Raw genomic sequence first — 230686 nt, 5'->3', positions numbered from 1 at the left:
TACGGTCCGCATCGGTTTTTATTCGGCGATTCCTTATCTGGTTGCCATTCCGGTGATGATGGTGCTAGCCAGAAGGTCTGACCGGCTAGGCGAGCGGCGCTTGCATAGCACGATACCGTTACTGGCCGGTGCACTAGCTTTGGCGGTGGGGACATACGCCATGCATCGATTCACGATCGCACTGGTGTCGATCACGTTGGCGACAGCGCTCGTCTATTCAGCATACGGCGTGTTCTGGGCCATGCCATCTGAGTATCTAAAGGGACCGGATGCGGCGATCGGGATCGCGCTGGTCAATTCGATCGGTTTGCTCGGCGGATTCGTTAGTCCGACCATCATAGGTTGGGCGAAAGCTGCGACAGGCGATATCCGCGGCGGCCTGGCCGTCATGGTCGGTCTGTTGATTGTCGGCGCCATATCCATGGCGATAATGCGCCCTGCCGCGAAGCGCGGGGAGGTGTGATGCGGATTATGCTCGCTGGGTTCCGGCATGAATCCAATACGTTTGCGTCCACCAGGGCAGCTTACGAAGACTTTGTTCATGGTGGGAGCGGGCCGCCATTGTCGCGCGGTGCGGAAATCCTGACGTTCAAGTCATTGAACCTGCCTGTTGCAGGTTTTATGAAGGAAGCGGAAGCGAACGGACACACCTTTGTTCCGTCCGTTTGGGCCAATGCGATTCCCTCTGCGCCTGTCGAACGCGAAACGTTTGAACGTCTCACGAACGAAATTGTGGATGCGGCCCGGCAACATGCGCCCGATGCCATTTACCTCGATCTTCATGGCGCCATGGTGGCCGAGCATGTCGATGACGGTGAGGGCGAGCTGCTGTCGCGCTTAAGAACGGCGATAGGAGGCAACATTCCGATCGTGGCTTCGCTCGACCTGCATGCAAACATGACCGGCCGGATGCTGGATCATGCGAACGGACTGGTCGCATACCGCACCTATCCACACGTCGACATGGCTGAAACGGGGAAGCGCACGGCGCGGTTGCTGGAAGTCATGTTGGGAGGCAAGCCGTTACATCTAGCGGTACGACGCGTGCCGTTCCTGATCCCGATCAATGCAATGAGCACCATGTTCGAGCCCGCGAAAGCCGTGTATGAACGACTCGCCGAGCTTGAAGTGGGAGATGTTGCATCGCTGTCGTTTACGCCCGGATTTCCTGCTGCAGATTTTCCAGAATGTGGCCCGGTTATCTGGGGTTATGGGCACGATGTCGATGCGGTCAATAGAGCCGTCGACGAGTTGTATGAGTGTGTCGTATCGCAAGAATCCCATTGGCGCGTTCAGTTTCTGTCCGCCGACGAAGCTGTCGCCGAAGCGATCCGGATCGCTCGGGGTGCTGACAAGCCGGTCGTCATTGCCGATACGCAAGACAATCCTGGCGCGGGCGGCGACTCTAACACCACGGGAATTCTCAAGGCGTTGGTCGGGCAGCGCGCCGAAGATGCCGTGCTGGGTATTTTTTATGATCCCGCTGCAGCTGGCGCTGCACACGCGGCCGGCGTTGGTGCTGCAATTTCCCTTCGACTGGGGACACAGTCAGGTGACGGCTTTGAGGGAACGTTTCGAGTCGAGCATCTTTCGGACGGCCGTTGCATCTGCCATGGGGAAATGCTGGCGGGCGCAACGATTGAACTCGGACCGACGGCATGTCTGAGCATCGCCGGGGTGCGGATTGTCGTGGCCTCCGCGAAAGTGCAGATGCTGGATCGGGCGTTCTACAAGGTTGCGGGTATCGATCCGGAGACGGCAAAAATCGTCGTCAACAAAAGCTCGGTGCACTTCAGAGCGGATTTTGAGCGCATGGCTGAGGCGGTATTGATTGCCAAGTCTCCAGGCTCGATGATCGCTGATCCCGCCGACATCCCGTGGACGCGACTCGCCCATGGCATGAAGGTCAGCCCGAACGGAAAGGTCTTTGAGTTGTAGTGGAAATGGTGTTTGCCTGCGGCGCTGGCACCTCGCAGCCAGTAGTTGAAGGAGCAATTGAAATGAACAGAAACGTCAAGGGATCTTCCGATCGGCACACGTCGCGAAACCCGGTTTGGGCAGCTGAGCATGACATGATCGACCTCGCGCCTCGATGGAGAACGCTCGTTCCGATCCTGCTTTCCGCCATCGAGCACGGGACGGAACACGGGCGCAGCAACGCACGGCGCAGCCTTCGCAATCTTGCCGAAGAGGCGGATTCGTCACGCCAGCTTCAATTGCGAACGCGAGAAGTTCTAGCTCGCCTCGTCGCCACGTGGTCCGAAAAGTCGGCGCTGAGCGTAGAAGAGCAAGATGCGCTTGCCGAGGCCTCAGCGGTCCTTGCGTTGACCGGGAAGGATCTGATGGCCGTTCGACACGACTAGGTTGGCGGACTCTGGCAGTCCGCTTTCGTCCAGCTTCAAGACTCGTCCCCTTGTTCCAGCCAGGACGGAACAATCACGTCACCCCGCCCATAGCAATCCAGAACCCGTTGCGATAATCTCCAGCGTGCACGCCGGATCGGGCGTCGCTCGCGCACAAGTTCAGGAACATAGCCAAGGGGTTTATCTCACGATGCCTGACCGTACCGGTCGTAGTTCTGCATTGCGTCAAGTCGCAGCTTCAAGGTTTTTTCTCGGCGCAACGATTGCCATGTTTCTGTCGGGCCTTGGCACGTCAGCGGCTGCACCACAGATCGTTCTGTTCCTGGTAAAGGAACTCGGCGCCTCGCTACCGCTGGCGGGACTCTACTACCTGACGAGCCTTGCAGCGCCAGTGGCGGGGTATTGCATCGGCCGCTACTCCGATCGCACAGGCAATCGTCTCGGTCTGTTTCGCATGTGCGCCGTGGCGGGTTTCCTGGGCTGGGCGGGGCTGGCTCTCTCTACTTCGGTCTGGATGGCGTTCGTCATCGCGGTCGTTTTGCTGGCTGTTGCCGGTGCGACCGCCTCGCAGATTTTTGCAGCTGTCCACGACGAACTCAGCGACAAACCCGGCGATGCGAATGAAAGTGTCGTCGCCATCATCCGGATGGCGCTTACCGGCGGATGGATCGTCGGACCTGTCCTGGGCGCTTGGGTAGCGGCTGTCTATGGCTTGCGCCCCATGCTGTGGTTGACCGCCATCTGCATGCTGCTACAGATCGTGCCGCTCGGAACACTGAATCCGGTCGCGAGGCCCAAGCTGGAATCGACGGGTGAACCCGCGCGTCACGCCAGTCTGCGTGCCATGCTTCCATTGCTAACGTTCACGGGGCTCTTCGTCCTCGTCTACGCAGGCGAACCGGTGAAGTTCGGATTCTTGCTGATCTATATGGAAGAGCAGCTCAAGCTAAGTCCGGCTGTACGCGGTGCGGTCATCGGGATACAGCCGTTCATCGAGCTGCTCATCATGCCCTTCAGCATCGGGCTCGGCCGCAGGTTTGGTAACGTGTGGCTGATGTGTATCGCGGCCGCAATGGGGATACTGGCCAATCTTTGCTTTGCGTTGTGGTCGTCCGCGGCTGGGATGTTCGCTGGACAGATTCTGATGGGCGGTGTCTGGGGCATCTTTATGGTCCTCGGCATCCTCGTTGCTCAACGCCTGCTTCCCAACGCGGTAGCGACGGCGTCCGCAATCTTCATGAGCTCGACGGCGCTTGCCTCGGCGTTAGGAGGCATTGCGGGCGGTTTCGGCGTCGCGTTACTGGGCTTGCCTAACGTCTTTTTGCTGCCCGCGCTCTTTGGGTGTGTAGCAGTTGTCGGACTGGCATGGATGGCACGTACCGAAAGATTCAGCGCATATTGATCCCGGTCAGTTGCTTCGTCAGTCTGAATCATCACGTGGAGATTCGCTAAATGAATGCTGTTGCACAGGCACCGTTGATTCTGATAACGGGTGGAGCCCGCGGCGTCGGCGCGGCCACTGCGCGGCTTGCTGCCGCACAAGGTTACGACGTAGCGATAAGCTTCGTCTCCGACGAGTCGTCTGCCCTTGCGGTCGTGGCCGATGTGGAAGCGGTCGGGCGCCGGGCTTTAGCCATGCGCGCAGACAGCGCCGATCCTGAGCAGGTCGTTCAGCTATTCGCGGCGATCGACCAGAAGTTTGGCCGTATCGATGTGCTGGTGAATAACGCTGCGATCATTGCGCAACAATCGAAGCTGGAGGATCTCAGCTTCGAGCGGATGCAGCGCATCTTCGCGGTCAACTCGATAGGCCCTATCCTCTGCGCGCAACAGGCGGTGAAGCGGATGTCGTTTCGTCACAGTGGTCGTGGCGGCGTTGTGATCAACATCTCGTCGGCATCGGCCCGGCTCGGTAGTCCCAACGAGTATGTCGACTACGCCGCGTCGAAGGGTGCGCTCGAGACATTTACGATGGGCTTCTCCAAGGAAGTCGCGCGGGACGGAATACGCGTCAACTGCATTCGCCCAGGACATATCTACACCGACATGCATGCGAGCGGTGGAGAGCCGGGACGGGTGGATCGCGTGCGAGACTCGATCCCAATGGGAAGAGGCGGTCAACCTGAAGAGGTTGCGCGCGCGATCTTATGGCTGGCAAGCGACGAGGCTTCTTTTATCACTGGCACGTTTCTCGATGTTACGGGTGGCAAGTGAGTAACAAGGGGCGGCGCCGAGCGCTTTACTTGATGTCCGTAAAAAAGAAATCAAGCGTCGGAAACGAAGCCGTCCCGTGTATGCAGTTCCACAGATAGATCGCGAACCCAGGGTCTCCGGTCCACAACGAATAGCGTAGCTGGCCGTATTGACGTTCCGCTGCCATCGTTTGCGCGATGCCGTGCATGGCGAATGCGCGTGCGCGATGCAGCCATTTGCTATCGCCAGTCCGCCGGTAAAGCGACAGAAAGGCGAAGCCGTTGCCGCCCGTGCCGTGACACAGGTTCGAGCCTTTCTTCAATGGACCCGCTGCCCAGGTTGCTTCGCCCGCGGCCAGCAATAACGTGTCCAGTTCGTCGCCTGGCATATTGGCGAGACATATGACGAACCCCGGTGCGCCGTGACAGAACTGCATCAGGTGTGGCGCGACGTTTGCGTTTTCGCGGACGAGCTGAGCGTGCCAGTTCGCCTTTCCGTCATCGACGACTGCGGTGCGCGAGACGGTAGTCGTGATGCGTTCGCGCCAGCCGCTCCAGCGCTCGTCGCTCAGCAAATGCCGACCGGCGATCAGCGGTACGGCCGTGGCAACGAAACCGTGGACGCTATCGAGGTAAGTCGATTGCTTGCCATACAGATCCTGCGTCCAGTAGAAGCACGCATGTTCCGGCGACCAGAGCAACTCGGACCACAGCTTGTCCGCGGTCAGCCGGAACAGATCGGCCCAGCGCTCATCCGATGTTCGCTCGTAGAGAAACTTCGATGCCAGAAGCGTTCCAGGCGAGCCCCACATGAGTTCGCGAGTCGGATTGTCGAGATTCGACAGAATAAGATCTGCCAGCTTGTCGGCGAGCTGTTCGGTTGGCGTGTGTTCGTATTCGAGCAGCAGGATCGGTATGTCGCCCATCATGTACGAGGCAAGCGACTGCGCCGATTCGTCTTGCAGCGCGATCCGGTTTCGCTCCAGCAGCGTCGAATAGTGCGGAGCGTAGTCCACACCGGGCGCTGTGGCGCCGACCGATTCCAGAAAGGCGAGCGCCCAGAACGTTCCACACGCGCCGTGATAAAGATACGTGAGCGTGTCCGACGGACCTCCATCGAGCGAGTGCGTGGGCCAGTACGTGTCTGGGTTAAAGCTGGCGTGCGTACCGGCTGCTATGTGCTGGATCGTCGCCCGGGCTACGTGTTCGTCCCAGTCGGTTTCGATCAGCGGCTCATGTCGTGTGGGGTCGAAAAGTGTCATGGGTGAAGCGACGCTTCGGGGTCGGGTTAAGCGATGATCGTACCAGTCCGCTCGGTCGATATGTTAGTTAGCCCGTCGCAATACCTGAAGTCAGTTTGAGCGACACGACACCGAACGTGATGATCGAGATGCCTATCCATTGCGGCACACTCGGGCGCTCACCGCGGATAGCGAATCCAAGCACGGCCGTAACAGCACTCGCCAATGAACTGAGCACCGTGACGATCGCCACGTGACCCGTGCCCGAACCGTATGCGAGTGCGGAAAATCCGCACAGGCTAAGCAAGCTGATGGTAAGAATCAGGGCGAAAATCGAACCTCGCGGCGGGGACAGATTGCGGCTCCTGATCAATATGGCCAACAGGACAACCACGGCAACGAGGTAATACACCCACAACGTATCGACTATCCCCAGGTCCTTGACAGCGAACGCTCCCTGAAGCCAGAAACCGAGTCCAAACATTAGCGCGGAGAGCAAGCCAAGGCCGATAGAAGCGGGAGCTTCCGGCTTACCGTCCGACGACTTCGAAATACTGGCGAGGCTCGCGCCGAAAATACACAGCACGAGACTGGCCACGGCCATAGTGGTAATCGGCTCTCCAGCGATCACCGAGAGGACGGTCGTTACCGCGCCATACAGCGAGACGATCGGCGCAACGACGGAGGCCTTGCCGATCGACAGCGCCTTGAGCAAAGAAGCCATTGCAACCAGATTACAGACTGCTGCCAGGACGGCCATAGCGAGCCCAAAGCCGTTCGTGTCGACATGAAAAAGCGCTGGATGAGACACAATCCACACAGTCAAAACGAGAAATCCAAACGACTGGCTATAGAACAGCGACCTGGCCACACCAATCTGGCGAGTGGTATGTCCCGCCAGGAAGTCCGTCGCGCCCCAGCATAGAGCCGAAATCAATCCCATCAGAATTGCCATGTCTGCCTCGGTCCGTGTTTTCGTGCCCGGGACGCTTCGCTACGACGATCCATGCTTGGCCATGTGTCGGGCGCCGTCACAGTAACCCGCTATCGACGCGATCGCTAAGTCAGAAATTCTCATGTGTATGTGAGCGGTATTCACCGGTGGTTTCGCGCGGGACGGTCGTGTTTCGTCGGACGATGCTGGAATAAGTCGGTGTGCTGCAACGTTTAATGATCAGGCATTCACGTTTCGCGCGGCGGGTTTCAAGCGCTGTGGCATCGGGGCATGAATTGGCCTGGGCACACCGATGTGCCGGGTGACGCCGATGGCGCGACGTCGAAACGTCGGGAATTTACGAGGCCATACATGATGAATCGATTGCTTCGTTTTGGGACCTTGCTCGCCTGTCTTGGTCTCGCGGTGCCTGCACTCGCGCAGACATCCGATGATCTACCCGTACCGGCCGACAGCACGAATTGTCGCGCGGTGGTGGGGCAGGCGGAAATCGACGGCACGATGCAGCAGATCGTTGGACGTGCGTGCCTGCAAAGCGATGGAAGCTGGCAGATCGTACAAGGCCAGGATGGTAGCGTGCTGTGGTATCCGGTCGCGGACTATCCCTATCTCGACCCGTGGTGGTGGGGGCCGCCGGTGTTCATCGGTGCTGGTGTGAACCTGATCTTTGTCGATCGCTTTCATCACTTTCACCACTTCGATCATTACCATCTGATGGATCGCGGCCGTTTCCGCGTACCCGTTTCAGCGGGCTTTCATCGCGGTGGATTCGGTGGCGGTGGGGTGCGTGGGTTCGGTGGTGGTGGCGCGCACAGCTTCGGTGGAATGGGGCGGCGCTAGTTTGGCCTTCTCTATGAGCACTTCTCGCAACTCGCTAGTCGCACGGACGCTGCTGTGCGCGCTCGCGGGGCTGTGCTTGATGGTTTCAACGAGCACTTTCGCTCAAGAGATCGACCCGATTTCGCCGGCTTTATCCAGCACATCGGCGGAATGCACGCATGCCGTCGCCGCGGATTCCGCGAGCACCGACGTCGATCGGTTCCGCTGCCTCACCGCAGGCGAACAGGCGGCATCGTGGCGAACGACGATCGAAGATCGCTCGCTTCTGTCGTTGCCAGACAACCAGATTCTCGCCCTGATGGATGCCATGAAACCCGAGGCGTTCGTCGAGTACGCGAGATTCGACATGATTCTCGACAACGCCTACGAATACACCATGTTCCGACGGGAGCGAGTATTCGGCAGATGGTCCGCGCGGCCCGATCACATGATCGTCCGCTACCAGGACAATCCGCGAAAAGTTTACGTGAAGTGGTTGCCTGACGGTGCGCATGCGGGACAGGAGATTCTGTACGACGAAACGACAGACCCGGATAGCGTCTATGGGCACGTGGGCGGTCCGTTGCGTATCGTGTCGGGCAAGGTCGCTATCGATGGGCCGTTTGCGCTTGCCCAGTCGCGCCACAGCGTGCGCGATATCGGCTTGCAGTTCGTCGCGCGCACGATCGAGCACGATGCGCGCAGCTTTCGTGCAGAAGGTCTTACTGAAAAGCCGGTTCGCATCGAACTCGTGAATGTGCAGGGTACACGGATGCTTGCGTGGACGTGGATTGCTCCGTCTGGGCCGCCTGCGCACTATGCACAGCGCGTGCGACTGCTCTTCGATCTACAACACCTATGGCCCATCGGCGAAGCAGCATGGGACGCGCACGGCGAGCTGCTCGAGATGATTCATTTCGAAGACGTCGTGCCTCGTCACTGGAGCGAGTCGACCTTCGATCGGCGCAACCCCGAATACGGTTTTCACTGATGCCGTGTAAAGCGAACGGACACTTTCGCGGAAACGCAGGACGGACTATGACGAAACCGCAGGGCGTGCGTCCTCGGCGTCGGTGCCGGCATCGGTCTCGATGCATGCACGACATGCGTGTCTAAGCCCCACTCCAAAGCAAAGCCACAGCCCCAGCGATCCCATGGAAATCGCGCCCAGCGTGATGAACGCTGCGGAGAAGCCGAAGCGATGCGCCAATATGCCGCCCAACGCAGGGCTCAAAGCCGCGCCCGCGCCTTGCACGGTCATCACGACACCTTGCCCTGCGTTGACGCGTCCGGTCCCCTCCAGCAATCGGACCACAAGCGCGGGGACGGCAACGCTTTGCAGCCCCGCGCCAATGCCATCGAGTGCCTGCACCGGCCATACGCCCCACTGATGCATCACCGACGCGGCAATCATCCCGCGTACCGGCAGCGCGAGAAACGTGACGAGGATCACCCACCAGTAACCGCGCCAGCGGATCAGACGGTAAGCGAATGCGGCGGCGCCGACCATCACCAGCTGGGCGATTACGATGGTTTCGGCGGTGAATGCGCTGGGGTCTCCCTGGTGAGCGGCGACGATGGCAAGGCCATAGAGCGGTAGCATCGCCGCGTTGCCGAGATGAAAGAGCGCGAGCGCTGCGGCGAGCACGACTAGCGGCCGGCATTCGAGCAGGATGCGCAGGCCGCTTACTTTTGCTTCGCTTGCGTTGCCACTCGAATTGTCGGTTTCGAGTCCGCGCGCGACGTCGTGATCGATTGCGTCTGCGCGAATCATGGCAACTGCGATCAACGACAAGATCCCGAACACCGCGCTGAGGGCAAAGACAGCGCCGAAGCCGTAACGCCAACCGAGCCAGCCGGACAGCGCGGCTGCCACAACGTTGCCTGCATGATTGGCGACCTGATTGCGTCCAAACTGCCGGTCGAAGCCGCGTTGTCGCACGATACCGAGCGTGATGCCGGCCATCGCGGGTCCAAGGGCCGCGCCTGTGATGGCAGTTGCTATCTGCGATGCCGCCACCATCCAGTAGTCGTGCGACACCCACAGCAGCCCCGATGCTGCTACCGTCATCGCACCGGCCACTACGATCAGTGCGCGCTTATGGCGAGTCGCATCGACAAGCGCGCCGGCCGGCGAGGTCGCGACCATACCGGCAATGCCGCCAATCGTCATGACGGTGCCGATCAGATCGGTGCCCCAGCCACGCGCCTGAAGAAACACGCCGAGAAACGGGCCGATGCCGGCCTGCACGTCGGCAACGAAGAAATTCAGGGCTTCGAGGGCACGGTTGGGTTTCATGGGGCGAGAATCCGGGTCGTCACGATGCTCACTCCTTGCAACAGGTGTGATCAGCGGCAGCACTGAGTGCTGTGCTACTCGTATGCCTTTGGGTACTGCACGTCGGAGGGGCTAGCAACTGCCATTCCTGGGCTGCGAAACGTTATCTCGTGGAGGTGCCGTCGATCCTGCTCCGGCTTGACTGATAGCAGCATTGCGGAAATCGCGAAGGACGTCCGCTTCAAGTACTAGCGAACGTCTCTTAAGACAGAGATTGTGAAGAAACCGGCAACACCTACACCGCGCTGACCCCACCATCCACCGCCAGAATCTGCCCGGTGATGTGCTTGCTCGCATCGGTCGAGAACAGCAGCGCGGCGCCCTTCAGATCTTCGTCATCGCCGATACGCCGCAATGGCGCGCCGGCGGACAGCCGGTCGACGCCCAATGCCTCCAGCGAACCGCGCGTCATCTTCGACGGAAAGAAGCCCGGCGCGAGCGCATTCACAGTGATACCGTGCTCGCCCCATTCCGCGGCCAGTGCGCGAGTGAAGTTCACGACGGCGCCTTTGGATGTGTTGTAGGCGATCGTATCGAGCGTACCCGGCGCGTTGCCTTTCAGACCCGCTATCGATGCGACGTTCACGATCTTGCCGTAGCCGCGCGGAATCATGCTGCGCTTGCCGATCTGTTGCGTCAGCAGGAACAGGCCGCGGATGTTCAGGTTCATCACCTTGTCCCACGCTTCGACCGGGTAGTCTTCCGCGGGGGCGCCCCATGTTGCGCCGGCATTGTTGACGAGAATATCGACGTGGCCGAGCGTTTTCAGCGCCTCATCGGCGAGGCGGGCGACGTCTGCGTCCTTCGCGCCATCGGCGGCTATCCAGCTCGCCTCGATGCCAAGCGATTGCAGATGCGCTTGCGCGGCCTGCAGCTCATCGGCCTTGCGTGCGGACAACACGATCTTCGCGCCTTGCTCACCAAGCGCTTCGGCAATCTGCAAGCCGAGGCCGCGCGAGCCGCCTGTGATCAAGGCGGTCTTGCCCTTCAGGTCGAATAGTCGTTCGATAGTGCTCATCTTGTCTCCTGCCATGTCGGTATCGAGGTTGAAGTGCGAATGGGGTCGCTTGAGAATCACTGCTTTAGAAGCGCGGCCTTAGAACCACGCATCCTGCATGTCGAGTGTCGTTCGATCGAGCGAGGCCAGCAGATCGAACTGCGGGCCGGTCTTCGGCAATTCCCAATGGAAGAAATAACGTGCAGCCGCGAGCTTGCCTTGATAGAAACTCGCTTCGTCGCCTTCGGCTTTTTCGGCTTTCGCGAGTGCCGCTGCTGCGACGATCGCCTGCTCGAGCCAGATCCAAGACAGCACGATGTGACCGAACGCTTCGAGGTAGATCGTTGCATTGGCGAGCGTCAACTGTGGGTCGCCGGTTTGCCATAGCGCCTGCGTGACGGTGGCGAGTCGCTTCATGGCCGCGTCGAGTGCCTGCGCCTGCGCTTCCTGTTCGGGGTGACCGCTTTCAATCGCTCGCCTGATCGCCGTGCCGATACGCTGACCGAGCAGCTTGAACGCCGCGCCGTCCTGCATCACGACCTTGCGACCGAGCAGATCCATACCGTGGATGCCGTCAGTGCCTTCGTGAATCGGATTCAAGCGATTATCGCGGTAGAACTGCTCGACGTTGTATTCGCGCGTATAGCCATAACCGCCGTGGATCTGGATCGCGAGATCGTTGGCATGCAGGCACCACTTCGACGGCCAGCTCTTCGCGATTGGCGTGAGGATTTCCAGTAGCAACGACGCCTGCTTTAAAGCGTTGTCGTCGGCGGCGCTGAGCTCTTCGTCGACCAGTCGCGCGCAGTACAGATTCAAACCAATCGCGCCTTCCACATAGGCTTTTTGTGCGAGCAGCATGCGACGCACATCGGCGTGTTCGACGAGCTTCACCTGCGGGCTGGCCGGATCTTTCCCTGCCGGGCCGATCGAGCGTCCCTGCGGACGATTGCGCGCATAGTCGAGCGAATGCAGGTATCCCGTCGAACCGAGCATGGCCGCGCCCATGCCGACGCCGATCCGCATCTCGTTCATCATCACGAACATGGCCGACAAACCTTTGTGCGGTTCGCCCACCAGATAGCCGATTGCGCCGCTCTTGCCGCCCGGCCGATACTTCGTGCCTTCGCCGAAATTCAACAGACAGTTCGTGGTGCCGCGATAACCCATCTTGTGATTCAGACCCGCTAGCACGACGTCGTTATGCTCGCCACGCGCACCGTCCGCATCGACGACGAACTTCGGCACGATGAAGAGCGAGATGCCTTTTACGCCTGGAATCAGCTTGCCGTCCGGCCCTGGAATTTTGGCCAGCACGAGATGCACGATGTTGTCGGACAGTTCGTGTTCGCCGGCGGAGATCCACATCTTGTTGCCGGTCAAACGATACTGCGGGCCAAACGGCGAATCGCCGTCGGCCTGTGCGCGTGTCACGATGTCGGACAGCGAGGAACCGGCCTGCGGTTCCGACAGGCACATCGTCCCGAACCAGCGTCCTTCCAGTTGCGGTTTCGCGAACGTGTCGATTTGCGCCGGCGTGCCGTGCGCGAGCAGCAACGTCGTGTTTGCCACGGTCAGGAACGGGTAGGACGCGGTGCCGCAATTGGCCGCCGTGAACATGCCGAAGCAGGCCTTGCCGATCACAGTCGGCAGTTGCATGCCACCGACCTCGTAGTCGCGGCTCGATGCAATCAATCCGCTTGCGCTGAAAGCATCGAGCGCTGTCTTGACCTCGGGAATGATGTGAACGTGTTCGCCGTCGAAGTGCGGTTCCTGCTGATCGTTTTTCTTGTTGTGCGTGGCGAACAGCTCGGTGGCCATGCGTTCGCTGGTATCGAGCGTCGCGTCGAAGGTTTCACGCGAATGATCCGCGAAGCGCGGGCGTTGCGTCAGCGTTTCGACATCGAGCCATTCATATAACTGAAAGGCGAGGTCGCGCCGGGAAAGCAGCATGGAAGGCATCGGGTCTGCACTCACAAGGGAAGATCGTCATCACACGGCACCCGTCATAGCTTCTGCCGAATCGTCATGCCATGCACGGGCCGTACTTTGCGCAATGGAACAAGGATACACAAATAATAGTACGGTCGTTTCTTTTTTGACAGGGCGGACCGCGGAATCGGAAATCGGCACGGCTTTAGCGGCACGTTGGAACGCTAGAATGGCGCACTTATGCGCGTTCTACAGCTTCCCGATGCGCCGGCGACAACCCGCGAGACTCGACCCACGATGAATACTCACCGCATGCTTTGCTTTGGTCGTACCGATGCGAGCGGCAACGCTGCGATCGTCGTCGAGGATTTTGCTCTGACTGAATCGGAACGGCTGGAGTTTGCCCGTCGGCAAGATGCTCCTGCGACGGTGTTCTTGGCAACCGATGCTGCCGGCGACATCGTGCTCGATTACTACTATCCGCATACCCGTAGCCCGCTTTGCCTGCATGCGACGCTTGCGGCGAGCGCCGTGTTGTTTGAGCGGAACCCGGACAGCGCACGGATTCAGTTCGTCACGAGCATGCATCGACAGGTTCTCGAAGTCGAACGTACCGACGACAACATCTTGATCGGCTTGAAGCCGCAGCGCTGTCCGGAGCTGAACATCGATCTCGCGGAAACAGCACAGCTACTTCGTGCGAAACCGATCGAACTGATGGGTATGCCGAGGCTTGCGTCGGTGGGCAGCGCAAAGCTGCTGGTGGAAGTGGCGAATCAATCGGCGTTGCAGGCGTTGCGCCCCGATCTCGCTGCCATTGCCGCGTGGAGCCGCGCACACGGTGTGTCGGGTATCTATGCCTATTGCCGTCTTGCCGACGATACCTATGCGGGCCGCAACTTCAATCACCTCGAGCCGCATCTCGAAGATGCTGCGACGGGTGTGGCGGCAGGAGCACTGGCTGCATCGTTGACGCGGAGCATTACGCTGCTACAAGGCGATGCGCTTGGTCAGCCTTGCACGCTCGCTGCCCGATATCTGGATGAGGCGGTTCAGGTTGGCGGACGTGCGACAAGTAGCGCAGTGTAACTAGCGCTAAGAGTGACGACTGTCACTCATCACATCGCACATCCTGCTTGGGCACGGCAATAATGATCGGGTACGTTCCGCGGTCGAGTTCGACGCGCGCGACCACAGACGTCGTCGTGCTGTCGCTGTCGTCGTACACGCTGACCTTCTCATTGCGAAGGCTGGTGATGCCGGTACAGTCGGTCGCGCGACCCTCGTCGGAAATCTTGCATTGAATCGGATTTTCCGTGATGTAGCGAATCTGGTCTCTGCTGCGCGTCGCCAGGTATTCGCGCACGCTTTGTACCGATCCACCCACGCCAGTGACATAGCCAATAGCGCATTGTCGTTGGGACGTATCGCTGCTTCCGGATGCCTGGGCGTTCGCGGCCACACTGGTGGCCGCGAGAATCGCTGCGAGTGTCGATGCAAGTAGAAATCTCATGGCGCAAATCACGGTTGTCGGATCGAAGTGTCCGATTGTAATGGCATCCTGTCCGTGAGGTGCGAAAGCGCCGATCTCGCTCAAGGTTCAAGCTTCGGCGAGTTGTCCGAGACCGAGGCTTTCCAGCAACTGTGCCTGGATCGACGCAGCTTGAGCATTGATGACGTCCGTGCCGAATGACTGCCCCACTACCAGACGTGCAGGACGTTTGCCGTCTGGTTGCTCAACGACCTGTGCAATCGCTTCGGCTACGTCATGCGGGTTCGGCGCGTTGTCGCTTTTGAACAGCTCCATCAAGGTTTCCACCATCTTGCCTGGAACCGCACCGATTTCACCGTACCCAGGGCTGCGCGCGGTGTCGCTGGGCAACTGGGCGCTCGCGAAAATGTTCGTCGGATAGTTGCTCGGCTGGATGAGAACTACGTCGATGCCCAACTTCGACAACTCGTAGCGATAGCTGTCGGTCAATGCTTCGATCGCGAACTTCGATGCACCATAGAGACCGAAAAAAGGAAACGTTACGCGGCCAAGAATCGAGCCGATATTGATCACGAGGCCGTGCCCCTGTTGCCTGAAAGCTGGCAACACGGCTCTTAGCATCCGTTGGACGCCGAATACGTTGACGTCGAAGAGCGCGCGCAGTTGCTCTGTCGTGAATGCTTCGGAGATACCTGCAGAGCCAATGCCTGCATTGTTGACGAGGACATCGAGATGTCCGGCCTTTGCGAACACGGAAGCCACGCCATGCTCGACGGAAGCTTCGTCTGTCACGTCCAGTTCGACGACATGAATACCTCTGGTTTGCAAGGCATCGGCATGGGGCCGGTTACGCCCGCCGATATCGCGCATCGATGCGAATACCTGGTGTCCGGCACCGGCGAGTGTTTCCGCCGTATCGCGGCCAAAGCCGCTGCTAGCCCCGGTAATAAGAATGTTTTTAGACATGGTGACTTTCTTCTACTTGCTGGTGTTATAGAACGGCGGCTTAACGCGGACCGGCATGCCCGACGCGAGTAAGGTGGAACGTACGACGCAAGCTGAAACCAAGACGCTCATACAGCCCGATTGCTGACGTGTTGTGGCTGAAGACGTGCAGAAACGGTGTTTCTCCGCGTTGCTCGATCTCACTGCGCAAGACATTCATGAGTCGACCCGCAAGGCCGCGTCCGCGGTAGTCGTCGTCTACACACACGGCGCTGATCTCGACGTATCCGGCGATATGCATCCGCTCGCCGGCCATCGCAATGAGACGCCCGTGGTCGCGGATTCCGATGTAATTGCCCATCTCGTGAGTTCGCTTGCCAAAAGGTCCGGGCTTGGTCTTCTGCGTCAGATCGAGCATGTCTTTCGCATCCGCGTTACCCAGCCGGATAACATCCCCGTTGTCTGCATGTGTTGCTTCACCGTGCGACGCGATCATCTGATGGATGACGCCCACGGGCGTTATCTGTAGCCCGTCGATGGCATCGATCGGTTCCGCGGAATGCAGGACAGCAGCCTGTTCCTGAGGCAGCAGAAGCTGGCGCAGTGCCTCGTATGCGGCGGGTGTTTCGGATGCCGGCGCAGCAAACGGCGCGACATCGGGATGGTATCGACGGGCAAGCGCGTCGCCATACCCGAGGTGCGCCTGGTTCGTCGTGAGTGCCGCCCAGATCGGACGGTCGAGTTCAGCCTGTATCGAATGATTCATGCTATCTCCGCGCGCAGGCGCAACTGTGTTCCAACGGATTGATCGAATGTCTGGCCAGGGCGTCAACTTGGCGGCATTGCTGCGCAGTCTAGACTTCCACCTGGAGCGGGGCTATAGTCGCAAATGACATTAATAGATGTATTTGCGACATGAGAGTAGCCATCCTCGCGCTGGACGGACTGTTCGATACCGGGCTCACGGTTTTTCTCGATACCTTCGCGATGGCCAATGAACAGGCCGCAGCCCAGGGGTTCCCTGCACCGCCCTTCGACGTACGCGTGGTAGGCGTGCGCAGACGCATTCGTACCGCGCACGGGCTGTCGACAGCGGTCGAACTGGCCAGCACCATCGGTCGTCCGGACTGGGTCGTGGTGCCTGCGCCGAGTGTCCGGCAGCCCGATCGCCTGATCGAAGCGCTGGCGCGTCGCGATACGCGCGATGCGATGGCGGCCCTTCGTGCGTGGCACGCTGACGGCGTCAGCGTCGCGGCGGCCTGCATCGGGACTTTTCTGCTAGCCGAGGCCGGGCTTCTGGACAATCGCGAGGCGACGACGACGTGGTCGCTGGCGCCTTTTTTCCGGCAACGCTATCCGGCCGTCAAACTGGATGATTCACGCATGGTCGTCGCTTCGCAAAGCGTGGTCACCGCGGGTTCCGCGATGGGGCATCTCGACCTGGCGCTATGGCTGCTGCGCCAAACGAGTCCTGAACTTGCGACGCTCGTTGCGCGTCTCATGCTGATCGACAAGCGTTCGTCGCAGGCCGAATACATCATCCCCGATCACCTTGCGCATGCCGATCCACTGGTCGAGCGATTCGAGCGATGGGCGCGCGATAATCTCTCGGTGGGTTTTTCGCTGCAGGCGGCGGCGCGTGCGTTGTCCGTCGGGCCGCGCACGTTGCAGCGTCGTACCGAGGCCGTGCTTGGCAAGTCACCGCTGGCGTTCTTCCAGGACCTGCGTATCGAACGGGCGCAGAACCTCGTTTCGATTGGCTACGATATCGAGAAGATCGCAAGCGAGGTGGGCTATGCCGACTCGGCGACATTGCGGACGTTGCTGCGTCGAAGGCTTGGGCGTGGGGTGCGGGAGCTTCGGGCGGAGATGCAGCGGTAGGCGCGCACGTGGCCATCGACAGGTTCAAACACAGTTTTCGTGGAGATACGTATGGTTTCTGAAGATCGTCAAAACGCTAAGAGTAACGGCGGCGCAGTCAAGCAGTACCCGGTGCGAGACTTTTTCCGCAGACCAGACAAGCATGCGTTCACCATTGCGCCCGATGGGCGGCACCTCGCCTTTCTTGCGTTACACGTGGGCCGCCAGAACATATTTGTGCAAGGGATCGATGCCGAAGGCTCTCCCGTAGGCGAACCAAGGCCCTTGACCAACGAGACGAAACGCGACGTGCCGGATCATGCATGGAAGGGCAACGGTCAGATTCTGTTCGTCAAGGATTTTGGCGGCGATGAGAACTTCCACGTACTTTCGGTTCTGATCGACGGCGGCGAACCGCGCGATCTGACGCCGTTCGATGGAGTCAGGGCCAGCATTGTCGATGAACTCCGGGACGACGACCGCCACATCCTGATCGAGATGAATCGGCGCGATCCGCAGGTCTTCGACGTTTTCCGTGCCGATGTTATGACGGGTGAGCTAACGCAGATCGCGGAGAACCCGGGCAATGTCACGGGCTGGATGACGGATCACGATGGACGGTTGCGCGTCGCGATCGCTACTGACGGCGTGAACAACACATTGCTCTATCGCGACCTCGAGACAGAGCCTTTCCGCGCCATTCTGACAACCGGCTTCCGCGAGACCGTCGCGCCGTTGTTCTTCACGTTCGACAACAAGCAGATCTACGTTATGTCGAACCGGGGGCGCGACAAAACCGCCATTTTCGAGTTCGATCCGCAAACGGCTAAGGAAGGCACATTGCTGTTCGAGGCCGCGCATGTCGATGTGGGTGGGCTCAGATACTCGGAACATCGACGTGTGCTGACGGCTGCGTTTTATATCGACGATCGGATTCATCGTCATTTCTTCGACAGCAAAACTCGGGACATCAGAGCAGATCTCGAACGTCAGTTGCCGGATCAGGAAGTCGCCGTCGTAAGCAACACGCGCGACGAATCGCGCGCAATCGTGCATGCCACTAGCGATCGATCGCCCGGTTCGGTCTGGATCTACGACATCGAGCGACGGCGCCTCGCGAGGCTGGCTGACATGGCGCCATGGCTCGACGCTAACGATATGGTGCCAATGCTGCCGATTCATTTCGCTGCACGCGATGGCCTGCAGATCAACGGCTATCTGACGTTACCGGCAGGGTTCGAGCTTGGGCAAACATTCGCCGAGCCGTTGCCGCTGATCGTCAATCCGCATGGTGGCCCTTGGGCGAGAGACATGTGGGGTTTCAATGCCGAAGCGCAGTTGCTTGCGAATCGCGGCTATGCGGTGCTTCAGGTCAACTTCCGCGGCTCGACGGGATATGGGCGCGCATTCTGGGAGGCCAGTTTCGGGCAATGGGGCCGCGCGATGCAGAACGATATCGATGACGGTGTTGACTGGCTCGTGTCGCAAGGGATCGTCGATCCGGCGCGGGTCGGGATCTACGGCGTAAGTTATGGCGGCTACGCCACGCTTGCGGGCATTGCGTTTACTCCGGATCGATACGCGGCGGCCGTCGACTATGTCGGCGTATCGAACCTCTTCACGTTGCTCGAGTCTATGCCGCCGTATTGGGAGCCGATACGCGACATGATGTACGAGATGATCGGCAACCCGCAGACGGAAGAGGGTAAGCGGACATTGCACGATGCGTCGCCGCTATTCTTTGTGGACAAGATCGTGACACCGCTTCTCGTTGCGCAGGGTGCCAACGATCCGCGAGTCAAGCAGGCCGAGAGCGATCAGATCGTTAACGCCTTGCGCGCGCGTGGCGTTGAAGTGAAATACCTCCTCAAGGAAAACGAGGGGCACGGCTTTCATAACGAGGAAAATCAGTTCGAATTCTATGAGGCGATGGATGCGTTCTTTGCCGAGCATATTGGCGGGGTGTCAAGAACGTAACCGGGTCTACGCCACCCGCAATTCATGATCGCGAGCGGGTGTCGCTTCGAAGTTTTCGGACGCTTTGACTTTCTGATATTGTTTTCAGCGCGCCGCAGACCCTGTCGCGCAACATCTGCCGTGCGGACACCGCTCCGCCTGACGAGATTACGCAGCCCTGTAAGCACTGCCTTGCAGGCTGCCTCTGGCTCATTCGATGGAGCATCGATATGGAAACCACATTGTCCGCGCCGCATGGCGTCAGTTTCGGAAGACTCGCACCGGGTCTCGGGGTTCAGGACCTCAACCGAAGTCTCCAGTTCTACTGCGGTGTGTTGGGGTTCAACAAGGTATTCGAGAACGGAAATCCTGTCGGCTTCGTCATTCTTAAGAAGGACAAGGCTGAACTGCATCTATCGTTGAACAAGAACCATAAGGCATCCGTCGATAACGTCGCGCACCTCATGGTCGAAGACGCAGCCGCCCTTTACAGGCATTGCACGGCGCAGAACGTTCGAATCATCAAGTCGTTGCGCGATGCCGATTTCGGGCTTCGGTGTTTTGTGCTGGCCGATCCCGATGGGAATCGCATCGATATCGGCGAGGTTCTGCCTAACCCTCGCGTCGAGGTCTGATCGATGGCTGACATCCTGATCGTCGGGGCCGGCCCGACAAACACTAGCTGACGAAAGCTCTCCGGCAGCACGGTTGTCCGACGCGCTATTGCCGAGTGAAGAAGTCAACCAGACTCTGAGGCGCGTTGTCGCCGAAGCACATCTTGATGACCCGGCTAGCCTCCGCAGCCTCGGCGGCACTGCGGGGAAAGAGGTCCTTCTCATACGCGAGAAGCGCGGCTTCAATATCGCGAGGGTTGGCGGCAATGGCCTTGCCGAGTTCAGCGCCGTCATACATGGCGAGGTTGGCGCCTTCGCCAGACGGGATCATCAGGTGCGCGGCATCGCCAAGCAGTGTCACCCCCCGTACACGATCCCATTTGTGCTCGACCGGGAGCGCAAAAATCGGACGAGGCACAGGAGCAGTTTCGCCATCGGTGATGAGCGCTGTCAGCGCCGGTGCCCAGCCGTCGAATTCCGCGGCGACGAGGGCGAGGGCAGTCGCGGAGTCGGAGAAAAACAGGCAGGCAATCCAGTCTTCGGGCTTATTCAACGCTACGTAGGTGTGCAGCACGCCGTTGGGTTCGCGATGTGCCTGAATACCCTTTCCGGGCGCTAGCGCAAACAGCGAGCCGCTACCCACCGCTTGCGCGCTTGCCGCGTGATGCGTGTCGCTGTCGAACAGATATGTCTCGATGAACGAGACGCCGGCATAGGCCGGTTTAGCCTCGGAAAGAAGCGGTCGAACCTTTGACCAGGCGCCATCGGCACCGACAAGAAGATCGCTCGTCACCGTCGATCCGTCTGCAAACGTCAACATGTGTCGCCCACCGCCGAGCGAAGTTGCCGCTGCGACCTTGTGTCCCCAGCGGACCGTACCGGCAGGAAGTGACTCAAGCAGAATCCGGCGGAGTTCTCCTCGGGGTACCTCGGGTCGACCGCCTGTGCCGTCGTCGGGCTCGTCGTACAGGACGTTGCCGTCCTTATCGAGTACGCGCGTTGCCTCGCCGCCAGGGTGAATGATTTCGTGAAATTTATCGAAGAGTCCCGCTGCCTTGAGCGCGAGTTGCCCGTTGTTTTCGTGGATGTCGAGCATGCCGCCCTGCGCCCGCGCGTTCTCCGACGCGTCCGCTTCATAGACCGTCGCAGCAATGCCGTGGACGTGGAGGACGCGGGCGAGCATCAGCCCGCCGAGCCCCGCCCCAACGATCGCAATTGAAGTATTCATTCTGATTCCATGAGAGTGCAGATTGCCAGGAGATTTGCTGCCGATCACCAATGGAACTACATTCCATGCTAATGTTGGAACAACATTCCATACGTGTCAAGACGAGACATGGTTAAAAAAGCACGCAATACGCAACGACGGGAAGAATCGCTCTCGCGGGATCAGATCATCGAGACCGCGATTGCGCTTCTGGATAGCGGCGGAGAGAGCGGGTTGACGTTCCGCGCGTTGTCCGAGCAACTCGCCACCGGTCCGGGGGCGATTTATGGGCACATCGCGAGCAAGAGCGACCTACTGATCGCTGCCAGCGACGCTATCGTCGCCGGCGCAATGGACGCATCTGTGGATAGCGCGACGCCCGAGGCAACCATTCGCGCAGTCGCGCTGGGCATGTTCGATGCGATCGATGCGCATCCGTGGGTTGGTTCGGCGCTAACACGAGCTCCGGGCAAGTTGCCGGCGGTGCGCATTCTCGAACGCATAGGTCAGCAGCTTCGCGCGCTTGGCGTGCCGGACGAAGAACAGTGGGTAACGGTGTCGGCGTTGTTGAGCTACATCCTGGGCGTCGGTGGGCAGAACGCGGCGAATACGCACCTCGCGCTGGAGCAGGAGACCGACAGGTCCGACTTTCTGGATGAGGTGGCGACCATGTGGTCCGAACTCGATCCGGATGAGTACCCGTTCACCCGCAGCGTAGCTGGGCAGTTGCGCACGCATGACGACAGGGTTGATTTTCTCGCGGGGATCGATCTGATCCTTCGGGGGATTGAAGCGGAGCGCGATCGGTGACAATCCAGGGTGTACCAGCGACGTATTGACGACATGGACGAATTCGAAATATATCGATCGGACTTCTACAAACTGAGCCAGGCGTACAGCTTCCGCTTGCCGGGCTATCTGATCCTAGAGTCTCTCTTGCCGCTCACTGAGTTTGGCGACCTTCCGCCTGCCGCCGATGCAGATCTGGCGAAATGTTTTCGTGTCGCGGAGCGACTTCTTAACGCGTTACTGCTTCCCGAACGCATCTACTTCTCGCGGTTCGGCGAGACGACTCAAGCTATACATTTCCACGTTGTGCCACGCACCGCAGAAATTGCGCGAAGGTATTGCCACCCGGCGGCTGTCACTCCTGGGCTTAACGGTGCAGAAGTCATGAGCTGGATATGGGCCAATCATGGTGACCTCGACTACTCGGACGCAGACATTCGTGAATTTGTTCGCTCTGCGCGGCAATATCTCCAAGCCTGACGCTAGAAAACCCGAATGAACATAACCTACAAAGCAACCACAACCGCCGACGCCGACGCACTCGTCGAAATCCGCATCCTCGCGATGAGAGAAAGCCTTGAGCGCATCGGCCGGTTCGACGCACAGCGTGCGCGCAACCGATTTCTCGCTTCCTTCGATCCGTCGCTATGCCGCTACATCGTTGCCGACGGAACAACGGTTGGCTTCGTCGTAGTCAGGCCAATGCCCGATCACATTCTTCTCGATCATCTCTATGTACTTCCGGAGCACCAGGGTAAAGGCATCGGTGCTTCGGTGCTGCAAGATGTCGTGACGGATGCGAACTCGAAATCGATACCGACCAAGGTCGGCGCCTTGCGTGGCAGTGACTCGAACCGTTTCTATCAACGAAATGGTTTCGTCAAAGTGGATGAAGGAGAATGGGATATCTACTACGTTCGCGCGCCCCGGCTGAACGTCGTGCCCCCGCGGTAACCGAACACGCTTGGCACAGAAGTGTCATATGCAAACAAGTCTTCACTCAGGAACCCGCAAGTGAATAAAGACCAAATAGAAATCAAACCATTGACGATAGACGACGCCGACGCATTCAAGGCACTCCGCCTGCACGCCATTCAGGATGCGCCCGCATCGTTCTGGCCGACTTACGAAGAAGAAGCGCGGCTTGCTGTGGAAGATGTTCGCAACCGGATTCGACCCACCGAAAACCAGGTTGTGTTCGGCGCCTTTAGCGGCACCGCGTTGATTGGTATCACTGGCCTACGGCGCGAATCGCTTGAGAAGATCACTCATAACGCCACCTTGTGGGGCGTGTTCGTTGAACCAGAGTGGCGTAGAAGTGGCGTCGCCCGCATGTTGCTCGAAGCGGCCGTTGCCCATGCTCGCGAGACTCAGGTGCTGCAAATCCGGCTCTTCGTGCACACGGAAAATCCGCGCGCGCAACAGTTGTATCGATCGGTTGGGTTTATCCCTTACGGCATCGAACAGCGTGCGATCCGTGTCGGAGACCGGTTTTACGACGAAGAGCATATGATGCTGCGCCTGGACGAATAAGAGCAAGCCCACACAACCGCGTTGAACCACAACGTCGACGGTCACTTGCCGACGTTCGCTGGAGTGGTCTAAATTGCGGCAAGCCCATCGACGCAGGAACGAGCCTCTATGTCCAATCCAGACACTTCTCGGTTGCCTAAGGACGCACATGACCACGTCGAGACCGAAAATGCTCATATCGAGGGGCTCGCAACTGAGCTCCTGAATGCAATTAACTCGTTCAGCCGTCAGTCGATACGGAATTTCTTAGTTAATAACACCAATCTCCCAACCTCAAACGACTCGCTTGTCGATGAATCTGTGGCGTGGCTACATGGTTTCGCGCGCCTATCCGGACGGCTCACCTTGCGCGAAATCGTGAGTCCGACGACCGACTCCCCTTGGGTCGTGAGGGTCGAGGACGCAGTCTATTCCCTGCCACACTTGATACACATTCAGATCCAGCCGGACGGCGGGGGCAAGATCATCGGACTGAATCTGCTTCCTGGTGAGCTGGAAGATGACCCGATCACGCTGGAAACCGCTGTCGAACAAAGTCGGCGGTTTTGCGAAAGCGGTACGAAAGCAGATGTGTTTTCGGGAGCAGTACTGGTAGCCCGCGGACCGGACGTTCTCTTCGAATATGTGAGTGGTCATGTCGACAAGCGCCACAACGTGCCAAACAACCTAGACACAAGGTTCAATCTTGGTTCGATAAACAAGATGTTCACTGCGATCGCCATTGCTCAACTGGTCGAGCAGGGGCGACTCGGTTTTATGGACACCATCGACCGGTACATCGATGAAACGTGGCTCCCGGAATCGGTCACCAAAGAGATCACGGTTCATCATCTGCTGTCTCACAGTTCGGGCCTCGGAAGTTTTTTCAACGAGACATTCACCAATGGGTCACGGGCGCGGTTTCGGAATATCGCGGACTACAAGCAACTCATCAAGGACGATCGCCCGTCGTTCACACCGGGAGAGCGCTTTGAGTACAGCAATACCGGGATGCTCCTGGCTGGGGTGATAGTCGAACGCGTAACGGGCGTGAGTTACTACGACTACGTGCGCGATGCGATCTACGCACCTTGTGGCATGAACCATACGGACTGCTTTGACATCGATGCACCGGTTCCCAACCTCGCCATGGGCTACATCCCGGAGATCATCGAAACGTCGATGCAAAGCGATCGTCCCTTCGTTCGCTGGCGCGAGAACATCTTCGAGCACGTTGCCAAAGGTGGGCCGGCCGGCGGCGGCTTTTCTACCGTGCGTGACCTGCGCCGCTTTGCTGACGCGCTCCTCGCCGATACCCTCGTTAGCCGGAGCATGCGTGACACGCTATGGACGGACCACTATGGCGCGGGATACGGATACGGATTCGAGGTCGTTCAGCATGCGGGCGAAAAATCTATCGGACATTCGGGCGGCTTCGCGGGTATCAGCGCAAGCTTCCTGGTCGGCGTAGACACGGGTCTGGTCGAGGTCCTGCTGTCCAACCATGACGCGGGCGTGTTCGGGTTGGAACGATTCATCTACAGCACATTTGGCCGAGTTCGCTTTTAAGAGCTTGCGCGATGACTTGGCATCTACACGTTCTGCTCGAATATCCATTCACGAATTCTCCCCAGGCCTCACATCACCGATCACCCAACCGAAAACACCCCACCACCCCCAAACACCACCCTCGCAAACCGCTCACCAATCCGACGGTGCGTAGCCTCATCCGGATGAAGCTGATCAGGAAGCGGCAACTCCGCGAAATCCCGTTGACCATAGAGCTCAAGTCCATCGAGGTAATGCAGATGACGATCGTCGGCGGCGCGTTGCTCTACGATGCGCCGCAGTTCATCCCGGATAACAGTGAGCGTTAATTTCCCGGCCTTACGCTTAGCCGGATCGCCGGTCGCCCGAAACGACACTTTCCCGGAAGTCAACGCCGTCATATCGAATGCGCCAGGACCCGGCGTGTCTTCGTGAATCGGGCAGTAGAGCGGCGAAATCACGAGTAGCGGTGTAACCGGATGGCCTTCGCGGATGGTGTCGAGAAACCCATGCACCGCAGGTCCAAACGCACGTAGCCGCATCAGATCGGCATTGACCAGGTTGATACCGATCTTGAGGCTGATCAGATCAGCAGGCATATCGCGCATGGCCCGGGCAGTGAACGGATCGAGCAACGCACTTCCGCCAAAGCCAAGATTGATCAGTTCCACGTTGCCGGCAAACGATGCAAGCGCAGCCCAGGTCGCAGTAGGGCTGCCCGCGTTGGAACCATGGCTGATCGAACTGCCGTGATGTAGCCAGACTCTTCGACCATCACTGGAAACGGGTTCGACGGGCGCGTTGGTTCGTAGAGCGACGAGTTCGGTGATTTCGTTATGCGGCAACCATATCTCGACGACTGCCCTCTCGTCACGGTCACGCCTCGCCACCACATCGGCGAACTTCACCGTCCCAACCGCACCCTGCCGACGCGACGCCGTCCCAGCAGCCATATCGATCGTCACGATATCCCCACCGTCCGCATTCCCCTGACCGACGAGCTTGCCATCGACCAACAGGTCGTACACCCCCAGCGGACGAGGCGGAACACCCGCGTAGACATAGCGGGTCGGCAGTACGTCGAGCTCGATTTCGGTTGCACGCGTCTGGAAGACGAGTCGCACACCCGACGGCTGCGACTCCGCCATCGCCAGTTGTGGATCCGCACACTGGGCACGAGCCCGAGCAGGCAGGCGATGCGGCAACACCCCCCGGTCGGTGCGTTCGAGCTCGAGTGCACCGCGCACGAACTCCGCGGTAATCGGTGTCGTGATCCAGCGGCTCTGGTCGTTTGTCATATGATCGATGGCAGGTTGCGAGTGTGCGATGTTACCCGTGTGCCTCGCCGCGAAGAATGTGAAACCCCGATTCTGTGCGGATGCGGCATAGGTCGCACCGCAACGGTGCAAATCGCTGAGAGGCAATCCCAGCGCGGCGCTCGGTCTGCCGTGTTGTTTCATCGGCATGGAAGTTGCGTCGTACGAATCGGCGCCTGGTTGTCTAGTCGTCGCGACCGATACCGCCGTCGGTGCCGTGCAGGCACTCACCGGTAGCCAGGGTTTTTCGCGACAAGACGAAAGATGCATGCCCGTCTGGAGACGCGGTAGCATGCGTAAGTTCAGGATCGGGCGAATGAGTCATGACTGACCCGCTTCTGTCGTCGCGTGCAAGCGCGACGGGGTAGCGAGCCTCGATCGGAACCGCGTCAAGCGAGCGAGGGCGAGTGCAACCAGGAGATTGGAAGTCGCCACTTCGGTATGCACATCACATGGAAGACCGGTTATGACGCAAGCTTTCTTCAATGAAATGTTCCAGCGCTCCGAGATGCACGCGGCCGGCTTGCCGGCGGCGGCGTTTTCCGGAGCAGGCGATCCGCGCACGCACTATCGTGAGTTCTTTACGTGGATGTGCGGGCAGAGCGTCCAGCAGATCACCAACAAGCGCGCAGAGGCCGAACTCAACTTCCGGCGTGTCGGTATCACGTTCGCGGTGTATGGCGCGAAGGACGAAACCGGCGTCGGCACCGAGCGCACCATTCCATTCGATGTGATTCCACGCATCTTTCCCGCCGCGGAATGGGGTGCACTCGAACGCGGTCTACGTCAGCGCGTCAATGCGCTGAACCGCTTCATCCACGACATCTACCACGAGCAGAACATCATTCGGGCGGGCGTGATTCCCGCTGCGCAGATCACCGGCAATACGCAGTACCGGCCTGAAATGCGTGGTGTGAATGTCACGCGCGACATCTATGCGCACATTGCCGGCATCGACATCGTGCGCGCCGGTGAGGGCGAGTTCTACGTGCTGGAAGACAACTTGCGCGTGCCGTCGGGTGTGTCGTACATGCTCGAAAACCGCAAGATGATGATGCGGTTGTTCCCCGATCTGTTCTCGCGCAATCGCGTGGCGCCGGTCGCGCACTATCCGGACATGCTGCTCGATACGCTGCGCGCGGCAGCACCCGAAGGCGCGGACAATCCGACCATCGTCGTGCTGACACCGGGCATGTACAACTCGGCGTATTTCGAGCACGCGTTTCTCGCGCAGCAGATGGGCATCGAACTCGTCGAAGGTCAGGATCTGTTCGTCGAGAACGACTACCTGTACATGCGCACGACGCAGGGGCCGCAGCGCGTCGACGTGATCTATCGGCGCGTCGACGACGACTTCCTCGACCCGTCGGTGTTCCGTTCCGATTCGACGCTGGGTGTCGCCGGTCTGATCGGTGCGTATCGCGCGGGCAACGTGACGCTGTGCAATGCGGTCGGTACCGGCGTCGCCGACGACAAATCGATCTATCCGTACGTGCCCGACATGGTGCGCTTCTACCTCGGTGAAGAGCCGATACTGAACAACGTGCCGACGTGGATGTGCCGCAAGCCCGACGATCTCAAGTACGTGCTCGATCATCTGCCGGAACTCGTCGTCAAGGAGACGCATGGCGCCGGTGGCTACGGCATGCTGGTCGGACCGGCATCGACGCACGCGGAAATCGAAGCGTTCCGCGCCGCGCTGCTCGCGCAGCCGGACAAATACATCGCGCAACCGACGCTCTCGCTGTCCACCTGCCCGACCTATGTCGAGTCCGGCATCGCGCCGCGCCATATCGACCTGCGGCCGTTCGTACTGTCCGGGCACGAGGTGCGCATGGTGCCGGGCGGTCTCACGCGGGTCGCTTTGCGTGAGGGTTCGCTGGTCGTGAATTCGTCGCAGGGTGGCGGAACCAAGGACACCTGGGTACTGGAGCGCTAGGCCGCCGCGACTGCCGGCCGATCCGCAATCCAGTCCACGTCAACGAGAACGAGAACTTTCGGGAGCACCCATGCTTAGCCGTACCGCCGACCACCTCTTCTGGATGGCGCGCTATACCGAGCGTGCCGAAAACACCGCACGGATGCTCGATGCGAACTACCAGATGTCGCTGCTGCCCCAGTCCGACGAATACGCGGAACTGGGCTGGCGCGCGATGCTGTCGATCTCGGAACTGAGCGGCGTCTATGCCGCTGCGCACCAGGGTATGAAGAGCCACGACGTGATCGAGTTCATGTCGCGCGACCTGGCCAATCCTTCGTCGATTGTCAGTTGCCTGCGAGCCGCGCGCGAAAATGCGCGGGCCGTACGCGGCTCGATCACCACCGAGCTGTGGGAAACGCTCAACACGACGTGGCTCGACTGCCAGCGGTTGTTGCTCGACGGCATTCTCGAGCGCGATCCGTACGAATTCTTCGAATGGGTCAAGTTCCGCTCGCATCTGTCGCGTGGCGTGCAGCTCGGCACGATGGTCAAGGACGATGCGTTCTACTTCATGCGGCTCGGCACGTTTATCGAGCGCGCGGACAACACCGCACGGATTCTCGATGTGAAGTTCGAGATGCTCGAGCAGCGTGCCGACACCTCGGCTCAATCGCTCGATTACTACCACTGGGCCGCCGTACTGCGCTCGGTATCGGGCTTCGAGGTGTATCGCAAGGTGTATCGCGACGTGATCACGCCTGAACGTGTCGCCGGACTGCTGATCCTGAACGGCGACTGGCCGCGTTCGCTTGCGGCGAGCATGACGGAGGTCGGACAGATCGTCGAGCGTGTGACGAACGGCCGGTCGGAAGCGACGTCGCGGCTCGCCGCGCAGCTTTCCGCCGAACTGCGCAGCGCGCGTGTCGGCGACATTCTGGCCGGCGGTCTGCACGCGTATCTGGTCGACTTTCTCGCGCGCGTCAACGACCTGGCGAGCCGTGTGAGCCGCGATTTTCTGGTGCCGATCGCGGCCGAAACGGAGGCCGGCGCAGCCACGCAGAGTCAGAGCCAGACGAGAGCTGCGGCGTGAAGCTGGACTCGCAGCGAGAGTGGGGTCGTGCGTTCAACCCTGCGCGATGCCGCTCGCACCCGCCGCACTCGCCGCAATCACCCGATGCACGAAGCGTAGCTTGTCGATCACCGGCGGCGCGAGCATGAACGGATAGCCGTCCTGCAGTCCGAGGCTGCGATTCAGGCTGTTGAGCACATAAGTAAGTGGAAACCAGCGTTTCATCAGATTATCGAAGCTGGTTTCATCGACGGGCGTCTGGTCGGTGAGCCTCGGTTCGTGCGGGCTGTCCGGTACGAGCTTGAGTCCGCAGGAGACGGCGGTGTCGAGCGTGTCGACGATATGCAGGTAGTGCGCCCAGGTTTCCGCCCAGTTTTCCCACGGATGCATCGTGGCATAGGCGCTGACGTAGTGCTGCGGCCAGTCGGCCGGCGGCCCGTTGTGATAATGGCTGTCGAGCGACGCCGCATAGTCGGCGCGCTCGTCGCCGAAGCACTGGCGAAACGGTTCGAGCCAGCGCGACCCGGCAATCAGACGATCGAAGAAGAAATGGCCCGACTCATGACGGAAATGCCCGAGCAACGTACGGTACGGTTCGCCGAGCGCAGAGCGGGTGCGCTCGCGGTGCGCATCGTCGGCTTCGGCGATGTCGAGCGTGATCAGGCCGTTCTGATGTCCGGTCGTCACGGGCTTGCCATCCGCGGTATCGCCTTCCAGAAACTGGAACTGCAGGGTGTGATCCGGGTCCGCCTCGCGGGACGGCGCGAACAGTCCGAGTGTGGCGAGCGTGTACAGCAGGCGCCGCTTCGCGCTTTCGATGCGGTACCAGTAGAGCCGGTTGTCGGGTGCAGTGAGATTCGGGATCGTGCTTGTCAGCTGGCACGAGCGGCACAGCGTGTCGGGGGAATCGGCGGGAATCATCCAGTTGCACACGTTCTCCACGGCATAGTTGTGGCACTGCCGGAACAGCGCGCCGTCGGCCTGCGGATGCAGGCTGCGCCAGCGGCCTTCGCCCGCGTCGTCGAAGGCGCTGATCTCGCCGATTTCGGGCACGTAGCCGAGCAGCGCTTCGCAGTGTTCGCAGCGGATATTTTCGAAGAACACCGTTTGATCGCATCGGTTGCAGTGGAACGTTTTCATTGCGTTGATCAGAACCAGAAAGAGGAAAACAACCGGCGCTGCATGCCGGTTTCGTATGGTCCGCGTGCGGCCTGCGGACGGACCGCGGCTCGTGTGGGCCCGTCAGGTTATCGCAAGCATCGTGCCGCGCGCACCCGTTGTCATGTCGCTTGTCACTCCGCTTGTCATGTTTTTCTCGCCGGACACAGGCATCATCAGCCGTTGCACGGTGCTGGGGTGCGGGTTCGTCCTGCCAGGCCTGCGCTTCACCGGCAGGCATCGCTTATCGTTTTTTCATCGAGGAGTCCGGTGTGTCCATTCGAGTCGCATTGAACCACGTCACGCACTACCGCTACGACCGGCTGGTCAATCTTTCGCCGCAGGTCGTGCGGTTGCGTCCGGCGCCGCATTGCCACACACCGATCGTGTCGTACTCGCTGCGCATCGAGCCCGAAACGCATTTCATCAACTGGCAGCAGGACGCGTTCGCGAACTACCAGGCACGGCTCGTGTTTCCGGAGCCGACCCGCGAATTCAAGGTCACGGTCGACCTGGTCGCCGAGATGGCGGTCTACAACCCGTTCGATTTCTTCCTCGAACCCGAGGCACAGCAGTTCCCGTTCAAATACGCGGATGAGCTGCGGCGCGAACTTGCCCCTTACCTCGTCAAACGCGAGCCGACACCGCGTTTTGCTGCGTTCGTCGAGAGCATCGACCTGACGCCGCGTGTCACGATCGACTTCCTCGTCGAGCTGAATCAGCGCCTGCAACAGGACATCCGCTATCTGATCCGGATGGAACCGGGGGTGCAGACGCCGGAAGAGACGCTCACGAACGGTTCGGGTTCGTGCCGTGACTCTGGCTGGCTGCTCGTCGAGACGTTCCGTCAGCTCGGTCTTGCCGCGCGTTTCGTGTCGGGCTATCTGCTGCAGCTTACGCCCGATACGAAGGCGCTCGACGGTCCCAGCGGCACCGAGGTCGACTTCACCGACCTGCACGCATGGTGCGAGGTTTATCTGCCAGGCGCCGGCTGGATCGGGCTCGATCCGACCTCGGGATTGCTCGCGGGCGAAGGCCACATTCCGGTTGCGTGCACGCCGGAGCCGGGCAGCGCCGCGCCGATCTCGGGCGCCGTCGACGAATCGGAAGTCGAGTTCACCCACACGATGTCGATCCAGCGCGTGCTCGAAACACCGCGCGTGACCAAGCCCTATACCGAAGCGACATGGGAAGCAGTCCAGCAGATGGGCGCGCACGTCGACGCGCAACTGACCGACATGGACGTGCGGCTGACGATGGGCGGCGAGCCGACCTACGTGTCGGTGCGCGACCGCGATGCCGCCGAATGGAACACCGACGCACTCGGGCCGACCAAGCGCGGCTATGCGGTCGCGCTGATGGACAAGCTGCGCACGCGCTACGGCGCGAACGGTTTCCTGCATATCGGCCAGGGCAAGTGGTATCCGGGCGAGCAGCTGCCGCGCTGGGCGCTGTCGCTGTTCTGGCGCGCGGATGGCGAGCCGTGCTGGCAGGACCCGACGCTGTTTGCCGACGAGCGCACACCCGATTCCTATACATCGGAAGATGCGTCACGGTTCGTTCGCCATCTGGCGGGCAAGCTCGCACTCGATACGCAGCACATCGTGCCGGGCTACGAAGACGTCTGGTACTACCTGTGGCGCGAACGTCGCTTGCCGGTCAACGTCGATCCGTTCGATTCGCGGCTCGACGACGAACTCGAACGCGTGCGGCTGCGCCGCGTGTTCGATGCGGGTTTGCCTTCGGTGACCGGTTACGTGTTGCCGCTCGCGCGCGAGAACGATGTGCCGCTGCAGCCGGCGCGCTGGATCAGCGGCCCGTGGTTTTTCCGCGAAGACCGCATGTACCTGATTCCCGGCGATTCGCCGATGGGCTACCGTTTGCCGCTCGATTCGTTGCCGTGGGTGTCGAAGGCCGATTATCCGTGGCAACACGAGCACGATCCGTTTGCACCGGTCGCGCCGCTGCGTAACGCAACCGAACTGCGGATGCAGTATGGCGATGCGGTACACGCTGCGTTGTCGCACGACACGTCAGGTGCCTCAGGTGCATCAGGCGCGGCTGGCGACCACCGCGCTGCCCATGCAACCGCATCGGCCGCAGCCCGCGATGCGCGCAGCGAGCGCGCGCCCGAAGCCGGAGAATCGGCAGCATGGCTCATGCGCACGGCAATCTGCGTCGAGGCACGCGACCCCGCACGCGCTGCCGGTCCGAAGGTCGAGACCGACACATTCGGCAGCGGGCACAAACTGCTGCACGTGTTCATGCCGCCGCTCGCCGCACTCGACGACTACCTCGACCTGCTCGCCGCCGTCGAAGCGACCGCGGCCGAGTTGCGCGTGAAGGTGATCGTCGAAGGCTATCCGCCGCCGCGCGATCCACGTCTGAAGATGCTCCAGGTCACGCCGGACCCGGGCGTGATCGAAGTGAACATCCATCCGGCGTCGAGCTGGGACGAACTCGTCGATAACACCGAGTACCTGTATCAGTCCGCGCACGAAACCTGGCTGTGCCCGGAGAAGTTCATGACCGACGGGCGCCACACCGGCACCGGCGGCGGCAATCACTTCGTACTGGGCGGCGCGACGCCGCCCGACAGTCCGTTCCTGCGCCGCCCCGATGTGCTCGCCAGTCTGATCGCTTACTGGCTCAACCATCCGTCGCTGTCGTACCTGTTCTCGGGGCTTTTCATCGGACCGACGAGCCAGGCGCCGCGCGTCGACGAGGCGCGCAACGACCAGGTCTACGAACTCGAACTCGCATTCCGCGAACTTCAGCACCAGCTCGATCTGCTCGGCGGACGCGAGAGCGCGACGTTGCCGCCGTGGCTCGTCGACCGCACGTTGCGCAATATCCTCATCGACGTGACCGGCAACACGCACCGCTCCGAATTCTGCATCGACAAGCTGTATTCGCCGGATGGTCCAACCGGTCGCCTCGGTCTGCTGGAACTGCGCGGTTTCGAAATGCCGCCGCATGCGCGCATGAGCCTCGTGCAACAGCTTCTGCTGCGCACGCTCGTCGCGCGTTTCTGGCACAAGCCGTACACGACGCGGCTTACGCGCTGGGGCACCGAGCTGCACGACCGCTTCCTGCTTGGGACTTTCGTGCAGATGGACTTCGACGACGTGCTCGACGATCTGCGCAACGCAGGCTATGCGTTCGATCGCGAATGGTTTGCGCCGCACTTCGAATTCCGCTTCCCGCTGGTCGGCGAACTGCAGACAAACGGCGTCGACATCACGATCCGCAATGCGCTCGAGCCGTGGCACGTGATGGGCGAGGAGGGTTCGTCGGGCGGGACGGTGCGCTATGTGGATTCGTCGGTGGAACGGCTCGAGGTGCGGGCGTTGGGGCTGAACGGCAATCGGCATGTGATCACGGTGAACGGCGTGCCGCTGCCGTTGCAGCCGACGGGCCGCGTCAGCGAGCATGTGGCCGGCGTGCGCTTTCGCGCCTGGTCGCAACCGACGGCGCTGCATCCCTCCATCGGCGTGCATGCGCCGCTCACGTTCGATCTCGTCGATACATGGACGGGCCGCTCGCTCGGCGGATGCCAGTATCATGTCGCTCATCCTGGCGGACGCAGTTACGACACGTTCCCGGTCAACGCCTATGAGGCCGAAAGCCGGCGCCGCTCGCGCTTCTTTACGATCGGCCATACGCCGGGCGCGCTCGTACCCGAGCCGCGCGAGCGCAGCATGGAGTTTCCGTTCACGCTCGACCTGCGTTATCGTTGATCCGCACGTCGGGTGTTTCGACGGCTGCCGGCCAGTCCGGCGGCACAGCAGCCCGCCTGATCCGGCGCTGCTGTGCCGCCGCCCATGACAACCACACCGAACCCTTCGACGCGACACGATCTTGGCTTTTCAATCGACCCTGCCTTTCGACATCACCGCCACGCAACCAGATGCGCTGGCGCTGCTGCACGCACTACCCGCAAGAGAGGGGCACCGCGAGGAACTGCGCGATGAAACCGGCGCGCTGCGTGCGCCGTGGCGGCAGTTCTTCGATCTGCTGGGCGAAGAGGGGATCGCGGGTCTCGATCATGGCATTGCATCGGTCGCGCAGCAGATCCGCGACAACGACATCAGCTACAACGTCTACGCAGACAAGGGCGAGTCGCGGCCCTGGGCGCTCGACCTGCTGCCGTTCCTGATCGACGAGGAAGAATGGGCGTTGATCGCGCGCGGCGTGGCGCAGCGCGCGCGGCTGATCGAAGCGATCGTCGCCGACATCTACGGCCCGCAGACGTTGTTGCAACGCGGGCTGCTGCCGCCGGCGCTGGTGTTCGGGCATCCCGGCTACCTGCGTGCCGTGCGCGGCTTTAAGCCCGCTTCCGGTCAATATCTGCAGATCGTCGCCGTCGATCTGGCACGCGCGCCGGACGGCGCGTGGACCGTCATGTCGCATCGCACCGAGGCACCGTCGGGCCTCGGCTATGCACTCGAAAACCGCCTGATCGTCTCGAGCCTGTTCGCCGATCCGTTCCGCGCCATGCGCGTGAGCCGTCTCGCGCCGTCGTACTCGCAGCTGGTCGCGACGCTCGCGCAAGCGGCGCGCGCGACGATGCGCGACGGTGATCGCGAGGAATCGCCGCATATCGCGCTGCTCACGCCGGGTCCGTTCAGCGAGACTTACTTCGAGCATGTGTTCCTCGCGCGCTATCTCGGCGTGACGCTGGTGGAGGGCAAGGACCTCACGGTGCGCGACGACAAGCTCTATCTGAAGACGCTGGCCGGGCTTGAGCGTGTGCATGCGGTGCTGCGCCGGCTCGACGACGCGTTTTGCGATCCCGTCGAACTGCGCGCCGATTCGACCATCGGCGTGCCGGGCCTGCTGCAGGTGATGCGGGCCGGCAATGTGATGGTGTCGAACGTGCCGGGCTCCGGCTTCGCCGAGTCGCCCGCACTGCACGGATTCATGCCGGGTATCTCCCAGGCGTTGCTTGGTGAGCCGCTCGTGCTGCCGGCCGTGCCGACCTGGTGGTGCGGCGAGGAAGCGGCGCGGCAAGAAGCGTTTGCGCAACGCTACAGCGCTTTCCTGCTGCCGACCTGGCCCGGTGCGCAGGGTGGCACCTCCGGTACGTCTGGCGCGTCGTCTGGCTGGCCGCTCGGCATCGCGCCCGGTCCGCAGCGACTCGCCGACTGGCGTGAGCGGATCGAAAGCACGCCCGAGTCGTACACGATCCAGGCGCCGCTGCCGTATTCGTGCACGCCGCGCTACGAGGAAGGCACGCTCGGCGCGCGGCCGTCGGTGCTGCGCGTGTATGCGATTGCCGGTATCGATGGGCAGTGGAGCGTGCTGCCGGGTGGCTTCACGCGGCTCGCCGCGGAGCGCCAGGCGACTGTATCGATGCAGCACGGCGGCAGCAGCGTCGATACATGGGTGCTGTCGAGCCAGGCGGGTTCGACGTTGTCGTTGCTGCCGTCGCCGATGCAGCCAGGCGATCTCGCGCGCAAACATCGCACGGTGTCGAGCCGCGCCGCGGAGAACCTGTTCTGGGCCGGTCGCTATGGCGAGCGCGCGGAAAACAACGTGCGGCTGTGCCGGCTGATTCTCGGCTCGCTGGAAGGCAGCGATGCCGACGAGATGTTCGCGACGCTTGCCGAACTCGCGTCGCAATGCGGACTGATTCCTTCCGTCGATACGCTCGCGCATACCTCGCCGCAGGCATTCGAGCGCACGCTGATTGCCGGCATGAGCGAGGCAAGCGGCGAGACCAGCATCGGGCAGAATCTCGCGAGCCAGGTGCGCGCGTGCGGCGAGATCCGCGGGCGGCTGTCTAACGATCACTGGCGCACCATTCTTGCCGCGCGCAATGACTTCCGCGACGCGCAGCATCGGCTCGTGCTCGCAAGCGGCGTGGGACGCTATGACCGCGTGATGCTCGCCGATGCACTCGAATATCTCGCGACGCAGCTGTCTGCGATCAGCGGCGCGCAAGGCGACCGGATGATGCGCGACGAGGCATGGCGTCTGCTGTTCGTCGGGCGGCACATTGAGCGTGTGGTGACGATGTGCACGTTTCTGCGCGCGGTCGCCGGGCAGGGCACGCTGGCGCGGCCTGCGGGCTTCGATCTGCTGCTGCAACTGTTCGACTGCACGTTGACCTACCGCTCGCTGTATCCGGGCCGCTTCGAGGTGCCGGCGCTGATCGATATGCTCGTGGTCGACCAGACCAATCCGCGTGGTTTGTACGGCGTTTATACGCGGCTGCGCAAGAAACTCGATGAAATCGCGGCTGCCGCGGGCAGTACGCGGCGCATGCCGTTCTCCGAGCTGATGCCACCGATAGCGTCGCTACCCCCGCTCGAAGCACTGTGCGAGAGCGATGCCGAGGGCGGTTATCCCGCGCTGATCGACCTGTGCGACCAGTTGAGTCAATACATGGCTGCGGCATCGAACGAGATCAGCGGGCGCTATTTCAGCCACGCGAATACGCAGCTGTCCGCGCAGGTGCAGGTGCAGACACAGACGCAGGTGTCGGCATGACGACCGCAACCGTACTGTCGGTGTTGCATCGCACGGCGTATCGCTATTCGACGCCGGTCGAAACCGCGCAGCACCTGGCGACCATCCGGCCGCTCGCGTGCCCATGGCAGCGGGTCGTTTCACACGCGGAGCAGATCGAGCCGACGCCTTCGTATCTGAACAGCCGTATCGATGCGTTCGGCAACGACGTGCTGTATTTTTCGCTCGATGCCCCGCACGAGTCGCTACAGATGACGAGCGAAACGGTAGTGCGGTTATCGCCGCGCTGGCATGCGCTCGACCCCGAGGTGACCCCCGCATGGGAAGAGGTCGCCGAGCGGCTGCGTTTTCGCGCCGGCGGCGAATTCTTCCCGGAGTCGGAGTTCTGCTTCGCGTCGCCGAACATCGTGCTGCTGCCCGCGTTGCGCGCGTACGCGCTGCCGAGTTTCGCGCCCGGTACGCCGCTCGTCGCAGGTGCCATCGATCTGATGCACCGCATCCATGCCGATTTCGAATATCGCCCCGCCACGACGACTTTCGATACACCGGCGCAACGCGCGTTCGAACTGCGCAGCGGTGTGTGCCAGGACTTCGCGCAGGTGATGATCGGTTGTCTGCGTGCTTTGGGTTTGCCGGCGCGCTATGTGAGCGGCTACCTGCGCAACGATCCGCCGCCGGGGCAGCCACGTTTGATCGGTGCGGATGCGTCGCATGCGTGGGTGTCGGTGCATTGTCCGCAAAGCGGATGGATCGATCTCGATCCGACCAACGACGTGCTCGCCGATCTCGACCACGTGACGCTTGCGCTCGGTCGCGATTACAGCGATGTGTCGCTGCTGCGCGGGATGATACTCGGCGGCGGCGCGCATCAGGTCGAGGTCGGGGTGAGTGTGCTGGCGCTTTGAGCGGCGGTGGCCAGCATCGACCCCGCTATGCCTCCTGCGTCAACGCCCCAAGCCTGCCCTCGATGCCGAGTTCGGCCTTCAACCCCGCCCATCCCGCCGGGGTAACCTGCACGACCCGCGATGCATTAACCCGCCGCATCCAGCCGTTCGTACACAGCGCGCTCATGAACTGCACGCCGAGCGGTCCCGCCAGATGATGCTGCCGTTCAGTCCAGTCGAGGCACTGCCGCGCGATGCCGCGTCGCGTGGCGCGCAACTGGTTCATGTCGAGCCCGATATGCCCGAACCAGTCGAGGCCGGCAGCTGTCACATCGAAGCGCTTGTCCTGCGCGGCCACGATAAAGCCGCGCTGTTGCAGCGCCTGGGTCACCGCGACGCCGACCTGTCCCGCGAGATGGTCGTAGCAGCAGCGCGCAAAACGCAGGTTCTGCGCGTCGCGGCCGAGCGGCCGGCGGCGCACCTCGCCAGCGGGCACGATGGCGGCGAGATTTTCCAGCACGAGCGCCACATGTGCTCCCGACAGCCGGTAGTAGCGGTGCCGCCCTTCGGCTTCGACGGTGACGAGGCCGCCGTCGAGCAGCTTCGCAAGATGCGTACTGGCGGTCTGCGCCGTGACGCCCGCGGCATACGCGAGTTCGCCGGCCGGCAGCGCGCGCCCGGCGACGAGCGCCATCAGCATGTTCGCGCGAGCGGGGTCGGCGATCAGGAACGCGGTGGAGGCGATATTCGGTTGAGAGCACATGTCCGGTCTCCAGAGATGTTGTCATCATAGGCCGTCAATCCGGCTCGACGTTTCGATGCGTATCGAAACGTCGAAAATGCCTGGAACCCACGCCAAACCTGCTCTAACCGTGGCAAACCGCGCCGCACCGCTAGAATGCGGTATCTCTCACGGAGGCTGGATGAACACGAGCGACGCGAGGCCCCAGGCCGACCGGCGGCAGTTACAGCAGATCATCGCGGGGCTGACCGAAGGGATCATCCTCATCGATCCAGATGGATCGATCGTCTGGGCCAATGAAACGGCGCTTGCGATCCACGGCGTCGAGACCGTCGACGCGCTAGGCGGTAACCCACGCGGTTTTCGCAAGAAGTTCAAGCTGACTTACCGCAACAACCACGCGTTGCAGGCGGATCAGTATCCGATTGCCCGGATCATCGCTGGGGAGTTGTTCAGCGATGTGATCGTCGAAGTTACGCGCTCCGACGACGAAGACTTCCGGCACATGCACCAGGTACGCAGTCTGATTCTGACCGACGCGAGCGGCGCGTCGGAATCGTTGGCGCTGGTGGTTCAGGACGTCACCGAGCGCTTCAGCGCCGAAGAGCGCTTCGAGAAAACCTTCAACGCGAACCCGGCGCCGGCAGTGATCTGCCGGCTCGCGGATCTGCGCTATGTCAAGGTCAATCAGGGCTTTCTGGAGATGACCGGTTACGCGCGCGAAAACGTGATCGGCCGCTCGACGTACGAAGTCGACGTGCTAGAAGGCGCGGACAAGCGCGAGCAGGCGATCGTCAATCTCAACGAGGGTCGTACGATCGGACAGATGGAAGCGACGCTGCAGTTGCCGGACGGGACGACGAAACTGGTGATCGTGGCCGGCCAGCCGATCGAGATCGGCGAAGAGAACTGCATGTTGTTCACGTTCATGGACATGGAGCCGCGACGCAAGGCCGAAGACGCGCTGCGACATACCGAAGAGCGTTTTTCGAAGGCATTCCGGCTTGCGCCGGTACCGATGACGGTCAGCTCGCTCGATGGTTTCGTGCTGATGGATGTGAACGATGCGTTTGTCGCGACGACCGGTTACGAGGCTGAGGAAGTCGTCGCGCGACAACCCGAAGAGATCGGCCTGTGGTCACGCAGCGACGCGTACCGGAAACTGCGCGCGGAAATGGAGACGCACAGCAGCGTGCGCAACTACGAAATCCAGCTGCAGACGAAATCGGGTGTGGCGGTGGACTGTCTTGTTTCCGCAGAGGCGGTGACCATTCACGGGGAGCGCTGCCTGTTGAGCGTGATCCAGGACATCACCGAGCGCAAGCGTTCCGAAGTGGAACTGCTGGCTGCGATCGAAGCCGTGATGAAGGACACGTCGTGGTTTAGCCGCACGGTAATCGAGAAGCTTGCGCAGATCAGGCAACCGAACGGCGCGCAGCAGGCGGGCAGCGATCTGTCGGAATTGACATCGCGCGAGCGCGAAGTGCTGGGGCTGATCTGCCAGGGCTACGACAATGAACAGATTGCCGAAGCATTGAATCTTGCGCCGAACACCATCCGCAATCACGTCGCCACGTTGTACAGCAAGATCGGCGTGCACCGGCGCAGCGCGGCGATTGTGTGGGCCCGCGAGCGCGGCATAGTCGGCTACGAGAAACCGAAGCGACGCACGGGCGGCACGGCAGATTGATCGCAGATTGGTGTAAAAGTACTGGTTTAACCGGTATCCGGGCATCTAGGCCCACGGATTGCTCACAGGTACATTGACCTGCATCCACTACATCCACGTATGCAGGTGGATTTCAGATGCATAACCTTTTGGGAGCAATCATGGACACAGATCGGATCAAAGGTGCAGCAAAGGAAATCAAGGGATCGGTGAAGGAAGCGGTCGGCAAGGTTACCGGCAATCGCACTACTGAAGCTGAAGGCAAGGTCGAGAAAGCCACCGGTACCGTGCAGCGCAATTTCGGTGAAGCGAAGGACAAGGCGCGCGACGCCCTCGACAAGAAGTAAAGCCATCCGTTGCCGGTCAGGTTCATGGCCGGCCGCGTTTCTCCAGACAGCCGCCCCGGCGTGATTGCGGGGCGGCACGCTTGCGTTGGAACCATGAACCACGACAACGACAACGATCAGAACAGTCGCAATCAGAAGAGCTTTTATATGCTGCTGGCCGCGGTTTCGCTGGCGCTTATCTGGATCCTGCTGCCGTACTTCGGCGCGATCTTCTGGGGGACGATACTCGCGATCCTGTTTCAACCGCTGCAGCGCAGTCTCACGTTTCGCTTCGGTAACCGGCCCAATCTTGCGGCACTGACGACGCTCGCGCTGTGCGTGCTGATCGTGATCCTGCCGGTGAGCGTCATGATCGGTACGCTCGTTCAGGAAGTCGCGTACGCGTATCAGCAGATCCGGCAAGGGCAGTGGGATTTCGGCCTGTATTTCCAGCAGATCGTGCAGGCGCTGCCGGCGTTTGCGCAACGCGCGCTCGATAACGTCGGCCTCGCCGACATGCACGGCTTGCAGGCGAAACTGTCGGACGGCGCTGCGCGTATCAGTCAGTTCGTGGCTGGCCAGGCTGTCGTGATCGGGCAGAACACGCTGCAGTTCGCGGTCGGCTTCGGCATCATGCTGTACCTCGTTTTCTTCCTGCTGCGCGATGGTCGCGCGATCTCGCGACGCATCCGCGATGCGATTCCGCTTGAGCGTTCGCACAAGGATCGTCTGTTGATCCGCTTTGCGACGGTGGTGCGCGCCACGGTGAAGGGCAATATCGCGGTGGCGGCGGTGCAGGGTGTGCTCGGCGGGATTATCTTCGCGGTGCTCGGCATCAAGGGCGCGCTGCTGTGGGGTACGGTGATGGCGTTCCTGTCGCTGCTGCCCGCGATCGGCTCGGCGCTCGTCTGGGTGCCGGCGGCCGTGTACTTTCTGCTGGCGGGGCCGCTGTGGAAGGCGATCGTGCTGATCCTGTTCTGCACGCTCGTGATCGGCACCGTGGATAACGTGCTGCGGCCAATTCTCGTCGGTAAGGACACCAAGTTGCCGGACTGGGTCGTGCTGATTTCGACGGTGGGCGGGATGTCGGTGTTTGGGATCAACGGGTTCGTGATCGGGCCGTTGATTGCTGCGCTGTTTATCTCGTGCTGGGATATCGAGGCGCCGCCGCAGAGTGCGGTGGCGAATGTGCCTGCGGATGGCGGCGGTGCTATCGAGGTGGCCGAGGCCGCTGAATCGGCTGCGCCCGCTGAGGGGGAACGGCCTCGCGCTTGAGCGTTGCGGTCGAGGTTCCCGTCGATGCGCGTACTTCGAACGGCCCGAATATTCCGGCTACTGCAGCAACGGCACGCTCTCGCGATATGCATTCACGCGATGCGATCTAACGCAGACCTGCATCGCGTGTATCTGACTTTCACTCTTCGTTTGCCGCGCCCGCAGCCTTGCGCGGCCGACGTGGCCGTGCCGCCGATTTACGCGCGGCAGACTTCTGCGCCGGTTTGCGCGGTGCGGTTTCGCCGACAGGGGCGGCGGCGGGCGGTGCGCTCGGTGCCTCCGCAGCCGGTTGCGCAGCCGCTGCGGTCTTCTTCGCCGCAGGCTTGCCGCGACGCGCGGCCGGGCGCTTGCGTGCCGGTGCCGGCGTTGGTTGCGACTCGCTTTCGCTATGCGTCTCGACGGGCGCATGCAGTGCTTCGTCGGCGCGCTCCGGTTCGCGCACGGCTTCGTATGTCTCGTACGTCTCGAGCGTTTCGTAAAGATCAGGCTGACGATGCGTGTCGTGTGCTTCATCGACCGGCGCTTCGGTCCCGTGCTGCTCGGCCGCCTGTCTGCCCGAAGTCGCACCCTTGCGATGTCCCTTCTTGTCGTTAGCCGGGCGGTTGCCAGATTTGTTGCCCGACTTCGACTTACCCTTCGTGCCATCTTCGTTTGCGGCGTTTGCCGGAGCACTTGATGCCACCGGTTGCGCCGCTTCTGTCGGGCTCGACCGATACACAAACGAACCCGACTTCTCGTCACGTCCGACTTCGAACAGTCCACGCGCCTGGACCTCGTCCAGCAGATTGCCGAACGCACGGAAACCGTAATAGGACTCGCTAAAGTCGGGCTTGCGCCGCTTGATCGCGCTCTTGAGCACGGAAGCCCAGATCTTGCCGCTTTCGCCGCGTTCGGCGGCGAGTGCGTCGAAGGTTTCGACGGCCAGCGCAATGGCGATGTTCTTGCGTTCATCGCCTTCCTTCTTGCGTTGCCGGTCTTCATCGGGTGAACGGCGTGTGCCCGCGCTCGGCTCGCGCCGCGCGGCAGCGCGCTGTTGCTCGCGCACGAGGTCGTCGTAGAAAATGAATTCGTCGCAGTTCGCGACGAGCAGGTCGGAGGTCGACTGTTTGACGCCGACGCCGATCACTTTCTTCGCGTTCTCACGCAGCTTCGACACGAGCGGCGAAAAATCCGAATCGCCGCTGATGATGACGAACGTGTCGACGTGCGATTTCGTATAGCAGAGATCGAGTGCATCGACGACGAGGCGGATATCGGCCGAGTTCTTGCCCGACTGGCGTACGTGCGGAATTTCGATCAGCTCGAAGCTCGCTTCGTGCATCGCGGCCTTGAAGCCCTTGTAGCGCTCCCAGTCGCAATAGGCTTTCTTCACGACGATGCTGCCTTTAAGCAGCAACCGCTCGAGAATCGGCTTGATGTCGAACTTCTCGAACTTGGCATCGCGCACGCCGAGTGCGACGTTTTCGAAGTCGCAAAACAGCGCCATGCTCGCGCTTTCCTGGATTGAGGCCATATCTTCTCCGGCTGTCTACCGCGAAGGCGGCAGAGGGTAATGTGCACATCATAGCGGGTTACGCGGTGCGGACCGTTTCGCGGCGCTCGGGCGCCATATCTCGCACACGCGTTTAGTCCGCTCGACGCGAGTTTTTCTTCGTTGCGGCGCGCACGAACGAAACGAAACGCTCGACCACCGCATCGTCGCGCGCGGACTGCCATGCGAGACCGACGTGCCAGCGTGCGGACGGGTCGCGTAGCGACAAAACGCGCGCATCGCGCAGCAGATATCGAACCCTTGAAGGCAGCAACGCCGCACCGACGCCGGCTGCAACGGCTGCGAGCACGGACTGGATATCGTCGGTGTGCTGGATCACGCGCGGCACGAAGTCATGCTTGCCGCACCAGCGGTCGATCTGCGCGGCAAGCCCCGGGCCACGACTACGCGCAAGCGCAATGAAACCGATCTGGTTCAGCTCGTTCAGATTGGCGGGCAGGCGTTTCCATGGTGCGTGCTCCGGTACGGCGAGCGCGAGTGCCTCGTCGACGACGGGAAACGCGGACAGGCCCGCTTCGGCAGGCAGCCGCAGAAAGCCGACGTCGAGCTTGCCCGACAACAGCAGCCGGCTTTGTTCCGCCGACGAAAGATCGTTCAACGTCACGCCAACTTCCGGATTGCGGCGGCGGAATTCGGCGATCAGCTTCGGCGTGAGCGTCAGCGTGGAAAGCCCGAGACCGATGCGCAGATGACCGCGCTTGCCGCTGCTCGCTTCACGGGCGTGCATGAGAACCTCATCGGCTTCGCGCACCAGCGATCTGGCATCTGCGGCGAAACCCACACCGAACACCGTCAGTTCGGCACCGTGCCGCCCACGCTCGAACAACCGCCCGCCGAGCGTCGCTTCGAGCGCGCCGATCTGTTTGCTGAGCGCAGGCTGGGTGATATGCAGCGTGTCGGCGGCGCGGCTGAAGTGACCGGTTTCGGCGACTGTCAGAAAGGCACGCAACAGTTTGAGTTCCATTCCACAGAGTAATCAGATCGGTAAAAACATTCATTTTACTTATCGAATGCCGGAAGGTCCAATGGAGCAGTGTTTCAGCGCTTTAACTTCAGGAGAGGATCTTGGCCGGTTCAACGCTGCGGGTCGCATCGGTGCCGTTCGTTTCGCGCGACGGCGATTGCGCGCATAACGCCGCGCAGATAGCGGCTTGTCTCGTCGATGTGGCACGCGAAGGCATCGCGCTTGCGGTGTTTCCTGAGCTATGCCTGAGTGGCTATACGGATACGGCGAAGTTGTCGCGTGCGTCGCTCGACGCTTTGGCGGAACCGCTCGATGGCGCATCGATCCGCACTGTCGCAGCGGCTGTCCAGCGCACTGGTGTGGCATGCGGCGTCGGGTTGATCGAGCGCGCGCCGGATGGGCGACTCTTCAATAGCTACGTGATGTGTCTGCAGGACGGTGCGCGGCACTGTCATCGCAAGCTGCATGCTGCCGAGCATCGGCGCATTGTCAGCGGCGACCGCCATACCGTGTTCGATACCGGATGGGGCGTGCGGATCGGTATTCTGACCGGCGGCGACAGCTATCTGGTCGAGAACGTCCGCATGACCGCGCTGCTCGGTGCAAGCGTGCTGATCGCACCACATCGGTCTGGCCGCGCGAGCCGCACGGGTGAGCATCCGCTGCAGCCGCTCCCGATGATGTACAGGTCGCCTGTGGACACGGACACGATGGAAAGCATGCATGGCTGGCTGTGCGCTCGCGCGGCCGACAACGGCATGTTCATCGTTTTCAGCGATGGCCGCGAAGCGTCGAACGATCAGGCGACCGATGCGGCCGCAGTCATCGTCGATCCGTCGGGGCTGGTGCTTGCGACGAGCGGTACGTCGGGGGCTTACGCCGCAGCGAATCTCGATCTCGCGTCGATCGAGCGCAGTCGTGGAAGGCAATGGCTGGCTGCGCGCCGTCCCGATCTGTATGCGCTCCTTGCGCAGTCGGCAGCGGATCGCTCACGTGAATACGACGAGCCGCCGAATGCATCGGCAAGAGGCTCTGTGGCGCTGGGTTTCGCTGTAGTCAGCCGGCACCGGTTGATGCGCTAGCGAGCGCGTAAGCGGATAACGCGCGACCACGCCCGACAAAGCTCAACGATCGAGCAACATCGCGCTCAACACGCCGAACGCAGTACCGGGCAGCTCGTGCAGTTTCCTCACGACGATACTGCGCGGATAAAACGCTTCGACGGCATCGTCGAGTATGCCTACGCCGACGATCTCGATGCCGGCGCGGCCAATCGCATCGACGCGTGCGTGCAGATCGCTGCGCAGGATGGCAGGATTGCCGTCGCCAGTGGCGGGGTCGCCGTCGGAGAGCACCATCAGGATCTTGCGGTCTGCGCGATGCTCGGCGAGCCGTCCGGCGGCCCACGCGAGCGCTTCGCCATCGGGGTTCTCGTGGCCGCATTCGATATCGGCGAGGCCGCTTAAGTCGGCGGCGCCGAAGCGTTTGTAGATCTGCAGATCGAGCCGTTCGACTGTGCGGTTGTAGGCGCTCAGATCGGCGCCGCTGTCCCGCTGCCTTTCGTACAGCTGTCGCATTTCCGCGGACTCAATGGAACTGTAGCCAAGCACTTCCGAGTCGAAGCCGAGTTGCGTGAGCGCATCGCACAGCGCAGCCACGCAGAGTCGCGCGAGTTCGATCTTCCTGCCCGCCATCGATCCGCTGCGATCGATCAGCAGCGTCACGGCCGCATCGCGTCCCTTTGTCACGCGCTTCACGCGGAATGGCGTGCGATAACCCGGTGCAATCGCAAGACGCGCGAGCGCCGTTCGATCGATTTCGCCGCGTTCCTGTTCGCGTTTCCAGTGCGTGAGTTCGTCGGCTTTGAGCGCGCGTTCGAGTTTCGCTTTCAGCGGCGAGGTTTCGGCGCGGGCGAGCGAACGCAGTGCGTGCCAGCTGCGCGTATCGCCGCGGCCGGTGCGGTCGGTGACGAGATCGAATTCTGTCGTAAGCGGAACGGAGAGCTGCGGGCGCGATTGGCCGCCCGGTTGCAACCCGCCCGATGCGACCGCCGAAGCAAACGATTCCGACGGCGTACCGAGTGGCGAGTGACCCATGCCCGCGCCATCGATGACGTTGCTGCTGGCGGCTTGCGTGAGGGATGCGTCCGACGCGTTATCGGGCGCCGCCGTGCCGTCGCCATGACTGGGCGGTCCGTCGAACGTTGCGGGTACCGATTCCGCATCGAAGCCGTCAGCGTCGCCCGGCGTGAACATCATGTTGTGCGCCCCGCCCGACGACGACAGCGCACGCACCGTCGCAATCACGGCGCGCGCGGCGGCGATGCTGTCGTCAGTCGAACGGCTTGAACGGGCAGCGGCGATCGTTTCATCGACCGCATGCAGCGCGGCCGACAGCGACGGACTCAGTTCGCCGGGCTCCGGTGTTTCGAGCCACAGACGCCGCTCGACGAGCCACACGAGCTTGTCGCGCCACGACAGTTTTTGCCAGCGTTGACGTGCGTCCTGCGCAGCACGTTGGCGCAACTGACCGATAAACCAGCGAGCACCAGGATAGTTGTCGAGCAACCGACGACACACGCGCTGATCTTCGATCGCCTGCGCAAGGCGCGCATCGGTACCGTTACCGAGCGCGGTGAGCGCCTCGTTCGACGAATATTTCGAGCGCGCGACCAGCAGATCGAGGTAGCCGACAAGCGTGTCGCGGTCGCGCTCGTCGACGATGTCGTACGACGGGATCACGATGCGATCGCGCTCGACACGCGGACCTTCGGGGCTGAACGCAACCGCGATGCCGTACTGGCCCGTCAGCACGCGTGCGATCTTGCCGAGTGTCGATTCGAAGCCGAACGTATCGGTGCCGCGTGCCGGTTGCATGGCGCTACGCCTGTGTCGCGATGTAATGGCGGATGATGCTGCGGATCAGCGCGGCGTCTTCGGGGCTGACCTTCGCATAGATGGCCGGGCCCGCGGCGCGCTCGGGGTCGCCGGTGCGCAGCATCAGTTGCGCCCAGTCGAGCAGGCGCCGCGTCGAGAATGCGCTCGCGAGATCTTCGCGCGCGAAGGCGGCGCGGCAATCGGCGGCGATCGCCGCGAGCGTGTGCGCCATCGTTTGCGACAGATGCGGGGCGAGCGTGCGCATCAGCACCTCGGCCTCTTCGTCGGGCGACAGATAGTCGATCAGATACACGCGCCAGCGATCGAGAAACGCTTCGTTCATCAGATTCGCGCCCTGATACAGATGGCGGAACTGACTCATCGCACCGACCGCATTGGCCGTCGCGAAGAGACGGAACGACGGATGCGGCTCGACGATGTCGTTGCCTTTTTCCTTCAGCAGCAACCGGCCACCCGGTTCGAGTACGGCAGTGAGCACGGCGAGAATGGCCGGTTCCGCAAAGTCGACCTCGTCGACGATCAGCCAGCGACCTTCGCGCATCGCGGCCGGCAGCACCCCGTCGACCCATACCGTCTCGCCGCCTTTCACGGTCCAGAAGCCGACGAAATCGCCGACCGTCGTCTGGCCGTTCATGTTCGAGCGCAGCACACCGTATTGCGCGCGCGCCGCGATCTGTTCGATCAGACTCGTCTTGCCTGAGCCCGTGTGCCCGATCAGCATCACGCGACGGTTTTCGACGATGTCCTCGACGATGTCGTTGAAACGTTCGGTAAAGAGCCACGCGGGGTTGACTGCCGGTACGAGCGGGTTCGGTGTGCCGAGCGGTACGTCGATTCGACCGATGGTTACGACCTGAGCGGTACTGCGCGATGTAGCGGTTCTGACAGTTGATTGTGCAAACGCATTTGATGCGCGTGCGAGATCTGCCATGAAATCGGCAGAGGCTTGCGGTGCGGCGGCAAGCTGCTCGCGTTCGGTTTCAGACAGATAGCCTTCGCGATGCCATTTCTGCAGCTTCGCATCGAGATTCTCCTGATCGACGACGGTGTCGATATCGACCGAACCGTCGTCGCGGCCGTGCTCGATCCGGTACATGAATGCGCGCTCCGATAGCGATACGCGCCACCACTCGGCGCCGCTGCCGATCGAGCGCGTGTAGACGCCTATGCTGGGGTTGTCGTCGGATAGAAGGGATGCGTTCATGGTCGGCGCCGGGCGGGAAGGACAAAAGCGTGCGGATGCGATGATCGGATGGCAGCGCGTCCGCAAGGTGACGGATGCCGTCCGATGCTATCAGCAACCCCGCGGCGGTGCAAAACCGGGGCGTACGACGATGATGCTTGCGACGCGGGTAACGTACGAGCGAACGGTGTCACCCGGCGCGGCGGAAGATGTCTCTATGACGAGTGCAGGTCGTCAATCCAGAAACACGTATAGCTCATGAATCTTGCCGTCGCGGGTGACGGCGACGTCGACGCCGGTCACGGTGGCCGGATTCTCTTCAGGCCCATAGCCCCATGCGACGCGCCCAACGCCATGCATGGCCTGAACATCTCCACGTTCGACAAAATTGAAACCGAGGAATCTTGCCTGTAGCTGCGCAACCCGGCGGTCGATCGCGTCGATGCCGACATGTCGACCATCCGGATCGACGAACACACCGTCAGGCTGCCAGATGGCTTTCAGTTCCGCCATGCGTGCTGCGGCATTGCGCTCGCCGAAGATGCCGAGCAGGTTTCGTTTGAGAAGTTCGTTCACTGTGAAGGGCATCGCGGATTCCTTTGCGTAGTCGGAGGTTCTGCTGTCAATGTCGGGCCGCTGCGGATACAGCGAAGCTGTCTTCGAACATCAGAAAGCTCGCGATCTTTCCCTCGGGGGAGAATGTCAGTACGAATGCAAATGCGGTGTCGATCAGCTTTCCGGTGGCTTTGATCCGCGATTGCAGGTGGCCGAGGATGACAGCGCGACCGTCACTTGCAAGTACGTCCTGAATGCTGAAACTGACACTTTCGACCGAGGCGCGTATGCCGCTTACGAAATCGAACATGGCCTCGCGACCTTTCTTGTGACCGACCCACGGCAGCACGCCTGTGTCGCCCGGAATGTTGAAGTCGAGATCGGATGTACACAACGCGGCGATCTCATCGGCGCTCGCGCCCGAGCCCATTTTTTCAAGGAACTGCTGGGCGAGGCGAAGGTTCTCGGCTGAACTCATGATGTTTTTCCGTTGGTGCCGCGCTTATGTGCAGATAAGCGCGGCGTGTTGATCGATTACACCTGTACGAGGCCACCGTCGACGAACAACTCGATACCGGTGACATAGCTCGCATCGTCGGAGGCGAGAAAGGACACGGCCTTCGCGATTTCGTCGGTGGTGCCGACGCGGCCAAGCGGTGTCGTTGCGGACATTTGCTGGCTGTAGGCCTCGATCTGCTCATCGGTCATCTTGAGCTCGGTCTTATACGCAGGTGTGGGGATCACGCCGGGCGCGACTACATTGACGCGGATGTTGCGTCCTTTGAGATCCGACGACCACGTGCGCGCAAACGAGCGCAAGGCTGCCTTGGTGGCCGCATAGACACCGAATGCCGGCACACCTTGCACCGATGTGATCGAACCGGTAATCACGATTGCGCTTCCGGCCGGCATGAACGGCAACGCGCTTTGCACAGTGAACAACGTGCCTTTCATGTTGATGCCGACATACTTGTCGAATTGCGCTTCGGTGATCTCGCCAAGCGGCACGAATTCGCCGCCGCCGGCGTTGGCGAACAGGATGTCGATTCTTTCGCGAGCCGACGATACGACCTTCACGATGCGTTCGAGATCGGCTGCTACCGAGATGTCGCCACGAATCGCCGTGGCGCCATGGCCGATTTCCGCCACCGCGGCCTCGAGCTCTGCCTCGCGTCGGCCGGTGATGAACACCGTCGCGCCCTCGCGAGCGAGACGCTTTGCCGTAGCGAGACCGATACCGGTGCTGCCGCCGGTGATGAGTGCAACCTTGCCGGCGTGTTTTGTCGTGTGGATGTTGGTGTAGAGCGAAGCAGTCATGAGTGGCCTCCTTGCGGCCTGATTCAATAACTGCAGCTTATTGAAAACACATACGGATATAAATAGGCTATCTGTGGATTCTTTGTGCACAGATGTGAATAATGGAAGCCATCGCGTGTCATTCTGGAGTCGAACCGATGGATCATCTGCAGGCTATCCGCATTTTTGCCCGCGTCGTTGAAACGGGTGGTTTCGGACGAGCTGCGCTCTCGCTGAAAATGCCCAATGCCACGGTGAGCAAGTGGATCAAATCGCTCGAAACGCATCTCGGCGTGAAGCTGCTGGAGCGCAGCACGAGAAGCGTCAGCGTAACGACCGATGGCGCCGCTTATTACGAACGCACCCGCCACCTGCTCAGCGAACTCGACGACATCGAAGCGACGTTGGGCCGTGCTCAGGCAAATCCGCGCGGCGCACTCAGGGTCGACACGGGCGGGTCGGTCGCGAGCGGCATCGTGATTCCTGCCTTGCCGGCGTTTCGCGAGCGATATCCGGACATCCAGGTGCAATTGAGTGTGACGGACCGGACTGCCGATCTCATTGCGGAGAACATCGACTGCGCGATTCGCAGCACGGCGGACGATCCCGGTCTGATCACGCATCGGATCGGCGGGCTTGCATGGACGACCTGTGCGACGCCGGCGTGTCTGGCGAAGTACGGAACGCCGAAGCATCCCCGCGACATCGTCGATAAGGACATGCCTGTTGTCGGCTATTTCTCGGCAAGCAGTGGCGTGACGCAGCGGCTTGCCTTCCGTCGCGGCGATGAGGTGTTGACGCTCGACCGGGTGCGCAACGATGTGATCGTCAGCGAAAGCAATGCGCATCTTGCGACGGCGCTTGCGGGGCTCGGCATCGTGCACACGCTGGACTTCATGGCGCGACCGTTTATCAGGCAGAAGAAACTGGTGCCTGTTCTCACTGAGTGGCGGCCCGATCCACTTGATGTGTACGTGGCGTATCCGCCTAGCCGTCGATATAGCACCAAGGTGCGGGTGTTCGTCGACTGGGTGACGGCGTTGTTCGGCGCGATGTGAGGCGAGTTGGCTGCGGCATAATCGATTTATCGGAGCGACGCGTCGGCCTTGCGCGCTTCTATGTCATCAGCCCTTGTAACAACGGAGCCACTACGCCATGACGATTGAACTGGACAAGGACGTACGCAAGGAAGCCATCGCATCTATCCAGCGGTATTTCGATGAGAATCATGAGGAACGCATCGGTAATATCCAGGCGGGGGCGTTGCTGAATTTCTTCGTGGAAGAGCTTGGGCCGGTGATTTACAACATTGCGATTCAGGATGCGCAGGAACGCTTGCAGGCGCGTGTGTCAGAGCTGGATCTGGAGTGCCATGAAGAGGCGTTTGGGTACTGGAAGAAGTATGAGCGGAAGCGGTAGGGGTTTGCTTTCCTCTCGGTTCGAAACTTCATTCTCACGAGCTATTAGCCCATCGATTAGCGTAGGCCGCAACGATTGACGGCGTAACCGGCTACGGTATGATGCAGTACGAGTCGAAGGGGGTTGGAATGAGTCTTCAGGAGATTCCGAAGAGCGGTTTACAGGCTTTCGTCGCCGAATTGGCGAAGCGGCATGGCATCCAGTATGTCAGGACTGGCAGCAGCGCACTCGCGCAGGTGATCACGAAGCTCGCTGACGATGAAGTCGTGCCCGATGAAACCGAGAAACTGATCATCGCGCTGAAGCGTGCCAAAGTCATCGACGGCCGGGAAATGCGCGTGATGTTGAGCCGCTATCTGGACGAAGTGCCAACGAAGAAACCAGTTAATCCCGAAGCTCCGCCGAACTACGACTACAGCGCTTCGGCACGCATCGCGCGGAGCAGTGTTGAAGTATCTTGTGAGGCAGATACCTGACCTGAACGAATAGCTCGTGATAATAAAGTTTCGAACCGGGCAGTATTTTGATCGGACACAGGTATTACGAACACGGGTTCCAGTTCAACAACCCCGCTACTCAACCGTCACCGATTTCGCCAAATTTCTCGGCTTATCAATATCCGTCCCCCTTGCAAGCGCCGCATGAAAAGCCAGCAACTGCATCGGAATCGTATGCAGGATCGGAGACAGCGGCCCGTAGTATTCGGTGAGCCGAATCACCTCGATCCCCGGCCCCGGCGAAATCCCACAGTCGATATCAGCAAAGACAAACAGCTTCCCGCTACGCGCACTGACCTCATGCATGTTCGACTTGAGTTTCTCGATCAGCGCATTGTTAGGCGCAACCGCGACCACCGGCATCTCGTCGCTAACCAATGCAAGCGGACCGTGCTTCAATTCACCGGCTGCATACGCTTCCGCGTGAATGTAGGAAATCTCCTTCATCTTCAGCGCACCTTCCATCGCGATGGGATAGTGCATGCCGCGCCCGAGAAAAAGAATGTTCTGCTTGCGCGTCAGCTCTTCGGCCCACGCTATCATCTGCGGTTCCAGCGCAAGCACCTTCGTCATCGCGTCGGGCAGATGCCGAAGCGCGCGGAGATGCTGCTGTTCATCCTCGTCGGAAAGTCGTCCGCGTACCTGGGCCAACGTGAGCGCGAGCAGAAACAGCGCAACGAGCTGCGTCGTAAAAGCTTTCGTCGAAGCGACACCGATCTCGATGCCGGCGCGCGTGAAGAACGTCAATGCGCATTCGCGAGCTAAAGCGCTGCTCGGCACATTGCAGATCGCGAGCGTGTGATGCATACCTTGCTGCTTCGCCACCTGCATCGCGCCAAGCACGTCCGCGGTTTCTCCGCTTTGCGATACCGCGACGACCAGCGTGTTCGGATTCGGCACGCCGTCGCGATAGCGGTATTCGCTGGCAATCTCGACGCTGACGGGCAACCGCGCCAGACTCTCGATCCAGTAACGCGCCGTCAGCGCGGCGTGGTAACTTCCGCCGCACGCGAGCAGTAGCACGGAATCGACGCTGTTCAGCACGCGCCACGCGGAGTCGCCGAACAGCTCGGGCATGATCGACGTGATGTCCTGCAGCGTATCGCTCACGGCGCGCGGCTGCTCGAAAATTTCCTTCTGCATGTAGTAGCGATAGAGGCCGAGATCGGCGGCACCGCTATGTGCGGCCACTGTATGCACCGGGCGCTCGGTGCGGCGACCCTGCGCATCCGCAATCGCGTAGCGATACAGCTGCGCATCGACGACGTCGCCGTTTTCCAGGTAGACGATCCGGTCCGTGACGTTCGACAGCGCAATCGCATCGGAAGCCAGAAAGTTTTCGCCTTCACCGACGCCGACCACGAGCGGCATGCCATCGCGAGCACCGACCACGCGATGCGGTTCGTCGCGGCAGAGCACAGCAATCGCATAGCTGCCGCGTAACTGGCGCACCGCCTGCTGCACGGCTTCGAAGAGATCGCCGTCGTACAGATGATCGATCAGATGCGTGATGACTTCCGTGTCGGTCTGGCTCGTGAAGACATACCCGTGGTCTTGCAGCATCGCGCGCAATGCATCGTGATTTTCGATGATGCCGTTGTGCGAGAGCGCGATGCGCGGCGCTTGCTCATCGGGTGAAAAATGCGGATGGGCGTTTTCGGTGACGGGCTTTCCATGCGTCGCCCAACGCGTATGCGCGATGCCCGTGTAGCCGGACAGCGCGCGCTTCGCGATGTCGTCCTGCAGGTTCGCCACCCGATCGACACTGCGTGCGCGCAGCAACTGCCGGTCGCGATAGACGGCGATGCCGCACGAATCGTAGCCGCGGTATTCGAGGCGTTTGAGGCCGTCGACCAGGTTCGGCAGGATGTCCCGTTGCGCCACCGCTCCGACAATTCCACACATCGCATTTCTCAAGAAAGGCCCCTGCTGGACCCGGTGAGGCGATGGTAGAGTGCCTGATGAGAAATTTAATTTCAGAATTTCTATGAAAATGAAACTAGACGTTCCGACAAAGCCATGATGAAATTTAATTTCATCCGAAACGACAGCGGGAGCCGACGAAGTGGCCATCTATCTGGACGACCTGGACCTACGGATCCTCGCGATTCTGCAAACCGATTCGTCGGTCTCGAACCTTGAACTGGCGGGCCGTGTGCACGCGTCGCCGCCGACCTGCCTGCGCAGGGTGCGCAATCTCAAGGAAGCCGGAGTGATCGCGCGGCAGATCGCGGTGCTCGATCACGCGAAGATCGGCACGACGCTGATTGCGCTCGTTGAAGTAAGTCTTGACCGCCAGGCTGCGGAAGATCTCGACGCCTTCGAAACGTATATCTGCGCGGAGCCCGCGGTGACGCAGTGCTATCGGGTGTCGCCGGGACCGGACTTCATCGTCGTCGCCGAGGTCGCCGATATGCCCGAATACGACGAACTTGCACGGCGGCTCTTTCGTGCCTCTTCGAATATTCGCAACGTGCGGACTTTTTTCTCGACGCATCGCGCGAAGTTCGAGGCGAACGCACGCATTCGTTTGGAAGCGCGAGTGAGTTGAAGCAGCCGCGCTCGCCGTAGATCGTGTCATTTACAATGCTCGCCTGGCGGTGCACCGTGCTGCACTCATCGGGCATTTCATTACCGAGGTTGTCATGATCATCAAACCGCGCGTACGCGGCTTTATCTGTGTGACTACGCATCCCGTTGGCTGCGCAGCCAACGTCAAGGAGCAGGTCGATTACGTTACGGCCCAGGGGCCCATCGCGCATGGCGCGAAGAAGGTGCTGGTGATCGGTGCATCGACCGGTTACGGGCTCGCCGCGCGCATTACGGCCGCCTTCGGCTGCGGTGCCGATACGCTCGGTGTGTTCTTCGAACGCGCAGCGAGCGATGGCAAGCCAGGCAGCCCGGGCTGGTACAACACGGCCGCGTTCCAGCAACTGGCGGCGGCTAAAGGACTGTACGCAAAGAGCATCAACGGCGATGGCTTTTCCGATGCGATCAAGCAGCAGACGATCGATGTCATCAAACGCGATCTCGGTCAGGTCGATCAGGTCATCTACAGTCTCGCGGCGCCGCGGCGCACGCACCCCAAAACCGGCGAGGTGTTCAACTCGACGCTCAAGCCGATCGGCCGCGAAGTCAATGTACGCACGATCGATACCGACAAGGAAGCGATCAAGGAAAGCTTGCTGCAACCGGCGACGCAGCAGGAGATCGACAGTACGGTCGCGGTGATGGGCGGCGAGGACTGGCAGATGTGGATCGACGCGCTGCTCGAAGCCGGTGTGCTGGCCGACGGTGCGAAGACGACCGCCTTCACGTATATCGGCGAGAAGATCACGCACGATATCTACTGGGACGGTTCGATCGGAGCGGCAAAGAAAGACCTGGACCGTGCCGCGCTCGAGATTCGCAGCAAGCTCGCTGCGGTGAACGGCGATGCACGCGTATCAGTGCTGAAGGCGGTGGTAACGCAAGCAAGTTCAGCGATCCCGATGATGCCGCTCTACCTGTCGCTGCTGTTCCGCGCGATGAAAGAGCAGGGCACGCACGAAGGCTGTATCGAGCAGGTCTACGGGCTGTACCGCGACAGTCTGTCCGGCCACGCGCCGCACATCGATCAGGACGGCCGCCTGCGTGCGGACTACAAGGAACTCGATCCCGCGGTGCAGGCACGCGTGCTGCAACTGTGGGACCAGGTAACAAGCGACAACCTCTACGAACTCACGGACTTCGCGGGCTACAAGCAGGAGTTCTTGCGGCTGTTCGGATTCGGGATCGAAGGGATCGACTACGAGGCCGATGTGGATCCCGACGTGGCGATTCGCGATCTGGTTTAGGTCCGAGCGGCGCTAACGTTTAACGGCGAGCGCGGCCTATGCCGGCTTGCCGTCCGGCGACGTGCCCGCATCCAGCAGATGCTGCACGAGCAGCCCCGCTTGCGGCGTGAGCGCCGCGAAATCGCGGACACATAGATGAAGCTGGCGCGATGCCCATGGGTCGAGAATCGGCAGGACGGCAAGACCTGGACGGCGTAGCTCGCCGACAAACGCTTTGGAGAGAATCGCGAGACCGATGCCCGCTTCGACGAACATCCCGACCTGCTCCACGTTTCTAAGCTGCACGCGATAGTTGATCTGCCGGCCCAGGCGGGACGCCCGTTCCGCCAGATGGATTTCCAGCGCCGTGTCCTTGATCCCCACGAATGCTTCGTCGACGATGTCGGCAAACGCCACCCGCTCCTGCGACGCGATGCGATGGTCTTTGCCTGCCACGACCATGAGCTGATCTTGCGCGATCAGATGGGTTTGCAGCATCGCGAGATCCGCAATGTCGGCGACGATGCCGACGTCGGCGCGGCCTTCGGCGATCGCCAGCACGATCTCGTTGCTGGGGCGCTCGTCGAGGTCGACGGAGAGGTCGGGGTAGGCGGCCAGAAAGCGGCGCAACTGCTGCGGCACGAACGCGGCGAGTGCCGCGGTATTCGACAGCAAACCCACGCGGCCCTTGAGCCCGGTTGCGTACGCACGCAGCTCGCCGCGCATCTGCTCCACGTTCCCAAGAATCAGGCGGGCATGCCGGATCAGCGCCTCGCCGGCTGCGGTGGGACGGATGCCCCGGCGGGTCCGTTCGAGCAACGGCGCACCGAGTGCGGATTCCATGCCGGAGATACGCTCGCTCACGGAGGCGAGGGCCAGGTTCATCGCCTGAGCGCCCTGGGTGAGGCTGCCGTGTTCGACCACGGTCAGGAATAAGCGCATGTCGGTGAGGTCGAATCGCATCGTCGATCCCTTCGGTTTTCGCGAAGTCTAGCATTGGAATTGCCAGATTGTGAAAGCCGATGTTTGTCCTTAGGATCGGCGCATGAACTCACTTTTACTCGTCGCTGGGGCTGGTTTTATCGCTGGAGCCATGAATGCGCTCGCGGGCGGCGGCTCGTTCGTGAGCCTTCCCGCATTGATTTTTGCGGGCGTGCCATCGGTTCAGGCGAATGCATCGAGCACCGTCGCGTTGTTCCCCGGTGGCCTTGCGAGCGCATGGGCCTATCGCGATGGGCTCGGGCCGGTTGGTGCCGTTTCGCTGCGGCCGCTGCTGGTCATGACGCTGGCGGGCGGCGCGCTCGGCGCTGTCCTGTTGCTGTACACATCGCCGAAGGCCTTTAACTTCGTGCTTCCCTGGCTGCTTCTGCTTGCGAGCCTCGCGCTTGCCTTTGGGCGTCGCCTCGGCGAGCAGATGCGTAGCCGCTGGACGATCCGTCCGTCGGTTGTTCTGGCCGTGCAGTTCGCGCTCGGTATTTATGGCGGTTACTTCGGTGGCGCGGTCGGCATCATGATGATCGCCGTCTGGGGGCTGCTCGACAGTAGCGATCTGAAACGTCTGAGTGCGCCGCGAACGTTACTAGTGAGTGCGGCCAACTCGATGGCGGTACTGATCTTTATCGTCGCGCACGTCGTGCACTGGCCCGAGACGCTCGTCATGCTGGTCGCGGCGATCGCGGGCGGTTATGGCGGCGCGCAGATCGGTCGACGTGCACCGGTGGCCATCATTCGCGCGGGGACCTTGTTGCTCACCGCATGCATCACGGTGGTTTTCTTCATCCGCGCTTATGCACCCGGCTGGTTGTGACTCGTAATGAGCAACGAGACGACGATGTCTTTATGAAAAGGAGAAGCTTATGCTCTCGGCTTTCATCGAAACGATCGGTGCGCTCGCCGTACTCGCGAGCATCGTCGCGAAGATCACGCGACCTCGCCTCTCGGACGTCAGGCCAGCATCGGTAAAAGCGCACGCACTTCTTCGAGCAGACGCGCAATCGCATCCGGATCGTTCGACACGTGCCTTAGCAGGTGTTTCTGAAAGAGTCCGTCGAGCAGCGCATAGGCAGCGCCGGACGTGACAGTCGGCTGGCTGCCGCCGAGCTCCGCGTAGCGCGTGACGACATGCCAGACCATGTGTTCGAGACTCTCGTCGATCTCGTTCACGACCTCCCGGAACGATTCCTCGAACAGCGCCTGTGACCGCAGGTCGTACCAGAGGCAATGCATCTGCGGTTCATCGCGCATCGTTTCCGCGAGCTTCTCGAGAAAACCTTCCATCAGTTCTTCGCGGGTTTGCGCTTCGGTCGTGACGACGTCGTAGCGCGTGACGCACTTCGCCTTGAAGTAGCGAATGCTGCATCGAATGAGGTCGAGTTTGTCCGAGAAGTAGTAGTGAAGCACCGCATGCGTGAACTCGGATTTCTGCGCAATCTCGCGCAGGCTGGTTCTCGCGTAGCCCAGTTCGCCAAGCGTTTCCAGTGCTGCTTCGGCCAGTTCGACGCGCCGCGCTTCGTACTTGTCCGCCGGTAGTTGCCTGCCGCGCGGCCCGCGGCCCGTTCCATCCGCTTCGCTGTTTTCCCGCTGTGCCATCCCGCCTGTGCCCTCAGTGACTGTCGTCCGGTGTGCCGTACGGCTGCCGGTTTGCGCTCGTGCCTCATGCAACTGAGGTGACCGAGTCTGATGCGCCCGATTGTGCGTAGCAGCGAACCAATTGTCAAGAAAACGCTAACCACTCGTAAAAAGTTAACTTGACATCTGTTTATAAATATCCAACCATTCGTTCAAAATAAAATTGCCAAGTGGTTAGATTTTCGGCGTTGTCCGGTAGGGCGAGGACGGCCACCGTTATCCAGCGAGCGATCCCCGTTCGACGGATACCGGCTCGTCCTTGAATCGCGGCAGTACATAACGCAGACATCGGAGGAAGACACATGAAGAGCAAACGACTCGACGGGAGAAAGGCGCTGGTGACGGGCGGTGCACGCGGAATCGGCGCATCGATCGCCCAGGCCCTGGCGGATGCAGGTGCGGCGGTCGTGATCGGCGACGTCCTCGTGGACCTCGCGAAGGAGACTGCGGCGGGGCTCGCAAAAAGCGGTGTCGCGACCGGCTCGGTGCGGCTCGACGTGACCGACGACGCGCAATGGGAAAGCGCCGTTGCATCGGTGGTCGCGCAGCTCGGCGGCTTCGACATCCTGATTAACAACGCGGGCATCGAGATCACATCGCTCGTGGCCGATCTGAAGGCCGAGGACATTCGCCGGATGTGCGACGTGAACATCGTCGGTGTCGGGCTCGGCATGAAGCACGCATTCCGCAGCATGCGACCGGGTGGTGCGGCCGCGCAGGGCGGGTCGGTAGTCAACGTGTCGTCGGTCGCGGCGATCATCGCGTTTCCCGCGATCTCGGCTTATTCCGCGACGAAGTCGGCCGTCGATCGCATGACGCGGGTGGCGGCGATGGAAGCCGGCAAGCTCGGCTACGGCGTGCGCGTCAACTGCATCTACCCGGGGCTCATTCCCACCGACATGGGAATGAAGCTCGCCACTGACATCGTCGCCGTCGGTCTCGCGGCGGATGTCGAGGTGGCGGTGGCATCGGTGATTGCACAGACGCCGCTTGGCCGGCTTGCGACGGTCGAGGAAGTCGCCGATGCGGTGGTGTTCCTGTGTTCCGACGACGCCCGCTTTATCACCGGGGCAGGCGTGCCCATCGATGGCGGTATGGGCATGTAACGCCGCGCGACCGACTGGATATCCAGATCATTTTCTTCAACGTGGGTGGAGACAAGCAATGAGTGACAAGAGACCTGTCGTCGTTTACGGCGTGTCGGGATATACCGGGCGTCTGGTGTGCGAATACCTGCGCGAATACCACATCCCGTTCATTGCGGCCGGCCGCGACAAGGCGAAAGTGCAGGCGGTGGTCGAGAAGGTTCCCGGCATCGAAACCGCCGACTACGAAGTGGTCGGCGTGGAGCACAACGTCGATGCGCTGACCGAGCTGTTCCACGGTGCCCGCTTCGTCAGCAACATGGTCGGTCCGTTCATCAAGTATGGTCCGGAGGCGGTGGAAGCTGCTCTTGCCGCAGGCTGCCACTACTCCGACACCACCGGCGAACAGGACTGGGTGATGCTTGCGAAGGAACGCTGGGGCGAAGCGTTCGCGCAAAAGAATTTGCTGCTTGCGCCGGGCATCGCGCATATGTACACGACCGGCGAGATTGCCGCCCAACTCTGCCTCGAAACACCGGGGCTCGATACGCTCGACATCCTCACGTTGTGGGGCGGCTTTCCGACCACGGCCTCGGTTGCGACCATCTTCACCATCCTCAAGGCGAAGTGGTATTACCTGGAGCAGAACCAGTACAAGGAGTGGTTGCTGTCGACGAAATTCGACGTCGTCATTCCCGGACAACATGGCATGGGGCTCGCGCTACCCTGGGGCGGTACGTCCCACCCGGTCTGGTTCAAGGACGATCCACGCGTCGCCAACGTCAAGGTATCGGCCGGTGTGTTCGCCCGCGAAGTGATGGAGGGTGTCATCGCGACGGTGAAACTGTACGAGGAGCAGATCAAGACCTTGCCCATGGATCAGCAGGAAGAGGCGCTCGCCAAGGTCGCCGCCTCGGTCCAGAGCGGCATGCCGCCGCGCGAGAACCCACGGGTCAACCGTTCGATCGATTCAGTCTATGCGTCCGGTCCGCTTGGGCGCGCGCACTGCGTAATCCACGGCAACAGCAACTACAAACAGACGGGTCTCCTGCAGGCCTATGCCGCTTTGTCGTTGTTGCAGACAGCGCCGAAGAAAGTGGGCTTCGCTTCCGGCTGCCAGGCGTTCGGTCATCGCGAACTGCTTGGGCAATTGCGAAGTTTCGGCCTGGCGATGAAGCCGGTTCTGACGGTAGAGGACTGAAGTCCGAAGTTGCAGGGGCGCAATTCACGTTCGTGTAGCGCCCCGGTCCGATGCAGTAACAGGTCCATCGCATCGCAAGCGGCTCCGCCATGCGGTGACTCTCAAGACGAAAAAAATGACGCCCAGCGTCGGCTTGTTCACGCGTGCAGGAACACCCATCAGGAGGAGACATGGAAAAAAGAATATTGCGCTCGTTCGTTGTAATGGCCGGCTTTCTTGTCGCTGCAAAGTCCGCATCCGCCATCGACATCTATCCGGCCGACTATACGATTCTGCCGCCAGGCACGACGCTGGCATTGGGTTATCTCGGCTTCAAATCAAGCCACGAATTCAATCTCGATGGCGTGGGCGATGTGCCCGGATCGAGTCTTAACCAGACCATCGGTATTGCCCGTGTGCTGCACTACAGCCAGATCGCCGGCATCCCGGTCGCGTATCAGGTCTATCTGCCTTTTGCGAATCTGTCGAACTTCAAGGTTGGCGGAGCTTCACCTCAGACGAACAACGGGATGGGCGATATCACGTTCGGCTTCACCGCGTTTCTCGTGAACCGGCCCGATCCGGTTTACGGCACGACCGTCGGCATCACGCCGTATGTTTCATTGCCCACGGGCAAATACGACGTTAACCGTTCAGGGCCGGGCGCCGGTGCCGTGACGTTCACCCCGCAGCTCGGGGTCATCCAGGGGCTGGGACATAACTTCTACTTCGACGGCGCGTTCGATGTCGCCGTTCAGACCGGGCATAGCAACGCCGGGCAGCAGATCTCCGTGCATCCGTCCATCGAACTGCAAACCTACCTGCGTTACCAGATCTCGGCGGCTTCGTCGGTTTCGTTCGGCTACGCGGGTTATTTCGGCGGTAAGCAATACATCAACGATGCCTACAACGGACAGGAAACCAGTTCGAGTGAGCTACGTCTCTACGCGAGCCACATGCTCACGCCGACCTGGCAGGTCGCCGGTATGGTCGGCAAGGCGGTGGCGAACGAGGGCGGATTCAAGAACAGTTACAGCGTGCAGATCCGGGTAATGAAGATTTTCTAGATCAGGGAGGTCGAGGATGAGTCGTCGCGTCAACGTCATCGGTGTGGGAATGACGCCGTTCACAAAACCGGGCGCCAGTCCGCCGTATTACCAGATGGCTAGCGTGGCCGGCCGGCTCGCATTGAGCGACGCCGGCATTCCATACAACGCAGTGGACCAGGCCTATGCCGGCTACGTCTACGGGGACTCCACGTGCGGGCAGCGCGCCGTGTACGAACTTGGCCTGACCGGTATTCCCGTGGTTAACGTCAACAACAACTGCTCGACTGGATCGACTGCGCTCTGGCTCGCAAGGCAGGCTGTGGAAAGCGGTGCAGCCGAATGCGTTCTGGTGCTCGGCTTCGAGCAGATGGCGCGCGGCGCGCTGGTATCGCAATTCGACGATCGGGAATCGCCGCTGAGCCGGCATGTTCACGTGATCGACGAGGTGCAGGGCGCCTCGTCGGCACCGCTGGCTGCACAGATGTTCGGCGGTGCCGGGAGGGAATACATCGCCCGTCATGGGACGAAGAAAGAGACCTTCGGAATGATCTCGGTCAAGGCGCGCGAACACGCGCACAACAATCCCTATGCGCTCTTCAGGGAGAAACTGAGTCTCGACGAAGTCATGCATTCGGCGGAGATATTCGACCCGTTGACGCGCTTTCAGTGCTGCCCTCCTACGTGCGGCGCGGGAAGCGCCGTGCTGTGCTCGGATGAATTCGCGCGACGGCATGGAATCGCGAATCCCGTCTACATTGCCGCGCAGTCGATGACGACCGACTACCCCAGCAGTTTCGAACCACCGTCGATGATCAAGATGGTCGGCTACGACATGTCGGCCCGCGCGGCACAGCAGGTATACGAGGCATCCGGCATTGGTCCCAACGACATCCAGGTGGTCGAGCTGCACGACTGCTTCACTGTCAACGAGTTGCTCACTTATGAAGCGATCGGTCTGTGCCAGGAAGGCGCGGGAGAGCAATTCGTCTGGGACGGTGCCAACACATATGGCGGAAAAATCGTGACCAACCCATCGGGCGGGCTGCTTTCCAAAGGCCACCCGCTAGGGGCCACGGGTCTCGCGCAATGTACCGAACTGGTCCGGCAGTTGCGTGGTGAAGCGGGCCCAAGGCAGGTCGACGGGGCGCGCATCGGGCTACAGCACAACATCGGCATTGGCGGCGCTTGCGTCGTGACGTTGTATCGCCGCGATTGATGGGCACCGAGTTGAACGTTCAGAAAAGAGGAGTGAGGAACATGATCGATCGACACGAACGACACGCACGAGAAGCGGGCTTTGCAAACGGTGGACAGCGCATCGGCTTTGGCCGCCGTAGCGTGCGACGCGACGACGCGCTATCGCCGCCCACGATCGCGATCGCGAACGGTGCGCCGCAATGAGTTCCTTCGGCCCATCTCTTCGCGACCAGAGCGACGTCGATGCCCTGGAGCGCACACCGCTCGTCGAGCGCCTGGAGTTTCCGGTATCGAGCTATGCGGCGATCGTTCGCCAGGCCGCGCGCACGCCGCGCAGCATCGCGATCACGTTCGTGCCGACGGGTGACCCCAACGACGGCGAGCAACGCTACGACTACACGACGCTATCGACGCGTGTCACGCAGGTAGCCAATGCGCTGCATGCCCTGGGCATCCGGCGCGAAGATGTCGTCTCCTACATGCTGCCGAATCTGCCGGAAACCCACTTCGTGCTGTGGGGCGCCGAGGCCGCTGGCATCGTGAATCCGATCAACCCGTTTCTGGAGGTCGATCACATCGTCGGCATCCTGAGCGCCGCGGGCACGCGTGTACTCGTCGCGCAAGGGCGCCAGGCGGCACCAGGTATCTGGGAGAAGGTCGAAGCCCTACGCACGCAGGTGCCGACCTTGACGACGATCATCCGCGTGGGCGGGACCGATGTCTGTCCCGACTGGGCACAGGACTTCGATACGTTGCTCGCCAGGCAGGCGGACAAGCCGATATTCACGCCGCCTGCCGCCGATGGCAGCGACGTCGCGTCGTACTTTCATACCGGCGGCACGACCGGGACACCAAAGCTCGCGCGTCGCACGCACTTCAACGAATCGGCGAACGCCTGGGCGGTGGCGTGCGCAGTCGATCTGGGGCCGCAAGACCCCGTGCTATGCGGCCTACCACTGTTTCATTCGAACGCGATGATGGTGACGGGTCTTGCACCATTCAGCGTCGGCGCGCACGTGGTGTTGCTGTCCGACAGCGGCTATCGCAATCCAAAGACGCAAGGCGCCTTCTGGCGATCGGTGCAGCGCTACCGCGCGACATTGTTCAGCGCGGTGCCGACCGTGCTGTCCGCGCTGCTCAACGTAGCGCGCGACGGTGTCGACCTGAGGTCGTTGCGCTTTGCGATCTGCGGCGCCGCGCCGCTGTCGCCCGAATTGTTCCAGCGGTTCGAGCGCGCGTCGGGTCTGAAACTGCTCGAGGGCTACGGCATGACCGAGGCGACCTGCGTGAGCTCGATCAATCCGCGCGACGGCGAGCGGCGCATCGGCTCGATCGGTCTGCGGCTGCCGTACCAGGAAATCAGGATCGTCGATCTCGGCAGCAACGGCGAGATCGTCCGCGAATGCGAGGTGGACGAGATCGGCACGTTGCTGCTGCGCGGTCCGTATGTGTTCTCCGGTTACGTCAAGGCCAGCGACAACAAGGGAGTATGTCTCGAAGACGGCTGGCTGAACACGGGCGACCTGGGGCGGCGCGATGCGAGCGGTTATTTCTGGCTGACGGGGCGCGCCAAGGATTTGATCATCAGGGGCGGCCACAACATCGATCCCGCGATGATCGAGGAAGGCTTGATGCGCCATCCGGCGGTGGAGATTGCCGCCGCAGTCGGCATACCCGACGGGCATGCAGGCGAACTACCGATCGCCTACGTCACGTTGCGCGCCGGCGCGAGCGTCAGTGCCGGGGAATTACTTGCACATGCACGCAGCGCGATTACCGAACGTGCGGCCGTGCCGGTTCACGTGCAAGTGCTAGATGCCATGCCGTTGACGGCCGTCAACAAGATCTTCAAGCCCGCGTTACGCGAAAAGGCGATTGCCAAGGCGTTGATCGACACCGTTCATCGCGTATGCGGAGACACGGCGAAAGTCGACGTCGAGATCCGGCCGCATCCAAAACTCGGGCTGGAATCGCATGTGAGCGTTGTGCTCGCGAACAGCGCCGAGCGGGACGCGTTGATTGCGCAGACCGAAGCGGAATTCGGCCGGCTTCCGGTGCATTGGGTGGCTCGATGGTCTGCCGCCTGACCGGCAAACATACATCGGCGTAGAAACAGGAGAGACAAGATGACCAGGGCAAGGTCGCCTGAAGGTGACCGCAAAGTCAACGCCGCAGGCAAAGCCGGCAGCGCACGGAGTGATGGCGCCGCAAACGGTGCGAGTGGCAGGCCGGAACAGGTAGCCGGATCGGCGAGTGCGAAGCAGGCGGAAGGCGTCGAGCGTACCGCAGACAACGTGCTCGGCCAGAATCTGCTCGGAGACTTCCTGCCGTCCGACCTCTGGGTGACGGCGAGCAAACTCACGGGGCGCGCGATCACGCAGCCGTTCGGATTGCTCAGAGCGACGATGGGTTTTTGGGGGACGCTCGGTCAGATGGTTGCAGGCGAGTCGCGACTTGCCACGGAACCGGGCGATCGCCGCTTTTCAGACGATGCCTGGGAGCACAGCACGCTCTACGCGAGCTTGCTTCAGACGTACCTCGCATTGCGCAAATCGATGACGAACTACGCGCAGATCGCGGACCTCGACGAGCGTGCACGATTCCTTCTGAACCAGATCGGCGACGCGGTGGCACCGAGCAATTTTCTGCTGGGCAATCCCGGCGCGCTGCGTCGGGCGAGACAAACCTGGGGCCTCAGCGTCGTGAAAGGAGCCGGCAACCTGCTTGGCGACATCCGCAAGCGTCGACCCGTTCCGTCGCAGGTGGACGAAGGTGCCTTCGAGGTAGGTGGCAACCTCGCGGTGACACCGGGTTCGGTCGTGCTGCGAACCGAGATGTTCGAACTGATCCAGTACGCGCCGCAAACGTCGCAGGTACATCGCCGCCCGCTGCTCGTGGTGCCGTCTATCGTCAACAAGTACTACATCTTCGATCTCGCACCGAAGCGCAGCATCCTCGAGTACTACGTGCAGCAGGGTTTCACGGTGTTCGTGATGGTGTGGCGCAATCCGCAGCGCCGTCACGATCGCTGGGGCATGCCCGAGTACCAGGATTCAATCGACACCGCAATCGACACGAGCCGCGCGATTACCGGCTCGGACGATGTGAACCTGTGGGCCGTATGTGGAGCGGGGCCGGTCGCGGTGTCGATGGCCGGCTATTACGCGGCGACGCAACAGCGCAAGATCCACAGTCTGCTGCTCGTGGTTTCTCCGCTCGACATGACCGCGATGTCAGGCGCGCCTACGATCGGTGCATTGATGGACACGCGGGCCCAAGAAAAGCGCAGCGATGGCGTCGTGAAGAAAACGCTGCGCAACCGGCGCATCAGCGCGAAGGAATTCACGGTCCTGTTCGCGATGCTGCGTTCGAACGAGTTGATCTGGAATTACTGGGTCAGCAACTATCTGATGGGCGAAACGCCGTCCGCTTTCGACGTGATGTACTGGAACGGCGACGGTACCGGCATGACGGCTCAGTTCAATCACGACTTCAGCGAGTTCGTCGAACGGAACCCCTTCGTTACAACGGGAGCGATGAAGGTGCGGAACACGCCGATCGCCGGTCTCGCCGAACTCGATATCGACAGTTACGTGCTCGGCGCAAAGAACGACCACCTCTGCATCTGGCAAAGCGTTTACCGCAGTGCGCAGCTGTTCGGTCCTCGCAGTCAGTTCGTGCTGGGCAACAGCGGCCACGTGCAGACCATCGTGTGTCCGCCGGACAACCCGAAGGCCAGCTTCTCCACCGGCGACGATCTGTCCGGCACCGCGGAGGAATGGCTCGAGCGATCGACGCGTCACGCCGGAAGCTGGTGGGATCACGGCGTCGCGTGGACACGAGAACGCGCGGGTCCACTCGTCGATGCGCCGCTGCAGCAGGGCAACGCCGGATTTCCGACGCTATGCGCGGCACCCGGCACCTACGTCCATGAACGGGGTTAGAAACTGCATGAGTACACATACGGCAAGACTGGTTCGCAACACGTCCGCAAGGGCGATGGAAACCCAGCAAGTCGACGTCTACGGAACGACTGTGCGTGTAGCCGTGTGGCCGGGTGACCGGGCACATACGCCACTGGTCCTGTTCAACGGGATCGGCGCGAGTCTGGAGTTGCTGCTGCCGTTTGCCGACGCGATGGGCGACGTCGAGGTGATTGCCTTCGATGTCCCCGGTGTAGGAGAGTCGTCACAAGCACCGGTCCCTTACCGGTTATGGATGCTGTCGATGCTGGCGGGCAAGCTGTTGACGCAGCTCGGGTATCGCACGGTCGACGTGCTCGGGGTGTCATGGGGCGGCGCGCTCGCGCAGCAGTTCGCGTTGCAGAATCCGCGGCGCTGCCGCCGTCTCGTGCTGGCCGCAACCTCGCAGGGCGTGTTGATGGTGCCCGGCAAGTTGTCGGTGCTGGCCAGCTTGCTCACGCCGCGCCGGCATAACGATCCCGCTTATCGCGATGCGATAGCCGGTGAAATCTACGGCGGCAAGGCGCGTCATAGCGCCACCTCGTTGCACGAATTCCGCAAGACCAGCAAGCGCGGTTATCTGCTGCAGCAGGTCGCGATTGCCGGCTGGACCAGCTTGCCGTGGCTGCCGCTGTTGCAGCAACGCACCTTGATTCTGGCCGGCAACGACGATCCGATCATCCCGCTCGCGAATGCCCGCCTGTTGAATCGCCTGATTCCCCGCAGCCGTCTGCACGTGTTCGACGACGGCCATTTGTTCCTGATCTCCGACGCGCTCGAAGCCGGTCGGATCGTCAGGGAATTTCTGCTTTCGCCTCAAGGAGCGTCGTGATGAAGAAACTGGAAGGGAAAGTCGCACTCGTCACGGGCTCGGGTCGCGGCATTGGGCGCGAGATTGCGTTGAAGCTTGCGGCCGATGGCGCACGTGTCGTGGTCAACGATCTCGATGCGACTTTCGCCGGGGAGACGGTCGCAGCCATTCGCGATGCCGGCTCCGATGCATTCGCCTGCATGGGCAGCGTCACCGATGCGGATTTCGGCGAGCGCTTCGTGCGGAGCGCGGTCGATACCTTTGGTGGTGTCGACATCATCGTCAACAACGCTGGCTACACCTGGGACAGCGTGATCCAGAAGATGACCGACGAGCAGTGGTACGCGATGATCGACGTCCACATGACCGCGCCGTTTCGCATCCTTCGCGCAGCCGCCGATTTCATTCGTCAGGCCGCGAAAAAAGAAGCGGACGAAGGTCGCGAGGTGTTCCGCAAGGTCGTCAACATTTCGTCGCTGGCCGGTGTGGGCGGCAATACAGGCCAGCTCGGCTATGGCGCGGCCAAGGCAGGGGTCAACGGGATGACACGTGTGATGGCCAAGGAGTGGGGGCGTTTCAAGGTCAACGTGAACAGCGTGGCATTTGGTTTGATTCGTACGCGTCTGACCGAAGCGGCGGCGGGCACGGGTGCGATCCAGATCGAAGGTCGGGAAATCAAGGTTGGGGTGAATCCCGATGTGATGAAGAACATGGAAAGCGGCATTCCCCTGGGGCGCGGCGGCACACCCGAGGAAGCCGCTGGGGCGGTCTATCTGTTCTGCATTCCGGAATCGAACTACATCAGCGGTCAGGTGGTGGTGTGCAGCGGCGGGTTCATGTTTTGATCAGCCCCGCTGTGCCCGTGCCAACCTGCGTGCGCCTGCGGCATGCACCAGCAGTGCGACAGACACGAACCCGCCACTGATCGCACAAACCGCCGGCCAGCCCGCCACTTGCCACGCGAGCGTGGCACCCGCCGAACCCAGCGCTGCACCGAGAAACATGCCACCCATGAAAATCGTATTCATACGGTTGCGCGCTTCCGGCCGCAGTGCGTAGATCACGTGCTGGTTCGACACGAGCGCGCTCTGCTGGCCGAAGTCCAGCAGAATCACACCCGCGATCAAACCCGCGATGCTCCCCCAGCACGCAAAGACGATCCACGACACGAGCATCACGACGCAGCTCAGACCGATCACCGCATAGGGGCCACGGCGATCCGCGAAACGGCCGGCAATCGGTGCAATCAGCACGCCGCCCGCGCCGATGATGCCGAACAGCCCGGCCACTTCCGCACCAAGCTGATAGTCGCGCGCGAGGTGCAGGGTGAGCAGGGTCCAGAACGCACTGAACGAAGCGAACATCATCGCTTGCACCGCGGTGGCACGGCGCAACTCGGGCTCTTCGCGCCACAGGTCCGTGAGCGAGCGCAGCAGTTCGCTATAGGGTGCGCGGGTTTTCGGGGCGGATTTCGGCAGCACGGTGGCGAGCAACAACAGCGCACCGAAGACGAGCAACGGGCCTAACCCGAACATGGCGCGCCAGCCGTAATGCGCCGCGACAAAACCCGCCAGCGTGCGCGCAAACAGAATGCCGCACAACAGACCGCTCATGACTGTACCGATGGTCGCGCCTCGACGATGCGGTTCGGCGAGTTCCGCGGCGAACGGAACGATCTGCTGCGCAACCGTCGACAGAACGCCAACCAGTGCGGACGTTGCCACCAGTGCCCACGCGTTCGGTGCCAGCGCCAGTGCGACGAGCGCAGCACCGAGTGCCGCGAGCTGCAGAAAGATCAGGCGCCGACGTTCGAACCGGTCACCGAGCGGTATCAGCAGGATCAGCCCTAGCGCATAGCCGAGCTGGGTGGCGGTAGGGACAAGGCTAGTTATGGCCGTGGCGCCCGGAAAACTGGCCTCCATGAGGCCGAGCATCGGCTGGTTGTAGTAGATGTTCGCGATGGCGATGCCGCAGGCAATCGCCATGGCCAGCGTGGTCCGCAAGTTGAGTGAAATGGCGGCGGGGCCGTGGGGTTGAATGGAGATGCTCGATGGGTCGGTATTCATGTGAAAAGCGATGGACTGGCGGCGCATGGCGCACGAAACGTGACCGGCGCGCAATTCCCGGCATGTGTCGGGTCGAATCACGCCGATCGGCGGTTTCGTTATCATGTGACGACCCGGCGTGTGCCGCTGTCGAAAAGCGGCACCGGGTAGCATGTTTTGGGACTCAACCAAGGAAAACCGCGATGCAGCAGTCCATATCGCACGATCTCGACGAGATGACCTACTTCAGCGCGGAGGCTGAGCGCAGCGGGCATCGCTTGCTCGATTCCGTTGCGTCCGCAGGCATTCATCTGCAGCGCTACGACTGCCAGCCCGGCGGATGGAGCCACGTTCCGATCGGCTGGGTGCGCGTCGCCATTCAGGAAGCCGCCTCGCCGCGCATGATCAGGAAGCTCGGCCGGCGCAGCGACAGCGGATTTCGCTCGTGTGGACAGATTTCGATCAGCCCGGCGGACGTCGAGCAGCGGTGGTCGTGGGATCGCGCGATGCGACTGACGTTGCTGTTCGTGCGGCCGGACTGGCTGGAGACGCTGACCGGCGGTCGTCCGTTTTCGCTGCACATGCCGCTTGCCGTGCACGACCCGGTATTGACTAACGCGGTGCACGGTCTGATCGACACAGCGCGCGCCGGACATCCGCTGGCGCCTGCGCTGACCGATGCGGCGGGCACCTATCTCGCGGCCCATCTATTGACGCGCTATGACGCGACGAACGAGGCTACTGCACGGCCGGCGCGCATGGCCGACTGGCAGCTCAAGCGTGTGCTCGATTTCATGAAAGCCCGTATTGGCGAACCCACGAATCTGACCGACATGGCCGCGGAGATCGGCATGTCGGCACATTATTTCTGCCGCGCGTTTCGCATGACGATGGGCGTTTCGCCTTATCAGTTCATGCTCGCGCAACGCATCGAGCTGGCGAAGACGCGGTTGCTGTCCGGCGAACAGGACTTATCGTCGCTCGCCGTGGAGCTGGGCTTTTCGAGTCATTCGCATTTCAGCAGCACGTTTCGGCGGGTGACGGGTTGTACGCCGAGTGGTTATCGGTGGGCGGGACATCATTAGGAGTCGACACATGGAGCCTCGCTTTGCCACGGCGCAAAGCGGGGCTCTTCTACGCAAAAGATACCAGGAGGAGATGAATGTCTATGCGCAAGTTATTGAAGGCGACCTCGGTAATTGTCGTTTCGATGTTGCTGGGATTTGCCACTCTGGCCGGAGCGCAATCGGCGTCGACCAGCCAGGCCCATTGGGTCGGAAGCTGGGGGGCTTCTCCTGCTTTTCCTAACGGCCCTGAAGTCACGAGGCAAACCATACGCCAGGTTGTGCGTTTATCGATTGGCGGACGCGCAGTGCGAGTTCGTTTTAGCAATGAGTTGGGCACCGCTCCGCTGGTCATTGAATCCGCTCATCTTGCGCGACCAGGGCAGACGCCGGGAACGATCGATCCATCCACCGACCTTCATCTGACGTTCGGCGGACGACCGTCCATCACGATACCGGTCGGTGCACCGGCGCTGAGCGATCCAGTCAACCTCGATGTGAAGGCGCTGGACAGTCTGTCGGTCAGTATTTATGTGTCGAGCGATACCGGCCCTGCTGCGACGCATCCCCTTGGCCAGGCCACCACCTATATGTCAGGTGGCGCCGATTCGACTACCGCAGTTGTCTTGCCACAAGCGACCACCAGCACCGCACGATTTTTCATTAGCGGCATCGAGATCGACGCGCCCAATATCGGCGCGGTGGTGACGCTTGGCGATTCCATCACCGATGGCTACGGCTCGACGATCGATGCTAACCGCCGTTGGCCGGACGTGCTCGCACAGCGTCTCGTGGATGCGCACATTCCGCTCGGCGTGGTGGATGCGGGCATTAGCGGTAACCGTGTTCTGCATGATCTGCCCGAGGTGCAGTTCGGTCCAGCGGCGCTGGCCCGTTTTGATCGCGATGTCTTGTCGGTGCCCGGCGTTCGAACGGTCATCCTGATGGAATCGATCAACGATATCGGTCATCCGGGCTCGGCAGGTCTTCCGGATCAGGCCGTGACCGCCGATGACATCACGGCCGCCATGCATCAACTGGTCGATCGCGCGCATGCGCACGGAATCCGGATATTGGGCGCTACGCTCACGCCGTATGCCGGCACGATATTCCCCGGCTATTTCACGAAGGAAGGTGAGGTCGAGCGTCAGGCGGTGAATCGATGGATCCGGGAAAGCGGGGCGTTCGACGGTGTGATCGATTTCGACGCTGTAGTGCGTGACCCGGCGCGTCCCGATCACATTGCAGCCGAATACGATTTCGGTGACCACCTGCATCCCAATGACGCGGGATATCGCAAGATGGGTGAGGCGATCGGCTTGTCGATGTTGAGCGGGAAATGAGGTCGACATAAACGACAAGGCCGGCGCGAAGCCGGCCTTGTCGTTTCAGGCATACCGCTAAGGCTTCGGCAGAGCGTCGCAATTGCCGCTGATACGCTCGCCCGCAAATGCCCTCGCAACAAACTGCGTCGAATCGGGCAGCGATCCGTTCACCGTTCCCGAATGATCGAGCTCCGGATAGTAATGCCACTCGATCCGATCGCCTGCCTTGCATGCTCCAGCGACGAGCGCAACCTGTCCCGGCACGAACACATCGAGATCCTTGCCGCCCGTTCCGACGAAGATCGGGATATCCGATTGCAACGACGGATAGGCGGCTTCACGGCTGATCGCAGCGAGAGCCGATTTCGGCGAACGCTTGAAGCTGGTATCGAACGTGAGTCCGTCCGCGACGATCTTCTGTTCGATGGCATGCAGGCAATCGCGCTGACTGGTTTCGAATGCTGGCATTGCGCGGTCGTTCAGATAATCGGCGGGGACGAATGAAGGATCGCGCAGCGCAGCGGTGCTCAATCGCAGCATGTCGTACGCGAAGGTCGGCACCACCGATTTGTGCGCGTTGGCCACCGCCGCATCGTCGGCGCGCTCGTGAACGGCCGCGTACGGCGTACCCGTCGAGACCACACCGACAATCTCCAGTTCGGGCGCATAGTCCTTCGCATAGACGGCCGTCGCGAATGCCGCGCGACCGCCTTGCGATTGCCCGAACACCACGACGCGCTTCGACAGATCGAAGCTGCCATGCGTCACTGCCCGGATGCTGTCGAGCACGCCGTATGCGAGCGGACGGGTCAACCCATACGGATGCAGCCCCGGTGTGCCAAGGCCCTGGTAGTCGGTTGCGACGATCGCGTAGCCCTGTGCGAGCCAGTGGTTCAGATAGCGGGTATCGCGTGCGCTGCGCTTCGTGAACGACGGCGCACATACGTCGGCGCTGCCGACCGTGCCGTGCGCCCATGCCATCAATGGCCAGCCGCCCGACGGCGCCGTGCCCTTCGGCAGAAACAGTGCGCCGGATACGACGATCGGCGTGCGATTGTCGATACCGTCAGTCGATGTGTAAAGGATGCGGATGTCCTGCCCGGCTTCGGCAAGACTCTGCTCGGCTGTTAGCGGCTCGCTGCGCAGCATCTGTCCTGGCGCTGCCGGCACCTTGTCGGTCCAGTTGTAGAACGCGGGGACACCGCCGTCGCCCGGGACGGACGATGCCTCGGCGAATACCGCCGGGGTGACAAATGCCGCCATTGTAGCCAGCATGAAGAGTCGTGTGAGTTTTGCCCGGAACATCGTGAGGTTTCCTTGGCTTCGAGGTGGCGTCGAATGACTGGGTGTTTGCCGCGCGACGTGGAGATCGGGGAGAGCGATATCGACGGCGGGTTTGATTCTACAACCTCGTTACGCTCGACCACGATGCGACGCGGGGTTCGAGTGTTGAGCTCGAACCCCGCGGGTGTTACCGGAAAGGAAACGGCTGAGCGCCGAACAGCGCGACCTACCAGCCGCGCCGTTGCTTCGACAGCTCGATCGTCTCGAACAGTTCGTAGTTCGCAGTCGGCGTCGTGTCGGCGCCCGGCGCATGGTAGTAGTTCATCGTGATCGTGGTCTTGCCGCCCGGCTCGCCCGGATCGTGATCGAACACGGCGATGCCGTAACCGGTGCCGGTGTCGCGTTGTGCGGACCAGATTGCGTCTTCCACGGCATCGGCACCAGGGCGGACGAAGACGCCCGGTTTGGCGGTGTTCGGTACCGGGCGGTTCGGGCGCGTGAATATCTGCGCTTGCGGTTTGCCGTCGCCGGCGTCCACGCCGTAGACGTCGAGCGGTGCGCTCGTGCCGCCACCGCCCAGAATCAGGTGGATCGTGCCGTGCGTCGTGTCGAAGCGCGTGCTGTCCGGGCTCGGGGACGAGACCGGACGCGGTTGCAGCGTATCGACGACCTGGCCCGTTGCGACGTCGGTGCCCGCGTGGTGATTGCAGCCGCGCACAGGGTAGCTGCGCTCATAGTCGTGATCGTGTCCGCACAGCACCAGGTCGACGCCATAGCGATCGAACAGCGGCAGCCACGCTTCGCGAATGCCTTTATCCGAGCCGTTACCGGTCTTCGACGAACTGAGCGCGTCCTGATGCATCTGCACGACGATCCAGTCGACCTCGCGATCTTCCTCGGCCCAGCGCAGCGTTCTTTCGAGCCAGCGGGTCTGTTCGCCATTGCTATAACCGCGCACGTAGAACGACGTACCCGGTTCGATCGGCGGATTGCCGGTGCTGGCGGCCGGGACCAGCGGGCTCGGACCGGCGACGAATGCGGCAGCGTCCTGGTACACGACATCGTCGGCATCGAGCGAGATGAACAGCACCGAGCTGACGCGGAAGCTGTACCAGCGGCCCGGAAAGCGCGTGCCGTTCTCCGGCAGCGTGTAGCGCGTCAGATATGACTCATAACCCTGTTCGCCGTTGTTGAACTCGATCTCGTGATTGCCCGGGCAAGGCATCCACGGACGATTCGCCGACGACGTCTGGTTGTTGTTGCCGAAGTCGCGCCACACATCGGGCTGATGCGTCGGGTTCAGGTTCGCGTAGCAGAGGTCGCCGTTCAGCAGGTGGAACAGCGGCTGAAAGCGCTCGACGGCCTGCACGGCAAAGCGGCTTTGCGGCGACGACAGGACCCAGCCGGTGTTCGGTGTGGCGAGATCGCCATAGCTGGTCCAGCGAAACGGTGCGCGGCCATGCGGCGCAGTGCGGAAGCTCGCGGTAAACGGCTGGCCGGCGTTGCTGTCGTTGTCGGCGGTGACTTCGTATTCGTAGTCGGTCGAGTGGTGCAGGCCGTGCAGGCGCGCATGGTAAGTGAACACGACCGCGCCGTTGAGCCCATCGGTATAGGTGCGTTGTACGCCGTGCACGGTGATTTTCCGTTCGCCGCCACAAGAGAAATGCACGCGCGGGTTGGTGGCCGGCGCGAGCGATGCCCACGAGATCACGACTTCCGTCGCCGGATTGTTGCCCCACGTCAGATGGATCTGTTCCGGTGTGCCGTCGGGCGTGGCCGTGGTCGCACGGGCCGCCGATGCCAGGCTGCCGGTGGCCGTGGCGAATCCCGATGCGCCCGCGAGCTTGAGGAAGCCGCGGCGCGAAACGGTGGCGGTGGGCTCGGCTGACGGGGTATCGGTAGTCTTCTTGTTCGACATGGATTGTCTCGTCCTTGGGGGAGGAAGCCGACGCATGGCTCCTGCAACGCAGGAAGCACCGGCCGGTATGAAGTAAGTCATCGCCAGCCGCGAGCGCTCACCGCGGCCGGTTGCAAAAACTTACCTTATATTCCATGACGTGTTACCGGGCTATGACATCGCCCTCAACGATGCTCAAGGAGCCTCAAACGTAGCCTTGCCGGACGAGATTCGCGTGCTACAGGTTCTTGAACAGCCCCTGCAACTGCGGGTACGGCATGGACCCTTCCGACATCGGTTCGGACCGGCCGCTTTCGAGAAACGCGCGCGCAAGTTTCTCGGCTTGCCCCCACAGCAGTTGCGGAATGCCGGAACCGGCGCTCAGACGCCGCACGCCGAGTGCACCGAGTTCGGCGGCGGCGGGCAGGCCCGGCCATGCCATCACGTTGACCGGCAGCGAGACGCCGGCTACCACCGCCTTGATCGCCTCAGGCTCGTGGAGTGCGGGCACGAACAGACCGTCGGTACCGGCCGATCGATACAACGTACCGCGCGTAATCGCCTCGCCCAGTCGCGCCGGCACATCGACGAGACCGGCAAGAAAAACGTCGGTCCGCGCGTTGACGAAGATATCGAGGCCGGCCTTCGCAGCGGCTTGCCTGATTGCTTCGATTTTCGCGGCGAGCAGACTCGGCGAATCGGGACCGTCTTCGATATTGATGCCGGACACGCCGACGTCGATGAGCCGTAGCGCGAGATCGGCGACAGTGTGTGGGTTGTCGGAGTAGCCGTTCTCGATATCGACGGATAGCGGAACCTTCAGTACCCGCACCATGTTCGCCGCGACGTCGATGACACGCTCGACCGGCAGTACGCGGTTATCGGGGTAGCCCATCGCCCACGCGACACCGGCACTCGTCGTTGCGATTGCCGGTGCACCGAGACTCTCGAACAACCTCGCGCTGCCCGCGTCCCACGCGTTCGGCAGACGAAGCGGCAAGGTGTTGACGTGTAGCTCGCGAAACTTTTGCGTGAGTTCAGACATGGTGACTCCGATGACTGCAGATTGAGAAAGATCGACGACGGAGCGGACTGCGAACCTAACCGTTCTGCGAGCGCAGGATCTGCTCGACAGCGGCTACTGCACGCGCGATATCCCGCGCGCCGGTTTGCCAGTTGCACACCGATATCCGCATGCAACGTTTGCCGCGCCAGGTTGTATTGCTGAACAGCGCTTCGCCGCTTGCGAGGACCGCGGCGGTTACGGCATCGGTGCGCGCGTCGTGATCGTGTTCTGTCGCGCCTGGCCGTGGGTCCAGGAAGCGTACGAGACCCTGGTTGATCGTCGGTGCCCACACCAGCTCCGCACCGGGAAGCGCACCGATGCCACTCGCGATGCGATGTGCGGCATCGCAACAACGATCGATCAGTGCCGCGACACCTTCGCGGCCCAACTGCCGGAGCGCTGCGTAGGTCGCAACACCGCGACCGCGTCGCGACCAGTCCGGGTTCCAGTCTTTCTGCTCGCGTACGTCGTCGTTGTGCGTGATGTAGCTCGCCTCGTATGACATCGCACTGCGATGCGCCTGTGCATTTGCAACGAACGCAAAACCGCTGTCGTACGGTACGTTGAGCCACTTGTGGCCATCGGTGGTCCACGAGTCCGCCTGTTCTACGCCAGCCAGCCGATGCCGGTGCTGCGCGCTGGCGTTGGCCCACAAGCCGAACGCACCGTCGACGTGAACCCACGCCTCGTAGCGATGCGCAAGCGGAATCAGATCGGCGAAACAATCGTACGCACCGATATTCAGATCGCCGGCCTGTAGCAGCACGATCGTGAGCGTGTCGGGATTTTCCAGCAGCGCGCGTTCGAGTGTGGCTGTGTCGAGTTGTCCGGCCTGATTCGCCGGCAGGCCGATCACGGCCGCGGTGCCGAGACCTAGCAACCGCGTGGCGCGCGTGATGCTGCCGTGGAACTGATCGCTACTGAGAATGCGCAGCTTCGGCGCGCCGAACAAACCATCGCGTTCGACCTGCCAGCCGCGCCGCGCGAGCAACGCATGACGCGCTGCCGCGAGCGCGGTGACGTGGGCCATCTGGCAGCCGCTCGTCAGCGCAAAGCTTGCGTAGCGAGGCAAGCCGAGCAGATCCTTCAGCCACGCGCCGCACACCTCTTCGATGACCGCTTCCGCCGGCCCGCAGGAATACGACGCGGCGTTCTGGTCCCACGCACTGGTCAGCCAGTCCGCGGCGAGCGCGGCGGGCAGCGATCCACCGATCACCCAGCCGAAAAACCGTCCACCCGCACTACCGAGAATGCCACCGGCCGTGTCGGCAACGAGTTCATCGACGATCTGTTCGGCGGGCAGGCTCTGCTCGTTCAGCGGCTTCGCAAGACGCTCGCGTAGCGTTTGCAGGCTGGCGGTGGCCGCGACCGGGTTATGCGCCAGATTATCCAGATGCGCGAGCGAGTGGCTCAACGCACGTTCCAGGGCAGGACGAAAAATGGAATCGTTGTTCATACATCCTTCCTTCCCGATTGGAAACTGGAGACGACCGTCAGCGGAGGCCCAGTTTAGCCAATATCGATTGCTTTGACTGGCCAGATTCGGACATCAATATCTGGTGATGATCCGCTTCACCACGGTGTTGCTTTGGGCAACTGCCAGCCATGCATCACAGCGAGGATGCGCAACGCGAAGCACGCGCCAGCGCCTAGCAGCGCGGCGACCATCGGCGACAGGCCGAACCGCCGGCCTGCTACCAGCACGACTGCACCGACGAATGCCGCGCTCGCATAGATATCGGCGGCGAGCACCATGGGCACGCGCGCCAGCAGGATGTCGCGAACCACACCGCCGCCGACACCCGTAACGGTGCCCATCAACGTCGCGATAAACGGTCCGATGCGGTAGTCGAGCGCTTTCTGCGCGCCTGCTACCGCGAACAGCGCGAGCCCCGCGGCATCGAGCGTCATGATCGGCATGAAGGGAAGCGCGCGGGCGGTGTCGTGAAAGACGAAGGTCAGCAGGCCGGTGACAAAGGCAAGCACCGGGTAGCGCCAGTCGCGCACGGCGTTGGGCGGCGTGGCGCCGATCAGCAGGTCGCGGATCACGCCGCCGCCCAGCGCGACCACGAACGACAGCACCATGACGCCCAATAAATCGAGCCCATGGCGCATCGCGGCGATGGCGCCTTCGAGGGCGAATACCGCGGTGCCGGCCAGATCGGCTGTGAGCACGATCGATTCGATTCTTTTCATCAGCGTCGCGGGCGAAACGGAAGAAGGAGCAGGGTGGTTTGCCGTGGCTGTGCCAATCGCCTCGGCACGGCCGTAGCCTGCTTGCGATGATAACCGCGGCGGGTGTCGGCTGGCACGGGCGTGTGAGCGAACGGATAGATGTCTAGAATGCTGTCCAGTGCCGTGTGTGGAACGCATGCACGGAAGCCACGGAAATCGACGGGCGCGAGCGCATCGCACCAGAAGGACCCAATATGGACGTCACGAGAAAAAACGTAGATTTGTCGCGCGCGACGCGGCTGCTGAACCACGGCCCAGTCACGGTGATCACGAGCGCGCACGGCGGGCGTTCGAACGTAATGGCCGCAGCGTGGTCGATGCCACTCGACTTCGATCCGCCGAAGATCGTCGTCGTGATCGACAGCCGCACGCTGACGCGCCAGCTGATCGAGGCGAGCGGTGTGTTCGGTTTGCAGTTGCCGTCGGTGGGTTTTGCCAGGCAGACCCTGGCAGTGGGCTCGAATACCGGCGAAGGGCTCGACAAGTTCGCTGCATTTGAGCTGGAGACTTTCCCCGGCCAGAAGATTGACGTGCCGATGCTGGTCGGTTGCGTGACGTGGATGGAGTGCAAGGTCATCCCCGATGCGAGCCAGCGTCACGATCTGTTTATCGGCGAAGTGGTGGCCGCTTATGCCGACAGCCGCGTCTATACCGACAACCGCTGGCACTTCGACGACCCCGATCTGCGCACCTGCCATTACGTCGCGGGCGGTACGTTCTTCGCAACTGGTGAAGCGTTCGAAGTCGAACCGGCGCCGCGTGCTGCGCAAGCGTAAACGGTAGCTCGTGGGCCGGGATTGCCGGGAACAAGGAACAGCGAACAGCGCTTTGCAAGGCAAGCATGAACACTAAAGATAGCAACGACATCGCGTCTTTCGATGCCACCGGGCTAGCCGCCATGATCCGGCGCGGCGAGATCAGTGCGCTGGAAGCGGTGGATGCCGCCATCGCGCGCGCGGAAACCGTTCAGCCCAAGCTCAACTTCATGGCAAAGCCGCTATACGAACGTGCACGTCAGCGCGTCCGGGGCGGCAATCTCACGGGACCGTTTGCGGGCGTACCTTTCCTGCTCAAAGACATGTACGACATGAAGGGCAGCAAGACTCGCTGGGGTTCACGACTGACCTGGCTGATGCCTGCTGCCCGGAAGAACAGCCCGCAGGTAGACGCCTACGAGGCTGCGGGTCTCGTGATCATCGGACGATCGACGATGAGCGAGTTCGGTTTTTTGCCAACCACCGAAGCGTTAGCGTGCGGGCCGACACGCAACCCATGGGATCTGGGCCACACGCCCGGAGGCTCTTCGGGAGGCTCTGCTGCGGCAGTCGCTGCGGGCGTGGTGCCGATGGCCGATGCAGCCGACGGTGGTGGCTCGATCCGCATTCCTGCGTCGTGCTGCGGGCTGTTCGGACTGAAGCCGTCGTTTGGTCGTTTGATCGGGGATCAGGAGCAGGCAGCGGGATTCGATCTGACCGCTGAACACTGCGTGTCGCGTACGGTGCGCGATTCAGCGGGACTGTTTGCGGCGATGGAACGCACGGGGACATCGGCGGTTTTGCCACCACTCGGCGCGGTTACCGCGCCGTCCACGAGGCGCCTGCGTGTCGGCTACTTCATCGACAGGGTGGTTGACGGTCAAGCGCCGGACCCGGAAGTCGTATCGTCCATAGAGAACACGCTTCGTCTGCTCGAAGGGCTTGGGCATCACGTGGAACGGACGGCGCTTCCCTTCGACGGCGCCATCACCTTCAAGGATTTCCTTACGCTCTTTACGAGCGCTGCTGCGGAAACAGTGGACATCGCTCGCAAGGCGCTTCTGGGTATCAAGCCCAACCGGTTTCTGCTCGAACCGTTGACGCTCGAAATGGCAACCTACGCCAGGCGCTTACCCACCGGTGAACTGGCAAATGCAAAGACCCGACTGACAGCGGCGGCATCGACCTATAACGACTGGTTCAATCGCTTCGATGTGATCGTTTCGCCTGTGCTTGCGCAGCCACCTGTGCCGATCGGCGCGATACACGGCGCGCTGTCGTTCGAGACGGTCCTTGAGCGCGTCAGTCGTTACGCCATCTACACCATGATGCACAACGCGTTCGGTGCGCCGGCCATGAGCGTGCCGCTGCACTGGAGTGTTGCGGGTTTGCCGATCGGCGTGCAATTCGCAACTCGTTTCGGTGACGAGCGAACCTTGTTCGAACTCGCCTATGAACTGGAAGCGGCTAAGCCGTGGGCTGACAAACGGCCGCCGTTGTTTGTTTGAACGGCGGCATTTCGACGTTTTTCCGGGCGCTTAAGGCGCCATTGCCTGTGTAACTGGCGCACTGCCAGTCGGCTCGCTAGCCGGGTCTTCGTCGCGCCACGGCAGAGGCAAGGTCGCAAGTGTCAACGCACCGGGGATCGCCTTCGCACGATAGAACAGCTCCAGGCCCGCTTTCATCTGCGGACGCGCGACGTCGTCCAGATAAATCATGTGGCCGCCCTGGAAGAAAGTCACCTGCAGGTTCGGATTCAGACCCGGTACTGTCTGGAGCCGCGCGAGCTGCTTCTCGGTACTGAAGAACGGTGTGTCCAGATCGTGATAGCCGTTTTCCGAATACACCTCGAGCCGCGGGTTAAGCGTTAACGCACCCAGCAGATCGGGGATCGTATCGGGCATCGGTTGTCCATCGTGCGTGAAGTCCCAGGTATTGACGAGGGTACGGTTCAACAGCACGTAGGTTGCATTGGGCGCCGTATAGCCGAGGTAGTCCGGCATCTGCGTAGCGAGCGCGTTCGTAAATGGCTGCGAGATCATGATGTCCGACGGGTCGGGGTCCGCCTGCAGCCGCGGGTCCGAATTCGGTAGTGACACGCGTCCATCGTATGCACCGATCGTCGTACCCGGTATCAGACTGTTGTAAATCGGATTGGCGCTGAAGTAACCCTGTAATGCCTGCAGCGTCATACCCGACTGTGTTGTCCACGACTGCAACGTCCGCGTGGCCGGATACACGGGCGGCCCGAACAGACTGGGTACGCCATCCTGACTCAGCGCCCAGGTCGCCGCATATTGCTGGAAGTGGTGGTACTGCTCCGTGCCGAACTGTTCCACCTGCTGCGCGTAGGCGGCCTGACTGACCGGTGCAGGCGATACCAGGTTGTAGTACGCCGCGACCTCGGCGTACTCCGGCAGGAATCCTTCCAGCGTATCGGTCGCGAGTTTCAGACCCGCGGGTGTGCCCGTCACGCCGACCGCGTACGAGGCGTCCGCGAAGAAATTGAGTATCGAGGATTGCAACACGATTCCCGTCAGATGCACACCTGCAGATTCGAGCGCCAGCGCCATCATGTCGGTACGCGGCGTGCCGTACGATTCTCCGTAGAGATACAGCGGCGACTTGCTGCGATTGTTCACCGTGATATAGCGCTCGACGAAATCGCGCATGACGTCGGCATCCTCGTCGGAGCCCCAGAACGACTGGTTCGTGTTCGGCAGGACCGCTTCGGAAAGGCCGGTGCCAGGCGGATCGATATACACGAGGTCCGTCGTGGCGATCAGACTGTCCTTGTTGTCGACGAGCGGATAGTTCGGCCAGTTGTTGCCGAACAGCGGATCGGGTGTTGCGACGCGCGTGGGTGCGAACGAGCCGAGCCGCAACCAGATCGACGAGGAACCTGGGCCGCCGTTATAGAAGAAGGTCACAGGCCGCGGTGCGCCGTTCGAGCTGGGCGCGGTATACGCGACATAAGACATCGATGCTTCGGGGTTGCCTTTCGAGTCGGTCGCAGTCAGGTGGCCCGTGGTGGTCGTGTAGTTGATCGTAGTGCCGCCAGAGACCCACCGATGTTGCATGATCGCCGCCTGCTCGGAAACCTGCGACGCAGCGAGGCCGTCGGCGGCGTTCACCGAGTAGGCAACCGGATCGATGTAGGTTTGATTGCCTGTCGGTGGACTGGCTTGCTGGCTGGCAGTCTGCTTCAGGTTGGCCGCGGAGGATGATCTGCTGCCATCTCCGCCGCCGCAACCAGCGAGAATCGCTACAGCTGTTGTGATGGCGGCGAGTGCTGCCAGGCGGCCCCGATGGCCGTGATGGTTAGAGTGGTTATCGATACAGTTCTGCGCTGTTTTCATCTCTATCCTTGGTGAGGGCTGAGAGACCATTTCACAAAACCAGTGTCGGGGTTCGTTAATAGTGCATTGGTACCATTGTTTCCTGTTGTATTGCTTTAGTTGAGGAATTTTTGAGTTCACACGTGCCATGTGATTGACACCGCGTTTCGTATTCCCCGATAACTGGCAATGAAAAGAGACGATCAAATGAAAGCTACTTATCGCACTGCTGGTTGGCTCATGCTGGCCCTGATCCCGGAGATTTGCCTCGCGGAAGCGGGCCAGGTCGACGCGGTCGGGTTGCTCCTCCTTCTGCTTTCCGTGGTGGTATTTGTGGTTGTCTGGTTGGTTATGGCGTTCGGGCTTTTCCGGCTCTTGCGCAAATCCTCGGCCAGAAAGCGTTTGAGTCTGGTCGGCCTGTTTCTCGCTCTACCCGTGATCGCCCTATACAGCTGGGGTCCTATCGATCAGTTTCTCGGTACACCAGGCACGCGTGTCGAAGGCGTCGCGGAGAGTCCCGTCGTGGTAGCGGGCGTGACGTTTCCGGCAGGCACCCAGATACAGTACGAACAGACTGGCGGTGGGTACTGGCACAAAACTCCCATCGGAGCGCAGGGAGATAAGGCCGTCATGCTGGGACCGGTCGAGATCAAACGACTCTGGCGGGAAGATGTGGACCGCAACATGTTGAGCCTCTCGTTGACCCGGGATCAGACCATCGATGGATGGTCATGCAGCGCGGATCCAGACACCGCGGTAGAAATGAAACTGACGGATACACAGCCGAGATTTCAAAGCTGCCAGCTTGCTGCGCCGAGAACGATCGACGGGATCGATTGGCCCATATTTACCGAAGTCACGAGAGCAGATAACGGAGACTGGGCGCTGTTGTGGAACACCGTCGTGCACAAGAACAGCCAGCCCGTGACAGCCTTTGGGTTTCCCCTGCAGGGCATGCAAGCAACCTACAGCGCCTCGCTCGCATTGAAGCAGTGGTCAGCTGATTCGTACAGTAGCGATACCAAGGTGGGTGACTATGTGTTTTCGAAGGACGGCTCGACCGACCTGACCTGGGTAACTGGCGGCGATATTCGCATCGAAGGGAATGGCAAAAACGTCAAGACCGGTGAAGCAATCAACTGCCTGTTGATGCAGTCCAAAGGACTTCGGTTCACACCCTGCACGCGAACGACGAATGACTCATGACTGGACGTGGAGTGTCTCGATGGCCTCCGCTGAGGTTGACTCACTCAGCGGATTTTCAATCGCTCACATCGCGGTATCAGGTTCGACCAGTATCGAAACTTCAACGTCATCGAATCGAGCTGAGACGAATCGACCGCTCTTGTGAATGTAGTCCACGAAATCAGGCGCATCGTTGACGTTGTCGGCAACGATGATTGAACCTTCGTGCAAGCTCGATTCAACAAGGCTCAGAACCGGTTTGTAATGTTGCTTGGCGCCGTCCAGGAAGAGCATGTCCACGGTGTCGGGCAGATCGGTTGCAAGCGTGCGCAAGGCGTCACCCTCGCGGATATCGACAAAGTCTGAGAGATTGGCCTGCTGGATATTGGCACGCAGTCTCGCGACCTTCGATGGCTCGAATTCCGACGTGATGAGAACACCCCCACCGTTGTCTTTCAACGCCGCAGCCAGGTGCAGCGTCGAAACACCGAAGGATGCGCCGAATTCGACAATCGACTTCATCCGGTGATTGCGCGCCAGAATGTACAACAGGTTTGCCGCAGCTCGGGAAACGGCGAGATGGACATCTTTGGCCAGGGAATAGAGCGTGAATGGATCGGTCGTGCGTAGCTTTGCACGTTCGTCGTCAGTCATGTGGCCGATGCGCTGCATGAATATCGATTTGCTGCTTTCTGAATCTTCAAAGAGTTGGTCTAGCAGCGGGGCAAGCGGAGTGCTGGATAGGGTGTTCAAGGTTAACGTCCCGATGGAATGATTGTGGCGCCAGTCAACTTTGGCGACATGGACTCACCACCATGCATTGCTTGGTGGTCCGCCAGGAGAGTGGTTAGGCAAGGAAGACTATTTCTCCCGCCGTCGATTCAGCACGTGTCCGTGCTCGCCTCTCGCGTTGATGACGAACGACCGGGGAAAATATTGTTGGCCTGGGACTTTTGCTTGAAAGAAACCAGGCTCAGACTGCGCTTCACGCGTGTCTGATTATGTGGCGGACCCTGAACGTCGCCCGAGTCAGAACTTCCCGTACTGCAGATACGCCTGCTGCGGATCGATGCCATCGAGGATGGCCTTGCGAACGAGGTTTTCGTTGCTCATCGCTTGCTCTGCAAGCTGCAGTATCCGTTCGAGACGAGCCCGCGGAATACACACCACGCCATCGCGGTCGCCGAACAGGTAGTCGCCCGGGTGAATCTCTACATCGCCAATGCGGACCGGGACATCGAAGGCGTCGGGCAACCAGTAGCCGACCACATCGCGAGGCGTGTAGTAGCGATGCCAGACCTGAAATCCGATGCCTATGATGAACTCCGAATCGCGCACACCGCCATCGGCGATGACACCCCGCACGCCTTTGTACTTGAGGGTTTCAGAAGACAATTCGCCCATGTGCGCGACGGTCGAATCGTTCGGCTGGATCACGAGCACATGGTCCGGCCTGGCCCTGGATAGCAATCCGGTCCATTGCAGTAGCGTCTCGTGACCGTTAGCGGCAGGATCGACCCGGCCGCTGACAGTGAACGCCGGGCCACACATCTTTTGACCGGGAATCAGTGGGCGTAACGTAGGTGGGAGCGTGAAATCGCGCAACCCATCGGCCCGCATGACGTCATGAAGGATGCCGGAGTAACACTTTTCCAGGCGCGCCAGATAAGCGGAGTTCTGCTGTTCGATCTCTTTGGCGTTGCTCATCTCGTCTCCTTCAGTGAGATGGACTGTTCAAAGCCAGGAAAACCACGAAGCGATTGTTTTTGTGATCGTAGTCACCGTGTCGGCGACCAGCTTCGCCGTCGATTGCACGATATTCGCCGCCGCGCTGCCGATTGAAGAGATCGCCGCCCCGACGCTTTGAAGCGCGGTTTTAGCGATCGCAGGAACACCTGCCAATAACACAAGCGGTGCCGCAACAACAGCGGTCAGCAACGCGATACCCGTTCCGCTTCCGCCAAACAGATTCTGAGCAGCTGATGCAATCGGCGAGAATGCTTCGGACAGGACGCCTGCTACTGTCAATCCCGTTTCGACTACCACCGTGGTAACGCCGTTGACCACCGTCTCGCCTCCCGTTTTCACGGCATCGCCGGTTTGCGCAAGGTCCTGCCCGATGTTGATTTGCGCGTCCGGGTTACCGCTGGCGCTACTCGCGTTCGTCATCTTCGGATCGGTACGGCTTTCGAGGCCGGTTTCCAGGTGACCTGCGTAACGCCAGATAAAACGGCTGCCGATATCGCAGGACACGGTCACGTCGTACCAGTGATCGTGGCCCTCGATCGACACGGTGAATGTCTTCGATGTGCCAGCGGCAACAATCAGCGATTGCGTGGTGTTGCCATAGCTTTCCGTGAGATTGAACGTAACCGGTTTGGTCGACGGGTTGGTGAACGCGAGAACGACGTTGTCGAAAGACGATGCGTTCTGCGTGAAACCCACTGACGGAAGCGCATTGGCCGCGGCCCTGTCGGCCGGAATCACGCCGGCGAATTGCACCAGGAAACCGTTAGGGCCGTACACAGAACATGCATACGCACCTGTCGATTGCGGGATGGTTCTTAGCGTCTTTCCCGCTTCGATCGTGTAGTGAAAAGGCCGTTGAGAGGCCGTGCCAGGATTGGTGTACGCAATCAGCGCGATGCCCGCAGGCCCGTTGTTCGCGCATGTCAGCTCAAGTCCCTTGCCGCCATGCACTGCGCCGTTCACCAGCAGCTTGTAGGGCAGAGGACGTGCAGTGCGCTGCTGGGTCTCCCATGTCGGAAGCGCTTGCGACGACGGTACCGTCGGCGCAGGCATGAGGTACGTGTCGAGATGGGTAACGGAGCTGGGCAGGTTGTTCGGCCAGGAAGCCGGTGATCCAGCGAAATCGAACGCCGATGTAAGGTCGCCGCAGATGGCTCTACGCCACGGCGAGATGTTCTTGCATTGCACGTCGGTCGCGCTTTTGCCCTTGGCGATAAGCCAGGTCTCCAGAAAGCGCAATACGGAGGTATGGTCGAACAGTTCGGAACAGACCTTCCCGCCAGTGCTCCACGGAGAGATGACATGCATCGGTACACGCGGCCCGAGGCCCGTGGGCTGCCCCAACCATATCTCGTCGGGGCCGAAGTCTGTCATGGTTGCCGCGCCATAGCTCTGACCCGCGATCGAAACCGGCGCAATGGGTGCCGGTATGTGATCGAAGAATCCGTCGATTTCGTCGTAGTTCAGAATGAACACCGTCTTTGACCAGACCTCCGGATTGCTGGACAGGGCGGTCAGCACTCTCGCCACAAAATCCTCGCCTGCTCCAGGTGTGTTCGCCGGATGTTCACTGACCCACTGCGGCGGCACGATCCACGATACCTGGGGAAGCGTATTGGCCTGAACGTCCTTGTGCAGTGCCTGAACCAGCGCATCACCGTTCGAGTGATCGGCATCGTCGCCGAACGGCTGATCGATGAAGGTTCGGCCGTTCAGGTAAAGCGCCCGGCTGACAGGATCGGGAGTGTCTGCGCTCAGCACTTTTCCGTTTGAGTCGACGCGAAACTGCTTGAAAAACTGCAGACCGTTGTCGGCAAAGTTATCCAGCTCCTGATACAGCTTCCATGACACGCCCGCCTGTTGCAGCACTTCGGCATAGGTCTGCCAGTTCGGCATCTGCGCAATCTGCGAGTTGTCGTCGTAGCGGATATCGCTCACGTCGATCAGGCCTACTGTGCTGGTCGGAAGCACGGCGGAATCCGTACATGTTCCAGACCAGAAGTAGGTTCGATTCGGATTGGTGTTCCCAAAAAACGAGGCATGGTACTCATCGCAGACCGTGAATGCATCGGCAAGCGCGTAGTAGAACGGTAGATCTCCACGGTTGAAGTAACCCATGGTCATCGAAGTCTTCTGCGCGATCCATGCGTCCCAGTTTTGCCACGCGAGCTGACTGCCCTTCCAGGCGTTGGACGTCGATGTCTCTAGTGCGCTGGTGCCGTTGACATCGAAGTGGAACGGCAGCACGTAGTTGTCCGCGTTGCTCGGGTCCGGCTGATACCAGACTGGCTTGCCGGTCGACAACGGTGCGGGCCGTGGATCGCCGAAGCCGCGCACGCCAGCGAGCGTGCCGAAGTAATGATCGAACGAACGGTTTTCCTGCATCAGGATGACCACGTGCTCGACGTCCTGAATCGTGCCGGTTACGCGGTTCGGACTGACGGCGAGCGCATTGCGGATGCTGGGTGGAAAGACCGACAGCAGTGCGGCAGCGCCCGCTGTCTGGGCACTCAGCTTCAGGAAGTCACGGCGGTCGTATGAGGACATGAGTCAGATCCTTAGCGCGGAATTCAACTCCAGAGGACTTCTACATCGGTCGCACTGCCGTGCCTCACAGCCTGTAGACGACGTGCGTCAGCCCTGGTCGCTGACGCAGCACAGAGCTTGGCCAAGGTTTATGACCGTCGGATGGCAATACCTCAAAAATACACAAATTGTCACATATTGCCTCGTACCGTCGGAACGGTAGCTCATCAGAACTGGTTGGGCAAGGAAAACGTGTGCGAAAGAGGGAGGGAGGTAATCGGTCGCTCGAAGCGAGTCTCTGGCTCGCCCACACGAATGACCGAATCGGACCCACCGATGGCCATTTGTCCACTTCAACAGATGGTTGACTGCTCCTACATTGCACGTTACCGGTGATGTCCCGGTTGCCAGACCTCCAGAGTCCGGCGTTGCGCTCGAACAGTTCGTTATCCCATCTTCATGTTTGTCGGCCGTGTGTAGCAGGTCGCTTTCCCGCAGTACGCCTCATGTCGCACGCATCGGGCGTAGTTCCCGCATAACCGCACTGCCCCGATAGAGGACGGCGGAACAACGGATATCCATTCACAGGGAGGAACAATGTTGACGCTCAAGCAGCTCAAGCAATTTCTCATGATGATCCTGCTGGGCATGGCTGCATTCAACAGCCATGCATCGGATACAACCCCGCCTGATTCATCCATTCCGTACTACTCCTGGTATGAGGTGACCTTGCCAGAGAGCACCGGTGCAGACTGCGGCAACGGAACACCGCTGCGGTTCTATGTAAACCGTGCGCAGTCCGACAACATGCTGTTGATGATGGAGCCGGGCGGCGCCTGCTGGGACTACGGCACCTGTACGCAGACATCGACGGGTGCGGAGGCAGGACTCGGTGGCTTCAACCCCGATGGCATTCCGCATAACTACATGAATGCCACGTTGAACGAGAGCCTGTTTTCGTCGTTAATCTCGCCGCTGATGACACGCATGGATCTTTCGCACATTCTCGTCGGCGAACCCGCGGTGGAAACGCAGAACTGGACGCAGGTCTTCATCCCATACTGCTCGGGCGATATTCACATGGGTAGCGCGGTGCGCACCTACACGTCACCGACGGGCGACTGGCGCGTTCAGCACTTCAGCGGCCTGAAGAACACTCAGGCCGTCACCCAATGGCTGGTCGATCATGGCTTTGGCAAGCCGAGCCGCCTGATGGTCTACGGGACAAGCGCAGGTGGGTACGGAACGCTCGGCAACTACGCATCGATCCGTAAAACACTGCAGCCGCAGGCCAGCAGCTCGCTGTTGAACGACGCGGGGACGGTTCTGAATACCCCGTTCAATGCCGACCCGGCAACGCATCCGTCGGTGGGGTTGTACACGAGGGTTCGCGCCGAATGGGACCTGGCCGGACCGAACGGCATGATCACGCTGAACAGCAAGCTTCTTAAGAACTACGATCTCAACAACATGGGTAGCGCGTATGTGGCGCTATCGACAACCTTCCCGCACGACCGGTTCGGTTACTCGACCTACCAGCAGGATGCAATCGAAGCGGCCTATCACTACCGCGCATTCGTGCCGGCTGTTATCGCGGCACCGGATGATGCGACGAAGGATGCGCTATCGCTGGCCATGTACGACAAGGAACTGGATGGCCTGAAGCAGGCATTGAATCCGCTGCCGAACTTCGGCTATTACATGCCATGGGCACGCAGCGACCTCATGCACAACCACCAGGTGACTGCGATCAGTTTCACGGGATCGGACATCCACGAGAACGGTATCAATTCGAACGTCGGCGACTTCGTCAATGACCTGCTCAACCAGAAAGACCCATCCGATACGCCGGTGATGAAAGCGTTCCGAACCGAGCAATGGTCCGATCTGTCCTTCTCGACCTTCCTCGCCTGGCTCGACAGCATTCTCAATCTCACCGGAGAAGCTGGGCCGATTTCGACCCACAAGTCCTGATCTTTGCCCGCGCCGGCCGCCATCCGCTTGGGACGGCGTAGTCGGCGCGACACGGATCTAAGTGGGAAGTCGCCAGGGGAAACCAATGCGACAGCCAAGGGAACAGACTCGCTTGCGATAACACACATCGGAAACCGTATGAATAGAAATGCATTGGCGGAGCTTAGACATCTTTTCGCGAATGTGTGGCGATGGGTTACGGTCCTGTCGCTGATCGCTGCAGTGGCAGCATGTGGTGGCGTCGACAGCAACACGAGCCAGTGGGTTGCAAGCTGGTATGCCGCACAGCAGAACTACAACGAGGTACCTCCCCCTATCATCGACCCATCCCTACCGCCTCTCACGATTTCGAACCAGACGGTTCGTCAGATCGTACATACGTCGTACGGCGGTAGTCAGATTCGCATCAAGCTATCCAATCTCTTTGGCACTATGCCCGTGACGTTTGCAGCGGTGCACGTGGCGCGAAGCACAGGAAACGGTAACGTCGACACGGCCACCGACAGGGCGGTGACCTTCTCTGGTCAGGGCAGCGTGACTCTGGCGGCCGGCGCGGAGATGTGGAGCGACAGCGTCATCATTTCGTCTCCATCGCAGTCGGATCTCGCGGTCAGCCTGTTCATTCAGGGTAACGCGCCGGTTGTGACAGCCCACGTGACGGGCCAGCAAACCAACTACCTTGCGCCTGGCAACCAGTCGAGCGCGGGGTCGTTGAGCGGAGCCACAACCAACCTCGCTGGCGTCTGGCCGTACTACTGGCTGAGCGAAGTCGACGTATCGAGTGCGGACAAGGTGAAGGTGATCGTAACGTTCGGCGATTCGATTACGGATGGGTACCAGTCGACGGTCGACACCAATCATCGCTGGCCGAACTTCTTCGATGATCGCGTGCAGGCTGCGGTGGGCAGCGTCGGCAGGGCAAGTGTCGTGAACGCGGGGATTTCGGGGAACCGCTGGCTGCAGGACATCATCGGTCCGGCTGGACAGGGCCGCTTTGCGCGCGATGTAACGGGCGTATCGGGCGCGACTCACGTCGTGATTCTGCTGGGCATCAACGATATTGGATTCGGCATGGCTGTACCTGCAGAAGCAGAGTCATCGGATCAGATCATCGCTGCGATCAATGCGGCAATTGCGCAGGCGAAGAACCGGAAGATGAAGGTGTTTCTCGCGACGCTGTTGCCCTATCAGGGCGCTGACTATTTCGACGCGGCCGGCGAGACGAAGCGGCAGGCGATAAATGCCTATATCCGTTCTGCTTCGGGTGTCGATGGCGTCATTGACTTCGACAAGGCCATGCAGGACCCATCGAATCCTGCGACGTTGCTTCCCGCCTACGACAGCGGTGATCACCTTCACCCCAACGATGCAGGGTATCAGGCAATGGCCAATGCGATCGATCTGAATCTGCTTAACAGGTGATGTCTGCGGCGGGCGCTTTGCGACTAAACACTCTCGACATTTTTGTATCGAGGAGACAACGATGAAAAAATCATATCTGACCGGCCTCATGCTGGCAGTCCTCTATTCGGCGAACTGCCTGCCTGCTTTGGCTGCCGATAGCGGTGCCGTTGTTGAAACGGCCTCATTCGGTGCATTCGTGCCTGAGACCGGCAGCGCGCTGCCGTTGCACTCACTGGCTTTCGAACGGCAGCCCGCTGCGCAGACCATCACGACCGGGCTCAAGTCTTACCTCACGCCATCTGGTCAGCGAATCGACGACGTGGTCTTTCGTGATGGCCTGGGACGCGAAGCGTACTTCCGTGGCTGGAACGTGTCGGGCACCGCCAAACTCGTCGAGAGCGGATACAAACCGTTCGACTCAACAAGCGATGCGCGAACGGGCATCGCCAGCATGGCGGACATGACCGCGCCCAACCTGATCCGTTTGCTCGTGATGTGGGAAGGCGTCAATCCGGCACCGGACACCATCGACTACGCGTATCTCGATCGGATCGCAGAACAGATGCACGCTGCGATATCCCGACGGATCTACATCCTTGTCGACTTCCACCAGGATCTGTTTTCGCGGTACCTGTTCAATCAGGGATCGTGGTACACAGGAGAAGGTGCGCCTGCCTGGGTGTTACCAAAATCCGATTACCCGCAGGAGTATTGCGGGATCATCTGCACAGGCTGGTCACAGCTCTCCCTAACTGACGAAGCGATTCGCCTCGCTTCCAGAAATTTCTGGAACAACCAGCCCTTTACAGCTCCGAACGGAAAGCTGTATCAGTTGCAGGATGTCTACCTATGGCAGCTTCAGAAATCCTTGCAATATCTGAAGTCAAAGCTTAGCCCGCAGGAGTTCACTTATGTGCTCGGTGTCGATGCGTGGAATGAACCCATCGATGGTGGCATGCAAGGACTTACGCCGAAGCAATGGGACAACCAGAAGCTCTGGCCGTTCTATCTCAAAGCGCGCACTGCCGCGGATCAAGCCGGCTGGAACCAGAAATGGGTGTACTCGGAGCCACTGGTCTTCTGGAACACAAACGTCGGCATCGTTGCGCCTACGGGCGGACAATTGCTCGACACAAAGCCTGGTCCTGGCTTTGTGTTCAATCCGCATTTCTATGATGCGGGCCGTCAGGCACTGGACTTTAGTCCTGTTGAAAACGCAACGTACTTCCAGAGCTTTGACGACATCCGCAAGGAGAGTCGCTATCGGGGCAATGCGATGCTGCTCAGCGAGTTTGGCGCTTCGGTAGGCGGCACCGGAAGACAGGATACGGTTCGCACGATCCAGGCGATGTACCAGGCAGCGGAAGCGAGCGACGCGATTGGCGGCAAAACACGCTACGTCGATTTCTATTCGGCGCCGATCTCGGGCACGCAGTGGCAATGGGATCACTACTACGATCACCATCACGAGTACATGAATTTCAACGCGTCGAAACTGATCACGAGCGCCGATGGATGGAATGGCGAGAACTATTCGGTCGCAAGGGATTTTTCGACGGGCTATACGTTAGATGCCAGGGTCGTCGAGCGGGCGTACCCGCGCAGAACGCAGGGCGACCTGATGAACTTCTACTACAACGACATGGCGCAAGACGCGTCGTCACAACCATTGAACTGGGCGTCGATTCGTCCTCAGCAGGGTGGACCCGAGTGGTTCGGCAATACACAGTTCGTGCTCGTCACGTGGCGGGGTCGTCGCTCCGACGCACCGACAGAAATTGCGCTGCCGCGAACCTGGAAGCCGGAAAACCTCGCCGTTCTCACGGACAAGACCTTGCACAACGGCGACCTGACGAAGAACGCCCCATTGAATCAGTTGCCGGATGAAGTAGCACTGGCTTCTGATTCGATCAGTAGCACAGCGAGCCGTCTGCTGGTCTGGGACGATCCCGATACCGGCGAGGACGCCAACTCGATTCACTTTGCGTTGGTCGTCAACCAGGACAACGCGACTGCTCCCAGTGTCGGCACATCTCAACTGGAGACACTGCGACAGGATTTGATCAAGGCGCTTTGCCGGGACCGACGCGGTGTTGTTTATCTGACCGGAACGATGACCGGTGTGGGGTATCCGTCGAACTAGAAACGCAGGGCAAGAAATCAAAAATTAAAAGCAAACGTCGAGTGGGAAGAGAATCCTGCCCGCGTTCTACAAGCGACAACTATCTGAACCTGCTACGTTCAACGAGGCGGCGCTGGCAGTCGCGCCGGCGGTCGCCACTTTCGGCAAGTGTGGAAGCAGTTGACGACGCGCGCTTCGCTCGCGCAATGTGCGAGACGTGATGCGAAGCATCTTCATGGCGAAACCTGGGCGGGCATCGAATAGACCATTCGATGCCCGCCGATACTTCAGTGCACTACCACTGGTACGCCGCACCCACCCCGAACACAGTGCCCGCACCGCCGCCGCTAACCCCTCCCTTCACTTTGATGTTTTCGGCGACACGAGCGGTAAATCCGAACGCAACCGCCGAGTAGCCTTGATAATTCCCCGACCCAAACCCGACTGACAAGGTCTTGCCGGGATCGACCTCTGGAATCATCGCCAGAGCGGCGGCGGCCGCGATACCCGAGTACGAACGACGTGCTACGTCGTTGACGTTACCCTGCACGCTCTCCAGTTGAGACACGTTGACCGCGTCGGTTGGGTTGATGCCGGCGGCCACATTGGTAATGCGACGCTCGTTCCCTGGCGAGCCGACCGATACCGTGTTGGCCTCGTCCGCAACGGAATTCGTACCGAGCGCGACCGCGCCTTGAGCGGTGGCTTGCGCACCCGCACCGAGCGCCGCCGCTCCACTTCCGGTTGCCTGAGCCCCGGCGCCGAGCGCCACCGAGTTGTTGCCCGATGCCAGCGAGTTGGCACCAACTGCCGTTGCTGGGTCGGCGATCGCCTGGGCCTGGTAGCCGATGGCAACGGATCCGTTGAATTGCGCAGTCGAGCGAAAACCGATCGCGGTGCTGTTCGTGTCCTGTGCAAGCGACTGCGAACCGTACGCGGTTGCGCCAGTGGCTACCGTGGTGGTCGTGGCGCCATTGACCCCGGCGATCGTGCCCGCGCCCGCACACAACCCGGTTGCCGTCGTATCCGTGCCGTTGGCTACACCGCAACCGGAAGCCTGCACGACTTGCGTGGAGGTGTTGTTGGTGGCGCGTCCCTGCGAGACGACTGCGCCGGACGAGTTGACGCCGCCCGTGAGCGTGGCGCCGATGGTCGCACCGCGTGAGCTGGCGGTCGTGGATGCGGCATTGATGGGCGCGAGTGACGTCGACAGGCTGGACAGGACTACGCCGTTTCCACCGGCACCGCTGGCAATCGCGCTGGTGATCGTGCTGAGTCCGGTGCTTACCGTGGTGGAGAGCGAGCTCACACCGGTGGACAACGAGCCGATGCCGGTCGAGGTCGATGCCGACAGGCTACCGATCGTGGTGCTGACTCCGGTCGACAGCGACGTGATGCTGGTCGACAGCGAGCCGATGCCCGTCGAACTCGACGTGGATAGCGAATCGATACCGGTCGAGGTCGATGTGGAGAGACTGGTTACCGTGCTGTTGGTCGTACTCAGGCCCGTCGACAGCGAGTTGATCGCAAAGGCCACCGATGTCGACAGCGAGGACACCTGGCTCACGTTGACCGCGTCGGTCGGGTTCACACCCGGCGCGACGTTGGTCAGCCTGACCGGTGTAGTTGCGCCGACCCCGCCGAGTGTCACGCTCGAGTGCGACGGGTCGTCGTACTGGACCGAATTGGCGACGCCAGTGGACAGCGAGAGGACTCCGGTCGACAGCGAACCGATGCTGGTCGAGGTCAGCGTCGACAGACTCGATACCGCGCTGCTTGTTGTGCTCAGGCCCGTCGAAAGCGAGGTGACGTTGTTCGTCAGGGTGCTGATGCCGGTTGAGGTCGAAGTCGACAGGCTGCCGATGCTGCTCGTAGTGGTGCTGAGGCCGGTCGAGAGGCTCGACATGTTGCTATTCGTCGTGCTCAGGCCGGTGGACAGGCTGGTGATGCCGGTCGATGTCGACGTAGACAGTGAAGTCACTCCGGTCGACAGGCTGTTGATACCGGTTGATGTCGACGTAGACAACGAACTCACGCCAGTCGACAGCGAACCGATGCCGCTTGACGTGGAAGTCGAGAGGCTCGTCACGTTGCTGTTCGTTGTGCTCAGTCCTGTGGACAGACTGGTGATGCCAGTCGACGTCGACGTGGACAGTGAAGTCACCCCGGTCGACAGGCTGTTGATGCCGGTTGAGGTCGATGTGGACAGCGAACTTACGCCGGTTGATAACGAACCGATGCCGCTTGATGTCGAAGTCGACAAGCTTGTTATGTTGCTGCCGATCGTGCTCAGACCGGTAGACAGACTGGTGATGCCGGTCGAAGTCGAAGTGGACAGGCTCGTTACGTTGCTGTTCGTTGTGCTCAGACCAGTCGACAGACTGGTAAAGCCGGTTGAGGTCGACGTAGACAACGAACTCACACCGGTCGACAACGAAGCGATGCCGCTTGATGTCGAAGTCGAGAGGCTGATGATGCCGGTTGAGGTTGAGGTGGACAAGGAACTCACTCCGGTCGACAACGAAGCGATGCCGCTTGAAGTCGAAGTCGACAGGCTGGTGATGCCGGTCGAGGTCGATGTGGATAGTGAACTTACTCCGGTCGACAGTGACGCGATACCGCTTGAGGTCGAGGTGGACAGCGAACTCACACCAGTCGACAGCGAGCCGATACCAGTCGAAGTCGACGTGGACAGACTGGTGATGCCGGTCGAGGTCGACGTGGACAGTGAACTTACTCCGGTCGACAGTGAAGCGATACCGCTTGAAGTTGAGGTGGATAGCGAACTCACGCCAGTCGACAGCGAGCCGATTCCACTTGATGTCGAAGTCGACAGACTGGTGATGCCGGTCGAAGTCGACGTGGACAGTGAACTTATTCCGGTCGAAAGTGAAGTGATACCGCTTGAAGTTGAGGTGGACAGCGAACTCACACCAGTCGACAGCGAGCCGATGCCGGTTGAAGTCGAAGTCGACAGACTGGCGATGCCAGTCGAGGTCGATGTCGACAGTGAACTCAAACCAGTCGACAACGATCCGATACCGGTTGAACTGGAAGTCGACAGACTAGTGATGCCAGTCGAGGTCGACGTAGACAACGAACTCACGCCAGTCGACAGCGAAGCGATACCGCTGGAAGTCGAGGTCGAGAGGTTGGTGATGCCGGTCGAAGTCGAGGTGGACAGCGAACTCACGCCGGTCGACAGCGAGCCGATGCCGGTTGATGTCGAAGTCGACAGACTAGTGATGCCGGTCGAGGTCGACGTAGACAGCGAACTCACACCAGTCGACAGCGAAGCGATACCGCTGGAAGTCGAGGTCGACAGGTTAGTGATGCCTGTTGAAGTCGACGTGGACAACGAACTCACACCGGTCGACAGCGAAGCAATACCGCTAGAAGTCGAAGTCGATAGATTGGTGATGCCAGTCGAGGTCGACGTGGACAACGAACTCACGCCAGTCGACAGCGAAGCAATGCCACTAGAAGTCGAGGTCGACAGGTTAGTGATGCCTGTCGAGGTCGACGTAGACAACGAACTCACGCCAGTCGACAGTGAAGCGATGCCACTAGAAGTCGAGGTCGACAGGTTAGTGATGCCAGTCGAAGTCGACGTGGACAGCGAACTCACACCAGTCGACAGCGAAGCGATACCGCTAGAAGTCGAGGTCGACAGGTTGGTGATACCAGTCGAAGTCGACGTAGACAACGAACTCACACCAGTCGACAGCGAAGCGATGCCGCTAGAAGTCGAGGTCGACAGATTCGTCACATTGGCATTCGTCGTGCTCAAACCAGTCGATGTCGAAGTCGACAGGTTGAACAACTGGCTGCCGTTGATCGCATCCGTACTCGTCGACGACACAGTCCCAGCTGCGAGATTGGTGACCTTCTGGTTGTTGACACTCGCACCGCCGTTCAACGATGCCAATCCCGACACCTGCATCGTGCCGACGATCTGCGTGCCGTTCGTGCCGCCGTTGATGTACGCGCCGTTCGACAGCACATAGAAGCCGTAGACGTTTGCCGTCGATCCGTTCGCCGTCGTCGTACCGCCTGTCGACGTCGGCAGGCCGCCGAACGTGTTGGTTCCGTTGGTCCCACCCACGACCAGCATGCCGCTGTTGGACATCGTCCGCGTCGTGCTCGCGGTATTACAGATGCTGTTGTTGTTGAGAGAACCGACCGCACCGCCATCGTTAATCTGATAACAACTCGGATCGCCATTGTCGTTGATGATCGTTTGCGCCTGCACCGGAGACATCGCAAAGATGGCCGCGCTGATTATGGTCAGCCGCTGAATAATCGCCCCGTTAGTCGGCGCAAAAGACGCGGTATTTGAATGTGTGACACATTTTGTCGCCCTTTTACCACGAGCGCGGGCAATTTCAGAAACTACGACCCAAACACCAAGTACATCGCTCCAGATAGTCCGATAAGCGCGATTCACGACCACCTCCAGGAAAGTGTGGCCGCCCCGTTACCTGACCATGGGGCCAGCCGGTTTGGTGCCACCGCGGGTAGCGGTTTTGATAACCCTTAATTGGGTTTTCGGCGATTGGATGCTATCGGATTGCCCATTAATAAACAATCTGTAACGGTGTATATAAAAATACGATGCGAATTAGATTTTCTGGAATTCATGCGGACTGGAGAAATTCATGCAGATGCTTCAGCATCACTCCGTCTAATCTCATGCCGGTTTGATGCGGTTTCTGATGTTTCAGTATATTTTTTAGCACACCGGTAATGCCGGATGGCTGATAAAGGGAGAAAAGCACCCTCAAAGGCTGCCAGCGCCGTCAATTGCGGCGAAGGCAGCCAGTGAATTGTGTTTCCGCGGTGATGAAAAACTGAGAGCCGCCAGCAGGCGCGGGCGGTGGCGGACGAGAGTTCGTCTCGTCGCACGGGTTGATGGCGAATCAGGTGTCTGGCTGAACTACGAGGCTGGCGGGTGCCGAAGAACCCATTCGACGCCCGCCGATACCTCTTCTACGCACTACCACTGGTATGCGGCCCCCACCCCGAACGCAGTGCCCGCACTACCGCCGCTAACTCCTCCCTTCACCTTGATGTTTTCTGCAATGCGGGCGGTGAACCCAAACGCAACCGCCGAGTAGCCTTGATAATTTCCCGACCCAAACCCGACTGACAAGGTCTTGCCGGGGTCGACCTCTGGAATCATCGCCAGTGCGGTTGCCGCCGCGACGCCCGAGTATGCGCGGCGTGCCACGTCATTGATGTTGCCCTGCACGCCCTGCAACTGGGAGACGTTGACTGCGTCGGTTGGGTTGATACCCGGCGCCACATTGGTAATGCGACGCTCGTTGCCCGGCGAGCCGACCGATACCGTGTTGGCCTGGTCCGCAATCGAATTGGCACCCAGTGCGACCGCGCCTTGCGCCGTGGCTTGTGCGCCCGCACCGAGTGCGACCGAGTTGTTGCCGGAAGCCAGCGAATTAGCGCCAACGGCGGTTGCCGGATCGGCGATGGCCTGGGCCTGGTAGCCGATGGCAACCGAACCCGCGTACTGCGAGGTCGCCCGGAACCCGATCGCGGTCGAGTCCTCGTCCTGCGCAAGCGACTGGGAACCGTACGCGGTTGCACCGTCGGCCACAGTCGTACCCTTGGCGCCATTGACGCCGGCGATCGTGCCCGCGCTGGAGCACAAGCCTGTCGCGGTGGTATCGAGACCATTGGCTACACCGCAACCGGAAGCCTGCACGGCCTGCGTGACTGTATTGTCGTGTTCGCGTCCCTCTGTGATGACTGTGCCGGAAGCGTTGACGCCACCCGTGAGCGTGGCGCCGACGCTCTCGCCGCGCGAGGTTGCGGTCGTGGATGCAGCATTGATGGGCGCGAGCGACGTCGACAGGCTGGCGAGACCTTGGCCGCCACCGCCCGCTCCACTAGCGATGGCGCTGCTGATCGTGCTCAGTCCGCTGCTTACGGTGGTGGACAGCGAGTTCACACCGGTGGACAACGAGCCGATGCTGGTCGAGGTCGACGCCGACAGGCTACCGATCGTGGTGCTGACTCCGGTCGACAGCGACGTGATGCTGGTCGACAGCGAGCCGATGCCCGTCGAACTCGACGTGGACAACGAATCGATACCGGTCGAGGTCGATGTGGAGAGACTGGTTACCGTGCTGTTGGTCGTACTCAGGCCCGTCGATAGCGAGTTGATCGCGAAGGCCACGGATGTCGAGAGCGAGGACACCTGGCTCACGTTGACGGCATCGGTCGGGTTCACACCCGGCGCGACGTTGGTTAGCCTGACCGGTGCGGTCGCGCCGACTCCGCCGAGTGTCACGCTCGAGTGCGACGGGTCGTCGTACTGGACCGAATTGGCGACGCCAGTGGACAGCGAGAGGACTCCAGTCGACAGTGAGCCGATGCTGGTCGAGGTTAGCGTCGAGAGGCTCGATACAGCGCTGCTTGTTGTGCTCAGTCCGGTCGAAAGCGAAGTGACGTTGTTCGTCAGGGTGCTGATACCGGTTGAGGTCGAAGTCGACAGGCTGCCGATGCTGCTCGTAGTGGTGCTGAGGCCGGTCGACAGGCTCGACACGTTGCTGTTCGTCGTGCTCAGGCCGGTGGACAGGCTGCCGATGCCGGTCGATGTCGAAGTGGACAGTGAACTGATGCCGCTTGATGTCGAAGTCGACAGGCTCGTCACGTTGCTGTTGGTTGTACTCAAACCGGTAGACAGACTGGTGATGCCGGTCGAAGTCGACGTGGACAGCGAGCTTACGCCGGTCGACAACGAACCGATGCCGCTCGATGTCGAAGTCGACAGGCTTGTTACGTTGCTGCCGATCGTGCTCAGACCGGTAGACAGACTGGTGATGCCGGTCGAAGTCGAGGTGGAGAGCGAACTTACACCAGTCGATAACGAACCGATGCCGCTCGAAGTCGAAGTGGACAGGCTCGTTACGTTGCTGCCGATCGTACTCAGACCAGTCGACAGACTGGTAAAGCCGGTTGAAGTGGACGTAGACAACGAACTGATGCCTGTCGATGTCGAACTCGACAGGCTTGTCACATTGCTGTTCGCCGTGCTGAGACCGGTAGACAGACTGGTGATGCCGGTTGAGGTTGACGTAGACAACGAACTCACTCCGGTCGACAACGAAGCGATGCCGCTTGAAGTCGAAGTCGACAGGCTGATGATGCCGGTCGAGGTTGAGGTGGACAGTGAGCTCACACCGGTCGACAGCGAAGCGATGCCGCTTGATGTCGAAGTCGAGAGGCTGGTGATGCCGGTTGAGGTTGAGGTGGAGAGTGAGCCTACACCGGTCGACAGCGAAGCGATGCCGGTCGAAGTCGATGTGGACAGTGAACTTACGCCGGTCGACAGTGAAGCGATACCGCTTGAAGTTGAGGTGGACAGTGAACTCGCACCGGTCGACAGCGAGCCGATGCCGGTCGAGGTCGATGTGGACAGTGAATTTACGCCAGTCGATAGTGAAGCGATGCCGCTAGAAGTCGAAGTCGACAGATTGGTGATGCCAGTTGAAGTCGACGTAGACAACGAACTCACACCAGTCGACAACGACCCGACGGCGCTAGAAGTCGAAGTCGACAGGTTGGTGATGCCGGTTGAGGTCGAGGTGGACAGCGAACTCACACCGGTCGATAGCGAAGCAATACCGCTAGAAGTCGAAGTCGACAGATTGGTGATACCAGTCGATGTCGAGGTGGACAGTGAACTTACACCAGTTGACAGTGAACTGATGCCGCTAGAAGTCGACGTCGAGAGGCTCGTTACATTGCTGTTTGTTGTGCTCAGGCCGGTCGAGAGGCTGCTGATGCCGCTTGAAGTCGAACTCGACAAGCTCGTCACGTTGCTACTGGTCGTGCTCAGACCCGTCGACAGGCTAACGATACCTGTCGAGGCCGAGGTCGACAGCGAGGTAATGTTAGTCCCCAACGTACTCGCGACCGAATACAGCTGGCTGCCGTTTACCGCATCAGTGCTACCTGCGCCGATCAGGCCCGCAGCAACGTTCTGCACGCGTCGCTCGGTCCCCGCGGCTCCGACACTCACGACACCGGCAGCACCGCTGGTGCCCGCAAACGAGCCATACGTGGTAGCGCCGATCGTCGTGCTGCTCACCGTACCGGTTCCACCCGTAGCAGTCGAAGGCGTAGCTGTCGTAACGGCATTGCTGCCGAGTGCGACCGAACCCGCAACAGTCGATGAGGCGTTCTGCCCGAAGGCGATGCTGTTACTCGCGGAGGCAGACGCTGATTGCCCGATAGCAATTCCGAAGCTACCGGCTGAGCTGGCAAGACGGCCAATCGCCACACCGCCAATGACGCTAGAAGTCGCCGCATCGCCAATGGCTACCGTATCGGTATCAGTCGCGACCGCGGTCGTACCGAGGGCAATTGAAGCGAGACCGCTTGCGGTGGAGAAGTTACCAATGGCTACCGCGTTGGTACCGGAAGCAACATTCAGGAATCCGAGCGCAGTGGATCTGGTCCCGCTAGCGGTAGACCCGGCGCCAATAGCCGTTGTCCCAGTCGCAGTGGCACTAGCCTGACCACCCAGTGCGGTCGCATAACCGCCACTCGCCGTAGCAGCAACCCCACCGGCCCCGCTGATAGCCACACTTCCCGACGATGTGGTCGAACCGTTACCCGCCTGGTATTGCGCATAAGCAACGTTCGCCTGGATGCCCAATATCGCCACCGCCATGGCGATAGCCTGGACGGCTTTCGATTTTGTAGGTTTTCCTCGCGTGCAGGCAAGTTCCGACACGGCGACCCATGTTCCGGCGGCCTCGCTCCATATTGACCGGTATGTCTTGTTCATTTTGTGCCAGCTCCAGATCAAATAAATTAAGAAGATGTAACAGACCAATTAATTTAATCGCATGCTAAGGATGGCTTATCTACTTTGTTACTTGTAAAAACCTAGGTAAACAATAGACGCCTGGCAACTTGTTTTCGTAAGTGCTTCGCTGGAATGTGCTGCAGATTTTTTTCTACCGGTCGATAAATTTCGCTATGAAATCTAGAAGGCAAACGTGCGTGTCACAACGCATTGTCTGCGGCACTCAATACTGGGAAATTTACCCCCGACGCATGTCCGGAAACCCCTTCGGATAAGGACATGCCCCTCCAGAATGGGTAACAAAGAAACCGCCATAGAGCACGATCGCCTCTGCCACGCCGGCGATCTATGCGATCGAAAAAGGTTTACCTTCTATGGCAAATCACTGCCTGAAAAAAGACTTATTTTGTAAAATGACGCACCGCTTTTTCGATTGTGTCTTTTTTCAATGGGCCATTCTTGCATGACATTATGCTATCGATTCGATGTTGAATTATTTGGTGAATTGTAATCATATTTATTTATCGCTTTATATAATCATAAAAATGGAAATAATGCATGCCTTTATTGCAAATGCCGTCGTCAAACCGACTGGAGCCGTGTGACCTGAAAGATTGAATGACCCGCGTTACAGTTTTCGCCTGCAGGACTCCTAGAATGAAGAGGTGGGCATGTGTGGGACCCCTCTGCGACATCTCTCAGTCAAGCCTCAGAAGCTGCCCACTCGTTTATTGAATGACCTCCTTTCTCAGGAGGTCTTTTTTTGCCCATGAAACCTTGCCCGACCGCCGATTTGTCGCGCAATGTATCCAGCCCGCCGCCATACACAAAGCGTTGCACTCGCACGGTGTGCCCGACACAAGCCAGATACCGGCCGACGTTCCAATACAGCCATCGCCCGCTGGAACGCTGGACATGCAGAGTCTCCCTGAATTCCCACTTGCCCTGCCTGCCGGGCTGCTGACGATCGCGTCACCGCGCATCCCGCCGGTGATGCTGACCGCGCTCGCCATCGATCGCCAGCACGACGTGTCGATCGCCGCGCGGATTGGCGCCTTATTCCCTATCCTCAAAGGACTGTGACATGCTGAATCGACTGCAAAAATTTGCCGTGGCCGCTACCCTGGCTGCAACCGCGGTCACCATCGCCGCAACGGCGGCCACCGGCACCACGGGCGTCGCCGAGCCGCATAAGAGCGTCTCGACCGCACCCGAATTCACCGGCATCTCGACATGGCTGAACAGCGATCCGCTCACTATCCAGAAGCTGCGCGGCAAGGTCGTACTGGTCGATTTCTGGACTTATACGTGCATCAACTGCATCAACACGCTGCCCTACGTGAAAAGCTGGAACCAGAAGTACAAGGATCAGGGACTGGTTGTCGTTGGTGTCCACACACCCGAATATCCGTTCGAGCGCGATACGGACAACGTCAAGACGGCGATCAAGCGTTTCGGCATTACTTATCCGGTGGCGCAGGACAACCAGTACGCGACGTGGCGCGCCTACGATAACCAGTACTGGCCTGCGTTCTATCTGATCGACAAGAAAGGGCAGGTGGTCTATACGCACTTCGGTGAGGGCGACTACGCGCAGACGGAAGCGGCGATTCAGACGCTGCTCGCTCAGAAGAGCTAACGCACGCATCGCGTGGTGCCGGGCTAGCGCCGCAACGAACAAACGGGCCGCAGCGATAGATAAGATCGCTGCGGCCCGGCTCTTTGTAGACGACTTGCTCACGCATCGACAGCACAACCCAAGCGGTTGTTCGTTTAAACCTTCAACCTAAAAACGCGCGACATCGATGACCGCATCGGCGAACGCCTTCGGCGCTTCCTGCGGCAGGTTATGCCCTATGCCGCCGCCGATGTTTCGATGCGCATACTTGCCCGTGAACTTCTTCGCATAGGCGGCAGGGTCCGGATGTGGCGCACCATTGGCATCGCCTTCCATCGTGATGGTCGGAACGGAAATAGTCGGCGCCTTCGCCAGGCGCTGCTCGAGGTCGTCGTATTGCGCTTCGCCTTTAACGAGCCCCAGACGCCAGCGATAGTTGTGAATCACCACCGCGACATGATCCGGGTTGTTGAACGACTCGGCGGAACGATCGTACGTCGCATCGTCGAAATTCCATTTCGGCGATGCGGTGCGCCAGATCAGCTTGTTGAAATCGTGGCGGTTTGCGTCGTAGCCGGCGTGGCCGCGCTCGGTGGCGAAATAGAACAGATACCACCATGTCTGCTCGGCCTTCGGCGGCAGCGGTGTCTGGTTGGCTTCCTGGCTGCCGATCAGATAACCGCTCACCGACACCATCGCCTTGCAGCGCTGCGGCCACAATGCGGCGATGATATTTGCCGTGCGGGCACCCCAGTCGAAACCGCCGAAAATAGCCTGATCGATTTTCAGGGCGTCCATCAGCGCAATGATGTCTACTGCAATGACTGCCTGTTGACCATTGCGCGGTGTATCAGCAGAGAGAAACCGCGTCGATCCATACCCGCGCAGATACGGCACGATGACCCGGTAGCCGGCGGCCGCGAGCAACGGCGTGACCTCGGCGAAGCTATAAATGTCGTAGGGCCAGCCGTGCAGCAGGATAACAACCGTTCCATTCTGCGGACCCGCTTCCGCGTAGCCGATGCTGAGCGTGCCCGCGTTGACTTGCCGCAGGTTCTCGAACGAAACGGTGTGGGAGCCCGCAGGCGTGTCGGTGGACTGCGCACGAGCGAGTCCACTCAACCCCAGTTCCATCAGGCTGATACCGGCCATCGTCGTGCCGAGCAGACGCCGCCGACGACTGTTGATCTGGTCAGACATGGTGATTCCCCTTGTGTAGCTCGATGAGCTTTGCGAAGCCCACGCTCGCCTGGGGAGAAGACGCGTCACCCACCCCTGTCGTCACCGCAGACCGCAGAGCAAGCCGACGTTCAAGCTAGGAAAGCGCAGGAGGAAATGCACGACAATGCGCGAGACGGTGCACGAAACGCACGCACCGGAGAGCTGAAGCAACATTTCGTAAGACCGGGCGAGCGGGAGCGCCACCGCCCGGACCTTACGCTTCACGTTACGGCTTGGCGTAAATCGGGCCGAGACCGACGACATTGTCTTCCGACGAGTGGAAGCCCGACGCCGAGGTGCCTGCCGCTGCTGAGCCATACGACGATGCCGTCAGGCCCTTCTGGGCATCGAGACGTGCCTGAGCTGCCTGGATGTTCGCCGGATATTGCGTTTGATCGCTGGAGGGGTTGTAGCCGGCCTGTTCCAGTTCGACCAGTTGTGCGCGGACTTCCGCGCGGGTCAACGGTTGATTCGATTGGGCGAACGACAGGGCCGGGAGAGCGACAACAGCAGCGACGATGAGCGATTGAATAACTTTCATGATTTTCACCTCAAGAGAATGGTTCTGGACGCAAACACCCGTCTGCGTTTCGGGTTAGCAAAGCCAGATAAACTGGCTTGGAGGTATTTGGCTCCCGGGACGTATCTGGCTTATGTCCGCAATGGGCGCTAGCGAATCGTTGTGTACCGGCGGGTGGTGCAGATACATTGAGATACAAAGAAGGCGGTGCGGAAACAGACCTTCTTCGGTAAAAATCCGCTGCGGTAGTGAAATAAATGGGCTCGCCAACCGTTATCGCTGATGTATGCAGCGCGAACGATCGTCCAACCGTCTTTCTGGAATCCACCTGCATGATGAATTTCGCAAGCTTTTCATCGCCGGCCTTTTTCACCGATCCTTACCCGATATACGAGAAGGTGCGTGAAGCGGGCCCGCTGCTGCCCGTTGCGCCCAACGTCCTGGTGACGGGCCGTTTTGAAATCATCGATGCGTTGCTGCGCGACCGGCGCATGGGCAAAACCTATCTGCAAAGCGTGAGCGTGCGTTACGGGGAAGCGGCGACCCAGTACCCCGTGTTTCAGGCATTGAGCCGGACCTTCCTGATGATGAATCCGCCTTCTCACACCAGGTTGAGAACGCTTCTGATGAAGGCTTTCAATGCGAAACAGATTGAAAAGCTGAGGGAAATCGTCGAGATGACGAGCGACGATCTTCTCGCCAGGATCGGCTCGAAAGCCGAATTCGATCTGGTTGCCGAATACGCATTGCCGTTGCCGGTTGAAATCATTTGTCGTCTGCTGGGTATTTCGCCGGCGGATGGCCTGAAACTCGGCGCGGCAGCCAGCCGTCTGATCGCCGCATTCGATCTCGCGCCGCTCGACGAAGCGCGGCTAGCCGAGGCGAACGAAGCCGCGCTCACGCTTGAATGGTATTTCCGGCAAGTGGTCGAGCAGCGGCGTGCCAGCCCTGGCGACGACATCATTTCCTCGCTGGTGAGCGTCGAGGACGACGGCGCGACGCTGAGCGACGAGGAAATCATTTCGAACGTGATCCTGTTGTTCATCGCCGGCCACGAAACCACGTCGAACATGATCGGCAATGCATTTATCGCACTGTTCCGTCAGCCGGTGCAGCTCCTTGCGCTCAAGCGCGACCCAGCACTGATTCCGAAGGCGATCACGGAATGCATGCGTTACGACAGCTCGGTTCAGATGGTGGTACGTACCGCGCTTGAGGACGTCGCGATCGGTGACGCTACCCTCGCACGCGGAACCATCGTGTTCATGCTGGTCGGCGCGGCGAATCGCGACCCCGCGGTGTTTGCGCATCCCGATCAGCTCGATTTCAGCCGCGAGGGCAACGTACCGTCACTGGCGTTTGGCGGCGGCATTCACTATTGCCTCGGCGCGCGGCTCGCGCAGCTTGAAATCGAAGTGGCGATCGGCGCGTTGCTGAGTCGCTTTCCGGACATGCAACCGACCAATCTGGATCAGTTGATCTGGCATCCGCGCAATAACCTGCGGGGCGTGGAGTCGCTGCGGGTGGTGACCGCCGCAGCCTGAGCGTCAGCTTTTCAGCGGCAACCAGATTTCGAAACCGCCCATACCGGTGACAGGATCGAACGCTTCGTCGTAGCGCTCGAACGAGGGCGCGTCGGCGGGCGCATGGCCCGACTCCGGCAGCCACTTGTTCCAGATCGTGCTCCACGTGCGGCGGATCGTCGAAACATGCTCGCGATGCGCAAACACCGCATAGCGCTGCCCGGGAATTCGCAGATGTGTGAGGGGCGCCGACACGCCAGAAAAATCGCGTACTTCGACGCCGCACATGTAGTCGAAATTGCCGCTTTCATCGGCGTTGTAGCAGACGCCGTACGCGACCATACCGACCTGGCCGGATACGTTGCCGAAGTGAGCGGAAAAGCGTTGCCATTGCGCGGGAATGCCGGAGCTGGTGTCGCACGTGTAGCGTTCGCTGAGCCCCGCGATGCAAAGCGGAGCACCTGTTTCGAAGCGCGGCGGCGCCAGATCGGTGAGCAAGGTTTGATTCATTCTGAGCGGCTCCATGAGAGTGAGACCGTCGACACGGCCCTGTGCGCGCACCGCCTCGGGCGTGAGCCCGAACTGCTCGCGAAACGCGCGCGTGAATGCCTCATGAGAGCCGTAGCCCGCTTCGACCGCGACCGCCAGGATATCCGGCGCACCGTCGGCCAGGTGCCGGGCCGCTTCCGTCAACCGGCGTCCGCGTACATAGCGCATCACGGGGTAGCCGGTTGCCGCTTCGAATGCGCGCGCCAGATGAAAGCGCGACACGCATCCGCCGTTCGCGATGTCATCGAGCGTCAGCTCTTTCGCGAAGTGGCTTTCGATAAACCAGAGTGCCTTGCCTACCGGGTTCATCGTCAACTCTCATGTCAGCATGAAGCCAGCATAGCTAGCGTCGTTGCCGCTCATTTGATCGATCTTGCTCAGATGAAGCTGACGCGAAGGGCGATGCCACGCACCGCCCCTTCGTGTCACGTATTGCCGGTTGCCGCACCGGTGTCGTCGGCCTGCGCGCCGTGCGCTGCTTCGGGCGCACCTGCGTGCCGGCCCACGCGCAGAAAGAGCCCACCCACGAGTGCTGCGAGCGCCGCAAACACCGCGCCAAACACGAACGCCACGTGATAACCGCCGTTTAGCGCCACCGCTTCCGGCGCGTGTGCCGCAGAGAGCGTTTCACTGCGTGCCGCGGCGAGACTTGCCAGCACGGCGAGACCGAGTGCGCCGCCCATCATGAACGAGGTGTTGACCATACCCGAAGCAAGACCCGACTCGCCCGGTTCGACGTCGCTCATGGCGGCGAGCAGCATTGGGTTGAACGCGATGCCGGCACCGAAGCCGAGCAGCAGCATGCCGGGCAAGGTGTCGACGACGAAGTGTCCATCGACCGGTGCGCGAGCAAACAGCAACAGACCCACGGCAGCGATACCGAGCCCCACGGCGAGCGGTATCCGGATACCGAAGCGCATCACGAATTTTGCCGACAGGCCCAGCGAGAAGAACGCCATGATCACGTTGGCGGGAAGGAAGGCGAGGCCGACCTGCAGCGGCCGGTAACCGAGTACGCGCTGCAGATACAGTGCCGAGATGAAGAACCACGCGAACATCGCCGCGGCCCATAGCACAGCAGCCACGTTGGCCACCGCGACGTTGCGCAGGCGGAACAGGCCGAGCGGCATCAGCGGATGCTGTACGCGTGCCTCGATCAGCAGGAACACCGCAAACAGCACGACCGCGACGGCCAGCAGCCCGAGCGTTTGTGCCGAAGTCCAGCCTGCCTCGTTGCCATTGACGATCGCATAGACCGCGAGCATCAGCGAAACTGTGATTGTCGCGGCGCCGGCCACGTCGAGCTTTTCGCCTTCCGCATGGCCGCGGCCGTCGGGCAGCAGGCCGATACACAATGCGTAAACCGCAATGCCGATAGGCAGATTGACGAGGAAGATCCAGTGCCAGCTCAGTACGTTGGTCAGCAGGCCGCCGAGCAGCACACCGATACTGCCGCCGCCCGCGCACACGAAGCCGTAGATGCCCATCGCCTTCGCGCGCTCAGCGGGCTCGGTGAACAGATTCATGATCAACGACAGCGACACCGCCGACACCACCGCGCCACCCAACCCCTGCACAGCGCGCGCACAGACCAGCAGCACCTGCGAGTTCGAGAGCCCACACGCAAGCGACGCCACCGTAAACAGCACGATGCCACCGAGAAACAGCCTGCGGTGCCCATACAGGTCGCCGAGGCGCCCGCCCAGCAGCAGAAAGCCGCCAAACGTCAGCATGTATGCATTCACAACCCACACGAGCGAGGTCTCGGAGAAGCCGAGATCGGTTGCGATCGACGGCAGTGCGACATTAACGATGGTCGTGTCGAGCACGATCATCAGCACGCCGAGACAGAGCACAATGAGCGCGAGCCAGCGCTTGCGGCCCTCTATATTGTGGGTCATGCAGTTGCTCCTACGTTTTGTGTGTGACGCCTACGACTGCTTGCACAGCGCATCGGGTGCGACCGGCACACCGTTGATTGCCCACGACGTACCAAAGCGATCGACCACCATGCCAAACGACTCGGCCCAGAAGGTCTTTTGCATCGGCATCGTGACGTTACCGCCCTCGCTGAGTGCGGCAAAGACGCGTTCCGCTTCGGCAACGGTCGAATACCGCAGCGCCAGCATGAAACCCTTCATGCCTTCATACGGCTCGCCCATCATCGTGTCCGACGCCATCAACATCCCGCCATCGAATTCGAGTGCCGCGTGCATGATACGCCCGGCGCTGGCGGCCGGCATCTGGTGCGCGATCGGGGTGTCGCTGGTTTTCAGCATGGCCTCGATCTTGCCGCCCAGCGTGCGTTCGTAGAAACGCATGGCTTCTGTGCAATTGCCGTCGAACATCAGGTACGGATCGGGTCTCGACATGATCAACTCCTGGTCAGGATAGGGAAATTCCAGTCTAGCATTCGTTACTCCTAAAAAACAACTAACGATTCCTGATCCTTGATTGGTGGGCTATACTGCCGCACAGTATGTCTTTTGAGCGACGGTGTCATGGCCATCAAACGAAGCTATAACGACGGTTGCGCAAGTTCGCATGCGCTCGATCTGGTCGGCGAACGATGGGCGCTGCTCGTCGTGCGCGAACTGGTTCTCGGGCCAAAGCGCTTTACCGATCTGCGCGCCGGCCTGCCGACCATCAGCCCGAACGTGCTCACGCAGCGTCTCGACGAGCTGGAGCTGGCAGCCGTCGTACGTCGGCGTCAGCTGCCGCCGCCGGCGGGCGTGTGGGTGTACGAGCTGACCGAATGGGGACAGGAACTGGGTCCGATCATGATGGAGTTAGGGCGCTGGGGCGCTCGCTCGCCGACGCTGCCACGCGATTTACCGATGAGCATCGATTCGCTGATCCTGTCGTTCAGAACGATGTTCGACGAGGACGCAGCGGCCGGACTCGACGCCCGTTATGAACTGCGAATGGGCGCGTACCGCTTTGATGCGCGGATCGACGACGGCCAGTTGGCGATCGGGCGCGGCAACGCGGACCAACCCGATGCGATTATCGAAAGCGATCCGGACACGCTTGCTGCAATCGCTTACGGTGGACGTAAGCTCGACGAAGCGCTGCGCGCGGGCGATGTTCAGATCGAAGGCAACAAGGCGGCGGTGAAACGTTTTCTGTCGCTCTTCACATTGCCGGAGCCGGCTGCGCCGAGCGAGCGTGCGCAGCTGGATGCGGCGAACGGTTAGCGGTTAGCTCAGCAGTTGGTACGGACCGCCGCGTTCGAGCGCGCGCTTATACGCGGGCCGTGCATGAATCCGTTCGACGAAGCTGTTCAGCGCGGGGAATTTGTCCTTGAAGCCGCCGCGCGCTGTAGCAGCCTCGAGCGGAAAACTCATCTGGATATCGGCGGCGCTGAGATCGTTGCCAACAAACCAGCCAGTTGGCCGCAGCGCATCGTCGATATACGACAGATGCAATCCAATCTGCGGATCGACGAAACTCGATTGCAACGTGCTGGAGATCTTCCTCGCAATCGGCTTCGCAAAGAACGGCATCGGCGCGCTCGCGATGCGCAACGCAACGAGCTTCAGCAGCATCGGCGGCATCAGAGATCCTTCCGCGTAATGCATCCAGTAGGTGAAGCGCTGGCGTTCGGGTGTGCCTGCCGGCGGCGCGAGCCGGCCGTTGCCATAGCGGTCCAGCAGGTATTCGATGATCGCGCCGGATTCGGCGATGGTTTGCCCATCGTCGGTAATGACCGGCGATTTGCCAAGCGGATGGATCGCGCGCAGTTCGGGCGGAGCGAGCATCGTCTTCGGATCGCGCTCGTAGCGCTTGATCTCGTATGGCACACCGAGTTCTTCGAGCAGCCACAGGACGCGCTGCGAACGGGAGTTGTTCAGGTGATGGACAGTCAGCATGGCGGCTCGGGAGAGTGGCGGCGAGGCACCATCATATCGACACCCGACCGAGCCGTGGCTCTATTTGTCCGGCTGTGCGCCGTTACATCGGTGCGTTACATCGTGCGCAATGCAAAGCGCTTCAACTTGCCCGTTTCGGTGCGCGGTAACGCGTCGACAAAGGCGATCACGCGTGGGTATTTGTACGGCGCGACGGTGCGTTTGACGAAGTCCTGCAACTCGGTAGCGAGCGTGTCGCCTGCGTTGAAGCCCGGATGCAGCACGACAAATGCCTTCACGATCTGTCCGCGGGTTTCGTCCGGCACACCGATCACACCGCACTCCGCAACGGCCGCATGCTGCATCAGCACGCTCTCCACTTCCGGCCCGGAGATGTTGTAGCCCGACGAAACAATCATGTCGTCGGCGCGCGCCTGGTAGAACACGTAGCCGTCTTCGTCGAGGTAGACAGCATCGCCGGGCAGGTTCCAGCCGTCGCGCACGAACTTCAACTGCCGGTCGTCGGCGAGATAGCGGCAGCCGGTTGGTCCGCGCACAGCGAGCTTACCGATCTGGCCGGGCGGCACGGGCTGCATGTCGTCGTCGACCGCGCACACCGTGTAACCCGGTATCGCGCGACCAATGGCATGCGGCCGTACGTTCGCGCCTTCCGACGAAATGAAAATGTGGATCAACTCCGTCCCGCCGATACCGTCGATCATCTCGATCCCGCTCGCATTGCGCCACAGTTCGCGCGTCGAGTCGGGCAGCGCTTCGCCGGCCGATACTGTCTTGACGAGACTCGACGTATCGAAGCGTCTGATCAGCGGCGCCATCTGCCGGTAGAAGGTCGGCGCGGTGAACATGACGGTCGCGCGAAAGCGTTCGACGGTTTGCAGCAGCGTCTCCGGTGTCAGCTTCTCGATCAATACCGTCGATGCGCCGACACGCAGCGGAAAGCACAGCACTCCACCGAGTCCGAACGTGAACGCGAGCGGCGGCGTGCCGCAGAAGATGTCATCTGCGGAGGGCTTCAGCACATGGCGCGGAAACAGGTCGCACATCGCGAGTACGTCGCGATGAAAATGCATGCAGCCCTTCGGCGCGCCAGTTGTACCGCTGGTGAATGCGATCAGGCAGACATCGTCGGCGGCGGTGTCGCACGCGTCGTAATGGTCCGGTTGTGTAGTGGCGAGCGTGTCGAGCGAATCGGGTGCGTCGTTGTGAAAGAGACAAACCTTCGTGAGCCCGGGGCAGAAGAACTCGTCTTGTGGATCGCGGCAACGCGCCAGTTCATCGGCGAGCCGGGCGTCGCACAGCGCGGCCGAGACTTCGGCCTTGTCGACGATCTGTTTGAGTTCCTTGGCGCGCAGCAGCGGCATCGTCGGTACGGCGACGAGACCCGCTTTCAGCGCAGCAAGACATGCCACCGCCATCTGCAACGTGTTCGGTCCACGCAGCAGCACGCGATTGCCGGGCTGTAAACCCATCTTGTCCGTCAGTACGTGTGCTGTGCGGTTCACCAGCGCGAGCAGTTCGCCGTACGTCGTGGCGTGCGGCTTGCCGTCGACTTCAGACCAGATCGCCGGCCGGTCGCGATGTCCCGTTTCGATCGTGCGGTCGAGCAGTTCGGTCGCGCAGTTAAAGCGCGCCGGATAAGCGAGCTCCGGGTTGTCGAGCAGAAACACCGGCCATTGCGACTGCGGCGGCAGATGATCGCGCGCAAAAGTGTCGACGTGTGCAGACGGTTCCATCAGAGGCTCCCGGGCGTTACTGCGCTTCGTGGGGAATGACTGCGGTGGCTTCGATCTCGACCTTCGCGCGATCCTCGATCAACGCGACGACCTGGACCGCGCTCATGGCGATGTCGTAGTCGCCGATCAGCTCGCGGAACGCCCGGCCGATGTCCTTTAGCGAGGCGAGGTACTCGCGCTTGTCGGTGACGTACCAGGTCATGCGCACCAGATGTTCGGGTTTGCCGCCGGCTTCGTGCAGCACGGCCACGACGTTCTGTAGCGCCCGGACAGCCTGTTCGGCGAATACATCGGTGTGAAAGTTGTTTTGCGCGTCCCAGCCGATCTGACCGGCGATGAACACCTGAACGCCGCTAGCCGCAACGCCGTTCGCATAACCGCGCGGCGGCGTCCAGCCGGCAGGCAGAAGAGCTTGTTTCATGAGCGGGTTTCCTCGTTATCGGTAGTGTCGGTAGAGAGGGATGTCGGTGCGAATGCTGCGAGTGCGGCCGCGATATCGTCGGGTATATCGATCGAGCGACCGCTTTCAAGTGACGTTGTCACCAGCACCTGATGCGCGCGAAAACGCAACTCGTCGCCGCACCGGCACACGATGTCGATCGCGAGCGAACGACGACCAACCGATGCGAGCGTGAGCGACAGCGTAACGGTCTCGCCCATCCGGCTCGGGCGCGAGAACTCGCAGTCGAGCTTGACGATCGGCAGGCCGGTACGGCGCTGTGCGATCAGATGCGCGTAGTCGATGCCGAGGCGATCGGTGAACCAGTCTTCGACAAGCGCGTTGGTGAGCACCAGGTAATGCGGGAAGTACACGATGCCGGCCGGATCGCAATGGCCGAAGCGGATGCGCACCGGCATGTCGAACGTCGCGGCGTTCATCGCGCTTGCTCCATGCTTGCGGCGTGCGCCTTCAGCACATCGCGCCCGACAATCAACTGCTGCACTTCGGTAGCGCCTTCGTAGATGCGCAGCGCGCGGATCTCGCGATACAGCGTTTCGACGACGGTACCGCTTTGCACGCCCATGCCGCCCCACAGTTGTACGGCTGCGTCGATTACCTGCTGGGCGCCCTCGCTTGCGTGCCACTTCGCCATCGCGGCTTCACGTGTGACGTTTTCGCCCTGATCGCGCAGCCATGCCGCGCGATAGACGAGTAGGGCGCTGCTGTCGATCGTCAGCGCCATCTGTGCAAGCTTTGCCTGCGTCAACTGGAAATCGCCGAGCGTCTGGCCGAACATCTTGCGCGACGCGGCGCGAGTAAGTCCCTCTGCCATCGCGCGGCGTGCGAAGCCGAGCGATGCGGCGGCCACCGACGTGCGGAAGATATCGAGTGTGCGCATGGCGATCTTGAAGCCTTCGCCAGGCGTGCCGAGCAGCTGGCTGCGCGGCACGCGTGCGCCTGCGAAATGCAGTCGTGCGAGCGGGTGCGGCGCGATCACATCGATGCGTTCGGCGATCTGCAGGCCCGGCGTATCGGCGTCGACGATGAATGCGCTGATACCGCGTGCGCCCGGCGCTTCGCCGGTGCGGGCGAAGACCACGTAGAAATCGGCGATGCCGCCATTGGAAATCCACGTCTTTTCGCCGTCGAGCACCCAATCGTCACCGTCGAGGCGCGCGGACAGCGCAAGCGCTGCGACGTCCGAACCGGCGTCGGGCTCCGAGAGCGCAAAGGCGGCGAGGGCAGTGCCGTTCGCGACGCGCGGCAGGTAGCGTGACTTCTGTTCATGCGTACCTGCCAGGGAGATCGCACCGGAACCAAGCCCCTGCATCGCGAGCGCGAAGTCAGCGAGCCCGGAATGTTTTGCGAGCGTTTCGCGCAGCAGGCAGACGGCGCGTGCATCGATGCCGTCGCCGTGACCGCCGTAGGCCGTGCCACCGACGCCGTACTTCAGCCAGCCGGCAGCGCCGAGATCGCGTACGAGCTTGCGGCAGGTCGCATCGACGTCGTCGTGCGGTACGTCGCGCAGATGAGTGGCGGCCCAACTTTCGATGTCGGAAGCGAGCACGCGGTGGTGGTCCTCGAAGAACGGCCACGCGAGCGCGCTGTGCAGATCGGTTTGAACGGATGCGCTCACATCAATCTCCTTCGAACACAGGGCGCGATTTCGCAGCGAATGCACGATACGCACGCTCGAAATCGCGAGTGTTCATGCAGATCGCCTGCGCCTGTGCTTCCGATTCAATCGCTTCGTCGATGCTCATGCTCCATTCCTGGTGCAGCATCTTCTTCGTGATGCCGTGTGCGAATGTCGGCCCGGTTGCAAGGTCGGTGGCGAGGCGTGTGGCTTCGTCGAGCAATGCATCCGGCTCGCACAAGCGGTTGTAGAAGCCCCATGCATAGCCTTCGTCACCGCTTGCGGAGCGACCGGTGAACAGCAGTTCGGCTGCGCGCCCCTGGCCGATGATGCGCGGCAGGATCGAGCACGCACCCATGTCGCAGCCGGCAAGACCGACGCGCGCGAACAGGAACGCGAGCTTGCTGCGCGCGGTGCCGAGTCGCAGGTCGGCGGCCATTGCGAGAATCGCGCCGGCGCCAGCGCAGACACCGTCAACGGCTGCGACGATCGGTTGCGGACAATGGCGCATCGCTTTCACGAGGTCGCCGGTCATGCGCGTGAAGAGCAGCAGCTCGGGCATCGGCAGATCGATCAGCGGCCCGATGATTTCGTGCACGTCGCCGCCCGAACAGAAGTTGCCGCCGGCACCGTGAATCACGACAGTTTTTACGTCGGTGGCATAGGCGAGCTGGCGAAACAGATCGCGTAGTTCAGCATACGACTCGAACGTCAGCGGGTTCTTGCGTTCGGGGCGATTGAGCGTGACGGTCGCGACGCCGTCAACTACCCGCCAGCCGAAATGCTGCGCAGCGTAGCCGGTGAGTGTCGTGCGATTGCCCGCAAGCAGCTTGTCGACGAGCGAGCCGGTATCGGGTGAAGTCATGGGTTGTTCCTCCAGTGCGTGCGCATCAGCGCTCGACGTTGTCGAGCAGATGCTTCTTGAGCTTGCCGAGACGCTGATGCATCCGCGATTTTTCATCGAGCCCGAGACCGCCGAACAGTTCGACGACCCATTGCTCGTGTGCGATCGCCATCTTGTCGAACGACGCGCGGCCTTCTGGTGTGAGTCGTACGCTGATAGAGCGGCGGTCGTTCGGATCGACGTCCCGCACAACGAATCCTTCGTTTTCGAGCTGGTCCGTAATGCCGGTGATGTTGCCACCCGTTACCATCAGACGGCGCGAGAGTTCGGTCATCTTCAGGCCTTCGGGATGGCGTTCGAGCTGGGCCATCATGTCGAAGCGCGGCAACGTCGTATCAAACTCGGTGCGCAGGCGTCTGCGCAATTCCGTTTGTACGAGATTCGTCGTGGTCAGCATGCGCAGCCATAGACGCAGCCCCATATGGCTGTCGGCGCCGGTGCTCATCTCGAGGTCGACGACGTTATCGGCGGGTTTTTCGACGCCTTTGCGTGCGGCTTTGGCGTCGCTGGCGGCGGTCTTCTTTGCGTTGGCGGCCTGCGTCATGTGATTTCTCCACCGGAGATGGAAATCGATTGGCCGGTGACCGATTCGGAGCCCGCTGTGCACAGCCACAGCACAGTGCTCGCGACTTCATCGGGGGCGATGAAACGGCGTTGCGGATTCTGGCGCAGCAGCGCATCGCGCGCTTCTTTTTCGCTGCGCTCGGTTTTCTTCGTGATCTGATCGAGCGAGGCTTGCAGCAGTTCGGTTTCCGTGTAACCCGGACACACGGCATTGACGGTAATGCCGCGAGTCGCGACCTCGCGTGCAAGCGAACGCGTGAGACCGATCACACCGTGCTTGGCCGCGCAATAAGCGGCGACATACGGATAGCCGGTCTGGCCGGCAGTGCTCGCGATGTTGACGATGCGACCGAAGCCGCGTTCGAGCATCGCCGGCAACGCGGCGCGCGTGCACAGAAATACGCCGGTCAGATTGACGTCGAGCATCCGTTGCCACAGGGCGGTATCGGTTGCCGCGAAAGGCGCGGCTTGTGCCTGCCCTGCGTTGTTGATGAGGATGTCGACGGGGCCGAAGCGGGTTGTAGCGGCTGCGAACGCCGCTTCGACTGCGGCCTCCTGCGTGACATCGACGCTCACGCTGTTGACGCTGTCCGGCGCGGCGAGTCGGTCGCTCTGCGTTGCAAGCCTTGCAGCATCGCGGCCCATCAACGTGACGCGTGCGCCGGCGCGCAGCAGCATGGCCGCAGTGGCAGCGCCGATACCGCTGCCGCCACCAGTAACGACCGCATGCTGCCCGGCAAGCGATGAGTTAGACGTGCTCGTATTCATACCGTACCTTCCGCGCGTTGCGCGATTTCGAGCGGTGACAGTTGCGCGTTTGCGAGCGCGACGGCACGTTCGCGCTCGAAGTTCCGTTCGAGTTGCGACTTGGCCGCCGTGTATTGCTTCGGCCATGCAACGTCGAAATAACCGATCTTGGCGGCTTCGTTGAGCGTCCACGACGGATTCGCGAGATGCGGTCGCGCCACTGCACACAGGTCCGCACGACCGGCGGCGATGATGCTGTTCACGTGGTCGGCTTCCGAAATTGCGCCGACTGCGATCGTTGCAATGCCGGCCTCGTTGCGGATGCGATCGGCGAACGGCGTCTGGAACATGCGACCGTGGACGGGCTTCTCTTCCTTGCTCACCTGACCCGACGATACGTCGATCATGTCCGCGCCTGCCACCTTGAATGCACGCGCGATCTCGACGGCGTCGTCGGGCGTGGTTCCGCCGTCGACCCAGTCGTGCGCGGAAATGCGGATCGAAATCGGTTTATCTGCGAGCCATACGGCGCGGATTGCCGCGAAGACTTGCAGCGGATAGCGCAGGCGGTTTTGCAGCGAGCCGCCGTATTCGTCGGTACGGTGGTTGGTGAGCGGCGACAGGAAGCTCGACAGGAAGTAGCCGTGCGCACAGTGCAGTTCGAGCCAGTCGAAGCCGGCAGCCGCAGCCATTTCAGTCGAGCGCACGAACTGCGCTTGAATTGCGCGCAGCTCGTCGACGCTCGCTTCGCGCGACTGCTGGCTGATGCCGCGCAGATATTGCTGTGGTGATGCCGACACGAGCGGCCAGTTGCCGTCATGCAACGGTTGGTCGATACCTTCCCAGCTCACGCGTGTCGACGCTTTTGCACCGGCATGTCCGAGCTGGATGCCGATTTTTGCGTCGGTCTGGCTATGCACGAAATCGACGATGCGTTTCCACGCGGTCAGGTGTTCGGGGGCGTACATGCCGGGGCAGCCCGGCGTGATACGCGCTTCAGGCGACACACAGGTCATTTCGGCCATCACTAGCGCGGCGCCGCCCATGGCGCGGGCGCCGAGATGCATCAGGTGATAGTCGCCTGCAACACCATCGACCGCCGAGTACTGCGCCATCGGCGACACGACAACGCGGTTTTTCAGTGTGACGCCGCGCAGTGTGAATGGTGTGAACATCGGCGGAACGGAGCGCTTTGCGGCGGGCCGTTCGATGCCGGCGCGTGCGGCGAGCCAGTCTTCGAATGTGGACAGATAACCGGCGTCGCGTGCGCGCAGATTTTCGTGCGAGATGCGTTGCGAGCGTGTGAGCAGCGAGTACGCGAACTGCTCGGGCTCGAGCGCCGTATAGCGACTGACGTGCTCGAACCATTCGGTGGAATTGCGCGCGGCATTCTGGATGCGCAGCACGTCGACGCTGCGCACCTCTGTGTAGTGCGCGAGCGCTGCGGCGAGATCGTCGCTATGCGCGCGGATGCTGTTGGCGAGTTCGATCGAATCTTCGAGTGCGAGCTTCGTGCCCGAGCCGATCGAGAAGTGCGCGGTGTGCGCCGCGTCGCCCATCAGCACGATCGGCGTAGTGCTACCGTCTTCGTTGCTGCGCCAATGCACCCATTCCTGATTGACGACGCGCGGGAAACGAATCCATTGCGACGAGCCGCGCAGATGCGCGGCATTCGACAGCAACGGCTGACCGTCGAGATACTTCGCAAAAAGCTTCTCGCAGAACGCGATGCTTTCTTCCTTCTCCATCTTGTCGAGGCCGGCCGCGCGCCAGACATGCTCCGGCGTTTCGACGATGAACGTCGAGGTCTCGTCGTCGAAGCGATACGCGTGTGCCTGGAACCAGCCCCATTCGGTTTCTTCGAATGCGAACGTGAACGCATCGAACAGCTTGCGCGTGCCGAGCCAGACGAAGCGGCAGTCGCGCATGTCGATGTCGGGGCGATAGGTGGCGGCGTACTTCTGGCGGATAGCGCTGTTTGCGCCGTCGCAGGCGACGATCAGGTCGGCTTGATAGACGGAGTCGTCGGTGACCTGGGTTTCGAACACCAGTTTCACGCCGAGCGCTTCGCAGCGCGCTTGCAGGATATTCAGTAGACGTTTGCGGCCGATGCCGCAAAAGCCGTGCCCCGACGAGCGGATTTGCCGGCCGCGGAAATGGATCTCGATGTCGTCCCAGTGGTTGAACGCGTCGAGAATCTGGTCGGCGCTCGGTGCGTCGGCATTGCGTAGATTGCCGAGCGTCTGGTCCGAGAAGACGACGCCCCAACCGAACGTGTCGTACGGGCGGTTGCGTTCGACTACCGTGACCTCGTGAGCCGGATTGCGACCCTTCATCAACAGCCCGAAGTACAGCCCCGCCGGGCCGCCCCCGATACAGACGATACGCATGCTCGTTCCTCGAGTAGGTTACGAGGTTAATTTAGTCTTCGATAGTTTAGATGTCAAGTAAATGATGAGGATGGTGTTTGAGCGGGAACCCGGATTGGGTGACAGGCTATTCTGGCGGGGTTTGGAGATTTGGCGTAGGTTCGGACAGTGATGTATGGCTCACCGCGGGGAACATGTAGGACCGGCTCGATGTTGCTGGTTCAATTCCCTCAAGACAATCCTTCTTTGGTGTTTCGAACATGGACAACAGCCTGAATGGAAAAGTCGTCGCCGTAACCGGTGGATTCGGTGCCCTGGGTAGCGCTGTGGGCAAGGTCCTGGCAACGCGTGGCATGCAGGTCGTGCTGCTGGGTCGAGAGGCAGCACCACATCTGTCGGAAGAATCGGGCAACAACCCGATTGCGATTGGTGGCGTGGACCTGGCTTCCCCCGCGCAAACCCGGCAGGCATTTGCGGAAATCAAAACCCGCTTCGGTCGTCTGGACGCGCTGGTCAACATCGCGGGTGGATTTCGCTGGGAGTTGATCGCCGGAGGAAGTGCAGACACCTGGGATCTGATGTACCAGATGAACGTGAAAACAGTGTTGACTGCGTCGGAAGCGGCGATTCCGTTTCTGCTGGAAAACGGTGCGGGACGTATCGTCAATATCAGTGCCATGGCGGCACTCAAGGGTGGTTTGGGAATGGGCGCCTATTCTGCATCGAAAGCCGGAGTGGCACGTCTCACCGAAGCGCTCGCGGAAGAGCTGAAACAGAATGGGGTAACAGTCAACGCCATCCTGCCGAGCACGATCGACACGGCGAGGAATCGTGCGGACATGCCCGACGCCGATTTCACGCAATGGGTCAAACCGGAACAGATCGGCTCGATCATCGCATTCCTGCTTTCTCCGGATGCGGAGGCGATCACCGGTGCGTTGCTGCCGGTTACGGGGCGCGGGTAGTTCGAGGTTGCTGTGGAATCGCCGGGACGCAGGGTCGGCACGAATGAGTGAACGACAAGCTGCCCGAGCGATTCGCTCTCCTTGTCGCGCTGCCCACCACTTTCGCGCGACCCATTCAGCAATTGTCACCGCCCTAGTCACAGCGCACATCACGCGCTATATTTACCCCGCGTCATCTGTCCGTCCGATCCGCATTGAATCACGCGTTGCCGCCCGGCATCACGCAGAGCATGCCCGCGATGCTGGATAAATCGCCGCGTTCGCACCAGTCCAGGCAGGGCAAGGTGCGGAGAACTAAAGAAGAATTCACCTGGGAGTTGACGTGAAACATCAACTAGGCGCATTCGTTCTACTCGCAACCAGCACCGCAGCGTTGGCGCAATCGAGCGTGACGCTCTATGGCCGCGTCGACGGCGGTATCGAATATCTGAATCACATTGCCAACGGCACGGGCGGCAGTTCGAGCCGCTGGAGCGCGGAAGGCGGCGACTGGGGCACGAGCATGCTCGGCTTCAAGGGCACCGAGGACCTGGGCGGCGGCAACACCGCGTTGTTCGACCTCGAAACCGCACTGCAGATCATGAACGGCACCTCAGGCGGCGGCAGGATGTTCTCGCGCCGCGCCTACGTCGGCTTGAAGAACGAGACGTGGGGCCAGTTACAAGCCGGCCGGAATCTCTTCATCGACAGCGACGGCGTGTGGGAATTCGATCCGTTCGTGCAGCAGGCGGTCTCGTCGGCCTCGCTGGTACGCGGGCGCAACTGGCAACAGACAAGCAATAACGTCGAATATCACAGCCCCGTCTGGCAGGGCGTCGACGTGCAGGGACAATACGCGTTCGGTAACCAGGCGAACGGCTTCAACAATGGCGCCCAGGGCGAGTTCGGTCGCTCGGACGGCATCATGCTCAGCTATCACTCGACACTCTTCGACCTGCGCGGCATCTACGACGAACTGCGCGATTCGAACGGCCGCCTGTCCAACATCTTCACTGCCTCGCGCGAGTATTTCGCGGGCGCCAACATACGCGTGCAGAAGTTCAAGATCCAGGCCGCCTACACTCACTACGCGGCACCCGATTCGCCCGCAGGCGTGGCCGACAGCGCCGATCACTACTGGCTTGGCGCCACCTACCAGGCCACGCCGCACTGGGCCGTGACGGCAGCGGGCTTCTACATCCGTGTGGGCGACGGCGGCGGCGATGCCGCGCACGACCCGGGCAGCCACGCCATGCTCTATGCGCTCGGTACCACCTACAACCTGAGCGCGCGCACGTTCCTGTACGGCACCGTCGCGTACGTGAACAACAGCAAGAACGGCACCTTCTCGGTATTCGCGACGCCGCGCGATTCGAACTCGCCGACCAGTCCGATCGCCGGTGAATCGCAGACCGGCGCGTACGTCGGCATGATGCACGTGTTCTGACGCAATTGTTTTTCCCGCAACTCCCGCATTTCCGGTATGCCTGTGCTGTTCGCATCGCGTAACAGGCGATGCAAACAGCGTCCTCGAACGAAGGTTGAGATCAACATGCCCAGACAATCGACATCCGCGGGTTTCATCGGCGTCATCACCCTGTTGTTCACCGCGCTAACCGCGCTCTATCTGCTGATAGGCGGCGGATGGCTGCTCTCGCTCGGTGGGTCGGGGTATTACTACATCGTGACCGGCATCCTGCTACTTGGCGTGACGTGGTTGCTGTACCGCCGCCGTCCGGCGGCACTTACGCTCTATGCACTGGTACTCGTCGGCACGGCGATCTGGGCGCTGTGGGAGTCAGGTCCCGACTTCTGGGCGCTCGCGCCGCGCTCCGGTGTGCTTGTCCTGTTCGGTGTGTGGCTGCTGCTGCTCGTGAGCTGGCGTCTCGACACGCCGCGCAGGTCCGCCGTGAGCGCGCTTGTCGCCTCACTCGTGATCTGGGCGGGCGTGCTGGTCTACGCGAGCTTCAACGATCCGCAGACGGTCAACGGCACATTCAGCACCGCGGCCGGAACGCCCGCGGCGAATCCGAACGGCATCGATCCCGCCGACTGGCCGGCCTATGGACGCACCCAGGAAGGCACGCGCTACTCACCGCTGCAGCAGATCACGCCGGAAAACGCGAAGAACCTGCAGGTGGCCTGGACCTTCCGCACGGGCGACATGAAAGGCCCGAACGATCCGGTCGAGATCACCAATGAAGTCACACCGATCAAGATTGGCGATCTGCTTTACCTGTGTTCGCCGCATCAGATCCTGTTTGCGCTCGACGCAAAGACGGGCGCGCTGAAGTGGAAGTTCGATCCGCAACTGAAGGCGGATCCGTCGTTCCAGCACGTGACCTGCCGCGGTGTGTCGTATGTCGATCTCTCGGCGAGTGTGGCACCAGCACCGGCACCGGCAGAGCCTGCCGCAGCCGCGAGTGACGCGGCAACAGCGGCCTCGGCAACAACCGCCACCGCAGCACCATCAGCCAACGGCGCCTGTACTCGCCGCATTTATCTGCCCGTCAACGACGGCCATCTCTACGCGCTCGATGCGCAAACCGGCGAGCGCTGCGCGGGCTTCGCCAGCAACGGCGACCTCGACCTTCAACACGCACAACCGGTCACGACACCGGGCATGTACGAGCCCACCTCGCCGTCGATCATTACCAGCAAGGTGATCGTCGTGGCGGGCGCTGTGGAGGACAACTTCTCGAACCGCGAACCGTCGGGTGTCATCCGCGGCTACGACGTGCGTACGGGCGAGTTGCTCTGGGCGTTCGATCCGGGCGCGAAGGACCCGAATCACATTCCGGGCCCGGGCGAACACTACACGTGGAATTCGCCCAACTCGTGGGCACCCGCCGCCTACGACGCGAAGCTCGACATTGTCTATCTGCCGATGGGTGTAAAGACGCCGGATATCTGGGGTGGCGACCGCACGCCGGAGCTGGAGCAATACGCCACTGGGCTGCTCGCACTCAACGCCTCGACCGGCAAGCTCGCCTGGTTCTACCAGAGCGTGCACCACGATCTGTGGGACATGGACCAGCCGTCGCAGCCCACGGTCGCGGACATCACCGACAAGGATGGCAAGACCGTGCCGGTCGTGTACGCGCCGGCCAAGACCGGCAACCTGTTCGTGCTCGATCGCCGCACCGGTGTGCCGGTCGTGCCGGCACCCGAAACGCCCGTGCCGCAGGGTGCGGCCCCCGGCGACCACGTTGCGCCGACACAGCCGTTCTCACAGCTCACGTATCGTCCGTCGAAGAATCTGACCGACGCCGACATGTGGGGCGCGACGATGTTCGACCAGCTTGTGTGCCGCGTGATGTTCCACCAGCTGCGCTACGAGGGCACGTTCACGCCGCCCTCGCTGCAGGGCACGCTCGTGTTTCCGGGCAACCTGGGCGTGTTCGAGTGGGGCGGTCTTGCTATCGACACCGACCGCCAGATTGCCGTCGCGAACCCGATCGGCTTGCCGTTCGTCTCGCGACTGATTCCACGTGGATCGGGCAACCCGCTGGAACCTGAGCCGGGAGCCAAGGGCAGTGGTACCGAGTCAGGCATCCAGCCGCAGTACGGTGTGCCGTACGGCGTGACGATCAATCCGTTCCTCTCGCCGCTGGGTCTGCCGTGCAAGCAACCGGCGTGGGGCTACATCTCGGCGATCAACCTGAAGACCAATGAGATCGTGTGGAAGAAGCGTATCGGCACGGTGCAGGACAGCTCGCCGATTCCGCTGCCGTTCAAGCTCGGCATGCCGATGCTGGGTGGTCCGATCGTGACGGCGGGCAGCGTCGCGTTCATCGGCGCGACTGCGGACAACTACATCCGCGCGTTCAACGTGAACAACGGCGAGCAGGTCTGGGAAGCCCGTCTGCCCGCGGGCGGCCAGGCGACGCCGATGAGCTACTCCATCGACGGTCGCCAGTACGTCGTGATCGCCGCGGGCGGCCACGGTTCGTTCGGCACCAAACTCGGTGATTACGTGATCGCCTACGCGCTGCCGCCGCAGTAATGGGGCGATCGAGCGCGGCGTGCGGCGCTTTCTGGGTATTCCGCCGTCGCGCGCCGCGCGCTTCGGCGGTGCTCGTTGCGCTCGCCGCGCACGCGATGAGCGCACACGCCCAAAGCTCGGTCACGCTCTACGGCGCGTTCGACACCAGCATTGAAATCACCAATCCCGGCGCAGGCTACGTCGCGCGGATGGACTCGGGCGCCTATCGTGGCTCACGCGTGGGCCTGCGCGGTGCCGAGGATATCGGCAACGGCGTCGACATCCTGTTCGAACTGGAAAACGGTTTCGGTTCCGCCGACGGCACCTACGCGGTGAGCAACACGATCTTCAACCGGCAGGCGTGGATCGGTGTGGGTACGCCCTACGGCACGGTACGCATGGGCCGCCAGTACTCGCCGATCTATATCCCGTTCAAGGGCGAGCTCGATGCATTCGGGGCGGGCACCATCGCCTCGGGTCTCGACAACCTCTCGAAGATCACGCCCTACGTGAACAACGCGATCACGTATCTGTCGCCCGAATTCCACGGCTTCTCGACCACGCTGATGGCCACGTTACGCGATGCAAGCGACGGCGACGGCAACGGCAACGGCCTCGCGGGCCACATCGAAACCTTCGCGTATCGCGATGGCCCGTTGCGCATTTCCTATGCGCACCAGCAGACGCACGGTGTCGGCGCACTACGCGCGAACCTTGGTGGCGTCTCGTACGTCTACGGTCCGGTGACGGGTTTCGTGTCGTTCTTCAACGGCGACGGCGGCACGCCGCGCTATCACAACGACGGCTTGTCGGTGTCGGCGCGCTATGCCGTCGACGCGCACCTGCGTGCCTCGCTCGGCTATACCTGGTTGCGCGACCGCTCGGGTGGCGACAACAATGCCGACCAGTTCAGCGCGGCCTTTGAGTACGACCTGTCGAAGCGCGTATTGCTCTATGCGAGCACCGGCTGGTTGCACAACCGCGGGCAAGGCGAATTCACACTGCGCGGCGTGAATGTGACGGGCCTGACACCTTCGTGGCCCGGTGCGTCGGTGCGTGGCGTGCAATTCGGCATGCTCGATCGCTTCTAGGTTGATGAACGGCGCGAAGGCCGATATCGAAGAGTGGTCGTGCGAGCGTATTTAGCACATCGTGGCAACGTCGGCTCAAGGCCCAACGGATTGGCACACATGTACCATGCACTGTACATGTTGATGGCGATGTGATAGAGTTGTACCCGTTGCGGTACAGGTTATCCATCGGAGGGATCTATGCGCACCATTCCGTTTACCGACGCACGCGCGAACTTAAAAAGCGTCATCGATCAGGTGGTCGACGACATGGACGTTACGCTCATCACCCGGCGCGACTCGCCCAACGCGATCGTCATGTCCCAGTCGCATTACGACAGCCTGATGGAAACCGTTCACCTGCTGCGCTCCCCGGCCAACGTTGCGCATCTGGAGCGGTCGATCGCGCAAGCACGGGCGGGCAAGGTCAAGCCCCGTAAGCTGGTTGAAGGCGACGAATGAGAGGTGCTTTGAACGTCATGTGGACTGCAGAGGCGTGGGACGACTATGTCTACTGGCAGGGACAGGACAAGAAGACACTCAGGCGCATCAATCAACTCATCAAGGAAATGCAACGCACGCCGTTTGAGGGAATCGGTAAGCCCGAGCCGTTAAAGGAAAACTTGGCGGGTCTCTGGTCACGCCGAATCGACGACACGAATCGCCTGGTCTACGAAGTCGCCGGCCCGCAACTCAACGTCATCTCGTGTCGCTACCACTACTGAATCACTAGTCGCGATACGCAGCTACACCGCCTGAACAGTAACCCCAGCGCCAGCCGGGACGTAAGCGCCATCAACGCGATAACAGGCACAATACGCATAGATGGCGCCACATTCGCGTTGCGCTCACCCGCAGCGAACAATGCACGTCCCCCGATCCGCCCCTTCAAGCTGTCATGAACCACACTCTCCCTGAGCACGCGCTTACTCCTGCGCGCACGCCGAATTCGCCGCGCTTCCTGTTATTCCTGATCTGTCTGTTTGCCTCAGCGGGCCAACTCGCAATCGACATTTACGTCCCCGCGCTCCCCGCGATGGCACGTTTCTTCGCGACATCGCCTCAGGCGATCCAGTCGAGCGTGTCCGGCTATATGGCGGCTTACGCGCTCGGCCAGCTTGTCTTCGGGCCTGTAGCCGACGCACACGGTCGCAAGCCCGTGCTTGCTTTCGGACTTGTAATATTCACGATCGGTTGCGTGTTGTCGCTTGCCGCGCCGAATCTGGAGATGTTCCTGCTCGCCCGCTGTCTGCAGGGCTTTGGTATTGCCTCCACCAACCTGCTCGCGAAGGCGATCATCACCGATTCGTTCTCCGGGCAGGCGCTGATTCATGCGTTCACGTACATGGCGATCGCATGGGGGCTCGCGCCGATTGTTGCGCCGGTGATCGGCGCACACCTGCAAACGTTGTTCGGCTGGAAGTCCTGCCTGGTCTTTTTGCTCGTCTATTCGCTGGTGATGTGGGCGTTGGTCTGGCGTTATCGCGAGACCTTGCCGCAGCCGGTACACCTCGCGCCGCGCACATTGTTCACGAACGCGGGCAAGGTACTCTCGAGCCCGGTGTTCCAGAGCTGCTTTCTCGCGCAAGGGCTGTGCTACAGCATCCTGCTGGTGTTCAACATCGTCGGGCCGTTCATGGTGCAGAACACCTTGCACAAGCCGCCGACCTACTTCGCCTATCTCGCGCTCGGCATCGGCTTGATGTATTTCCTGGGCGGCCTGTCGAATCGCGTGCACGGCCCGCGCCTGCCGAGCGCGGAGCAGCGGCTGCATATCGGCGCGCGCGTGATGGCGGCCGCGTCGATCGCGATGCTGGTGCTTGCGCTGACGGTCGGTCTGCGGGTCTGGACGCTCGCTACACCGGTGCTCGTGATGGGATTCTGCGCCGGCGCGATGTATCCGACCCTGATGGCCAAGGGCAACTCGCTGTTCCCGCATATCGCGGGGCTGACAAGCGCGATTCTCGGCTGTGCGCTGTTGCTCGTGTCGTCGGCGATGATGGGGCTGGCCGGTTTCGTGTCGGTACAGGTATTGACGCCGCTCGCAGGATTCTTCGTGATTCTCGCGCTGACCGTGGTCGGGATGGTGACGAAGCTGTTGCGACATCTCGCGCAACTGCAGTCCGAGGCCGCCGTTTGCCGCAGCGGCGAGGTGGCGTAAGGACATAACCGCGGCGGGCCAGGCTTAGCCCGGCGCGATGCGGCGCGAGTAATTCATTTCCCTCTCGTTACCTTTCGGCCGTGTAAAAAACCATCGACCGAGAACGGCCCCGAGCCGCCGAATACCAGCGCGACGAGGCAGGCAATGTAGAGCAGGTCCGTTTCATAGCCGGGCCGACCAAACTGCGGGCCCGCGCTGGTCACGGCCATCAACTTGATCGACGTGAACCCGAACGGCAGATGTACCGTGAAAATGGCAACAGCCAGCACGACGATCATCGGCACGACCGCGAGCGGCACGAATGCTCCCGCCAGAATGGCCGTGCCGCCCAGCAGTTCGATGGCAATCGTCGCCCACGCCATGAAGTGCGCGGCCGGAACGCCGAGCGCATGAAGAATCGCGGCGAAGTTCTCGGGGTCCTTGATGATCTTCGCGTAGCCATGCGCAATCAAGCCATATCCGACGATCAGCCGTAACGGCAGCGGCGCCCAGCGCGCGAGGCCCCAGCGGTTGGCCAGTGTGGCGGGATCGGCGAGACGCAACAGGCAACGGACGGTGTTCATGCGCAGGGGACTCCTCGTGAGCAATGGCAAAGAAACTGGGGGCGATGCCAGGGCGGCTGCATCGTGCATTCCCATGCCTTTCGTCGGAACTGGAGGTGTCGTTATTACAGCGAAGCGGGGGTTTTTCTCGACCTGCGTATTTCCAGCGATCATTGCGACCCTACGAAAATAGAGGCGGTCGGAGAAAAATACTAACAGCCGGAACTGGTAACGAGATTCGGTGTGTAAAGCGGAAGATTATTGTTGCGATGCGCGAATGAATAATTGTTTACCGCCGGAGCAAAAGTATTTCAGAGCCCGGACAGCCTTTTTCATTAAGCCTTTCTGGGTGGGATGAAAGGTTTCTTGAAGGTCTTTTTAACGATTGAATACCGCAACAATGGCGGCATTTCAGAAGAGCGCAGTAGGGTCGACGCTACTTGCGACGCAACGGGACGACGCGCGGGATGGCGACGATGTGCGGCCCTCTATCGGGCGATCTGCCCTGGGCCCAGGCCTGCTCCTGGCGCTAGGAGGCCGTGCCGAGCATCCATTTGGCAAAGCCATGCCGGCCGCTCAGATTCAGCTTGATGCCTGCACGCTTGAAGTACGTGGCTGCCGTGCTCTCCTGTACGCTGAGCTGGCGGGCGATAGCGGGCAACGTGTTGCCCAGTAGATGCGCGAGGCAGACCTGATACTCCCGGCTCGACAGCACGACGCCCATCTCGTTCAGACGCTCGTCGAAGTTGCGCTGTAACTGCATTGCGTGGTTTTCGGCGGCGCCCGGCACTGCGGTAGTTAATCCGTCGCGTTTCGGTTCGCGAATTCTTCTGCGGGCGTGATATCCGACTGCCGGCAGAATGGCATCGGAAAGTTGTTTCAATACCGATAATTCCTGTAATGAAAAATCGCGCGGTTGTGCCGCCCGGGATAATGAAATGACGTGACGTCGATTATCTTGATGGGAGAGCAGGATGCATTGATAAACGATACCGGAAGAATTGTCGTGAATATCGTGAGACACAGTGCGCGGTTTTAAATGAATCAACTGCGAATCTTCTGAATTAACGATTCTGCTCAATATTGACGATTCAGGTCTGTCTTCGCATGAATGTCCGACGTCGCGGCAGAAGCTAAACTGGTTGGCAGCCGCTCCCCACGTGCCCAGCCGCTGAATCGTGGCTACGTTCTTGTTCGTCTTGTCGATAATCCAGTTCGTCGCCTCGGTCACGTCTACTGGCACGTAGTCGTTGATCAGCCTGTGTATGCCAGCCACGAAGTTATCGGTTCCGCTGTCGGTGATCACCTGTCCCATCTTCGCAAAAAAACCGTTCAATTCGAACTCCTCAAAATCTACATGGCAATTTTGCCATCTGGAAAATGACTTCGCTGCTCACTGACTCTTACGCCGATGTATCGACGGTATTGGGGGAATGAGTGTGAGTTATCGAAATGCTTTCGAAGCTTTCATATCGCTATCAGTGAATACCAGGGCACGCGGGCAGGACGACGCCGCGCCGACGATTCGATCTCGGCGCTTCATCTTGTTGTTCGGGGCTTTCAGGAACAGTTACTTGGCATCGACGGGGTAGGTCGTAAGACCCTACCGGATCCAGCGCCGACGAATACGCGGCGATAACATTGATCTTGTGGACCGGGAGTGATGATACGTCAGGTGAGTGGATATTTTCTCATTTAAAATTTTAATCGATTACTATAAATAACCTAATGACAACTCATTTCGCAAGTTCCAAAAATTACAAAATCATTCAGACAATTCAAAATGAATTTCACTGGCGCTATTCAATGCCATGCGCATGATGACAGGAGGGAAATGGCGTTTCGTCCATAACATGGATCTGCCAAAAATTCGATGAAAATTCGGCGAATTGCAGGGGGAAATTTTTGTATCTTTCGCGCATCTGAGTGCCGGAAAACCTTGCGGGGTGGGGATCCGGTCAAGTGGCAATATATACTGAAATCTGGATTTTGTCGTTGATATAGCGGTCTCGATGATGCGCTAATGACTGCTGCATGTCCATTCAATGATCCGGCGGAAGTGTAGATGGACCGGTATTCAATTGTCTGATCATTAATCTATGGAATTATTCATCATTGATAAATCATGGTAATTATTAATTGAGAATTGCGATTCGGCATAGCGTCCCAATTGGTGGAAATGCGCGACGCATTGTAATGGCCGCACCGGCCCGGAAAGGTGGCACGCATTCAGTTGGACAGGTGGAGTGCGACGGCCGACCCTATTCGATCATCCAGCGCGACAGGCCGTGCCGCCCGCTGAGCCCAAGCTTGATGCGCGCACGTTTTAGATAGGTTTCTACCGTGCTTGCCCTGAGGTTGAGTTCTTCGCAGATCGAGGGCAGCGTGTGCCCCGACAGGATCAGGATGCAGACCTGTTGCTCGCGTGACGACAGCGTGATGTGCCTCTGCTCGAGGCGCGTCAAGAAGGTTTGCGAAAGCGTAGCGACGCTGCTGTCCGGCAACAACGTGTCGGCGGCGGTAATCGCGGGCGTGTCGTCGATCGGGGCGGGCGGTTGCGGCGACGTGTGCTGCTCGACGAGCGGCAACAACACCAATGACAGATCACCAAGCGACGTAAGTTCGTCCGGCTGGAAATCGCCACGCTCCGCATTTCGTTGCAGAACGATGATGAAATGCGAATTGAATCGCCGCATCAGCATGAGACATCGATACATGGGCGATATCGAATCGGCAGCACCGGCTGCCCGCGCTTCTACGTGGATGATCTGCGGGCCATCCAGATCGAGAATCTGCGCCATCAACGGCTCGGGAAGATGATCGCGCATATCGGCGCCATGCAGTTCGGCACCGTGGACCGCAACGCCATCGATGAAGCGGCCGCGATGCTCGTCGCTGTTCCAGATCGACACGTGCATCGCGTCGATCGCGACCGTGTCGCCGATGAACCGCTTCATGGCTGGAAAGAACCTGGTCGTACCTACGTTAGAAATCACTCTTCCGAGTTGTACGATGCTGTCGCGCATAGTGGCCTGTACTGTTTCACGAATGAGCACCGCAGAGACACACCTTTCTTCGCAGGTGTCGTAGTCGTCTCTGTCCGGTTCGTTCAATCGCGCGGCGTTGATGAAAAGGACACTTGGCCAATCTTCGTATTGCAATAGCGTTACTGGTTTGTTACGTCTGCATTGCGGTAAGGGCCGACAGGCGCGGACATCCCGATATGATCAGCATGGTTTATGTTATCAATGAGTCGAACTGCGTGGCGTGTAACTGTGCAACTTTGCCCGTGCTCATCAGTTTTGCCCGTACGTATCATGTGCTTTTTGTTGGTCGTGCGCATCAACTGAAAGCAATTCAGCATCGCTAGTGCGTAGCTGAGATCCTTGTGCGTAGCCATCGGCAAGACGATCATGCGTTCCAGATATCCGGTCACCCAGATCACAATCGACGTTCCCGTATGCGTTTTTCGCCTCGATGCGAAGCGCATCAAAACATCATCGCCTTATGCGACGGAACTCCTGTTCCCACGAAACATCGTTTCGGAGAATAGCACCGACTCGATGACGCATCGATGTAGTGGCGACGGATCGATGACAATTGCGAAACATCGTTTCGAGGAACCCGCGCGTTGTCGATCGATGTCGACTCGAGCATGTGGGAAGACGATTGCAATATGGTGTAAGAACTTGCACCGGAGAAACTGATTGCGGCATTGCGCGCGCACGGTGCGGACATCGATGAGACAGGGTCTACTCTACTGCAGACGTTTTCCGCGAAGGCTATTCAGTGGGAGTCGGGTGGTGTACATGCACAGAGGATGACGAAGCATTACGCTTGACGTAGCGCAACGGGTTCATGCTCAAGCGAAAACTGGCAGCAGGTGTGCGCAGTTCGTGTCAGCACTCATGCCGGCACGAACTACTGCAGAGTCAGGTAGACGAGGTACACCGCCAATACGTTACGTCAAGCGGTAAGCGCGGATAGCCGTAATCCCAAACTCGCCCGGAAGTAGTCGATCGTGCGATGCAGGCCCGCATCCAGCGCCACGCGCGGTTGCCAGTCAAGCAGGTTGTGCGCGAGGCCGATGTCCGGGCATCGCTGTAGAGGGTCGTCGACGGGCAGCGGTCGGAACACGATTTTCGAGCTTGAGTCGGTCAGGCGGATGATGCGTTCAGCCAGTTCGCGCACCGGAATTTCATGTGGATTGCCTAGATTGACTGGGCCTGTCGTATCTTTCGGCGTTTGCATCATGCCGACAAGGCCGGAGATCAGGTCGTCTACATAGCAAAATGCCCGCGTCTGGGAACCGTCGCCATATAGCGTGATGTCCTCTCCGCGCAAAGCCTGAACAATGAAGTTGGATACGACCCGCCCGTCGTTGGGACTCATGCGCGGCCCGTAGGTGTTGAAGATTCGCACGACCTTGATATCGACGTGATGCTGTCGGTAGTAGTCGAAGAATAGCGTTTCCGCGCAGCGCTTTCCTTCGTCATAGCAGGCCCGCGGCCCGAGCGGATTGACATTGCCCCGATAGTCTTCGCGTTGCGGATGAACGGTCGGGTCTCCATAGACCTCACTCGTGGACGCTTGCAGAATGCGCGCATGCGTGCGCTTTGCCAGCCCCAGCATATTGATCGCACCCATCACACTTGTCTTGGTCGTCTGCACCGGGTCGAACTGGTAATGCACGGGGGAAGCCGGGCAGGCCAGATTGTAGATTTCGTCGACCTCGGTATAGAGCGGGAACGTGACGTCGTGACGCAGTACTTCGAAGTGAGAGTTGCCGAGCAAACCTGCGACGTTGTCCTTGGTCCCCGTCATGAAGTTATCCAGACAGATCACGTCGTGACCTAGCCCGACCAGCCTCTCGCAAAGGTGGGAGCCGAGAAAGCCGGCGCCGCCCGTGACCAGTACGCGTTTTCTGTCAAATCTCAAGATGTTGCTCCGTCAGCAGGGAAAACGCATCAGCAATGGAAAGGCCGGATGTGGTGGACACCGATCGAATGGGGGTGTCGTGAGCCGGGTCGCATATCTGGGTTCCGATGCATTCCTGACTAAAAGGATGTCAAACGCGCGGCAATCGATAAGCAAGCTCCGGATTCACGAATGTGTTCCCAGGCTGATCATTAGACCGGGGTGCTCTCGCAATGTCTGTCCCGGAAAGTGGTGACACTGCCGCGAGGCGACGGGCAACGCGAAGTTCTCAACCGTCCGTCGAGACCGTAACAGCCTCCCACGCACCGATTTCATTCTCCAATGCCGACAGCTTGTCTCGCACGAGCGCGAGGGCGTCGCTACCGAGCAATAGATGTGCAGGTGGGTGGTCGGCGGCGATTGCAACAAGCATCGCGCGTGCAGCTTTTGCGGGATCTCCCAGTTGCTTGCCGCTTTTCTCTTCTCGCGCCTTGCGGATCGGTTCGAAAGTGTCGTCGTAGTCTGCAATCGAGCGAGGTGTTCTCGTCATCGAGCGACCTGCCCAGTCGGTGCGAAACGAACCAGGCGCCACGGCTGTCACAGCAATGCCGAAAGGTTTGACCTCTTTGCCAAGCGCCTCGGAGATACCTTCCAGCGCGTATTTGCTGCCGCAGTAATAGGCGATTCCCGGCATGGTGATGTAGCCGCCCATCGACGTGATATTCAGAATGTGCCCACGTCGACGCTCGCGCATGTACGGCAGCACGGCCTTCATCATGGCGGCCGCGCCGAATACATTCACATCGAACTGTCGGCGCATCTCCGACAGCGGCGATTCTTCCATGACCCCCTCGTGACCGTAGCCGGCGTTGTTGACGAGGACATCGATGGGGCCCACGCTCGCCTCGATTTCCGCAACGACGTGCTCGATCGTGTCGAAGTCGGTCACGTCGAGCACACGTCCAAAGGCCGCGTTCGTATGCAAAGACTCGAAATCGCGCTTTGCCTGTGCACTTCTCACCGTACCGACGACCTTGTGACCCACTGCCAGTGCTTCTTTTGCGAGTGCGCGGCCGAAACCGCTGCTGACGCCCGTGATGAGCAGAACTTTACTGGATGTCATTGAAATCTCTCCCGAACCTTGATTGGAGAGTGCATACTAGTCTCATGAATGTGGCTAAATAAGCCAGATTCCGCTTAATTTATTGCACAAAACTATGAGTACAAGGCGCGCCGTTCCCCAGCCCTCCGATCTATCCTCGCAAAGCCAGCAACACATGGTTGCGCTGCTGCGCGCGTTGGCTCCCGATGAGGGCTACAACCTGACGGCGTTGCCGAGCGTGCGCATCCTGCGTTCGAACCGTGCGCTGTCGCGCACGCCGGTTCTGTACGACCCCGGTATCGTGATTGTTTGCCAGGGGCGCAAGCGAGGCCACTTCGGCGATCAGCTCTACCTCTACGACGAGCGTCACTATCTGGCCGTGTCCGTACCCGTGCCGTTCAGCATGGAAACCGATGCGACGCCGCAGCGTCCGCTGCTTGCGCTGTATCTGCACCTCGATTTCACAATGGCCGCCGAGCTCGCGGCGCAGATCGATCACGAAGGCACCGGGGAGCGTGTGCAAGCTCCGCAGAGCATGATGTCGACGCCGATGGATGAAGCCATGCAGGCATCCGTATTGCGCTTCATCGAGGCACTGGGCCGACCGCTCGAAGCTGCTGTGCTAGGCCCAGGGCTGCTGCGCGAAGTGTATTTCCGCGTGCTGTCAGGCGCTCAGGGCGGCTCGATGAGGGAGGCTTTAGCAATGCGAGGACAGTTCGGCCGGATAGGCAGATCGATACATCTTATCCATGCCGGCTACGCGGGTCCCCTCGACGTTACGCAACTCGCCGACGAAGCAGGGATGAGTGTGCCGAGCTTCCATAGCCACTTCAAGGCGATTACGCAGGTGTCGCCGATGCAGTACGTGAAGTCGACTCGTCTGCATCAGGCTCGTCTGTTGATGGTGCGGCAGGATCTGACTGCGGAAGCAGCGAGCCATGCTGTCGGTTATACGAGTCAGTCCCAGTTCAGCAGAGAGTTCAAGCGTCTGTTCGGTATGACACCGGCGGCGGAGGCGAAGCGTATGCGCGAGAGCTTCGCCATCCCGGAGGTGTTCGCGGATGCAATCTATGTCTCGTCGCACTGAGAGCAGGAAAGTCGCGGCCTTGCCTGAGTGACGCATCCTTATGCGGCTCGCCCTGTGCCGCCCAACGCAGAAAAGTACCCTGTGAGGGGTTTCCGGACTTGAAGCTGAAATTAAGTCCTGTAACACTCGTTCTTTAGGCAGCGCCAACGCGAACCGCCAACCCTGCGTGAAGAATCGGGCAAACTTGCAGACCATCAGCCCGTTCCTTGACTACGCAACAGGCGAAGAAAAAGAGAGACCAGTCATGAATATCGATTTCCATTATGGCGTCATTTACGTTGTATCGAGGCTTGCCGGACTACCCGTTGCGGACGCAACGACCGTGGCGCACGCCTGTCAGTACGTCGACGACGCTACAACACCCGGCCTGCTGTATTTCGCAGGCGGCGAGCGTTTCGAGCGCATCGCAAGCGCCCACAAGATTTTCGATTACGAGAATCTGTTCAACGAGTTGAATCGACTCGTCTGGACGCCGTTTCATTTTCTCCCCGCAGGGGAAGGGAATACCCTTGAGGAACGCGCTGTTTGCCGTCCCGACAGCAAGGTCGCGCGCGAGGTCATTCTCAAGGCCATTGCGAAGAAAGGTACCGACAACGATTTGCATCGACTCGGCGTGACCTTGCACACGTATGTCGATACCTGGGCACACCAGGGTTTCGCCGGCATCGAGTCCGACTACAACAAGGTCAGTCACCTCGAAGCTGAAGACTGTACCCCGGCGCAATGGTTTGAACATATCCGGCGCGCGACGGACCATCTCGTCGACGATGTCGAGGCCGAAGTGCTTTCACGTACCGTCCCGCTCGGACATGGCGCCGCTCTGCATTATCCCGACCAGCCGTGGGCAAAATGGCACTACGTCAACGGCAAGGGACAGCGCGTGGTACGGGACAATCTCCCCGACTTCCTCGTTGCCGCCGACATGGCTTGTCGCGCCGTGCAGGCGTACTGTGCGGGCGCGGACGATTTGAACACCCAGCCGGGCCTGAAAGCACAGGAGAAAAGCGTATTGCGCGAGCTGCTTTCGACCAGCGTCGATACGGACGAAAACGTGCGGCTGCAGGTCATCCACGACTGGCTGGCCGCGGGTGCGTTTCCCGGTTTGCAGGAAGAACTGGTTGCCTATATCCCTAAAGGACCCGGTTCCTGGAAGCACAAGGCGACAGGTATCAAGGTCAAGGACGATGGCAAGTCGGGGCCCGTCTGGACTCCGGCGTTCGAGCAAAGCGACTACCGGAAATTCCACGATGCTGTGAAAGAGCATCGGTTCGCCGTGATTCAGGAGATTTTGCCGGAGAACGGCTTGCGCCTTGTTTGAGGACGAGTGGCACGGGCACCGTGCCCGTGCCTATGGAAGCGTGTAACTACCAACCCACCGTAATCGTCGCAATGGTCGGATTGGTGCCCACTAGCGAAGAGCTAAACCCATTCACATCGTCATACGGGAACCCATACGTCAGGTTGTTGATCGCGTGCGCGTGCCAGAATTGCGAGTACGAGTTCGTGGGCTGTGTCGCATAGAAGTTTCCGGAAGTGGCCCAAAGTGCGGAGTTTTCCGCAACATGACGGTTGAGCGCCGCGCATAGCTGGGCTTGGATCTGCAACTGTTTAGCGGTCGGCACACCGGGCGCGGCATTCGATGCATCGTTCAGCACACCGTTACCAAGCAGTACTTCGGCAGTGGTCGGTTTGGCGTTGATGTAGTAGGTGCCCTGGCCGTCGGTGAACTGGAACTGTCCATTGACGACATGACCCGTGAAGGTACCCTGCGCATCGGTGAAGGTCAGGCTTTGCGAGGTGTACTGGTTCCAGACGGATTGAATATAGCTGTCCAGATAGGTCCCGTTCGCGCCGCCCGTGTTGAAACTGCCATGTGCCGGTGCAACGATCCGGTACGGCGACTGCACGAGCCCCTGAAACGGCGCCGGCACCTGTGCCTGGAACTCCTGGAACAGCGCCGCACGTGTTTCCGTCTCACCCACCGTCTGGTCGAACCCACCTTGACCTTGCAGCCGCAACTGCACCGGGAAGCCAAACTGATCGACGCGCGTCGTATTGCCGAAGAAATTCGCGCTGTTCACATCCAGCTCGACGAAGTCGAAGGTCACGTCGATGTTGGGATCGGTCGGGTTGTCGATATTGGGCCCTGTATAGCCCGTTACGGGGCTGCCTACCGCTTGCAGGTACATGGTGCTACCCACACTCAGGTACAGCCGCGCGGACGTAATCTGCGGGATCGTGATCGACTTGCACTGCGACAGCGGAATCGAATAGTTCGCGTAGCCGATACCGTTCTTGGTCTGTTCGGAGTCGTCGCCGGCACTCATGGGAACAAGTGCGCCCGAGCAATTCACATGGACATAGGCGTTGTTGTTCGTCGGGTCCATGCCGACCATCGTCCAGTACACCTGGCTGTCCGGGTACGTACCGTTGGTGCCGTTCACCAGATTGATCGTCGTTCCGGCGGCCGGGAACGAACCGGAAGCGGGTGCCGACGACCCCATCGTAAGCTGACTCCATGCCGTGTCGTACGCGGAGCCGTTTGCCTGACCGACGGTGAACGAATAGTTCACTACGCTGCCAGCGGGGATGTTGGGTACGGTATAGGTTCCGCTCGTTCCAGACATGGTCATCGCGACGTTGAGTTGCGATCCGCTACCCACGACATAGTGCAAGATGACCCACGAGCCCCCTGAGGCGTTGAACCGGACCGTATTGCTGTTGACAATCGTGTAGCTACCCGCGGACGATGCTGGCGGCGTGGCGGCAAGACCCGCTGTTGCATGGAGCACGCTTGCGGCTGCCGTAACCACCAGCGCCGTAGAAAGCATTCTTGCCAATCTGCCTGCTGTTAATTTCTCTTGCTGCTGTCTCATCTCTTTCTCTCCATATCTGTCTCGCAGCCTGGTCCCACCAGGGGCCGGCCGGAATTTCTTCGCTGACAAGGAGCAGGCGAGCTCGCCTGCTCCGCACTCATGTGCCCAGAGACGTTAGAGATTCAACGCGGACAGGAACCGGTTGGTGAAGCCCAGCGTACCGGCTTGTCCATAGCTGTTGCAGGTCGGCGAAGAGTAACTTTGGGTACAGTCGTCATCGCGATCGAATGACCAGAAATGGACCCCTGCAAGGCCGTTCTGTTGAGCAAACGAGGTGACAGTGGCTACATCGGCGAGCGTGAACGTTTCGCCCTGCGTATCATTGCCGCCGATCATCGGTGTCAGTTCGATCTGCGAATACGGCACGCCGTAGTAGCTATGCAGATTGGTCGCTGCCTGAACCGCCGATTGACCCATTTCGCACTGCCCGTTACTGATCGTGCAGTTCGACGCACTGGTGCTGCCGTAATCCATCGCCATCAGGTTGACGGTGTAGTTGGTCAGCCCATAGCTCTTGATGGCGTTCATGACCATGACGCCCTCCGTCCCCAGGCTTTGCGGCGAATTGCCACCGAGCGTCGCGATCGTGAAACTGAAACGCAACTGCGGATAGCTTTGCTGCGCGGTGATGACCCGTTGGACCAGGTTGTTGATGATGTCCTGGCTCTGGCCTTGTTCGATATCGAAATCGACGCCCACGAGATTGGCCGAGTTGTAGGTCTGGATGAATTTCTGGAATCCGGCATCCGTGCCGCAGGTAAACGTCCCCGCCGCGCCCCGGTCGAGAGGATGTACTTCTTCCCTGCGTTCACCATGTTTTGCACGTTCGCGCTGGCGACCATCGACGGCTGCAGTCCGCCCCAGTTTTCGCTACCGCACTCTCCGGTGGCAAAAGCCCACGTCAGGGTGCTGAGGTTACCTGGCAATACGTTCAGGATCGGTTGAAGCGAACCGGTCACATTGGTGGAAATCACGTTTGTGTTCCAGTTCAGGCTGATTGTGATGTCCTTGTAGGGGCTGAATATAAATCCGCCCGGCACGGCTGCTGCCGCCGCTGACACTGCTTTTTCCTTGTTTGCCACGCTTGCTACGCCGCCGGAACCGCTATCTCCGCATGCCGCCAGTGCACATCCGCAAACAATCGCTATAAGACCTTTGAGCATTCCTGTTCTCATGAACATCTCCTGATTGCTATAGGGGAACGACTGCTGGGATGGCATATTCGCGAGAACATGCACAATCCCAGTTACTCACGCACTTTCTTTGAAGCGCGTATGCGGATAGTTGTATTGCCGGCGGCTGGGCACGCCTCTACGAGACGCAGGCAGCAGGCGTCGAGCGGCGTTACCCAGATATTGAGCACGCAATTCGATAAAGGCTTTCTCGTTCTTAAAAGAGAGCCCTAAATGTCGGCGCAAATTATGTAACTACAGAATTGCCTGATTTCTGTGTAAATTCCAGAGCCAGATTCAATTAATTTCAATTGAAAGAAATTAATCTGTTCTTCAATCGGGTATGACTGGATGGGATCATGCGAGTGACTTGTTGTCAAATTCTTTTAAATGATTTTATCGATTTATTCAATTCGCAATTTATTCGCTCCGCAATTTATCCGATCAGCATCCGGTCGATAAAACAAGGAATGCAATAAATGCCGAAATCTACGCAACCAGGACAGCTTTACTCCCATCGAGCGATTCGTACGCCATGGCCAGATCGATCTGATCGTAGCTGAACTCTTTGCCGATCCGGGTCATGAACATCGGATCGTCGATCACGCCCGCGAGCGTTTTCAGCGCGGCAACGAGTTTGTCCTGATCCTTCACGGTCCTGCTGTCGTAATTGCTGAACCGCCGCATGATCAGATTTTTCATCATGAAGAGTGCGGACTGGATCGAAGCCGGCGCACTGCCACCGAGGAAGCCATAGAAATAGATCGTGGAGTTCATCGGCAGGCTGGGAGCAATTTTCCCGAGCAGGTCACCGCCCACGCCATCGAACACCGCAGTCGTCCCGAGTTCGGTAGATAGCGCAGCGAGCGTATCGGTGAAGCCCTCGCGGGTGACGATGACATGCTCCACACCCGATGCGCGGAGCGCGTCCCGTGCTGCCTCGGTGCGCACGAGAAAAATCGCGGGCACGTTCCTTTTGCGCGCGAGCGTGGCGAGCGCATGGCCGGTTGCCGAATTCCCGGCTGTGACAATCACACCCTTGTGCCCTGCCTCAACGATCTCTTCGAGAAAAGCGTAAGCCGTCATGACGTTGACGAGCGAGCCGCAATAGTCTCTTGCGCGAACATGATCGGGCAGGATCAGGCAACTCGTGTGGCGCATATGCGCTTTTTCGCACCATAGTCCGACGTTCTCCGGGCTTCTGGCGAGCGCGCGATAGATCGCCACCTGCTTGCCCGCATATTCTTCCGGGACACCTGCTCCCAACGCCACGATGCGCCCCGATCCTGAAGCACCCCACACATCGTGGCGACCGCTTACCGGCACACTGCCCGCCGCGGTGGGTACTCTCAGGAAAGTCTTGTCGCCATGGTTGATTGCGGACGCATCCATGTCGATGACGACATGGCCCGGCGCGGGCTGGTCCGGGGTCGGGATGTCGCGCACTTCCAACTCTCGGCTCGGCGTTACACAAATTGCTTTCATCAATAAGCTCCTTCTGTTTCGGTGTCGGTTCTGGTTTCGCTGATAGCGCAGCCCGTAACATAAGCAACTTCATCCATTGCCGAAACGCCGCTTCGAGACATACCATCGATTCCATTCTGGAATTGATGAGGTGCCACACATGGACCGACTGGATGCAATTCGCCTGTTTGTGCGCCTTGTCGAATGCGGCAGCTTTTCCGCCGTGGGGCGCGAGGAAGGGATCGGGCAGCCTGCCGTCAGCAAGCAGATCGTGGCGCTGGAACGACATCTGGGTGCTCAGCTCGTTTTGCGTACCTCGCGTCGCGTCGTGATCACGGAAGCGGGGCAGACGTTCTACGAGTCGGCGAAACAATGGGTGGACGATTTCGACGCGATCGAGTCTTCCGTGGGCGAGCGCCAGCAGTTGCCGCGAGGACTGATCAGGATCAATACCGCTCCGGCGCATGGCCGGCTTTGCATTACGCCGCTACTTCCCGAGTTCTTTCGACGCTATCCGGATGTCTCGATCGAACTGTCGGTATCGGAACGCCAGGTCGACCTGGTGGGAGAGGGTGTCGATCTGGCCATTCGCCATGGGCGACTGGTGGACTCTTCGCTGACCGCGAGGAAATTGTCCGAGACCGATTTCGTCCTGGTGGCCACTCCCGGGTATCTGGCGGCGCAAGGCGTGCCGACTCGCATTCCCGATCTGGACAAACACACCTGCATTGTCTTTGCGAAAGGCCGCGAGCGTTACCCCTGGGCACTCAAGGTCGGGCGCGAAACCGTCTCCTACGTTCCGCACGGCTCGCTGCTTACCGGCGATGCAGAACATATTCGCGCCGCTGTGCTGTGCGGTCTGGGTATTTCTCAGGCGCCGTTCTGGCTGCTGGCAGAGGAGATCCGTTCCGGTCAGGTTCAGGTATTGCTGCCGCAATCGCAGCCCGAGCGGGTGCCTATTCATCTTGTTTATGCGGCTGGCCGCCGCGTGCCGATGCGGGTGAGGGTGCTCATCGACTATCTTGTCGAGGCATTTCAGTAGGCCGGCCACAATATTCGCAGTTTCGGAACGTCCTCACGATGACCACTTATCGATGCCACCGACCTGACGGGGAGAGGACATGTCATCACCAGGCACTGCGCTTCTGGATCGCCTGCACGAACAGAGCACCGCTGAAACGATGGCCCGCGCACGCGCACAGTTTCACGGATCAAACGAGGAACTCGCGGAACTTGCGGAGCAATACGGTGCGCTTGTCCCGCGACTGCGCGGCAGGTTTCTTCGCGAGCAAGGACTATCGAGCGAGGATACGGAATCCTCGCAAGGCGTCGACCTGTTGCTGGCGATCTCCGCCGGGATGGGGCAGTTCTTGCGAAACATGGTGCTTGCGCACCGGCCGTCGAGAATTCTGGAACTCGGCAGTTCCTGCGGCGTGTCGACACTGTATTTTGCGCAGGCGTTGCGTACATTGGGTAGCGGGACCGTCATCGCGACCGAACTCGACGCTGCAAAGTGTGCACAGCTTCGCAAACATATCCGGACGGCGGAAGTCGAGCCGTATGTCGATCTTCGTGAAGGCGATGTGTTCGAGACCGTTGCGGAACTGGACGGTACCTTCGACATCGTGTTTATCGACATCTGGGCCGATGCCTATCTGCGTCTCTTCAAGCAAGTCGAGCCTCTTCTGCGGCCGGGATCGATCGTTCTTGCCGACAATATGTACACCGCCGAAGACGCCGTGCAGGCCTACAAGCACTACCTCGAGCAAAGTCCGCGTTTTTCGAGCACGACACTGGACTTCGAATCGGGAGTCGAGTTTACGGTTGTCGTCTCCTAGCCGGAACCCCGGCAGCGGTGGACACCGTTGCGTCGGCAACTTGTATGCCGACCCAGAGCAGGTATAAACTCCCGCGCTACTTCTCACTCTTTTTTAAAAAGGAGGTAAATATGGTTTTGCTAGTGCGCCCACTGTGGTTGGCACATTTGACCAGCACATTTACCCGCTCTTGCCTGAGTTCCATCGCGCTGCGATAACCCGGTCAGAGCAAAGCCCACTCCACCTTCCCGAGTCCTTTCTCGACTCTACCGTTGTCGCCAGCGCTCCTGTTGACAGGGACAAGCACGTCCCAATGAAACGCGAGCAAGAGCATGACAACCCTGATTTCTGCACTTTCCCTGCAGCTGGACACCGTTCACGGTCCGCTGTTTCAGGATCTTTCCTTTACCGTAAAACTCGGCGACCGCATCGGTCTGTTGGGCCACAACGGCTGTGGCAAGAGTAGTTTGCTCGGCATCCTGGCCGGCAGCCGCGAACCCAATGCTGGTAGCGTTCAATACGCAGGGCAGTGTCGCCTGCAGCACGTCGAGCAGCATCTGCCGCCTGGACTGGCCGGTCTAACCACACGCGAGGCATTGCTCGAAGTCGTTAGCGCACAGCCGGCGCACCATTGGCGCGTAGATAGCCTGCTGGACGAACTGGCGTTATCGGCACAGGCACACATAGTGGTGTCCAGCCTGAGCGGTGGTCAGCACACCCGTTTGCTGTTGGGGCGCGCAGTGCTACTCGAGCCGAATCTGCTGTTACTCGATGAACCGAGCAACCATCTGGATCTGCCTTCGCTTCTCTGGCTCGAAGATTTTCTGCGCCGCTGGCAGGGCGGTTTCATTCTGGTGTCGCACGATCCGCGGCTGCTGGACACGCTGAGCGACAAGAGCTGGATCTTGCGCGACGGGCGGTTGTATAGCTTCGACATGCCTTGCAGCCGTGCGTTGACTGCGCTGGCCGAGGCCGATGTGGCCGCGCAGGCGCGCCACGCCGGCGAGCAAAAGGAAATCGATCGCCTTGCTGCCAGCAGCAAACGTCTGGCGATATGGGGCCGTGAGCACGACAACGAGAAACTGTTGCGGCAGGCGAAGTCCATCCAGCGGCGTGTCGACAAGCTGAAAGACGATCAAACGTTCGTCAGTCGCGGTAGCCCATGGCGCCTGAAATTGCAGGGCAGTGCGCTGGCGGCCGACCGTTTGCTCGCATTCGAAGGCCTGCAGGTGCGTGCGCAAGCTGAACAACCGTTGTTGTTTGAAATCGATCACCTGTGGCTGCGACCCGGCGACAAGGTCGCGCTTCTAGGCAGTAACGGCACCGGCAAGTCGTCGTTGTTACGCCAGTGCTGGAGCGATGTGCAGCAAGGCGAAGCGCGCCACGGCTGGCGTTTTCATCCCGCGGCGCGCATTGCGTACTACGATCAGTCATTGCAGCAACTGGCAGACGACGCGACGCTACCGGATGCGCTCTATAAGTTTGCTCCGGTGAGCGATAGAGAGCGACGACAGGCATTGATTGCCGCGGGGTTTGCCTACTCGCGCCACAGCCAGACCGTGGCGACGCTAAGTGGCGGCGAGCGGGCGCGTCTGCTGTTTCTCGCGCTATCGATGGCCAGTTATCACCTGTGGTGGCTCGATGAACCGACCAACCATCTGGACATGGAAGGCAAACACGAACTGGCTGATGCGCTGGCTGAGTTCGCGGGCGGTTTTATACTGGTGTCGCACGACCGCGAGTTGATCGAGCACAGTTGCAATCGCTTTTGGGCGATCCATAACTGTCGGCTGCAGGAGTGGCCGGATGCGGCGAGGGCATATCAGCAGCTGTTCACGGCGCGCGATGATGTGCCGGTGTCCGGGGTTGCTCCCGCTACAGCACCGGTCCACGCTGACGCGCCATCCAGCGATAGCGAGGCCGAGTCGCAATGGCAGCGTTTGTGCGAACTGGAAGACTGGCTGGCGGCGGACCTGGCGCGTAAGCGGAAGCATCAAAAGCCGCACTTGCAGCAGGCGTGGCAGCAAGAGATGTTGCAACTGAAGCAGGCGCTTGGGCTGTAAGGCCTGAACGAGGGTGGCCCTGGAGTTTGCCCTGTCTATCGTTCGGGTTTGAACGGCGGGAATATTCCAGGTGTTGGTTGGCAGCGCGGATCGCCGTCGTACGGTTCGCGCTGTCAGTGACCTTCACGTAAAGTCAGCGGCGTACACCATACCTGACCAACTGAAGTTCAACGAGGCACGAGAGCTTTAACACGGCGGGGTGTTATCTTGCCGAACCAGACTTACGGAACGTGCAATGAAAAAATCGAAGAAGCTCGCTCTCCTTGCCCTGACATTCACGGCATGGGGTCTGTATAAATTGTTTGCGGTCTTTCAGGACATGCAGACGGGGTGCATCCAGTTCCAGACGCACAAGACATGCAGCTTCGAAAACGCGGAGAATTTTCAGAGCCTGCTGGATGTCGAATTGATGTTCGCGTGCGCCTGGGCTGCGGGTGCGGTGATCTGCTGGATGGTTACGGTGGAGGCGCAGAGGAAGGAGCGGTAACGCTCACTTCACCGCCCCCAGCGCCAGCCCCTTCACCAGATACCGTTGCAACCACGCAAACACAATCGAAACCGGCAACGTCGCACACAGCGTGGCAGCCATCACGAGGTGCCACTGCACCGTATATTTCCCCGCCACCATATCGGTCACCTGAACGGTAAGCGTCTTGTTCTCCGGCGAACGGATCAGCGTGTACACCACGGCAAACTCGTTCCACGCATTGATGAACGTGAAGATTGCGGTCACGACGATCGCCGGCACTGCAAGTGGCAAGAACACCTTGAACACCGCCCGCGTGCGACCGCATCCTTCGAGCCACGCCGCTTCTTCGAGATCGCGCGGCACGGTCTGGAAATACGACGACAGCATCCACACTGCGAACGCAATGTTGAACGCCGCATACGAGACGATCACACCGATCTTCGAGTCGACCAGGTTGCCGTCGCCGTACGGAATCATCGCGGCGAGCCGGAACAGGCCGACCACCAGCAGGATCGGCGACAGCATTTGCGTGACGAGCAGGAACTGCCGGTAAGCACTCCGACCGCTAAACGGAAAACGCGCGAGCGCATACGCGGCAGGCAGACTCACGGCGAGCGCGAGCGATGTCGAGAGCACACTGATCACCGCGCTGTTGCGCAACGCAACGCCGAAATTGGCCGCGACCCACATGTCGGCGAAGTTCTGCCAGTGCCAGTGCACCGGCAACCAGCGCGCCGGATAGACGAACACTTCGTCCGCGGGTTTCAAGGCAGTGAACAGCATTACCGCAAACGGAAACAGCACGAGCACGACGAGCGGCGCCAATGCAAGCCAGCACCACAGTGTGCGTTTCATCTTCAGGCTCATGCGGCGTCCCCTTCTTTTTGCGGCAGCATGCGCAGATACACCATCGAAAACACGAACAGCATCACCAGCATGATCAGCGATACGGCCGCTGCTTCGCCAGGCCGGCCGAGCCGGAAGCCGAGTTCGTACAGGTAGGTGACGAGAATATGCGTGCCGTTGTCCGGGCCGCCCTGCGTCATCACCCAGATGATCGGAAACGAATTGAACACGTAGATCACGTTCAGCAGGATCGCCATGTTGATGAACGGCCGCAGCAGCGGCATCGTCAGTTTGCGGAACTGCTGCCATGCGCTCGCGCCATCCATGCGCGCCGCTTCGTAGATATCGCCCGGTACCGACGACAATCCGCCCAGCAGGATCGTCACCGTGAACGGTATCGATACGAGAATGCCGACCGCGATCTCGACCGGAAAAGCGAATTCAGGTGTAGCAAGCCAGTGAATCGGTCCGCCGATCAATCCCAACCGCTGCAGCGTCACGTTGACCATGCCGTAATCGTCGTTGAACGCCCAGCGCCAGACCACGGCGGTCATCGTCAGCGAGACCGACCACGGCAGCATCACGATGGTCCGCGCGACACCACGGCCGTAGAAGTCCTGATTCAGCACTAGCGCAACCGGCACCGAAAACAGCACCGTGCCGCCGACCACACACGCGGTCCAGACGATCGTGCGCCGCGCCGCGTCGGCGAACACCGGATCGGAGAACACGCTGTAGAAATTCTGCAACCCGCTAAAGCCGCGAATCGCACCGAAGCGCGACACCTCATGCAGCGACTGGAACACGATGTTGTAGATCGGATAGCTGATGATGAACAGCGCGAGGATCAGACTCGGCGCGATCAGCAACCAGGGCGCCGACAGGCGCTGCGTGATGGAACGGCTGGGCGTACTGCGGGAACGGCTCATGCGTGCTCGATCGTAGGAAGCGCCGGCCCGGTGAAACATGGGTCGGCGCGACGGGAAGGGCGGGGTGCTGTGTTGCGTTGCGTATGTCGCTATCGTGGTCGCTGGGTGTAACCCACCCAACAGCGGCGGCTCACGCGCAGCGACTACGCGGAACGTCTTAGTGGCCGAGTGCCTTGTTAGCCTCCGTAGCTGCGCCGTTCAGTGCATCGGCCGGCTTCGCCTTGCCGAGGTAGACCGACTGCATCGCGTTCGAGACAGCCTTCGCGGTATCTTCCCAGCCGGTGATGGTCGGGGCGAATTTCGCGGTCGGCAGCAGCGCGACGAAAGCCTTCGTGTCGGGATCGTTGAACGCCGGATCGGTGGCTTCAGCTTTCGTCGTAGGCAGGAAGCCTTCGGTGCTCGTGAACTCGACGCGCGGTTCCTTCGTGAACAGATAGTCGAGGAACTTCCACGCGCTCTTCTTCACCTTCGAGTTCTTGAACATCACGATCGAATCCGTCACCGCGTAGGTGGCGTGCGTCGTGCCCATCGGAATCGGATCGATACCGTACTTCAGGTTAGGCGCTTCCTTCTTGATCTGCTTGGCGAGGAACGGTGCCGAGATGACCATCGCGACACGGCCCTGCTTGAACAGATTCTGCACGTCCTCGCGGCTGTAGCCGGTCACACCAGGCTGCGTCAGACCGTCGTCGATCAGCGTCTTGTACAGCGTCGCAGCCTTCACGCCTGCCGGCGAATTGAACGCAGCCTTGCCGTCCTTGCCGACCACGTCGCCGCCGTTGGTCCACAGCGCGTAGTACCAGTAGACGTCGGTTTCGATTTCCTTGCCTTGCAACCCGAAGCCGGCAATGCCCATGGCCTTCAGCTTCTTCGACGCGGCGATCACGTCGTCCCAGGTCTTCGGACCATCGGGGAAGCCGGCCTTGGCCAGCAGATCCTTGTTGTAGTACAGCGCGCGTGCCGAGGCAGCGATCGGCAGGCCGTACACCTTGCCGTTGATCTCACCCGGGGCCAGGAACGGGCCGATGAAGCGCGCCTTGAAGGTCGGGTCCATATAGCCGTCGAGCGGCTCAGCCACGTCGTCCTTCACGAAATCGAGCAGCCAGCGCGTACCGACGATCGCGAGGTCAGCGTTTGCGCCGCCCGAGATGTCCGTTTGCAGCTTCTGCTGCAGCGTGTCCCAGTTCACGTCCTCGATCTTGATCGTGGTGCCGGGATTCGCTTTCTCGAAGTTACGGGCCATCTTTTCGAAGTACGGCGCCGTCGCATCGCTGTAGTGGGCGACGGTGACGCGGACCGTGTCGGCCTGCGCCGCATGGGCGATACCTGCAAATGCAAGTGCTACGGCAATTCTGCCGAGCACGAGGGAAGCACGTGCATGCAACGACATTTCGACTCTCCTTGGGGTGGTCTGCGCCCGGCAACCGGCCGCTGGGTTGGAATTGTTGTTTGTAAAAATCCTACATGACGAAAAAAAGCTTGTCACGTAGGGTTGTCGATATTTTTTCTCAAACCTGTTTTTGCCATAAGATGCTGTAAAAGAAGGGAGATTTTGTGCGCTGCAAGGCTGGGACGGCGGGCTGGGGCGGTTGCACCTGCGCGCCGCCCGCCAACCCATATGTTGGAAATTTACAAGCTTGACGGGTAATTTGACGAGGACGGACATGAAGCGTGTCGTACTGGTGACGGGAGCAAGCGGCGGGATCGGCAGCGTGCTGTGCAAGCGTTTTGTCGCGGAGGGCGACACCGTGCTGGCGCTCGATATCGACGCCGCGGCGCTCGGCGAACTCACGGCGACGTTGGGCGCCGAGCACGTCACGCCGGTCGCGGTCGACATCGGCGACGCGGCGGCGGTGCAGGCGGCGGTGGCCGAGGCGGTCGCCGTGCGCGGCCCGGTCGACGTGCTGGTCGCGAACGCAGGCGGCGCACTGCGGCCCACCCTCGCGACTACGGATGCAGCAAGCTGGCAGCGCGACATCAACCTGAACCTGAACGGCACGTATTACGTCGTCGAGTCGGTGCGCAAGTCGATGATCGAGCGGCAACGCGGTGCGCTGGTCCTGATCGGCTCGGTGAACGGGATGGCGGCGCTCGGCCACCCGGCGTATAGCGCGGCGAAAGCCGGGCTCATCAGTTACACGAAGGCGCTTGCCATCGAACTGGGCCGCTACGGTATTCGCGCCAATATCGTTTGCCCGGGCACGGTGAAGACGAGGGCGTGGCAGGCGCGTGTCGACAAGCATCCGCAGGTTTTTGAAGACCTGAAGAAGTGGTATCCGCTGGGCGACTTCGCGACCCCCGACGATATCGCCGACGCCGTACTGTTCCTCGCGTCACCGCAGGCGCGGGTGATTACCGGCGTGGCGTTGCCCGTCGACGGCGGCCTGATGGCCGGCAACCGGCCGATGGCCGAGGAACTGACGCTCGAATCGATCTGAGCCCGGTGAACACACCGCGTTCGATGCAAGAACCGTAATGAGGACAGCATGGCAGCAGTGCAACTGAGCGGCATCTTCAAGCGCTATGGCGAGACCCAGGTCGTGCACGGCATCGACCTCGCGATCGACGACGGCGAATTCGTCGTGCTGGTCGGCCCGTCGGGATGCGGCAAGAGCACGTTGATGCGGATGGTCGCCGGGCTCGAAGAGATCAGCGGCGGCGATCTGTTGATCGGCGGCACGCGTTCGAACAGCCTGCCGCCGCAGCAGCGCAACATCTCGATGGTGTTCCAGAGCTACGCGCTGTATCCGCATCTGTCGGTGTACGAGAACATCGCGTTTGGTCCGCGCATCCGCAAGGAATCGCCGACGAGTTTCAAGCCGCGCATCGAGACCGCGGCAAAGATGTTGAATCTGAGCGGCTATCTGGACCGTCTGCCGCGCGCATTGTCGGGTGGCCAGCGGCAGCGGGTCGCGATGGGCCGCGCGGTAGTACGCGAGCCGTCACTGTTCCTGTTCGACGAGCCGCTGTCGAACCTCGACGCGAAGCTGCGCGTGCAGATGCGCACGGAAATCAAGGCGCTGCACCAGCGGCTGAAGAACACCATCATCTACGTGACGCACGACCAGATCGAAGCGATGACGATGGCCGACCGCATCGTCGTGATGAACGCCGGTCGCATCGAGCAGGTTGGCCGACCGCTCGATCTGTACGACCGGCCCGCAAACTTGTTTGTCGCGAGTTTTCTCGGTTCGCCTTCGATGAATTTCGCCGAAGGCGTCGTCGCGGCCGGCGCACAAGGCCCGGTACTGAAACTCGGCGACGGCGCGGAGATCGGCTTGCCCGGAGCGGGCACACCAGTGGGCACGAAATGCACACTCGGTGTGCGGCCCGAACACATCGACATCGATCTCGCAAACCAGGGTGCGGCCGGCGTAGCTGTCGTGGCAATGGACATCGAGGTCGTCGAGCCGACCGGCGCGGAAACGCATCTGTACGGGAAAATTGGCGGCAATACGTGGTGTGTCACCAGCCGTCTGCGCTCGGCATTCGAGCCTGGGCAACGCGTAACGCTCGGACTGCCTGCCGGAAATCTTCATCTGTTCGATACGGAGAGCGGACGCAGAATCGCCTGACGCCGCCGTGGTCGAAGCCGTGACCGGCGCGCGGATTCCAGACCTCAACCCATAAGGAACGCAGGGGTGTCCGCACCGAATCTGATTCCCCACATCCGCGGCGCACTGACGTCGTTGCGGCCCGCCGAGCGCAAGGTCGCCGACATGGTGCTCTCCGACGTCGACTTCGCGATGCGCGCAAGCATCACCGAACTGGCGCAGCGTGCCGATGTGTCCGAGCCATCGGTGACGCGCTTTTGTCGTGCGATCGGTGCGCACGGCCTGCGCGACTTCAAGATGCAGCTCGCACAGAGTGTGGCGGGGGGGATGCCGTATGCGTCGACAGCGGTTGCACGCGACGACGATACCCAGACGCTGCTCGACAAGGTGGGTGAGGCAGCGGTCGACGGCATCATGCATGCACGCAGCGAGCTCGACCCCGTGGCCGTCGATGCTGCGATCACCGCGCTCTCGCATGCGCGGCGCGTGTTCTTCTTCGGCGTCGGCTCGGGTTCAGGACTGGTCGCGCAGGATGCCGCGTTGCGTTTTCTGCGCCTCGATATCGCGGCGAGCGCGTTTAGCGACAGTCATTTGCAGCGCCTCTATGCAGGGTTGATGGAACCGGGTGATGTGGCGTTCGCGATTTCGCACGCGGGGCGTAGCGTCGAAGTGAATGAAAGCATCCAGATCGCCAAAGAGCGCGGTGCGACGACGATTGCGCTGACCAACGTCGGTTCGCGGCTGGCCTGGCTTGTCGATATTCCGCTGCTGCTGCGCGTGCCGAGCCCGATCGATCCGAATACGCCGGGTGTGTCGCGGCTCGTGCATCTGTGCATCGTCGATGCGCTTGCAATCGGCGTTGCCTTGCGGCTCGGGCCGAAGACGCTGGAGAAGATGCGGCATGCGAAGGCGCGGCTCGGGCATGAAGCGGAGCCGGCAGGGGGCGAGGTTTAAAGCATCTAGCCGCACCCCAGCCACCCAACCCACCTGTCCGCCGAAGCGGAAACCGACGTCGCAAGCTGCTTACGAAAGACCGAACTTGAGGTCGTTCACACCGATCGGCGTCACCCCTCCCGCAGCCTGTTCGCCTTCGAGCCGATCCAGGATTCGCATTGCATGAAGCGCGCCGGCATCGTTCATGACATTGACCGTCGAGCGCAACGGGTCCATGTCGATCAATATCTGTTGAGCTTCGAAGAGACGGTGATCCTCCTTGAACGCGACAAGGACGTCTTCGAACAGGACGTTCGTGATGTCTGGCCTGTCGAGCATTCCCTTGTGACATTGACTCCAGAAGTAGTGTGTCGTGCGGTCCGTTTCCGGTGTGATTGCATGCAGGTTGGTCAGCTCCAGCCCTCCTACCCGATGACCGTCTGGCGCGCCCGTGCCGGTGGGACAGGCGCCGCCGTAAATTCGAACGAACCCCGGTGGGATGAAGTGGACGATTTGCCAGCGATCGACATTTCCGTCGAAGCTGGCGAGCTTGTGGTACGTGGCGGGAGGGGCGATGTTAATCATCCAGCGTGAAATGCGAACCTCGTTGTCTTCACGTTCGAACTTGACATTGGCGGCGTCGATCACTGCTCTGGTGCCTATCGTGGAGGCGTGCACGAAGGCGAGATGGGAAAGATCGAGCAGGTTCTGCACGATCAACCGGTAATTCGATTTGACGTCGAATCGATCCGATTTTCCTCGCCATTCCGGATCGCTCATCCAGTGATAGTCCGGGATATTTTTTTCGTCGGCAAGTTCGGGATCGCCCATCCAGATCCAGACCCACGAATATCTTTCTGCCGTAGGGTAATGTTGCACTTTCGCATTGCGGGGAATGACTTCCTGGCCTGGAATCTCGATGCATGTCCCCGTGCATTCGTAGAGGAACCCGTGATACCCGCATCGGACATGGTTGCCCTCCAATGTTCCTTTGCTCAACGGGTAGTGACGATGGCAACAGCGGTTTTCAAGCGCGGTCACTGACCCGTCGCTCTTCCTGTAGAAGACGATCGGCTCGTTGATGATGATGCGCTCGAACAACTTGCCAGAAATTATTTCATCCGATGACGCGCAGACGTACCACGAGTTTTTGATGAAGTTGGTCATAGTCGCTCGGTGTTTAGATATCGATTGATAGATACGGCGTAAGCGCTCGCGAGCAGCACGGCGTAAAGCTCTGGGTTCGCTCTTTCTCGGTCAGACATTGATCGCAGTGATCCGGCAAGCCATCCAGAACACGCGTCACGCAGGTTGCACACACTCCCGACTCACAGCTGAACGGCACCTCGACACCTGCGTCCAGCATGATTTGCAAGGCCGTCTTGTCGGGCGGAACCAGTAACGTTTTTCGACTCCTCGCGAGCTGAAGTTCGAACGCTTTGTTGCCCGCGGATTTTTCAAACTCTGGCTTGAAGCTCTCGAAATGGAGGCGCTCTTCCGTCCATTGCGCATGCCTCGCTTCGGACAGTACTTGCTTCATGAAGCCGTCCGGGCCGCATGTGTAGAGATGGGAGCCTTCGCGTGCCGATCGGATCAAGCTGGCGAAGTCCAGATGCCGGGCTGCGTCTCCGCCGTCGAAATGCAGCGTCACAAAAGGTGCGAAGCGGGGATGCGTCAGCTCCGTCATAAAGGCGCAGTGATCCTTCGATCTCGCGCATAGATGCAGGTGCCAGTCCGCATCCATTGACTGAAGGCGATAGGCCATGGCCAGTAGCGGCGTGATCCCGATTCCTCCACCCACGAGAACAGAACTGGGTGCGCCTTCGTTCAATGGAAAGTGATTGACGGGCAGGCTGCCCTCGATCACGTCGCCAACCTGGAGCAGATCGTGAACGGTCCGCGAGCCGCCCCTGGAATTTCTCGCCAACGACACGCCGAGTCGATATCGCTCGTGCTGGGCTGGGTTGCCGCATAACGAGTACGGCCGCGTTACTCCCGTGGGCAAACGGACGTTGATATGTGCGCCTGCCGTAAAGGCCGGTAGCGGCTCACCGTCAGCAGAGGCGAGCTCAAGCATGACAACGTCTTTTGCCACGGCGATTTTTTCCACTACCTTCATCGTGAGCTGCTGAGAAATCATCGGGTCTCCCACATGCCTCGCGTTTTGCCTGCAGGCAAGCTTGCTTGACTTGCCCTCTCTACGGACGGCTTCGGGCGTTAAGACACCGTTCAACCTCCGGCGGGTGATGCGTCGATCGGCTGCTGCTGCCGCGCGACGAAGCCGCGCGCCACGTGACGACGAATCAACGCCAGCGACAGTGCGGCAACCGTCATGGTCGCGGTGAGAAAGCCGAAATAGGCGTGCGCGCCGACGGCAAGGAGCGGCGGGCCGACGAACGCGCTGAATACCGCACCCAGGCGCCCGAAGGCGGTCGCCACGCCCACGCCCGTGGCGCGCACGGTGGTGGGAAACATCTCCGCGGCCAGTACGAAGATCGCAACCTGCACCCCTGGAATGGCACCGACCAGGAAGATGCCCAAGGTGCTGGCCCACCTGGTGCCGCCCTCCGGCGCGAAAGAAACCGTCGACAGCGCGAGCGTCGTGACAGCGGCGCCGATCGCCAGAGTCATCAACGGCACCCTCGAGCCGAGCCGCGAAAAAGTCCACGCTCCGCCGATACCGCAGATCAGGCCGCCGAGTCCGAACACCGATGTACTGGCGCTTGCCATCGCTAGGCTATAGCCGGCGTCGGTCAGCAGGGACGGCAACCAGGTGGAAACCGTGTAGGTCGACAGGAAGATGGCAAAGAAGGAGAGCGACAGCCACAGGGTGTCGCGGCCGTATTCGCCGCTCACGAGAGAGCGGATCGATGCGCGCGGGACGGCGGTGACCAGCGGGCCGTTGTCGACGAGACGGGCTCCCGGGACCAACGTGTGGCCCAGCCTGCGTAACAGGCGCCTCGCCGTAGCGCTGTCCGGCTTCCGTGCGGCCAGGAAGCGCAGCGATTCAGGCAGGATCACCCACAGCACGGCCGCGAGAGCGAGTGGCAACAAGCCTGAGGCTACGAACAATGCGCGCCAGCCGGCGTGCGGGAGCAGGCGGGCACCCAGCAGTCCGGCACCAACCTTGCCGACGATCAGCGCGCTGATGCAGACGCTGAGTGCGACACTGCGCCGCTTGATCGGCGTGTACTCGGCAAGGAGCGTTGTGATGTTGGGCATCGCCGCGCCGAGGCCAGCGGACGCCAGGATCCGCCAGACGCTCAGGCTCCAAAGATCATGGGCATAGGCGCCTGCCAGAGTCGTCGCGCCAAACGCAGTTACCGATCCGATCAACGTCCAGCGCCGGCCGATCCGGTCACCTGCTACACCACCGACCAGCGCACCGAGCGCCATTGCGATGAAGCTGCCAGCGAAGATCGGCACGAAGGCGGATCGGGCCACGCCCCATTCACGGACGATCGACGGTAGAGAGAGCGCGAGCACTCTCGAGTCCAGTCCGTCGAGCATCGCTACCAGCGAAACCAGCAGCAACACCAGCTTCTGGTAGCCGGTCCACCGGCCGTGATCGAGGATGGGTGCGATGTCCTTGACGAGCCTCGATTTCGAATGCGGCTCGGAGAAACGTGTGCGTGTCTGGAGAGTAGACAAGATTGCATCCTGCGATTGCGTGTTTCGACATAAATGTGATGCAACCAGCAGCGATCAAACCGTCGCAAGAAAGAGATATGGCGAGGTCCGGTCCCGGGCATTGCCCGGGGAGCGTGGCATCACACGCGGTAGCTACACCTACGGGCGGCGCCTCTGGCGTCGAGGCGTTACGGGTGCTTGTTCCAGTCTTCGCGTTCCACGTTCACGACTCCGGAAATATGGCTTCTAGGAGAGTAGCGTGTTGTCCAGCAGAGCGGAAGGCGCCTCATTTGCACTTTATTCATGAGTCTGACGCCATCCCGGGTTCTGGTCGTCAGGAATAATTTAGTCATGCCAATGGTCAATCGCCGCTCATTCGAGATGTGCCTTGCGTTGTTCTTCATGGATCTCGCAACGTCACCGCGCCTGCCCGCTGTGCGCGGCTGATTGTCGGCGCGTGAAGCACGACCGGGTACCGGCGACGCAGTCTCGTCGAGAGAGCAGTGGTGAGATCGAACTGATGCTTACGGATGCGATGTGTCAGTCCGATACCTGCGACTAAATGTCACCAGACCGGGCCACTACGGAGTATCGAACCCACCGCTTTCAATAGAGGATCCTGTCCCCGGGACGCGAGATGTGCAAACATGACGCGAACGGTCTTCTGTGCCTCGCAAACGATATCGACATCTCCGCACAGTTGAGCCTCCCTTGCCGTGTCTGCATGCAGAAGTCCAACTCCGATTCCGCCGGCAAGCAGTGTGCGCGTCACGCTTTCGCGGTCGATGCTCATGATCCGCCTGGGACGGAAACCGTGCGTCCTGAACAGATTCTCGGCAACCTGTCCGCAACAGAGGCTGGTGGTCGGGAAGATCCACGGATATTCACCGAGTGCCTGCCAGTTCACCGGTTGCGAAGGGTCGATCAACCCGACGGGTGCCGCGAGATCGATACCGAAGCGCGATACTTCGATGGTTGCCAGATCGACGTCGGGCTCGGTTGCCTCGTTATAGAAACCGGCGTCCAGTTCACCGTGGAGGATGCCATTCAGCGTATCGAGCGATGTGCCATGCTGGATTGTGACTTCCACGTCGGGATGGTGCTCCGAGAGTTCCCAGAGCAACCGGCCAATCGACGCGGCACTCGATCGGCCTCCTGCCCCGAGACGAAGCCTCCCGGCGAGATGTCCCTTGAGCCGCGTGGCCTCGTCGATCAGGTCGCGATGGGTGTCGAGCGTGTGCTCTGCCTTGATGAGAATCCGCTGGCCGTCGCCGGTCAAGCTCATGCCGCGCGCAGTGCGCTCGAACAGAGTGATGCCGAGCATGTCCTCCATCGCCTTTACATGAGCGCTGACCGCGGGTTGACTCAGACACAACCGTTCCGATGCGCGCGTAATGCTGCCCTCACGCGCGACGGCAACGAAAGTCTTCAGTTGATGAATTTCCATGCCAATCCCTTCCATGATTCAAGAGGGTTTGCCTGACGTGATCAACGCAAGTCGAGAATGCATCGCCATAAAAATTCAATGGCATCGGAACACGTGCGGCGCCCGCGGCGCCCGTCGTAACAAGGTCGACCACGCCTGCAGGATTCGAACCGGCGATCGTTGACGCCACGGCGCAAGAGAAAGCGGGCGCGCTGGCTGAACGGCTCGAGCCAACCACGATCCCGCAGCCCCGGTCTATCCTGTCCTGCATTGCCCCGCTCCTCTCATCGCCTCATGATCGCTTCACTCCGGCTCTGATGATCTTTTCATTTTGCGAATTAATCTTGAAGGAGATATGGTTATTATCGTAACCCGGTGACCCCGACCGTGGCTGATTATAATTAATTCAGCACGCGCGCTCAAATAATAAAGGTGTCTGTGAGAATATTTCAGCTTTTTACTCAAGACGCATAGATATTCTATATAAACACTCGACAACCCGATCTGCACCAGACGCGAGATGCGCGAAATGCTTGTCCTGGATTCCGGAAGGGTTTTCTGGAGGATCTGCCGAGGGGTCTGTATAGATCTCGATGATGCATTGCGCATCAAAAACCCAAGCCGCTTAACGAGTCACTGCGCAGATCTCGCGAACCTGGCTGCGCAGCCAGCTATGCGCTGGATCGGCATCCAGCCGCGGGTGCCAAAGCAACGAAACAGTGATCTCTGGCGCTGCAAACGGCAGAGGGAAGCTATACAAGCCGGCGCGCATATTGCCGGTGGTCCGCTCGGGAACACTGACGATAAGTTCGGAGCCCCGCACCAGTGCGAGCGCGGTCGAAAAGCCGCCGACGATCGTGACGACCTCTCGTTCCAGTCCGAGCAGCTCCAGAGCGTCATCCATGATCCCCCTGTCCGCGCCGCGCCGCGAGACCAGGATATGCCTGCCCGCGGCATAGCGCTCGGGGGTAATCTCGCCCTCGCTCAGGGCGTGCCCTGCTCGCACCACGCCAATGAACCGGTCGCGGAACAAGGCCTGCACGCGGACCTCAGGGCCGGTTATCTTGCTCACGACGCCGGTTTCCAGGTCGATGCTGCCGTCGCGAAGCGGCGTGCTGTCCTTGTCGACTTTCTGGGCGAACCGCAAACGCACGCCGGGCGCCTGATCGGCGACACGGGCGATGAGCTCCGAGCCGAAATTTTCGACGAACCCGTCGCTGGCGCGCATCGAAAAGGTGCGCACCAGGCGCTTGAGATCGAGCTTCTCAGTGGGGCGCAGAACCGCCTGGCCGTCCTGGACGAGCTGGCTGACCCGCTCGCGCAGTTCCACCGCGCGGGGGGTGGGCACGAGACCCTGTCCGGCCCGGACCAGCAGCGGGTCACCGGTCGTTTCGCGTAGACGCGTAAGTGCGCGGCTCATCGCCGATGGGCTGAGCCGTAATCGTTCGGCCGCACGGGTAACACTACCTTCCGTAAGCAGCACGTCCAAAGTGACAAGTAGATTGAGATCGGGAATCGACATGCGCGAACGGTAGCACATTTTAAACTTGATATAGCGTCAAACGCATGAATTAAGTGCAAACAAAGCGTCTTCCATAATCCAGATTTGGCAATATAGTATTTGTTCCTATGACAGCGGCTGGCTGTTTTCGTAAGTTGGGGCGGATCAGTTATTCTTCGCGCGGTTTGAAAGGGATTAGTATGGAAATCCATCAACTGAAAACTTTCGTTGCCGTCGCTCGCGAGGGCAGCATCACGCGCGCGTCGAAACGCCGGTGTCTAAGCCAACCCGCAGTCAGCGCTCATGTGAAGGCGATCGAGGACACGTTGGGCATTACGCTGTTCGAGCGCACTGCGCGAGGCATGACGCTGACCAACGACGGCCAGCGGATCCTCGTCAAGGCGGAGCGGGCGCTCGACACGCATCGAGACCTGACCGAGGAGGCCGCGCGCATCAAAGGACGTCTCACGGGAAAGCTGCGCCTCGGGGCAGAAGCGAGTTCGAACTCCGACGCCATCGGTCGGCTGCTCCGGACGCTTTTCGAACGCTTCCCCGAGCTGGAAGTCACACTGCGCCACGGGACTTCGCTCGACATATTGAACAGCATCCGCAATGGCGATCTCGACGCCGGCTTTTATCACGAGACTGGCGAACCTGATGCAGATCTGGTGACCTTCGAGGTATCGCGCTTCGACATCTACGTGGCGGCGCGGCGCGGGCTCTTCACGACTTCACAGCCACCGGACTGGCGAACACTGGGTGAGATGCCATGGATCATCTCGTCTGCCTCGTTCTGCAGCGGACAGGTGGCGGAGGGTCTGTTCCGGGCACACGGCTTTCGCCCCAGGCGAATCACGCACGTCGATCGTGAAAGTGTGACGCGGACGCTGCTTGCAGCGGGGCTCGGAATTGGACTTCTGCACGCCGAAACCGCGCACGAAGCGCAACGCTGCAGCGAGGTCGATCTGCTGTGCGAAGCGCAGAAGTCCGTGCGCGTTTTATTCGCGCATTCCGCGAATCGTATGCAGAGCCCGGCTTTGGGTGTGGTGAATTCAATACTCCATGCGGGGATGAGTGGTGAACGGTCGTTCAGTTACGTCGTGCGGCGGCACGCGCTCACGCGGGACGATATTCTCGTGACGGCTTGACGGTAGCGGCGCAATTCGAATGCTTTGAATTCGTCGAGACCGACAGGAATGGCGTGCTTCCTCCCTGACTGAGCTATTTGCGCCGCGATCCTTGCGGCGGCAGATCCGCTTTTGCCGGCTCCACGAAAATCGTCCCGATCTATCGGCGCATCGATGGCGCGTACGCCCGGACACAACGCACAGGTTCTGGCCCGTGTCCGGTTTTGCTTACAGCGCTCCCTGGAAGTCCTGGATGGTGTGCTTGAAGGCCTCAGGTATCGCATACGTGGCGTGTTTGTCGTAGTCGTACATGACATGCACGGACGTTGCCTTTGCGACGACTTCGCCCTTGTCGTCGTCGATATGCATTACGTGTTCCATCTCGAAGCTCTTCGTGCCGTACTTCGTGATGGCGCTAAGCACTCGAAGTTTGTCCCCATATTTTGCCTGGGAAATATATTCACAGGATGTCTTGACCATGATGTGGGGCAGTTTCTTCGACTTCGGAATTTCCAGAATGCTATGCATGTACTCCAGATATGCATACTGCATGTAGTCGTAGTAAACGGGACTGCTCACATGCCCCATGGAATCGGTGTCACGATAACGGACCTCGACATTGGTTTGAAAAGATTTGCTCATCATTTATCTCTCGGCTGACTAAAGGGTATTGACGGGCACGAGCCCGATGTTCTTGATTTTTACCTGCATTTCAACTGCCGACCGCTAACGACCCTGAATCGCAAAAACCGCTGACAGCCGCCACTGTTCGTCAAGCCGATGAAGCGCTTTCCCTGAGCGGATACGTGGCGTCAATCGAACCCATGTCTCGCCCTTCGGAGCAAATCTGACTCTTCCTCGAACATTGGACAAGGAACGGCTCCGGACATGGACATCCAATACAGTCTAAAACCATGCAAAGACAGATCGACGTTAAGGCCTAAGGCAAATACCGCACAAGTCACAATACTTGAGGGGGGTTATCAATTTCCTTGAGGGGTCTTGAATTTCCAGTTCTATTAACGGCACAGGTATGGTGGTTTCCGCTATGCTGATTCTTTGGAATCCAAACCACCGATGCAGAAAATATCGGAGCGACGACACCAGATGGAGCGTCGCGATGCATCGGACGCAACCGCGTCCACCGCACCCAGTACATTCTTCGAATTTCTTGCGAGGTAGAAATTGATCCACGAAACGGCGGTATCGACGGTTGCCTCTGCTTCGCGCGAAATCCGCGACTTCATTCTGAGTCAGCCGGAGCTGCTAGCGCGGCAAAGCTACAAATGGCATCTTTATCCAGCGGGCGTCATCGCGGCGTGCGTGGCCGACATGGATTTCCGCGTCGCGCCGGAAGTGCAGAGCGTTATCCAGTATGGCCTCGAAAAATCGGATTACGTATACCCGCTGCGTGATGGTCGCAGGGCGGACCGGGCAGTCGCTGCGGCATTTGCCGCGCGGATGAAGCATGGCTTCAACTGGGATGTCGATCCCGCTCAGGTACTGGTCGTTGCCGATCTGGTACAAGCCACCTATGCTTCGATCCTTGCGTTCTCCGAACCCGGAGATGGCGTGGTGCTGCAGGTACCGAACTATCCGCCGTTTCGCGAAGCGCTCGAGGTCACCGGCCGGCAGCTGATTCCACTCGAGATGGAATGGACCGACGAGGGCTACGTTTTCGATCTCGAGAAGCTGGAAGACCGTGTCGATGAACGTACGAAGCTGTTCATCCTCTGCAATCCCCAGAATCCCACGGGACGCGTTTTCACCCGCGCCGAACTGGAGCGCGTGGCGGCGTTTGCTGAACGGCACGACCTGATCGTCGTGTCGGACGAGATCCATTCAGACCTCATCCATCCGGGAGCGACGCATCTTCCGTTCGCCACGCTGTCGCCCGCTGCGGCGAGCCGGGCCATCACGCTCAACTCCGCGTCGAAGAGCTTCAATATTGCCGGCTTGCGTTGCGGGCTGGTCCACTTCGGTACGGAGGCGCTAATGCAGCGCTTCCACGCGCGGATCCCGATCAGGCTCACGGGGTCCGTCAACAACGTTGGCATCGATGCGACGGTCGCCGCCTGGACGGACGGTCAAGCATGGCTCGATGCCGTACGGGTGCATCTGCTGACCATGCGCGACTACGTGGCGGGAATTCTGCGCGATGAAATTCCGGAGATCCGTTTTCACGTGCCAGAAGCGACCTACCTGTTATGGATGGATTGCAGCGATCTGAACCTTGACGGGTCCGCTTCCAGTTTCTTTTTGAAGCAGGCACGAATCGGTTTCAGCGCTGGCGAGACTTTTCATCCTGACGCGATGAACTTCGCGCGTATGAATTTTGCTACGTCGAGGCCGATCCTCAACGAGATACTCGAACGAATGATCACGGCGGTCCGTTCCCTTCGTCGCTGAAGCAACTCGCGCAGCCGAAGCGCGTCGGTCGCTCCGGAACGATGTTGACGCGATAACAGCCCTTCCCGGTGGCCCACACCGGCCTCGACACAAATCACAACCTTGATCGAACGACGCGCTGCGGTGTCGCGCTCGGCATGTCGAGCGCGTTCGCACGCCTAACGTGAGTTCGCGTGTTGTGTTCCATTACACGGCTATCAGGAATATGGAGCGCAGCATTCACGATTTTTGAGTTGTGCTGGGAGCGGGTTGAGGCTTATCTTGCTTATTCCAGACATTCATATCGATATTCATTTTTGACTGAATTGCTTAGCAGCCTAAAGATTGCAAATTTCGCTTTGAAATAGGGAAGCGTGCAGGCAGTTCTGTCGATCAGAAATGGTTTCGATTGAATCGTCAGCCCGCGGGAGTCAGACCCGCGGAGGTTTCAGTTTTTCGCTTGGTGACCCGTATATCCAGTATGCATCGAAATTCAGCGAGACATGTCCGGAATGCCGATCCAGCATTCCGGACATGTCTCGGATGGTGAGTAGGACTGCCCGGAATTAATTCTTTCAGAGGCGTTTGAATGCAAAGAATTCTCTACAGCCTGGCCTGCGCGGATCGGGTTCGCCATTATTCGCCGCATGTATGGAAAATCATTCTGGCGCTAAAGCACAAAGGATTGGATTTCGAGCTCAAACCGGTGTCCTTCAAGGAAATATCGCAAATCGAGGATGGCTCGTTTAAGAGCATTCCCGTCCTTAACGACAACGGGCATCTGGAAGGCGACAGCTTCGGAATTGCCGTCTACCTCGAGGAGCGCTATCGCGACGGCGATAGCCTGTTTGGCGGCGAGGGTGGACTCGCGACCGCGCGTTTCGTCGAAGGCTTCAGCCAGGCGGTGATCCATCCTCCGGTTTCGACGATCGCGGTACTGGACATGCACGCGATGATGTCGCCGGAAGATCAGGCGTATTTCCGTGCGGCGCGCGAAAAACGTTTCGGCAAGAGTCTGGAAGCGTTTCACGCGAACAAGGACGTGGAGCTGGCGGGACTCGCAGCCAGGCTCGCGCCGATGCGTATCGTCCTGGAAAAGCAGCCATGGATGGGTGGACAGCGTCCGCTATTCGCTGACTACATCCTGTTTGGCGCATTGCAGTGGGCGCGCATTTGCACACCCACAAAGCTGCTTGCCGACGACGACCCGATCACGGAATGGTTCGAGCGGTGTCTCGACCTTCATGGCGGCATCGGGCGCTCGGCCGCCGCTTCAGTTGAGCACGACATTCAACACACGATGCTTTGAAACCGCGCTTCGATTCACTAGAGGGGACCCCAGATGGCTCGTGATATTTCGAATGCAGCACCGATCAGCAGTCTCGACTCACTGATTGCCCATCATCGCGATGGCTGCAAGCCTGAAGGGGCATTCCGGATCGGTACGGAACATGAAAAGTTCGCTTTCTTTCGCGACGGGCATCGTCCTGTCCCGTATGACGGCGACGCCAGCATTTCAGCGCTTCTCAATGGTATGAAGGCCAGACTCGGCTGGGAGCCGATCCTCGATGAAGGCCGGATTATCGGGCTGACTGGGCCGCAAGGCATGGGTGCGATTTCGCTGGAACCAGGCGGACAGTTCGAACTGTCCGGCGCCCCCGTCAGCAATTTGCACGAGACGTGCAAGGAAGCTGGGCACCATCTGTCGATACTGCGCGGCATCGCTGAACCGTTGGGCATCCGGTTTCTCGGTGCCGGCTCGAGCCCCAAGTGGCATCTGGACGACACACCGGCTATGCCGAAGTCGCGCTACGAGATCATGCGGCGCTATATGCCGAAGATCGGTAGCCGTGGGCTCGACATGATGTATCGCACCTGTACGATTCAGGTGAATCTGGACTATTCGTCGGAAGCCGATATGTGTCGCAAGATGCAGGTGTCGATGAAACTCCAGCCGCTGGCGACCGCAATCTTCGCTGCATCTCCCTTCACCGAGGGCCGGCCGAACAACTTCCTGTCCTGGCGATCGGACGTATGGCGCGACACCGATAACGCGCGCGCCGGCATCCTGCCGTTCGTCTTCAATGAAGACTTCGGCTTTGTCGATTATGTGAAGTGGGCACTCGACGTCCCGATGTATTTTGTCATTCGCGACGGCAAATACCGCGACTGCACCCACATCACCTTCCGGCAGTTCCTCGACGGCGCGCTGAAAGGCGAAATCGACGACTGGCAGCCCAACATGGGCGACTGGACCAATCACCTGTCGACGCTCTTCCCTGAAGTCCGGCTCAAGAGCTATCTGGAGATGCGCGGCGCAGACGGTGGGCCTCTGCTGCGCATTTGTGCGCTGCCGGCTTTCTGGGTTGGGCTGCTCTATGACAACGAAGCGCTGCAAGCTGCGCAGGAACTGACGGCCGACTGGACCTACGAAGAAGTACTGGCCCTACGCAATGAAGTTCCGACCCACGCACTGAACGCGCCGTTTCGCGGGGAGAAACTACTCCACGTTGCCGAAGAAGTCATGGACCTCGTGCGTCTCGGCCTGAAGAATCGCGACCGCCGCAACAGCGACGGCTACGACGAGCGCATCTTTCTGGCACCGATCGAGGACATGCTCGCACGCGGCACCACGCTGGCGGAGGACATGCTCAATCACTATCGTTCCCGGAGCGGCTCGATCGACTCGATCTTCGAGCAGTACCAGTGCTGAAACGTGGTCCGGGCAGCGGACGACGGTCCGTCTGGGACATCGTCGCTGCCGGCACGTGATGGCTATCGAGGCGGGTTGCCGATCCAGTCACGCAACTAGAGGGTAGAAATCAAATGTTATTCGGTTTCTCGGACGACCAATTAGCAATCCAGAGAAAGTATCTTGCGATCGGTGAAGAAATCGCCGATGCAGCAGCTGCTTCTCCGGAGGGGTTTGATTTCGATGGCTGGAGAAGGCTGCGCGACGAGGGATTGTGGCGCCTGATCGTACCAACCGGAGCGCTCGATGCCGACTGGTGGACATTTACGGCGGCACTCGACGGGCTCTCGTCGTCGATCAGGACCCCGGAGCTCCTGCTTTCCGTGATTGCGCAGGCCGGCATGGTGCGCGCACTCGAGCGGCACGGCAACCCGGCCCAGAAGGATCGCTACCTCGACGCCATCTTGCGCGGCGACGTGAGTGCGACGTGCATTGCGGAGCCGACAACAGGGACGGACGTGAGAAGTATCGAGACGTCGCTGACCGAGGTGCCCGGTGGCTATCGGCTCAACGGCACGAAATTCAATATCGCGCATGCGCCGATCATGGATTTCGCACTGGTTGTCTGCCGGCTACACGGAAAAGAGCAGTGCAACATCGAGCTCGCTTTGCTCGATCGCAAGACAGCCGGGTTGTCCATCGGGCAGGTCGACGACAAGCTCGGTAATCGTAACCTGCCGACCGGGGAAATTCATTTTCACGATGTCGAAGTCCCGCACGAGCGTGTGCTCGGAAAACCTGGCCACGGGCTGTCGACCCTCATCGACATCATTTCGTTGGGGCGTCTCTATTACGGTCTCGTGGCGGCGAATCTCATCAGGCCGTATCTCGTCGATGCAATGAACTACGCCGCGACGCGAACCAGCTTCAAGAGCCAGATCGACTCACACCAGTACGTGCAACGACGTCTCGTCGACCTGCGCATCGGTATGGAGCGCTCGCGCTGGCTTGCCTACGGCGCGCTGTCGCAGTTGCTGACGGATCACCCCGAGGGACTGATGATGAGTTCCATCGCGAAGCTCGTGGGTGCCGAGGATCTGATCGCGAACGCGACGAACCTGATGAAGCTCTACGGCAGTCTCGGCTATCACAATGGTCGTGTCGCCGAATTGATGAAGAACGCGTTGGGCTTCGCGAGCGTGGGAGGAACCGAAGAAATGCATCGGAAGAATATTTTCAATCAGATGAAGCGTTTGGCCGGTTGAGAGCGACGGTAGGCAAGCTCGCGCCGTGTCGCCAGGTTCGCACCGTTCGCACGATTGCTCCAGGAGTAGGCACATGTCTTCGATGGTCATCAATGCGGGAAAAACCGAGAGCGTCGGGATTATCAAGCCTGCGAAGCTGCTCCAGCAGCTTCCCGCCGGACCGAGGAGCCGCCAATGCGTACTCGATTCGCGCGTCGCCGTGAATCGCACGTTACGCGGCGGCCGGGACAAGCTGCTTGTGATCGTCGGACCGTGCTCGATCCACGATCCACAAAGTGCCCTCGAGTATGCCGGTCGACTGGTGCGCGAGCGTGAGCGCCTCGGCACCGAACTGGAAATCGTCATGCGGGTGTACTTCGAAAAACCGCGCACGACGGTCGGCTGGAAGGGACTCATCAACGATCCGTTCCTCGACGGCAGCTTCGAAATCGAGCACGGGCTGCATCTTGCGCGCGAGCTGTTGCTCGCTATCACGTCGATGGGCTTGCCGGTTGCAACGGAATTCCTTGACCTCGCGACACCGCTTTATCTTGCCGACCTGGTGAGCTGGGGCGCCATCGGCGCACGCACCACGGAGTCGCAGGTGCACCGTGAACTGGCCTCGAGCCTGCCTTGCGCAATTGGCTTCAAGAACGGTACAGAGGGATGCGTGCAGGTGGCGATCGATGCGATACGCGCAGCGCGGCATCCGCATTGCTACCTCGGCGTCGATGGGCAGGGCGAACTCAGGAAGCTCGCAAGCACGGGCAACCGGGACGGTCACCTGGTGCTGCGCGGCGGCAAGGTGCCGAACTATGAGGCGGAGTACGTCGATGAGGCGTGTCGCGCGCTTGCTGCCGCGGGTCTCAACGAAAGCGTGGTGATCGACGCGAGCCATGGCAACAGCCGCAAGTGTCACGGCAACCAGCGGTGCGTCTGCGAGTCCGTGGCCGAACGGGTCGCGCGCGGCGAGCAGCGGATCTCGGGTGTCATGATCGAATCGCATCTCGTCGAGGGCCGGCAAGATGTCGGTACGAACATGTCGCTGGTCTACGGCCAAAGCATCACGGACAGTTGCCTCGGCTGGGACGACACCGTTAGCTGCCTGAACACCCTGGCCGACTCGATCCGTTGCCGCCGGGTCGCGCGGCAAAGTACCGTGCTTTCGTTTGCTCTCCCGGCATGAGGCGGCGACCTGGCGACGGGCAGCGCAATCCTGCCGCGCGGGGCGCTGATGGCCAACGGCGCAGCGCCATGCCGTGGCTGTCAAATGGACGGTTCTCTTTAGTGGAACACTGAGATGGCCATCGTGCCTGAACACGTCTCGCGCCAGCTCGAGTCGATATTTGCCGGTCGCGACGATCGGGCGTTCGTCATACTGCGGGTCCGGGCGCAACTCTTCTCCGATACCCACGCGCTTGCGTGGCTCGCCCGCATGCGCGAGCGCTACGACAGCGAGCTCGAACTGCTCTTGCTCATATCCTCAACCGATCAATGCCACGAGCCCGACGCCAGTGAATCGATCGACCTGCCCCTTGCGACCGAACTCGCGATCTGCGGCGCGCCGAAGCGCTGTGAGTCTGTCTCGCTGGTTAGCTGGATGCTATGCGATAGCGTGCGGCCGCGCCCGGCGGATTATCTTCGAGCGGTCCTGGCGTCGCGCAGCATCGGGTGGTTGCTGAGTTGCCCGCTTAACGAGTCGATTGCCCGGATCGCAGACGACGCAGGGCTCGATGCGTGCAATTTGCGGCGAACGGTGCTGGATCTGAGTGGGAGCGGCATACCCGAGACGTGCGTAGCCGCTTATGCGCATGCCTTTTTTCTCGAGCGAGTGGCCAACGGCGATGAGCCATGCGGCATCGCATTCGATCTTGCCGCCTCCGGCGAGTCCGGCCCGGCGGACAAATGTGCGTGGCAAGTAGACGCAACCGAGGCATTGCTGGATGCGGTGGCCAGTGCCATCACGATGCGCCGTATGACGGCGCATACGAGATTGTCGATCTCGTTGCGCCGGATGCTGTGATACCGCCGGTTTCCCGCCCTTCGGTTGCTCGGGGTTCAGCGGATAGCAGGCTGCGACGGGTTCGCGCCGATCGTTATGCCACTGTCGGTTTCCCAGGATCCGCCCAGCGCGCGCACCAGGTCGACGCATGCCGTGAGGCGCCGTGCCTGCAGCGTGATCTGCGTTTCGCGTACCTGTAGCTCGGCCGTTTGAGCCGTCACCACCTGCAGGTAGTCCACGGCACCTTCGCGGTACTGGACGTTCGCAAGTTGAGTCGTGCGCTGCGCGGCCTTCACGGCCTCCGCTTCGCGCTGTGACGCATTCGCGAGCCGGTTGATCAGGGCAAGCTGGTCCTCGACTTCGCGAAACGAATCGAGCGTGGTCTGGCGGTAATCGGCGGCTGCCTCGTTCAGTTGCGCACGCGCCTGATCCAGATCCGCGCTTCGGCTCCCGCCGTCGAAGATCGGCAGCAGCGCGGCCGCGGGGCCGAGCGCCCACACCCTGTTCGCCGCCGAGAACAACGTGCCGGCCGTAGCCTCGACCCCTCCCGAGCCGCCAAGGGTGATGGCGGGAAAGAATGCCGCTCTCGCCACACCGATGCGCGAGTTCGCGGCGGCGACGCGGCGCTCTGCTGCCGCCACGTCGGGACGTCGTTGCAACAGTCGGGACGGTGCCGTTACCGGCACCGGAGGCGGCTCGGCAAACACCTGCTCCGGCGCGATCGAGAAGACCGACGCCTGCTCGCCGACCAGCACCGCGATTGCATGCTCAAGTAAAGCCCGATCGGCCATTCGCTGCTCGATGTCCGACTGGGCCGACGCAAGCTGAGTGCGTGCGCGACCGACGTCGAGTTCGCTCGCGGCGCCGCCCGCGAAGCGCTTCATCGTGAGCTGCAAAGCCGCGTCGTAGGCGTTGCCGGTTTGCCTGAGTAGCACGATCTGGGCGTCGAGGCCGCGCAACTGCACATAGTGATCGGCAAGTTCCGCTTGCAGGCTCAGCTTCACCACGGCGAGATCTGCCGCGCTCGCCTGCTTCTCCGCGTCGCCCGCCGCGACCAGATTGCGGACGCGCCCCCAGAGATCCAGTTCATAGGAGACCGATGCGCCGATTGCGTAGTCGCGATAGTCGATATGCGTGCCGGTGGACGGCGACGCCGTTCGCATTCGCGCCGCACTGGCCTTGGCGTCGAGTTGCGGAAACAGACCCGAGCGCGCCCGGCGCGCGAGCGCGCTGGCTTCGTCGTAGCGGGCGACTGCTGCGGCCAGTTGCGGACTGTCCGACATGACACGCTGCTCCAGCGCATCGAGTTGCGGATCGTCGATGATCTTCCACCATGCTCCGCGATAGGCACCGTCATCGGGCTGCGCGGGCGTCCATGGTCCGCTCTCCTTGAATGTCGTCGGCGCGGCCGCGATCGACGGTTGCGTGTAGCGTGGCGCGAGATCGCAACCCGACAGCAACAGCAACATCACGCAAACCGGCCAGCAGCATTCACGCATGACCCGGTCTCCCTGCGCGGACGATCTTCACCTGGTCGTCGGTGCGGATGTCTTCAGGAGGATTGTCGATCACGTTGTCGTCCGGCTTCAGTCCGGTGACTTCGAGCTCACTGCCGAAGTCCGTCTGGATGACGATAGGCTGAACCTTCACGCGACCTTGCGGGTTCGCGATCGCAACGGCTGTCCCTTCCCGCCGAAACAACAGGCTGCTCACCGGAATGCGGACGGCGCCGACCGCGCGGTGCTTGTCACGGTTCAGATCGAACGTCACCTGCGCATAGGCACCGGGTTTCAGGAGACCGGCGCTGTTGTCGTAGACGAGCTGTACCAGCATCGAACCGGACGCGGGGTCCACCGAATCCGCCGAGCGCGCGAGCGCGGCCTCGAAGGTCCGATGCGGATGATCCGAGACTGCAAACCGCGCAGTGAGTCCATCGCGCATCGTCGACGCATAGGCTTCGGGCACGCTCACGTAGATCCGCAGATGCGATACGTCGGAGATCGTGAAGAGCGGCTGGGTTGTCGTTGTGCCCGCGACAATCAGTGCACCGATGTCCGTCGAGCGACTGGTTACTATTCCGTCGAAGGGCGCGACGATCCGCTTGAAGCTTGTCAGCGTTTGCAGGCGCTGGACATTGGCCGCTGCTTCGTTGCGCATGGCCACGCGCGCAGCGAAATCGCCGCGGCGCTCGTCCGCATCCTGTTGAGAGACCGCTTCCTGGGCCAGCAGGCGACCCCAGCGCGCGCTGGTCGAGCGGGCCAGGTCGAGCTGGGCGTCGGCGGTCGCCAGTGCCGCGCGCGCAGCGTTCAACTGCTGGTCTACTTCCGGCGTGTCGACCTCGGCGAGGAGCTGGCCTGCGCGCACGGGCTGCCCAATGTCCACATACCAGCGGCGCAGATAGCCATTGGTCCGCGAATAGACGGGCGCCTGGTTCCAGGCCTGCAGGCGGCCCGGCAACACGAGGGCATCGGCCGCGCTGCCGCCGGGCCTGATCACGTTCACGGTCAGCGTCTGGTTCGCGATGGTCTGCTTGTGCAGATCGTCGCGCGCGGCGAGACGGATCGCTGTGCCCACGGCGAGGATCGCGATGAAGCCGATGGCGGCGACGATCGTGTACGTTCTGAGCGACGTGGAGCCCTGGGTGGGGAACCGATCTGTGTCAGACATTGGTGAGGGCTCCTTCGAAGTCGGAGCGGCGACCCAACGGCCGGCCGTGAAGAATGGCGAAGAGGGTAGGCACGAACAGGGTCGTCGCCCAGGTTGCAAACGCAAGGCCGCCAATTACGGCGCGGCCGAGCGGCGCATTTTGCTCGCCGCCTTCGCCGAGGCCGAGTGCCATCGGCGCCATGCCGATAATCATGGCGAGCGCTGTCATCAGGACCGGCCTCAGTCGGGTCATGCCGGCCTCGAGCGCGGCCCTGGCAGGGTTGCCGTGCTCGGCCAGCCGTTCGCGGGCGAAGCTGACGACGAGGATCGAGTTGGCGGTGGCGACTCCCATGCACATGATCGCGCCGGTGAGTGCGGGGACGGACAGCGGAGTGCCGGTCGCGAACAGCATCCAGCAAATGCCGGCGAGCGCCGCCGGCAGCGCCGAGACGATGATGAACGGGTCGACCCAGCTCTGGAAGTTGATCACGATCAACAGGTAGATGAGCACCACGGCGCCCAACAGGCCATAGCCCATTCCCGAGAAGGCGGTGTTCATCGACTCGTACTGGCCGCGCAGCGTCACGGTGACGGTTTCCGGCCGGTCCTTGTCGAGCCGCTGCAACGCGTTCCGTACATCGTCGGCTACCGCGCCCAGGTCACGCCCATCGACACCGGCGTAGACATCGATGAGCGGCCGGATGTTGTACTGCGTCTCCACGGCGGAAGTAGTGCCACGCTTGATGGTGCCCAGCGCGCCAAGAACCTGGGGTTGTGCGGTGCCGTTCGCAGTGACCGGAAGGTCGGCGATATCGTTGAGCGAATTCACACGGTATTCCGGCATCTGGATCACGACGGGGTAGGTGACCTTGTTCTGTGGATTCAGCCAGTAGATCGGCGCGGTTTGCGACGTGCCCGCGATCGAGGTCGCGATGCTGTTCGTGACGTCGACTTCATCGAGCCCGAGCTGGTTGATCCGGGTGCGATCGGCATCGAACCGCAGTTCGGGGTAGCTCGCGGGCTGCTGGATCCGCGCATCGACGAGTCCATCGATGCGACGGATCTCGCGCAACACCTTCTCCGCGTATTGCCGCGCCACGTCGGTTCGCATGCTGGTGATCTGAATGTCGATCGGTGCGGGCGCGCCGAAATTCAGGATCTGGCTCGTGATGTCGGAGGGCAGGAACGCGAAGGTCGCTTCCGGGAACTGTGCCGGAAGTGCTGCGCGCAGCGCGTGGACATAGCGCGCTGTCGGCTCGTGTCCATGCCTGAGCGCGACGATGATGTTGCCGTCCTGTGGGCCGATGGTTCCGGACGAATCGTAGACGGTGTTGGTGGGGCTGTTGGGCAGACCGATGTTGTCGGTGACGGAAGCCAGTTCCGCTGCGGGAATCTCCTGCGCGATCTGTCGCTCGATTCGCTGGAACAGCGCGGAGGTTTCCTCGATGCGCATGCCGATCGGTCCCCGGACGTGGAGCGTGAACGACCCCCCATCCACCTGCGGGAAGAAGTTGCGTCCGAGAAACGGGGCGATCAGCAGGCTGGCGAGCGTGAAGCCGAGAAAGCCAAGGACGAAGATGCGCCGGTTGCCGAGGATGGTTTGCAGCAGCTGTCCGTAGCGTGCACGAAAGGTCTCGAAGCGTCGCTCGAAGCCGCGCTGGAATCTGGCGAGACGGCCACCGCCACGCAAGCTGTCGGGGTGCGCGTCGTCCTTCGCGTGGTGCCGCAACAGATACATCGCCATCGTGGGGACGAGGGTACGCGACAGCAGGAACGACGTGACCATCGCGAAGATCACCGATAGCGCCATCGGGACGAACAGGAACCCCGACACCCCTGGCAGATAGAACATCGGCACGAAGACGATGCAGATACAGGCGAGCGAAAGAAAGGCAGGAACGACGATCTGCTGCGCGCCGTCGAGAATCGCGGTGCGGACGTCCTTACCCTGTTCCAGATGCCACTCGATGTTTTCGATGGTGACGGTCGCCTCGTCGACCAGGATACCGACTGCGAGGGCCAGTCCACCGAGCGTCATCACGTTGAACGTCTGGCCGAACGCGGACAGGGCAGCGACCGCGCCGAGCACGGACAGCGGGATCGAGGTGGCGACGATCAGCGTCGAGCGCCACGATCCGAGGAACAGCAGGATCATCAGGCTGGTCAGTGCCGCGGCGATCGCGCCTTCGCGCGCCACGTCCGCGACAGCCGACTTGACGAAGATCGACTGATCGTTGATCGGCGTGACGGTTAGCGCTTTGGGCAGTCCCTTCAACACGTCCGGCAGCATTGCCTTGACGCCGTTCACGATCGCAATGGTGGATGCCGCGCCGGACTTCAGCACGGTCAGCAGCGTCGAGCGCTGGCCGTCCACGTGCACGATGTTCTGCTGCGGCGCCGAGCCGTCGCGAACATGGGCGACGTCACCCATCCGGATCACGGCGCCGTTTACCGTGCGGATCGGCAGCAGGTTGAGCTGCTCGACCGACGGCGGCGCATTGTTCAGCCGGAAGTTGTACTGATACTCGTCGATTTTCACAAACCCCGCGGGCGTGATCTGCGTCTGGTTGGAAAGCGCAGCGGCGACGTCGTTCGCGGAGACTCCGCTCGACTGAAGGGCGTGCGGGTCGAGGTCCATCTGAATCTGTCTGACCCGTCCGCCATAGGGGTAAGGGATGGCCGCGCCGGGCACGGTTACCAGCCGCGAGCGAACGAAGTTCAGGCCGTAGTCGTATAGCTGCTGTTCGCTCAGCCGGGTGCCCGAGATGGCGAGCTGGACGATAGGCACCGTCGACGCGCTGTAGTTCAGGATGAACGGTGGCACGGTGCCGGGCGGCAACTGGCGCAGCATCGTCTGTGCGATCGCGGTGACCTGGGCGTTCGACATGCGGATGTCGGCGCCGGGCTGGAAGTAGATCTTCGTGATACCGATGCCGGTCAGCGAGAGACCCTCGATATGCTCGATGTCGTTGACCGTCGTGGTGAGCGAGCGTTGGAACGGCAGCTCTATGCGGCCAGACATGTCTTCCGGAGAAAGGCCCGGGTAAGTCCACGCGACGGCGATGACCGGGATGCGGATGTTGGGGAAGATATCGGTCGGGGTTCGAAACGCGGCGAGGCCACCGGCTATCATGATCAGCAGCGCCATGACCACGAACGTATACGGCCGGGCGAGCGCGATGCGGACGATGGCATTCATCGAAGGTTTCCTGATGTGACCCGGTTGCGCATCTGTTCACCCACCGCCCGGATCGAGCCGTCATGCGCGACGGCCTCGCACGAGGCAATCGATCGCGATCCCGGTGCGTTCGCGGGTCTTGACCAACCGCTCGACAGGTAGTGCCCTTTCTATCTCCAGCTCGCCACCGAGCGCTGCGACCACCTGTTCCGCGGCGTAGAGCACCTCGGGATGTTGCGGGCCGCCATAGCCGTGTGTCAGGTTCGAGGAATCGTGCGCGACGAGCAGGAACGTGCCGCCAGGCGCCACCGCTTTCGCCGCGCGCGCGAGGATGGGGGCGAGCTCGGCGAACGGAAGTTGCAGGTAGAACAGCACGACCAGATCGTAGCTGCGGCCCTCGGGCTCGTAGCGCGTCAGGTCCGCGACCTCGAAACTGATCCTGCCGTCCACCTTTCGTGCGGCGGCCAGCTCCTTTGCCTTGCCGATTGCCACGTCGGAGAAATCGACGGCGTGCACGGTCCAGCCTTGTCCCGCGAGCCACACGGCGTTGCGCGCTTCGCCGGCGGCCAGGTCGAGCGCGCGGCCGGGCGGCAGGTTCGCGGTCTCCGCCAGCAGGCAGTCGTTTGCCTCGACCGTCCAGATGAAATCCTTCGTGGCGTAGCGTCGGTTCCAGTCATCGGATCCCATGGTCCACGGCATTGCGTGGGTTCCCGCAGTCGCGCTGGCTGCATTCGCTGCGTTGCTTGCGTCGGCGGCGGCCGGTAGTGGCGTCGAGGTCATCGTTGGGATTCCAGAGCGCTTATTTTTTGCCTGCGCGTGCCTCTGCATCGGCAAGGGCGCCGCGGCTGGCGAGGGCGATCAGGAGCGCGATGACAAGGAGTACCGCCGAGACACTAAACGTAGTCCGCATGCCGATGGCGATCGCTTCGGGATGCGCAGTGGTGATGTCGGTCGTCTTCGACGCGAACGCGAACACCGCGCCCATGACGGACGCGCCGGTGATGAGCCCGAGATTGCGCGACAGGCTGAGCATGCCGGAAATGACGCCGCGCTGGTCCGGGTTGACGTCGATCATGACAGCCGTGTTGTTAGATGCCTGAAACAACTGGTAACCCGGCGTCAGGATGAAGATCCCGACGATGTAGCCTGCTACGCCGATCATCGACGGAAGCAGGGCGATTGCGAATGCGCCGATTGCCAGTGCGAGCAGTCCAATAAAGATGATCGCCGTCGCACCGAGGCGATCGACGATGCGGCCGGCTGGAATCCCGGTCAGCGTGGAGATGATCGGGCCCACTGCCATCACGGCCCCAACCATCGCATTGCTGAGCCCGAGTGCACGGGACAGGAAGAACGGCCCGACTACCAGCGTCGTCATCATCACGGTCGCGACGAGTACGTTCATGGCGAGGCTGGAACTCAGCACGACATTGCGGAACGCCGCCAGCTTGATCAGCGGGGATGCCACTCTTGCCTGCACGAACAGAAAGAGACCGGCGCCGACGACCGCAGCGATCAGCAGTATCTGGTTGATCCGCGCAAAATGGCCACCCCCGATCGTTACGGCGAGTGCGTAGGCCGCGAGCGTCACGCCGAGCAGCAGCGTGCCCAGTTTGTCGAAGCGGTTTCCGTTCGTCGCCGCCTTCGGCTTACCCTCAGGCAGGAAGCGCCGCGCGAAGACAAAATTGAGGATACCCAATGGCACCATGGCCAGAAAGATCGATTGCCAGCCGGGCCCGGCAACCAGCACGCCGCCGAGCGACGGGCCGAGCGCGGTGCCGATCGCGGACATCGTACCGAGCAATCCCATCGCGCTGCCGGTCCGTTCTTTCGGAACGGTCTCGCGGACCATGGCGAGGGTGAGTGCCATCAGGATCGCTGCTCCGATGCCTTGCACCACGCGCGCGGCAATCAATGCCCATAACGTGGGTGCCACACCGCACAGGACCGAAGCCAGAGTGAACACGGCGATGCCAGCCAGCAGCACCCGACGATGACCCATGATGTCGCCTAGTCGTCCGACGCCCACGATCATGATGGTGATCGCGAGCAGGTAGGAGACGACGATCCACTGAACTTCGGGGAAAGAGGCGTTGAATGCCAGGGCTATTGTCGGCAATGCAACGTTTGGACTACTGATTCCGAGCGACGACAACAACATGGAAAGCGCAAGCGCGACGAGCACCCATCGAACCGAATGCGTTTTTGCCGAACTTCCCGCGACGGCGCCACCCTCGATTGCTTGTGTTCCTTCTGCATTGACTGGTTTCAACATACCTCCCGCATATAGTGGTTCCTGAGGCCGAGCCTTGACCGGGAGCATAGCGCTGCGCCTGATACGGCGGAAGACGCTTCATCTGCACTTACTTTGTGCGCCTGACGCCATATCCGACCGTACGATGCCGGATCCATATCGACGGGCACGCCCAACTAATTCCCGTGTGCTGCATCGCGAATGCTGAGGGCTGTATTCAGGATTTGTGATTTGCCGCTTATTCCCATCGACGATAAGATCATTCCGAAATGTGGAAAAGAGGGCGCGGGTAATAGATGAATAAAAGTAACTGGTGCGTTATGTCTGTCTGCGCGCCGTTCTTTTGCGGTCCACCCGGCTTTTTCTTCAAGCGGTCTTCCTTCTGCAACCGCGTCCTGGCATGTGCGACGGCGCGACGCGACACTCATTCGTTCTTCAGGCGTTTCATCGGCACATCGCTCTGGCCTCCGTCGGGTAATTTTTCATCGGTGGCTTGGACACAGATTTTTTGCTTCCCCGGATGTGAATAAATGCACGACCTTCACGAAGGCAGAATTTCATGAGGTGTGTCCTTCGTGGCTCTATAGCGTGAACTGCGAGAGGCATCTCTGGCGCGAGTTCAACCTTATAACCGCACCATCTGTCGAGAAACAGGAGATACATGAATGTCCAAACTCATCTTGTCGGAAAAGCAGGGATTGCATGAGCAGTTCGGAGAAAAGGAAGAGATTGGCGGTAATCACTATCGGTCGTGGGTCGGGCCGCCGAACTACTATGACCTGATCGGCGCCACCCAATTTAACCTGCTCACGTTGTTCGGCATGCGCGAAACGTCGACGTTGCTCGACATCGGCTGCGGCTCTCTGCGCGGCGGGCGGTTTTCGATCATGTATCTCCGTCCCGGCAAGTACTTCGGCCTGGAACCGGAAGAATGGGCTGTGCAGGACGGCTTGCAGAGCCACTTCGGCAAGGAGTTCGCGGAGCGCAAGCAGCCGACGTTCGTGTACGACAGCAACTACACGTTCACGAAATTCGAGCGTAAGTTCGACTACCTGATGGCGCATTCCATCTTTACCCACGCGCCGGAAAAGCAGATCAGGCTTTGCCTGTCGGAAGCTGCCAAGGTGATGGCGCCTGAAACGATCTTCCTGGCGACTTTCTTCGAGAGCCTGGACGGCACCGACTACACCGGTGAAGAGTGGCTGTATCCAGATATCGTGCGGTTCCGCAAATCGACCATTACGTCGTTCGTGGAAGGCGCAGGTCTGGAGTGCCAGCATTTCGACTGGGCGCACCCGTTCAACCAGAAATGGGTTGCCGTGACGCTAAAGGGGAATATGCCGGACGTGAAGAAGCTGCTCGGCGGTTATATCTATTCCTACGAAGCAGCACTCGAACGAAGAGCCAACGCCACGACATGGCCCACTTCGCCGACGGACAATGCGACGGCGAAATGAGCGGTAGCTTCGGCTGAAACCATTCCTTCGTACAGACCGGATATGTCGGCGTGCAAGTTGAACGTTGCGATTGCGCGAGGCGGTTCCGACATGCTGGTCTTACGGATTTGAATCGTGTGTGATGGACCGGTGGGCGACGCAGCAGCCTCGAATCGAGCTGGTGAAACCCATGGTCTGCCTGATCGAGCTCTTGAGGGCCAATTTGCGATGACTAGTACTACGACCACCGAGACACAGAAGCCGAGAATACTGATTGGAGTAACGGGCTCTGTCGATGCCATGCTCCTGCCGCAGTACATCCGCGCCATCAGGGCGGGTCTTGACTGTTCCATGAGTGTGATCCTGACGCCGGACGCCGCCGACTTCGTCAATGCGGACAGCATTGGACTCATCGTCGAGCGCGTCATCAGTGGCGAGAGTCCGAAGGACTGGCCCACTGACCGGCCTGGTCGCATCGCCGGGGACCACGACCTGATGATCGTACTGCCGGCGACGGCCAATACGCTCGCCGCTGCCGCGAGCGGCACATCCCAGAACCGCTTGACGATGCTGATTCTCGTGGGCGTTTTCCCCATCATGTTCTTCCCCGTCATGGGCCCGACGATGTGGGAGAAGCCTGTGGTTCGCCGCAATGTCGCGAGAATTCGCGAGGACGGACACGAGGTTATCGAGCCCGCGTGGCGCGAGCAGTACGAACCTCACTATCGCCGTATGTACGGTCACTACACGCTACCTGATCCGGACGTTGTGCTCGCACACATCAAGCGTAAATTGGGCATTACCCGGTCGGCATCGTAGTGATATCGAACCGCACAGGAAGCGTATGGCGACGAACAATGTGATTACCCGCGAGCGGCTAAAAGATGGCTCACTACTCGCAGAGTGGCGGGCGACTGCCCCTGCGGGTTCGCCGGTGCGTTCCGATGAAGAGATCGCAGCTTCGCTGAAAGCGGCGCTGGCGGAGCGGCCCGACGAAGGCGACGTCTGGGTCTTCGGCTATGGCTCATTGATCTGGAACCCTACGTTCGAGTTTGTCGAGCAACGCACCGCGTTGCTACAGGGTTGGCATCGACGCTTCTGTGTGTGGACGAAGGGCGGTCGAGGCTCGCCTGACGCCCCCGGTCTCACGTTAGCGCTCGACCGCGGCGGTTCCTGTAGGGGCATCGCGTTCCGGCTCGACCCGAAGCAGGTCGATGAGGAACTCTTCATTCTGTGGCGACGTGAGATGGTGAGCGGTGTCTATGAAGCGCGCTGGGTCGACATCAAGGTCGAGAACGAGAAAACGATAGTGCAAAAGGCGAGGGCCATCACCTTCGTCGCCAATCGAAGTCATGACAGATTCACCGATCAGCTCTCGGATGACGAGATTGCGCGACGTATTGCTGCGGCGCGCGGTCCGCTCGGTACCTGCCAGGAGTACTTCATGAACACGATCGGACATCTCGAGGCGCTGGGGCTACGGGATGTCGGGCTGGAGCGCATCAGGCGCTGCATGTCTGCGAGGGAAACGTCATCGGATGTTCCGTTAGCGTGATCCCGCAGGATGCTGTTGTACGGCGCGGCGCCCGGCAACCGGGCGCGCCGCACGTTCGACGATCAGGCATGTGTCGATTTCATGCGCACCCGTTTTCCGTCGTGCATGACGCAGTGACTGCGCGATGCACTTTTTGCTCGCATCAATAGCGGTAGTTCACCGACGCAAGCGAATTAAGCTCGAAGCGACGCGAAGTAATCGGGCTGTCGGCGGCGTAGTGCTGCAGGCGGCCCGCTACGATCGAGATCGAACTCGTCCAGTGCTTCGAGAAATCGTGGCTCACGTAGAAATTCATATGGATGTCGCGGATGCCGGAGCCGGTATCGAAGGTCGGCAGTTTCGATGCAGCGCTTTGCTGCTGCGACACGCCGAAGAAGGTGCGCGTGTACTCGGCATCGGCCCATGTGAAACCTGGCCCGACTGAGAAGAGCCAGTTGTCGAGCGGCAGCGACGCGTACAGATCGCTCACGATCGTCTTGCCCTGCCTGTTGCCGCCGATATCCTGATACATCGCGACGGAACCGGTAAACGCCCACCACGTGTAATCGCCGAACAGTTTCAGTTTCGGGGTCCAGTGCACGTCGCCGAGACCGCGCAGCCGTGGGTCGTCCGATTCGCTGCGCGACTGGAAGTCGAGGCTCAACGCGGCGCCCAGGTGGTAGTTCGGGTCGCGCACCACGTTCACACCGAGCACATCGGGGCCTTGCGAGAAGAACCGGTCGTCGTATGAAATATCGAGTGCGGGGAACGGATAGACCTTCAGTTTGCTCGAGCCTGGATACGCGGGGGAGACAATCACGCCGGGGCCGAATGCGATCTTCCATTTACTGGGCGAGGTAGTACTCGCAGTGGTCGTACTTGTGTCCGCAGTTGCGGGAACATCGGCCGTCGCAGCGGTTGTCGTGGACGTTGTCCCAATGGCATTGGCCATAGGCGCCGCAGCCGCTGCCGGCTCGTCCGCGTACGCGCCGCAGGCAATCCCCGTAAGCGCAACAAGCAGTAAAGCGGAAAAAGTAGTGCGTGCAACGATCATGCGCGTTCCTTGCTAAGCGCCGACAACTGACGCAGCCGCCGCGCCAGCGCCTTCGAGACGACAGGCGTCTTCGTATGGTCGCCGGTGCTCGCCATTTCGCTTTCGCGCAGAAACGCAGCGGTTTCGCGCGCAACGACTTCGCGTTCGTTGTCGGAGGTGATCATGTGATAAGAGTCGTCGAGCCAGATCGTGCGCAGAAAGCTCGTATCGATTTCGTCGGCCACGAGAAGCGCGTTACGCGGGCTCGACGTTTCGTCGTCGATGGCGTGAATGATCAGGCAGTCGTTGCGGATCTCGCCTAGTTGCGGGCGCACCCAACGCACCAGGCGGCTTGCTTCGTGCAATGCGGGCAGCGAGATCGTAGACGGCCCTACTTCGCTGAAGTCGCTGCGTTGCATCGCCCGCGCGATCTTGGCGCGCAGCGCTTCATTGCGCAGGCCGAACGGCGCTGCTTCGCGATAACGCCAGTGTTTGCGCAACGGCGTGAAGTAGGCCCAGTCGAGCAGAAAGCGATACCACGGCATCGACCAGCCGTCGTAGGCGAGCGTGATTGACAGCAGCACGAGTGCCTGCGCGGTCGGCCGGCGGCGTGCAAGCGCCAGTGCGAGCGTCGAGCCGATCGACAGCCCGCAGATCGAGACGCGCGCATAGCGACTCGCGAGCGCATCGTATTCGGCGACGGCGGCGTCGAGCCAGCGCTCCATCTGCTGCTCCGGCATGCCTGCGCTATAGCCGTCGAGCACAGGCGCGCAGGTCGTGAATCCTTCGTTATGCAGAAATCGCGCGAGAAAGCGTAGTTCGAGCGGCGAGCTCGACAGGCCGTGCAGCAGAAGCACGGCGTGCTGGTCGCCGGCATTGAAAATAGTAGAAGCCCTGTCGATGATCAGTCTCCGATGCGCAGCACGAGGAAATCCCCCGCGTGCGTCGTGAAGCGTTCGCAGATGCAATCCACCAGTTTCGACGGGCCGTTGCTCGAGGCGATGCGCACCCGATGGCTACCGGGCCACAGGCCGTTCCAGAAGCGCTGAATGTCTTCGGGATGCACGTCGGCATAGCGAGGCCCCGGCGCGATTTCGCTCGGCAGTGCGAGCCGCACGCCCGCAATACCCGGCGCGCTGGCACCGTTGATCGCTACCGCCCCGTTGCGTTCGAGCGCCTGGATCAGGATGAACGCCTTGTTGTGCTGCGCGAGATGACGGAGCAGGCGATGGGTTTCATCGACGGCACGACGCGCGATGGCGCGCTCGTTGTCGTGCCGCAGCAGCATTTCGTAGCGCGACTGCGCGACCGACGCAATCAGCTCCGCGCGGAACTGCGCCCGGCGCAGGCGCTCGATCAGCGTGATGATGATCAGCGTGATGAGCGGGTACGAGATCACGAGGATCAGGTCCCGGCGGTCGAACACGTCGATTTGCGCGTAGGGCGGCACGAACAGGTAATCGGCGATGCCGAGGCCGAGCACCATCACAGTCGCCGCGGGCGCGAGCCCAAAGTAGTATTCGATCAGCGCGGCGGCGACACCGAACGTGGCGCTCGGCATGACCGGACCGATCAGCGGGTGGAGCAACAGCCGTACGACAGCGGCAATGACGACCGCGGCCGCCACGGCGATCCATGGGCGGGTTCCCCGCGGTGCCCAGCGTCGGGCGTTTTGAACATGCATAAAATTCTTTTGTTTGACCGGTCCGGTTAAAGACGATGCGACGTGCGGCCGGTTTAAGCGAGCGGTTCTGGATCGCGAATCATTCGCAACTTGTCCGGATTCCTGCATTTGCGCGCCGGCGCGCTGAATCTGCGACACGTGGCGCCGGGTGTACGGGAACGGGACTCCACAACCGGGTCGATAATATATAACGGCACCCCTTACCAAAGGTTGACGGTGGAAAACGCGGATTTCGCGTCAAACACCGCCGGGTCGGCGCGAGCGAGTGTAATACGGCGTAACCGCAAACTTACACGCTTTTGTCATGGTTGATAAAGCCCGATCTGGCGGTAGGGGGTATTGGTACCTGGCTGCGCGGTTGCGAAATGCCTGCGATGCGCCTACGACTCGCGTTCAATCGACGGTCGCCACGCACTCCATGCCCGCCTCGCGCAGAAAATGCGCGATGGTTGCCTCGACGATCGATGCGTCCAGGTTCTGCACGATAAAGACGAGCCGCGTCCTGCGGTCGTCGTCGGGCCAGCGGTCGAGTTGTAGCGGCTCGTGCAGCCACTGCTGCACGCCATGCAATACGACAGGCCGCGTTTCGCCGATGAAATTGCCGATGCCCTTCATGCGCAGAATCCGCTCGCCGTGATAGCCGAGCAGTACGGTCAGCGCGCTTTCAAGCGCCTGCATCGGCAGTGGCTGCGCGTAGCTCAGGCAGAAGCTCGCGATGTCCGGATGGGCCGTGTGGATTGCACGAGGCGTTGCGGCACCGCGCATCAGTTTGCGTGGCGCGGCCTCGGTACGCAGCCATGGGCGCAGCGCGCGCGGCGTCAGGATGTCGAGCAATTGCGCGGCGTCGATCTCGCCGTTGCGTACTGCGATACGCGGCGCGCCGGGGTTCAGTGCAGCGAGCGCGATCTCGAGCGCAGCAAGTGTCCCTGCGTCGACGAGATCGGCCTTGGTAAGCAGCAGGCGGTCGGCGACGGCAACCTGCTCACGCGATTCTTCGTGCTTTGCAAGTTGCGCCGCACCGTGTTTCGCATCGACGGTCGCGACGATGCCGTCGAGCCGCACGCGTTCGCTCAGCGCCTCGTCGCCGAGCAGCAGCGAGATGACGGGCCCCGGCCGCGCGAGGCCGGTGGTTTCGATCAACAGGCGCTCGAATGCCGGGATTTCGCCGCGCGCACGCCGCTCGAGCAGATCCGCGACCGTGGAAGCGAGACTGTCGCGCACACCGCAGCACAAACAACCGTTTGCCATCAGCGCAACGGTGTCGTCGCGGTTCGCGCCGACGAGCAGATGGTCGAGACCGATCGCACCGAGCTCGTTGACAACCACCGCGCAACGGCCGAGCGCTGGTTGCGGCAGCAACCGGTTGAGCAGCGTCGTTTTGCCCGAGCCGAGAAAGCCGGTGAGCAGCGTGACCGGAACTGCTGCGTCATGCGTTGCCTGCGTCATGTGCACTCGAACTCAGATGATCTGCAGGTCGCGCCCGACGATCACTTCGCCATCGAAGTGACGGCGCGCGTCGGCGGCCCACATGTCGTCGGTGATTGCGGGGTCGCCGCCGGGCACGAAATGACTCAGCACCAGTGTTTTCACGCCGGCAGCGGCCGCGATCTTGCCGACCTGTTCAGTCGATGTGTGGCTCTTCACGAGATGGTCGAGCAGCGTCGGTGCGTTGTCGACGCTCTTCATCAGCTTGGCTAGCGCAGGCAGATACATTACTTCGTGCACGAGCACATCCGCGCCTTTGGCGAAATCGGCGAGCGCTGGATAGTAGGTCGTATCGCCGGAGAACACGACTGTGCGGTCACGGGTTTCGAAGCGGTACGCGAATGCGGGTTTGATCGTGTAGTGATCGACGAGGGTCGACGTCACGCGCACGCGCTCGTCTTCCATCACGAGGCGCGGCCCATCGAACTCGTGAATGTTGATCAGCGGCCGCAACGGCGGACGACCTTCCTCGCGCATGCGCACGTCGAGATCGATTGCGTTCATGTCGACGAAGTCGTCGATCATCTTCGCGATGCGCGGCGGTCCGTACAGATGGACCGGCGTATGCAGCCCGGTGGCCCACGCGAGAAACACGAGGTTGCCGAGATCGGCGTTGTGATCCGAGTGGTGATGCGTGATGAAAATGTCGCGCAGCTTCGGCAGCTTGATACCCGCCTTGGTTAGCTGCAATGCGACGCCGTTGCCGCAGTCGACCACATACGGCTGACCATCGACGAGGAGCACGTTCGCCGGTGCTGCGCGCAGATCGGACGGCGTCGGGCCGCCTTTCGTGCCGAGCAGGACCAGCTGCGTGCCTTTGGACGACAGCGTGGTGGTCGATGCAGCGGGCGTTTGCGCGTCGGCCTGCTGCATCCACGGCAGCGATGCAGTGGCGCCGGCGGTGACGGCGAGGCGCATGAAGTCGCGGCGGTTGCGTCCGAAGGGTTGATCGCTCATGTGTGGGTCTCTTTCTCTTCGTCGAAGTTGTGGGTCTTGTCTTGTTCGGCCTCGCTAGCTACCGGCCGGTACCGCCATATAACCAAACCGGTGCGACAGACGTTGAGTCGCGGCAAGCAGCGTCAACGCAGGATGCCCCGCCGTATCGCTATCGAAACTACCCGCCGGCCCCATTACGGCGATCACCACACAGATGCTGCCGGTGTGATCGAACACCGGCGCGGCCAGCGTATTGATGCCGGGGATCGGCTTGTTCAACGCGGTGTCGATGCCGTTCGCACGGATCTGCGCAAGCCGTTGCAGATAGCCGGGCTGGAGGCGCGCCGCGGCTGCGCCGCGCGTGGACGATGATTGCGCGAAGATCTCCGCGGGTTCGGCGCCGGCCAGCCGCAAACCATCTTGCCCAAGCAGATCGCGCCGCACGTCGTCGGCAATGTAAGCGGCGAACACGCGGCCGATCGCGGTGTTGACGAGCGACATCACGGTGCCGACCCGCAGGCTCACGTGTAGCGGTCGCGGCGATTCTTCGAGCCGCACGACGGTCGGCCCGAGCGGCCCGAGCACGGCCATGGCGACGCTCATGTCAGTCGACGCCGCGAGTTCGACGACTTCGGCCTCGGCTTCGCGGGTTGGCGACAGACGTTGCAGGCCGATCAGCCCGAGTTCGAGCGCAAGCGGGCCGGCTGCGAAGCAACCGTCGGCGTCACGACTCAGCAAGCCGATCTTCTGCAGGCTCACGAGGTGCGGGAAGGCCTTCGCCGGCGGCATCCCGGCGGCCGCCGCGAGATCGCGTAGCGTGAGCGGGACACCTGCTGCAACAAGCGCGGCGAGCAGTTCGCCGGTGCTGTCGAGCGACTGGATACCGCGCTGCGGTTTGGTATCGGCGGCGGATGGGTCGAGCGTTTCGGTCGTCATGGCGTCGCCTCCAGCGTCGGCGATAGTGATAGCGCGGCGAGATCCGCGCCGATCGCCCGCGTGGTGTCGAGCAACGCGCGAGCAAGCGCGCCGTTCCATGTGACGTCGATTGCGCCGGTGGGGCCGATGGCGGTCAATGCAAGTTGCAGGCAACCGGCGGCGTCGCAGACAGGCGCGCTCAGGCTGCTGATACCTGGGCTCGGCGCATCGATGCCGCGCTCGATACCGCGCCGGCGGATCGCTGCGAGCGTTGCGTCGAACGCATCGCGTTCTGCGGTGGGAACCGGGTAATCGGTGAGCCCGGTCTGGTTTGCCAGCATCGCGTGTAGTTTGGATGGCGGCAGCCAGGCGCAGAACACGCGTCCCGTCGATGTGGTCGTCAGCGACATCACGGTGCCTACATGCAGGTTCACGTGCAACGGAAACCCTGCGTGTTCGTAGCGAACGATCGTCGGGCCTTGCGGCCCCGCGATGCAGATCGCGATGCTAAAACCGACTGCTTCGGCGAGCGCTGCGACACGCGGCACCGCGACGCGAAACGCCGGTTGCCGTTCGAGATGCAGCAGACCGAGCCGCAACGCCAGCGGCCCGGGTTCGTAGCGCCCCGATACGGCGTCGCGCTTGATGAGCCCGAGCCGCGCGAGACTGACGGCGTACGCATGCGCCTGACCCGGCGGGAGCGCCGCGCTCGCGGCGAGATCGGACAGCGCGAGCGGCGCGCGGGCGTGCGCCAGCGCGGCAAGTAACCGGCCGCCGACTTCCACGCTCTGGATGCCGCGCTGCGGTTTCTGTGCAGTAGCTGCTGCTTTGTCTGTACGTTGCGTCATCTGTCTCGTCGCTGTGCCCACTGCTGTACCCACCGCTGTGCCCATACATCCAGCCGTTCGAAAAAACGCCCATGTTAGCCGAAGCCGACCGGCTTCCTGACCATCATCGTACGCCGCTTAAGATTTGTATATAGCGATACATTTCGCTATTGACAAATAATCTTGGGCCGCCCTAAGATGGCTTCACCCCGCTATCCGAGCAGCAAACAATCAATGCGGGGCGAGACACTCCCCGCCATGCCGCAGGCCGCTTGCCTGCCGTTCCACCGGCCACATCGTCTCGTCCCGCCCGTCACAGTTCCACTGGAGGCAGACATGACAAAAGCATTTGCATCGCAGGCCGATCTCGAGGAAAAGAAAATCACGTTCACACAACTGTCCGAGAACGCCTACGCCTATACGGCCGAGGGCGATCCGAACTCGGGCGTGATCGTCGGCGACGATGGTGTGCTGATCGTCGATACGACCGCGACGCCCGCGATGGCGCAGGACCTGATCGCAAGGATCCGCACCGTCACCGACAAACCGATCAAGTACGTCGTGCTGTCGCACTACCACGCGGTGCGCGTGCTGGGCGCATCGGCATATTTCGCCGAGGGCGCGCAGCAGGTGATCGCGAGTCGCGGCACCTACGAAATGATCGTCGAGCGTGGCGAAGCGGACATGAAGTCGGAAATCGAGCGCTTTCCGCGTCTGTTCGCGGGTGTCGAAACGGTGCCGGGTTTGACGTGGCCGACCCTCGTGTTCGAACGCGAGATCACGCTGTTTCTCGGCAAGCTGGAAGTGCGCATCGAGCACCTGGGCGCCGGTCATACGAAGGGCGACACGATCGTCTGGTTGCCGTCGCAGAAGGTGCTGTTCTCGGGCGATCTCGTCGAGTACGACGCTGCGTGCTACTGCGGCGACGCGCAGCTCGAACAGTGGCCTGCCACGCTCGAAGCGCTGCGCGCACTCGGTGCGGACAAGCTCGTGCCGGGCCGCGGCCCCGCGCTGACTACGCCGCAGGACGTTCACAAGGGTATCGATTACACGAAGGATTTCGTCACGACGCTGCTGCAAAGCGGCCGCGAAGCGGTCGAGCAACAGCTCGATCTGAAGGCGGCGATGGCGCATACGCGCAAGGCAATGGATCCGAAGTTCGGCCAGGTCTTCATCTACGAACACTGTCTGCCGTTCGATGTGTCGCGCGCGTTTGACGAAGCGAGCGGTATCAAACATCCGCGCATCTGGACCGCGCAGCGCGACAAGGACATGTGGAGCGCTCTGCAGGGCTAGGCAATGCGCAGCGCCGAGAAGGCGCGCGGGAGACGGATGGAGACACTGTAAATGAGCATCGACTACCAGGCGCTGTCGTTCGACTACCGGCCGTGCCGCGAGCAGCGGCACGGCGTGGATGAGGCGAGCGTGCATCCGGTGATCGTGGTTGGCGCGGGGCCGGTGGGCCTCGCAACCGCAATCGATATTGCGCAGCAGGGCGTGCCGGTCGTGCTGGTGGACGACGACTGCACGCTGTCTACAGGTTCGCGCGCGATCTGCTTCGCGAAACGCACGCTCGATATCTTCGACCGGCTCGGCTGCGGCCAGCGCATGGTCGACAAGGGCGTGAGCTGGAACGTCGGCAAGGTGTTCCTGCGCGACGATCTCGTCTACACGTTCAATCTGCTGCCGGAAAGCGGTCATCACCGGCCTGCGTTCATTAACTTGCAGCAGTACTACGTCGAAGGCTATCTGCTCGAGCGCGCGAGCGAACTGCCGAACCTTGAAATCCGCTGGAAAAATCGCGTGACCGGTTTGCAGCAGGCAGGCGCGCCCGGTGCGCCGGATGCCAGCGTGACGCTGACAGTCGACACACCCGATGGTCCGTATGCGCTGCGAGGTCGCTATGTCGTCGCGGCCGACGGCTCGCGTAGCCCGTTGCGCGCACTGATGGGACTCGACAGCCGCGGACGCACGTTCAAGGACCGCTTTCTGATCGCCGACGTGAAAATGGAAGCGGATTTTCCAACCGAGCGCTGGTTCTGGTTCGATCCGCCGTTTCATCCGAACCAGTCGGTGCTGTTGCATCGTCAGCCCGACAACGTGTGGCGGATCGACTTTCAACTGGGCTGGGACGCGGACCCTGTGCTCGAGAAAACCCCCGAGCGTGTGATTCCTCGCGTGCGCGCGCTGCTCGGCGCGGACGCGAAATTCGAACTGCAGTGGGTCAGTGTGTACACATTCTCGTGTCTGCGGATGGAACGCTTTCGTCACGGCATCGTGCTGTTCGCCGGCGATGCCGCGCACGGTGTGTCGCCGTTCGGCGCGCGCGGCGCGAACAGCGGTGTGCAGGACGCGGAGAATCTTGCGTGGAAGCTCGCGATGGTGGTGACTGGCCGTGCGCCCGATGCGCTGCTCGACAGCTATGCGGCCGAGCGCGAATACGCAGCCGACGAGAATATCCGCCATTCCACGCACTCGACCGATTTCATCACGCCGAAGAGTGCGGTCAGCCGCGTGTTTCGCGATGCCGTGCTGACGCTTGCAGGCGAGCATGTGTTTGCGCGGCAGCTTGTCAATAGCGGGCGGTTGTCGGTGCCGACGGTGCTGGGCGATTCCATACTCAACACACCGGACAGCGACGCTTTCGATGGTCGGATGGTGCCGGGCGCCGCGTGTTGCGATGCGCCGCTCGAGCACGCTGGACAGCCGGCGTGGTTGTTACCGCAACTAGGCCAGCAGTTCACCGGGTTGCTGTTCTGCGGTGCGGACGGTATCGACGACGACACGCAAAATGTCTTGCAGGCGCTCGCGAATGCGAGCGTGCCTTTACGGTTCGTGCTGATCGTGAGCGCGGACTCACACGATCTCGCTACGACACTCACGCGCCGCTTTCCTTACGCAACCGTGGCGATCGATAGCGAAGGACTCGCGGCGGCGCGTTACGACGCAACAGCTGGCGCGTTCTACCTGGTGCGGCCCGACCAGCATGTCTGCGCACGCTGGAGAAATATCGACGCACGCCGCATCGAAGAGGCACTCGGACGCGCGCTTTGTCTAGAGAACAGCGCGCAGTAGCACACAAGGAGAGGACAAGTATGCCGCTCAACACCGAACCAAATCTCGCGCGCCCCGACGATTTCTACGAAGCGCTGATCGACATGCATCGCGATCTGGACGATGCCCAAAGCCAGTCGACGAATGCGCAGTTGATCCTGCTGCTGGCGAATCACATCGGCGACCACGCGACGCTGCTCGAAGCGATGCAAATCGCACGTAATGGGGCGACGCGTCGGACGTAGCAGCTGGAAGCGGCGCACGCTGATCGATAAACCTGACTAACCCGGCTAACCAGGGGAATCAACGGGATTGTCGCAAGACCGATAGTCAAGCATAGTCGTCGACACGCGTGACGGGGCAAGCCCCGAACCGAACGATCCACGATGGAGACGCCTATGCCGATACCACGCTTCCATACGCCGCTGTGCTCCCGCAGTCTGTCAAGGGTGACCGCCCATGCCCGCTGATCTGATCTTCGAAGACCGCCTGCGGCCCGGCGACGAACTGCTCGCGCGCGGCCAGCGTCTGGCGGGCGGCCTGTACCGGCTCGGCATCCGCGAAGGCGACACGGTCGCGGTCCTGATGGGCAATCTCCCTGAATATCTCGACGTGATCCAGGCGTGCCGCATAGCGGGCTGCATGTACTGCCCGATCAACTGGCACTTCACGCCTGCGGAGATCGAATACCTGCTGGTCGATTCCGCTGCGAAGGTATTGATCGCCGATGCCGAGCTGCTAGCAGCGTGTCTGCACGTGGTGCCGCGAGACACGCTGTTGCTCGCCGTCGATGCGAATCCGGTCTCCGGTCATTACGTACCGGTGCGCAGCGAAGCCGCGCTGCGCTACGAAAGCTGGCTTGCCAGCCAGGCGCCTTACGACGGGCCGACCGTCGCACCGCGCGGACATCTCGTGTACACGTCGGGCACGACCGGCCGGCCGAAAGGCGTCGTGCGCGATGCGGTGCCGCTCGATCAATTGCAGGCACGCGATCAACAGTCGCAAACGGTGATCGCGAGCACCTTTGGGATCGTGCCCGGTTGCCGCGTATTGTTACCCGCGCCGCTGTATCACAGCGCGCCGACGCTATTCGCACGCAGCGCGATGCAAACCGCCGCGCTGCTGGTGCTGATGCCGCGCTTCGATGCGTTGCGTGTACTGGAGTTGATCGAGCGCCACCGGATCGACACGCTTTATCTCGTGCCGATCATGTATGTGCGTCTGCTGAAGCTGTCCGCCGCTGAACGTGCGCGTTACGATCTGTCGTCGCTGCGCTTCATCGCATCTACGGGCGCACCGTGCTCGCCGGATGTGAAGCGCGCGATGATCGAATGGCTCGGCCCGATCGTCTACGAGACCTATGCGTCGAGCGAAGTTGGGATGGTCACTGTGATCGATTCGCGCGATGCACTGGCACGCCCAGGCAGCGCTGGGCGCCCGGTCGGTGACGCGCAGGTGCGGATTCGCCGCGAGTCGGGCGAATCGTGCGATGTCGGCGAAATCGGCTTGATCTATGCGCGCCAGCCCGCCTATCCGGACTTCACTTACCGCAACAACCACGCGGCGCGCGAGCGGATCGAGCGCGACGGGCTCGTCACGCTCGGCGACATGGGCTATCTCGACGCCGACGGCTATCTGTACGTCTGCGACCGTGCGTCGGACATGGTCATCTCGGGTGGCGTCAATATCTATCCGGTTGAAATCGAGAATGCGCTTGCGCGGCATCCGGCGCTCGGCGACGTCGCGGTGTTCGGTGTGCCCGATGCCGAGTATGGCGAGCGGCTCGTCGCGGCGATCGAATGCGATGCGGCTGCGAGCGGTCTTTCGGCGGAAGCGTTGATCGACTTTTTGCGTCCGCTGATTGCGGGCTACAAGATCCCTCGCGAGATTGCGTTCGTCGCGCATCTGCCGCGCGACGACAACGGCAAGATCGCGAAGCGGCGGCTGCGCGATGCGTATGCGACGTCGCCGTGGAACCGTTAGCCGCTAGCAATAAGCCAGGCGCCCGAGCGCGCCGGCAAAAATGAAACCATTAAGGAGACCATGCACATGACCGCTAGAACACGTCGAACAGCCCGAACGCTTGCGGCATTCGCCACCGCCGCCATGGCGCTCGCTTCGCTGCCCGCGCATGCGCAGACTCCGCAGCTGTCGGACGGCGTTGTGAAGATCGGCGTGCTGACCGATCTGTCGAGCGTGTATGCATCGGTGGCTGGACAGAGCGCAGTCGAGGCGGTGCGCATGGCCGCGGAAGACTTCATGAAGGCGAACCCCGGCATCAAGGTCGAAGTAGTCGCCGCCGATCACCAGAACAAGGCCGACATCGCAGCGACACGCGCTCGCGAGTGGTTCGACGTGCAGCACGTCGACATGATCACCGACCTCGCTTCGTCGGGTGCTGCGTTCGCGGTCATTGACATCGCGAAGCAGAAGAACAAGATTGTTATTGCCACCGGGCCGGCGAGCTCGGACATCACCGGAGCGAAGTGTTCGCCGGTCAGTATTCACTACGTCTACGACACGTACGCGCTAGGCCATGCAACCGGCGATGCAATGGCGAAGCAGGGCGGCGACAGCTGGTTCTTTCTCGCCGCCGACTACGCGTTCGGCCAGGCACTCGTGAAGGACACCTCGGAGGCCATCAAGGCCGACGGCGGCAAGGTGATCGGCACGGTGCGCGCTCCGCTGAACGCTTCTGATTTCTCGTCGTATATGCTGCAGGCGCAGAGCTCGGGCGCGAAAGTAATCGGCCTCGCAAACGCCGGCGGCGATTTCATCAACGCGGTCAAGAGCGCAAATGAATTCGGCGTTACACGTGGCGGCAAACAGCAACTGGCCGGGTTGCTGGTGTTTCTGTCGGATATTCACGCGCTCGGCTTGCAGACCGCGCAGGGTCTGCAATTCTCTACGGCGTTCTACTGGGATCGCAACGACGAAACCCGTGCGTGGGCCAAGCGGATCTATGCGCGCACGAAGAAGATGCCGACCCAGATCGAGGCTGGCGACTACTCGTCGACGATGCATTATCTGAACGCGGTGAAGGCGGCCGGCACCGACGATACCGCTGCCGTCATGAAGAAGATGAAGGAACTGCCGATCAACGATTTCTTCGCGAAGAACGGCCGGATTCGCGAAGACGGCCGTATGGTGCACGACATGTACCTCGTGCAGGTGAAGAAGCCGTCCGAGTCGAAATACCCCTGGGATTACTACACCATCAAGGCGACGATTCCCGCCGACAAGGCGTTCCGACCGCTTGCCGAAAGTGCGTGTCCGCTGGTGAAGCCGCCTGCGCAGTAGTAAGCGGACTTAAACCTGCACGGACGGGATGCTCTTCATGCAGCGCAGGGTGAACATCGAGCGGCTGTGGCGAATACCGGCGATCTTGTAGAGCTTCTCGCGTAGAAAACGCTCGTACCCCGCGGTGCCGTCCACCGCGACTTTCACCAGATAGTCGTATTCGCCCGATACCAGGTACGCCTCCAGCACTTCGGGCAGCTCGGCCAGTTCCGCGCCGAAGCGCGCGAGCGCATTGTCGTCGTGACGATCGAGCGTGACTTCGAGGAGCACGATATCGGCGAGCCCGAGCTTCTGGTGGTCGAGCAGCGCGACATAACCGCGGATATAACCATCGCTTTCCAGTTGCCGCGTCCGGTTCCAGCACGCGGTGGTCGACATGCCGACGCGCTCGGCGAGATCGGCATTGCTGACGCGCGCATTGGTTTGCAGCTCGCGCATGATCTTGAGATCCTGCGGGTCGAGCGGGCGATTACGCGAGGTCATGGAGGCTCCGGAACATTATCAATTTAATGACGATGATACCGGAAGAAGCTTCTGCAAAACACTGATGTCTGGCGGAAAACAGGAAGCCCTTACAGGCGGAAGCTGGGTATATTTACATCACGCTTCCGTGCCCGGAAACGCTTCGCAGGCCGCTTACCTGCGGCGGCGGTTCGCCACAGCCACAAGCTGTGCCCGGGTGTTACGCCGCCTTTACCGTGGGCGGCGATGCGAGCGAGGTCCGGCTTCATCGAAGCCGGGGTGCGCTCGCCGGGCATGGACGCTTCCTTTAATCGAAGGCGGGTTTGCCTAGTAGTAAACCAGCTGGGTTCGCAGATCGCGCTTCACTGCGCGTCCCATCTTTCTGAACTCCGGATATTGATCGGGCTCGATCAGTCCACCGGGCAAGGTGATATCCAGATTGCGCGTCACGGTGATGGTCTGGCCGTCGACTTGGTACGCCGACGTATACGTTCCCCATTGCGAGGCGATGTTGGCCGGTTTGGGCAAGACGGGAATCTTGACACCGTCCGGCAGCGTAATGGTTGTCGTCTCCGTCACATGTCGCCCAGCCATGGGCATCGCGTATTCGCGCTTGTCCTGAGAAGTCTGCTCGAACGTCGAGCTGATGTTGCTGAAGCTACCCAGCCCCGCCGGTACCTGGATCGCGCCTGGTCCGGGGAACAGCGCGTAATCGGGCAACGTAAACCGCGTTTCGTAATTGAACGGCTTCGTCAGGTCGCGTACCTCGCCGTGGGTGTAGCCGCCCGTGCCGTCCTGACCGGTCATCGTCAGGACCCGTGCGGCAATCTGCGTTTCAAGGCCAGGACGAATGGACGAGAAGAGTTGTCGCGACAGCAGATCGAAGGCGCCCTGATTGTCGATCTGACTGGTGCCGAGCACGTTGCCTGTGCGATCGATCGTGAGTTGCGTCGTGACCTTCACGCGGGCGCTGTCAGGGTTGGCGACGGGCAGCGTCACGAGACGCGCGGTGCCGCTGCCGTCGTCGGTCACCAGGGCGGGTTTGCCGAGTTCGGAATCGGGTAGTGTGCCGAAACGCGCGAGCCCCGCAGTCGAATCGACAAACAGATTGAAGGCGGGCAGGTAGGTGATTGCGTGATTGAACACGCCAACCGGCATGGCGGCTTTCGGCACCCAGTAGCTGTCGTACGCGTTGACCAGTACGGGCGCGCTCTTGATGCCCTTCGCCGCGAGCAGCGCTTCGAGCAAGGTCACGTGGTCCTTGCAGTCGCCGTATGCCGCGTCGAGAATCGCGCCGGCATCGTGCGGCACGACACCGCCGAAGCCAAGATAGATCGCCACATAACGAATGTTCGTGCTGACCCAGTTATAAAGGATCTCGGCTTGTTGCCGCGGGTCCGTGACGCCCTGGGTGAGCTTGTCCGCGAGCGCCTGGACAGCCGGTGTCACCGCAGCCTTCGGCGCTGCCCGATCGAGATAGGCCGCACCGGCAGTTGCGAAATTCGGGAATGTGCTCACCGCCACGCGCGGGCTGTAGTCGACGCTGCTGACCGAGCCCAGTTCGGGCGGCCGCGCCGGACGATTCGTCAGCGACCATTTCCAGAGCTGCGTATCCGGTTTGTCCGCAGTAGCGCGGCCACCGCCGAGATCGATTGCATCGACATACAGTTTCATCGAAGCCGGCGCGCGGATTGTCAGATGCATTGACTCTCTGGGCGTCCCGACGCCGTAATACTCAAGAGTCGAGAATTGCCCCGGAAACATGGGCTTTTTCTGCGTGCTTTTATAACGCAGCGTGAGCGTCGTGCCGATTGCGACGCTCGGGAAGACCACGACTTTGACCTTGTTGTCGTCGAACATCGGCGCCTGGGCGCCTTCCGCGCTTTGCTGCTCGAGAATCTTGTCCGGCGTGACGTCGATGCGGCGGCCGTCCTGGGTGGTCGTGTACGCCTGCTCGATGTTCAGTTCTTCGAGCGACGTGCTGTAGCGCAGCGATACCTGTCCGCGTTGCTGGACGCCCTGGTCCGTATTGATGCGAAAGCTCTCGGTGATGTCTTTCGTGTAGGTGCCGTCTGCGTTGACGTTGTAGACGGTGTCGTCGACGAGGATCGTGATGTTGGGCTGGAAATCGGCAGGTTTTGCGGTGTTGGCGGCTTGTACAGCGCCGTATGAGGTGGCAAAAATCAGTGCTGCGGATATCACGCGAATCAGGTAATGCATGGAGACTTCCCCGGGACGGTAAAACTTATGGTCAACGATTTAAACACAGCGGGCGGTTCGTTCGCAATAAGAACGCCTGACTGTAAGGTCCTGTGAATTAACGGGATTTCCTCTTCTCTCGGTCGCGCAGCAACGACTGCGGCTATTCGATATCGAGATAGTACATATCCACCATATCGCGTTGTGCGATACCGCTGTTCCCCGCCACACTTGCGCAAACGAATCCCCGATCAGGAGACTTTCCAGTGCGCACTCAGGTTGGCATCATCGGCGCGGGGCCCGCGGGCCTGCTGCTTTCCCATCTGCTTCATCTACGCGGTATCGAATCGGTGGTGCTGGAGGCGCGCGGCCGCGAACAGATCGAATCGACGATACGCGCCGGCGTGCTCGAACAGGGCACGACGGACCTGCTCACCGAAGCGGGCGTCGGTACGCGGATGAAGAGCGAAGGAGCGCAGCATCACGGCTTCGAACTCGCGTTCGAAGGCAAGCGTCGGCGGATCGATCTCACTGGGCTCACGGGTCATTCCATTACCGTTTATGCACAGCACGAAGTGCTGAAAGACCTCGTTGCCGCGCGCATCGAGGCAAACGGGACTGTGCTGTTCAACGTCTCGCAGACCTCGTTGCATGGTATCGACACGACGACACCATCGATCCGCTTTCACCACGAAGGCGAACCGCACGAACTGCATTGCGACTATGTAATCGGTTGCGACGGTTCGCAGGGTGTATCGCGCAACTCGATTCCCCGGGCACTGCGACGCGACTACGAGCGTGTGTATCCGTTCGGCTGGTTCGGCATTCTCGTCGAGGCGCCTCCTTCGTCACATGAGCTGATCTACGCGCGGCACGAGCGCGGCTTCGCACTTGTCAGCACGCGCTCGCCGAACGTGCAGCGCATGTACTTCCAGTGCGATCCGAAGGATACGGTCGAGCTTTGGTCAGACGATCGCATCTGGGCCGAGCTGCATGCCCGCGTCGATTCGACTGAAGGCGAGCATGTGGTGGAGGGAAAGATCTTCCAGAAGAATATCGTCGGGATGCGCAGCTTCGTGTCGACAACGATGCGGCACGGGCGGCTGTTCCTCGCCGGCGATGCCGCGCATATCGTGCCGCCGACCGGCGCGAAGGGGCTGAACCTCGCGGTGGCCGACGTCCGCGTGCTGACGCAAGCGCTCGATTCGTTCTACAAGGAAGGCCGCATCGATCTGCTCGATACGTACAGCGCGACTGCGCTCAAGCGGATCTGGCGCGCGGAGCACTTCTCATACTGGATGACGCGGATGATGCACCGCCTCGACGATGCCTCGCCGTTCGAGCAGCAGTTGCAGATCGCCGAACTCGAACACGTGACGACCTCGCGCGCCGCGGCCACCGCGATGGCGGAGAACTACGTCGGCGCAGTCGCGGTGTAATACACGATTCGCGTACGCTGCCTGAGCACCGGCGCGTTACGTCTCGATCAGCACTTCGTTGAACACCACGTGGGTCGCGCCGATTCCGTAGAGCAGATCCTGACCGAGTTCCTGGATCGCGTCGTCATCCGGATCGAACTCCCAGTCGATGTCGACATTGCAGCCGCGCTTCGAGGCATCGCTCAGTACCATGAAGAGCTGCCGCATCGCTTTCGTCGACGCGCTGTTGATATACGTCAGACGCACACGCATGACGAAATGCGGCGGTTGCGCGGTCTGCAGGTACTGGCCGATCAGTTGCAGGATCGGACCGAAGAAAGTATTCGGATTTTCCGGGTGACATTCTCCTTCGACCGAAAGACGCTGGTCAGCGGGGGAAAACTCGATCTCCGGGGTGAAGTCGGTACGGGGAAGTTTGATCGGCGTCATGATGCAGCCTCGGGGTTAGACAAAAGCCTTGATATAAAAACGCGAGAAGCGTCCAGCCGACGCTTCGTCGTCGTAAAACGCGTACTCGACCGGCTGGATGCTGTCGCGTGCGATCGTCAGCAGGCCGAGACCGGCGCCTTTGCTGATCGTGTCGGTGTTCGCGTGGTCGTCGTTGGCGAGTTGCTCGCGATAGGCGGCCTTGATCTCGTCGAGCGACATCTGCTTCAGCTGGTCGAGCCTGCCGGCGATGCGTGCAACGTGCTCGACCGGCACCAGGTTGCCGCACACGATCCAGTACGACGTTGCGTCGCGGCCTACTGCGATGGCGCCCGGTCGTGCCTCGGTATCGCTAGGCGTTTCGACGCAGCCGCCGTAGTGCAGCACGTTCTGCGCCATTTCCATGAAAGTCGAAAACAGCTTGCGCTTGGCGGCACCGCCCACACTTTCCAGTTCAAGCCGACTCTTCAGATTGGCCGACAGCGAACGCCGCACTTCTTCATCGAAGTGGCCGGCGTAGTAGTACACGAGACCGGCGTCGCCGGCTGCATCGCGAAAGCTTTCGAACGCGCGGAAATCCATCGTTATGCCTCGTTCGTGAAAGCGAAGAAACACACGTCGTCGCGCCGATGTTGCTGGCCTTGCCATTCGGCGAAGCTTGCAAGCAGCGTGTCGCCGAACTGCTGAGGACGCTCGTCGCGGTGGTCGGCAAACAGCTTGTACAGACGCTTGCGGCCGTGCGCGATCTGTTTCGGGCCGCCGACCTGATCGATGATGCCGTCGGTCGTGACGAACGCGCGGTAGCCGGTCTGCAACGTATGGCGGCGCGTGGTGAAGGCAAAGTCATCGGGGGTGTCGCTGTAGCCGACGCCCATCCGGTCGCCTTCGAGCAGCAGCACCTCGGGTTGTTGTGCATCGAGCACCGCCAGTTCGAGACGTGCGCTCGCATACTGCAAGTCGAGACCGTTGCCGGTGAGCACGAACATGAAAGCATCGAGGCCATCGTCGGATTTGCCTTCGTGCACGACGTGCGCTTCACCGCCCGTTGCGTGCTGGCCGAGTACCTTCTTGATGTAGCGGTTCAGTTCCGACAGCACCTGTGCCGGATCGGGTTCTTCGCAACCGGTCGCGACGCGGTTTTCGAGGAACGACAACGTGATCAGCGTCATGAACGCGCCCGGCACACCGTGCCCGGTGCAGTCGATCAGTGCGCCGAACATGCCGTTGCGTGTCGCGCGAAAGAAGTAGCAGTCGCCACCGACGACATCGCGCGGCAGCCATTCGAGCCGCGCGGACGGCAGGCACGCGGCGAGTTCCGTCTGCGAATGCCGCAGGTTCGATTGCTGGATCGCTGACGCATACTCGATGCTCGACAACAACTGGCGCGTTTTGGCGGCTTCGATATCCGACATCGCGCGGATCAGCGCCATGCCGCTGCCGATGCCGAAGTACTGGCCATCGCGCGTGCAGATGAAGCCGTCTTTCATCACGCGGGATTCGGGCTCGACGGCATTGCGCACGACGACTTCGATCGGCGTATCGGCACCGACCATCAACGGTTCCTGATTCGCAAACGACAGGCAACTGCGCTTACCGAACACCTCGCGGCTAAACGGCCGGCCGTACTGCTCCATGAACACGTTGCGGTTCACGAGCGCGACAGGTGCGCCGTTCTTGACCACCGCAACGGCTTCAACGTCGGGTGCGTCGAGAAACCAGTTCTGCAGATCGGCGTTGCTCATGTCCGACGCGACGGCGGGCGTGTCGACGGCGATCTGGCCTGCGTGTACGACGAGCGCCGGTTGCGTCGCGTCCTGTTGATCGGAACTGGCGGTAGCCAGTGCGCTGTACAGCTGTTCGATACTTGCCATGAAGGATCTCGTTGCAACGCGGAAGTCGGAGGTGCTGGCTGCTTTTGCGCCACGTCGTCGTGTTCGGCAAAAGAAACGCAGTGCCCGCGAAATTAGCGCTGACGCATGACAGAATCGTTAATGGAATTGGTGAATCGCGCGATGTGAGGTGCTTTTTTTCAGGTACGCGATGTGATGCAAAAAAACTGCGATACAGGGCTAAAGTTTTCTGTGTGGCGGTCGATAACTTAAGGCTCGATGCTATGTGCAGGCGTGGTACGTCCACGCAAGACATATCGTCGGAGCGTAAAAAAGGGATGCCCACCTGCAAGCGCGGACACCCCTTTCACTCCGGTAATTGATCGCAGCCGGGTTCTACACCGCAGCGTGATCCGCCTCACGCAACACCGCGTCGAAGAAACGCTGCTGCGCGTCATCGCCGCAACGCGCATACGCACGATTGATCCCGCTGATCACCGCGCGGATCGATGCCGTCACCAGATTCGCATCGATCCCGACGCCGAACGCGTTGCCCACTACGTCCGTTCCGGCCATCTCCGCAATCGCGATCGCGCGCGCGTCGGCGCCCTGCGTCAGCGCGCGTTCTTCGTAATGCTGGATGCGCACGGGAGTACGCAGCGCATGCATCAACGCATCCAGCGGGCCATTGCCTGCGCCGCTCACGACGGTGCGCTTGCCGTGAATATCGACCGTCAGCTGGATGTGCTCGCGCTCGCCGCGCTCGCTCAGACTATGGCCGACATAGTGCAGCGGCGCCTGGCTGTCGACGTATTCCTGCTCGAACAGCGTAAAGATCTGCTGCGGTGTGACTTCGTGGCCGCTGTCGTCAGTGAGCTGTTGCACGGCCGCGCTGAAATCGACCTGCAGGCGGCGCGGCAAGACGACGCCGTACGACTGTTCGAGCAGATAGGCGATGCCGCCTTTGCCCGACTGGCTGTTCACGCGGATGATCGAGTCGTACGTGCGGCCGAGGTCGTTCGGGTCGACCGGCAGGTACGGCATTTCCCAGATCGCGTCGGGCTTCTGCATCGTGAAGCCTTTCTTGATCGCATCCTGGTGCGAGCCCGAGAACGCCGTGAACACCAGATCGCCGACATACGGATGGCGCGGATGAATCGGCAATTGCGTGCATTCCTCGGCCGTACGCGCCACTTCGTTGATGTTCGAGAAATCGAGGCCCGGGTCGACGCCTTGCGTGTACAGGTTCAACGCGAGTGTGACGAGGTCGACGTTGCCGGTGCGCTCGCCGTTGCCGAACAGACATCCTTCGATACGATCGGCGCCTGCCATCACCGCGAGTTCCGCTGCGGCGACCGCGGTGCCCCGATCGTTATGCGGATGCACCGACAGGATCAGCGAATCGCGTCGCGCGAGATTGCGGTGCATCCATTCGATCTGGTCCGCGTAGAAGTTCGGCGTACCGATCTCGACCGTGGCGGGCAGATTGACGATGGCCTTGTGCTGCGGCGTCGGTTGCCAGATGTCGAAGACGGCGTCGCACACTTCCTTGGCGAAATCGAGTTCGGTGCCGGTGAAGGTTTCAGGGCTGTATTGCAGGGTGAAATGCGTGTCTGTCGCCGCATCGGCGAAGCGCTTGATCGTACGCGCTGCGTTCTGCGCCAGCGTCTTCACGCCGTCGCGGTCCAGTCCGAACACCCACTTGCGGAATTCGGGCGCGGTCGCGTTGTACAGGTGAACGATCGCACGCGGCACGCCGCGCAGCGATTCGAACGTGCGCTCGATCAGATCGTCGCGTGCCTGCGTGAGGACTTCGATCGTTACGTCATCAGGAATGTGACCGCCTTCGATCAGCTCGCGCACGAAATTGAAGTCGGTCTGCGACGCGGACGGAAACGCGACTTCGATTTCCTTGAAACCGATCGCGACCAGCGTCTTGAACATGCGCATCTTGCGCTGCGCATCCATCGGTTCGAACAGCGCCTGGTTGCCGTCGCGCAGATCGGTGCTCATCCAGATCGGCGCGTGCGTGATGGTGCGCGAAGGCCAGGCGCGGTCCGGCAAGTTGACGGGCGTAAAGGGGCGGTACTTGGTGGCAGGGTTCTTCAACATGATGGGTCTCGCTCAATGGATGTGAATGAATGGCTGGGTCGCAATCGGTCAGGTCGCGCGATATAGCGGACGTAGGCGGGCGCTTCGCGTAATAGCTCGGGCGAAGGAGGCGGGACAGCTGGGGTAGGAGGGTTTCATCGTGGTCATCCGTGGGTTCGACAGGTTGGGTGTCGACCGGATGAGCAAACGAAAAAGCATCGCCTCCGGTCGGAAACCGGGGCAAGGTCAGCAAACTGGGGATTTAGCGGCGCTTCAGCAGAAACAGATGTTGTACGCGCGCAGCAGCAGACCTGGCCCGGTGGAGCGGGCTAGTAGGTCTAGCGATAGGGAGGTAATCGGCGCGTACATGGTGCGACATAAAATCACATGTTTTGAGATGCGTCAAGTTTTGCGTGTTTTCGCGCTGGGCGCAATTGCCCTCGGCTTCTGGCTAAAGCGTGACAGTGACGACCGTCACGCGTGATGGGTTTCGAGCCACTCGCGCAACGCGTCATTCATTCGCGTCTGCCAGCCTTCGCCGCTTTCTCTGAATCGCTCGATAACCTCCGCATCGTATCGAACGGTAACCGCGACCTTGGGATTGGCGATCTTCGGGCGGCCGCCACGTTTTCTCATCTGCGCGAACTGCTCGTCGCTGGGTTCGAACGTGTCGGGGTCAGCCTCGATGCCGCGTGCGATTGCGGCTTCTTCCTCGGGTGTGTTACGGATCAGTGCAGGTCGCTTCTTCATAGCGTTCGATTTCCCGGTTATTGGCTTTGCGCAGGCTGATTACCCTGAAGGTTTCGCCACGCTGCGTGAACACGACGCAGTACAGGCGTGCACCGATCACCGCATAGCCAATCTCGCGCAACTCGCCGTAGTCCCTCCGGATGTCGGGCGCGCACCATACGGACGACCAGTCGATAGCTTCGGCGAGTCCCAGTGAAACGCTGTGCTTTGCTTCGTTAACCTCACTCTTTGTGCGGTCGTGAGTCGTTTTCATCGGTTATTGTAGTTACATAAATTAACCGCGGCAACATGTTTTTGTAACTACGTTAACTATTGCTCGCGCAGAAGCGTCGTAGGATACCGGCCGTCGGTGCGTTTTGGCGTTCAATGGCCGTTTGGCCTACCTTTCTGCCGCAGCCCCAAAGCGGATAGTTCTATTTTGCTTCTGGCAGTTTTACGTGTTTCACCGCACACGCCACGGCGCAACCGGCCGAAACCGCGCCTGCAAATGCCGCATGAACATCGTCGTACGCATCGGCAGGCCGGTGCGCTGATGCGTCAGCGCGATCACGTTCGCATCGGGCAGCTTCCACGCAGGCAACAGCCGCACCAGCGTGCCGCGTGCGACGTCATCGGCGACATCCCACTCCGATCGCACGATCACACCGCGCCCTTCGAGCGCCCAGCGACGGATCACATCGCCGTCATTGCAACTCAACCGGCCCGGCACGCGCACGCTGCGCGTGGTGCGACCTTTGCTGAAATGCCATAGCGTCACGTCCTCGTTGTTTTCAGGCAGTGCGATGCAGGGCAATGCCGCCAGCGCTTCCGGCGTGGCGGGCATGCCGTATCGCTTCACGAACGCGGGCGACGCGCACGCCCACCGTGCGTTCGGCGCGACTGCGTAACCGATCAGGTTCGACAGCCGCAGTTCGCCGATATGCACGACGACATCGAAGCGGTCCGCGATTTCGGTGAGCGGCTCGTCCGACAGCGTGAGCGCGATATCCACTTCCGGGTGCAGCTCCTGGAAGTGCGCCGCCGCGGGCGCCACATAGCGCCTGCCGAAACCAAGCGGCGCATTGATCTTCAACGTGCCGACCATGCCGCCGCGACGCGCGTGGAGATCGTCGAGCAGCGCATCGAACTGTTCGATCAGCACAGCGCCGCGCGTGCAGAGCAATTCGCCTTCTTCGGTAAAGCGCAACCGGCGCGCGGAACGATCGACGAGCCGTACATCGAGCCGCCGTTCGATCTGCTGCAGCCGCTGCGTCACCGCCGACGGCGTCAGGCCGAGCGTACGGGCGGCGGCAAGCAGGTTCTCGCTGGCGCGGATGGTGAGCAGAAAGCGCAGGTCGGCGGAGTCTTTCATTTCAGTCTCACTAAATCTATGAATAAGCGACGCTAAATTGTAGGGCAGGCAATCGCGTTTATCCTAGATGCTCTTCTGGAGACGAGCATGCCCGCTGCACTGTCATCGATTGAAACCCCGGCGTTACTGCTGGATCACTCCCGCATGGATGCCAACATCGCACGGATGCGTACGCATCTGGCGAGGCTCGGCGTACCGATGCGTCCGCACGTGAAAACCAGCAAATGCATCGAAGCAACACGACGGCTGTTCGATACGGGCGTCGGTCCGATTACCGTATCGACGCTGCGCGAAGCGCAGTTTTTCTTCGAGCACGGCTTCACGGACATTCTGTATGGCGTGGCCATCGCGCCGAACCGTTTCGAGGCCACCGCGGATCTGATCCGCGCAGGTGTGTCGCTCAAGCTCGTGCTCGACAGTCTGGAAACCGCGAGTTTGCTTGCCGAATATGCGCGTACGCATCGTCAGGCGTTCGATGTGCTGCTGGAAATCGACTGCGATGGACACCGTTCTGGTCTGCCGCCGGACTCGCCATTAATCGTCGAGATCGCGCAACTCCTGCGCGCCGCCGGCATCGACGTACAGGGCGTGATGACGCATGCGGGGAATTCCTACGACAGCCGTTCCGTCGACGAGATTGTTCGCTATGCGCATCAGGAGCGCGATGCGGTCGTTGTTGCCGCGCGGCGGTTGCGCGAAGCAGGCTTCGCTGCGCCGGTCGTCAGCGTCGGTTCGACGCCGACCGCGTTGTTCGCCGACGATCTGAGCGGCGTGACCGAAGTCCGCGCCGGCGTATTCATCTTTTTCGATCTCGTCATGGCGGGGCTCGGTGTGTGTACGCAAGCGGATATCGCGGTGTCCGTGCTGACCACCGTCATCGGACATCAACCGCAAAAGGGCTGGACGATCGTCGACGCCGGGTGGATGGCGTTGTCGCGCGACCGTGGCACGGCGGCGCAGGCGGTCGATCAGGGCTACGGCGTGGTGTGCGATGCGAACGGCAAACCGCTCGACGACCTGATCGTGATCGCCGCGAACCAGGAGCACGGCATCGTCGCACTGCGCGACCCGGACGCGCGACAGGCGCACGCGTTGCACCTGCCGGTCGGCACGCAACTGCGTATTCTGCCGAATCACGCCTGCGCGACCTCGGCGCAGCACGCCGGGTATCGTGTGCTCGACGAATCAGGTGCGCATGAATACTGGCCGCGCATCGCCGGCTGGTAATCTGAACCGATCTACAGGAGACGTAATGATGCAAACCATCTTCACCGAACACGCACCGAAACCCGCCGGACACTACTCGCAGGGCATCGTATCGGGCGGCTTCATATACGTTGCCGGACAGCTTCCCATCGATCCGGTCACCGGCTCGATCCCCGATGGCATCGCCGAGCAGGCCGAGCGCGCGCTGAAAAACGTACAGGCGATTCTCGAAGCCGGTGGGGTGTCGGTGGCTGGGCTCGTGAGCGTGCAGCTCTTCATCACGAGCGTCGAGTTGTGGCCGGAGATCAACCGCGTCTATGCCGCCTTCATGGGCGAGCATCGACCCGCGCGCACGGTGGTGCCGGTCGGCCCGCTGCATCACGGCGTGCTGATCGAGATCAACGCGGTGGCCGAAGTCGGCACGCCGCCCCGCGAGGGCTGACCGATGACCGTTCTGCAACCGCCTGCGGATCGACCGCGCATTCAGTTTGTGCTGTTCGATCTGCTGACCGCCGTGCTCGATTCGTGGACGCTCTGGAATGCGGTGGCCGGATCGGCAGAACTCGGCTCGCAATGGCGCATGGCGTATCTGAAGCTGACTTATGGATGCGGCCGCTATGTTCGTTACGAGTCGCTGGTTGCGCAGGCGGCGGCAAGTGTCGGTCTCGACTCAGGCTGTGCGAGCGAACTCGAGCGGCGCTGGAACGAACTGCGGGCATGGCCGGAAGCGGGCGCCGTGCTTGCGGATCTGAAGCAGCACTACAAGCTCGGCGTCGTCACGAACTGTTCGGTGGCGCTCGGCCATCTCGCGGCGACAATTCCTGGCGTCGCTTTCGATGTGGTGGTGACGTCGGAGGAAGCCGGCTTCTATAAGCCCGATCCCGCACCTTATCTGCTGGCGCTCGACAGACTAGGCGCGCGCCCGGAGAACACGGTGTTTGTCGCGGGCTCGGCCTACGACCTGTTCGGAACCGCGCAGGTCGGGCTGCCGACTTACTGGCACAACCGCATCGGTCTGTCCGCTCCGGATGGAGCGCCCGCTCCGTTCGCGACGCGGCCTACGCTCGATGATCTACCCGCCGATATTCTGCGGCTGATGTAGTCGGCGTCGTGATGCTTCCAGGTCTCGGGTCATACGTCGTGAGGATGTGACCCGACGATCTACTTTGCACGCCGCTGCCCGACAAATCGCATCACGCAGAAACAAACCGTTCCGGATACACGAACGACTCTCCAGCAATTTATTCCGCTGCCGCATTGCCACTTCCCGCATTAAATCGACTAATACTGCATTCAGCCGACATACTTTAATCGGTTTGCCATGCCTTTTGCGTGCACTGCAAAAATCTGATGGTTTGCTTCTTGCAATGGCGTGAAGTTGATATAAGCTGATGAGTGCCGCCAAGGCAACAATGAAAACGACTGACTGAGAGAAACGGAAAATGATCCGGAGGGCATGGAATAAATGATCAAGTCCTGATCGCGCGGGGTCGCGCCTCATTTTAATGTGCTGGCTGTGCTGTTCGGTGCGTTGGGTAACGCGCTGGGGCTTTTTGCGCCCTGCGTTTAATTACCTGCCTGCACCGCGGTAACGGCTGTGCCCGATATACAGGCTGTGCCTGATATCTAGAAAGAGAATCGCCGGTTCGATCTGAACCACGGTGAGTGTTTCATATTGCCGTTTTAATCTGATTTGCGGTCTTTGAGTAATGTCCAATTCAGGTTTCTGGGGGAAGAAAATAGTGAAAACTACCGGCCAAAAACGCAGCCGCGATCGGCAAACAATTGTCCCTTTTACAGGTGTTTTTCTGGCGCTGCTGAGCGCTGGCATTGGGACGGCACAGGCAACGTGTACCGGCACCACGACTGTGGAATGCTCGACTGGCATCCCGTCGGCGGCCTATACAAACAGCTCCAGCCCCGTCACAGTCAACGTCGACGCGGGCGCTACTGTGGACACACTGCTTGGAGTTGGCACTGCGATGACGCTGACCGGCAGCAACGTGACGTTGGTCAACGCGGGCACGATCGATCCTTCGTTTCTCGGGATAGGCGGTGTACTGGCGAGCGGCGCGATTATCGGCAATGCGGCAGCTACCAGCGTGTCGGTCACCAACGCCAGCGGCGGCTTAATGAGGGGGACGTCTGGGGCGCTGAGCCTGAACTTTAGCGGTGTGACCGGGTTGGCGCTAGCGGTGCAGACCGCTGCCACCGGCACAACGAACATTACCAACAGCGGCACCATCAGTGCGGCGAGTATCCTCGGCGCCGTGCTCGGAACCGGCGACGCGCCTGTGGTCGGTGTGTACGGCGGCGGGCAGGTGACCTTCAACAATGCTGTCGGCGGCACTATCAATGGCCGCGTTGCTTTTCAGGGCTCCGCGGGCGGCAACACGTTCACCAACTCTGGGACGCTTAATGGCAGCGTGTCGCTCGGCGGGGGCGGTAACAACCAGTTTATCGCTAACACAGGTTCGACGTTTTCTACCAACGCCGGCACCGGAGCTGTGCTCCCGGTCACGGGACTGACGGGTGGCACGCTGTCCTTCGCGGCAACAAACACCGTCGATGCCGGCGTCGGCACCAACAACACGATCACCCTGCAGCAGGGCGCCGGCAGCTCCACGACCGGCGCGATCACCAATACGAACTTCCTCAATTTCCAGAACCTGAATCTCAGCGGCGGCACGTGGACGTTGACCGGCGCATCGACGGTGTCGAATGCGACGCTCGGCGGTGTGGCGATTATCAACAGCGGCGCAGGGCTTGGCACCGGACTGGTTACCAGCAACGGGGGCGGGCTGCAGTCCTCGCTTGCCGGAATTAGTCTTGCCAATGCATTCACGCTGGGTGCCGGCGGCTTGACGGCAGGAGGGACGAGTGCCTTCACGCTGGGCGGCATTCTGAGCGGCACCGGCGCATTGATCTCGAATGTCACCGGCGGTCTCACACTAGGTGGCCTGAACACGTTTAGCGGCGGCACGACCCTGGGCGGCGGCTCGCTGCTGCTCGGTACGGCCACAGCACTGGGCAACGGCGCATTGAACGTGACCGGCTCGGCAACGCTCGATGCGAGTGTCGCCGGTCTGTCTGTCGGCACTGGGATCAGCATCGGTACGGGCAACACGCTAACGCTTGGCGGCAGCAACGCGCTCGGTCTGAACGGCATCATCGGCGGCGCGGGCGGGCTCACGAAAATCGGCACGGCGACTGTGACGCTGGGCGGCGCGAATACCTTTGGCGGCGGTCTCGCGATCAATGCCGGCACGCTCGCGCTCGGCGCAGCCGGCAGCCTGCTGGCGAGCACCAACGTGACGCTGGGCGGTGCGACCGCGGGCTTCGATATCAGCGCCGCGACCGGCGCACAGACCATCGGCGAGCTGTCGGGCACGGGTGGCACGGTCACGCTCGGCGCGAATAACCTGACGTTCGGCGATGGGACTGCGCAGACCTTCGGTGGTGCGATTACGGGTACGGGCGGTATCACCAAGAACGGCACCGGTATTCAGACATTCACCGGCGCAAGCAACTTCACCGGCACAGCAACGATCAACGGCGGCACGCTGGCACTGTCCGGTGCGGGTACGCTGTCGGGCGGTACCAATCTGGTTCTCGGTAACACCGGTGCAACGCTCGACGTGAGCGGCGCCACCGGCGTCCCGGTAATCGGCACGCTGACCGGTGCCGCGGGCACCGGCGTGACGCTCGGTGCGCACAACCTGACGCTGTCCGGATTCGCGGACGCCAACTTCGGTGGTGTGATCTCCGGTACCGGCGGTCTCACGATGGCAGGCACCGACACGCAAACGTTGACCGGCGCGAACACCTACACCGGCGGCACGACGATCAACGCTGGCACACTCGCGATCGGCGCAGGCGGCAGCCTCGCCGCAACCGGCTCGGTGACGCTCGGCGCGGGGGGCGCAGTGTTCGACCTCACTGGGGCCACGGGCGCGCAGACCATCGGCGCGCTTTCCGGTCTCGCAGGCAGCGCGTTGAAGCTCGGCGCCAACAACCTGACCTTCGGCAACGCGACGGCTCAGACCTTCGGCGGCAGCATCAGTGGCACAGGCGGCATCACCAAGAACGGCACGGGCACGCAGACCTTCTCGGGCGCGAACACCTTCACCGGCGCCGCGACGATCAATGCCGGCACGCTGGCACTGTCGGGTGCGGGCTCGTTGTCCGCCGATGTCAATCTGGCCGGTCTCGGCACCGGTCTCAACATCAGCGGTGCCACCGGCACTGCGGCGATCGGTGCGTTGACCGGTGTGGTGGGCAGCACCGTGACGCTCGGCGCGAACACGCTGAATCTGGGTAGCGCGACGAGCGGTATCTTCGCGGGCGCGATCGGCGGTACGGGTGGCATCAACCTGGGCGGTACCGGTACGCTCACGCTGAGCGGCGCAAACACCTTCACCGGCGGCACGACCATTAGCGGTAACGGCACGCTCGCGCTTGGCGCAGGCGGTTCGCTGGCGGTCACCGGCGGTGTGAATCTGACGGGCGCGAATGCGGGCTTCGACATCAGTGCAGCGACCGGCCCGCTGACAATTGGCGCGTTGTCCGGCACAGGCGGCACCCTCTCGCTCGGCGCGAACAACCTGACCTTCGGCGATGGCACGAACACGTCGTTCGGGGGCGTGATCGGCGGTACGGGTGGGCTCACCAAGCAGGGCAGCGGCACGGCGACGCTGAGTGGCGCGAATACGTTTAGCGGCGGCTTCAACCTGAACGCGGGCGGTCTGTCGATCGGCGGCAGCGCCGCGCTCGGTACCGGCACGTTCACCGTCGGCGGCGCGGCGACACTGTCCAGCACCGGCGCGGCGACGCTCGGCAACAACGTGGTACTGAACGCCGGACTGACCGTGACGGGTGCCAATGCAGTCACGCTGAACGGCGTACTGTCCGGCATCGGTGGGCTGACGATGAACGGCACGGGCGCGTTGACACTGAACGGCGCGAACACCTACACGGGCGGCACCAACATCAACTCGGGCACGGTGGCGCTCGGCGCCAACGCGAGTCTGGCGGCGACCGGTACCGTGAACCTCGCAACCGGTGCGACCTTCGATCTGTCGGCCGGTAACGGCCAGCAGGTGTTCGGCACGCTGGTCGGCAACGGTAACGTGAATCTGGGTTCGAATTCCCTGACGCTTGGTTCTGCGCTCAACGGAACGTTTAGCGGCTCGGTGGGCGGTACCGGTGGCCTTCTCAAGGTCGGCGCCGGTATCGAAACGCTGACCGGCGCGAACACGTTCACCGGTGGTACGACGATCAGCGCCGGCACACTGGCGCTCGGCGCGGGCGGTAGCCTCGCGGCAACCGGCGCCGTGACGCTCGGCGGCCTCGGCACGGGCTTCGATATCAGCGGAGCGACGGGCAATCAGACGATCGGCTCACTGGCCGGCACGGGCGGTGCGGTAACGCTGGGTGCTAACTCGCTGACGCTGGGCACCACCGGAAGCAGCAGCTTCGGCGGCACGATCGGCGGTACCGGCGGTCTCGTGATGGCGGGCACCGGCACGCAAACGCTGACCGGTGCGAACACATTCACTGGCGGCACGACGGTCAACGCCGGGACGCTGGCACTCGGCGCGGGCGGCAGTCTTGCCGCGGGCGGCGCAGTCACGCTCGGCGGTGCGGGCGCGACGCTCGACCTGAGCGCAGCGAGCGGCCCGCAAGTCATCGGTGCGCTGTCTGGCATCGGCGGTACGCTGGCACTCGGCGGAAACAACCTGAGCTTCGGCGGTGCGGGCAGCCTGTCCTTCGGCGGCGCGATCACAGGTACGGGCGGCGTCACCAAGCTCGGTACCGGTACGGAAACGCTGACCGGCGCGAACACGTTCACTGGCGGTTTGACGATCGGTGCCGGCACGCTCGCGCTCGGCGCAGGCGGCAGCCTGGCGGCGGGTGGCTCGGTTAATCTCAGCGGCGCGGGTGCGGGCTTCGACATCAGCGCGGCGACGGGTGCGCAGACCATCGGCGCGCTCTCCGGTCTCGCGGGGACCACGGTCGCGCTTGGTGCGAACACGCTGAATCTCGGCGGCACGGGCGGTGGAATTTTCGGCGGTGTGATCGGCGGTACCGGCGGTCTTAACCTGACTGGCACCGGCACGCAAACGCTGACCGGTGCGAATACGTTCACAGGCGGTACGACGATCGGTGCCGGCGGCACGCTTGCGCTCGGCGCGGGAGGCAGTCTCGCTGCGACGGGCTCGGTGAATCTGGGCGGTGCGGGCGCAACCTTCGACCTCAGCGCAGCGACGGGTCCGCAAACGATCGGCGCGCTGATCGGCGCAGCGGGCAACGTGGCGCTCGGTGCGAACAACCTGACCTTCGGCGACGGCTCGAACCAGACCTTCGGCGGCACGATTGCCGGCGCGGGTGGGCTCGTCAAGCAGGGCACCGGCACGGAAACGCTGAACGGTGCGAATACGTTTAGCGGCGGTGTAACGCTGAATGCCGGCGGTCTCACACTAGGCGCAAACGCGGCGCTCGGAACGGGCGGCTTGACGCTCGGCGGCTCGGCGACACTCGATACGAACGTCGGCGGTCTGTCGATCGGCAACAACATCAACCTCGGTGCTCCGGGCAATGCGCTGACGCTGGGCGGCAGCAATGCGCTGAGCCTCGGCGGCGTGATCAGCGGTGCGGGCAACCTCGTGAAGAACGGCGCCGGCGCAGTGACGCTGACGGCCGCGAATACCTTTAGCGGCGGCACCAACATCAACAACGGCACGCTCGCGCTCAGTGGAGCTGGCGCGCTTGCGGCAACCGGCGCGGTGACGTTGGGCGGTGCGGGAGCGAGCCTCGACATTAGCGGCAGTGGGTTCAGCGGCCTGACCATCGGTGCGTTGTCGGGTACGGCGGGTACGGTCTCACTGGGCGCGAAGGAACTGACCTTCGGTGACGCCAGCAACCAGACCTTCGGCGGCAGCTTCACGGGCTCGGGCGCCATCATCAAGAACGGTGCGGGCATCGAAACGCTGACCGGTGCAAGCACGTTGGCCAACGCGGCGATCAACGCCGGCACGCTGGCATTGTCGGGTGCGGGCTCGCTGTCCGCGGGCACGACCGTCAATCTCCTGAGCCCCGGTACCACGTTCGACATCACCGCTGCTACCGGTACGCCGACCATCGGCGCGCTGGACGGCCTGGCGGGCACCGCCGTGACGCTCGGCGCGAACACGCTGAACCTCGGCGGCTCGGGGAGCGAGACCTTCGGTGGCGTGATCAGCGGCACCGGTGGTCTCAACGTGAATGGCAACGCCACGCAACCGCTGACGCAAACGCTGACCGGCGCGAACACGTTCACGGGCGGTACGACGATCGGCAACGGCACGCTTGCGATCGGCGCGGGCGGTTCGCTGGCAGCAACGGGCGCCGTGAGTCTGGGAGGCGCGGGCGCAACGTTCGACCTCAGCGCAGCAACCGGTCCCGTGACGATCGGCGCGCTGTCCGGCGCGGCAGGTAACCTCGCGCTCGGCGCGAACAACCTGACCTTCGGCGATGGCGCGAGCACGGCGTTCGGCGGCATTATCGGCGGCACGGGTAGCGTCACCAAGCAGGGCGCGGGTGTAGCGACCCTGACCGGCGCGAATACGTTCACCGGCGGCTTCAACCTGAACGCGGGCGGTCTCAACGTCGGCAACAACACGGCGCTCGGTACCGGCGCGCTGACGGTAGGCGGTGCGGCGACGCTGGCCAGTACTGCCGCGACGACGCTCGGTAATGCCATCGTCCTCAACGCCGGGCTGACCGTACAGGGCACCAACAACTTGACGTTGAACGGCACACTGTCCGGCATCGGCGGGCTGACCATGGGCGGCACCGGGGTGCTGACATTGGGCGGCACGAATACTTACACCGGTGGCACCAACATCAACTCGGGCACGCTGGCGCTCGGTGCCAGTGCGAGTCTGTCCGCGGGCGGTACCGTGAACCTCGCGACCGGCGCGACCTTCGATCTGTCGGCCGGCAACGGTCAGCAGGTATTCGGCACGCTGATCGGCAACGGTACCGTGAATCTGGGTGCCAATGGGCTGACACTCGGCTCTGCGACCAACGGGACGTTTAGCGGCGCTATTGCAGGCACAGGCAGTCTCCTCAAGGTCGGCACAGGCACTGAAACGCTGACCGGCGCGAATACGTTCACAGGCGGTACGACGATCAACGCGGGCACGCTCGCGATCGGCCCGGGCGGCAGCCTCGCGGCAACCGGCGGCGTGACGCTTGGTGGTCTCGGCGCGGGCTTCGACATCAGCACAGCGACCGGCAACCAAACGATCGGCGCACTAAATGGCGTAGCAGGCAGCACCGTGACGCTCGGCGCGAACAACCTGACGATCGGCGATGCCACGAGCCAGATCTTCGGCGGCGCGATTGCAGGCGCGGGTGGCCTCGTGATGGCGGGCAGCGGCAAGGAAACGCTGACCGGCCCGAACACCTTCACCGGCGGCACGACGATCAACAGCGGCACGCTCGCGATCGGCGCAGGCGGCAGCCTCGCGGCGACCGGTGCGGTGACGCTGGGCGGCGGAAGCTTCGACATCAGCGGCGCGACTACACCGCAGATCATCGGCGCGCTGTCGGGTACGGCGGGTACCGTTGCGCTCGGGGCGAACAACCTGACCTTCGGCGACGCGACCAACCAGACGTTCGGCGGCAGCATCACCGGTAGCGGCGGCATCATCAAGAGCGGTACCGGCATCGAAACGCTGACCGGTGCCAGCACGTTCACCGGTGGCGCAACGGTCAATGCCGGCACGCTGGCGTTGTCGGGCACGGGCTCGCTGTCGGCGGGTACCGACGTCAACCTGGCGAACCTCGGTGCGACGCTCGACATCAGTGGTGCAACTGCCGCTCCGACGATCGGCGCGTTGAACGGCGCACTGGGCAGCATCGTGACGCTCGGCGCGAACACGCTGAACATGGGCGGCACGTCGGCCGGCCTGTTTAGCGGCACGATCGGCGGCACGGGCGGCATTACCAAGAACGGCACCGGCACGCAGACACTGACCGGCGCGAATACCTACACCGGTCCGACGACGATCAACCAGGGCACGCTCGCGATCAGCGGTGGCGGCAGTCTCGCGGCGGGCAGTGCAGTGAATCTGGCCGGCGGTGCGGGCGCGGGTCTCGACATCAGCGGATCGACGGGCAACCAGACGGTCGGTGCGCTGTCGGGTGCGGCGGGCTCGACGGTGAACCTCGGTACGAAGTCGCTGAGTTTCGGCGACTCGACGAACCAGACGCTCGCGAGCAACGTCAGTGGCACGGGCGGCCTCGTGAAGCAGGGCAGCGGCGTCGAAACGCTGACCGGCAACAATACGTATAGCGGTGGGACGGTGCTGAACGCGGGTGGCCTGGTCGTCGGCAGCAATACGGCGCTCGGTACCGGCGCGTTGACGGTAGGCGGCAACTCGACACTGGACAGCAGCACCGCGACGACGCTCGGCAACGACATCCTGCTGAACGCCGGGCTGACGGTTCTGGGCACGAACAACCTGACGTTGAACGGCTCGCTGTCCGGTACCGGTAGCCTGACCAAGGACGGCAGCGCGACGCTGACCTTGAACGGCACCAACACCTACACGGGCGGCACGAACATCAACCAGGGCACGCTCGCGCTCGGTGCGAATGCGAGTCTGGCGGCGAGCGGCATCGTGGACGTAGCGACCGGCGCAACCTTCGATCTGTCGGCCGGCAACGGTCAGCAGGTGTTCGGTACGCTGACCGGCGGCGGCACGGTGAATCTCGGTTCCAACGCGCTGCAGGTCGGCGATGCGAACAACGGCACGTTTAGCGGCGCGGTTGCGGGCACGGGTAGTCTCGTCAAGGTCGGCACCGGCACGGAAACGCTGACAGGCGCGAACACCTACACCGGCGGTACGACGATCAACGGCGGCACGCTTGCGCTTGGTGCCGGTGGCAGCCTCGCGGCAACCGGCGGCGTGACGCTCGGTGGCATCGGCACGGGCTTCGATATCAGCGCGGCGACGGGTAACCAGACCATCGGCGCACTGAACGGCACGGGCGGCACGGTGACACTCGGTGCGAACAACCTGTCGATCGGCGATGCGACGAGCCAGATCTTCGGCGGCACGATCGCGGGCACGGGCGGCCTGACGATGCAGGGCACCGGCAAGGAAACGCTGACCGGTGCGAACACCTACACCGGTGGCACGACGGTCAACAGCGGCACACTCGCGATCGGCGCGGGCGGTAGCCTCGCGGCGACCGGTGCGGTGACGCTGGGCGGTACTGGAGCAAGCTTCGATATCAGTGGCGCGACTACGCCGCAGATCATCGGTGCGCTGTCGGGTACGGCGGGTACCGTTGCCCTCGGCGCGAACAACCTGACCTTCGGCGATGCGACGAACCAGACCTTCGGCGGCGGCATCACGGGCACCGGTGGGATCGTCAAACAAGGTACCGGTACTGAAACGCTGACGGGCACGAGTACCTTCACCGGCGGCGCAACGGTCAATGCGGGCACGCTGGCGTTGGCTGGTTCGGGTTCGCTGTCCGCGGGCACCGGCGTCAATCTCGCGAATGCCGGCACGTCGCTCGACATCAGCGGCGTCACCGCCGGCGGTACGCCGACGATCGGTACGCTGACCGGCGCGCTGGGCAGCACGGTGGCGCTTGGTGCTAATAACCTGACGCTCGGCGGTTCGGGGAACGGGACGTTCGCCGGCACGATCGGCGGTACGGGCGGCATCGTCAAGCAGGGCACCGGCACGGAAACGCTGACCGGCGCGAATACCTACACCGGCGGCACGACGGTCGGCAACGGTACGCTCGCCATCGGTGCGGGTGGCAGTCTTGCGGCTGGCGGCGCTGTGACACTCGCCGGCACGGGCGCCACGCTCGACCTGAGCGCGGCCGCTGGCCCGCAAATCATCGGCGCGCTCTCCGGCACCGCCGGTACGCTGGCACTCGGTGCGAACCCGTTGACGTTCGGCGACGGCAGCAACCAGACCTTCGGCGGCGCTATCACGGGCAGCGGTGGCATTACGAAGAGCGGGACCGGCACCGAAACGTTGACGGGCGCGAATACGTTCACAGGCGGCACGACGGTCGGTGATGGCACGCTCGCGATCGGCGCGGGCGGCAGCCTGCTGTCGACCGGTGCGGTCACGCTCGGCGCTACAGGTGCCTTTAACATCGGCGGTGCGACTACGCCGCAAACGATCGGTGCGCTGTCCGGTGTTGCGGGTAGCACCATCGGTCTCGGCGGTAATACGCTGGCGTTCGGCGATGCTACGAACCAGACCTTCGGCGGCGCTATCACGGGCACGGGCGGTATCACGAAGAACGGCGGCGGCACGCAGACGCTGACAGGTGCGAGCACCTTCACCGGCAACACGACGATCAACGACGGCACCATCGCACTGACCGGTGCGGGCACGTTGTCGGCGGGAACGAACGTGAATCTCGCCAGTGCCGGTACGTCGCTCGATATCACCGGTGTGACTGCCGGCAGCACGCCGACGGTCGGTGCGCTGTCCGGTGTCGCGGGAGCTAACGTGACGCTGGGCGGCAATACGCTGACGCTCGGTGGCGGCGCAAGCGGCAACTTCGGCGGCGTGATCGCGGGCACGGGCGGCATCCTCAAGAACGGTGCCGGCACGCAAACACTGACGGGCGCGAATACGTTCACCGGCGGTACGACGATCGACGGCGGCACGCTTGCGATCGGCGCAGGCGGCAGTCTTGCCGCGGGTAGCGGCGTGACGCTCGGCGGCACCGGCACCTTCGATATCAGCGCAGCGACGGGCGGCGGTACGACGCTCGGCACGTTGTCCGGTACGGCAGGCACCGTTGCTCTCGGCGCGAACAACCTGACCTTCGGCGACGGCACCAACCAGACCTTCGGCGGTGGCATCACGGGCACGGGCGGTATCGTCAAGCAAGGCACGGGCACGCAGACGCTGACAGGCGCGAGCACCTTCACCGGACCGACGACGGTCAACAACGGCACCCTCGCGCTGAGCGGTGCGGGCACGCTGTCGACCGGCACCAACGTGAACCTCGCGAACCCGGGCACGACGCTCGATGTAACCGGCGCGACCGGCACACCGACAGTCGGTTCGCTGACCGGCGGAGCGGGTACGAACGTGACGCTGGGCGGCAATTCGCTCACGCTCGGTGGCGGTTCGAACGGTACCTTTAGCGGCACGATCGCGGGCACGGGTGGCCTCATCAAGGATGGTCCGGGCACGCAGACGTTGACCGGCCCGAACACCTACACCGGAGGTACGACGCTCGCGGGCGGTACGACAGTGCTCGGCAACAACCAGTCGCTCGGTAGCGGAGCCATCACGGTAAGCGCACCGGCAACGCTCGATTCCACCACGGCGCTGAACCTCGGCAACGCGCTGAACCTGGGCTCGGCGGCGACGATCGGCGGTAGTCAGGATCTGACGCTGTCAGGCACCGTGTCGGGCACCGGCAGTCTCGTCAAGAATGGTGGCGCGGACCTGACACTGACCGGCAACAACACGTTCGCAGGCGGCACCACGCTCAACAACGGCACGCTGACGCTGGGTAGCGCCAACGCGCTGGGCACCGGCGGTCTGACGTTGAACGGCGGCACGTTGAACGGGAACAACACGAACCTGACACTGCCTTCGTTGAACGGCACGACAGGCGGTACGTTGAATCTCGGCTCGGGCAACCTGACAGTGAACGGCGGCAACTACGGCGGCGTGCTGGCGGGCACTGGAGCGGTCATCAAGCAGGGCGGCGATACGTTGACGCTTGCCGGCACGAACACCTACAGCGGTCCGACCACGGTTTCGGCGGGCACGCTCGCGGTGACGGGCTCGGTGGCGAACTCGGCGGTGACCGTGCAGAACGGCGCGACGGTGACGGGTACCGGGACGGTCGGTAGCCTGACGGTGGGCAGCGGCGGTACCGCGGCGGCACCGTCGCCTGGACAAACACTGAACGTAGCGGGCAACGTGTCGTTTGCGTCGGGTTCGATATTCAGCGTACCTGCCAACGCCCAGCAGCAGAGCGGAGCGGTGGACGCAACCGGCACCGCGACGCTGAGCGGCGGCGATGTGCAGGTGCTGGCCGGTCAGGGCAAATACGCGCCGTCGAGCAAGTATCAGATCCTGAGCGCGAACCAGGGCGTGAACGGTACCTTCGCCGGCGTGACGTCGAACCTCGCGTTCCTGACGCCGACGCTCAGCTACAGCCCGACCGCGGTGTTCCTCTCGCTGGTGCCGAACGGCGTGCTGTTCCAGCAGGTTGCGGTGACGCCGAACCAGCGCGCCGTCGCCATCGCGGCCGGCAATCTGCCGGCGACCAACGCGGTGTTCCAGGCGCTGTTCTCGTCTGATGCGCCGACGGCGCGTCAAGCGTTCAACACGCTCGATGGCGAGCTGTATGCAAGCACGAAGACCGCGCTGCTGCTCGACGGTCACTATCTGCGCGATGCTGTGATGGACCGGCTGCAAGACAGTATGGCGCCGACCGAAGGGCCGCTCGCGTCGACCGGATCGACAGGACAGGCGATGTGCGATAGCAGTCTCGCGCAAGGTGTGCTGCCGAGGAATCAGTTCGATGATCCGAACCCGGGTCACCGCGGCACGCGCGACGCCTGCTACGACAATCGTCTCTACCGGCCGGTTGTGTGGGCGCGGGCGTTCGGCTCGGATGGCAAGCTGAACGGCAACAGCAACGTGTCGGGTATCGACCAGACCACAACGGGGTTCATCGGCGGTGCGGACATGTCGATCAACAACCACTGGCGCGTCGGTGTGGCGGGCGGGGTGTCGCATAGCTCGCTCGACAATAGCCTGAGCTCGTCCGCTGGGATCGACAGCTACCACGTCGCGCTGTACGGCGGCGCGGAGTACGGTCCGCTCGGCGTGCGGTTGGGTACGTCGTATTCGTGGAACGACATCAAGACGGACCGCTACCAGAACTTCAGCGGCTTCACGGACCACGATAGCTCGAGCTACGACGCGGGACTCGCGCAGATCTTCGGCGAGGTCGGCTACAAGATCCCGTTGTGGGAACGCATCGCGGTCGAACCGTTCGCCGCTATCGCGTTCGAGAACCTGCATACCAACGGCTTCAGCGAAGACGGCGGCGCGGCCGCACTGCAGGCCAACTCCAGTTCGCAGAACATCGGCTTCTCGACCTTGGGTCTGCGCCTGTCGACGCGGTTTGGTTCGAGCCCGCAGCAGTGGTTCAGCGGACACGTGATGGCCGGCTGGCGTCACGCGATCGGCAACGTGCAGCCGGGTGCGAACCTGGCGTTTGTCGGCGGCGGGACGGGCTTCCAGGTGGCCGGTGTGCCGATTGCCCGCGATGCCGCGGTGGCCGAAGTGGGCGTCGATGCGAACATCTTCCACAACATCACGCTCGGGTTGTCGTATAGCGGTCAGTATGGTGGCGGGTACCATGACAACGCGATTATCGGCAGCTTGTGGTGGAAGTTCTAAAGCTGGCGGGGTATCGCCAGAGATGTGGATGTGAAACAGGGGCGGCGCATTTGCATGCGTCGCCCCTGCTTTTTTGCTGCAAGCTTGTGCTGTGCTTACTCTCCGGTCAGCAGATCCGCTTCTCGCGTGGCGCGTTTCGGCGCCGACACGTCGGCTCCATCGACAAGACCTTTCGTCAGCTCCAGCGCCTGGCGTTCGAAGAGCCGCCGGTACAGGCCGTTCTCGATGCGGATCAGTCTGTCGTGGCTGCCTTCCTCGATAATCCGGCCGCGATCCATCACGAGCAGCCGGTCCAGCGCGCGTACCGTGGACAGCCGGTGCGCCACGACCAGCGTGGTGCGGCCCACCATCAGCCGTTCCATCGCCTGCTGGATCAACACCTCGCTTTCGCTGTCGAGGCTCGACGTTGCTTCGTCGAGAATCAGCACCGGCGCATCCGCGAGGAACGCCCGCGCGATCGCGACCCGCTGACGCTCGCCGCCCGACAGCTTGACGCCGCGCTCTCCGACCAGCGTGTCATAGCCCTGCGGCAGTGCGGCGATGAACTCGTGCGCGCTCGCCTGGCGGGCGGCCCGCTCGATCTCCGCCTGGCTCGCGCCCGGCCGTGCATACGCGATGTTCTCCGCCAGCGACCGGTGGAACAGCACCGGTTCCTGCTGGACGATCGCCAGTTGCGCACGCAACGAAGCCTGCTGCACGTCGGCGATGTTCTGCCCATCGATCGTGATGCGGCCTTCGTCGATGTCGTACAGCCGCTGGATCAGCTTGATGAACGTCGTCTTGCCGGAGCCCGAGTGGCCGACCAGCCCGATGCGCTCGCCCGGCGCGACGCGCACCGAGAAATCGGCATAGAGCGGCGTCGCTTGCGCGCCGTAGCGGAACGTGACGTGCTCGAAGCGGATCTCGCCCTTGTCGATCGCAATCTTGCGCGCGCCGGGTTTGTCTTCGATACCGAGCGGTTCGCGTTCGAGCGACACGAGTTCTTCCATGTCGTTGACCGAGCGCTGCAGGTTGCGTACGTGCATGCCGACTTCGCGCAGATAGCCTTGCAGCATGAAGAACATCGTCAGCGCAAACGTGATGTCGCCGACGCTCGCCTTGTCTTTGGCCCACAGCATTAGCGCCGCGCCGAGCATTGCTGCCTGCATCAGCACCAGCATGGCGCCCTGTACACCGCCGTTGAGCGTGCCGCGAATCCACGTACGCCGCGTGCGCTTGTTCCACTTGGCGATCACACGGGCGAGGCGCGTTTCCTCGCGGGTTTCCGCGCCGAACGCCTTGACCACCGCGTTGCAGCTCACCGCATCGGCCAGTGCGCCGCCCATGCGCGTGTCCCACGCGTTGCCGAGGCGGGCAGCCGGCGCGACAAAGCCGACCGACAGGGTGACCGTCACCGCGATATACAGCACGGAGCCGAGACCCACGACGACGCCCATCACCGGCCAGTGCACGCCCAGCAACACGGTTGCGCCGACCAGCATAACCACCGACGGCAGCAGCGCCACCAGCAGCGTGTCGTTCAGCAGATCGAGTGCCCACATGCCGCGCGTGATCTTGCGCACGGTCGAACCGGCGAAGCTGTTGGCGTGCCAGTCGGTGGAGAAGCGCTGCACGCGATGAAACGCGTTGGCGGCAATCTCGCTCATCATCCTCAGCGTCAACGCGATGATGTTCTGGAAGGTGAACTGACGCAGCACGGTGCCGGCCACACCGAGCACGACCAGTGTGGTGAACGCCGAGATCGCGGCCTGCCACGCGAGCGCCTTGCTCGATACGCCGCTGGCCAGCGCGTCGACGAGCCGCCCGGCGAAGAGCGGCGTCAGTACGTCGGCGATCGCCGCCAGCAGCGCGAGCCCGGCAACGGCGGCGATGCGCGCGGGCTGTCTGCGCCAGTGAAGGAAAGTGAAACCCAGGACGTTCTTGAACGCCTGTCCACCAAGATCGAGTTTTTTGTTAGTCATGTTCCATAGCCGATGACGCGGTGCGCCAGGAGGGCTATCCCATCAAGAGAAATAGAAACCGACAGTCGAAACAGACCAGGCTTTGCTGGTGAAACGGAAAACAGACTGTCTGGAAGTAGCGTGGGCGGTGTGTCGCCCAGGCGGACGACGACCTAAAGGTGTCGCGCAGGCACGTTTGGGTGAGCGCTAGACATAATTTGCATTTGACGCCTCCCTAAAACGTTGAGATGAAGTGATTGAAGCCGGAAAGTGGTGCGGAAAAAACAAAGTGGACTGGCGCCCACGTAAGGATTCTATCAGGGGCCTGACGAATCTGCCAGCGTCGTTCTGTTCGCGATGTTGTCGCGCCGATACACGAATTCAGTGTCCGATCATTCGACGCAGCAGAAACGTCCCTTCGTACTGTCGTGTTCACGACACACCATCACCGCCGAAAAAACGCACGAATCGAGGCACGAACGTTCGCTGCGCACAGCAGATTCGCAATGATCGTTGTTCATCCGTCGCGCAGATTGCGCAGGTTCTTACCAGTTGTTTCCTGCAACTACTCGACGGATTCACGACGAAACATTAGCCACCGGACATCTACGCCCTGTGCGTCCTGTTCATGACGATGGCCTCGGTAAGGCACCGTAACGAACCGTCGATGCAGCGATGAAAACCTCACCGGGTTGAAAGAAAAAATCAGTAATCCGTAGGTAAACATCGACACGCTGCGATTGCCTACATTCGCATTTCGGCATCGAACCCGGAGTGTCCTCATGTCATCGCAAGTCGCACTCGCCATCGACTCCCTCAACGGTTTCGAAATTACCGCAGACGGTCAGTACCTGATGTTGAGGAGCAACCAGCCCGATTGCATCGCACTGCATTGCTCGGTCATGCATGAACTGCTGGCCGCGCTGGCCAATGCGATTGCGCGCTCCGAGCGGATTCGTCAGCACCAGCAGAGCCTGAAGTTCGCGATGCCCTGCGAAGCATGGCAGGTGGCCGGCGATGTGCGCAGCGACCGGCATCTGGTGCTGTCGTTCCGTTTGCCCGGCGGTGCCGAACTGTCGTTTCGCATGCATCGCACGCAGGCCGCACATATGACTGAAGTACTGGCGATGACCACTGGGCTGAGTCAGCCACGAAAACCTGCCGGCGTCCGGATGCAGTAGCGATGCGCACCGTCGTGCAAGCGCGGCGTGAGCCGCAGTGCCCACGGGGACGTCCTTCGTCTTCGTGTTTGCGTCGTAACCTCCTCCACACTCCTGCATGACGTTTGAGAAATTTTCGGCGCGCTGCGCCTCGGCATTGACCTTGATCGGCGTGAGTACGCTCGCGCTGCCGGCTTACGCCATCGAGCCGTTCGTCGTTCGCGACATCCGTATCGAAGGGCTGCATCGACTCGAAGCAGGGACCGTGTTCTCGTACCTGCCGATCAAGCAGGGCGACACATTCAACGACGACAAGGCTTCCGAAGCGATCCGCGCGCTCTACACGACGGGCTTCTTCAACGACGTCAAGATCGAGGCGGACGGCGACGTCGTAGTCGTGCAGGTGCAGGAACGTCCTGCGATCGGCACGATCGACTTCTCCGGCATCCACGAATTCGACAAGGACAACCTGACCAAGGCGCTGCACTCGGTCGGCCTGTCGCAGGGCCGGTATTACGACAAGGCGCTCGTCGACAAGGCCGAGCAGGAACTGAAGCGCCAGTATCTGACGCGCGGTTACTACGCTGCCGAAGTCACGACCACGGTCACACCGATCGACCGCAACCGTGTGGGGCTGTTGTTCTCGGTGATCGAAGGACCGAACGCGAAGATTCGCCAGGTCAACTTTATCGGCAACAAGGTGTTCAGCGAGGACACGCTGCGTGACGAGATGCAGTTGTCCACGCCGAACTGGTTCTCGTGGTACACGAAGAACGATCTGTACTCGAAGGAAAAGCTCACTGGCGACCTTGAAAACGTTCGCTCGTACTACCTGAATCGCGGCTATCTCGAGTTCAACATCGACTCGACGCAGGTGTCTCTCTCGCCGGACAAGAAGGACATGTACCTGACGGTGACGCTGCACGAAGGCGAGCCGTATACGATTTCGAGCATCAAGCTGGGCGGCAACCTGCTGGACCGCGAGGCGGAACTCACGAAGCTGATCAAGATCAAGCCGGGCGAGCGGTTTTCGGCGGACAAGCTGAAGGCTGTAACGAAGACGATCGTCGACAAGCTGGGCGAGTACGGTTATGCGTTCGCCACGGTGAACGCGGTACCCGATATCGACCAGGAGCATCACAAGGTCGCGCTGATACTGCAAGTCGATCCGAGCAAGCGAGTGTATGTGCGGCGCGTGAATATCGAAGGCAATACGCGCACGCGCGACGAGGTCATCCGCCGCGAGATGCGCCAGTTCGAGAGTGCGTGGTTCGATTCGGGGCGGCTTGCGCTGTCGAAGGACCGGATCAACCGTCTCGGCTACTTTACCGACGTGGATGTGACGACAGTACCGGTGGAAGGCTCGACCGACCAGGTCGATGTGGACGTGAAGGTCACCGAGAAGCCGACCGGCTCGATCACGCTCGGGCTCGGCTACGGGTCCGGCGAAGGGCCGATCATTTCTGCGGGCGTCACGCAGGACAACGTGTTCGGCTCGGGCACGACGCTTTCGCTCAACGTGAACACATCGTCGACCGGTCGCACGCTGAGCGTCACGCAGGTCGACCCGTACTTCACGATAGACGGCATCAAGCGCATTACCGACGTCTATTACCGTACTACCTATCCGCTCTATTACTCGAACGTCAGCGACACGAGCTTTCGCATCGTGACGCTGGGCGGCGACCTGAAGTTCGGCGTACCGTTCTCGGAATCCGACACGGTGTACTTCGGGACGGGGCTCGAGCAGAACCGGCTGGACGTCGATTCGAGTACACCGCAAAGCTATATCGACTACGTGAACAGTTTCGGCCGCGTGTCGAACAACGTGCCGATCACCGTCGGCTGGTCGCGCGATAACCGCGATAGTGCGCTGGTACCGAGCAGGGGCTACTTCACGCAGTTCAACGCGGAATACGGCACACCGATCGCCACCACCAAGTACTACAAGACGGACCTGCAGTCGCAGTATTACTACTCGTTTTCGCGTGGCTTCGTGCTGGGGCTCAATTTCCAGGGCGGTTACGGCAACGGCCTCAGCGGCGAACCGTTCCCCATCTTCAAGAATTACTTTGCGGGTGGGATCGGTTCGGTGCGCGGCTACGAGCCAGGCTCGCTGGGTCCGCGCGATGCCACGACCGGCGACCCGATCGGCGGTTCGAAGATGGTGGTCGCCAACGTTGAACTGACCTTCCCGCTGCCGGGCACCGGCTACGACCGTACGTTGCGCGTGTTCACGTTCACGGATGCCGGCAATGTCTGGGGTACCGAAGGCAACAGCGTGGGCGCAAACGGCTTGCGTTACAGCTATGGCGTGGGTCTCGAATGGATTTCGCCGATCGGTCCGCTCAAGCTGGACTTCGCTCTGCCGATCGTGAAGCACGCCGGCGACCAGTACCAGAAGTTCCAGTTTCAGATCGGGACTTCTTTCTAGTTATACGTGCAACCGATCCATCGCGGCGACGAGCGACTTGAAACCGACCCATCCCCAGTAGACGCGGTGATGGGTAATCAACCCGTCTGCCACGTCCATCACTTCGACGAGATCGACCTGATCGCCGTGCGGTGTATCGCGTGGATATTCCCACGTGACGCGTGTGTCGTTCGAGAAGAACGTGTCGGTTCGGAACCACCGGCCGAGGTCGCCCGACAGCTTGCGTAAGCCCGCTTCGAAAAATGCATGGATCGCCGGCTTGCCTCGCAGGATGCCTTCGTTATGGTTCGGCAGAGTGACCAGGATCAGCGGTGTTTCGAGTATCGCGTGGTCGGCGTATAACGCGATCAGACCTTCGAGGTCGCGTGTCACCACCGTCTGGTGCCACTGTTCGTAAATACGGCGGATTGCTGCGTCGGTATGGGCAGGCACAGGAAGTTCTCCATGGGTTCATGGTTGAACTCCTAGTGTGGAGTAGCGGAGCGGCCGGATGTTTCGATGCGTATCGAAGGGTGGGTTGTGCGGGCGCCTGGCCGCGTCGGGTCGATTTCGCGAGGACGGCTATGCGCCGCCGCCGTCCACAACTTCGGCGCTGTCGATCGCCCGCACGATTGTTTCGAGCGTGTCGTTCAGATGAAGGATGGTCTGGGCTTTGGCCACTTCGGCGTCGCGCTTTTTGTACTGGGCCAGGATGTCCTCGTGCTCGGCGTTGCTGTGCGCGATGTGCTCCGGGCTCATATAGAGCGACAGCGTGATATAGGGGGCCGCCGCGTCGCGCAGTGCCTTGACGAGGTGGGCCAACCTGCTGTGCGCCTGGGACGCCCAGAGCGCCGCGTGAAACTCCAGATTCAACTCGGTCCAGCGCGTGACGTCCTGCGTCTGCAGCATCTCTTCGTGGAGCGCCTCGGCCTGTGCGATATCTTCCGCGGTAATGCTCTGCATCGCTTCGTCGACCATCATCGACTCCAGCACCTTCCTGAGCCGGTAGATTTCCTGCACGTCGTCGAGCGTCAGTCCGCGCACCACCGCGCCCCGGTGCGCGTCGAAAAACACCAGCCCCTCCGAGATCAACGTACGCAATGCCTCTCGTACCGGCGTCGTACTCATCTCCAGGCGCTTCGCCAGGTCGTCCTGACGCAGACGCTCGCCCGCCGTCATCCGGCCTTGCAGGATGTCTGCGCGCAAGGTCTGCACCGCAAACTGATACGCGGTGAGCCGGCGTGACGGCGCGGCATGCACTCTGGGCGGGGCGTTCGACGGAGTTTTCAAGGCTGTGGCTGTGGGTTGATGGACGAGTGGCGAGGCAGTGTACTCCACCTCGCGAACGCCTCCGGGATCTGCTCGCGCGGTGTCTGGGCAGCCAGCAGTGCGCCCAGCAGCAGCCGTGCCTTCAACGGATGGAGCCACTTCGCGAGGATGGCGCCGCGTCGCGCCAGATCGACTTCGGAGCCTGCGAAACCATAGGTCCGGGATGCAGTGGCGCCGGAGCCGGTGCGACTCGCGATTACCACCGGCACCGTTTTCGCCACGCGCTCGATCTGCTCGGCGAAGCCGAAGGACACGTGCCCGGCGCCAAACGCGGAAACCACGATGGCTTCATAGCCGAGATCGAGTGCGGCCGAGGCTAGATCGCCGTCGTCACCGAGCATTGCAGGAATGATCGCCACTTTCGGAAACGTTCGCGTGGGTGAAGGGGCCAACAGCCTGTGGCCCTGCGCATGAAAATACTCAGGCCGACCTTCGACGACACGTCCCGCCGGCCCGCCGTCTGGCGACACGAAGGTCTGGACCGCCAGGGAATCCGATTTGCAGACCCACCGCGCCCTGTGCACGGTGTCGTTCATGACCACCAGCACGCCGCGCCCACGGCTTTCGTCATCCATTGCTACCTGTACGGCGGCCAGCAGATTGGCCGGCCCATCGGCCCCCGCCGACAGCGGCGTGCGCATCGCGCCTGTAATGACCAGCGGCTCGGGGTGTCGCCAGTACAGATCGAGAAAAAACGCGGTCTCTTCGATGGTGTCGGTGCCTTGCGTCAGGACGACGCCCCGCGCGCCTCCAGCGATCTTCTCCGCAGCCCACGCGAGGCATGCCAGCAGCTGTTCGGTGCCTAGCGAAGCGCTCGGCAGCTGGGAAAGCGACTCCGTGGAGAGTTCGGCGAGCGCGCCCAGCCCTGGCACGGCTGCAACCAGTTGGGCAGCGTCCAGCCTGGGGACGACGCCGCCGGCGGCATCCGATGGCGTCATGCTGATAGTGCCCCCGAGGGAGGCGATCGCAACCAGTGGGCGCGTCATATGGTTTTCCCGTAGCGTTAAAGTATACATTGTGCATTATATATAGTGCATATACAGTAGGCAAACCCATTGCCGGTTCCTTCAATCCGCTCAACACGCTTAAGTCGTTACGGAGTCGCTTCATGCATGTCCCGCCGCCAAGTCGATATCGCTTCACGATCTTCTTCCTGATCGTCGTCATTGCTCTGATCAACTACATCGACCGCGGCGCGATCGCGTATGCGGCCGGGCAGATCATCGGTGAGTACGGTTTCGATCGCGCCGGCTGGGGTGCGGTGATGGGCTATTTCGGCTACGGCTATATGTTCGGTGCGCTGATTGGCGGCGCGCTGGCGGACCGGCTCGGCGCGAAGCGGGTCTGGATGATCGCTGGCATAGCGTGGTCGTTGTTTGCCATCTGCATGGTCTGGGCCGGCGACATCGGCCTCGCGGTTTTTGGCGGCTCGGCGTTGAGTGGATTCGCGCTGGTGCGCATCTTCTTCGGTTTCTCCGAAGGGCCGGCCTACTCGATCATCAACAAGACCATGTCAGCGTGGGCAGCGCCGTCGGAGCGCGGGTTCGCGGTGTCGATCGGCCTGTTGAGCACGCCGCTGGGTGCGTTGCTCACGGCTCCGGTGGCCGTCGGACTGATCCTGCTGACCGGTAGCTGGCGCACCATGTACGTGGTGCTCGGTGTGCTGGGCCTTGTGCTGATCGCCCTGTTTTCGCGCGTGTATGCCAATCGTCCCGAAGATCATCCGAAGGTCAATGCCGCGGAACTCGCGCTGATCCGGGCCGAACGCGACGCAGCGCCGAATGCGGCAAGCGCGAATGCGACGTTGCCGTGGTGGGCGTTCTTCAAAAGCCGGACGCTGATGTTCAACGCGATCGGATACTTCGCGTTTATTTACGTCAACTTCATGTTGCTGACGTGGACCCCGAAGTACCTGCATGACGAGTTCAACTTCACGCTCTCGTCGCTCTGGTATGTCGGGATGATTCCGTGGGTGGGTGCGTGCTTCACGGTATTGCTGGGCGGCCGCATCTCCGACTGGCTGCTCAAGCGCACGGGCAAGCTCGTTATTGCGAGAAGCTGGTTTGCGGCGGGCTCGCTGCTGCTGACAACGCTGTGCTTCCTGGCGGTGTCACAGGCGCATAGCGTGTGGGCCGTCATTGCGCTGATGACCTTGGGCAATGCCTTGAACGCGCTGCCGAACTCCGTCTACTGGGCCGTGGTGATCGACACCGCACCTTCGCGCGTCGGCACCTTCAGCGGCATCATGCATTTCATCGCCAACATTGCAGCGGTGCTGGCTCCTACGCTCGCAGGCATCCTGTCGGCGCGCTATGGTTACTCGTCGATGTTTATCGCCACATCGGTTGCCACCGCGGTGGGCGTGTTTGCCATGCTGCAGGTTCGTCCCGGTGAAGGCCCTCGCGTGCAAGGCGATGCGGATGCTGTCGCAACTGCGAAATGATCCGGTGTCACGCTACGGCGCTGCCGCTCATTTGAAAAACGGATTAGTGTCGAGACGACAGCTCGTGCCGTCGCAGACGGTAGCGGACGTATAGCCGAGCCACCGGGAGATGCGCCGCCTGTTGCGCGCGAACAGGCGATACAACAGCTTGCAGAGCTGTCTCGTCACGACAATGCGCAACGGCAGCACGATCCAGCCGCGACCGACCAGCGTGTAAGCCGCGATCATGCTGTCGATGCCGATCAGGCACGCGCCTGTGTCCGTCCAGCTATACAACTCGCGATTCAGTTCGGCGAGATCGACGCCGCATGTGGCGGCGTCGAAATCCTCTTGCGCAATGTCGACGAAACCGAGCCGCCCCGCATGGTCCCAGCTTCTTAGTCGCCGCATTTCCGCGACGCAAAACGGACAGTTGCCATCGAAGTAGAGTGTGAGTCTTGGCGCTTGCATGATCTCGATCCCCGGGTCTTGTCGTTGCAATCATTAGATGCCTCGCAATCGCAGCCAGTCAACAGAAATTTCTGTATTGACAGAAATATAAGAAAACCATAAACTTCGACCATGGAACTCACACCGATCGCTGAACGATTCATCCTGCACTGGGGCGAAATGGGCTCCCGGTGGGGCGTCAACCGTACCGTCGCGCAGATTCATGCGCTGCTGTATCTGCTTGGGCGTCCCGTCGCTGCGGATGAAATTGCTGACACGCTGGGCGTTGCTCGCTCCAACGTGAGCACGAGCCTGAAAGAGTTGCAGGGGTGGCGCCTCGCGCGTGTCGTGCACGTCATGGGCGACCGGCGTGACCACTTCGAAACCTCCACCGATGTCTGGGAACTGTTCAAACTGATCGTCGAAGGACGCCGTCAGCGCGAACTCGACCCGACGCTGAGCATGTTGCGCGAAAGTCTGTTGAGCACGGACATGAGCAAAGAGGAGAGGGAAACGGAGCAACGCATTCGCGACACGCTTGTGTTCCTCGAAACCTTGACGACGTGGTCCGACGAAATGCTACGTCTGAAACCCGAAACGTTGATGCGGACGCTGGGCGTGGGAGCGAAGATCAGTCAAACGATGCGACGGAAGAAACCGTAAATCGGACGAAGCGGGCGATGCCCGCTTTTTTTTGAGCCGGTTGTTTCTGTTTATACAGAAATTGCTGTAGATAAGCGAAGCGTGGAGCACGTCATGAAGGTACTGGTGTGCGGGGCGGACGGGTTCATCGGTCGTGCGCTGTGCGAGCGGATCGAGCGCGAAGGGCATCGCGTGATCAGAGGGCGGCGACACGCGTCGGGTCCCGACGAACTTTCTGCCGACTATTCGACGGACATCGATCACGAGCCATGGCGCGTGAAGCTCGCAGGGATCGATGTCGTCGTCAACGCGGTGGGCATTCTCGTCGAACGCGGCGCGCAGACCTTCGATGCGATCCATCGCCGCGCACCGTGTGCGCTGTTCTCGGCATGCGTCGCAGCGGGCGTGCGTCAGGTGATCCAGATCTCGGCACTTGGCGCGCAGCGGCGCGACACGGCCTACTTCGACAGCAAGTGCGCGGCCGACGAGTACCTGCTCGATTTGCCGATTGATGCATATGTAGTTCGACCGGCGCTCGTATATGGGCGAGACGGAAAATCCGCGGCGTTTTTCCGCATGCTGGCGAGCATGCCGGTGCATGCGCTGCCCGCCGGTGGCCGTCAACGCGTATCGCCGGTGCATATCGACGATCTCGCGGACGTCGTGGCTCGTCTGCTGCGCGCGCCCGCTGCGTCGCTGGATCATCGGTGTATCGATGTCGCCGGCGCAACGCAGATCGAATACCGCGAGATGCTGTCCATTTACCGGGCGTCGATGCGGTTTGCGCCGGCGTATCGAATCGGCGTGCCGCGCTTCGCAGTCGATGCCGCTGCGTGGTTATGCGACCGCGTTCCCGGCGCCATGCTGACACGCGATACCTGGCACATGCTGCAGTCAGGCAATACCGCCGACGCCGCTGAAACGACCGCCGTGCTTGGCCATCCACCTAAAGGCATCGCCGATTTCATCGGCGCGGACGGGGCGGCTTTGCGTAACGAAGCGTTGTCCTCATGGCGCTCCGCATGGTTGCGCATTGCACTGGCCGCGGTCTGGCTCTGGACCGCCTTCGTCAGTGCGTTTCTCTATCCACACGCTGACAGCCTGGCGATGCTTCATCGCGCGGGCCTCGATGGGGCGGTGGCAAATGCAGCGTTATACGGTTCAGCAGCACTCGATGCCGCAATGGGTTTCGCCACGCTCTGCAAACCGGGCCGTCGCTTATGGGCGAGTCAGTTCCTGCTCGTGAGCGCGTACTCGATCGTCGTTGCAATCGCGTTGCCGGAGATGCTGATTCATCCGTTTGGACCGCTGCTGAAGAATCTGCCGATCCTCGCTGTCCTGTGCGTACTCTTCAACGAAGAGACAAGATCATGAACCTCTATCTCGTCGTCAAGACGCTGCATATTCTTTCCTCGGTACTGCTGGTCGGCACGGGGTTCGGTACTGCGTTCTATCTGTACTTCATCAACCGTACGCGATCGGTCGTGGCGATCGCAGCGGTGTCGCGACTCGTCGTACGCGCCGACTGGTGGTTCACCACGCCTGCCGTCATCTTTCAGCCGCTCTCGGGTATATGGCTTGCACATAGCGCAGGCTGGCCGTGGAGCACGCCGTGGCTTGCTACTTCGATTGCGCTTTATGCGCTCGCCGGTGTTTGCTGGCTGCCTGTCGTGTGGTTGCAGGTCGACCTCGCGCGGATGGC

The 230686-nt window shown here is 61.2% G+C and carries 186 protein-coding genes and 3 pseudogenes (2 of these 189 only partly in view); 96 read left to right on the top strand and 93 right to left on the bottom strand.

Annotated elements, in window-relative coordinates; translation table 11 throughout:
- From FNZ07_RS04120 to FNZ07_RS04100, 5 genes are all read left to right on the top strand, one after another.
- A protein-coding gene (locus FNZ07_RS04120) for an MFS transporter (protein WP_091011724.1) crosses the window boundary here: on the top strand, positions 1-463 show its end. It extends 833 nt beyond the left edge of the window; the window shows 463 of its 1296 coding nt (coding positions 834-1296); its start codon lies beyond the left edge, outside the window; the stop codon is at positions 461-463.
- Complete coding sequence (locus FNZ07_RS04115) at positions 463-1938, top strand: M81 family metallopeptidase (protein ID WP_091011723.1); 1476 nt, start codon at positions 463-465, stop codon at positions 1936-1938. Before FNZ07_RS04120 ends, FNZ07_RS04115 begins: the two co-directional genes overlap by 1 nt.
- Positions 1939-2000: 62 nt before the next feature.
- The gene (locus FNZ07_RS04110) at positions 2001-2363 is read left to right on the top strand and encodes a hypothetical protein (RefSeq protein ID WP_091011722.1); all 363 of its coding nucleotides are present in this window, start codon (positions 2001-2003) and stop codon (positions 2361-2363) included.
- A 124-nt stretch (positions 2364-2487) separates the two neighbouring features.
- Positions 2488-3765: an MFS transporter gene (locus FNZ07_RS04105; RefSeq protein ID WP_211367875.1), complete on the top strand. Its 1278-nt coding sequence runs from the start codon at positions 2488-2490 to the stop codon at positions 3763-3765.
- A 50-nt stretch (positions 3766-3815) separates the two neighbouring features.
- Positions 3816-4577, top strand: a complete 762-nt coding sequence (locus tag FNZ07_RS04100) for an SDR family oxidoreductase (protein ID WP_091011720.1) — start codon at positions 3816-3818, stop codon at positions 4575-4577.
- A 25-nt stretch (positions 4578-4602) separates the two neighbouring features.
- On the opposite strand, the gene FNZ07_RS04095 is transcribed toward FNZ07_RS04100, so the two are convergent.
- Both FNZ07_RS04095 and FNZ07_RS04090 read right to left on the bottom strand, forming a co-directional pair.
- Complete coding sequence (locus tag FNZ07_RS04095) at positions 4603-5817, bottom strand: lanthionine synthetase C family protein (protein ID WP_091011719.1); 1215 nt, start codon at positions 5815-5817, stop codon at positions 4603-4605.
- A 67-nt stretch (positions 5818-5884) separates the two neighbouring features.
- A complete protein-coding gene (locus tag FNZ07_RS04090; RefSeq protein WP_091011718.1) occupies positions 5885-6751 on the bottom strand; it encodes a DMT family transporter in 867 nt (288 codons plus the stop codon).
- Between the two features lie 354 nt (positions 6752-7105).
- Between FNZ07_RS04090 and FNZ07_RS04085 the strand changes: the two genes are divergently transcribed.
- Both FNZ07_RS04085 and FNZ07_RS04080 read left to right on the top strand, forming a co-directional pair.
- Positions 7106-7591, top strand: coding sequence for a hypothetical protein (locus FNZ07_RS04085; RefSeq protein ID WP_091012789.1), 486 nt, complete (start codon positions 7106-7108; stop codon positions 7589-7591).
- A 13-nt stretch (positions 7592-7604) separates the two neighbouring features.
- On the top strand, positions 7605-8561 hold the full coding sequence (locus FNZ07_RS04080; protein ID WP_091011717.1) for a DUF1571 domain-containing protein: 957 nt from the start codon (positions 7605-7607) through the stop codon (positions 8559-8561).
- A 45-nt stretch (positions 8562-8606) separates the two neighbouring features.
- On the opposite strand, the gene FNZ07_RS04075 is transcribed toward FNZ07_RS04080, so the two are convergent.
- The 3 genes from FNZ07_RS04075 to FNZ07_RS04065 all read right to left on the bottom strand — a co-directional run bounded on the left by FNZ07_RS04075 (position 8607) and on the right by FNZ07_RS04065 (position 12867).
- Positions 8607-9869: an MFS transporter gene (locus FNZ07_RS04075; RefSeq protein WP_091011716.1), complete on the bottom strand. Its 1263-nt coding sequence runs from the start codon at positions 9867-9869 to the stop codon at positions 8607-8609.
- Positions 9870-10143: 274 nt separating this feature from the next.
- Positions 10144-10926, bottom strand: a complete 783-nt coding sequence (locus FNZ07_RS04070) for an SDR family oxidoreductase (protein WP_091012787.1) — start codon at positions 10924-10926, stop codon at positions 10144-10146.
- A 78-nt stretch (positions 10927-11004) separates the two neighbouring features.
- Positions 11005-12867: an acyl-CoA dehydrogenase gene (locus FNZ07_RS04065; RefSeq protein WP_091011715.1), complete on the bottom strand. Its 1863-nt coding sequence runs from the start codon at positions 12865-12867 to the stop codon at positions 11005-11007.
- A gap of 267 nt (positions 12868-13134) precedes the next feature.
- Between FNZ07_RS04065 and FNZ07_RS04060 the strand changes: the two genes are divergently transcribed.
- A complete protein-coding gene (locus FNZ07_RS04060) occupies positions 13135-13926 on the top strand; it encodes a PhzF family phenazine biosynthesis protein (RefSeq protein ID WP_091012786.1) in 792 nt (263 codons plus the stop codon).
- Between the two features lie 22 nt (positions 13927-13948).
- Here FNZ07_RS04060 and FNZ07_RS04055 read toward each other — a convergent pair whose 3' ends face one another.
- From FNZ07_RS04055 to FNZ07_RS04045, 3 genes are all read right to left on the bottom strand, one after another.
- Positions 13949-14350, bottom strand: coding sequence for a hypothetical protein (locus FNZ07_RS04055; protein WP_091012785.1), 402 nt, complete (start codon positions 14348-14350; stop codon positions 13949-13951).
- 87 nt (positions 14351-14437) lie between these two features.
- Positions 14438-15295 carry an SDR family oxidoreductase gene (locus FNZ07_RS04050; RefSeq protein ID WP_091011714.1) on the bottom strand — a complete coding sequence of 286 codons (858 nt, stop codon included), beginning with the start codon at positions 15293-15295 and terminating at the stop codon, positions 14438-14440.
- Positions 15296-15335: 40 nt separating this feature from the next.
- Complete coding sequence (locus FNZ07_RS04045) at positions 15336-16040, bottom strand: GNAT family N-acetyltransferase (protein WP_091011713.1); 705 nt, start codon at positions 16038-16040, stop codon at positions 15336-15338.
- 149 nt (positions 16041-16189) lie between these two features.
- Here FNZ07_RS04045 and FNZ07_RS04040 point away from each other — a divergent pair, with 149 nt between their 5' ends.
- The 3 genes from FNZ07_RS04040 to FNZ07_RS04030 all read left to right on the top strand — a co-directional run bounded on the left by FNZ07_RS04040 (position 16190) and on the right by FNZ07_RS04030 (position 19725).
- Positions 16190-17155, top strand: a complete 966-nt coding sequence (locus FNZ07_RS04040) for a GlxA family transcriptional regulator (protein ID WP_091011712.1) — start codon at positions 16190-16192, stop codon at positions 17153-17155.
- 51 nt (positions 17156-17206) lie between these two features.
- Positions 17207-19111 (top strand): S9 family peptidase, encoded by a 1905-nt coding sequence (locus tag FNZ07_RS04035; RefSeq protein ID WP_091011711.1) that lies wholly within the window; start codon positions 17207-17209, stop codon positions 19109-19111.
- A gap of 209 nt (positions 19112-19320) precedes the next feature.
- Positions 19321-19725 carry a glyoxalase superfamily protein gene (locus FNZ07_RS04030; protein WP_091011710.1) on the top strand — a complete coding sequence of 135 codons (405 nt, stop codon included), beginning with the start codon at positions 19321-19323 and terminating at the stop codon, positions 19723-19725.
- Between the two features lie 85 nt (positions 19726-19810).
- Here FNZ07_RS04030 and FNZ07_RS04025 read toward each other — a convergent pair whose 3' ends face one another.
- Positions 19811-20932: an FAD-dependent oxidoreductase gene (locus FNZ07_RS04025; RefSeq protein WP_091011709.1), complete on the bottom strand. Its 1122-nt coding sequence runs from the start codon at positions 20930-20932 to the stop codon at positions 19811-19813.
- Positions 20933-21040: 108 nt separating this feature from the next.
- Here FNZ07_RS04025 and FNZ07_RS04020 point away from each other — a divergent pair, with 108 nt between their 5' ends.
- From FNZ07_RS04020 to FNZ07_RS04000, 5 genes are all read left to right on the top strand, one after another.
- Positions 21041-21721: a TetR/AcrR family transcriptional regulator gene (locus FNZ07_RS04020; RefSeq protein ID WP_091011708.1), complete on the top strand. Its 681-nt coding sequence runs from the start codon at positions 21041-21043 to the stop codon at positions 21719-21721.
- Between the two features lie 33 nt (positions 21722-21754).
- The gene (locus FNZ07_RS04015) at positions 21755-22180 is read left to right on the top strand and encodes a hypothetical protein (RefSeq protein WP_143098063.1); all 426 of its coding nucleotides are present in this window, start codon (positions 21755-21757) and stop codon (positions 22178-22180) included.
- A gap of 15 nt (positions 22181-22195) precedes the next feature.
- The gene (locus tag FNZ07_RS04010) at positions 22196-22654 is read left to right on the top strand and encodes a GNAT family N-acetyltransferase (protein ID WP_091011706.1); all 459 of its coding nucleotides are present in this window, start codon (positions 22196-22198) and stop codon (positions 22652-22654) included.
- A 60-nt stretch (positions 22655-22714) separates the two neighbouring features.
- On the top strand, positions 22715-23233 hold the full coding sequence (locus tag FNZ07_RS04005; protein WP_091011705.1) for a GNAT family N-acetyltransferase: 519 nt from the start codon (positions 22715-22717) through the stop codon (positions 23231-23233).
- A 108-nt stretch (positions 23234-23341) separates the two neighbouring features.
- Positions 23342-24781: a serine hydrolase domain-containing protein gene (locus FNZ07_RS04000; RefSeq protein ID WP_091011704.1), complete on the top strand. Its 1440-nt coding sequence runs from the start codon at positions 23342-23344 to the stop codon at positions 24779-24781.
- A gap of 80 nt (positions 24782-24861) precedes the next feature.
- Here the strand turns inward: FNZ07_RS04000 and FNZ07_RS03995 are convergent, their stop codons facing one another.
- Positions 24862-26058, bottom strand: a complete 1197-nt coding sequence (locus FNZ07_RS03995) for an SGNH/GDSL hydrolase family protein (RefSeq protein ID WP_091012784.1) — start codon at positions 26056-26058, stop codon at positions 24862-24864.
- 484 nt (positions 26059-26542) lie between these two features.
- On the opposite strand from FNZ07_RS03995, the gene FNZ07_RS03990 reads away from it, so the two are divergent.
- The gene (locus tag FNZ07_RS03990) at positions 26543-28015 is read left to right on the top strand and encodes a circularly permuted type 2 ATP-grasp protein (RefSeq protein WP_091011703.1); all 1473 of its coding nucleotides are present in this window, start codon (positions 26543-26545) and stop codon (positions 28013-28015) included.
- Positions 28016-28085: 70 nt separating this feature from the next.
- Positions 28086-29087 (top strand): alpha-E domain-containing protein, encoded by a 1002-nt coding sequence (locus FNZ07_RS03985; protein WP_091011702.1) that lies wholly within the window; start codon positions 28086-28088, stop codon positions 29085-29087.
- Positions 29088-29120: 33 nt separating this feature from the next.
- On the opposite strand, the gene FNZ07_RS03980 is transcribed toward FNZ07_RS03985, so the two are convergent.
- Entirely contained in the window at positions 29121-30206 is a 1086-nt protein-coding gene (locus FNZ07_RS03980) for a zinc-binding metallopeptidase family protein (RefSeq protein WP_091011701.1), read from the bottom strand.
- Positions 30207-30496: 290 nt separating this feature from the next.
- On the opposite strand from FNZ07_RS03980, the gene FNZ07_RS03975 reads away from it, so the two are divergent.
- The 3 genes from FNZ07_RS03975 to FNZ07_RS03965 all read left to right on the top strand — a co-directional run bounded on the left by FNZ07_RS03975 (position 30497) and on the right by FNZ07_RS03965 (position 37603).
- Entirely contained in the window at positions 30497-33964 is a 3468-nt protein-coding gene (locus FNZ07_RS03975; RefSeq protein WP_091011700.1) for a transglutaminase family protein, read from the top strand.
- Between the two features lie 121 nt (positions 33965-34085).
- Positions 34086-36719 (top strand): circularly permuted type 2 ATP-grasp protein, encoded by a 2634-nt coding sequence (locus FNZ07_RS03970; protein WP_091011699.1) that lies wholly within the window; start codon positions 34086-34088, stop codon positions 36717-36719.
- Complete coding sequence (locus tag FNZ07_RS03965) at positions 36716-37603, top strand: transglutaminase family protein (protein ID WP_091011698.1); 888 nt, start codon at positions 36716-36718, stop codon at positions 37601-37603. The genes FNZ07_RS03970 and FNZ07_RS03965 overlap by 4 nt, the downstream gene beginning before the upstream one ends.
- A gap of 25 nt (positions 37604-37628) precedes the next feature.
- Here the strand turns inward: FNZ07_RS03965 and FNZ07_RS03960 are convergent, their stop codons facing one another.
- Positions 37629-38345, bottom strand: a complete 717-nt coding sequence (locus FNZ07_RS03960) for an ArsR/SmtB family transcription factor (RefSeq protein ID WP_091011697.1) — start codon at positions 38343-38345, stop codon at positions 37629-37631.
- A gap of 160 nt (positions 38346-38505) precedes the next feature.
- Between FNZ07_RS03960 and FNZ07_RS03955 the strand changes: the two genes are divergently transcribed.
- The 3 genes from FNZ07_RS03955 to FNZ07_RS03945 all read left to right on the top strand — a co-directional run bounded on the left by FNZ07_RS03955 (position 38506) and on the right by FNZ07_RS03945 (position 41594).
- On the top strand, positions 38506-40014 hold the full coding sequence (locus FNZ07_RS03955) for a helix-turn-helix transcriptional regulator (protein WP_091011696.1): 1509 nt from the start codon (positions 38506-38508) through the stop codon (positions 40012-40014).
- 140 nt (positions 40015-40154) lie between these two features.
- Positions 40155-40340 (top strand): CsbD family protein, encoded by a 186-nt coding sequence (locus FNZ07_RS03950; protein WP_091011695.1) that lies wholly within the window; start codon positions 40155-40157, stop codon positions 40338-40340.
- A gap of 93 nt (positions 40341-40433) precedes the next feature.
- Positions 40434-41594: an AI-2E family transporter gene (locus FNZ07_RS03945; protein WP_091011694.1), complete on the top strand. Its 1161-nt coding sequence runs from the start codon at positions 40434-40436 to the stop codon at positions 41592-41594.
- Between the two features lie 139 nt (positions 41595-41733).
- Here the strand turns inward: FNZ07_RS03945 and FNZ07_RS03940 are convergent, their stop codons facing one another.
- Together FNZ07_RS03940 and FNZ07_RS03935 are read right to left on the bottom strand one after the other, a co-directional pair.
- Positions 41734-43107 (bottom strand): NYN domain-containing protein, encoded by a 1374-nt coding sequence (locus tag FNZ07_RS03940; RefSeq protein ID WP_091011693.1) that lies wholly within the window; start codon positions 43105-43107, stop codon positions 41734-41736.
- Between the two features lie 112 nt (positions 43108-43219).
- Positions 43220-44110, bottom strand: coding sequence for a LysR family transcriptional regulator (locus FNZ07_RS03935; RefSeq protein WP_091011692.1), 891 nt, complete (start codon positions 44108-44110; stop codon positions 43220-43222).
- A gap of 101 nt (positions 44111-44211) precedes the next feature.
- Here FNZ07_RS03935 and FNZ07_RS03930 point away from each other — a divergent pair, with 101 nt between their 5' ends.
- Positions 44212-45192: a nitrilase-related carbon-nitrogen hydrolase gene (locus tag FNZ07_RS03930; protein WP_245811474.1), complete on the top strand. Its 981-nt coding sequence runs from the start codon at positions 44212-44214 to the stop codon at positions 45190-45192.
- Positions 45193-45234: 42 nt separating this feature from the next.
- Here the strand turns inward: FNZ07_RS03930 and FNZ07_RS03925 are convergent, their stop codons facing one another.
- The 5 genes from FNZ07_RS03925 to FNZ07_RS03905 form a co-directional block, all read right to left on the bottom strand.
- Positions 45235-46986 (bottom strand): cobaltochelatase CobT-related protein, encoded by a 1752-nt coding sequence (locus tag FNZ07_RS03925; protein WP_091011691.1) that lies wholly within the window; start codon positions 46984-46986, stop codon positions 45235-45237.
- A 4-nt stretch (positions 46987-46990) separates the two neighbouring features.
- Positions 46991-48211 carry an AAA family ATPase gene (locus tag FNZ07_RS03920; RefSeq protein WP_091011690.1) on the bottom strand — a complete coding sequence of 407 codons (1221 nt, stop codon included), beginning with the start codon at positions 48209-48211 and terminating at the stop codon, positions 46991-46993.
- A 213-nt stretch (positions 48212-48424) separates the two neighbouring features.
- Positions 48425-48778 carry a nuclear transport factor 2 family protein gene (locus tag FNZ07_RS03915; RefSeq protein WP_091011689.1) on the bottom strand — a complete coding sequence of 118 codons (354 nt, stop codon included), beginning with the start codon at positions 48776-48778 and terminating at the stop codon, positions 48425-48427.
- A 34-nt stretch (positions 48779-48812) separates the two neighbouring features.
- Positions 48813-49223, bottom strand: a complete 411-nt coding sequence (locus FNZ07_RS03910; protein ID WP_091011688.1) for a nuclear transport factor 2 family protein — start codon at positions 49221-49223, stop codon at positions 48813-48815.
- A gap of 56 nt (positions 49224-49279) precedes the next feature.
- Positions 49280-50062 carry an SDR family oxidoreductase gene (locus FNZ07_RS03905; RefSeq protein WP_091011687.1) on the bottom strand — a complete coding sequence of 261 codons (783 nt, stop codon included), beginning with the start codon at positions 50060-50062 and terminating at the stop codon, positions 49280-49282.
- Between the two features lie 137 nt (positions 50063-50199).
- On the opposite strand from FNZ07_RS03905, the gene FNZ07_RS03900 reads away from it, so the two are divergent.
- From FNZ07_RS03900 to FNZ07_RS03890, 3 genes are all read left to right on the top strand, one after another.
- Complete coding sequence (locus FNZ07_RS03900; RefSeq protein ID WP_091011686.1) at positions 50200-51099, top strand: LysR family transcriptional regulator; 900 nt, start codon at positions 50200-50202, stop codon at positions 51097-51099.
- Positions 51100-51196: 97 nt separating this feature from the next.
- The gene (locus tag FNZ07_RS03895) at positions 51197-51460 is read left to right on the top strand and encodes a DUF2164 domain-containing protein (RefSeq protein ID WP_091011685.1); all 264 of its coding nucleotides are present in this window, start codon (positions 51197-51199) and stop codon (positions 51458-51460) included.
- Between the two features lie 128 nt (positions 51461-51588).
- Positions 51589-51936, top strand: coding sequence for a hypothetical protein (locus FNZ07_RS03890; RefSeq protein WP_177228276.1), 348 nt, complete (start codon positions 51589-51591; stop codon positions 51934-51936).
- A 96-nt stretch (positions 51937-52032) separates the two neighbouring features.
- Here FNZ07_RS03890 and glmS read toward each other — a convergent pair whose 3' ends face one another.
- A complete protein-coding gene (gene glmS / locus FNZ07_RS03885) occupies positions 52033-53862 on the bottom strand; it encodes a glutamine--fructose-6-phosphate transaminase (isomerizing) (RefSeq protein WP_091011684.1) in 1830 nt (609 codons plus the stop codon).
- 160 nt (positions 53863-54022) lie between these two features.
- Between glmS and FNZ07_RS03880 the strand changes: the two genes are divergently transcribed.
- Positions 54023-54508, top strand: a complete 486-nt coding sequence (locus tag FNZ07_RS03880) for an Lrp/AsnC family transcriptional regulator (protein WP_245811473.1) — start codon at positions 54023-54025, stop codon at positions 54506-54508.
- Between the two features lie 94 nt (positions 54509-54602).
- Positions 54603-55793 (top strand): enoyl-ACP reductase FabV, encoded by a 1191-nt coding sequence (fabV, locus tag FNZ07_RS03875; protein WP_091011683.1) that lies wholly within the window; start codon positions 54603-54605, stop codon positions 55791-55793.
- A gap of 36 nt (positions 55794-55829) precedes the next feature.
- Here the strand turns inward: fabV and FNZ07_RS03870 are convergent, their stop codons facing one another.
- Positions 55830-56735, bottom strand: coding sequence for a LysR family transcriptional regulator (locus FNZ07_RS03870; RefSeq protein ID WP_091011682.1), 906 nt, complete (start codon positions 56733-56735; stop codon positions 55830-55832).
- A gap of 82 nt (positions 56736-56817) precedes the next feature.
- On the opposite strand from FNZ07_RS03870, the gene FNZ07_RS03865 reads away from it, so the two are divergent.
- Positions 56818-57579, top strand: a complete 762-nt coding sequence (locus FNZ07_RS03865) for a sulfite exporter TauE/SafE family protein (RefSeq protein WP_091011681.1) — start codon at positions 56818-56820, stop codon at positions 57577-57579.
- Between the two features lie 137 nt (positions 57580-57716).
- On the opposite strand, the gene FNZ07_RS03860 is transcribed toward FNZ07_RS03865, so the two are convergent.
- Positions 57717-58361 (bottom strand): TetR/AcrR family transcriptional regulator, encoded by a 645-nt coding sequence (locus tag FNZ07_RS03860; protein ID WP_091011680.1) that lies wholly within the window; start codon positions 58359-58361, stop codon positions 57717-57719.
- Between the two features lie 341 nt (positions 58362-58702).
- Here FNZ07_RS03860 and FNZ07_RS03855 point away from each other — a divergent pair, with 341 nt between their 5' ends.
- The 9 genes from FNZ07_RS03855 to FNZ07_RS03820 all read left to right on the top strand — a co-directional run bounded on the left by FNZ07_RS03855 (position 58703) and on the right by FNZ07_RS03820 (position 68529).
- Positions 58703-59506, top strand: coding sequence for an SDR family NAD(P)-dependent oxidoreductase (locus tag FNZ07_RS03855; protein WP_091011679.1), 804 nt, complete (start codon positions 58703-58705; stop codon positions 59504-59506).
- Between the two features lie 58 nt (positions 59507-59564).
- Positions 59565-60686, top strand: coding sequence for a DUF5938 domain-containing protein (locus FNZ07_RS03850; RefSeq protein WP_091011678.1), 1122 nt, complete (start codon positions 59565-59567; stop codon positions 60684-60686).
- 170 nt (positions 60687-60856) lie between these two features.
- Positions 60857-61732: a transporter gene (locus FNZ07_RS03845; RefSeq protein WP_091011677.1), complete on the top strand. Its 876-nt coding sequence runs from the start codon at positions 60857-60859 to the stop codon at positions 61730-61732.
- A gap of 16 nt (positions 61733-61748) precedes the next feature.
- Positions 61749-62930 (top strand): lipid-transfer protein, encoded by a 1182-nt coding sequence (locus FNZ07_RS03840; protein ID WP_091011676.1) that lies wholly within the window; start codon positions 61749-61751, stop codon positions 62928-62930.
- Between the two features lie 41 nt (positions 62931-62971).
- Positions 62972-63115 carry a hypothetical protein gene (locus FNZ07_RS33530; RefSeq protein ID WP_170275661.1) on the top strand — a complete coding sequence of 48 codons (144 nt, stop codon included), beginning with the start codon at positions 62972-62974 and terminating at the stop codon, positions 63113-63115.
- The gene (locus FNZ07_RS03835; protein ID WP_091011675.1) at positions 63112-64998 is read left to right on the top strand and encodes an acyl-CoA synthetase; all 1887 of its coding nucleotides are present in this window, start codon (positions 63112-63114) and stop codon (positions 64996-64998) included. Before FNZ07_RS33530 ends, FNZ07_RS03835 begins: the two co-directional genes overlap by 4 nt.
- 39 nt (positions 64999-65037) lie before the next feature.
- Positions 65038-66855, top strand: coding sequence for an alpha/beta fold hydrolase (locus tag FNZ07_RS03830; protein WP_091011674.1), 1818 nt, complete (start codon positions 65038-65040; stop codon positions 66853-66855).
- A 55-nt stretch (positions 66856-66910) separates the two neighbouring features.
- The gene (phaZ, locus tag FNZ07_RS03825; protein ID WP_091011673.1) at positions 66911-67705 is read left to right on the top strand and encodes a poly(3-hydroxyalkanoate) depolymerase; all 795 of its coding nucleotides are present in this window, start codon (positions 66911-66913) and stop codon (positions 67703-67705) included.
- Positions 67705-68529, top strand: a complete 825-nt coding sequence (locus FNZ07_RS03820; RefSeq protein WP_177228275.1) for an SDR family NAD(P)-dependent oxidoreductase — start codon at positions 67705-67707, stop codon at positions 68527-68529. Before phaZ ends, FNZ07_RS03820 begins: the two co-directional genes overlap by 1 nt.
- Here FNZ07_RS03820 and FNZ07_RS03815 read toward each other — a convergent pair whose 3' ends face one another.
- Positions 68530-69669 (bottom strand): MFS transporter, encoded by a 1140-nt coding sequence (locus FNZ07_RS03815; protein WP_407670674.1) that lies wholly within the window; start codon positions 69667-69669, stop codon positions 68530-68532.
- A 263-nt stretch (positions 69670-69932) separates the two neighbouring features.
- Between FNZ07_RS03815 and FNZ07_RS03810 the strand changes: the two genes are divergently transcribed.
- Together FNZ07_RS03810 and FNZ07_RS03805 are read left to right on the top strand one after the other, a co-directional pair.
- Complete coding sequence (locus FNZ07_RS03810; protein ID WP_170275660.1) at positions 69933-70814, top strand: helix-turn-helix transcriptional regulator; 882 nt, start codon at positions 69933-69935, stop codon at positions 70812-70814.
- 287 nt (positions 70815-71101) lie between these two features.
- A complete protein-coding gene (locus FNZ07_RS03805; protein WP_211367872.1) occupies positions 71102-72136 on the top strand; it encodes an SGNH/GDSL hydrolase family protein in 1035 nt (344 codons plus the stop codon).
- 57 nt (positions 72137-72193) lie between these two features.
- Here the strand turns inward: FNZ07_RS03805 and FNZ07_RS03800 are convergent, their stop codons facing one another.
- The 5 genes from FNZ07_RS03800 to FNZ07_RS03780 form a co-directional block, all read right to left on the bottom strand.
- Positions 72194-73423, bottom strand: coding sequence for a lipase family protein (locus FNZ07_RS03800; protein ID WP_170275659.1), 1230 nt, complete (start codon positions 73421-73423; stop codon positions 72194-72196).
- A 205-nt stretch (positions 73424-73628) separates the two neighbouring features.
- Positions 73629-75320: a fibronectin type III domain-containing protein gene (locus tag FNZ07_RS03795; RefSeq protein WP_091011669.1), complete on the bottom strand. Its 1692-nt coding sequence runs from the start codon at positions 75318-75320 to the stop codon at positions 73629-73631.
- A 217-nt stretch (positions 75321-75537) separates the two neighbouring features.
- A complete protein-coding gene (locus FNZ07_RS03790) occupies positions 75538-76344 on the bottom strand; it encodes an isocitrate lyase/PEP mutase family protein (protein ID WP_091011668.1) in 807 nt (268 codons plus the stop codon).
- Between the two features lie 55 nt (positions 76345-76399).
- Positions 76400-77821 (bottom strand): pyridoxal phosphate-dependent decarboxylase family protein, encoded by a 1422-nt coding sequence (locus tag FNZ07_RS03785; protein ID WP_091011667.1) that lies wholly within the window; start codon positions 77819-77821, stop codon positions 76400-76402.
- Positions 77822-77937: 116 nt separating this feature from the next.
- The gene (locus FNZ07_RS03780) at positions 77938-78561 is read right to left on the bottom strand and encodes a trimeric intracellular cation channel family protein (RefSeq protein WP_091011666.1); all 624 of its coding nucleotides are present in this window, start codon (positions 78559-78561) and stop codon (positions 77938-77940) included.
- A 233-nt stretch (positions 78562-78794) separates the two neighbouring features.
- On the opposite strand from FNZ07_RS03780, the gene FNZ07_RS03775 reads away from it, so the two are divergent.
- Both FNZ07_RS03775 and FNZ07_RS03770 read left to right on the top strand, forming a co-directional pair.
- Positions 78795-79376, top strand: coding sequence for a flavin reductase family protein (locus FNZ07_RS03775; protein ID WP_091012779.1), 582 nt, complete (start codon positions 78795-78797; stop codon positions 79374-79376).
- A 65-nt stretch (positions 79377-79441) separates the two neighbouring features.
- Complete coding sequence (locus FNZ07_RS03770; protein ID WP_091011665.1) at positions 79442-80863, top strand: amidase; 1422 nt, start codon at positions 79442-79444, stop codon at positions 80861-80863.
- Positions 80864-80893: 30 nt separating this feature from the next.
- Here FNZ07_RS03770 and FNZ07_RS03765 read toward each other — a convergent pair whose 3' ends face one another.
- Positions 80894-82714: a S10 family serine carboxypeptidase-like protein gene (locus FNZ07_RS03765; protein WP_091011664.1), complete on the bottom strand. Its 1821-nt coding sequence runs from the start codon at positions 82712-82714 to the stop codon at positions 80894-80896.
- A gap of 186 nt (positions 82715-82900) precedes the next feature.
- Between FNZ07_RS03765 and FNZ07_RS03760 the strand changes: the two genes are divergently transcribed.
- Entirely contained in the window at positions 82901-83899 is a 999-nt protein-coding gene (locus tag FNZ07_RS03760) for a hypothetical protein (RefSeq protein ID WP_143098062.1), read from the top strand.
- Positions 83900-83962: 63 nt separating this feature from the next.
- On the opposite strand, the gene FNZ07_RS03755 is transcribed toward FNZ07_RS03760, so the two are convergent.
- From FNZ07_RS03755 to FNZ07_RS03745, 3 genes are all read right to left on the bottom strand, one after another.
- Complete coding sequence (locus tag FNZ07_RS03755; RefSeq protein ID WP_091011662.1) at positions 83963-84631, bottom strand: O-methyltransferase; 669 nt, start codon at positions 84629-84631, stop codon at positions 83963-83965.
- Between the two features lie 276 nt (positions 84632-84907).
- Positions 84908-85585 carry an RraA family protein gene (locus FNZ07_RS03750; protein ID WP_091011661.1) on the bottom strand — a complete coding sequence of 226 codons (678 nt, stop codon included), beginning with the start codon at positions 85583-85585 and terminating at the stop codon, positions 84908-84910.
- Positions 85586-85612: 27 nt separating this feature from the next.
- The gene (locus tag FNZ07_RS03745; protein WP_091011660.1) at positions 85613-88174 is read right to left on the bottom strand and encodes a phosphocholine-specific phospholipase C; all 2562 of its coding nucleotides are present in this window, start codon (positions 88172-88174) and stop codon (positions 85613-85615) included.
- A gap of 609 nt (positions 88175-88783) precedes the next feature.
- Here FNZ07_RS03745 and FNZ07_RS03740 point away from each other — a divergent pair.
- From FNZ07_RS03740 to FNZ07_RS03730, 3 genes are all read left to right on the top strand, one after another.
- A complete protein-coding gene (locus FNZ07_RS03740; RefSeq protein ID WP_407670673.1) occupies positions 88784-90127 on the top strand; it encodes a pectin acetylesterase-family hydrolase in 1344 nt (447 codons plus the stop codon).
- Between the two features lie 138 nt (positions 90128-90265).
- Positions 90266-91549 (top strand): SGNH/GDSL hydrolase family protein, encoded by a 1284-nt coding sequence (locus tag FNZ07_RS03735; RefSeq protein WP_211367870.1) that lies wholly within the window; start codon positions 90266-90268, stop codon positions 91547-91549.
- Positions 91550-91610: 61 nt separating this feature from the next.
- Positions 91611-93674, top strand: a complete 2064-nt coding sequence (locus tag FNZ07_RS03730) for a cellulase family glycosylhydrolase (RefSeq protein ID WP_091011658.1) — start codon at positions 91611-91613, stop codon at positions 93672-93674.
- A gap of 274 nt (positions 93675-93948) precedes the next feature.
- Here the strand turns inward: FNZ07_RS03730 and FNZ07_RS34610 are convergent, their stop codons facing one another.
- The 4 genes and pseudogenes from FNZ07_RS34610 to FNZ07_RS03720 form a co-directional block, all read right to left on the bottom strand.
- Positions 93949-95559 carry a YadA family autotransporter adhesin gene (locus tag FNZ07_RS34610; RefSeq protein ID WP_457920672.1) on the bottom strand — a complete coding sequence of 537 codons (1611 nt, stop codon included), beginning with the start codon at positions 95557-95559 and terminating at the stop codon, positions 93949-93951.
- A gap of 1908 nt (positions 95560-97467) precedes the next feature.
- Positions 97468-98100 (bottom strand): annotated as a pseudogene (locus FNZ07_RS34605) (ESPR domain-containing protein); the annotation flags it as partial.
- A gap of 549 nt (positions 98101-98649) precedes the next feature.
- The gene (locus FNZ07_RS33955; RefSeq protein ID WP_249040664.1) at positions 98650-99621 is read right to left on the bottom strand and encodes a YadA family autotransporter adhesin; all 972 of its coding nucleotides are present in this window, start codon (positions 99619-99621) and stop codon (positions 98650-98652) included.
- Between the two features lie 240 nt (positions 99622-99861).
- Positions 99862-102468 (bottom strand): annotated as a pseudogene (locus FNZ07_RS03720) (beta strand repeat-containing protein); the annotation flags it as partial.
- A gap of 756 nt (positions 102469-103224) precedes the next feature.
- Between FNZ07_RS03720 and FNZ07_RS03715 the strand changes: the two are divergent.
- Positions 103225-103572, top strand: a complete 348-nt coding sequence (locus FNZ07_RS03715) for a hypothetical protein (protein WP_143098025.1) — start codon at positions 103225-103227, stop codon at positions 103570-103572.
- A 1-nt stretch (position 103573) separates the two neighbouring features.
- Complete coding sequence (locus FNZ07_RS03710) at positions 103574-104128, top strand: thioredoxin family protein (protein ID WP_091008638.1); 555 nt, start codon at positions 103574-103576, stop codon at positions 104126-104128.
- Positions 104129-104275: 147 nt separating this feature from the next.
- Here FNZ07_RS03710 and FNZ07_RS03705 read toward each other — a convergent pair whose 3' ends face one another.
- Entirely contained in the window at positions 104276-105307 is a 1032-nt protein-coding gene (locus FNZ07_RS03705; RefSeq protein ID WP_091008635.1) for an alpha/beta fold hydrolase, read from the bottom strand.
- A 247-nt stretch (positions 105308-105554) separates the two neighbouring features.
- On the bottom strand, positions 105555-105869 hold the full coding sequence (locus FNZ07_RS03700; protein ID WP_091008631.1) for a DUF4148 domain-containing protein: 315 nt from the start codon (positions 105867-105869) through the stop codon (positions 105555-105557).
- A gap of 314 nt (positions 105870-106183) precedes the next feature.
- Between FNZ07_RS03700 and FNZ07_RS03695 the strand changes: the two genes are divergently transcribed.
- On the top strand, positions 106184-107392 hold the full coding sequence (locus FNZ07_RS03695; RefSeq protein ID WP_091008968.1) for a cytochrome P450: 1209 nt from the start codon (positions 106184-106186) through the stop codon (positions 107390-107392).
- A 3-nt stretch (positions 107393-107395) separates the two neighbouring features.
- Here the strand turns inward: FNZ07_RS03695 and FNZ07_RS03690 are convergent, their stop codons facing one another.
- The 3 genes from FNZ07_RS03690 to FNZ07_RS03680 all read right to left on the bottom strand — a co-directional run bounded on the left by FNZ07_RS03690 (position 107396) and on the right by FNZ07_RS03680 (position 110292).
- A complete protein-coding gene (locus FNZ07_RS03690; protein WP_091008628.1) occupies positions 107396-108229 on the bottom strand; it encodes an AraC family transcriptional regulator in 834 nt (277 codons plus the stop codon).
- Between the two features lie 116 nt (positions 108230-108345).
- On the bottom strand, positions 108346-109821 hold the full coding sequence (locus FNZ07_RS03685; RefSeq protein WP_091008626.1) for a DHA2 family efflux MFS transporter permease subunit: 1476 nt from the start codon (positions 109819-109821) through the stop codon (positions 108346-108348).
- 30 nt (positions 109822-109851) lie between these two features.
- Entirely contained in the window at positions 109852-110292 is a 441-nt protein-coding gene (locus FNZ07_RS03680; protein WP_091008622.1) for a VOC family protein, read from the bottom strand.
- A gap of 129 nt (positions 110293-110421) precedes the next feature.
- On the opposite strand from FNZ07_RS03680, the gene FNZ07_RS03675 reads away from it, so the two are divergent.
- A complete protein-coding gene (locus FNZ07_RS03675) occupies positions 110422-111117 on the top strand; it encodes a winged helix-turn-helix transcriptional regulator (RefSeq protein ID WP_091008619.1) in 696 nt (231 codons plus the stop codon).
- 3 nt (positions 111118-111120) lie between these two features.
- Here FNZ07_RS03675 and FNZ07_RS03670 read toward each other — a convergent pair whose 3' ends face one another.
- The 9 genes from FNZ07_RS03670 to FNZ07_RS03630 form a co-directional block, all read right to left on the bottom strand.
- A complete protein-coding gene (locus FNZ07_RS03670; protein WP_091008616.1) occupies positions 111121-111792 on the bottom strand; it encodes a glutathione S-transferase family protein in 672 nt (223 codons plus the stop codon).
- A 95-nt stretch (positions 111793-111887) separates the two neighbouring features.
- Positions 111888-113525 carry an AMP-binding protein gene (locus tag FNZ07_RS03665; protein ID WP_091008614.1) on the bottom strand — a complete coding sequence of 546 codons (1638 nt, stop codon included), beginning with the start codon at positions 113523-113525 and terminating at the stop codon, positions 111888-111890.
- 16 nt (positions 113526-113541) lie between these two features.
- Positions 113542-113946, bottom strand: coding sequence for a RidA family protein (locus FNZ07_RS03660; RefSeq protein WP_091008611.1), 405 nt, complete (start codon positions 113944-113946; stop codon positions 113542-113544).
- On the bottom strand, positions 113943-114404 hold the full coding sequence (locus tag FNZ07_RS03655) for an acyl-CoA thioesterase (protein ID WP_091008608.1): 462 nt from the start codon (positions 114402-114404) through the stop codon (positions 113943-113945). Before FNZ07_RS03655 ends, FNZ07_RS03660 begins: the two co-directional genes overlap by 4 nt.
- Positions 114401-115603 carry an acyl-CoA dehydrogenase family protein gene (locus FNZ07_RS03650; protein ID WP_091008605.1) on the bottom strand — a complete coding sequence of 401 codons (1203 nt, stop codon included), beginning with the start codon at positions 115601-115603 and terminating at the stop codon, positions 114401-114403. Before FNZ07_RS03650 ends, FNZ07_RS03655 begins: the two co-directional genes overlap by 4 nt.
- A gap of 1 nt (position 115604) precedes the next feature.
- Positions 115605-116468: an enoyl-CoA hydratase family protein gene (locus FNZ07_RS03645; RefSeq protein ID WP_091008603.1), complete on the bottom strand. Its 864-nt coding sequence runs from the start codon at positions 116466-116468 to the stop codon at positions 115605-115607.
- Positions 116469-116493: 25 nt separating this feature from the next.
- Complete coding sequence (locus FNZ07_RS03640) at positions 116494-117051, bottom strand: MarR family winged helix-turn-helix transcriptional regulator (protein ID WP_091008601.1); 558 nt, start codon at positions 117049-117051, stop codon at positions 116494-116496.
- Positions 117048-117839 carry an SDR family NAD(P)-dependent oxidoreductase gene (locus FNZ07_RS03635; RefSeq protein WP_091008597.1) on the bottom strand — a complete coding sequence of 264 codons (792 nt, stop codon included), beginning with the start codon at positions 117837-117839 and terminating at the stop codon, positions 117048-117050. The genes FNZ07_RS03640 and FNZ07_RS03635 overlap by 4 nt, the downstream gene beginning before the upstream one ends.
- Positions 117836-120208 carry a bifunctional salicylyl-CoA 5-hydroxylase/oxidoreductase gene (locus FNZ07_RS03630; RefSeq protein WP_091008594.1) on the bottom strand — a complete coding sequence of 791 codons (2373 nt, stop codon included), beginning with the start codon at positions 120206-120208 and terminating at the stop codon, positions 117836-117838. Before FNZ07_RS03630 ends, FNZ07_RS03635 begins: the two co-directional genes overlap by 4 nt.
- A 239-nt stretch (positions 120209-120447) precedes the next feature.
- On the opposite strand from FNZ07_RS03630, the gene FNZ07_RS03625 reads away from it, so the two are divergent.
- The 7 genes from FNZ07_RS03625 (at position 120448) to FNZ07_RS03595 (ending at position 128347) form a co-directional block, all read left to right on the top strand.
- Positions 120448-121152, top strand: a complete 705-nt coding sequence (locus FNZ07_RS03625) for an SDR family NAD(P)-dependent oxidoreductase (protein WP_091008591.1) — start codon at positions 120448-120450, stop codon at positions 121150-121152.
- 310 nt (positions 121153-121462) lie between these two features.
- Complete coding sequence (locus FNZ07_RS03620; RefSeq protein WP_407670586.1) at positions 121463-122578, top strand: porin; 1116 nt, start codon at positions 121463-121465, stop codon at positions 122576-122578.
- 105 nt (positions 122579-122683) lie between these two features.
- A complete protein-coding gene (locus FNZ07_RS03615; RefSeq protein ID WP_091008587.1) occupies positions 122684-125137 on the top strand; it encodes a glucose/quinate/shikimate family membrane-bound PQQ-dependent dehydrogenase in 2454 nt (817 codons plus the stop codon).
- Complete coding sequence (locus tag FNZ07_RS03610; protein WP_091008585.1) at positions 125137-126207, top strand: porin; 1071 nt, start codon at positions 125137-125139, stop codon at positions 126205-126207. The genes FNZ07_RS03615 and FNZ07_RS03610 overlap by 1 nt, the downstream gene beginning before the upstream one ends.
- 180 nt (positions 126208-126387) lie before the next feature.
- On the top strand, positions 126388-126648 hold the full coding sequence (locus tag FNZ07_RS03605) for a type II toxin-antitoxin system Phd/YefM family antitoxin (protein WP_091008583.1): 261 nt from the start codon (positions 126388-126390) through the stop codon (positions 126646-126648).
- Positions 126649-126665: 17 nt separating this feature from the next.
- The gene (locus FNZ07_RS03600) at positions 126666-126911 is read left to right on the top strand and encodes a Txe/YoeB family addiction module toxin (RefSeq protein WP_407670584.1); all 246 of its coding nucleotides are present in this window, start codon (positions 126666-126668) and stop codon (positions 126909-126911) included.
- Positions 126912-127084: 173 nt separating this feature from the next.
- Positions 127085-128347, top strand: a complete 1263-nt coding sequence (locus FNZ07_RS03595) for a multidrug effflux MFS transporter (protein ID WP_091008577.1) — start codon at positions 127085-127087, stop codon at positions 128345-128347.
- Positions 128348-128400: 53 nt separating this feature from the next.
- Here the strand turns inward: FNZ07_RS03595 and FNZ07_RS03590 are convergent, their stop codons facing one another.
- From FNZ07_RS03590 to FNZ07_RS03570, 5 genes are all read right to left on the bottom strand, one after another.
- The gene (locus tag FNZ07_RS03590) at positions 128401-128910 is read right to left on the bottom strand and encodes a DoxX family protein (RefSeq protein ID WP_091008573.1); all 510 of its coding nucleotides are present in this window, start codon (positions 128908-128910) and stop codon (positions 128401-128403) included.
- A 508-nt stretch (positions 128911-129418) separates the two neighbouring features.
- On the bottom strand, positions 129419-130225 hold the full coding sequence (locus tag FNZ07_RS03585) for a helix-turn-helix transcriptional regulator (protein ID WP_091008570.1): 807 nt from the start codon (positions 130223-130225) through the stop codon (positions 129419-129421).
- A 925-nt stretch (positions 130226-131150) separates the two neighbouring features.
- Positions 131151-131846, bottom strand: coding sequence for a helix-turn-helix transcriptional regulator (locus FNZ07_RS03580; RefSeq protein WP_170275658.1), 696 nt, complete (start codon positions 131844-131846; stop codon positions 131151-131153).
- A gap of 1009 nt (positions 131847-132855) precedes the next feature.
- Entirely contained in the window at positions 132856-133827 is a 972-nt protein-coding gene (locus FNZ07_RS03575; protein ID WP_091008563.1) for a UDP-glucuronic acid decarboxylase family protein, read from the bottom strand.
- A 268-nt stretch (positions 133828-134095) separates the two neighbouring features.
- Entirely contained in the window at positions 134096-134929 is an 834-nt protein-coding gene (locus FNZ07_RS03570; protein ID WP_091008559.1) for an oxidoreductase, read from the bottom strand.
- A 154-nt stretch (positions 134930-135083) separates the two neighbouring features.
- Here FNZ07_RS03570 and FNZ07_RS03565 point away from each other — a divergent pair, with 154 nt between their 5' ends.
- The gene (locus FNZ07_RS03565; protein WP_091008554.1) at positions 135084-135995 is read left to right on the top strand and encodes an AraC family transcriptional regulator; all 912 of its coding nucleotides are present in this window, start codon (positions 135084-135086) and stop codon (positions 135993-135995) included.
- Positions 135996-136239: 244 nt separating this feature from the next.
- Complete coding sequence (locus FNZ07_RS03560) at positions 136240-137313, top strand: DUF6765 family protein (RefSeq protein ID WP_091008551.1); 1074 nt, start codon at positions 136240-136242, stop codon at positions 137311-137313.
- Positions 137314-137359: 46 nt separating this feature from the next.
- Here the strand turns inward: FNZ07_RS03560 and FNZ07_RS03555 are convergent, their stop codons facing one another.
- Together FNZ07_RS03555 and FNZ07_RS33950 are read right to left on the bottom strand one after the other, a co-directional pair.
- A complete protein-coding gene (locus FNZ07_RS03555) occupies positions 137360-138826 on the bottom strand; it encodes a glycoside hydrolase family 64 protein (RefSeq protein WP_245811393.1) in 1467 nt (488 codons plus the stop codon).
- A gap of 159 nt (positions 138827-138985) precedes the next feature.
- A complete protein-coding gene (locus FNZ07_RS33950) occupies positions 138986-139570 on the bottom strand; it encodes a glycoside hydrolase family 18 protein (protein ID WP_249040660.1) in 585 nt (194 codons plus the stop codon).
- Here FNZ07_RS33950 and FNZ07_RS33945 point away from each other — a divergent pair.
- A complete protein-coding gene (locus FNZ07_RS33945) occupies positions 139544-139816 on the top strand; it encodes a hypothetical protein (RefSeq protein WP_249040659.1) in 273 nt (90 codons plus the stop codon). The genes FNZ07_RS33950 and FNZ07_RS33945 overlap by 27 nt on opposite strands.
- Positions 139817-140532: 716 nt before the next feature.
- Here FNZ07_RS33945 and FNZ07_RS03545 read toward each other — a convergent pair.
- The gene (locus tag FNZ07_RS03545) at positions 140533-141528 is read right to left on the bottom strand and encodes an MDR/zinc-dependent alcohol dehydrogenase-like family protein (protein WP_091008545.1); all 996 of its coding nucleotides are present in this window, start codon (positions 141526-141528) and stop codon (positions 140533-140535) included.
- A gap of 139 nt (positions 141529-141667) precedes the next feature.
- Here FNZ07_RS03545 and FNZ07_RS03540 point away from each other — a divergent pair, with 139 nt between their 5' ends.
- The 4 genes from FNZ07_RS03540 to FNZ07_RS03525 all read left to right on the top strand — a co-directional run bounded on the left by FNZ07_RS03540 (position 141668) and on the right by FNZ07_RS03525 (position 145874).
- The gene (locus FNZ07_RS03540; protein ID WP_091008542.1) at positions 141668-142549 is read left to right on the top strand and encodes a LysR family transcriptional regulator; all 882 of its coding nucleotides are present in this window, start codon (positions 141668-141670) and stop codon (positions 142547-142549) included.
- A 79-nt stretch (positions 142550-142628) separates the two neighbouring features.
- Positions 142629-143345, top strand: a complete 717-nt coding sequence (locus tag FNZ07_RS03535) for an O-methyltransferase (RefSeq protein ID WP_091008539.1) — start codon at positions 142629-142631, stop codon at positions 143343-143345.
- A 311-nt stretch (positions 143346-143656) separates the two neighbouring features.
- Positions 143657-145387, top strand: coding sequence for an ABC-F family ATP-binding cassette domain-containing protein (locus FNZ07_RS03530; protein ID WP_091008538.1), 1731 nt, complete (start codon positions 143657-143659; stop codon positions 145385-145387).
- A gap of 235 nt (positions 145388-145622) precedes the next feature.
- Complete coding sequence (locus FNZ07_RS03525; RefSeq protein WP_091008535.1) at positions 145623-145874, top strand: hypothetical protein; 252 nt, start codon at positions 145623-145625, stop codon at positions 145872-145874.
- A gap of 3 nt (positions 145875-145877) precedes the next feature.
- Here the strand turns inward: FNZ07_RS03525 and FNZ07_RS03520 are convergent, their stop codons facing one another.
- From FNZ07_RS03520 to FNZ07_RS03510, 3 genes are all read right to left on the bottom strand, one after another.
- Positions 145878-146723, bottom strand: a complete 846-nt coding sequence (locus FNZ07_RS03520) for a carbohydrate ABC transporter permease (RefSeq protein ID WP_091008533.1) — start codon at positions 146721-146723, stop codon at positions 145878-145880.
- Positions 146720-147631: a carbohydrate ABC transporter permease gene (locus FNZ07_RS03515; protein ID WP_091008530.1), complete on the bottom strand. Its 912-nt coding sequence runs from the start codon at positions 147629-147631 to the stop codon at positions 146720-146722. Before FNZ07_RS03515 ends, FNZ07_RS03520 begins: the two co-directional genes overlap by 4 nt.
- Before the next feature lie 157 nt (positions 147632-147788).
- Entirely contained in the window at positions 147789-149021 is a 1233-nt protein-coding gene (locus tag FNZ07_RS03510) for an ABC transporter substrate-binding protein (protein ID WP_091008528.1), read from the bottom strand.
- Between the two features lie 274 nt (positions 149022-149295).
- Here FNZ07_RS03510 and FNZ07_RS03505 point away from each other — a divergent pair, with 274 nt between their 5' ends.
- From FNZ07_RS03505 to FNZ07_RS03495, 3 genes are all read left to right on the top strand, one after another.
- Entirely contained in the window at positions 149296-150069 is a 774-nt protein-coding gene (locus FNZ07_RS03505) for an SDR family oxidoreductase (protein ID WP_091008525.1), read from the top strand.
- Positions 150070-150117: 48 nt separating this feature from the next.
- Positions 150118-151206 (top strand): ABC transporter ATP-binding protein, encoded by a 1089-nt coding sequence (locus FNZ07_RS03500; protein ID WP_091008523.1) that lies wholly within the window; start codon positions 150118-150120, stop codon positions 151204-151206.
- A gap of 66 nt (positions 151207-151272) precedes the next feature.
- Positions 151273-152139: a MurR/RpiR family transcriptional regulator gene (locus FNZ07_RS03495; RefSeq protein WP_091008520.1), complete on the top strand. Its 867-nt coding sequence runs from the start codon at positions 151273-151275 to the stop codon at positions 152137-152139.
- Positions 152140-152208: 69 nt separating this feature from the next.
- On the opposite strand, the gene FNZ07_RS03490 is transcribed toward FNZ07_RS03495, so the two are convergent.
- From FNZ07_RS03490 to FNZ07_RS03470, 5 genes are all read right to left on the bottom strand, one after another.
- Positions 152209-153285 (bottom strand): aromatic ring-hydroxylating dioxygenase subunit alpha, encoded by a 1077-nt coding sequence (locus FNZ07_RS03490; protein WP_091008517.1) that lies wholly within the window; start codon positions 153283-153285, stop codon positions 152209-152211.
- Positions 153286-153298: 13 nt separating this feature from the next.
- On the bottom strand, positions 153299-154258 hold the full coding sequence (locus FNZ07_RS03485) for a PDR/VanB family oxidoreductase (RefSeq protein ID WP_091008515.1): 960 nt from the start codon (positions 154256-154258) through the stop codon (positions 153299-153301).
- An 89-nt stretch (positions 154259-154347) separates the two neighbouring features.
- Entirely contained in the window at positions 154348-155769 is a 1422-nt protein-coding gene (locus FNZ07_RS03480; protein WP_091008512.1) for an MFS transporter, read from the bottom strand.
- Between the two features lie 544 nt (positions 155770-156313).
- A complete protein-coding gene (locus FNZ07_RS03475) occupies positions 156314-157195 on the bottom strand; it encodes a LysR family transcriptional regulator (protein ID WP_091008510.1) in 882 nt (293 codons plus the stop codon).
- 604 nt (positions 157196-157799) lie between these two features.
- Entirely contained in the window at positions 157800-158696 is an 897-nt protein-coding gene (locus tag FNZ07_RS03470; protein ID WP_091008963.1) for a LysR family transcriptional regulator, read from the bottom strand.
- Between the two features lie 107 nt (positions 158697-158803).
- On the opposite strand from FNZ07_RS03470, the pseudogene FNZ07_RS34425 reads away from it, so the two are divergent.
- Both FNZ07_RS34425 and FNZ07_RS03465 read left to right on the top strand, forming a co-directional pair.
- Positions 158804-159001: pseudogene (locus FNZ07_RS34425) on the top strand (LysR family transcriptional regulator); the annotation flags it as partial.
- Positions 159002-159037: 36 nt separating this feature from the next.
- Complete coding sequence (locus tag FNZ07_RS03465; protein WP_245811371.1) at positions 159038-159823, top strand: LysR substrate-binding domain-containing protein; 786 nt, start codon at positions 159038-159040, stop codon at positions 159821-159823.
- Positions 159824-160030: 207 nt separating this feature from the next.
- Here FNZ07_RS03465 and FNZ07_RS03460 read toward each other — a convergent pair whose 3' ends face one another.
- Positions 160031-160447: an acyl-CoA thioesterase gene (locus FNZ07_RS03460; protein WP_091008504.1), complete on the bottom strand. Its 417-nt coding sequence runs from the start codon at positions 160445-160447 to the stop codon at positions 160031-160033.
- 540 nt (positions 160448-160987) lie between these two features.
- On the opposite strand from FNZ07_RS03460, the gene FNZ07_RS03455 reads away from it, so the two are divergent.
- The 6 genes from FNZ07_RS03455 (at position 160988) to FNZ07_RS03430 (ending at position 168149) form a co-directional block, all read left to right on the top strand.
- The gene (locus tag FNZ07_RS03455) at positions 160988-162211 is read left to right on the top strand and encodes a MalY/PatB family protein (protein WP_245811369.1); all 1224 of its coding nucleotides are present in this window, start codon (positions 160988-160990) and stop codon (positions 162209-162211) included.
- A 568-nt stretch (positions 162212-162779) separates the two neighbouring features.
- On the top strand, positions 162780-163499 hold the full coding sequence (locus FNZ07_RS03450) for a glutathione S-transferase family protein (RefSeq protein ID WP_091008501.1): 720 nt from the start codon (positions 162780-162782) through the stop codon (positions 163497-163499).
- Positions 163500-163532: 33 nt separating this feature from the next.
- Entirely contained in the window at positions 163533-164903 is a 1371-nt protein-coding gene (locus tag FNZ07_RS03445; RefSeq protein WP_091008497.1) for a glutamate--cysteine ligase, read from the top strand.
- Positions 164904-165016: 113 nt separating this feature from the next.
- A complete protein-coding gene (locus FNZ07_RS03440) occupies positions 165017-166147 on the top strand; it encodes an acyl-CoA dehydrogenase family protein (RefSeq protein WP_091008494.1) in 1131 nt (376 codons plus the stop codon).
- Between the two features lie 73 nt (positions 166148-166220).
- Complete coding sequence (locus FNZ07_RS03435; RefSeq protein ID WP_091008491.1) at positions 166221-167312, top strand: 3-deoxy-7-phosphoheptulonate synthase; 1092 nt, start codon at positions 166221-166223, stop codon at positions 167310-167312.
- 249 nt (positions 167313-167561) lie between these two features.
- Positions 167562-168149: a hypothetical protein gene (locus tag FNZ07_RS03430; RefSeq protein WP_143098024.1), complete on the top strand. Its 588-nt coding sequence runs from the start codon at positions 167562-167564 to the stop codon at positions 168147-168149.
- Between the two features lie 35 nt (positions 168150-168184).
- Here FNZ07_RS03430 and FNZ07_RS03425 read toward each other — a convergent pair whose 3' ends face one another.
- The 5 genes from FNZ07_RS03425 to FNZ07_RS03405 are packed head-to-tail and all read right to left on the bottom strand — an operon-like array spanning position 168185 to position 176227.
- On the bottom strand, positions 168185-169627 hold the full coding sequence (locus FNZ07_RS03425) for an efflux transporter outer membrane subunit (RefSeq protein ID WP_091008484.1): 1443 nt from the start codon (positions 169625-169627) through the stop codon (positions 168185-168187).
- Positions 169620-170795, bottom strand: coding sequence for an efflux RND transporter periplasmic adaptor subunit (locus FNZ07_RS03420; RefSeq protein ID WP_091008481.1), 1176 nt, complete (start codon positions 170793-170795; stop codon positions 169620-169622). Before FNZ07_RS03420 ends, FNZ07_RS03425 begins: the two co-directional genes overlap by 8 nt.
- A complete protein-coding gene (locus FNZ07_RS03415) occupies positions 170788-173973 on the bottom strand; it encodes an efflux RND transporter permease subunit (RefSeq protein WP_091008478.1) in 3186 nt (1061 codons plus the stop codon). The genes FNZ07_RS03420 and FNZ07_RS03415 overlap by 8 nt, the downstream gene beginning before the upstream one ends.
- A gap of 60 nt (positions 173974-174033) precedes the next feature.
- The gene (locus FNZ07_RS03410; protein ID WP_211367866.1) at positions 174034-174732 is read right to left on the bottom strand and encodes a class I SAM-dependent methyltransferase; all 699 of its coding nucleotides are present in this window, start codon (positions 174730-174732) and stop codon (positions 174034-174036) included.
- 19 nt (positions 174733-174751) lie between these two features.
- On the bottom strand, positions 174752-176227 hold the full coding sequence (locus tag FNZ07_RS03405; RefSeq protein WP_091008475.1) for an MFS transporter: 1476 nt from the start codon (positions 176225-176227) through the stop codon (positions 174752-174754).
- A 644-nt stretch (positions 176228-176871) separates the two neighbouring features.
- On the opposite strand from FNZ07_RS03405, the gene FNZ07_RS33525 reads away from it, so the two are divergent.
- The 3 genes from FNZ07_RS33525 (at position 176872) to FNZ07_RS03385 (ending at position 179197) form a co-directional block, all read left to right on the top strand.
- Complete coding sequence (locus tag FNZ07_RS33525; protein ID WP_091008472.1) at positions 176872-177663, top strand: class I SAM-dependent methyltransferase; 792 nt, start codon at positions 176872-176874, stop codon at positions 177661-177663.
- A 207-nt stretch (positions 177664-177870) separates the two neighbouring features.
- Positions 177871-178461 carry a flavoprotein gene (locus FNZ07_RS03390; RefSeq protein ID WP_091008469.1) on the top strand — a complete coding sequence of 197 codons (591 nt, stop codon included), beginning with the start codon at positions 177871-177873 and terminating at the stop codon, positions 178459-178461.
- 25 nt (positions 178462-178486) lie between these two features.
- Positions 178487-179197, top strand: coding sequence for a gamma-glutamylcyclotransferase (locus FNZ07_RS03385; protein ID WP_091008466.1), 711 nt, complete (start codon positions 178487-178489; stop codon positions 179195-179197).
- Between the two features lie 142 nt (positions 179198-179339).
- Here FNZ07_RS03385 and FNZ07_RS03380 read toward each other — a convergent pair whose 3' ends face one another.
- The 7 genes from FNZ07_RS03380 to FNZ07_RS03350 all read right to left on the bottom strand — a co-directional run bounded on the left by FNZ07_RS03380 (position 179340) and on the right by FNZ07_RS03350 (position 186077).
- Positions 179340-180128, bottom strand: coding sequence for a MipA/OmpV family protein (locus FNZ07_RS03380; protein WP_091008954.1), 789 nt, complete (start codon positions 180126-180128; stop codon positions 179340-179342).
- A 98-nt stretch (positions 180129-180226) separates the two neighbouring features.
- The gene (locus FNZ07_RS03375; protein ID WP_245811390.1) at positions 180227-181114 is read right to left on the bottom strand and encodes an alpha/beta hydrolase; all 888 of its coding nucleotides are present in this window, start codon (positions 181112-181114) and stop codon (positions 180227-180229) included.
- Positions 181114-181893, bottom strand: coding sequence for a DUF4118 domain-containing protein (locus tag FNZ07_RS03370; protein ID WP_091008464.1), 780 nt, complete (start codon positions 181891-181893; stop codon positions 181114-181116). Before FNZ07_RS03370 ends, FNZ07_RS03375 begins: the two co-directional genes overlap by 1 nt.
- A gap of 393 nt (positions 181894-182286) precedes the next feature.
- The gene (locus tag FNZ07_RS03365; RefSeq protein WP_091008461.1) at positions 182287-183339 is read right to left on the bottom strand and encodes a CobW family GTP-binding protein; all 1053 of its coding nucleotides are present in this window, start codon (positions 183337-183339) and stop codon (positions 182287-182289) included.
- Between the two features lie 12 nt (positions 183340-183351).
- Entirely contained in the window at positions 183352-184335 is a 984-nt protein-coding gene (locus tag FNZ07_RS03360; protein WP_245811368.1) for an MBL fold metallo-hydrolase, read from the bottom strand.
- Positions 184336-184389: 54 nt separating this feature from the next.
- A complete protein-coding gene (locus FNZ07_RS03355) occupies positions 184390-185250 on the bottom strand; it encodes an IclR family transcriptional regulator (RefSeq protein WP_091008458.1) in 861 nt (286 codons plus the stop codon).
- Positions 185247-186077 carry an IclR family transcriptional regulator gene (locus FNZ07_RS03350; protein ID WP_091008456.1) on the bottom strand — a complete coding sequence of 277 codons (831 nt, stop codon included), beginning with the start codon at positions 186075-186077 and terminating at the stop codon, positions 185247-185249. The genes FNZ07_RS03355 and FNZ07_RS03350 overlap by 4 nt, the downstream gene beginning before the upstream one ends.
- Before the next feature lie 315 nt (positions 186078-186392).
- Here FNZ07_RS03350 and FNZ07_RS03345 point away from each other — a divergent pair, with 315 nt between their 5' ends.
- The 5 genes from FNZ07_RS03345 to FNZ07_RS03325 all read left to right on the top strand — a co-directional run bounded on the left by FNZ07_RS03345 (position 186393) and on the right by FNZ07_RS03325 (position 192410).
- Positions 186393-187352 carry an MBL fold metallo-hydrolase gene (locus FNZ07_RS03345; RefSeq protein WP_091008453.1) on the top strand — a complete coding sequence of 320 codons (960 nt, stop codon included), beginning with the start codon at positions 186393-186395 and terminating at the stop codon, positions 187350-187352.
- Between the two features lie 51 nt (positions 187353-187403).
- Entirely contained in the window at positions 187404-189131 is a 1728-nt protein-coding gene (locus FNZ07_RS03340; RefSeq protein ID WP_091008450.1) for an FAD-dependent oxidoreductase, read from the top strand.
- A 20-nt stretch (positions 189132-189151) separates the two neighbouring features.
- Positions 189152-189355, top strand: coding sequence for a DUF2783 domain-containing protein (locus tag FNZ07_RS03335; RefSeq protein WP_091008448.1), 204 nt, complete (start codon positions 189152-189154; stop codon positions 189353-189355).
- Positions 189356-189569: 214 nt separating this feature from the next.
- Positions 189570-191093 (top strand): AMP-binding protein, encoded by a 1524-nt coding sequence (locus FNZ07_RS03330; protein WP_091008445.1) that lies wholly within the window; start codon positions 189570-189572, stop codon positions 191091-191093.
- Between the two features lie 66 nt (positions 191094-191159).
- Complete coding sequence (locus FNZ07_RS03325) at positions 191160-192410, top strand: ABC transporter substrate-binding protein (RefSeq protein WP_091008443.1); 1251 nt, start codon at positions 191160-191162, stop codon at positions 192408-192410.
- 9 nt (positions 192411-192419) lie between these two features.
- Here FNZ07_RS03325 and FNZ07_RS03320 read toward each other — a convergent pair whose 3' ends face one another.
- Entirely contained in the window at positions 192420-192893 is a 474-nt protein-coding gene (locus FNZ07_RS03320) for an Lrp/AsnC family transcriptional regulator (RefSeq protein WP_091008441.1), read from the bottom strand.
- Between the two features lie 306 nt (positions 192894-193199).
- Positions 193200-195092, bottom strand: a complete 1893-nt coding sequence (locus FNZ07_RS03315) for a DUF3857 domain-containing protein (protein ID WP_245811367.1) — start codon at positions 195090-195092, stop codon at positions 193200-193202.
- A 245-nt stretch (positions 195093-195337) separates the two neighbouring features.
- Here FNZ07_RS03315 and FNZ07_RS03310 point away from each other — a divergent pair, with 245 nt between their 5' ends.
- Positions 195338-196510, top strand: coding sequence for a 4-hydroxybenzoate 3-monooxygenase (locus FNZ07_RS03310; protein ID WP_091008438.1), 1173 nt, complete (start codon positions 195338-195340; stop codon positions 196508-196510).
- 36 nt (positions 196511-196546) lie between these two features.
- On the opposite strand, the gene FNZ07_RS03305 is transcribed toward FNZ07_RS03310, so the two are convergent.
- The 7 genes from FNZ07_RS03305 to FNZ07_RS03275 all read right to left on the bottom strand — a co-directional run bounded on the left by FNZ07_RS03305 (position 196547) and on the right by FNZ07_RS03275 (position 202957).
- A complete protein-coding gene (locus FNZ07_RS03305) occupies positions 196547-196939 on the bottom strand; it encodes a DUF1987 domain-containing protein (protein WP_091008435.1) in 393 nt (130 codons plus the stop codon).
- 15 nt (positions 196940-196954) lie between these two features.
- Positions 196955-197518 (bottom strand): SiaB family protein kinase, encoded by a 564-nt coding sequence (locus FNZ07_RS03300; protein WP_091008432.1) that lies wholly within the window; start codon positions 197516-197518, stop codon positions 196955-196957.
- Positions 197519-197520: 2 nt separating this feature from the next.
- Positions 197521-198807, bottom strand: coding sequence for a SpoIIE family protein phosphatase (locus tag FNZ07_RS03295; RefSeq protein ID WP_091008429.1), 1287 nt, complete (start codon positions 198805-198807; stop codon positions 197521-197523).
- Between the two features lie 354 nt (positions 198808-199161).
- Positions 199162-200877 carry a 2-isopropylmalate synthase gene (leuA, locus tag FNZ07_RS03290; protein ID WP_091008427.1) on the bottom strand — a complete coding sequence of 572 codons (1716 nt, stop codon included), beginning with the start codon at positions 200875-200877 and terminating at the stop codon, positions 199162-199164.
- A gap of 453 nt (positions 200878-201330) precedes the next feature.
- On the bottom strand, positions 201331-201606 hold the full coding sequence (locus tag FNZ07_RS03285; RefSeq protein WP_091008421.1) for a BrnA antitoxin family protein: 276 nt from the start codon (positions 201604-201606) through the stop codon (positions 201331-201333).
- A complete protein-coding gene (locus FNZ07_RS03280; protein WP_091008418.1) occupies positions 201578-201859 on the bottom strand; it encodes a BrnT family toxin in 282 nt (93 codons plus the stop codon). The genes FNZ07_RS03285 and FNZ07_RS03280 overlap by 29 nt, the downstream gene beginning before the upstream one ends.
- A 189-nt stretch (positions 201860-202048) precedes the next feature.
- Positions 202049-202957, bottom strand: a complete 909-nt coding sequence (locus FNZ07_RS03275) for a LysR family transcriptional regulator (RefSeq protein ID WP_091008416.1) — start codon at positions 202955-202957, stop codon at positions 202049-202051.
- A gap of 87 nt (positions 202958-203044) precedes the next feature.
- On the opposite strand from FNZ07_RS03275, the gene FNZ07_RS03270 reads away from it, so the two are divergent.
- From FNZ07_RS03270 to FNZ07_RS03255, 4 genes are all read left to right on the top strand, one after another.
- Complete coding sequence (locus tag FNZ07_RS03270; RefSeq protein WP_091008413.1) at positions 203045-204184, top strand: alanine racemase; 1140 nt, start codon at positions 203045-203047, stop codon at positions 204182-204184.
- Positions 204185-204209: 25 nt separating this feature from the next.
- On the top strand, positions 204210-204605 hold the full coding sequence (locus tag FNZ07_RS03265; RefSeq protein WP_245811366.1) for a RidA family protein: 396 nt from the start codon (positions 204210-204212) through the stop codon (positions 204603-204605).
- Between the two features lie 3 nt (positions 204606-204608).
- On the top strand, positions 204609-205265 hold the full coding sequence (locus tag FNZ07_RS03260; RefSeq protein WP_091008410.1) for an HAD family hydrolase: 657 nt from the start codon (positions 204609-204611) through the stop codon (positions 205263-205265).
- Positions 205266-206115: 850 nt separating this feature from the next.
- Entirely contained in the window at positions 206116-218628 is a 12513-nt protein-coding gene (locus FNZ07_RS03255) for an autotransporter-associated beta strand repeat-containing protein (RefSeq protein WP_322788628.1), read from the top strand.
- Positions 218629-218723: 95 nt separating this feature from the next.
- Here the strand turns inward: FNZ07_RS03255 and FNZ07_RS03250 are convergent, their stop codons facing one another.
- Positions 218724-220589, bottom strand: coding sequence for an ABC transporter ATP-binding protein (locus tag FNZ07_RS03250; RefSeq protein WP_091008404.1), 1866 nt, complete (start codon positions 220587-220589; stop codon positions 218724-218726).
- A gap of 761 nt (positions 220590-221350) precedes the next feature.
- Between FNZ07_RS03250 and FNZ07_RS03245 the strand changes: the two genes are divergently transcribed.
- Positions 221351-221749 (top strand): hypothetical protein, encoded by a 399-nt coding sequence (locus FNZ07_RS03245; RefSeq protein WP_091008402.1) that lies wholly within the window; start codon positions 221351-221353, stop codon positions 221747-221749.
- A 97-nt stretch (positions 221750-221846) separates the two neighbouring features.
- The gene (bamA, locus tag FNZ07_RS03240; RefSeq protein ID WP_091008399.1) at positions 221847-224162 is read left to right on the top strand and encodes an outer membrane protein assembly factor BamA; all 2316 of its coding nucleotides are present in this window, start codon (positions 221847-221849) and stop codon (positions 224160-224162) included.
- On the opposite strand, the gene FNZ07_RS03235 is transcribed toward bamA, so the two are convergent.
- The 3 genes from FNZ07_RS03235 to FNZ07_RS03225 form a co-directional block, all read right to left on the bottom strand.
- Positions 224163-224594, bottom strand: a complete 432-nt coding sequence (locus FNZ07_RS03235) for a nuclear transport factor 2 family protein (RefSeq protein WP_091008396.1) — start codon at positions 224592-224594, stop codon at positions 224163-224165. It lies immediately after the preceding gene.
- Between the two features lie 129 nt (positions 224595-224723).
- Positions 224724-225401: a GntR family transcriptional regulator gene (locus FNZ07_RS03230; protein ID WP_143098022.1), complete on the bottom strand. Its 678-nt coding sequence runs from the start codon at positions 225399-225401 to the stop codon at positions 224724-224726.
- 26 nt (positions 225402-225427) lie between these two features.
- Positions 225428-226456 carry an asparaginase gene (locus tag FNZ07_RS03225; protein WP_091008387.1) on the bottom strand — a complete coding sequence of 343 codons (1029 nt, stop codon included), beginning with the start codon at positions 226454-226456 and terminating at the stop codon, positions 225428-225430.
- Positions 226457-226578: 122 nt separating this feature from the next.
- On the opposite strand from FNZ07_RS03225, the gene FNZ07_RS03220 reads away from it, so the two are divergent.
- The gene (locus tag FNZ07_RS03220; protein WP_091008384.1) at positions 226579-227913 is read left to right on the top strand and encodes an MFS transporter; all 1335 of its coding nucleotides are present in this window, start codon (positions 226579-226581) and stop codon (positions 227911-227913) included.
- A 27-nt stretch (positions 227914-227940) separates the two neighbouring features.
- Here FNZ07_RS03220 and FNZ07_RS03215 read toward each other — a convergent pair whose 3' ends face one another.
- Positions 227941-228363 carry a thiol-disulfide oxidoreductase DCC family protein gene (locus tag FNZ07_RS03215; RefSeq protein ID WP_091008382.1) on the bottom strand — a complete coding sequence of 141 codons (423 nt, stop codon included), beginning with the start codon at positions 228361-228363 and terminating at the stop codon, positions 227941-227943.
- A 111-nt stretch (positions 228364-228474) separates the two neighbouring features.
- Here FNZ07_RS03215 and FNZ07_RS03210 point away from each other — a divergent pair, with 111 nt between their 5' ends.
- The 3 genes from FNZ07_RS03210 to FNZ07_RS03200 form a co-directional block, all read left to right on the top strand.
- Positions 228475-229005: a GbsR/MarR family transcriptional regulator gene (locus FNZ07_RS03210; protein WP_091008380.1), complete on the top strand. Its 531-nt coding sequence runs from the start codon at positions 228475-228477 to the stop codon at positions 229003-229005.
- 93 nt (positions 229006-229098) lie between these two features.
- Entirely contained in the window at positions 229099-230358 is a 1260-nt protein-coding gene (locus tag FNZ07_RS03205) for an SDR family oxidoreductase (RefSeq protein WP_091008377.1), read from the top strand.
- Positions 230355-230686: the 5' portion of a DUF2269 family protein gene (locus tag FNZ07_RS03200; RefSeq protein ID WP_091008374.1), read on the top strand. 145 nt of this gene lie beyond the right edge of the window; the window shows 332 of its 477 coding nt (coding positions 1-332); it begins with the start codon at positions 230355-230357; its stop codon lies off the right edge, out of view. The genes FNZ07_RS03205 and FNZ07_RS03200 overlap by 4 nt, the downstream gene beginning before the upstream one ends.

Origin of the sequence: Paraburkholderia megapolitana (assembly GCF_007556815.1) — a bacterium.
GTDB classification, from domain to species: Bacteria; Pseudomonadota; Gammaproteobacteria; order Burkholderiales; family Burkholderiaceae; genus Paraburkholderia; species Paraburkholderia megapolitana.
The sequence above is the reverse complement of the archived record's forward strand: the minus strand, read 5'-3'. Positions and strand labels throughout refer to the sequence as shown.

What these genes read in the sequence shown, in the direction of transcription:
- FNZ07_RS03405 (WP_091008475.1), bottom strand. Translation starts at nt 176,227, where the DNA reads ATGTTGAAACCAGTCAATGCAGAAGGAACACAAGCAATCGAGGGTGGC.
- FNZ07_RS03945 (WP_091011694.1), top strand. Translation starts at nt 40,434, where the DNA reads ATGAACCACGACAACGACAACGATCAGAACAGTCGCAATCAGAAGAGC.
- FNZ07_RS03450 (WP_091008501.1), top strand. Translation starts at nt 162,780, where the DNA reads ATGCAAAGAATTCTCTACAGCCTGGCCTGCGCGGATCGGGTTCGCCAT.
- FNZ07_RS33530 (WP_170275661.1), top strand. Translation starts at nt 62,972, where the DNA reads ATGATCGATCGACACGAACGACACGCACGAGAAGCGGGCTTTGCAAAC.
- FNZ07_RS03445 (WP_091008497.1), top strand. Translation starts at nt 163,533, where the DNA reads ATGGCTCGTGATATTTCGAATGCAGCACCGATCAGCAGTCTCGACTCA.
- FNZ07_RS03390 (WP_091008469.1), top strand. Translation starts at nt 177,871, where the DNA reads ATGACTAGTACTACGACCACCGAGACACAGAAGCCGAGAATACTGATT.
- FNZ07_RS04080 (WP_091011717.1), top strand. Translation starts at nt 7,605, where the DNA reads ATGAGCACTTCTCGCAACTCGCTAGTCGCACGGACGCTGCTGTGCGCG.
- FNZ07_RS03535 (WP_091008539.1), top strand. Translation starts at nt 142,629, where the DNA reads ATGTCATCACCAGGCACTGCGCTTCTGGATCGCCTGCACGAACAGAGC.
- FNZ07_RS34610 (WP_457920672.1), bottom strand. Translation starts at nt 95,559, where the DNA reads ATGTCGAGCCTCTCGACCGGCCTCAGCACCACTACGAGCAGCATCGGC.
- FNZ07_RS03275 (WP_091008416.1), bottom strand. Translation starts at nt 202,957, where the DNA reads ATGAAAGACTCCGCCGACCTGCGCTTTCTGCTCACCATCCGCGCCAGC.
- FNZ07_RS03325 (WP_091008443.1), top strand. Translation starts at nt 191,160, where the DNA reads ATGACCGCTAGAACACGTCGAACAGCCCGAACGCTTGCGGCATTCGCC.
- FNZ07_RS03285 (WP_091008421.1), bottom strand. Translation starts at nt 201,606, where the DNA reads ATGAAGAAGCGACCTGCACTGATCCGTAACACACCCGAGGAAGAAGCC.
- FNZ07_RS03470 (WP_091008963.1), bottom strand. Translation starts at nt 158,696, where the DNA reads ATGTCGATTCCCGATCTCAATCTACTTGTCACTTTGGACGTGCTGCTT.
- FNZ07_RS04090 (WP_091011718.1), bottom strand. Translation starts at nt 6,751, where the DNA reads ATGGCAATTCTGATGGGATTGATTTCGGCTCTATGCTGGGGCGCGACG.
- FNZ07_RS03675 (WP_091008619.1), top strand. Translation starts at nt 110,422, where the DNA reads ATGGCCATCAAACGAAGCTATAACGACGGTTGCGCAAGTTCGCATGCG.
- FNZ07_RS03965 (WP_091011698.1), top strand. Translation starts at nt 36,716, where the DNA reads ATGACGACCGCAACCGTACTGTCGGTGTTGCATCGCACGGCGTATCGC.
- FNZ07_RS03625 (WP_091008591.1), top strand. Translation starts at nt 120,448, where the DNA reads ATGGACAACAGCCTGAATGGAAAAGTCGTCGCCGTAACCGGTGGATTC.
- FNZ07_RS03515 (WP_091008530.1), bottom strand. Translation starts at nt 147,631, where the DNA reads ATGAGCCGTTCCCGCAGTACGCCCAGCCGTTCCATCACGCAGCGCCTG.
- FNZ07_RS03245 (WP_091008402.1), top strand. Translation starts at nt 221,351, where the DNA reads ATGTCATCGCAAGTCGCACTCGCCATCGACTCCCTCAACGGTTTCGAA.
- FNZ07_RS03705 (WP_091008635.1), bottom strand. Translation starts at nt 105,307, where the DNA reads ATGTCTGACCAGATCAACAGTCGTCGGCGGCGTCTGCTCGGCACGACG.
- FNZ07_RS03890 (WP_177228276.1), top strand. Translation starts at nt 51,589, where the DNA reads ATGAGTCTTCAGGAGATTCCGAAGAGCGGTTTACAGGCTTTCGTCGCC.
- FNZ07_RS03760 (WP_143098062.1), top strand. Translation starts at nt 82,901, where the DNA reads ATGAAAGCTACTTATCGCACTGCTGGTTGGCTCATGCTGGCCCTGATC.
- FNZ07_RS03475 (WP_091008510.1), bottom strand. Translation starts at nt 157,195, where the DNA reads ATGGAAATTCATCAACTGAAGACTTTCGTTGCCGTCGCGCGTGAGGGC.
- FNZ07_RS03425 (WP_091008484.1), bottom strand. Translation starts at nt 169,627, where the DNA reads ATGCGTGAATGCTGCTGGCCGGTTTGCGTGATGTTGCTGTTGCTGTCG.
- FNZ07_RS03430 (WP_143098024.1), top strand. Translation starts at nt 167,562, where the DNA reads ATGCGCGAGCGCTACGACAGCGAGCTCGAACTGCTCTTGCTCATATCC.
- FNZ07_RS03670 (WP_091008616.1), bottom strand. Translation starts at nt 111,792, where the DNA reads ATGCTGACTGTCCATCACCTGAACAACTCCCGTTCGCAGCGCGTCCTG.
- FNZ07_RS03490 (WP_091008517.1), bottom strand. Translation starts at nt 153,285, where the DNA reads ATGACCAACTTCATCAAAAACTCGTGGTACGTCTGCGCGTCATCGGAT.
- FNZ07_RS04085 (WP_091012789.1), top strand. Translation starts at nt 7,106, where the DNA reads ATGAATCGATTGCTTCGTTTTGGGACCTTGCTCGCCTGTCTTGGTCTC.
- FNZ07_RS03540 (WP_091008542.1), top strand. Translation starts at nt 141,668, where the DNA reads ATGGACCGACTGGATGCAATTCGCCTGTTTGTGCGCCTTGTCGAATGC.
- FNZ07_RS03800 (WP_170275659.1), bottom strand. Translation starts at nt 73,423, where the DNA reads ATGTTCCGGGCAAAACTCACACGACTCTTCATGCTGGCTACAATGGCG.
- FNZ07_RS03335 (WP_091008448.1), top strand. Translation starts at nt 189,152, where the DNA reads ATGCCGCTCAACACCGAACCAAATCTCGCGCGCCCCGACGATTTCTAC.
- FNZ07_RS03560 (WP_091008551.1), top strand. Translation starts at nt 136,240, where the DNA reads ATGAATATCGATTTCCATTATGGCGTCATTTACGTTGTATCGAGGCTT.
- FNZ07_RS03905 (WP_091011687.1), bottom strand. Translation starts at nt 50,062, where the DNA reads ATGACTGCTTCGCTCTACACCAACATCCACACGACAAAACACGCCGGC.
- FNZ07_RS03420 (WP_091008481.1), bottom strand. Translation starts at nt 170,795, where the DNA reads ATGTCTGACACAGATCGGTTCCCCACCCAGGGCTCCACGTCGCTCAGA.
- FNZ07_RS04095 (WP_091011719.1), bottom strand. Translation starts at nt 5,817, where the DNA reads ATGACACTTTTCGACCCCACACGACATGAGCCGCTGATCGAAACCGAC.
- FNZ07_RS03795 (WP_091011669.1), bottom strand. Translation starts at nt 75,320, where the DNA reads ATGTCGAACAAGAAGACTACCGATACCCCGTCAGCCGAGCCCACCGCC.
- FNZ07_RS03250 (WP_091008404.1), bottom strand. Translation starts at nt 220,589, where the DNA reads ATGACTAACAAAAAACTCGATCTTGGTGGACAGGCGTTCAAGAACGTC.
- FNZ07_RS04020 (WP_091011708.1), top strand. Translation starts at nt 21,041, where the DNA reads ATGGTTAAAAAAGCACGCAATACGCAACGACGGGAAGAATCGCTCTCG.
- FNZ07_RS03820 (WP_177228275.1), top strand. Translation starts at nt 67,705, where the DNA reads ATGAAGAAACTGGAAGGGAAAGTCGCACTCGTCACGGGCTCGGGTCGC.
- FNZ07_RS03810 (WP_170275660.1), top strand. Translation starts at nt 69,933, where the DNA reads ATGCAGCAGTCCATATCGCACGATCTCGACGAGATGACCTACTTCAGC.
- FNZ07_RS03860 (WP_091011680.1), bottom strand. Translation starts at nt 58,361, where the DNA reads ATGGCACAGCGGGAAAACAGCGAAGCGGATGGAACGGGCCGCGGGCCG.
- FNZ07_RS03715 (WP_143098025.1), top strand. Translation starts at nt 103,225, where the DNA reads ATGACCTCCTTTCTCAGGAGGTCTTTTTTTGCCCATGAAACCTTGCCC.
- FNZ07_RS03260 (WP_091008410.1), top strand. Translation starts at nt 204,609, where the DNA reads ATGACCGTTCTGCAACCGCCTGCGGATCGACCGCGCATTCAGTTTGTG.
- FNZ07_RS03610 (WP_091008585.1), top strand. Translation starts at nt 125,137, where the DNA reads ATGGGGCGATCGAGCGCGGCGTGCGGCGCTTTCTGGGTATTCCGCCGT.
- FNZ07_RS03710 (WP_091008638.1), top strand. Translation starts at nt 103,574, where the DNA reads ATGCTGAATCGACTGCAAAAATTTGCCGTGGCCGCTACCCTGGCTGCA.
- FNZ07_RS03545 (WP_091008545.1), bottom strand. Translation starts at nt 141,528, where the DNA reads ATGAAAGCAATTTGTGTAACGCCGAGCCGAGAGTTGGAAGTGCGCGAC.
- FNZ07_RS03265 (WP_245811366.1), top strand. Translation starts at nt 204,210, where the DNA reads ATGATGCAAACCATCTTCACCGAACACGCACCGAAACCCGCCGGACAC.
- FNZ07_RS03345 (WP_091008453.1), top strand. Translation starts at nt 186,393, where the DNA reads ATGACAAAAGCATTTGCATCGCAGGCCGATCTCGAGGAAAAGAAAATC.
- FNZ07_RS03615 (WP_091008587.1), top strand. Translation starts at nt 122,684, where the DNA reads ATGCCCAGACAATCGACATCCGCGGGTTTCATCGGCGTCATCACCCTG.
- FNZ07_RS03850 (WP_091011678.1), top strand. Translation starts at nt 59,565, where the DNA reads ATGAGTGACAAGAGACCTGTCGTCGTTTACGGCGTGTCGGGATATACC.
- FNZ07_RS03440 (WP_091008494.1), top strand. Translation starts at nt 165,017, where the DNA reads ATGTTATTCGGTTTCTCGGACGACCAATTAGCAATCCAGAGAAAGTAT.
- FNZ07_RS03555 (WP_245811393.1), bottom strand. Translation starts at nt 138,826, where the DNA reads ATGCTTTCTACGGCGCTGGTGGTTACGGCAGCCGCAAGCGTGCTCCAT.
- FNZ07_RS04060 (WP_091012786.1), top strand. Translation starts at nt 13,135, where the DNA reads ATGAATACTCACCGCATGCTTTGCTTTGGTCGTACCGATGCGAGCGGC.
- FNZ07_RS03915 (WP_091011689.1), bottom strand. Translation starts at nt 48,778, where the DNA reads ATGCCCTTCACAGTGAACGAACTTCTCAAACGAAACCTGCTCGGCATC.
- FNZ07_RS03320 (WP_091008441.1), bottom strand. Translation starts at nt 192,893, where the DNA reads ATGACCTCGCGTAATCGCCCGCTCGACCCGCAGGATCTCAAGATCATG.
- FNZ07_RS03920 (WP_091011690.1), bottom strand. Translation starts at nt 48,211, where the DNA reads ATGAACGCATCCCTTCTATCCGACGACAACCCCAGCATAGGCGTCTAC.
- FNZ07_RS03855 (WP_091011679.1), top strand. Translation starts at nt 58,703, where the DNA reads ATGAAGAGCAAACGACTCGACGGGAGAAAGGCGCTGGTGACGGGCGGT.
- FNZ07_RS03315 (WP_245811367.1), bottom strand. Translation starts at nt 195,092, where the DNA reads ATGCATTACCTGATTCGCGTGATATCCGCAGCACTGATTTTTGCCACC.
- FNZ07_RS03835 (WP_091011675.1), top strand. Translation starts at nt 63,112, where the DNA reads ATGAGTTCCTTCGGCCCATCTCTTCGCGACCAGAGCGACGTCGATGCC.
- FNZ07_RS03605 (WP_091008583.1), top strand. Translation starts at nt 126,388, where the DNA reads ATGCGCACCATTCCGTTTACCGACGCACGCGCGAACTTAAAAAGCGTC.
- FNZ07_RS03635 (WP_091008597.1), bottom strand. Translation starts at nt 117,839, where the DNA reads ATGAATACGAGCACGTCTAACTCATCGCTTGCCGGGCAGCATGCGGTC.
- FNZ07_RS04100 (WP_091011720.1), top strand. Translation starts at nt 3,816, where the DNA reads ATGAATGCTGTTGCACAGGCACCGTTGATTCTGATAACGGGTGGAGCC.
- FNZ07_RS03565 (WP_091008554.1), top strand. Translation starts at nt 135,084, where the DNA reads ATGGTTGCGCTGCTGCGCGCGTTGGCTCCCGATGAGGGCTACAACCTG.
- FNZ07_RS03510 (WP_091008528.1), bottom strand. Translation starts at nt 149,021, where the DNA reads ATGTCGTTGCATGCACGTGCTTCCCTCGTGCTCGGCAGAATTGCCGTA.
- FNZ07_RS04035 (WP_091011711.1), top strand. Translation starts at nt 17,207, where the DNA reads ATGGTTTCTGAAGATCGTCAAAACGCTAAGAGTAACGGCGGCGCAGTC.
- FNZ07_RS03370 (WP_091008464.1), bottom strand. Translation starts at nt 181,893, where the DNA reads ATGCATGTTCAAAACGCCCGACGCTGGGCACCGCGGGGAACCCGCCCA.
- FNZ07_RS03530 (WP_091008538.1), top strand. Translation starts at nt 143,657, where the DNA reads ATGACAACCCTGATTTCTGCACTTTCCCTGCAGCTGGACACCGTTCAC.
- FNZ07_RS03225 (WP_091008387.1), bottom strand. Translation starts at nt 226,456, where the DNA reads ATGACGCGCCCACTGGTTGCGATCGCCTCCCTCGGGGGCACTATCAGC.
- FNZ07_RS03220 (WP_091008384.1), top strand. Translation starts at nt 226,579, where the DNA reads ATGCATGTCCCGCCGCCAAGTCGATATCGCTTCACGATCTTCTTCCTG.
- FNZ07_RS03750 (WP_091011661.1), bottom strand. Translation starts at nt 85,585, where the DNA reads ATGAGCAACGCCAAAGAGATCGAACAGCAGAACTCCGCTTATCTGGCG.
- FNZ07_RS03900 (WP_091011686.1), top strand. Translation starts at nt 50,200, where the DNA reads ATGGATCATCTGCAGGCTATCCGCATTTTTGCCCGCGTCGTTGAAACG.
- FNZ07_RS03355 (WP_091008458.1), bottom strand. Translation starts at nt 185,250, where the DNA reads ATGACGACCGAAACGCTCGACCCATCCGCCGCCGATACCAAACCGCAG.
- FNZ07_RS03500 (WP_091008523.1), top strand. Translation starts at nt 150,118, where the DNA reads ATGGCAGCAGTGCAACTGAGCGGCATCTTCAAGCGCTATGGCGAGACC.
- FNZ07_RS03485 (WP_091008515.1), bottom strand. Translation starts at nt 154,258, where the DNA reads ATGATTTCTCAGCAGCTCACGATGAAGGTAGTGGAAAAAATCGCCGTG.
- FNZ07_RS03940 (WP_091011693.1), bottom strand. Translation starts at nt 43,107, where the DNA reads ATGGCCTCAATCCAGGAAAGCGCGAGCATGGCGCTGTTTTGCGACTTC.
- FNZ07_RS03410 (WP_211367866.1), bottom strand. Translation starts at nt 174,732, where the DNA reads ATGACCTCGACGCCACTACCGGCCGCCGCCGACGCAAGCAACGCAGCG.
- FNZ07_RS03865 (WP_091011681.1), top strand. Translation starts at nt 56,818, where the DNA reads ATGAACTCACTTTTACTCGTCGCTGGGGCTGGTTTTATCGCTGGAGCC.
- FNZ07_RS03360 (WP_245811368.1), bottom strand. Translation starts at nt 184,335, where the DNA reads ATGAGCGATCAACCCTTCGGACGCAACCGCCGCGACTTCATGCGCCTC.
- FNZ07_RS04015 (WP_143098063.1), top strand. Translation starts at nt 21,755, where the DNA reads ATGGACGAATTCGAAATATATCGATCGGACTTCTACAAACTGAGCCAG.
- FNZ07_RS03695 (WP_091008968.1), top strand. Translation starts at nt 106,184, where the DNA reads ATGAATTTCGCAAGCTTTTCATCGCCGGCCTTTTTCACCGATCCTTAC.
- FNZ07_RS03600 (WP_407670584.1), top strand. Translation starts at nt 126,666, where the DNA reads ATGTGGACTGCAGAGGCGTGGGACGACTATGTCTACTGGCAGGGACAG.
- FNZ07_RS03955 (WP_091011696.1), top strand. Translation starts at nt 38,506, where the DNA reads ATGAACACGAGCGACGCGAGGCCCCAGGCCGACCGGCGGCAGTTACAG.
- FNZ07_RS03595 (WP_091008577.1), top strand. Translation starts at nt 127,085, where the DNA reads ATGAACCACACTCTCCCTGAGCACGCGCTTACTCCTGCGCGCACGCCG.
- FNZ07_RS04115 (WP_091011723.1), top strand. Translation starts at nt 463, where the DNA reads ATGCGGATTATGCTCGCTGGGTTCCGGCATGAATCCAATACGTTTGCG.
- FNZ07_RS03910 (WP_091011688.1), bottom strand. Translation starts at nt 49,223, where the DNA reads ATGAGTTCAGCCGAGAACCTTCGCCTCGCCCAGCAGTTCCTTGAAAAA.
- FNZ07_RS03645 (WP_091008603.1), bottom strand. Translation starts at nt 116,468, where the DNA reads ATGACTTCACCCGATACCGGCTCGCTCGTCGACAAGCTGCTTGCGGGC.
- FNZ07_RS03780 (WP_091011666.1), bottom strand. Translation starts at nt 78,561, where the DNA reads ATGAAAAGAATCGAATCGATCGTGCTCACAGCCGATCTGGCCGGCACC.
- FNZ07_RS03770 (WP_091011665.1), top strand. Translation starts at nt 79,442, where the DNA reads ATGAACACTAAAGATAGCAACGACATCGCGTCTTTCGATGCCACCGGG.
- FNZ07_RS03435 (WP_091008491.1), top strand. Translation starts at nt 166,221, where the DNA reads ATGTCTTCGATGGTCATCAATGCGGGAAAAACCGAGAGCGTCGGGATT.
- FNZ07_RS04075 (WP_091011716.1), bottom strand. Translation starts at nt 9,869, where the DNA reads ATGAAACCCAACCGTGCCCTCGAAGCCCTGAATTTCTTCGTTGCCGAC.
- FNZ07_RS03790 (WP_091011668.1), bottom strand. Translation starts at nt 76,344, where the DNA reads ATGTCTGAACTCACGCAAAAGTTTCGCGAGCTACACGTCAACACCTTG.
- FNZ07_RS03340 (WP_091008450.1), top strand. Translation starts at nt 187,404, where the DNA reads ATGAGCATCGACTACCAGGCGCTGTCGTTCGACTACCGGCCGTGCCGC.
- FNZ07_RS03380 (WP_091008954.1), bottom strand. Translation starts at nt 180,128, where the DNA reads ATGGCCAATGCCATTGGGACAACGTCCACGACAACCGCTGCGACGGCC.
- FNZ07_RS04045 (WP_091011713.1), bottom strand. Translation starts at nt 16,040, where the DNA reads ATGAATCATTCGATACAGGCTGAACTCGACCGTCCGATCTGGGCGGCA.
- FNZ07_RS03870 (WP_091011682.1), bottom strand. Translation starts at nt 56,735, where the DNA reads ATGCGATTCGACCTCACCGACATGCGCTTATTCCTGACCGTGGTCGAA.
- FNZ07_RS03305 (WP_091008435.1), bottom strand. Translation starts at nt 196,939, where the DNA reads ATGACGCCGATCAAACTTCCCCGTACCGACTTCACCCCGGAGATCGAG.
- FNZ07_RS03990 (WP_091011703.1), top strand. Translation starts at nt 26,543, where the DNA reads ATGACGCAAGCTTTCTTCAATGAAATGTTCCAGCGCTCCGAGATGCAC.
- FNZ07_RS04110 (WP_091011722.1), top strand. Translation starts at nt 2,001, where the DNA reads ATGAACAGAAACGTCAAGGGATCTTCCGATCGGCACACGTCGCGAAAC.
- FNZ07_RS04055 (WP_091012785.1), bottom strand. Translation starts at nt 14,350, where the DNA reads ATGAGATTTCTACTTGCATCGACACTCGCAGCGATTCTCGCGGCCACC.
- FNZ07_RS33525 (WP_091008472.1), top strand. Translation starts at nt 176,872, where the DNA reads ATGTCCAAACTCATCTTGTCGGAAAAGCAGGGATTGCATGAGCAGTTC.
- FNZ07_RS03630 (WP_091008594.1), bottom strand. Translation starts at nt 120,208, where the DNA reads ATGCGTATCGTCTGTATCGGGGGCGGCCCGGCGGGGCTGTACTTCGGG.
- FNZ07_RS03590 (WP_091008573.1), bottom strand. Translation starts at nt 128,910, where the DNA reads ATGAACACCGTCCGTTGCCTGTTGCGTCTCGCCGATCCCGCCACACTG.
- phaZ (WP_091011673.1), top strand. Translation starts at nt 66,911, where the DNA reads ATGGAAACCCAGCAAGTCGACGTCTACGGAACGACTGTGCGTGTAGCC.
- bamA (WP_091008399.1), top strand. Translation starts at nt 221,847, where the DNA reads ATGACGTTTGAGAAATTTTCGGCGCGCTGCGCCTCGGCATTGACCTTG.
- FNZ07_RS03980 (WP_091011701.1), bottom strand. Translation starts at nt 30,206, where the DNA reads ATGAAAACGTTCCACTGCAACCGATGCGATCAAACGGTGTTCTTCGAA.
- FNZ07_RS04050 (WP_091011714.1), bottom strand. Translation starts at nt 15,295, where the DNA reads ATGTCTAAAAACATTCTTATTACCGGGGCTAGCAGCGGCTTTGGCCGC.
- FNZ07_RS03730 (WP_091011658.1), top strand. Translation starts at nt 91,611, where the DNA reads ATGAAAAAATCATATCTGACCGGCCTCATGCTGGCAGTCCTCTATTCG.
- FNZ07_RS03690 (WP_091008628.1), bottom strand. Translation starts at nt 108,229, where the DNA reads ATGAACCCGGTAGGCAAGGCACTCTGGTTTATCGAAAGCCACTTCGCG.
- FNZ07_RS03735 (WP_211367870.1), top strand. Translation starts at nt 90,266, where the DNA reads ATGAATAGAAATGCATTGGCGGAGCTTAGACATCTTTTCGCGAATGTG.
- FNZ07_RS04010 (WP_091011706.1), top strand. Translation starts at nt 22,196, where the DNA reads ATGAACATAACCTACAAAGCAACCACAACCGCCGACGCCGACGCACTC.
- FNZ07_RS03815 (WP_407670674.1), bottom strand. Translation starts at nt 69,669, where the DNA reads ATGGCGATTGCCTGCGGCATCGCCATCGCGAACATCTACTACAACCAG.
- FNZ07_RS03640 (WP_091008601.1), bottom strand. Translation starts at nt 117,051, where the DNA reads ATGACGCAGGCCGCCAACGCAAAGAAGACCGCCGCCAGCGACGCCAAA.
- FNZ07_RS03745 (WP_091011660.1), bottom strand. Translation starts at nt 88,174, where the DNA reads ATGTCCTCATACGACCGCCGTGACTTCCTGAAGCTGAGTGCCCAGACA.
- FNZ07_RS03950 (WP_091011695.1), top strand. Translation starts at nt 40,155, where the DNA reads ATGGACACAGATCGGATCAAAGGTGCAGCAAAGGAAATCAAGGGATCG.
- FNZ07_RS03300 (WP_091008432.1), bottom strand. Translation starts at nt 197,518, where the DNA reads ATGGATTTCCGCGCGTTCGAAAGCTTTCGCGATGCAGCCGGCGACGCC.
- FNZ07_RS03680 (WP_091008622.1), bottom strand. Translation starts at nt 110,292, where the DNA reads ATGTCGAGACCCGATCCGTACCTGATGTTCGACGGCAATTGCACAGAA.
- FNZ07_RS03205 (WP_091008377.1), top strand. Translation starts at nt 229,099, where the DNA reads ATGAAGGTACTGGTGTGCGGGGCGGACGGGTTCATCGGTCGTGCGCTG.
- FNZ07_RS03525 (WP_091008535.1), top strand. Translation starts at nt 145,623, where the DNA reads ATGAAAAAATCGAAGAAGCTCGCTCTCCTTGCCCTGACATTCACGGCA.
- FNZ07_RS03570 (WP_091008559.1), bottom strand. Translation starts at nt 134,929, where the DNA reads ATGACATCCAGTAAAGTTCTGCTCATCACGGGCGTCAGCAGCGGTTTC.
- FNZ07_RS03700 (WP_091008631.1), bottom strand. Translation starts at nt 105,869, where the DNA reads ATGAAAGTTATTCAATCGCTCATCGTCGCTGCTGTTGTCGCTCTCCCG.
- FNZ07_RS03350 (WP_091008456.1), bottom strand. Translation starts at nt 186,077, where the DNA reads ATGACGCAACGTACAGACAAAGCAGCAGCTACTGCACAGAAACCGCAG.
- FNZ07_RS04030 (WP_091011710.1), top strand. Translation starts at nt 19,321, where the DNA reads ATGGAAACCACATTGTCCGCGCCGCATGGCGTCAGTTTCGGAAGACTC.
- FNZ07_RS03985 (WP_091011702.1), top strand. Translation starts at nt 28,086, where the DNA reads ATGCTTAGCCGTACCGCCGACCACCTCTTCTGGATGGCGCGCTATACC.
- FNZ07_RS03995 (WP_091012784.1), bottom strand. Translation starts at nt 26,058, where the DNA reads ATGACAAACGACCAGAGCCGCTGGATCACGACACCGATTACCGCGGAG.
- FNZ07_RS03520 (WP_091008533.1), bottom strand. Translation starts at nt 146,723, where the DNA reads ATGAGCCTGAAGATGAAACGCACACTGTGGTGCTGGCTTGCATTGGCG.
- FNZ07_RS04025 (WP_091011709.1), bottom strand. Translation starts at nt 20,932, where the DNA reads ATGAATACTTCAATTGCGATCGTTGGGGCGGGGCTCGGCGGGCTGATG.
- FNZ07_RS04040 (WP_091011712.1), top strand. Translation starts at nt 16,190, where the DNA reads ATGAGAGTAGCCATCCTCGCGCTGGACGGACTGTTCGATACCGGGCTC.
- FNZ07_RS03415 (WP_091008478.1), bottom strand. Translation starts at nt 173,973, where the DNA reads ATGAATGCCATCGTCCGCATCGCGCTCGCCCGGCCGTATACGTTCGTG.
- FNZ07_RS04000 (WP_091011704.1), top strand. Translation starts at nt 23,342, where the DNA reads ATGTCCAATCCAGACACTTCTCGGTTGCCTAAGGACGCACATGACCAC.
- FNZ07_RS03960 (WP_091011697.1), bottom strand. Translation starts at nt 38,345, where the DNA reads ATGTGCTCTCAACCGAATATCGCCTCCACCGCGTTCCTGATCGCCGAC.
- FNZ07_RS03895 (WP_091011685.1), top strand. Translation starts at nt 51,197, where the DNA reads ATGACGATTGAACTGGACAAGGACGTACGCAAGGAAGCCATCGCATCT.
- fabV (WP_091011683.1), top strand. Translation starts at nt 54,603, where the DNA reads ATGATCATCAAACCGCGCGTACGCGGCTTTATCTGTGTGACTACGCAT.
- FNZ07_RS03925 (WP_091011691.1), bottom strand. Translation starts at nt 46,986, where the DNA reads ATGCAACCGGCACGCGGCACCGATACGTTCGGCTTCGAATCGACACTC.
- FNZ07_RS03270 (WP_091008413.1), top strand. Translation starts at nt 203,045, where the DNA reads ATGCCCGCTGCACTGTCATCGATTGAAACCCCGGCGTTACTGCTGGAT.
- glmS (WP_091011684.1), bottom strand. Translation starts at nt 53,862, where the DNA reads ATGTGTGGAATTGTCGGAGCGGTGGCGCAACGGGACATCCTGCCGAAC.
- FNZ07_RS03840 (WP_091011676.1), top strand. Translation starts at nt 61,749, where the DNA reads ATGAGTCGTCGCGTCAACGTCATCGGTGTGGGAATGACGCCGTTCACA.
- FNZ07_RS03655 (WP_091008608.1), bottom strand. Translation starts at nt 114,404, where the DNA reads ATGAACGCCGCGACGTTCGACATGCCGGTGCGCATCCGCTTCGGCCAT.
- FNZ07_RS03785 (WP_091011667.1), bottom strand. Translation starts at nt 77,821, where the DNA reads ATGAACAACGATTCCATTTTTCGTCCTGCCCTGGAACGTGCGTTGAGC.
- FNZ07_RS03210 (WP_091008380.1), top strand. Translation starts at nt 228,475, where the DNA reads ATGGAACTCACACCGATCGCTGAACGATTCATCCTGCACTGGGGCGAA.
- FNZ07_RS03740 (WP_407670673.1), top strand. Translation starts at nt 88,784, where the DNA reads ATGATGATCCTGCTGGGCATGGCTGCATTCAACAGCCATGCATCGGAT.
- FNZ07_RS03280 (WP_091008418.1), bottom strand. Translation starts at nt 201,859, where the DNA reads ATGAAAACGACTCACGACCGCACAAAGAGTGAGGTTAACGAAGCAAAG.
- FNZ07_RS03665 (WP_091008614.1), bottom strand. Translation starts at nt 113,525, where the DNA reads ATGGAACCGTCTGCACACGTCGACACTTTTGCGCGCGATCATCTGCCG.
- FNZ07_RS03460 (WP_091008504.1), bottom strand. Translation starts at nt 160,447, where the DNA reads ATGATGAGCAAATCTTTTCAAACCAATGTCGAGGTCCGTTATCGTGAC.
- FNZ07_RS03365 (WP_091008461.1), bottom strand. Translation starts at nt 183,339, where the DNA reads ATGACGCAGGCAACGCATGACGCAGCAGTTCCGGTCACGCTGCTCACC.
- FNZ07_RS03505 (WP_091008525.1), top strand. Translation starts at nt 149,296, where the DNA reads ATGAAGCGTGTCGTACTGGTGACGGGAGCAAGCGGCGGGATCGGCAGC.
- FNZ07_RS03580 (WP_170275658.1), bottom strand. Translation starts at nt 131,846, where the DNA reads ATGAAGCGGTTCATCGGCGACACGGTCGCGATCGACGCGATGCACGTG.
- FNZ07_RS04065 (WP_091011715.1), bottom strand. Translation starts at nt 12,867, where the DNA reads ATGCCTTCCATGCTGCTTTCCCGGCGCGACCTCGCCTTTCAGTTATAT.
- FNZ07_RS03215 (WP_091008382.1), bottom strand. Translation starts at nt 228,363, where the DNA reads ATGCAAGCGCCAAGACTCACACTCTACTTCGATGGCAACTGTCCGTTT.
- leuA (WP_091008427.1), bottom strand. Translation starts at nt 200,877, where the DNA reads ATGTTGAAGAACCCTGCCACCAAGTACCGCCCCTTTACGCCCGTCAAC.
- FNZ07_RS03295 (WP_091008429.1), bottom strand. Translation starts at nt 198,807, where the DNA reads ATGGCAAGTATCGAACAGCTGTACAGCGCACTGGCTACCGCCAGTTCC.
- FNZ07_RS03765 (WP_091011664.1), bottom strand. Translation starts at nt 82,714, where the DNA reads ATGAAAACAGCGCAGAACTGTATCGATAACCACTCTAACCATCACGGC.
- FNZ07_RS03775 (WP_091012779.1), top strand. Translation starts at nt 78,795, where the DNA reads ATGGACGTCACGAGAAAAAACGTAGATTTGTCGCGCGCGACGCGGCTG.
- FNZ07_RS03385 (WP_091008466.1), top strand. Translation starts at nt 178,487, where the DNA reads ATGGCGACGAACAATGTGATTACCCGCGAGCGGCTAAAAGATGGCTCA.
- FNZ07_RS03465 (WP_245811371.1), top strand. Translation starts at nt 159,038, where the DNA reads ATGACGCTGACCAACGACGGCCAGCGGATCCTCGTCAAGGCGGAGCGG.
- FNZ07_RS03685 (WP_091008626.1), bottom strand. Translation starts at nt 109,821, where the DNA reads ATGACCCACAATATAGAGGGCCGCAAGCGCTGGCTCGCGCTCATTGTG.
- FNZ07_RS03330 (WP_091008445.1), top strand. Translation starts at nt 189,570, where the DNA reads ATGCCCGCTGATCTGATCTTCGAAGACCGCCTGCGGCCCGGCGACGAA.
- FNZ07_RS03830 (WP_091011674.1), top strand. Translation starts at nt 65,038, where the DNA reads ATGACCAGGGCAAGGTCGCCTGAAGGTGACCGCAAAGTCAACGCCGCA.
- FNZ07_RS04070 (WP_091012787.1), bottom strand. Translation starts at nt 10,926, where the DNA reads ATGAGCACTATCGAACGACTATTCGACCTGAAGGGCAAGACCGCCTTG.
- FNZ07_RS03935 (WP_091011692.1), bottom strand. Translation starts at nt 44,110, where the DNA reads ATGGAACTCAAACTGTTGCGTGCCTTTCTGACAGTCGCCGAAACCGGT.
- FNZ07_RS03845 (WP_091011677.1), top strand. Translation starts at nt 60,857, where the DNA reads ATGGAAAAAAGAATATTGCGCTCGTTCGTTGTAATGGCCGGCTTTCTT.
- FNZ07_RS03660 (WP_091008611.1), bottom strand. Translation starts at nt 113,946, where the DNA reads ATGAAACAAGCTCTTCTGCCTGCCGGCTGGACGCCGCCGCGCGGTTAT.